We start from the raw sequence: 176020 nt of genomic DNA on the forward strand, positions 1-176020 counted from the left end.
CCCGTCCGGCACCCTTCAGTCCAGCACCGGCAGCAACTCCGGCAGATGCCCGTCCGAGGCGGCGGCCGCGCGCTGCCGCTCCTCCGTGACGTCCCCGTACAGCGTCGTGCGCGGCTTCGCCGGGCGGCCCGCCGCCTCCGCGACGGCGACCAGGTCCCTGATCGACTTGTACGAGCCGTAGGAGGAGCCCGCCATCCGCGAGATGGTCTCCTCCATCAGCGTGCCGCCCAGGTCGTTGGCGCCGGAGCGGAGCATCTCGGCCGCGCCCTCCGTGCCCAGCTTCACCCAGCTGGTCTGGATGTTGGGGATGTGCGGGTGGAGGAGGAGCCGGGCCATGGCGGTGACCGCGCGGTTGTCGCGCGTCGTCGGGCCGGGCCGGGAGATCCCCGCGAGGTACACCGGCGCGTTGGTGTGGATGAAGGGCAGCGTCACGAACTCCGTGAAGCCGCCCGTGCGCTCCTGGATGCCGGCGAGGGTGCGCAGGTGGCCGAGCCAGTGGCGGGGCTGGTCCACGTGCCCGTACATCATCGTCGACGAGGACCGGATGCCGAGCTCGTGGGCCGTCGTGACAACCTCGATCCAGGTCGCCGTCGGCAGCTTGCCCTTGGTGAGGATCCAGCGCACCTCGTCGTCGAGGATCTCCGCGGCCGTTCCCGGGATCGAGTCCAGGCCCGCCTCCTTCGCCGCCGTCAGCCACTCGCGGATCGACATCCCGGTGCGGGTGGCGCCGTTGACGACCTCCATCGGGGAGAAGGCGTGCACGTGCATGCCGGGCACGCGTTCCTTCACCGCCCGCGCGATGTCGAAGTACGCCGTGCCGGGCAGGTCGGGGTGGATGCCGCCCTGCATGCAGACCTCGACCGCGCCCACGTCCCACGCCTGCTGGGCGCGGTCGGCGACCTGCTCCAGGGAGAGCGTGTAGGCGTCGGCGTCGGTGCGGCGCTGGGCGAAGGCGCAGAAGCGGCAGCCGGTGTAGCAGACGTTGGTGAAGTTGATGTTGCGGGTGACGATGTACGTGACGTCGTCGCCGACCACGGACTTCCGTACGTCGTCCGCGATCCCGCAGACCGCGTCCAGCGCCGGGCCGTCCGCGTGCAGCAGCGCGAGCGCCTGGTCGTCGGTGAGCCTCGTCGGGTCGTCGGCGGCCACCGCGAGCGCCTCACGCACATCGGTGTCGATGCGCTCGGGCGCCATGCCGGGCGCGGCGGCCTCCCGGAGGGCCTCCCAGTCGCCGTACACCACGTCGAAGTCGTCGCGCCGGTCGGACGTACGGCCCTCGGTGTCGATGGTGGCGTGCAGATCGGTGCGGCCGGACGGCTGGAACACTTCGTCGGGCTCTTGCCAGGGCCGGCCCACGACCTCGGCGTCCGGGCGGGCGAGGCCGGTCTCGGGATCGGCCAGCGCCCGTACGTGCGGGAGCAGCCGGGGATCGAGCCAGGGCTCGCCGCGCGTGACGAACTCGGGGTAGACGCAGAGCCGTTCCCGCAGCTCGAAACCGGCGCCCGCGGACCGTTCGGCGAGCTGTTCGATCTGCGGCCAGGGCCGCTCCGGGTTGACGTGGTCGATGGTGAGCGGCGAGACACCGCCCCAGTCGTCGATCCCGGCCGCGATCAGCCGCTCGTACTCGCCGTCGACGAGGTTGGGCGGGGCCTGCAGACAGGCGCTCGGTCCCATGATGAGCCGGGCCACCGCCACCGTCGCGACCAGCTCGTCCAGCTCCGCGTCCGGCATGCCGCGCATCGCGGTGTCCGGCTTGGCGCGGAAGTTCTGGATGATCAGTTCCTGGATGCCGTGGTAGGCGCGGGCGACGCGGCGCAGCGCGAAGAGCGACTCCGCGCGCTCCTCGTACGTCTCCCCGATACCGATGAGGAGGCCGGAGGTGAAGGGGACGGAGGACCGCCCGGCGTCCTCCAGGACGCGCAGCCGTACGGCGGGCTCCTTGTCCGGGGAGCCGTAGTGCGGGCCGCCGGGCTCGGACCACAGCCGGGTCGCGGTCGTCTCCAGCATCATGCCCATGGAGGGCGCGACGGGCTTGAGCCGCTGGAAGTCGGTCCACGTCATGACCCCGGGGTTGAGGTGGGGCAGCAGCCCGGTCTCCTCCAGGATGCGGATGGAGATGGCGCGGACGTAGGCGATGGTGTCGTCGTAGCCGTGCGCGTCGAGCCACTTGCGCGCCTCGGGCCAGCGGTCCTCGGGCTTGTCGCCGAGGGTGATCAGCGCTTCCTTGCAGCCGAGCGCGGCACCCTTGCGGGCGACGTCGAGGACCTCGTCCGGTGACATGAACATTCCATGGCCCTCCCGGCGGAGCTTGCCGGGAACGGTCACGAAGGTGCAGTAGTGGCACTTGTCGCGGCACAGCCGCGTCAGCGGGATGAAGACGGACTTGGAGTAGGTGATGACGCCGGGCCGGCCCGCCGCCTCCAGCCCCGCGTCACGCACGCGGGCGGCCGAGGCGACGAGGGCGTCGAGGTCCTCACCGCGGGCCTGGAGGAGCACCGCCGCCTCCGTGACGTCGAGGGCGACGCCGTCACGGGCACGTTTGAGTGCGCGACGCATGGAGTTCTCGGTCGGGCCGGTTCCGGAGGTCGCGGAAGTCGTCATCCCCCGAGCATACGATCGAGCCCGCGATCGCCGTGATCAGGGCAAACGGTGCGGCCCGCGCGGCCCCAGGACGCCGTGGCCGCGCCGTGTTCCGGCCGCAAGCTGCCGCTCCCCTTCCCTTGCCCGGGAGTTCACGGCTCAATACGAGGGTCGTACCACCCGCTTCACCTGTTCCACCGGCTCCACCCCCGTGACATCCGACGCGTTGGGAGCAGCAGCATGTGTGAGGACGACAACCGCGTCTCCGACCCCCGCACCGATGCCCGCACCGGCCTCGGCAGACGCGCCCTGTTCGTGACGGGAGCGGCCGGCGCGCTTACGTTGGGAGGCGTGAGCTTCGCCAGCGGCGCCGAGGGTCCGACCGAGGACAGGACCGAGGGCTCGACCGACCGGAGGACGATCCGGGGCACGCTGCCCACCGGCTCCCCCGACTTCGTGTACGTGCCCGTGGAGGTGCCGCGGGGCGTCCGCGAGCTGCACGTCGCGTACACCTACGAACGCCCCTCCGTCCCGTCCGGCACGGTGGGCAACGCCCTCGACATCGGCATCTTCGACGAACGTGGCACCGACCTCGGCGGCAAGGGCTTCCGGGGCTGGTCGGGCGGGGCGCGCACGGAGTTCTTCATCCGCGCGGACGACGCGACGCCGGGCTATCTCCCGGGCCCGGTCCGCCCCGGTACCTGGCACATCGCGCTGGGCCCGTACACGGTCGCGCCGCAGGGCCTGGCGTACGAGATCACGGTGACGCTGACATACGGCGAACCGGGCGAGACGGTACGCCCGGCCTACCCTCCGGAGCGGGTGAAGGGCCGGGGCCGGGGCTGGTACCGGGGCGACTGCCACCTGCACTCCTGGTACTCGGACGGCCGCCGCACCCTGGCGGAGATCGCGGCCGCCGCCCGCGCCGCCGGGCTGGACTTCATCAACTCCTCCGAGCACAACACGCAGTCGGCCCACGCCCACTGGGCGGACCTGGCGGGCGACGACCTGCTGATCCTGCTGGGCGAGGAGGTCACGACCCGCAACGGTCACGTGGTGGCGGTGGGCACGGACCCGGGGACGTTCATCGACTGGCGCTACCGGGCGCGCGACAACCGCTTCGGCAAGTACGCCCGCCGTATCCGCTCCGCGGGCGGCCTGGTCGTCCCCGCCCACCCGCACGCCACCTGCATCGGCTGCAACTGGAAGTTCGGCTTCAACGAGGCCGACGTGGTGGAGGTGTGGAACGGCGCCTACTCCGCCGAGGACGAGGTGGCGCTGGCGGACTGGGACGGCATGCTGGTCGCCTCGGTGCGCGACGGCCGCTCCTGGATCCCGGCGATGGGCAACAGCGACGCCCACCGCGACCCGGACCCGGTGGGCACGCCCCAGACCGTGGTGCACGCGGAGGAGCTGAGCAGGGAGGCGATCCTCCAGGGGCTGCGGGCGGGGCGGTCGTACGTGGCCGAGTCCAAGGCGGTGGCCCTGACGTTCACGGCGACCGGCGGCCGGGGCGAGCACGCGGGCATCGGCGAGCGGCTGCACGTGGACCGGGACGCCCCGGTCACGGTCCGCCTGGAGGTCACGGGCGCGCCCCGCTGCACGGTCCGCTTCGTGACCGACCAGGGCGTGCTGCACACGAGCGCCCCGGTGGGGGTGTCCGGGTCGGGGACCGTGGAGTGGCGTACGACGGCGCAGTACGCGGCGTACGTGCGCGCCGAGGTACGGCATGAGGTGGCGGCGGGGGCGCTGCCGGGGGCGTTGGCGGCGTTCACGAATCCGATCTTCCTGGGGCGCTGACCGGGACGGTGACGACGGTGGGGCGGCGGCCGAGTGATCGGCCGCCGCCTGCCGGCTTGCTTGCGCTGACGGGTTATGGGTCCACGACCTGCGGATCCCGGAAGTAGTACACGACCGTCACGCCCATACCCGGGGTGTGCGTGTAGACGACGGTGATCGCTTCGGCCGTGTCGGGGGCGAGCGGTGTGGTGTACGTGTACTCGACGGACGGCGGCCTCCAGCCGGGTACCTCCCGCCCGGCCGCCGGGTCGCGCGCGATGAGGGCGAGTGCGTTCCGGACCATGTCCCGCTCCCCCTCCGTGAGGTCGACGTACGCCTTCCTGGCGGGCTCGGCCTCTTCCAGCGGGACGTCGTTCATGTGCCGGTGCCTCCGGCGCGTGCGTCTTCGAGGGCCGTCATGATTTCGGGCGAGTTCCTGATCAGCACGCGGTGGCGGTAGGCACGGACGACAGCGGCGGCGCCCTCGAAGTCGTTCAGGGGGGCGGCTCCTATGGCCGCCGCGAGCTCATCCTCGAACCGCTCCCGGTCCCCCGGGAAGCCGTACCGGCTGAGCGCTGTGCGAAGGTCCTCCACGGTCCTGATCTCCGGCAGGGGCATCGCTCCCCACCCGTTGTCGTCCTTCTCCGGCTGTGCGCTCATGATGTGCTCCTGACGGACGGGAACGGCTCCACCTCCCAGTGTGGTGCCGTCCGCGACCCACGTCCTCACCGTCACGGCGCCACCCCGCACTCGGTCCACAGCAGCTTGCCGCCCTTGGACGCGCCCAGCTCCCGCAGCACGGAGACACCGAGTGCGTCGGCACACGCCCGTACGAGGTGCAGTCCGCGTCCGTGCTCGTCGTCTTCCGGTGGTGCGGCGCTGGGAGCACTCTCCTGGAAGGCGGCGGGGACCCTCGGGTCGGTGTCCCAGACGGCGACCACGAGGCGGTCGGGTGCGGTGGAGCGGATACGTAGGGCGTAGGGGCCGGTGGTGTGGAGGTGGGCGTTGGTGAGCAGTTCGGAGGCCAGTAGCTCGGCGGTGGGCGTGAGTCGGGTGAGGTGGTGGGCGGCGAGCACGCTGCGGAGGGTGGCTCGGGCGACGCCGGGGGCTCTTGGATCGCGGGGCAGGTGGAGGGTGTAGTTCCAGGACGGCGGTACGGTTGCCATGATGTCTCCGGTCACAGAGGGCAGTTGGACGGTTGTTCTACGTGGTCGTGTGTGGGCATGGGTGTGCCCACAGGGTGTGCCCAGTGGCCGTCGCCGCTCCGTCGAGCGGGGCGCTTCTGGGCGGGGGCGCCTGATGACGAAGGTAGGGCACTCACAAAGCAGCTTTGCGCTTAACCAAGGAAGTAGAGGCGCTTTTCCCTCGTGTGAGTGTCAAGCACCAACGGCTGCCTCCGGGGGAGGAGTTGCATGACGACCAGGCCGGCCCCTTCGGCCCGACGCACCCGCGTCGCCACTGAGCTGCGCAAACTTCGTGAACGCGCAGGAATGACCACCACGGAGGCGGCGCGGCGACTAGGTACGAGCACTGGTCAACTGAGCAATGTGGAGTCCGCCCGCTTCGGAGTGAGCCCCGACCGCATCAGGGCGATGGCAAGCATGTACTGCTGCGCTGATCAGGATTACGTCGAAGCGCTGGTCCGCATGACGACCGCCAGGAGTCACGGATGGTGGGAGGCGTACCGGGAAGTGCTGCCCTCAGGTCTGCTTGATCTAGCTGAGTTGGAATATCACTCGACCGCTGTCCGGACCGCATACACGACGCACATGCCCGGTCTGCTCCAAACACCTGATCACGCACGTGAGATCTTCCGTCATGTGCTTCCGGCCCCCACCCCGCCCGAGGTGGAGCACCGCGTATCGCACCGAATCCAGCGGCAAGATCTCATCTACCGCGCGCAGCCGATCACGTACCGCACCGTTGTCCATGAAGCCGCAGTGCGCATCCAGGTGGGTGGCCCGAGGGTGGCTCGTGCGCAACTTCAGCACCTGCTTGCCATGAGTGAACGGGATCACGTCACCGTCCAGGTTCTGCCGTTCGGCGTCGGAGCGTTTCCCGGGTCGGGTCAGTCCATCAACTACCTGCACGGTCCTGTACCCCAGTTGGACACTGCCCAGCTCGACCAGTTCCACGGACCGGTGTTCCTGGATGCGGAGGCTCTTCTGGAGATGTACCGGCATCTCCTCGATGTGGTGGAGTCCACCGCCCTGAGCCCTGAAAAGACCCGCGATCTCATTCATGCCATCTCCCAGGACATGTGAGGAGCAGCGATGCACACACTCGACTGGCGAAAGTCGTCGTACTGCCAGACAGGCGACGCCTGCGTCCACATAGCCACCACCCCCGACACCATCCACCTCACCGAAAGCGCCGACCCCACTCAAACGATCCTCTCGGCCGCCCCCACCGCATTCGGGGCCCTACTCCGAGCCCTCAAACAGAACAGCCCCGCCTGAGCAGAAAAAGGGGTGCGGGCAGGCCCCCTCCCCGCTTGCATGGCGACATGGTGTCCACCGACCGCCTGCTCGCCTTCGCGGCGATGTCGTTCTTGCTGATCATCGTGCCCGGGCCCAGCGTGCTGTTCGTGATCGGGCGCGCCCTGGCCCAAGGGCGCCGTGCCGCGTTGACCACCGTCCTGGGCAACACCCTCGGCGCCTACGTCCTGGTCCTGGCCGTCGCGCTGGGCGTCGGCTCCGTGGTCGAGCGCTCGGTGCTCGTCTTCACGGTGCTGAAGCTGGCCGGCGCCGCCTACCTCGTACACCTCGGGATCAGGGCGTGGCGGCAACGCGGTGCGATGCACACCGCGTTCGCCGATGACCCGTCCCCGGGCGGCGGCCTCCGCACCCTGTGGGACGGCTTCGCCGCCGTGCTGCCCCAGTTCGTCGACCGCACGCAAGGGCACGTCGTCGTTCAGATGCTGTTGCTGGGCCTCGTCTTCGACATCATCGCGGTCGCGTCCGACAGCGTCTGGGGGCTCGTCGCCGCCACCGCCCGCGACTGGTTCGCCCGGTCACCGCGACGGCTGTCCCTGGTCGGCGGGGTGGGCGGGCTCACGATGGTCGGCCTCGGCATCACGGTCGCCGCGACGGGCCGCACCGACCAGTGACTGTTAGCGTTCGGGCACGTGAGCGACAGCGTGTATGTGGGTAAGGCGGGCAAGGACGCGGCGCTGGACCGTGGTTGGCTGCTCGGTCACTTCAAGGAGGCCGGCGATCCGCGTCACAGTGAGGACGTGGAGATCAAGTGGGGCGTCCACCCCCGCGGTGACGAACGGGCGCAGTGGGTGCGGGGCGAGGAACGTACGGCACTCCTGGTCCTCATCAGCGGTCGCTTCCGCGTCGAACTTCCCGGCCGCAGCGTTCTGCTGGAGGAGCAGGGCGATTACGTCGTGTGGGGCAAGGGAGTGGACCACTCCTGGGTCGCGGAGGAGGAGTCGGTGGTGGTGACCGTGCGGTGGCCTTCCGTCCCCGGATACGCGGTTCCCCCCACGGACCACCGCTGACCCGGGGCACAGCGTCGCTCCACCCCGGCATCAGCCGTCATCCGGCACGCCGTGCGCGGCGGATCATCCAGGATGCGGTGAGGTACAGCGTGGTGATGATCGCCCAGGCCGCCAGGATCTGTACCGCGCCCTCCTTGTCACCCTCGCTCCAGATGATGGCGGTCACCGCCGGACCACCGAGCCACCAGGCGATCAGGAAGATGCCGAAGACCGCCGTGGCCAGTTCCCCGAGAAGGTCACCGAGCAAGTCCCGCATCGTTGGGTGCTCCCCTTCAGATGAGATGTCAACGCGATCAGCCGCCTCAGCCTAACAATGGCCGACACAATGAGCCGATCGGAGCGTCGACTCCCCGCGCGACCTGTCTAATTCGGGAGACACCTCGCATCGCCTCACGCCACCATCACCCCATGGACCGCCGACGCATCAGCGCCCTCGCCCACGCCGACCACCCCATCGCCGCCCCACTGAGCGATACCTCGGTGTCCCGCCTCCTGGACCGGGCGCTGCCGGGCGGAAGCGAGAGAATCCTCGATCTCGGGTGCGGGACAGCAGAGTGGCTGCTCCGGGCCGCCGCTGAGCGGCCGGGCGTGCGGGCGTACGGGGTCGACCTCGACGCCGACACCATCGTGCGGGCGCGAGAGGGCATCGCGGCGAAGGGCCTCGGGGACCGCATCCGGCTGGAGGCCGGAGACGCCGGCGCGTACACCGCCGAGGACCCGTTCGACCTGGTCCTCTGCGTCGGATCCACCCACGCCTTCGGCGGCCTGCTGCCCACCCTGGAGGCCGTGCGCAAGCACCTCGCCCCCGGCGGCACCGTCCTGATCGGCGACGGTTTCTGGGAACGCGAGCCGGGCCGGGACACCCTCGACGCCGGGTTCGACGCGGACGAGTACGCCGACCTCGCCACGACCGTCGACCGGATCGTCGCGGCCGGCTGGACCCCCACGTACGGGCACGTCAGCACCATCGAGGAGTGGGACGAGTACGAGTGGTCCTGGACCGGCTCCCTCTCCCGCTGGGCACTGGACCACCCCGGCGACCCGGACAGCGGCGCGGCGCTCACGGCCGCGGCCGAGCACCGGGCCGCGTGGCTGCGGGGCTACCGCCGCACCCTCGGGTTCGCCACGCTCGTGCTCCGGCGGACACCGGACCACCTCCGTTGATCGCGTGGGTGGAGGTGTGCTCGGCGCGTTCCGCATGCTGCCCTCCTCCCGTTTCGTGCGGTCCGCAGCCTCGGCAGCCGCGCCACCCGTCGCCTGACGGGTGATGTCAGTGGTCGCTCCTAGGGTGCTCGCATGACGTCGACCACTGACGCAGCCGTCCCGCTGCCGACCGTAGAAGAGTCCTGGGCCCGCATCGACGCCTGGCTCTCGGAGCACGCCCCGCTGAGCCGGGCCCGGCTGCGTCCACCCGCTGCTCCTGGTGAGATAGCAGATGCCGAGCGGCGGCTCGGGGTGACGTTCCACCCCGAACTCGTGGCCTCGCTCCGCTGCCACGACGGTGTCGAACTGAGTAAGGGCGCACCGGTGTTCGCACTGAACGGCCCGTTCGCCGGTGTCGCCGACATCGTGAACAACTCCCTGTTCCTGCGGTCCATCGGCGAGGACGTCGAGGACGCGTACGACGACGAGGACGACCACGAGCTCAACGCGTACTGGCGCCACGAGTGGCTGCTGATCACCCATGGCGTCGCCTGGGACGCCCAGGACGGCTTGTTCCTCACGTGCCGCCCGGGTGACGACTACGGGCGCATAGGCGACTACTTCAACGAGGACGTCCCCTCGTTCAGCGAATGGGGCTCGCTACGGGCGGCGCTGTCGGCGTTCGCCGACGCCCTGGAACGGCGACTGCCCATCGGAGGCCGCATTCCGCTGGCTGTCGACGGAGCGCTGATCTGGGAGGACACCACGGTCACGGTCAAGGCGCACCCCACCTCGCTGCTCGAGCTCGCCGCGCGTACGCCCGAGCCCGAACCGGAGCCCGCGCGCCGGCAGCCGGAGCCGCCCAGGAGCGGGGTGTACGTCGTGATCGGCTCCACGCAGTCCCGGACACCTCGGCCCCGCCAGCCGGACCTGGTCTTCGCCGAGGGCGTGACCGCGGAGGAACTCCTGCTGCGTGCGGGCGTGGTGCAGCGGGACACCATCCGCGAACGCACCCACGCGCAGGCCGAGCGATCGGCGCCGAGTCTCTGGGCGGCGTCCCGGCCCTTGGTCCGCGCGGGCCGCCACGGAGACTGGGGGTTCCTGACGCAGAGCGCCGGGACCGGGCAGCTGACCCGCCCGGAGGTGCTGCGCAGGCTGGCCCGGGACACCCGCGTCCTGGCCCTGACCAAGCAGGGCCCAGAGGTGCGGCTCACCGTGTACGACAACGGCCGCCCGTATGCCCAGGGCACCCAGGACCGCCTGGTGTCGTCCCCGCGGGAGGACTATGTGCGGCTCCCGGACGGCAGCAGGGCGCAGTCGGTCGGTGTCGATCCCTGGCCCGGCTCGACCGCCGCGTACAGGGACTTCCTCACCGGTCTGCGGGGCGAGTTCGGCATCGACTTCGATGTCGAGCGCGTACTCGACGAGCCACTGCTCAGTGGCCTTGTCCTACCGGTCCTGGAGGACATCCCCGAGTGGTCGTGCCGTCCCGTCACGGAGGTACGTCATCTCGATCTGGGTGCGCTGATCGAGCGCACCCCCGCGCCCCGGATGCGGGCGGTGATGGCCCTGCAACTGCGCAGGCTCGCCGTGGAGACCGGGATCGACGCCTACCCCGAAGTGACGCAGACCCTGGCGGCCGTCGACCGCGGGGAGGCCCCCGAGCTCGTCGAGGACGACGCACTGGACCTGCGTATGCGCACGCTGGTGGCCGAAGCCGCAGCGGCCCGGGTCACACTGGACCCGTCCTGGCGGCGAGAGCGGGACGCGCCCGAACTCCACGCCGCCCGGGACGACTTCCAGGCATGGCAGATACGCGCCGACGCAGCGGACTCGCTGCGTCGCTTCCTCCAGCTGCCGTTGCCCAATGCCGCGGCATCCATCCTGCACCGCAGGCTCAGCGAGGACTGGCGCAGCGAGCTGGCCCTGGATCTGGCAGCCCAGCGACCGCTTCAGGGGGACTGACCGGCACAGCTGACACGCGGGCCGTCCGAGGCGAGCAGCGCGGGGAGCATCTGGTCAGTCGATGACCGCCGTCGCCTCCACCTCCACCAGGTGGTCCGGAATGTCCAGCGCCACCACCCCCACCAGCGTGACCGGCGGCACCGGGGTGGTGCCCAGCTTCTCGGCCGCCCGGTTGATGCCCTCCCAGATCAGGGGCAGCTTCTCGGGGGCCCAGTCGACGACGTAGAAGTTCAGCTTCACCACGTCGTCGAAGGAACCGCCGGACGCGGCCAGGGCGGTGCCGATGTGCAGGTAGCACTGCTCGACCTGACCGGCGAGGTCGCCCTCCGCGATCGTGGCTCCGTCGGTGTCCCAGGAGACCTGACCGGCGATGTGGACGAGCTTCGTGCCGGCCGCGATCGGGGCGATCGACACCTGGCGGTAGCCGTCGATCTCGGGCAGTCCGGTGGGGTTCATCAGGGTGACGGTCATGCCGTTTTCCGCTCCTCGTCCGCGCTCTCTTGTGGTTACTCGGAAACCGTAGGAGAGTGAGCGCTGAGCTGGAAGAACGCACTTTTCGGTGACTGGGGAACCTGATGGAAACCAAGCAGTTCGAGGGCGGTCCGACCGATCAGGCCGATCTGAGACGCGCGGACTCCCTGGCGCGGGAGATCTTCTCCGACGTCGCCAACAAGTGGGCCCTGCTGATCATCGAGATGCTCGGTGATCGCACTCTGCGCTTCAGCGAGCTGCGGAACGAGGTCGAGGGCATCAGCCACAAGATGCTCACGCAGAACCTGCGCATGCTGGAGCGCAACGGCCTGGTCGAGCGGACCGTGCACCCGACCGTGCCGCCCCGTGTCGAGTACACCCTCACCGGGCCGGGCCGGGCCCTGCGGGCGACGGTCGATGTCATGTGCGAATGGACGCACCGGAACCTCGCCCACATCGAGACCTCCCGCCTCCGCTTCGACGCCTGACGGGCCGTCCACCCCGGCGGCCCGTCCGCCAGGTGTGCCCTTCTGGGCGATCGCGTGCGAAGAGCGTGTGAGGACCTTGTGCCATCCCGTGCGGCGCCCTGTGATCGGTGTCTCCCACGGCTGACGCATCCCGCGTCCACAAGGCAAACTGACGTAGTTGACAGGGACACTAGGGGGCGGCGATGGAGGACGTTGAACCGCGAGTGCCGGAGCAGCGGGGTCCCGAGGACTCCGCGGCCCTGCGCTTCGGCGTGCTCGGCCCGGTGCGCGCCTGGCGCGGCGCCGAACTCCTGCCCACCGGCTCCCCGCAGCAACGCGCCCTGCTGGCCGCCCTGCTGCTCCGCGAGGGCCGTACGGCCACGGCGGGCGAACTGATCGACGCGCTGTGGGGCGACGACCCTCCGTCGCAGGCCCTGGCGGCGATCCGGACGTACGCGTCCCGGCTGCGCAAGGTGCTCGGCGCCGGGGTGCTGGTCAGCGAGTCCGGCGGGTACGCCATCCGGATCCCCGGCGGAGGCGGTGCCCTCGATCTCGTCCTGGCCCAGGAGCTGGCGGCGGACGCCGAGAAGGCGAAGAGCGGCGGGGACCTGTGCCACGCGCGCGCCCTGCTGAACAAGGCGCTGAGCCTGTGGGACGGGGAGGTCCTGGCCAGTCTCCCCGGGCCGTACGCGGAGACGCAGCGGGCGCGGCTGGAGGAGTGGCGGCTCCAGCTCGTCGAGAGCCGGCTCGACATGGACCTGGAGCAGGGCTGCCACGCGGAGGCGGTGTCGGAGCTCACGGCCCTGACGGCGGCGCACCCGCTGCGGGAACGGCTGCGGGAGCTGCTGATGCTGGCGCTGTACCGCAGCGGGCGGCAGGCCGAGGCCCTCGCCGTGTACGCGGACACCCGCCGGCTGCTGGCCGACGAACTGGGCGTGGATCCGCGGCCCGGTCTGACCGAGCTCCAGCAGCGCATCCTCCGGGCCGACCCCGCGCTGGCCGAGCCGTCGGCTCCGCTGCCGTCCGAGGAGGCCTCCGCCGCGCCCGTGAGGCCCGCCCAGCTGCCCGCCAGCGTCCCGGACTTCACCGGCCGCGCGTCCCTCGTGGCCGAGCTGAGCGACGTACTGACGGCCGCCTCCGGCACGGAGGGCACGGAGGGCCGGGTCATGGCGGTGTCCGCGCTGGCCGGCATCGGCGGCGTGGGCAAGACGACACTGGCCGTGCACGTCGCGCACCGGGCGCGGGCGGCCTTCCCGGACGGGCAGCTGTACGTGGACCTCCAGGGCGCGGGGGCGCGGGCGGCCGAGCCCGAGACGGTGCTCGGGGCGTTCCTGCGGGCCCTCGGCACGGCCGACTCCGCGATCCCCGACTCGCTGGAGGAGCGCGCCGCGCTGTACCGGTCGGTGCTGGACGGCCGCCGGGTCCTCGTGCTGCTGGACAACGCGCGCGACGCGGCCCAGGTACGGCCGCTGCTGCCGGGGACCGCGGGGTGCGCGGCGCTGGTGACGTCCCGGGTGCGGATGGTGGACCTGGCGGGTGCCCATCTGGTGGACCTGGACGTGATGTCGCCCGAGGAGGCGCTGCTGCTGTTCACACGCATCGTGGGCGAGGAGCGGGTGGCCGCCGAACGGAAGGCCGCGCTGGACGTGGTGGCGGCGTGCGGGTTCCTGCCGCTGGCGATCCGGGTCGCCGCGTCCCGGCTGGCGGCGCGGCGGACGTGGACGGTGTCGGTGCTCGCGGCGAAGCTCGCCGACGAGCGGCGCCGGCTCGACGAGCTGCAGGCCGGCGATCTCGCCGTGAAGGCCACCTTCGAGCTGGGGTACGGGCAGCTGGAACCGGCGCAGGCGCGGGCGTTCCGGCTGCTGGGGCTGGCCGACGGGCCGGACATCTCGCTGGCCGCGGCGGCCGCCGTACTGGATCTGCCGGCCGAGGCGACCGAGGACCTCCTGGAGTCCCTGGTCGACACCTCGCTGCTGGAGTCGGCCGCGCCGGGCCGCTACCGGTACCACGACCTGGTGCGACTCTACGCGCGTGCGTGTGCGGAGCGTGACGAGCATCCGCCGGGCGTGGGGGCACCTCCCACGCCTTGCGGGCAGAGGGGGAGCGCCGCGGCGATGTCCCGCCTCCTCGACTTCTACCTCGCCACGGCCGCCGGCGTGTACGCGATCGAACGGCCCGGGGACCGGCTCGTGGACCACCTGGAGCCGACGGAGTACCCGGGGCTGGCCTTCACCGAGGGCTCGGCGGCGCTGGACTGGCTGTACTCGGAGGCGGCGCCGCTGCTGGCGTGTGTGCGGCAGGCGGCGGGGACGGGACGGCTGCCGCGAGCGGTGGACCTCCTGTGGGCGGCCAGGGACCTGGCCGAGTCGGGCGCGAACTCCCATCAGTACGAGACGACGGCCATCGCCATGTGCGCCGCGACGCGGGCGGCGGGCGACATCCGGGCGGAGGGCCGGGCGCACACGAGTCTCACCCACGTTCTGCTGGTCTCCGGCCGCATCGGGCAGGCGGCCGGGGAGGCCCAGTCGGCCATGGAGCTCGCGACGGCCGCCGGGGACTCCTTCGCCGCGAGCTGGGCGGCCCAGGACCGGGGGCTGATCGCGCTGCACCAGCACCGGTACGCGGAGGGCAAGGTCTTCCTCGACCAGGCCATAGAGGGGTTCAGGGCTGCTCGCAACGGGCTCTGCGAAGCGACCGCCCTGGGCAATCTCTCACGGGCGTACATGGGGATGGGCAACACCGCGAAGGCCGTGGTGTTCGCCCAGCGTGGTCTCGCCATCCATATCGAGGTGGGCAGCACCATGCGGCTGGCCAACGGGCACTACGCGCTGGGTGTGGCACTGAGCAAGGCCGGCCGGCACGTGGAGGCCCTCGGCCAGTTCTCCGAGGCACTGACCATCTTCGCGGACCACCGGCAGCGGCTCTGGGAAGGCACGACCCAGTTCCGCATCGCGGAAGCGCACATCGCCGCCCGGCGCCCGGCCCAGGCGGCCCAGCACGCCGAACAGGCCCTCGCTCTCGGCTGCATCGGCGGTGACCGGACGCGGGGCAACGTCCTGACGCTCCTCGGGCGGGCTCTCTCCGGGCTGGGCCAGGCCGACCGGGCCAAGGCGTGCTGGCGTGAGGCGCTCAACCTCTTCGACGAGCACGGCGCTCCGGAGGCCGACGAGGTCCGCGCACTGCTCACGCCCGTCTCGGCGGCCTGAGCGGCCGGCCCGCCACCGACCGATTGCGGACGTTCAGCATTCGTTTATCTCGGTCAGGCACTCTCTTACGCATGAGTCACACCGTCGCGTCGGGGGGCAGACGGTCTGACCAGGAGTCCGCCCAGCTAGTCTGCGGCTCCGACGACGCCCGTCCAGCGACCCTCGGGGGAGTTTCTGGGCGGGCGTTTCTATCGCCACCTAAACGGGAGGAACTCGCGCTGTGAGCGAAAAGAACGAGGACGTCACCGTCACGCCCCTGGGCGACAACAACATGCCCGCCCCGCCCAAGGACTCGGGCGCCACCACGCTGGGTGACAACAACATGCCCGCCCCGCCCAAGACTTCGACCGCCACCACCCTGGGCGACAACAACATGCCGTCCCCGCCCAAGGACTCGGGCATCACGACGCTGGGCGACAACAACATGCCCGCTCCGCCGGCCCTGGGCCTGGACAGCAAGTAAAGACCTTTGTAGCGACGGGGATCGGCCGCGGCGGCGCGGAGGGGGAGCCGCCGCGGCCGAGGCATGTCCGGGGCACGGCCCGGGCTGCCGGGGCCACGGTCCCAGGTGCCCGGGACGCCCGCCGCGCGGCCGCGCGGCGGGCTCCGCTCACGCCGTCCGCGCCGTCCCCGTCCCCTTCTCCGCGTCCAGCGCGTACACGCACCGGTCCTTGCTGCACGCGTACACGACGCCGTCCCGTACGACCGGGGAGCCGGTGATCTCGCCGCCCGTGGCCAGCTTCCAGCGCAGCCGGCCGTCGTCGGCCTTCAGGGTGTAGAGCAGGTGGTCCGTGGAGCCGAAGTGGACCCGGCCCTCGGCGACCACCGGGGCGCCCACGATGTCGCCGCCCGCCTGGAACCGCCACTTCGGGGTGCCCGTGACCGCGTCCAGGGTGTAGAGGCCCTTGCCGCTGCCCACGTGGACGTGGCCCGCGGCCACCAGCACCGAGTCGATCGAGGAGCGGGACTCGGTGGCGATGCGCCAGCGGTCACGGCCGTCGGCCGCGTCGAGGGCGTACACCGTGCCCAGATAGTCCGCCAGGTAGACACCACCGCCCGTCACCGCCGGGCCCGGCACGAACGTGGGCGGGCACAGGAACACCGCGGGCGCCTCGAAGTGCCAGCGCACATGCCCGCCCGCCGCGTCGACGGCCAGGACCCGGGAGCCCGCCGAGACGTAGACGTGCCCGTCCGAGGCGGGCGTCAGCCGCAGGGGCACGCCGCCGCAGGAGGCCGCGTCACCGATCGGGTACGACCAGCGCTCGTCACCCGTACGGGCCTCCAGGGCGCGCAGCCGGCCGTCCTTCCAGACGTACACCGTGCCCTCGTGGAGGACGGGCCCGGCCTCCGGGGACTCGAAGTCGGTCTGCGCGCCGGTGATCTCCCACAGCTTCTGCCCGTTCGCGGCGTCCCAGGCCTGGACGCCGCCGCCGCGGGTGCCGGTGACGACGGTGCCGTGGCCGGCCTTGAGGGAGTACACCCAGGCGTCCGCCGACAGCCGCCACAGATCGGTGCCCTCACGGGCGTCCAGGGCGAACAGGGTGGGCCCGTCGGAGGCGTGGATCCGGCCGTCCGCGACCGCCATCGACCAGGCGACGTCCCGGGTCTTGAAGCGGCGGCGGCCGGTGGCCACGTCGAGCGCGTGCACCTCGAAGGAGGTGACGTACACGAGGTCGTCGCCGATCGCCGGGGTGCCCCACACATCGTTCGACATGCGGAAACGCCAGGGGCGCCAGCCGGGCGCCGCCTCCGGGGGCACGGTGGGCGCGGGCGGGGCGGCGGGTACGGCCGGCACGGCGTCCGCGCCGTTCACCCCGGCGCGGGGGCGCGACCAGGAGGCCACCAGGCCCGCCTCCGGCGGCGGCGCCTTCACGGCGGCGGCACGGGCGTCCGCGACGCGCGGTCCGGGCCCGATGGGCACCCGGGCGCCCGCGAGCCGTACCGGCCCCCCGGCGCCGGCCGCGCCGACGGGCACCGGGGCCGGGTCGTACGAGGGCGGCGGGGGGACGGGGGCGGGGACGGCGGGCGCGGGGCCCGGGCCTCCTGCACCCGGTCCTCCCGGACCCGGTCCTCCCGCGCTGCGCGCACCGGCGGCCCCGGCCTGCGTCTTGCCCGCCGGGCGGCCGCCGCGCCGGGACTCGATGAGGGAGACCGCCTTCTCGGGCAGCCACGCCGACGCCGTACCGCTGTCGTCGGAGCCGGAGCCGAAGAGGTGCGGCGCGAGCTGGGCCTGCAGGTCCGCCGGGTTGGGGCGCGCGGTCGGGTCCATCTGCATGCACGACTCGATGAGCGGCCGCAGCTCGTCCGGCAGGCCGGTGAGGTCCGGGCCCTCCCTGAGCAGCATGAACACGGTCTCGACGGGGTTGGCGCCGTGGAAGGGCGCATGCCCCGTCGCCGCGAACACCAGCATCGAGCCGAGGGAGAACACATCACTCGCGCCGGTGACGCTACGCGAGTCCTTGGCCTGCTCCGGCGACATGTAGGCGGGGGTGCCGACGGCGACGTTCGTCATGGTCAGCCGGGTGTTGGACACCCCGGAGGCGATGCCGAAGTCGATGACGCGCGGCCCGTCCTCGACCACCAGCACATTGGACGGCTTGAGGTCCCGGTGGACGAGACCCGCGCCGTGGATGGACTGCAGGGCCTCCGCGACGCCCGCCGCCAGCCAGCGCACGGCCTGGGCGGGCAGCGGCCCGCACTCGTTCACTATTTCCTCGAGCGAGGGAGCGGGCACGTACGCGGTCGCCAGCCACGGCACCGCCGCGCGCGGATCGGCGTCGACCACGGCCGCCGTGTAGAACCCGGACACCGCGCGGGCCGCCTCGACCTCGCGGGTGAACCGGACCCGGAACAGCTGGTCCTCGGCGAGTTCCGTCCTGACCGTCTTGATCGCCACGCGCCGGCCCGACGCCGACCGCGCCAGATAGACCAGCCCCATGCCGCCGGCTCCCAGCCGTCCCAGCACCTCGAACGGCCCGATCCGCCGCGGATCGTGCTGCGTCAGCTGATCCACCACTTGCCCTGCCACCTCCCCGTACGGGTCGCGCCGCCCTCGTGCCCGCGACCCCGTGCAGCGTCTCACCACGGCACCGCCATGGCGGCACGCACCCCGATTCTTCCTCCCTGGGCCACCTGTGGCGAACCCGGGAATATATCGGGGTGTCTCAGGACGAATCGGTAGTTTACGGTCCCGAGGAAGCCGGGGGAGGAGCCAGAGGTTGAGTCGAAGGAGGAGCCGAAGGAGGAGCCGGGGGCGCGGCCGAAGACTCCGGGGAAGCGGGGATCCGGCCCCGCCACTCCCGCTGGAGCAGCGCGAACGACGCCCCCTGGTCGTCCGTGACCACGGCCACCCGTCCGTACGACGCCCCGAACGGCAGCGCCTGCACGCGTCCCCCGAGCCGCTGCACCGTCCGCAGCGCGGCCGCGAAGTCCGTCACCCCGAAGTGGACGAGGAAATGGGGCGGCATCTCGGGCGGGTACACCTCCGTGAGGGCGGCGCGGCCGAAGTCGGGCGCGGCGCCGGGGCCGAAGAGGGCGTCGTGGAAGAGGTGCCCGTAGAAGGAGTCGGCGGCGAGGACGTCCCGGGCGTACAGCTGTGCCCAGGCGAAGGACCCGGGGGTGTGGCGGCGGCCGAAGCCGGGATGGGTGCCGGGCTGCCACAGCCCGAGGACGGCGCCCTCCCGGTCGGCGGCGAGGGCCGCGGTGCCGAGGGGCGGGGTGCCGTAGGGACCGACCGGGGCGGGGCCGGCGATGATCTGGCCGCCCGCCGTGCGGATCCGCCCGGTGAGCGCGGGGAGGTCCGCCGTCGCGAAGTGGACCGTCCACACCGTCGGCATGCGCCCGTCCGGCTTGGGGGCGAGTTCGGCGACGGGTTCGCCGTCCAGGAAGGCCCAGACGGCGGGGCCGTGCACCTCGCGGAACGTCCAGCCGAAGAGCCCGCCGTAGAACCGCTTGCCCGCCTCGACGTCGGGCAGCTGGGCGTCGACCCAGCAGGGCACGCCCTCCCCGTACGCATCGACTGCCGCGGTTTCGGCCATGCGGCCAAGCTAGACGGGATTGCCCGGGCATGCGCACCGTTGCTGATCCGTCCGGAGCGCTCCGGCGCGCGGGGAGACCGCGGGAAGACCGTGGGGAGGGCGGCCCCGGAGGACCATCGCCAAGGCTGTGGAAGAGGTGCGGAGAGAGGTCCGCATGAGGGCCGGGAGAAGTGTGGAAAGGGTGGCGGCAGGGGCGAGAACGCGCCATTTCGCCGCACCCTTGCCGCACGAACCCCTTGGTGAAAGCGGTACTCCCCATTTGCAGTCGGCCGAATCGCGCTCAGATCACCCCTCGGTAAGCTGACGGGCATGACAGGACAAGTGCGTACCGTCGACGGCCGCGTGGCCGGCCGACGTGGGCAGGCGACCCGCCAGAAGCTGCTCGACTGCCTCAGCGAGATGCTCCGCTCCTCCCCGTACCGCGATGTCAGGGTCATCGATGTCGCCCGGAAGGCGGGCACCTCGCCCGCGACCTTCTACCAGTACTTCCCGGACGTCGAGGGCGCCGTCCTGGAGCTCGCCGAGCACATGGCCGCGGAGGGTGCCGGGCTGACCGGGCTGCTCGAGGGCCGCTCCTGGATCGGCCGGGCCGGCTGGCAGACGGCGCAGGACCTCGTCGAGGGCTTCCTGGACTTCTGGCGGCGCAACGACGCGCTCCTCCGCGTCGTCGACCTGGGGGCCGCCGAGGGCGACAAGCGCTTCGCCAAGATCCGTACGAGGATCCTGACCACCGTGACGAGCTCCCTCACCGCCACGATCGCCGAACTCCAGTCCAAGGGCCGGGTCGACAAGGAACTCAACCCGGCGGCCGTGGCCGGCTCCCTCGTCTCGATGCTCGCCTCGGTGGCCTCCCACCAGAAGGGCGTCCAGAGCGGCTGGGGCGTCAAGCCCGCCGAACTCAAGCCCCATCTCGCCCTGCTGGTCCACCTCGGCGTCACGGGGAAGAAGCCCACGAAGTAACACGACCGGCGCCTCGGGAGCGCCCTCCCACCTCACGTCCTGTCATACGGGCGGCGGTACACGAATGTCCGTGGACCGCCGCCCGTGGCGTTTCCCGGGATGCCGGAATACAGGACGCCGCGGCCGTCGCTGACGTGGGGGACGATGACGTCCGCACTCCCGGAGGGAACCGACATGGCCCTGACCCGCGAAGAGCGCGAGCAGTTCCTGGCCGAGCCGCACACCGGCGCGCTGGCCGTCGACGCGGGGGCGGGGAGGGCCCCGCTGACCGTGCCCATCTGGTACCAGTACGAGCCCGGCGGGGACCTCTGGGTCATGACCGGGCGGAGCTCCCGCAAGAACGAGCTGATCCGGGCGGCGGGCCGGTTCTCCCTGATGGTCGACCGGGTCGAACCCACCGTCCGGTACGTGTCGGTGGAGGGACCCGTCGTGGACACCGTCCCCGTGACCGTCGAGCACCTGCGGGAGATGTCGGCGCGCTATCTGCCGGCCGAGAAGGTCGACGCGTTCGTCGACGCCTCCTGGAAGAACCACGGTGATCAGGTGGTCGTCCGTATGCGGCCCGAGCACTGGGTGTCGTCCGACCTCGGTTCGCTGTCGGACCTGTGAGTCCGGCCGGTGGCCGACGGCACATGACAATCGGGGCATGACCACCGACAGCACCCCCGGCGACGGCACCGACGGCACTGACCTCACCGACCGCACCGACCCGTCCCCCGCCGCGTTCACCGCACTGCTGCGCTCCCTGCGCGTCTGGGACCCGCAGGCCACCGAGCTGCCCCCCTTCCACCCGGACACGGCCCCCGCCGAGCCGCTGCCGCTGTTCCGGCGCTGGTTCGCGGAGGTCGCGGCGGCCGGGCAGCCGGAGCCGCACACCATGTCGCTGGCCACGGCGGACGCCGACGGCACACCGGACGTACGGACGGTGATGCTGCACGGCGCGGACGAGACCGGCTGGCACTTCGCCTCGCACGCGGGCAGCCGGAAGGGACGCCAGCTGGCGGCCCGGCCGTACGCGGCGCTCGGTTTCTACTGGACGGTACGGGGCCGCCAGGTGCGGGTACGGGGCCGGGTGACGACGGCGCCCGCGGAGGCCGCCCACGCCGATCTGCACGCCCGCTCCACGGGGGCGCTGGCCGCCGGGCTCGTGGGGCGGCAGAGCGAGGTGCTGGGGTCGTACGAGGAACTGGAGCGGGCCTCGCAGGCGGCCTGGGAGCGGGCGTCGCGCGAACCGGACGCGCCGGTGCCGTCGTGGACGGTGTACGTGCTGGAGCCGGACGAGGTGGAGTTCTTCCAGGGGGACGAGCGGCGGCGGCACGTACGGCTGACGTACCGGCGCCGGGGCGGGAGCTGGGTCACGGAGCTGCTGTGGCCGTGACGGGCTCGGGGTCCGTGGCGAGGCGGGCGTGCAGATGGACGTCCCGGAAGGCGTCGTGGCGCCCCGCCTCGAACATCGCGCCGCGGAGCGTGCCCTCGTAACGGAACCCGCAGCGCTCCCCGATCCGGCACGACGCGTCGTGCCCGAGGGCGTGTCCCAGTTCCAGGCGGTGCACGCCCAGTTCGTCGAAGGCGTGGCGCGCGGCCAGCCGGAGCGCCCGGGTGGCGACGCCGCGGCTGCGTGCCTCGGGGAGGACCCAGTAGCCGACGCGGGCGATCCGGAGGAAGTCGTCGATGTCATTGACGCCGATGTGCCCGAGCACATCGCCGCTCGCCTCGTCCGTGACGCAGAACGACGCGCTCCGGCCCTCCGCGTCCCACTCGGCCCGCAACCGCATCGACTCCCGCGCGTCCTCGATCGTCTCGACGAGCTTCACCGGCGTGTTCCACCGCCGGAACCCCGGGTCGGACAGTCCCTGCAACCACGTCTCGACATCCGTCTCGGACTCAGGGTCCCAGGGCCGCAACCGAAGTCCGTGGCCGCGCAGTTCGACGGAGGCAGGAAAGGAGTCGGGAGAGGAAGAGAAGTCGGGAGAGGAAGAGGGGTCGGCAGAGGGGAACGGCAACGGAGCGGACGGAGACGGGAACTGGTCTTCGATGTCGGCCATGGTCCCATTGAAACCCGTACGAACGTCCGCCCCGCGTCCGCCCCGCATCCGCCCCGCGTCCGGGCCGTGTCCGCCGGCTCAGGCGAGGCCCACCTGCGGGGCACCCCGCCGCCGGATCACCAGCGACATCAGCGCGGCCGCCGCGCACAGCGCCCCCGAGGCGTACCAGACGACGTCGTACGAGCCGAAGACGTCCCGTGCCACACCGCCGAGGAAGGCGACGAGGGCGGCGCCCACCTGGTGGGAGGCGAGGACCCAGCCGAAGACGATGGCACTGTCGTCGCCGTACTGCTCGCGGCAGAGCGCGAGGGTGGGCGGAACCGTGGCCACCCAGTCCAGGCCGTAGAAGACGATGAAGAAGACCATCGGCAGATGGACGTCCGGCGCCAGCAGCATCGGCAGGAAGAGCAGCGAGATGCCGCGGAAGGCGTAGTAGACCGCCAGCAGCCGGCGCGGTTCGAAGCGGTCGGTGAACCAGCCGGAGGCGATCGTGCCGAGGACGTCGAAGACCCCGATGACCGCGAGGAGCGAGGCCGCCGCGGTGACGGGCATGCCGTGGTCGTGGGCGGCGGGCACGAAATGGGTCTGGACCAGGCCGTTCGTGGAGGCGCCGCAGATCGCGAAGGACCCGGCCAGCAGCCAGAACGGGCCGGTCCGCACGGCCGAGGACAGCACACTCACCGCACGTCGCGCGGCCCCCGGCACGGGCGGCGGCTTCGGCACGAACTCCCGCGCCCCGTAGGGCTTCGCGCCCACGTCCGCCGGGTGGTCCCGCAGCAGCAGCCAGACGAAGGGCACGACGGCCAGCGCGGCGAGGGCCACCGTGACGGCGGCCGGGCGCCAGTTGCGCCCGTCGTCCATGGAGATGATCCAGGACAGCACCGGCAGGAAGATCAGCTGACCCGACGCGGAGGCCGCCGTGAGGATGCCCGTCACCAGGCCGCGCCGCTCGGTGAACCAGCGGTTGGTGACCGTCGCGGCGAAGGCCAGCGCCATCGAGCCCGAGCCGAGGCCCACCAGCAGGCCCCAGCAGAGCATGAGCTGCCAGGCCGAGGTCATCCACACGGTGGCGCCCGAACCGACGGCGATCACGGTCAGCGCGACCGCGACGACCCGGCGGATGCCGAACCGGTCCATCAGCGCGGCCGCGAAGGGCGCCGTCAGGCCGTACAGCGCCAGGTTGACCGACACGGCGGCGCTGATCGTGCCGCGCGACCAGCCGAACTCCTCATGCAGGGGGTCGATGAGCAGGCCCGGCAGGGAACGGAAGGCGGCCGCACCGGTGATCGTCACAAAGGTGACGGCGGCGACGAACCACGCCCGGTGGATGCGGAAGCGGGCCCGTCGCGCGGGTCCGGGATTCTCGACGGCTGCCGCGACTTCGGCCGCGTCCCGGGCCTCGGGCGCAGCTGCGGACTCGGATGTCTGGGTCACGTCATAGAGCATCCGGGTCCCGGCCGCTCCGTTCGAGTGGCCCGAAGGACAGCATTCACTAGGATCGGGCCATGACGAACTCACCGTCCGCCCCGCCCCCGCACCGCCTCCACCGCGTGGTCGTCCTGGCCCTCGACGGCCTGCTGCCCTTCGAGCTGGGCATACCGCAGCGGATCTTCCGGCGGGCCAAGGACGCCGAGAAGCGGCGTCTGTACGAGGTGGTGACCTGCTCGGTGCGTCCGCCGGGCCCGGTCGACACGGACGCCGACTTCGCGATCCTCGTGGAGAACGGCCCGGAGGCCCTGGCCACCGCCGACACCGTCGTCGTCCCGGCGTCGTACGAGCTCGGGCCGGTGTACGAGGAGGGCCGGCTGACCGATGAACTCGCCGCGGCGCTGGGCCACATCCGGACCGGCACCCGGATGGTCGCCATCTGCACGGGCGGGTACGTCCTGGCCGCCGCCGGGTACCTGGACGGGCGCCCGGCGACCACGCACTGGGCGTCCGCCGAGCACTTCCAGCGCCTCTTCCCGAAGGTCGAGGTCGACGCGGACGTCCTCTTCGTCGACGACGGCGACGTGCTGACCTCCGCCGGAGTCGCGGCCGGCATCGACCTGTGCCTGCACATCGTGCGGCGCGACCACGGCACCGCGGTCGCCAACGAGGTGGCCCGGCGCACGGTCGTACCGCCCCACCGGGACGGCGGTCAGGCGCAGTACATCGAGCGGCCGGTGCCCGAGCCACAGGCGGCGAGCACGAGGAACGCGCGCGCGTGGGCACTGGGACGGCTGCACGAACCGCTCCAGCTGCGCGATCTGGCGGAGCAGGAGTCCATGTCGGTGCGTACCTTCACCCGCCGGTTCCGCGAGGAGGTCGGCGTCAGTCCACTGCAGTGGCTGACCCAGCAGCGCGTCGAACGGGCCCGGCAGCTGCTGGAGTCCAGCGATCTGTCCGTCGACCAGGTGGCGCGGGACGCCGGTTTCGGTACGGCCCAGTCGATGCGCCAGCATCTGCAGGCGGCCCTCGGGGTGACGCCGACCGCGTACCGGCGTACGTTCCGCGCGCGGGGCGCCCGGCTCTGAGCCGGAGGTGGAGCCGGAGCCGGAGCCGGATACAGAGATGGAGCCGGAGCCGGAAGAGTTGTCCACAGCCTGTGGAGGGCAGCGATCAGAGACGCGCAGTCGCAGGAGAGTTCCGGCTGGCGGCGCGCCACTGCCCGCCCCGAGCACGGCATCGCGCGCCGCCATCCGGCTCCGGCGTACTCGCCCGCTCCCCGGAAGACCCGCCGGAGCGGGTCGTCCGTCCCTGTGGGAGCCGGCACCGGTCACGACCCACACTCGTCGAGGGCTCCCGTCACCGGACCCCTCGTCGTCCCCTCACGGCGAATCGCTGAACACAAGCGTGATCAAACGGACACGGTACGTCAACACCCCTTCGGGGATTTGACGGTTAATGCCCTTTTCATGACGGCGCGTACAGGAGCACATCCCGGCGCATTTCACCGCGCCCACCACCATGCCAATCCGGTCTCGTGCAACAGCGCGCAGGCGTATGCGTCACGGGCGGACGATCCGTGGATCCGTCTCACACGGCTTCGTACGTCAGCCCCTGGCAGGCCACCGGGACGGCGGAGGGCACGGCGGAGGGGACGGTGGTGTGTTCGGCAGCGGGCGCGCACCGGTCCAGTTCGCACCAGATGCGCTTGCCGACGCCCTCCGCGCTCCAGCCCCAGCGATCGGCGAGCACCTCGACGAGGGACAGGCCACGCCCGTTGGTGTCGTCGCCCTCCGCGCACCGCGGCACCGGGGGCCGGGCACAGGCGTCGGCCACTTCCAGGCGGACGGTCCCCGCCGCCTCACCGGGCGGTTCCTGCAGCAGCAGCCGGAGCACCGCCGGACAGCCGGTGTGCACCACGGCGTTGGTGACCAGTTCGGACACGAGCAGGATCAGCGTCTCGGCCAGCGGTTCGTCGGCCCCTATCCCGGAGCCGGCCAGCCGCGACCGGGCCCACTTACGGGCGCGCCCCACCTCCGCGGGGTCGGGCCGGACCTCCAGTTGCACTTGAAGCACCTGCACCGCTCACACCATCCGAACCGGCGGACACATCGCCTCGCGCCTAGACAAGGCCACGATCGTGGTCATCTTCTGATCGGCCATCGTTGCGGCCACTGTTTCCATGGCCGACATTGGGATCACCCAGCGTGATCCCCATACTCTCCAGCATGGTTGACGTAGAGTCACCCCAACAAGCGCTTCGGGCATATTCCAGCGCGAAGGAGTACGCCTGCGGCATACTGTGCGACGCTCGCGGCGGCGAGTCGAACAGGCGGGAGCATGTCCTCGCCCACCTCGGCGAGCGGCGCCCGTCGCCGGGATCCGGGATCGCCTCAAGGGCGACACCGGGACGGTTCGGCCTGGGAACCACTCGCATTTCACCCAAGGTACCGGAGCAGACCTCCGACTCCGGGCTGTGACAAGTCACGCGTGGGGAACGACCCGATATCTACGCTCGGTGATTTCCGCGCTCGGGAGCGACACCGGAGGCCGCTCCCGCAGCATGCGGGGAAGTACGACGGCTGTGACGGTCGCGCGGGGGGCGTACGGCGGCTCCCGCGAGGGGACGTACGGCGGCTCCGCGGAGGGGCCGCGCAGGCACGCGGAGGGGACTACTCGGGCACCGTGAAGTAGCGCGCGAACGCCGTCACGATCTCCCTCTCCCCCACCTTGCCGTCGGCGTCGGCGTCGAGGCCCGCGGCGACGGCGGCGGCGATCTCCTCGGGCACGCCGAGGGCTCTGAGGACACGCACGATGTCCTCGACCGTGGCCGAGCCGTCGCCGTCGGTGTCCGCGACGGCGAGGGCCGCATGCAGGAAGGGCCGGGCGATCTCGGCGAACCGGTCGGGGTTGTCGCGCAGTCGCTTGACCGCGCCGTTCACGAACTCGTCCCGGGTGATGCGCTGGTCGCCGTCCCGGTCCGCTATCCCGGCCATGCCCTGCCAGAAGGCCTCGGCACCGCCGTACAGGGCCTGTCCCTTGTCGGACCGGGGCGTGGTGGCGAACTCGGCGAGGACGGCCTTGGCCGCCGCGCTGAAGTCCTCCCGGTCGATCCAGCCGTTGCCGTCCTGGTCGAAGGTGGCGAACCGGGCGGCGATCCTGCGCTCGTACTCGGTGCTGACCATGTCTGTTCGGGCCCGCCTTACGTCATCACGTGGGGTGTCTCGCACGGAGCGTACGACGTCAGGCGTCATGCCGGGGACGGGAAACGACGCTCGTGCCAAGACCGGAGGAATTACGCAACAACATCTCGGTGCAGCGGTACAGCGGTGCGGTGAAGGGGCGCTTGCGGTGAAGTGACGCCGTGGTGGTGCGGTGGGACGGTGGTGCGGTGGGACGGTGATGCGGTGGCACAGCGATCATGGTGCGGCGGTCCGCGCATGGTGGGCGTCACGCCGACAGTGGGCCGGCCTCCTCGTCGTCCGGGCCCGCACCGACGGCGGAGGCCACGTCCGGGTGCACGTCGAAGAGACGGCGGACACCGAGGGCACCGAGCACGCGGTTGACGTGCGCGCCCCGCCCGCGAGCGGCGGCGCCCGGCCCGGCCGTGCCCGCGGGAGCTCTCTCGGGCGGCAGGATCAGGCGCAGCCGGCCCTGGCAGGACCGTATGAGGCGGCGGGTGGCGATGAGGACGCCGACGCCGCTGGAGTCGCAGAAGACGACCTCCGACAGATCGAGGACCAGATCGCGGCGCCCGTCGGCCACGGCGTCGTGCACGCGCCGGCGCAGCACCGGGGACGTCACCAGGTCCATCTCGCCCGACACATGGAGCACGGCCCACATCCCGCCCTCTCCGTCGGTCACCTTGAGCGTCACACCACGCCTCTCAGTCGCCGGTCGCCGGAACTCCCGGAAACGGACCCCTCGATACCCCCGGAGTCGGGAGTCGCACACCCGGATCCCGAACTCCCGGATCCGGAACTTCCGCCAGTGGAACCGAAAAGCGGAAGCAGCCCCTTCGCTTCCCTCTGCGCGGCTGCCCCACCGTGATTCCCATGAAACACCGATGACTGGCCGAAAGTATGGGCCAAGACTAGCCATTTCAGGCGTGAACAGTCTCTTCCGAACTATTGCGGTCATGCTTGGTCGGTTCCGCGCAGGGTAGGCGCTTTCTCGTACGTGAAGACGACCGAAGAGCATCGGCGACCGGTCCATACCACTCCGGACCGCCTCGGGGGCGCACATTGCCGCAAAGGGGCGTGCGCCACGGGACGTGCCGACTACATTCAGGAGGACGGAGAACACCACGCTGGACGAGGAACGGCCCAGGCACGCGAGGGGGAGCGGCACATGGCGACGAACGACGCACCGCCCCGCTGGGACCGCAAGATGCAGCAGCGGCTGGCACGCGGCGAGGCGGCGGCGCTCGGCGAGCTGTACGACCGGTTCGCTTCGCTCGTGCACGGGCTTGCCCATCGCGTGCTCGGAGACGAACACGCAGCCGACGGAATCACACGCGAAGTCTTCGCCCATGTCTGGGAGAACCCCGAGTCGTACGACCCCAGGCAGGGCCCGCTGCGCTCCTGGGTCGCCACGCTCACCCACCGCCTCGCCGTGCGGCGCCTGCGCGACACCGAGGCGGGACGCATGGGCAGCAGCGGTGAGCTGGAGCGCAAGGTGCGCAGCGCCTCGGTGGCCGCCCGCGCCGACTACATCGTCACCTCCATGCCCGTACCGCTCCGCGCCGCCCTGGAGCGCGCCTACTTCCAGCGCCGCGACTACCGCCAGACCGCCGCCGACCTCGGCATCACCGAGGACGAGGCCCGCCGCCGGCTCCGCCTCGGCCTCCAGCTCCTGGCCACCGCCCACGACACGGGCCCATCGGGGGGACCACCCGGATACGGGGGTGCGGTGTGACCGGCGACGCGAACCGGTTCGAGGGGCACGGGGAGTACGGAGGGAGCGGGGAGAGCGGAGGAAGTGGGGAGAGCAGAAAGCACGGACAGAACGGGAAGCACGGGGAGAGCGGGAAGCACGGGAGTCGTGACGTGGAAGACGCGAGCGGCCCGCACGATCCGGGCGGCCCCGGCGCGGGAAGTGACGACGAGCACGACGACGCCCGGCCGCCCCGCATACCGTTGCCCCGGTCGTCCGTCGAGGACACCGGACTACCGCTGCCGGATGCCGTCCCGGCCGCCCCGAACCCTGGCCCAGCGCCTGCCCCGAACCCAGCCCCTGGCCCTGTCCCATCCCCGGACCCGGACCCGGACCCGGATCCCGTACCGCCTGTCCTGCCGCACCAGGTACTGAAGGCGCTGCTCGGGGCATGGGCCCTGGCCGCCTGCGCGCCGGAGGAGACGGCCGCCGTCGAGGCCCACCTCGGCACCTGCGGCTCCTGTGCCGAGGAAGCGCTGCGGTTGCGCGAGGCCGTGGGCCTGCTGCACCCCGCGGAGAGCCTCGACCTCGATCCGGGGCTGCGCAACCGCGTCCTGGAGGGCTGCCTCGGCCGCCGGCCGCCGCGCATTCCCGTGCCGGAGTGGGCCGTGCCGTACGACGCGGAGGTGGCGCGGCTGGACGCGCTGCTGCAGGACATCGGGGACGCCGACTGGCACACGCCCGTACGGCTGCGCTGGTTCGGGGACGAGGGCACGGCGATCCGACGGACGACCGTCGCCGGGGTCATCGCCCATCTGCTGATCGTCGACGGGCTGGTCGCGCTCGCGCTCGGCCTCGACGACCCCCTCCTGGCCCTCGGCGCGACGGCGGACGCCCCGACGCCCGAGGACCGCACCGAGGAGTACTGGCGGGCCGCCCGCTTCCCGCTGACGCGCCGGGTGCGCGGGCCGTGGCGCGAGCAGAGCCACGACCTGGTCCGTACGGTGTCCTTCGCGGGCAGCGGCTCCGGCCGGCTGGCCGTGCCGTACGGCGGTTTCGAGCTTCCGCTGCGCGACGCGATGGTGGACCGTGCCTTCGAGTGCTGGATCCACGCGGAGGACATCGCCGAGGCGGTGGACTACCCGTACGCGCCGCCCTCGCCGCGCCATCTGCACGCGATGATCGACCTTGCGGCCCGTATGCTGCCCGCCACCCTGGCCGGGCGGCGCCGGGCCGGGCTGGCGGCTCCGCCACAGACCCGCCACCTGGTGGCGGCGGGCGCGCCCGGCCGCAGTCTGCGCCTGGAGATCGAGGGACTCGGCGGGGGCGAGTGGCTGATCCCGCTCGACTCCCCGGCCGCCGTCGGCTCCGCCGCGCACGAGGTGGCGCATGTGGCCCTGGACGGTGTGGAGTTCTGCCGCCTGGCCGCGGGTCATGTGCCGCCGGAGGACGCGGCCGCCGGTCAGAACGGCGACCGCGAGGCGGTACGGGACGTGCTCTTCGCGGCCGCCTCGCTGAGCCGGATGTAGCGCCGTACGCCGCCTGGGACCTCTCCGGGCTCTCGGGGCTCGGCTCTCGGGCCTCTCGGCTCTGTCGGGCCTCTCGGCTCTCTCGGGCCTCAGGCGAAGACGACCGTCCGGCGCCCGTTCAGCAGGATCCGCCGCTCCGCGTGCCACTTCACCGCGCGCGCGAGTGCCTGGCACTCCACGTCCCGGCCGATGGCGACCAGCTGGTCGGGGGTCACGTCGTGGCCGACCCGCTCGACCTCCTGCTCGATGATCGGGCCCTCGTCGAGGTCGGCGGTGACGTAGTGCGCGGTGGCACCGATCAGCTTCACCCCGCGCGCGTGGGCCTGGTGGTACGGCTTGGCGCCCTTGAAGCTCGGCAGGAAGGAGTGGTGGATGTTGATGATCCGGCCGCTGAGCTGCTTGCACAGGTCGTCGGAGAGGACCTGCATATAGCGGGCGAGGACGACGAGCTCGATGTTCTCGCCGCGCACGATCTCCAGCAGCTGCGCCTCGGCCTGTGCCTTCGTGTCCCTCGTCACCGGGATGTGGTGGAAGGGGATGTCGTACGACGCCACGAGTTCGGCGAAGTCGGTGTGGTTGGACACCACGGCGGCGATCTCCACCGGCAGCGCGCCGATCCGCGCCCGGAACAGCAGGTCGTTCAGGCAGTGCCCGAACTTGCTGACCATGAGGACGACGCGCATCTTCTCGTCGGCCCGGTGGATCTGCCAGTCCATCTGGAAGGAGTCACCGATCGCCGCGAAGCTCGCGCGCAGCTTCTCCACGGTCACCGGGGACTCGGCCGAGAAGTGGACCCGCATGAAGAACAGACCCGTGTCGTGGTCGCCGAACTGCTGGCTGTCCTCGATATTGCAGCCGGTCATGAAGAGGTAACTCGACACGGCGTGCACGATGCCCTGCTTGTCCGGGCACGAGAGGGTGAGGACGTACTGGTCGGCGGGCGCCGCGGCGCGGGTGGACTGCTCTGTCATGCAGGACAGGGTCCCATACACGGGGCCGGGACAAGCAGCCGTCCCGCTCCCCGGACCGGCTCCGGCACCCGCATCCGTATCCACATCCGCACCGGCACCGGCACCGGCACCGGCACCGGCACCGGCACCACGGTGTCCGCGCCGGGCGGCTACGCCGTCCGCGTCAGGATCCGCAGCACCTCGAGCGTCTTCGGCGGCGCGTCCGGGTCCTCCCCGTCGCTCGCCGCCATCCGTACGTGCGCGTCCCGGGCCGCCCGCACCGCCTCCGGCCACCCGTGGTGGTCGAGGTACGCGGCCACCGGCGCGTCCGGTCCGACCTGGTGCATGATCCGCAGCACCCGCAGCACGGCCGTGTCGACGAGGGCGGCCTCCTGGGAGTCGCGGAAGATCGCGCCCACGTACTTCTCGGCGGACCAGTTGTCCAGCCAGGTGTCCTCCACCAGGCGGTAGACCGCGTCGGTGACGTCCCCGTAGCCGTCGACACCGGCCAGCCAGACGTCCCGCTGGAACACCGGATCGGAGAGCATGTGCAGCGCGGAGCGCACATTGCTGCGCCAGCGCCACCACGGCATGTCGTTCAGTGGCATGCCGCCCATGGTGGATGAGCGACGCCCGCGACGGGAAGAGTTGTCCGCACCTTGCACGGTCATCGATCGTACGTTCCTCACGGAAACGCGGTCATTGCCCCCCGCTGTTCACCTCATCGTCACCGCCCGTTGTCCACTCGTCACGGCGGGGTTGGCGATGTGGCGGAATCGTGCGTGTCCATGACCGGCAGGCGACCCATGCGCAACTTCCTCCCCTTCCGCACCCGGCCCGTCCGGAGCGCCCTGCTCTCCGCGGGAGCGGTCGCGGCCTGTGCGTCGCTCGCCGTCGGTTGCGGTGTCGTCCCCGGTACCACGGGGGGTTCCGGGGACGCGCCGATCACCGTCATGACGTGGGCACCCGAGAAGACCGCCGCCACCAACAAGCCCGGCATGCCGGCCATGGCCAAGGCCTACGCCCGCTGGGTCAACGCGCAGGGCGGCATCAACGGACACAAACTGCGGGTCCTCACCTGCAACGACCACAACGACACCGTGGGCGCCGCGAAGTGCGCCCGCCGCGCGGTCGATGAGGGCGTCGTCGCGGTCGTCGGCTCCTACAGCCAGCACGGCCGTTCCTCCCTCTCCCCGCTGGAGAACGCGGGCATCCCGTACATCGGCGGTTACGGCGTCACGGACGACGAGTTCACCAGCCCGACCTCGTATCCGGTCAACGGCGGCCAGTTCGCGCTCCTGGCCGGCCTCGGCGAACAGCTCGCCGATGCCTGCGGCCCGGTCGTACTCGTCCGCCCCGACTCGCTCGTCGGCGACACGATGCCGGTGCTCCTCGACGCCGGGCTGGGCACCGAGGACCACTCCGCCGTCACCGACCAGCTGGCCGCCGAGGACGCGACCGAGTACACGACCGCGTCCCAGAAGGCGCTGGAACAGGCCACCTCCGATCCGTCACGGACCGGCTGCGTGCTGCCCTCCCTCGGCGACCGCACCGCCACGTTCATGGACTCCTTCCGGCGCGTCCGCGAGGACTACCCCGAGGTGCGCACCGGAGCGGTGCTCGGCAGCGTCGACCAGTCGCTGATCGACGCCACCGGCGGGGCGTCGGGACCGTTCGAGGGGGCGTACGTCACCGGCTGGTACCCGGAGGAGAGCGACGAACGCTGGGACACCATGAACGACGTGATCAGCGAGCACGCCTTCGGCGACAACCGGATCGACGCCGCGGACCCGGGTGTGCAGACGACCTGGGTGGCGTACACCGTGCTCAAGGCGGTCGTCGAGAAGCTGGGCGACGGGGAGGTCAGCGCCGAGACCGTCCGCAAGGCCCTCGACGACGGGCTGGAGGTCAGCACGGGAGGCCTCACCCCGACGCTCCGCTGGCGCTTCGAGGACCTCATCGCGGCCGGCGACTTCCCGCGCCTCGTCAACGCGAACGTCACCTTCCAGGTCGTACGGGACGGCCGGCTGGTGGCCGCGCGGAACGACTTCGAGAGCGTGCTGGAGACCTTGGAGAACGCGGACTAGAACCGCCTGCCCCGCGCGCGCGTCATCGGCCACGCCCCTGGCTGCTCCCCCGGCCGTTCCCGCGGCTCGGTCACGGTCCCGCCCCGGCCGCTCCCGCCGTCACGGCTGCGTCACAGCTGCGTGGCCTGCCGCTGCGTCAGCCCGTACGTGGACGCGATGGCGTTCCACAGCTTGGCGGCCTGCTCCTTCTCGGCGCTGGCCGTGCCGCTGGCCGTGTTGCCGGCCTGGGTGTGGTGGGTGGTGCGGGCCTGACCCTTGTGACAGCCCTTCTTCTTGGCGGTCTCGCCCGCCCAGGCGGCGTAGTGGTTGTCGGCGGACTCGGACGCCTGCCAGGCCTTGGTGAGCGCGGTGGTCAGCGCCGCGTGGTTCGGCAGCTTGTCCACGGAGAGCTGCGACAGGCGGGTGACGAGATTCTTGCGCTGCTCGGCGGCCTCCAGCAGATCGGTGCCCGCCTGCTGGAGGTTGTCACACCCCTTGATGTTCTGCACCGCCCTGATCACGCTCTCCCGGCTGCTGCCGCTGTCCGCGAGCAGCTTGTCCAGGGCGACGGCCTGCTCCTTCGCCGGGTCGACGGTCGGGGACGGCGACTCGGCGGCCTCGGACGCGACGGCCGCCACGGTCCGGTCGGGGTCCTGCTCCTCGTCGCCGCCGCCGCTGGTGCCGAGCAGGGCGCCCGCGCCGACGCCGAGCACGGCGATGCCCACGCCGACGGCCGCGATCATCGGCACCCGTGAGCCGGTGCGGGCACGTCCGCCCTCGGCGTCGCGGCGGCCGGCGGCCCGGCCGCCGGCCGCGTGGGGAGCCGCCGGAGCCTGCGCGGACCACTGGTCCTGGCCCGTCCGGTGCGGCACCTGCGGCAGCTGTTGCGTGGCTTCCGCCGACGCACCGCCCGGCTCGCTGCGGAAGAGGTTGTCGAACACGTCCGGGTTGCCCCGGTCGTCGACCGCCCCGTTCCCGTACGGCTGCGGGGGCACGGTGCCCGGCTGCTGCTGGGCCGGTACGGGCGGGAGGTACTGCGTGGCCTGGGCGTCCGGGTACCCGGACGTCGGCAGCGGGCCGGCGCCCGGCCCGGACGCGGGGCCGGATGCGCGGACGCGTCCCAGGTTCCGCGTCGCGTCGGAGGGCGACTCGGGCGTGCCGGCCGCCTCGGGCGGAAGGGCCCCCGGGCCGACCGGCGGGATGTACTGCGTGGCGGCCTCGTCCACGGAGCCGGGCGCACCGGCGACGGGCGGGTGGTACTGGTGCGCCGCCTGGTCCACGGGGCCGGCGGGCACCGGGGGTATGTACTGGGTGGCGGCCTCCGCCACGGGCGGCAGCGGACCGCCCGGGACCGCGGGCGGCATGTGCCCCATCTGCTGCGGGGGGAGCCCTGCCCCCGCCGGTGCGCCGTACGCCTGCGCCCCGTACGCCGGGGGGTGCGCGCCGTACGACGGGGCCTGGGCGCCCTCGGGCGGCAGGGGTGCCGCGGCCGGCGGCTGTCCCTGCGCGCTCCACGGCTGGGCTGCCGAAGGATCCGGGACCCAGGGCTGGTCCCAGGCCTGGCCGCCGGCCGGGGCCGGGCCCGGCTGCTCGCCGGGAACGAGGGGCGCACCGCCGTCGGAGGGCAGCACGACGCCTTCGCGCGGGGCTCGCGCCGAGGGCTCCGCGCCCTGTCCACTCTGCGTCACCAGGACTCCTGCTGATGGGGGAACCTTCGAAATCGTCGGCTCACGCTACCGGGTCTCCACAAGCCGGTGCCACGCAGCACAGAGGCACCACAGTGTGATCAGCGCCTCCCTCGACACGGCGCCGCGGTGAAGTCCTGGCGGACGACGTGAGGCCCCTCACGGGGCCCCACCTCAGTATCAACGGCTTGGTGACCATTACGTGTTCACGCAGCCGCCTGAAGATCGAGCCGCGCGCCGAACTCCCGGACCACCGCCTCGTCCCGGAAAGGTTCCAGCCGCTGCTGGAAGTCGTCCAGGTACTCGGCGCCGCGGCCCGACCGCAGGGTGCCGAGCAGTTCGACCGCCCGCAGACCGGTGTGGCAGGCCTGTTCCACGTCGCGCTGCTGCACCTGTGCGGTGGCCAGCAGGACGAGCCCGATCGCCCGGCGCCGGGCCCGGGACTCGGGGTGCCCCGCCAGGGCCTCTTCGGCGCGCCGCGCGGCCGCCGTGGCCTGTCCCAGGTCGCGGTGGCAGTGCGCCAACTCGTCGGCGAGGTACGCCTCGTCGAAGTGCGCGATCCACGCCGGGTCGTCCCCGGACTCCGCGTCGGCCGACTCCATGGCCTCGACAGCCCGTCCGGCCGCCAGTTGCGCTGACCGCGCGTCGCCCATCAGCGCGTGGCCCCGTGCCTCGGCGGCGTGGAACATGGCCTCCGCGCGCGGGGTGACCCGCCCCCGTGCTCCTTCCTGCGCCGCGCGCGCCAGTTGCGCGATCTCTCTGGGATTGCCGAGCTGTGCCGCCAAGTGGCTCATGGACGCGGCCAGTACGTACCCTCCGTACCCGCGGTCGCCCGCCGCCTGCGCGAGCCGGAGCGCCTGGATGTAGTAGCGCTGGGCGAGACCGGGCTGGCCGGTGTCGACGGCCATGTACCCGGCGAGTTCCGTCAACCGCGCGACCGCCGCGAACAGCGCCCGCCCGACGGCCTCCCGGTACGAGCCCGCCAGCAGCCCGGACACCACGCTGTTCAGGTAGTGCACGACGACCGGACGCACATGCCCGCTGCCGTACTGGTGGTCGAGGTCCACCAGGGCCTGGGTCATCGACTTCACGGCGGCCACGTCGGCGGGTCCCACCCGCGGCCCGGCCGAGCGCGCGACCTGGGTGTCCGGCTGGGAGATCAGCCAGTCGCGGCTGGGTTCGACCAGCGCGGACGCGGCGACCGAGGAGCCGGAGAGGAAGTCCCGCCGACCCACGTCGCTGCGCCACAGTTCGCAGACCTGCTCGATGGCTCCCAGCACGGTCGGCGAGAACTGGAGGCCGACGCCCGAGGCTAGGTGCTTGCCGTTGGCCATCCCGATCTCGTCGATCGTGACGGTACGGCCCAGCTTCCGGCCGAGCGCCTCGGCGATGATGCCGGGTGCCCGGCCGCGCGGCTGCTGTCCGCGCAGCCAGCGCGCCACGGACGTCTTGTCGTAGCGCAGGTCCAGTCCGTGTTCCGCTCCGCACATGTTCACTCTGCGAGCGAGCCCCGCGTTGGAGCAGCCCGCTTCCTGAATGAGCGCCTGGAGCCGTTCGTTCGGCTGCCTGGCGACGAGAGGCCTTGCGGCCATGGCGTACCCCCTGAGGCTGCGGTGCCTGCCCATGCACCGAGTTGACGTTCCTTCAGCGGCTGGTCCCTGGTCGGCGGCACCCGGCGGGCACCCGCGTCTCTCACCGCCGTACGCACCGAAGGGATCCGGGCGTGAAGATCAATGCCCCGCGGACATACCGAGAATGCGAGACATACGAGGTTTGCCGGGGTAAAGGCGGCTACCGTCCCCCACACGTGGTTACCCAGCGTCTGCCGCTCTTCCTCCCGCGCGCCCCCACATGTGCACCCATGCGCCCCGGACACCGAAGGGATGCTCCTCCCCCGCGCACGCGACATCCGTAACCCCTGCTGGCAGCTAGAGTTGTGTTCATCGTGGAAGAGACCATCGCGGGCCCCGATACTGCCCAGATTCCGATGCAGCGCGGCGAATCGCTTGTGGAAGCCGCCGCACGTTACGCCGAAGAACGCCACTGGGACGTGTTCCCCGGGACCTGGCTGGAAGCCGTCGACGGGGTGCAGCGGTGCTCCTGCGATCAGCCGGCCTGCGCCACCCCCGGCGCGCACCCCGCGCGCGAGGACTGGGCGGCCCAGGCGACGGGCAGCGCGACCGTCGCGCGCCGGATGTGGTCCGAGCAGCCGGCCGCGTCCATCCTGCTGCCGACCGGACACGCCTTCGACGCGCTCGACGTCCCCGAGACCGCCGGGCTCCTCGCGCTGGCCCGGATGGAGCGGATGGATCTCACGCTCGGCCCGGTGACCTGGACACCGGACCGGCGTATGCAGTTCTTCGTGTTGCCCGGCGCCTCGGCGAAGGTCCCCGATCTCGTACGGAAGCTGGGCTGGTCCCCGCTGTCCCTCGACCTGACCGCGCTCGGCGAGGGCGCGTACGTGGCGGCACCGCCGACGCGGTACGGGTCCCGGGGTCCCGTGCAGTGGGCGCGCCGCCCCACCGCGGCGAACCGCTGGCTGCCGGACGCGGAGGAGATCATCTCCCCGCTGGCGTACGCCTGCGGGCGGGACGGACGGCGCTGACCGCCCGGCCCGGCACGAGGGACGGGAGCGGCGCGTTCCGCGAGGGTCGGCAGCCGTAACACCACCGGATGCCGGCGGGCCCTCGTATCGTGATCGCATGACTGAGGGTTCAGCAGGCGCGTCGGCCGTACGCGTGCGGGGCCTGTGGAAGCGGTTCGGGGATCAGGTCGCCGTCGCGGGCATCGACCTGGAGCTGCCCGCGGGCCGCTTCATCGGCCTGGTCGGGCCGAACGGGGCGGGCAAGACGACCACCCTGTCGATGCTCACCGGTCTGCTCCGCCCCGACCAGGGCACGGTCGAGGTCGTGGGGCACGACGTATGGCGGGACCCGGCCGAGGTCAAGGCCCGCATCGGTGTCCTCCCCGAAGGACTCAGACTCTTCGAACGGCTCTCCGGGTGGGAACTCCTCACCTACACGGGCAGGTTGCGCGGCCTGCCCGGGACCGAGGTCGACCAGCGCGCCGCCCAGCTCCTCGACGTCCTCGACCTCGCCGGTGCCCGGCACAAGCTCGTCGTCGACTACTCGACGGGCATGCGCAAGAAGATCGGTCTCGCCGCGGCGCTCCTCCACAATCCCGAGATCCTCTTCCTGGACGAGCCGTTCGAGGGCGTCGACCCGGTCTCGGCCCAGACCATCCGCGGCGTCCTGGAGCGGTACACCGCGTCGGGCGCCACCGTCGTCTTCTCCTCCCACGTCATGGAACTGGTCGAGTCGCTGTGCGACTGGGTGGCCGTCATGGCCGCGGGCCGCATCCGCGCGCACGGCCCGCTCGCGGAGGTACGGGGCGACGCGCCCTCGCTCCAGCGGGCGTTCCTGGAACTGGTGGGGGCGGGCGGCCGGGACGCCGGTACGGATCTGGACTGGCTGGGCGGCGGCCCGCGATGAGGACGGCCACTCCCGCGCGCGAGCGGCCGGGGAGGGCCCCGGTGCGCTCGATGACACCCGTCTTCGTACGGCTCAAGCTGTCCCTGCTGCGCAACGGGCTGCGGCAGTCGGCCGGGCGGCGCGCCGCGTACGCCGCCTCCGTCGCCCTCGTGCTGCTGTTCGCCGCCCTGCTGCTGCTCGGCCTGGTCGCGCTGCGCGGCCACGCGCACGCCGCCTCGGTCACCGTGCTGCTGACGGCCTTGCTGGCCCTCGGCTGGGCCGTGATGCCGCTGTTCTTCCCGAGCGGCGACGAGACTCTGGACCCGACCCGCCTGGTGATGCTGCCGTTGCGCCCGCGCCCTCTGGTGCGGGCGCTGCTGGTGGCGTCCCTGGTGGGCGCGGGGCCGCTGTTCACGCTGTGCCTGCTGGTCGGTTCGTCGATCGCGGTGGCGCGCGGGGCGGCCGCGTACGCCGTGTCCGTGGTCGCCGTTCCGCTGGGGCTGCTGGTGTGCGTGGCGCTCGCGCGGGCCGTGGCCGCCGCCAACATCCGCCTGCTGAGCAGCCGTAAGGGCCGCGACCTCGCCGTGCTCAGCGGTCTGGTGATCGCGATCGGTGCCCAGATCGTCAACTTCGGGGCACAGCGGCTCGGTTCGGCCGGGCTCGGCCGGCTCGACCCGGTGACGGACGTCCTGGGCTGGGTGCCGCCCGCATCGGTGATCGCCGGGGTGGACGCGGTGAGCGAGGGGGCGTACGCCGGTGGCGCGGCCCGGCTCGCCCTGAGTGCCTTGGCCCTGGCGGGGCTGCTGGCCCTGTGGTCGCGCAGTCTGACCCGGCTGATGACCTCGCCGGACGGCTCGACCCTGCCGTCCGCGGAGCGGGGCGCGCGGGACCGGTCGCGCTCGGCGGGGCTCGGCCGCCTCCTCCCCCACGGCCGTACCGGCACCATCATGGAGCGCAGCCTGCGGTACGTGTGGCGCGACCCGAAGACCAAGGCGGCGTGGGTGACCTCGCTGGCGATCGGCCTGATCGTGCCGGTCTTCAACGCCCTGCAGGGCACCGGCTCGATCTACTTCGCGTGCTTCGCCGCCGGGATGCTGGGGATCCAGATGTACAACCAGTTCGGGCAGGACACCTCGGCCTTCTGGATGGTCGCGCTGACCATCTCCTCGCCCCGGGACGCATACGTGGAGCTGCGCGGGCGGGCGCTCGCCCTGCTGGTGATCACGCTGCCGTACGCGACGTTCGTGACCGTCCTGACCACCGCGCTGCTCGGCGACTGGGCCGCGCTGCCGGAGGCGCTGGGCCTGTCCTTCGCGCTGCTCGGCGCGATGCTGGGCACCGGCGCCTGGTCCTCGGCCCGTTTTCCGTACTCCATCCCGCAGGAGGGCTACAAGAACGTCGCCCCCGGTCAGGCGGGCCTCGCCTGGATCTCGATCTTCGGCGGCATGGTGGCGGCCGCCCTGCTGTGCCTGCCCGTCATCGCCCTGGTCATCTGGCTGCATGTGTCGCCGGGCGGCGGTGACTGGACCTGGCTGCTGCTGCCGCTGGGCAGCGCGTACGGGGCGGCCGTCGGGGTGCTCGGGCTGCGGCTGGCCGCTCCGCGGACGTCCGCGCGGCTGCCGGAGATACTGGCGGCGGTCAGCAAGGGCTGAGGAGCGCCGGCAAGGGGCTGGGAGGAGGTCGGCCCAAGGGGTGAGGGGGGCGACCAGGGCCGCAGGGGAGTCTGACGGTGTCCGGGGCGGGGCACAGCGCGGTGAGGGCGCCGTGCTCGAGCCGGCGATCCCGGTCTCCGCGGACGCACCGTGCTATTCCTGCGGTTCTTCCTGCGAGTCGTCCAGGCCCCAGGGGTCGCGGAGGCTGTCCAGGAACGGTTCGATGGCCGTGCGCCAGGCCTCCGGCTGGTCGTAGTGGACGAGGTGGCCGGCCTCGGCGACCTCCGCGTACTCCCCGCGGGGCAGGACGCGGACCATCTCCTGGGACTCGGCGCGGCCCAGCTCGCCGTCGAGGCCGCGCACGACGAGCGTCGGGCAGCGGACCTGGGCGAGTTCCTCCCAGTGGGCGTCGTACACCCATGCCTGGCGGGACCTGAGCATCAGCTCGGGGGCGAAGACGGGGCGCCAGCCGTCCGGGCACTCGTGCATGACCTCGGCGTAGAACTCACCGCGGGCGGGATTGCGGCGCTCCACCCAGGGGTCGTCCTCGCCGAACCACTTGCGGACGTCGGCCAGTGTGGCGAAGGGCAGGGGCCAGGCGCTGAACCAGCTCTCCCACTCGCGCTGCGAGGCAGCGCCCAGCGCGGAGGCCCGCATGTCACAGATGATCAGCCCGCGCACCAGTTCCGGATGCTTCGCGGCGAGCTGCCAGGCGGTCAGCGCGCCCATGGCGTGGCCGATGACGATGGCCGGGGCGAGGCCGAGCTGTTCGAGGGCCGCCGCGGCGTCGTCGACGTACGCCTCGCGCGTGTACTCGCCGTCCACCGGCTTGGCGCTCTGGCCGTGACCGCGCTGGTCGAGCGCGACGGCGCGGTGCCGCTCGGAGAGCCAGCGGGCGGTGGACGCCCAGTGCGAGGCACGGCCCATCAGGCCATGCAGTAACAGCACGCCCGGCGCCCGCGCCGTCCCGCCGGCGCCGGTCCCTGACTCTCCCGGCGTACCGATCCCGTCGGGGTCGTCCCGGCCGCCCGTCCCCGGCAGATCCACCCCCGGCGGATCCGCCTTGGGAGGGTCGGCGAACTCCCAGGCAGCGAGACGCAGACCGCCCGCTCCCGTCACGTCGATGCGCCGCACCATTGGCACCCCCAGGCTCCGCTCGGACCGCACGCTCCCGCTCGAGCCGGCCGGTCCGGTCTTCCTCACCGCTGTCGCTCTGCTGCTCCTGCTTGATGTCTTGCTGTGCGCGCCGCCCGTTCCCGTGCCGGCGGACGCCCGGTGATACACGGCGCGCTCCCCGTGCTGTGCGTGACGTGCGCACCCCCCGGCGCCCGCCTCCCGCTCCGGCGACCGCGCCGACCGCGCACGCAGAGTGCCCTCACCCAGGCACCCCTACGCTATCGAATGGATATTCGAAAGTGGTGTTCCTGGCGGCAACACCCCTCATTCGAGTGACCCCTCTCAAGGATTGCCCGCCGCCGCCGAGGGGAGATCTTCAGCGGGGGGCGGACCGCTCGGGGAAAACGGTCCGAGGGGAATGACCCTGAGAGCTCGGGGCTCCGGGTCAGCACAGGGGAGGACAGGCCCCGGCGCCGCAGGGCGCCGGGGCCCTTCCACGTCTGCGCGGCACATCATCCCGCCCCCTCTCCGGCCACCGGGACACCGCTGCCGCGGGCGGCCAAGAGTCCTCGGTCATATGCCTCATGCGCAAGCCTCGCATGCGAACGCCCGGAGCGCTGCGATTCGGCGTACTGAATCTTGGGTCAGATCCGGCCGCCGACGCGTCACAACTGCCGCTGCGGCCGCAGCAGTTACCTGCGCCCGGGGCGACCTCGCAGGCGGCGGCCGTGACGCCCGGTCCGGGCACGGCGCCGAGGGGGTACCGGCGGGGCGGTGATCCGGTGTCTGAGCAGTGGACAGATCCATGCCCCGTGCGTTGACGGTGCGATGGGTCAGCGCTTGGCGACGAACACGTGGGAGGCGACCTCCGTCTCCAGCTCCGCCGCCTCGCCGCCGCTGCCCACCAGCACTCCGCCCGCCGACTCCGTCACGCTGACCACGGAACCCGGCTGCACGCCCGCCCGCCGCAGCGTGTACATCAGCTGCGCGTCCGTCTGGATCGGCTCGCCGATGCGCCGCACCACGACCGTCTTGCCCTCCAGGCCCGGGTCGAGATCGGCCAGCGACACCATGCCCTCGTCCAGGAACGGGTCCGCGCTCCCCTTCTCGCCCAGCTCCTCCAGGCCCGGGATCGGGTTCCCGTACGGCGACTCGGTCGGGTGGCGCAGCAGCTCCAGCACCCTGCGCTCCACGGCCTCGCTCATCACGTGCTCCCAGCGGCAGGCCTCCGCGTGCACCTGCTCCCACTCCAGGCCGATCACGTCGACGAGCAGGCACTCGGCGAGGCGGTGCTTGCGCATCACGCGCGTGGCCAGCCTGCGCCCCTCCTCCGTGAGCTCCAGGTGGCGGTCCGGGGCGACCGACACCAGACCGTCGCGCTCCATGCGCGCGACCGTCTGGCTGACCGTCGGACCGCTCTGGTCGAGCCGTTCGGCGATCCGGGCGCGCATCGGGACCACACCTTCCTCCTCCAGTTCGAGGATGGTGCGGAGATACATCTCCGTCGTGTCGATCAGTCCGGACATACGTGCCCCTCGATGAGATTGCCGAGGGCTCGACGGCTCCCCGGCGTGTGCGCTGGCCCTGCATTCAATTCTGCCGGATACCACTGACAACCGTGCCGCGCCGTGGGGAGCACGGGGTCACCGACCGAAGTCACGCCGCCGGCACGGTCACCGCCGCGGCCGGGCTCCGAGCCGTGGCCGCCGTGGTCACGGTGCCGGTCACGGGATCGCCGTATCGCGTCCGAGCCCATCCGACCGTACACCTGTACGGGATGGGTCCGCGCCAATCTGCGCGGCCGTACGGTGCGGGCCCGTTGCTCGTACGGTGCGGGATCCACCGTCGTACGGGGCAGGATCGCGCCCCGCTCCGGCCGTGCCCGCGCGCGCGTCGTGCCGCCGCCGATCCGGACGTATTGACAGCGCACTGGTCCAGACCGCAACGTGATCCGCGACACGACGGGACGCACCGATGTCGGAAGGACCCATCCGGATGGGCGACAGCACGCTGGCGGAGCAGTTCTTCGACGCGGCGGCGGAGCTGCTGCGGCGGGTGCGCGACGAGGAGGCGGAGTCCGTCGCGGCGGCCGGCACCCTGATCGCCGACACCGTGGCCGACGGCGGCCGGCTCTTCGCCTTCGGCGCCGGCCACTCCTCGCTGGCGGCCCAGGACGTCGTCTACCGCGCGGGCGGCCTCGCCCTGATGAACCTCCTCGCGGTCCCGGGCGTGGTCGGCGTCGACGTGGTCCCCGCGACGCTCGGCTCCGCGCTGGAGCGGGTCGACGGGCTGGCGAGCGCCGTCCTGGACACCAGCCCGGTGCGCGCCGGCGACCTCCTCGTGGTCATCTCCCTGTCGGGCCGCAATCCCCTCCCTGTCGAGATGGCGCTGAACGCCCGCGCGCTGGGCGTGAAGGTCATCGGCGTGACCTCGGTGGCGTACGCCGCGCGGACGACGTCACGGCACGGGTCCGGGACCTTCCTCAAGGACCACTGCGACCTCGTCCTGGACTCCAAGATCGCCCCGGGGGACGCGGAGCTCACCGCCGACGGTGTGGCGGCTCCCTTCGCCCCCGCCTCCACCGTCGTCACGACCGCCCTTCTCCAGGCGGTCATGGCCACGGCGGCGGGCTCCCTCGCCGACCGCGGCATCGAGCCCCCGCTCCTGCGCTCCGGCAACGTGGACGGCGGGCACGACTGGAACGCGCGCGTGCTGCGCGAGTACGGGGACCGGATCTTCTACCGGCACGGGCGCTGAGCACCCCGCCAGGGGTCCGCACAAGGTTCGTGAGGCCGAAATCCTGCGGACAACCGGCGTACAACGATTTCCTTCAATCTTGCGGGAACCCGCTGTGGGCTGAGTCACGTTCAAGTTGAATGATTGCGAAGGAGCGAACCGCCGCCGCGCCGAACGTGCGGACACAGCCTGCAGGGGGTTCAGGTGAGTGCTTCCCGGCGTAGTGGGGCCACGGACGAACTCGGGCCGGAAGAGCCCGAGCGCGACGGGTCCGATCTGCTGGCCGCGCTGCTCGACGGCATGGACGCCGCGTTGTGCGCCTTCGACGCCCACGGCACGGTCACCCACTGGAACCGCGAGGCCGAACGCATCCTCGGCTGGTCCGCCGCCGAGGCGGTCGGCCGCCAGGGCTTCGCGGGCTGGGCCGTACGGACCGCGGACGCCGCGGAGGTCGAGGCGCGGCTGATGTCCGCCATGCACGCGCCCGGGCGCCAGGTCCACGAGTTCGCGCTGCTCACCAAGGAGGGCGGACGCGTCCTCGTCCGCACCCAGTCCGCGGCCGTACGGGGACCGGACGGCAAGCCCGCCGGTGTCTACTGCGCCTTCAGCGAGGTGCACGCGCAGATCGACCTGGAGCGGTCGATCGCCCTCAGCGAGGCGCTGTTCGAGGACGCGAGCTGGGGCGTCGTCCTCGTCGACGCCGATCTGCGGCCCGCCGTCGTCAACGCCCACGCGGCGAGCGCGTTCGGCATCGGGCGCACGGCCGTCCTCGGGCGCCCGCTGGGTGAACTGCTCACCCAGGGCGTGGAGGAGTTGGAGAGCGTCCTGACCCATGTCCTCGCCGAGGGAGCACCGCCCGCCCCCGCCGAGTTGTGGGTGGGGGTCCGCGCCCCCGAGGGCGAGCGGCGGCGCTGCTGGCGCAGCGGCTTCCTGCGCCTCGCCTCACCGCTCGCGGAGGAGCCCGTCCCCCTCGGCGTCGGCTGGCTCTTCCAGGACGTCACCGAGGCCCGGCAGACCGAGCAGGAGGCGTCCCAGCTCCGCTTCCGCACCAACCAGCTGCACCGGGCCGCCCGCGCCGCCGCCGAGTGCGAGGACCCCGTGGAGGCCGTCACCGTCCATCTCGACTACGCCCTCGCGGGCTTCGCCGACCATGCGCTGATCGACCGCGTGGTGGGGCGCGATCCCGCGGCGGGCGACGACGTCCCCGTACGGCTCGTGCGCGTCGCCGCCACACCCACCGGCGCCCCCGGTCCGAGCCGGCTCACCGGCCATGCCGGCGTTCCGGTCCGTTACGCCGAGGGCCACCCCGCCCTCCAGTGCGTCGAGCGCGCCGGGTCCGTACGGGCCGACGCGGCCGGGGCCGGCCCGGAGGCCGACCGCGAGTGGGCCGCCGCCCGCCAGTGGCCCGCGGACACGGTGCACGCGCTGTGCGCGGTGCTGCGCAGCCGGGGCCGTGCCCTCGGCGTGGTGACGTTCCTCCGTGCCGCGGGCCGCACCCGGTTCGAGCGCGCCGACGCCGTGTACGCGGAGGATGTCGCGACCCGCATCGCGGGGGCACTGGATCTGGCGATGCTGCTCGGAAAATTCGGTTGAGCGGCGCGGGGATCCTTCTTAAGGTGTCGCGTACACAGAAGGGAGGTGATCGGGTAAATGAGTGAAACCCGGACGCGTGAGGTGGCTGCGGGCTAGCGGCCCGTCACCACACCGAGTGCGGTGCCGGACCAGCGCGTGAGACAGGCGCGCAGCCGGCCCAATCCCAAGCAGTCACCCGACCCGCAGGCTCGCCGGTACGTCCGGCCGGCTCCGCGCCGTGAGGCGCGGACCAGGGCCTGCGGGTCGTCTGTGTGTGTGCCCGGTACCGGCCGGTGTCAGCCGGCGATGTCCTCGTAGCCCGCGATCTCGCGCGGGTCCCGGGAGCCGGGGCCGACGTACCGCGCGGAGGGGCGGACCAGGCGGCCGGTGCGCTTCTGTTCCAGGATGTGCGCCGACCAGCCGGCGGTGCGGGCGCAGGTGAACATCGACGTGAACATGTGCGCGGGGACCTCGGCGAAGTCCAGGACGATGGCCGCCCAGAACTCCACGTTGGTGGCGAGGACACGGTCGGGGCGGCGGTTGTGGAGCTCCTCCAGCGCCGCCTTCTCCAGGGCCTCGGCGACCTCGAACCGGGGCGCGCCCAGCTCACGGGCGGTACGGCGCAGCACACGCGCGCGCGGGTCCTCGGCGCGGTAGACACGGTGGCCGAAGCCCATGAGGCGCTCGCCCCGGTCGAGGGCGCCCTTGACGTAGGCCTCGGCGTCCCCGGTGCGCTCGATCTCCTCGATCATGCCGAGGACGCGCGAGGGGGCGCCGCCGTGCAGGGGGCCGGACATCGCGCCCACGGCACCGGACAGCGCGGCGGCCACGTCGGCACCCGTCGACGCGATCACGCGCGCGGTGAACGTGGACGCGTTCATGCCGTGCTCGGCGGCGCTCGTCCAGTACGCGTCCACGGCGGCCACGTGCTTGGGGTCGGGCTCGCCGCGCCAGCGGATCATGAAGCGCTCGACGACGGACCGCGCCTTGTCGATCTCGCGCTGCGGCACCATGGGCAGGCCCTGCCCGCGCGCGGACTGGGCGACGTACGACAGCGCCATCACGGCGGCGCGGGCGAGGTCCTCGCGGGCCTGTTCCTCGTCGATGTCGAGAAGCGGCCTGAGGCCCCAGACGGGCGCGAGCATGGCGAGGGCGGACTGGACGTCGACGCGGATGTCGCCGGAGTGGACGGGAATGGGAAACGGTTCGGCGGGCGGCAGACCGGGGTTGAAGGCGCCGTCCACCAGCAGGCCCCAGACGTTGCCGAAGGAGACATGGCCGACCAGATCCTCGATGTCGACGCCCCGGTACCGGAGTGCGCCGCCCTCCTTGTCGGGTTCGGCGATCTCCGTTTCGAACGCGACGACTCCTTCGAGCCCGGCTACGAAGTCGGACATCAAGCGGCTCCTCATGATGTGTGCGACAGCTTGTGGGGTGGGGGTGGTGCTGTGAAGCGGGTGGTGCTGTGGGAAGTGGCGAGTGACGCTTCGTGAGGTGGTGCTTCGAGGGACGCTGCTGCGGGGGTTGGTGCGGTCCGTGATGACCTGGATCGGTGGTCTGAAGCGGGCGGGTGCCGACCGGTTCCGCGGTCGTCGCGGGACTCGCGGTCCGATGCGGTACTCCGGTGATGCCCCGTGCGGTCGGCGGTCATCCAACTGCACGGGTGCAGAACGATATCCCCGAGTGCCACCTTTGGGGAGTCTCCGCGGCACTGAGTGCCAGGTAGTGATGAAGGACACCCACCGCGCGCGCGGGGGCGCATACGGCAGGATGACCATGTGACCGACCGCGATCCCGTCCCCCCGCCGTCTCACCTCACCGTTCCGGACCCGGCCGCGATGCGCAAGCAGTACCGGGCCGAGGGGCTGGACGAGAGCGAGCTCGCCGGACATCCCATGGCACAGTTCGAGCGCTGGTTCCGGCAGGCCGCGGCCGAGGGGGCGGTGTTCGAGCCCAACGCGATGGTCGTCTCCACCGCGGACGCCTCCGGACGGCCGAGCTCCCGTACGGTGCTGATGAAGGCCTACGACGAGCGGGGCTTCGTCTTCTACACCAACTACGGCTCCCGCAAGGCCCGTGATCTGGCGGAGAACCCGTACGTCTCGCTGCTCTTCCCCTGGCACGCGATCGCCCGGCAGGTGATCGTCTCCGGCACGGCACGCCGTACGGGACGGGACGAGACGGCGGCGTACTTCCGCACCCGGCCGCACGGATCACAGCTGGGCGCGTGGGCCAGCGAACAGTCGTCGGTCATCCACTCACGGGCGCAGCTGGATCTGGTGTACGAGGACCTGCACGGCCGCTACCCGGAGGGCGAACAGGTGCCCGTGCCCCCGAACTGGGGCGGCTTCCGGATCGCGCCGCGGACGGTGGAGTTCTGGCAGGGGCGGCAGAACCGGCTGCACGACCGGCTGCGGTACGTGGCGGAGCCGGACGGGTCGTGGCGGGTGGAGCGGCTCAGTCCCTGACCGCGCGCGGTACGCCCCGGGGCGTCAGCCCAGCGCCTCGTCCAGGAGTACGGCCCACTGGGCGACGACCCGGTCGCGGCGGCCCGCGTCGTCCGTGAGGAGGTTGGCGAGGCCCAGGCCGCGGGCCATGTCCAGGAGGCCCTGCACGGTCTCGCGCACGCCGGGCACGGACTCGTCGGCGCCGAGCAGCTCGACGGCGATGCGGTGGGTCTCGCGGCCGACGCGGGCCTCCAGTTCGGTGACCCGGGGGCGCAGCTGGTCCTCGTTGGAGGCGGCGACCCACAGGTGCAGGGCGGCGCGGAAGAGCGGGCCGGTGTAGAGGTCGACCAGGGCGGCGACCACGGCGGGGCGGCCGGTGACCCCGCCGTTCCCGGCTCCCTCGGCTCCCCCAGCGCCCTCCGCTCCCCCAGCTCCCTCGGCGCCCTCGGGGAAGAGGGCGCGCAGGGCCACGGAGCGCTCTTCGGCGACGTACTCGACGGCCGCGGTGAACAGGTCCTCGCGGGTGGGGAAGTGATGCTGGGCGGCGCCCCGGGAGACACCGGCGCGTTCGGCGACGACGGAGACCGTGGAGCCCGCCCAGCCGTGTTCGGCGAGGCAGGCCACGGCGGCTTCGAGGAGGCGCCTGTGGGTGGCGCGGCTGCGGTCCTGCTTGGGCCCCCGCTCCTGTCCCGCGCGCGCCGCCTTGAGCCGCGGTTCGGCCGTGGCCGTGTCGCTCACACCGTCCATCCCGGATCCCGTCGTTCGAGGAAGGCCGTCATCCCCTCGCGGGCCTGCGCGGAGGAGAACAGCCGGGCCGAGAGCGCGGTCAGGTTCTCCGCGTCCCGGTCGAAGGTCTCCAGAACCCTAGCCGTGAGCAGCCGCTTGGTCTCGGCCAGGCCCTGGGGGGAGGCCCGGCGCAGACCGTCCAGGACGGGGGCGAGCACGTCGTCCACGTCGTCACCGGCCGCCGTGACCAGGCCGATGCGGGCCGCCTCGGCGGCGTCGAAGCGCTCGCCGGTGAGGTAGTACCGCGCCAGGGCGCGCGGATCGGTGCGGGGCAGCAGCGGCAGTGAGATGACGGCGGGGGCCACGCCGATGCGGACCTCGGTGAAGGCGAAGGTGGAGTCGGTGGAGGCGGCGGCGATGTCGCAGGCGGCGAGCAGGCCGAGGCCGCCCGCGCGGACGTGCCCGGTGACCCGGGCGACGACGGGTTTGCGCAGTTCGACGATCTGCCGGAGGAGGCCGACCAGCGCGTCGGGGTGCGGCGGGTCGCGCAGGTCGGCGCCCGCGCAGAAGGTGGTGCCGGTGTGGGTGAGGACCACCGCCCGGACGTCGCGGTCCTCGCCGCAGCCGGTGAGCGCGTCGGCCAGTTCCCCGACGAGCGCGGCGGACAGGGCGTTGCGGTTGTGCGGCGAGTCCAGGCTGAGGATCTCCACGGCACGCGCGCGTGTGCGGCCCACGAACGTCATGACCGCTCCCTCAGCCGCCGGCGGAGGATCTTGCCGGAGGCGGCGCGGGGGACGGCGTCGACGAAGGTGACGCGGCGGACGCGCTTGTACGGAGCGACGCGCTCGGCCACGTACGTCATGACGTCCCCCTCGGAGAGGTCCTTCGCGGTCGCTTGGCGGACCACATGTGCGTGCGGCACCTCGTTCCCGTCGTCGTTGTAGGTGCCGATCACAGCGGCGTCGGCGATACCGGGGTGGGTGAGCAGCAGGGCCTCCAGCTCGGCCGGGGCTACCTGGAAGCCCTTGTACTTGATCAGCTCCTTGACGCGGTCGACGATGAAGAGCCAGCCGTCGGCGTCCACGTGGCCGACGTCGCCGGTGTGCAGCCAGCCCCCACCGTCGATCATGGCGGCGGTGGCGTCCGGGCGGCCCAGGTAGCCCTTCATGACCTGGGGGCCGCGGATGAGCACCTCACCGGGTTCCCCGACGGGCACGTCCTCGGACGGGTCGTCCAGGGACACGATCCGCATCTCGGTGCCCGCGACGAGCTTCCCGACGGTCCCGGGAGGGGCGGACCGGGCCGCGTCCGCGTCCACGGGCACGACGTGGGTACAGGGCGACAGTTCGGTCATGCCGTAGCCCTGGCCGATGGGCGGCAGGCCGAGCCGTTCGGCGCAGGCCGCCGCCAGGGCCGCGTCGAGGGGGGCGGCCGCGCTGAGGATGTACTCCAGGGACGACAGGTCGTACTGGGCGACCGCCGGGTCCTTGGCGAGGGCGAGGACGATCGGCGGGGCCACGTACAGGCCGGTGATGCGGTGCGTCTCGATGGCGGCCAGGAAGGTGTTCAGGTCGAACCGCGGCAGGACGACGACGGTGGCCCCGCGTCTGAGCGGGGCGTTCATCAGGGCGGTGAGGCCGTAGATGTGGAAGAACGGCAGGACGGCGAGGATGCGGTCACCGGGTCCGCCGGTGACCATCGGGTCGAGCTGAGCGAGGTTCGTGGCGATGGACCGGTGGGTGAGCATCACGCCCTTGGGGACGCCGGTCGTGCCGGAGGAGTACGGCAGTACCGCGATGTCCTCGGCGGGGGCGATGTCGACCTGCGGCTCGGGCGCGGTGGTGGCGAGCAGGTCGATCAGCGAGCGGTGCCCCGGGGCGCTGTCGCAGACGAGGATCTCGCGTATGCCGCCCGCGCGTCCGGCGGCCGTGCGGGCGGTCTCCAGCAGCGGGGAGACGGTCACGAGCCAGCGGGCGCCGGCGTCGGTGAGCTGGGTGGCCATCTCGTCGGCCGTGGCGAGCGGGTGCACGGTCGTGACCGAGGCACCCGCGCGCGTGGCGGCGTAGAAGGCGGGCGGGAAGGCGATCGTGTTGGGGCTGTGCAGGGCGAGGACGTCGCCCTTGCGGACTCCCGCCTCGGCGAACGCGGCCGCCAGCCGCCGGTGGAAGTGGTCCAGTTGTCCGTACGTGAGGGTGGTGCCGTCGACGCCGTCGATCAGGGCCGGTGTGTCGCCGTGTTCGGCGGCGCCGCCGAGAACGGCTTCGTGGATGGGAAGGTCCACGGCCGGGACGTCTGCGTACTCGCTGCGGAACATCGGTTCCTCCTGCGGTGACCGGCTGCGGCGGGCAGCCCGTTGATCAGTACGACTTGGGCAGGCCCAGGGTCTGGTGCGAGACGTAGTTGAGGATCATTTCCCGGCTCACCGGGGCGATACGGGACACGCGCGCCGCCGTGATGAGCGAGGCGAGCCCGAACTCGTTGGTCAGGCCGTTGCCGCCGAGGGTGTGCACCGCCTGGTCGACGGCCTTCACACAGGCCTCCCCGGCCGCGTACTTGGCCATGTTGGCGGCCTCGCCCGCGCCGATGTCGTCCCCGGAGTCGTACAGGTGGGCGGCCTTCTGCATCATCAGCCGGGCCATCTCGAGCTCTATGTGGGACTGGGCCAGGGGGTGGGCGATGGCCTGGTGGGCACCTATGGGAGTTCTCCACACGGTGCGGTCACGGGCGTACTCGACGGCGCGCGCGAGCGCGTAGCGCCCCATGCCGATGGCGAAGGCCGCCGTCATGATCCGCTCGGGGTTGAGTCCGGCGAAGAGCTGGAGCAGGCCCGCGTCCTCGTCGCCCACGAGGGCGTCCGCAGGCAGCCGTACGTCGTCGAGGGTGAGCTCGAACTGCTTCTCCGCGGCGCGCAGCTCCATGTCGATGGGGCGCCGCCCGAAGCCCTCGGCGTCGCGCGGGACGATGAACAGGCAGGGCTTGAGACGGCCGGTGCGCGCGTCCTCGGTGCGGCCGACGATCAGCGTGGCGTCGGCCTGGTCGACGCCGGAGATGAAGACCTTGCGGCCGGTGAGCAGCCAGTCGGTGCCGTCGCGGCGGGCGGTGGTGGTGATGCGGTGGGAGTTGGATCCGGCGTCGGGTTCGGTGATGCCGAAGGCCATGAGGCGGCTGCCGTCGGCGAGTCCGGGCAGCCAGGCCCGCTTCTGCTCCTCGGTGCCGAAACGGGCGATGACGGTGCCGCAGATGGCGGGCGAGACGACCAGCATCAGCAACGGGGAGCCGGCGGCCCCCAGCTCCTCCAGCACGATGGAGAGCTCGCTGATGCCGCCGCCTCCGCCGCCGTACTCCTCGGGCAGGTTGACGCCGAGGTAGCCGAGCTTGGCGGCCTCGGCCCAGAGTTCGTCGGGGTGGGCTCCGGCGGCCACGGTGCGGCGGATGTAGTCGCGGCCGTAGCGCGCGCCGAGGGCGGCGACGGCCGCGCGGAGGGCCTTGTGCTCGTCGGTTTCGACGACGGACGTCATGAGATCTCCTCCTGTACGACGGCCAGCAGGGTGCCGACCTCGACCTGTTGTCCCGGGACTGCGTGCAGAACGGTGAGCGTGCCCGCGGCCGGGGCGGAGATCCGGTGCTCCATCTTCATCGCCTCCAGCCACAGCAGCGGCTGTCCGGCCTCGACCCGGGCGCCCTCGGCGAGGCCGTCGGCGACGCGGACGACCGTGCCGGGCATCGGGGCGAGCAGGGAGCCGGGCTCCTGCCGGTCCGTGGGCTCGGGGAAGCGGGGCAGGGCGGTGAGCTCGGTGGCGTTCACGTACACCTTGGTTCCGTACCGGGCGACCTCGTACTTCCGCCGCACGCCGTCGACTTCGAGGACGACCAGGCGGGCGTCGGCGTGGACGACGCGGACGCCGTCGGCGGTGAGGCCCTGGCGGGTGTGGCGGTAGTGGACCTCGTGCTCCTCGCCCGCCATGGCGTAGCGCTTGACCTGCGGCTGCGAGGGGACGTTGCGCCAGCCGCCGAAGCGGGAGCGCGGACGCGCGTGGTCGTGGGCGTGGGCGTGGGCGTCGGCGAGGGCTGCGGCCAGGGGTGCGTGCGGGTCGGCGTGCGGCGCCGTCAGCGCCGGCAGGTGCCGGTCGTAGAAACCGGTGTCCATGCGGCCGGCGGTGAACTCCTCGTGCCGCAGGGAGCGGACGAGGAGGTCCCGGTTGGTGACCGGCCCGTGGACCGCCGCCCGCTCCAGGGCACCGGCGAGTCTGCGCAGCGCCTCCGCGCGCGTGGGGGCGTGGACGACCACCTTGGCGATCATCGGGTCGTAGTGGACGCCTATGTGGTCGCCATCCGTGTAGCCGGTGTCCAGGCGGACGCCGGGGACGGCGAGGCGGTGCAGGCGGCCGGTCTGCGGGGCCCAGTCGCGGCCCGGGTCCTCGGCGTACAGGCGGGCCTCGACGGCGTGGCCCCGCGCGCGCGGGGGTTCCTTCTCGAGAGCGTGGCCCTCGGCGACACGGACCTGCTCGGCGACCAGGTCGATACCGAAGACCGCCTCGGTGACGGGGTGCTCGACCTGGAGGCGGGTGTTCATCTCCAGGAAGTGGGCCTTCGGTCCGGTCGCCGGGTGGTCCGCGACGAGGAACTCGACGGTGCCCGCCCCCACGTAGCTGACCGCGCGGGCGGCGCGTACGGCCATGTCGTGCAGTTCGTCGAGGAGCGCGGGCGGCAGGCCGGGCGCGGGGGCCTCCTCGATCACCTTCTGGTGGCGGCGCTGGAGGGAGCAGTCGCGGGTGCCGAGCGCCCAGACGGTGCCGTGCGTGTCGGCGAGGATCTGCACCTCCACATGCCGCCCGCCCTCGACGTACGGCTCGACGAACACCTCACCGTCCCCGAACGCGCTCGCGGCCTCCGCGCGCGCGGCCGTCAGCTCGGCGTCGAGGTCCGCCAGCCGCCGTACGATCCGCATACCGCGCCCGCCACCGCCCGCGGCGGCCTTCACCAGCACCGGCAGATCGGCCTCGGCGACCTCGCCGTCCCCGAGCGGCTCGATGCCCATCAGCTGCTTCGCGCGCGTCTTGGACGCCATGGCTTCGATCGCGGCCGGGGGCGGTCCGATCCAGACCATTCCCGCGTCCAGGACGGCACGCGCGAAGCCGGCGTTCTCCGACAGGAAGCCGTAGCCGGGGTGCACGGCGTCCGCGCCCGCGTCCATGGCGGCCTTCACGATCAGGTCGCCGCGCAGATACGTCTCAGCGGGCGTCACCCCGGGCAGCCGTACCGCCGCGTCAGCCACGCGCGCGTGGAGGGCGTTCTCGTCGGCGTCCGAGTGCACCGCGACCGTACGGATGCCCAGTTCGCGGCAGGTGCGGAAGACACGGCAGGCGATCTCTCCCCGGTTGGCGACGAGGACAGAAGTGATCATCATTGGTCCCTCGGTCATCGGTGGTCCCTCACATCCGGAAGACGCCGAAGCCGCCCCGCGCACCCTCGTAGGACGCGGTGTGGATGGCGGACAGGCACAGGCCGAGGACGGTGCGGGTGTCGCGCGGGTCGATGACCCCGTCGTCGTACAGCCGCCCGGACAGGAACATCGGCAGGGACTCGGACTCGATCTGCTGCTCCACCATGGCGCGCAGCGCGGCGTCGCCCTCCTCGTCGTACGGCTGTCCCTTCGCGGCCGCGGACTGCCGGGCGACGATCGACAGCACGCCGGCGAGCTGCTGCGGGCCCATAACGGCGGACTTGGCGCTGGGCCAGGCGAACAGGAAGCGCGGGTCGTACGCCCGCCCGCACATGCCGTAGTGGCCCGCTCCGTAGGAGGCGCCCATGAGCACGGACAGGTGGGGGACGGTGGAGTTGGACACCGCGTTGATCATCATGGCGCCGTGCTTGATGATGCCGCCCTGCTCGTACTCCTTGCCCACCATGTAGCCGGTGGTGTTGTGCAGGAACAGGAGCGGGATGTCGCGCTGGTTGGCGAGCTGGATGAACTGGGCCGCCTTCTGCGACTCCGCGCTGAACAGCACACCTTGGGCATTGGCGAGGATGCCGACCGGGTAGCCGTGCAGCTCCGCCCAGCCGGTCGTCAGGCTCGTCCCGTACAGCGGCTTGAACTCGTCGAAGTCGGAGGCGTCGACGATCCGGGCGATCACCTCGCGCGGGTCGAAGGGGGTGCGCAGGTCGCCGGGGACGATGCCGAGGAGTTCGTCCTCGTCGTACTTGGGGGGTGCGGCGGGGCCCGGGTCGGGGTGCGCCTTGCGGTGGTTGAGGCGGGCGACGACGCGCCGGGCCTGGCGGAGGGCGTCGTGCTCGTCGACGGCGAAGTGGTCGGCGAGGCCCGACACGCGCGCGTGCATCTCGGCGCCGCCCAGGGACTCGTCGTCGCTCTCCTCGCCGGTCGCCATCTTGACGAGTGGCGGCCCGCCGAGGAACACCTTCGCCCGCTCCTTGACCATGATCACGTGGTCGGACATGCCGGGGACGTACGCGCCGCCGGCGGTGGAGTTCCCGAACACGACCGCGATGGTGGGGATGCCGGCGGCGGAGAGGCGCGTGAGGTCGCGGAAGAGCGCGCCGCCCGGGATGAAGATCTCCTTCTGGGAGGGCAGATCGGCGCCTCCGGACTCGACCAGGCTGATGCAGGGGAGCCGGTTGGCGAGGGCGATGTCATTGGCGCGCAGGGCCTTCCACAGGGTCCAGGGGTTACTGGCGCCGCCGCGTACGGTGGGGTCGTTGGCGGTGATCAGACACTCGACGCCCTCGACGACGCCGATGCCGGTGACGAGGGACGCCCCGACCGCGTACTCGCTGCCCCAGGCGGCGAGCGGAGACAGCTCCAGGAAGGGCGTGTCCGGGTCGAGGAGGAGCTCGATCCGCTCGCGGGCGAGCAGCTTGCCGCGCTTCCTGTGCCGGGCGATGTACTTCTCGCCGCCGCCCGCCAGGGCCTTGGCGTGCTCGGCGTCCAGTGCGGCGAGCTTGGCGAGCATGGCCTCGCGGCGGGCCGCGTAGTCGGGGCCGGGGCCGGTGGTGTCCAGGGAGGAGGAAAGGACCGTCACAGGAGGATCTCCGGTATGTCCGAGTGGCGGGAGCGGAGCCATTCGCCGAGGGCCTTGGCCTGCGGGTCGAAGCGGGCCTGGGAGGCCACTCCCGCGCCGAGGATCCCCTCGACGACGAAGTTCAGGGCTCGGAGGTTGGGGAGCACGTGCCGGGTGACGGGCAGGTCGCGGCTCTCGGGGATCAGCTGCCGGAACCGGTCGGCCGTCAGCTCGTGCACCAGCCACCGCCAGGCATCGTCCGTCCGGACCCACACCCCGACGTTGGCGTTGCAGCCCTTGTCGCCGCTGCGGGCGCCGGCCAGGAGGCCGAGGGGGGCGCGGATGGTGGGGCCTGGGGGCGGGGGCTCGGGCAGTGGTGGTCCCGACACCTCCTGCAGTGCGGCCGGTGCGGCGGACGCCTTGGGCGGGTCCACAGGGATACGGCGTCCGTCGTGGAGGACGGCCACATGGGTCACAGCGCTATGGGGGACGTACACATCCTCGAAGACCCCATAGGGAGCGCCCTTGCCGGGTGGTGCGAGCACATGGAAGCCGGGGTAGCCGGCCAGTGCGAGTTCCACGGCGGCCCCGCTCAGCGGCCGTCCGACGACCTGCTGATCCGCGTCCCGTACGACCAGTCGCAGCAGGGCGCTGGCCATCTCCTCGGTCTCGGCGTCGGGCCTGTCCGTGCGGACCAGGTCCCAGCGCGCCTCGGTGGGCGGTGACTCGGCCAGCGCGTCCCCCATCTGCTGCCGCACGAGCGCCGCCTTCTCCTCGATGTCGAGCCCGGTGAGGACGAAGGTCACCTCGTTGCGGAAGCCGCCGAGCCGGTTGACGCCGACCTTGAGGGTGGGCGGCGGTGCCTCCCCCCGCACACCCTCGACGCGCACCCGGTCGGGCCCCTCCTGTGTGAGCCGTACGGTGTCCAGCCGGGCGGTGACGTCGGGTCCCGCGTACCGGGCGCCGGCCGTCTCGTACAGCAGCTGGGCGGTCACCGTGCCGACGTCGACGAAACCGCCGGTGCCGTCGTGCTTGGTGATCACGCAACTGCCGTCGGCGTGGATCTCGGCGAGCGGGAAGCCGGGCCGCCGTACGTCGCCCTCGTGGAAGAAGGCGTAGTTGCCGCCGGTGGCCTGCGCCCCGCACTCCAGGACGTGCCCGGCGACGACGGCGCCCGCGAGCCGGTCGTACTCCGTGGGACCCCAGCCGAAGTGCGCGGCGGCGGGCCCGGTGACCAGGGCGGCGTCGGTGACCCGCCCGGTGACGACCACGTCCGCGCCTTCGCGCAGACAGGCGGCGATGCCGAACCCGCCGAGGTAGGCGTGCGCGGCGAGGCTGCCCGGGTGGGCCGCGGTCAGATCGTCGCCCTCGACGTGTGCGACGCGTACGGGGATGCCGAGCCGGTCGGCCAGATACCGTACGGCGTCGGCGAGTCCGGCCGGGTTCAGCCCGCCGGCGTTGGTGACGATCCGGACCCCGCGCTCGTGGGCCGGCCCGAGGCATTCCTCCAGCTGCCGCAGGAAGGTGCGGGCGTATCCGGCCGAGGGGTCCTTCAGCCGGTCCCGGGCGAGGATGAGCATGGTCAGCTCGGCGAGGTAGTCACCGGTCAGGACATCGAGCGGGCCGTCGGTGAGCATCTCGCGCATCGCGTCGAAGCGGTCGCCGTAGAAGCCGGAGGCGTTGCCGATGCGCAAGATCTCCGTCCGTGGGGTCACTGGGCGCGGCGAGGTCACTGTGCGGCTCCCTTCGGAGGCCGCCCGGGTCCCGGTGGGCCCGCGAAGGCCTGGGCGATGTCCAGCCAGTGGTCGGCGTCGGTGCCCACCGGGCGCAGGTCGAGGTCGGCGCGGTTCGCCCGCTGGGTGACCAGGAGGCAGAAGTCGAGGGACGGGCCGGTGACGCGTTGGGCCGCGTCCTCGGGGCCGTACGTCCACACGTCGCCGTCCGGGCCGACGAGTTCGACGCGGAACTCCTCGGTGGGCGGGGTGAGTCCGCGCACCGCGTACGCGTAGTCCCGGGCCCGCACCCCGATGCGGGCCACATGCCTCAGCCGGTCAGTGGGTGCGCGCACCACACCGAGGGCGTCAGCGATGTCCAGGCCGTGGGCCCAGGTCTCCATGAGCCGGGCGGTGGCCATGGAGGCGGCCGACATGGGTGGGCCGTACCAAGGGAAGCGGGCGCCCGGCGGTGCGGCGCGCAGTGCCTTGTCGAGGGAGGCGCGGCCCTCCCGCCACTTCGCGAGCAGTTCGGGGGGCGGCAGCCGGGCGGCCTGCTCGGCGCCCTGGTCGACGAAGGAGTCGGGAGCGGCGAGGGCCTGTTCCACGAGTACCCGGAACCCGTCCTCGTCGGTCACGGCGACCAGGGCCGAGTGATCGGTCCAGGCCAGGTGGGCGATCTGGTGGGCCACGGTCCAGCGGGCGGCGGGGGTCGGGAGTGTCCAACGGTCCGGCGTCAACGCCCGGACCAGCTGGTCGAGTTCGTCGCTTTCGGCACGCAGGTCGTCGAGCACGGGCGTCGGGTCGGCCATGGCTGGGAGCATGGCAGCGAACCAAGAAACAAGCAAGCATGCTTGCATGTATTTATGGCGCGCGCTCCGTCCGGGCGCCCGTCATGGCGAGGTGGTCCAGCGCGGCGCGGTGTCGGCCCAGTCCGCGTCCCATTCGGCGAGGTTGCGTCGGCGCAGCACCAGGGCGACGGCACCATTGGCGGCGGCGCCGGCGAGGGCGACGACCATGAAGGTGATGAGTGCCCAGCCCATGGCGCGGCTGCGGATCTCCTCGGTGGTCAGGGGCGGTTCGGTGAGGGTGCCGTGCCTGTCGGCCCAGACGCGGACGGTGCTGCCCGCGGGCAACCCGGGCAGCACGTCGGTCTCCCCGGTGCGGATCTGTCCGTCCGGGGCGACGAGGCGGACCGTCACCGGGTAACGGGTCTGCTTCGCCTCGGCGGACCCGGGTTCCGGGTGGCGGGGGGCGTCGTGGACGAGGACCGCGGTGGTGTGGTGCCGGGTCTGCGCCTGCTGCTCGGCCGTCGAGCGGTAGTACCGGTAGGCGGTGTCGCCCACGCCGAACATGGCCGCGATGGCCAGCGTCGGCACGACGAGCAGCAGTCCGAGCGTGATCCAGCCCTGCAGACGGTCGGTGGGCCGACGCAGCGCATTGCGCCGCCAGCGCCACAGCGGCCGGGGGCGCACCAGCTCATGGTGGTCGGGAGTGAGGGGTGGTGGGGGTGGTGGGGGTGGTGGCTGTGCGGGGGGTACCTCACCGGACACGGTGATCTTCCTTTCAGGCTTCCTCTCAGGGCGACCGAGGAGCGTGCGTCAGGGCGACCGGGGCGCGCGTGGTGGGTCGGCCGGAGAGCGCGTGGCGGGTCGGCCGGAGAGCGCGTGGCGGGTCGGCCGGATCCGGGGCCCGCACGCCGGTGGGCCCGCCACGGCCGGTGGGCCCGCCACGGCGGGTGGGGACGGCACGGCCAGTGGGCCCGCCAAGGCCGGTGGGGACGGCACCGGCCGTGGCGGGGAGGGTGGGGACGGGGCTCAAGGGGGCGTTGAGCGGGGCTCTCTCAGCGGGGCCTCAGCCGGGCCTCAGCGGGGTGGCGAGCCTCTGCCGGTACCCGGCGGGGAGACTCCCGTGGCCGAAGGGTGGGAGTGCGCGGACTGCAGCATCCTGGCGGCGCCCCGGATCGCGGCGGTGTGCGGCGCGGGTACCGCACGCATGGGCGCCCCCAGGCTGCCGGTGAGCCGCCAGGTGATGTCCGGGCGCAGGGCGCCGCCGCCGGCCAGGAGGGCGCCCCGGCTCAGGGCGTCCGCGGTGAGGGACGTACGGTCCTGCCGGAGCATCGAGGTGATCATGGTGCCGATCGCCTCGCTGATCCCCTCCGAGGTGGCGGCGCTCCCGAGGTCGGTGGTGCCCAGGGCGGCGCGACGGGCGTCGCAGACGGCGCCGTCGGCGAGCAGCACCACCTCGGTGAGGTGGGCACCGATGTCCACCACGAGCAGCGGCCGGGTGAGGTCGGCGTTGGCCGCCAGCGCTATGGCCCGGGTGGCGGGGACGGTCAGGACGCCGTGCGGGCGCAGCACCTCCAGGGCGGTGCGGGCCCGCTCCCGGTAAGTGGGCACGTCCAGTACGGGCGTGGTGACCACCACCAGGGGGCGGGTGAGGCGCGGCAGGCGGTGGCCGAGCGCAGCCGGTCGAGCAGCCGGGCCGTTCCCGGGATGTCGACGATGGCGCCGCGCTGGATGGGGTGGAGCGCGCCGGGGAAGGTGACCGTGGGCACGTCGAGGATCATTCCGCGGCCGGCGATCCAGGCGCGGGTGCGGGCGCTGCCCATGTCGAGGGCGAGGCCGCAGCACTGCCGGCACAGGGGCCAGGGCCGGTGCCGGTGCCGGTGCCAGTGGCGGTACCGGCGTCCGGTGGTGGAGGTGGCGGAGGTGGTGGCGGCCCGGGGGCGGCGCAGGACGGTCATCGTCCGGCCTCCCCCGTCCGCCGGTACCGCGCCTGCTGGCACGGTGCGCAGTAGCGGGCCTGCGGCACGATCATCAGGCGTTCGCGGTCGACGGGCCGCCGGCACAGGTGGCAGCTGCCGTAACTGCCCTCGGCGATGCGCCGCAGCGCCGCTTCCACGTCGGCGAGGACCATGCGCGCGGAGGCGGCGAGTTTGACGTGGACCTCGGCCTGCCCGGCGGACCGCCGCCGGAGCAGTTCCTCGGCCCGGGGCGCCGCGGCGATCTGCCGCAGCTGCTCCTGCCGGAACAGGCGCTGTTCGCGCAGGTTCTCCTGGAGCGCGGCGAGATCCTCGGGCGACAGGCGTACGGCGCGGTCGTCCAGGTGCGTGCCGTGGTCGTCCACGTGCGTCTCACGGTCGCCCAGGTGCGTGCCGTGGTCGTCCAGGTACGTGTCACGGTCGCCGATGGTCTGGTGGTTCACCACTTCACCCCTCGAAGCAGGGCGGGAGAGGAAGGCTGATCGTTCAGGCGGCGGCGCGGCTCTGACAGGCGACGCAGTACCGCGTGTAGGGGAGGATCTCCAGGCGTTCCGCGGGGATGGGCTTGGAGCAGCCGAGGCAGGTGCCGTAGGTGCAGGCGTCGATGCGGGCGAACGCCTCGTCGATCTCCTCGAGCACCCGCCGGATCGCGTCGGCCTGCGCGGACATCAGGTGGTCCTCCGCGCTCTGGCCGGTCGCGTCGAGGGCCTGCAGCTGCGCCATCCGGCTGTTGCGGGCGTGTTCGAGGCGCTGGCGGGCGTCGTGGGCGGTCACCCGTCCGGGGCGGGAACCGGTCCGGGAGGTGTCGAGCGACATGGTGAGGTCCTTCCTCGGGGCGCGCGGGGCGCGGGGCGCGGGGCGCGTGGCGGTGGCCGCCCGGTCCGGCGGCTCGCGGTCCGGACGACGGCGAGCTCCGGCGGAACCGGACGGCTTTATCGGCTTGGTCGGCCTGATCGGTCCCGATCGGCTCGGCCTGCTCGGCCTGCTCGGCCTGCTCGGCCTGCTTGATCGGTTTGATCACTTGCAACTTTGGTCCGCACTGCGGCGGAAACCCATCGGGCACGGACCCCATTCGCACGGGACCGCGGTGACCATGTGGCGACGGCACAGGTCGGGGCGGAACAGCATGGGTCAGGACGGGGCGCACGGGATCGGACGTAACGGAGTGAATCAGTGCGAGACAGGACGCACTGACGTGGCGTACCCGACGGCCGCATGGGTACGCCACGTCCCGGATATGGGGGTCGTGCCCCATCGACCGCGCGCGGTGGCACGGGACAAGGTGGACGCAGGATCGGTCGTGACCTGAGGCCGCGGCGCTCCCCCGGGGTGTGCGATGACCGACAGTGGAGGAGATCAATGTCGCGTCGCATGAAGGAGGCGCTCCCCCGGTGTCACTGTTCTGGCGGATCTTCGGGCTCAACGCAGTGGTGCTGGGCATCGCCACAGCCCTGCTGCTGTGGGCTCCGGTGACCGTTTCGGTGCCGATCCTGCTGACCGAGGCGGTCATCCTGGTGGGCGGTCTCGCCGTCATGCTGGTCGCCAACGGTGCGCTGCTGCGCTGGGGGCTGGCCCCGCTGGACCGGCTGACCAGGCTGATGACCACCGTCGACCTGCTGCGACCCGGTCAGCGGCTACCGGTACCCGGTTCCGGGGGCGGTGGTGAGGTGTCCGAGCTGATCCGCACGTTCAACGCCATGCTCGACCGGCTGGAGCACGAACGGGCCACGTCCAGCGCCCGGGCCCTGGTCGCCCAGGAGGCGGAGCGGCGCCGTATCGCCCAGGAACTGCACGACGAGGTCGGGCAGAGCATGACCGCGATCCTGCTGGTCCTCAAGCGCGCCGCGGACGACGCTCCCGAGCCGCTGCGCGAGGAGCTGCAGCAGGCCCAGGAGATCACGCGGGAGAGCCTGGACGAGGTCCGCCGGCTGGTGCGCCGGCTGCGGCCCGGCGTCCTCGACGACCTGGGCCTGGTCAGCGCGCTGACCTCGCTCACACAGGACTTCGCCACCCACACCGGGCTGCATGTGGTGCGCCGCTTCGACACCGGCCTGCCCGCCCTGGACCGGGAGACCGAGCTCGTCCTGTACCGGGTGGCCCAGGAGAGCCTGACCAACGCGGCCCGCCACGCGGACGCCGGGCGGGTGGAGGTGGGCCTGCGGCGCGCCGGCGAGGCGGTGCTGCTGGAGATCACCGACGACGGCCGGGGCATCGAGGCCGCCTGCGAGGGCGCGGGGATCCGCGGGATGCGGGAGCGGGCCCTGCTCGCCGGGGCCGACCTGGACATCACCTCCGCGCCCAGCACCAGCAGCGGCACCGAGACCGGCACCGGCACCGGCACCGGCATCGAGACCGGCACCGGCTCCGGCACCGGCACCCGGATACGCCTCACCACGCCCGTCCCCAGAAAGCAGTCCTGACCATGCCCGACCCGACCCTGCCCGAGCCGAATCGGGCCGCCTCGACACCGAATAGGGCCACCTCGGCACCCAATCCGGTCGCCTCGACACCGAATCCGGTCGCCTCGGCACCGAGCCCGTCCGGCCCGGCGCCGATCCGGATCCTGCTCGCCGACGACCACACGCTCGTCCGGCGCGGTGTTCGGCTGATCCTCGACCGGGAACCGGACCTGGAGGTGGTCGCCGAGGCCGGGGACGGTGCCGAGGCCATCGAGGCGGCCCGCGGCCGGGACATCGACCTCGCCGTCCTGGACATCGCCATGCCCCGCCTCACCGGGCTGCAGGCCACCCGCGAACTGATCGCGCTGAAGCCGGGCCTGCGGATCCTGATGCTGACCATGCACGACAACGAGCAGTACCTGTTCCAGGCGCTGAAGGCCGGAGCCTGCGGTTATGTGCTGAAGTCCGTCGCCGACCGCGATCTGATCGCCGCCTGCAGGGCCGCCATGCGCGACGAGCCGTTCCTCTACCCCGGCGCGATCACCGCGCTGATCCGCAACTACCTGGACCGGGTCCGGCACGGCGAGGAGAATGCCGACCACCTCCTCACCCCCCGCGAGGAGGAGGTCCTCAAGCTCGTCGCCGAGGGCCACTCCTCCAAGGAGATCGCCGACATCCTCTTCATCAGCGTCAAGACCGTGCACCGCCACCGGGCCAACCTCCTGCAGAAGCTCGGCCTGCACGACCGGTTGCAGCTGACCCGGTACGCCATCCGCGCGGGCCTCATCGAGCCCTGACGTCCGCCTCTCCCCCTCGCACACCCACCACGCCCACCACGCCCACCACGCCCACCACGCCCACCACGAAAGGGACGGTGCATGCGCCCAGCACCCCGCACCGTCCCCCACCGTGGTCACCGGATCGCCGCGACGCTCGCCGCACTCTTCGCCCTCATCGCCGTCCTGCTGACGCCGACGCCCGTGCCCGTACCCGGGCCCGCGACCGGCGCGTACGCCGCTTCCATGGCGGCGACCACGGGAGTTCAGCCACCGGACAGCGGCCCCCGCGCGGACGACGCGTGTGTCACCGGCTGCACCGCCCAAGCGGCCAGGACCCGCCTCGACCACCTCGGTGAGCGCCCGTCCCCGTCGGACCACCACGCCACCGCTGCTCACGGCACCACCGTCGTCCCGTCCGCCACCACCCTGCGGACCCCGGCGCGTTCCGCACTCCCGCCTGCCTCCCCCGGCCGTACGGCTCACAACCGCGACAGGGCACCTCCGGCACCCACTGGCACCTGACGCAACACACCCCCCTTCCTTCTCTTTCCGTCCTCTTTCCGTCGCGGCCGCGCGCCGCCGCCGCGGCATGCCTGCCGGAGGCCTGTGTTGAAACGCCGGAACCATTCCCTGCGCACGCGTGTGCTGCTCGCCCTCGCGGTCCTCGCCGCGTCGCTCGCCATCGCCCTCACCACGCCCGTCCGCCTCGGCCTCGACCTGCGCGGCGGCACCCAGATCGTGCTGGAGACCCGCTCCACACCCACCACCACCGCCGACCGCGCGGCCACCGACCGCACCCTGGAGGTGCTGCGCGGCCGTATCGACGCGCTCGGCATCGCCGAACCGACCCTTGTCCGCTCGGGCGACCACCGCATCATCGTGGAACTGCCCGGAGTGCAGGACCCGAAGAAGGCCGCCGACGTACTGGGCCGCACCGCACAGCTCACCGTCCATGCGGTCCTCGGCGCGGACGAGAACACGGCCGAGAAAGACAGGACAGACAAGACCGACCGGGCCGACCAGCCCGACCCTGCCGCCGCACGCACCCTCCCCGACGAGTCCGGCCAGCCCCTGCGCCTGAAGACCGCCGACCTGACCGGCCAGGACGTCAAGGGCGCCGACGCCCGCTTCGACCAGCAGGGCGGTGCCGGATGGCACGTCACCGTCTACTTCACGGACACCGGCCGCGACCGCTGGACGAAGGTCACCGCGGACGCCGCGTGCCATCCGGCCGGTGACCCGCAGCGCCGCGTCGCCATCGTCCTCGACGACAAGATCATTTCCTCGCCGCAGGTCGATCCCTCCGTGTCCTGCGGGGCGGGCATCCCCGGCGGCACCACCCAGATCACCGGCTCCTTCGACGACGCCGAGGCCCGTGAGCTGGCGCTGCTCATCTCGGGCGGCGCCCTGCCCGTCCCCCTCGAGACCATCGAGCAGCGCACCATCGGCGCCACCCTCGGCGACGCCGCCATCTCGGCCGCGGCCTGGGCCGCCGTCATCGGCACCGCGCTGACCGCCCTGTTCATCATCGCCGTCTACCGGCTCATGGGCCTGCTCGCGACCGTGGCCCTGGCCTGCTATGCCCTGATCTCCTACGCCGCCCTGGCCGCGCTCGGCGCCACACTGACCCTCCCCGGTCTCGCCGGGTTCGTCCTGGCGATCGGCATGGCCGTGGACGCCAACGTCCTGACCTTCGAACGGGCCCGCGAGGAGTACGCCGCCCGCAGCCGCCCCAGCCCCCGCTCCGCGCTGACGGCCGGATTCCGCGGCGCCCTCAGCGCGATCGCCGACTCCAACATCACCACGCTGATCGCCGCCGCCCTGCTGTTCCTCCTGGCCTCCGGCCCGGTGCGCGGCTTCGGCGTCACGCTCGGCATCGGCGTCCTCGCCTCCATGGTCAGCGCCCTGCTCATCACCCGGGTGCTCGCCGAGTTCGCCGCGAGCCGCCCCGCGGTCCATCGCCGCCCCCGCCTCACCGGCATCGCGAGCACCGGCTGGGTCCGCGACCGGCTGCTGCGCCGCGAGCCCTTCCTGATGCGCCGCCCGCGCCGCTGGCTGGCCACCTCCGCCGCCGTCCTCGTCCTGGCCGGCTCCGGCATCCTCGTCCGCGGTCTCGACTTCGGCATCGAGTTCACCGGCGGCCGGCTCATCGAGTACTCCACCGGCAGCCCCGTCGACCCCGACCGGGCCCGCACCGCCCTCACCGACGCCGGGTTCCCGCGCGCGGTCGTCCAGTCCTCCGGCGACGACGGGCTCACCGTACGGGCCGAGAAGCTGACCGACGCGGAGGCGGCCACCGTCACCGAGACCATCAGCGGACTCGGCGAAAACGGCACCGAGAAGGTCCGCGACGAACTGATCGGCCCCAGCCTCGGCGACGAGCTGCGCCGCAACGCCCTCATCGCGCTCTGCCTGGCCCTGGGCGCCCAGCTGCTGTACCTCGCGGTCCGCTTCCGCTGGACGTTCGGCGCCGCGGCCGTCGGCGCGCTCGCCCACGACGTGATCATCCTCATCGGGGTGTTCGCCTGGCTCGGCAAGCCCCTCGACGGGGTCTTCCTGGCCGCCCTGCTCACCGTCATCGGCTACTCGGTCAACGACTCCGTCGTCCTTTTCGACCGCATCCGGGAACTCCTCGGCCGCCGCGACCGCACCACATCGCTTCCGCGGCTGACGAACCAGGCGATCCTCCAGACCCTGCCCCGCACCGTCAATACCGGCATGGGCGCGGCCCTCGTCATCACCGCCCTCGCCGTCCTCGCCGACGACGCGCTCACCGACTTCGCCCTCGCGCTGCTCATCGGCCTGGCGGTCGGCACCTACTCCTCCGTCTTCACCGCCGCGCCCCTCACCATCGAGTTGCACACGGGCCGGAAAGCGCCGCGGCCACGGAAATCCCACCCGGCCCGGCACCGGAGCGACGTAAGCTGCGAAGGAGGTTCACGCGCCTGACTTAGTGCACTGATCTGATTCGAGAAGTCCAGCGCAGTGAACGAAATGACGCCACTCCGATCCCTGGACGACTCTCTTGAACACCCCCAGCGCCGACCAGTCCGCAGCCACGCCCACTGCGGCCGCCACGGCCGCCGCACCGGAAGCCGCCCCCACCGGCCGCTTCCGGGGCCTGGGCTCCCTCGGGCCGGTCGGCCTGGTGCTCGCCGGGGGCGTCTCCGTGCAGTTCGGCGGCGCGCTCGCGGTGACCCTGATGCCGCGGGCCGGGGCGGTGGGCGTGGTGACGCTCCGGCTGGTGGTGGCCGCGCTCGTGCTGCTCGTCGTCTGTCGGCCTCGCTTGCGCGGGCACTCGCGGGCCGACTGGGGCACGGTGATCACCTTCGGCATCGCCATGGGCGCCATGAACGGCCTCTTCTACCAGGCGGTCGCCCGTATCCCGCTCGGCCCCGCCGTCACGCTGGAGGTCCTCGGCCCGCTCGCCCTGTCCGTGCTCGCCTCGCGACGGCTGGTCAACGTGGTCTGGGCCGGGCTCGCCCTCGGCGGCGTGTTCCTGCTGGGCGAGGGCGGCTTCGACGACCTCGACCCCGTGGGCGCCGCGTTCGCGCTGGGCGCCGGAGCCATGTGGGCCGCCTACATAGTCTTCAGCGCGCGTACGGGGCGCCGCTTCCCCCAGGCCGACGGGCTGGCCCTGGCGATGGCCGTCGCGGCCGTACTGATCGCTCCGCTGGGCTTCCTCGAGTCCGGTACGCGGCTGCTCGACCCGACCACCCTCGCGCTGGGCGCGGCGCTGGCCATCCTGTCGTCCGTGCTGCCGTACACCCTGGAACTGATCGCCCTGCGACGGCTGCCCGCCTCCACGTTCGCCGTCCTGATGACCCTGGAACCGGCCCTCGCCTCGATCGCCGGCTTCCTGATCCTGGACCAGACCCTCTCCGCCCTCCAGGCCCTCGCGATCGCCCTGGTCATCGGGGCGAGTATGGGAGCGGTGCGGACGCAGGCGAAGCGGTGACGGCTACTCCGTAGGTTGCTCGGGGCGCTTGGCCACGAAAGAGCCGAGGCCCGGCTCGGTGTAGGTCAGCCCCTCCTCACGCAAGGCTCGCAGCACCTTGTGAGCCGTCGCGTTGGCGATCCCAAATTCCGCGGTGAGCTGCACGACGGAGGGGACGCGCGTGCGCGGCGGATACGTGCCGTCGGCGATACGGGCACGCACCACCTCGGCCACCTGGCGCCAGCGGGGGATGTCGGGAACAAATTCGATCACTGTTCCAGCATGCGCACACTTGGCACTCGTAGCGATTCATAGAAGCCCTAGCATGCCTAGACTCCATGGGATACGGTGAGCCGAAGAAAGCCCCCGCGACGGAGGCAAGCCGTCCGGGGGCACGGTCACCAGACATGGAGCTGACGACATGACCGACCTTATCGGCCGCCTCACGGCCTGGGTGAGCCTCCTCCTGTACCCGCGCGGAGCGCACCGTCGCACTCCGCACCACTACACACACCCGACCGCTCCCCCCGTACCCACCGCCACGCCCCTCCCCCTCCACCGCAGCCCCTACGGCCTCGACACCCCCCTCGACGGCGCCGCCCACAACCCCGTACGCCCCTACCTCCTCGCCCACGAACAGCGCACCCCCACCCCGTACCGAATGCACTTGGCGATGGCGATGGAGGTCGCGTGATGGAGCGCCCCGCACGTCTGCTGCCCTGGCCCGGTGCCGAAGGCAAGTCCTGCTACCTGATCACCGACGACCCCGGCGGGCCCGTGTCCCGGCTGGCCGACACCACGGAAGCCGTCCAGCTGGACATGGGCGCCGGACTCCTCACGCACGCCGACGCCCTGCTCCCCCACGCCCCGTCCGGCGACCTCCGCCACCTCGCCGAGTGTCTGACCGAGGCGCTGCGCGACGCGCTGCGGATCGCGGAGAGCCGGGGCGGCGTCAGGAGTCCTTGAGCAGCTTCTCGACCTCCGGAGGCAGTCCCTCGGCCGCGCCGCCGTCGGTCGGCACGGCGACCAGGAGGAGGTCCGGGGCGTCGTCCACCGTGATGGCGACGGTGGGGTCCACCCCTTCGACCGCATAGGCGGTCGTCGTGGTCGGCGTCTCCCCGTCGGAACCGTCGCCCGATGTGTCGTCGCACGGCGGCTTGGTGGCCGTACCGAGCTTGTCACCGACCGTGAACTCGGCGGCCTCGGCGGCAACGTCCGAGTACGTCCAGGTGGTTTCCTCGGTCCAGGTGGTTTCCTCCGGATCCAGTCCGGCTGATATCCCCGGTCAAAAAGATCTCGAATCTGTCGAGCGGGCGACCTACGCTGAGCCCCGTCCGCTCTATCTGGGAGAAGCATGACAAGCAGGTTCACCGAGTTGACCATTGACTGCCACGACCCGGAGACTCTTGCGGCCTTCTGGTGCGAGGTCCTGGACTTCAAGGTGATCGACCGGAGCGAGGGCAAGGTCGAGATCGGCTCCTGGGTCCCGACTGTCGAGGATGTCCGGGCCCGCCAGATGCCGCCCACCCTGATGTTCATCCGTGTACCCGAGGGCAAGACCGTCAAGAACCGGCTTCATCTCGATGTCAGCCCGATCGACGGCAGCACCGAGGACGAGGTGACCAGACTGCTCGGCCTCGGCGCCACCAGGGCGGACGTGGGCCAGGGTCCAGACCGGAACTGGGTGGTCATGGCCGACCCCGAGGGCAATGAGTTCGACGTCGTGCGCACCCTGGCACCGCAGGACTAGACCGCGTGTCGCTTGGAGCGAGCTCTTTCGGATCCCCTCCCCGACCAGATGAAGAGGGCGGCGATGTGGAGTCCGGCGAGGTAGATGGTGGCGGTCTTGCCGTATCGGGTGGCCAGACCGCGCCACTGCCTGATCTTGTTGATGCACCGTTCAACCGTGTTCTCGCAGGTTCCGTCGGCGACCCATTTTCCGCAGCCGGTTGTGGGCGCCCTGCCACACGCCGAAGTGCTCCGGCAGGTCCATCCAGGGTGTCCCGGTGCGGTACTTGAACGCGATCGCGTCGATCACCTGCCGGTGATCCCGCCACCGCCCACCCCGCTTCGGAGTCCGGTCCGGCAGCAACGGCTCGATCCTCGCCCACTGAGCGTCAGCCAACGACACACATAGACCAACAATCAGATGATCTGAAGAAACGGCCTAGCCCTTCGCCTTCGCCCAGAAGTTGACCCCCAGCTTCCCTGTCGTCCCGAGGTCCAGGTGCGGGGTCACCATCACGGGGTCGGCGCCCTCCCTCGCCCGGACCCGCACGTAGGGCACGTTCACCGCCGTACCGAACCCGGTGGTGTTGCGCCAGACCAGGCCGGCGGTCGCCGACTCGCCGGGTTCGAGGGTGACCGGTCGGGGCGGGCCATCGGGTCCGACGCCGGTGGTGATCTCGTCGCTGCCGTCGAGGATCTCGACGCCGTCGACGGGCTGGAAGTCGTCGTCCAGGAGTTCCAGCAGCGGGTAGCCCTCGACGGTGTAGGTACGCGTGCCGCAGTTGTCGAGGTGCAGGCCCACGACGCGCAGTCCCATGGCCGCGTCGCCCTCGTCGGCGTAGACCCGGACCCCGGAGGCGGGGCACGTGTCCGGGTCGGCCGGGGCCTCGCCCGCCGGGACCTTGGTCACTTCGAGCACCTCGGCCCGCGTCACCCGTGGCGTGGTGGGCGGCAGCACCCCGGCCCGCACCGTGCCCCGCACGGTCTCTCCGGGGCCTACGTCGCGCACGGTCTCGGTCTGGTTGCTCATGGCCCCGCCGTCGGCGCTCAGGAAGGTGAAGACGACGGAGTAGGTCAGGGGCTCGGTGCCCTCGTTGGTGACCTCGTAGCCGGCGGAGACTCCCGAGTCCGTGCCCGTGGCGACGCCGTCGGCGGAGACCGAGTAGCTGCGGGTGGGCGAGGGGGAGGCCGTCGGGAGGGTCAGCGAGGTGATCCGTACACCGTCCTTGCCCGGATCGTCGACCGGCGTGCCGGACTGCGACGCGGCCGCGTCGGCGCCGGGGCTCCCGGCGCCCGCGTGCTCTGTCCCGCACGCCGTGAGCAGCAGGGCGGTCGCGGCCAGAACCGGCAGGAAGGGGGCAGCCGCGGCGCGAGCCGGGCGGGAGGGTGCGGGTCTGCGCATCCGGTCATCCCATCAGGGCGCGGACCCCGCGCGTGCGACGGAGATCACAGTTCCCGTCACAGGGGTGTCACAGGAGGGGGACAGGGGGGGCCGGTGGCAGCCTCACGTCCCGTCGCGCGAGCCCTGGTCGATCCGCACCACGTACTTGCCCCGCACTCCCCCGGCTTCCAGGGCCCGGTGCGCGTCACCGATCTTCTCCAGGGGGAAGACCGTGTCCACCGCCGGGCGCAGTCGGCCGTTCTCCACGTAGTGCGCGAGGTCGTGGAAGAGCTGGTACCGCGGGTTGCCGCTGAAGAAGCGGACCCGGCCCCGTCCGTGGACGGCGCTGGCGGCGAGGTAGCCCAGAGAGGCGGCCGGACGCGACGGGTCGAGGGCGATCGTGACCATGCGTCCGCCGGGCTTCAGCAGGCGGCGGTAGGTGCGCAGACCGGTGCCCACGGTGTCGAGCACCACGTCGAAGCGGCCGAGGTCGTCCGGGCGGACGGTGCGATGGTCGACGGCGTGCTGCGCACCCAGTTCGCGGACGAAGTCGAGGTTCGCGGCGCGCGCCAGCGCGGTGACCTCGGCGCCGCGGGCCCGGCCGAGCTGCACGGCGACGTTGCCCACACCGCCCGCAGCGCCCCGTACGAGCAGCCGTTCACCGCTGCGCAGGGCGGCCTTGTCGCGGAGCGCGGTGATGGCCGTGGTGCCCACCGGGAGTGCGGCGGCGGCCACCAGGTCCAGCCCGTCCGGCACCCGGCCGAGCCGGTCGGGACGCACCGTCACGTACTCGGCCGCGCTGCCGAAGGCCGTGCGGCCCAGTACGCCCCACACCCGGTCGCCGATCCGGATCGCGGTCCCCGGCTCCGGCCCGACTCCGCTCTCGCCGGGGCCGAGCGCGACGACCTCGCCGGTGAAGTCGAGACCGATGCGCTGCGGGAACTTCCTGCCGGTGAGGAGCGCGGCCCGCCCGGACCGGGCCGTCAGCTCGCCGCCGTTCACGCTGAGCGCGCGCACCCGCACCAGCACCTCGCCCGATGCCGGCTCGGGGCGGGGCACCTGCCCCACGTACAGCACCTCGGGGCCGCCGAAGCGGTCGAACAGTACGGCCTTCATCGTCTGGCTCATCGTCGTCACCTTCGCTGCGTGCGTCGTCCCCGCGGGGACCTGGCACCGACGGTAGGTTGCCAAGTGGACGGAACCATCCACTTCTGGCGGAGGTGAGAGACAGTGGCGGTGGGATCCTCTCGGATCGCCTCTCGGACCGCGGCTGACGGCGAGGTGACGGACGGACTGCGGGTGGACGCCCGGCGCAATCGGGAGCGGATCCTCACCGCCGCCCGCGAGGTGTTCGCCGAGCGCGGTATCGACGCGCCGATGGCCACCGTGGCCAGGCGGGCCGGAGTCGGCGTGGCGACCTTGTACCGGCGCTTCCCGACCCGGGACGACCTGGTGCGGGCCGCCTTCGCGCGGCAGATGGACCTGTGCGGCCGGGTGCTCGCGGAGGCCGTCGACGACCCCGACCCGTGGCACGGCTTCCGGCGGCTGATCGAGACGGTCTGCGCGCTGCAGCAGGAGGAGCGGGGGTTCCCCGCCGCGTTCCTCCTCGCCTTCCCGGACACCACGCAGGAGCACACACGGGCGTGTGAACACGGGGAACGGGCCTTCGCCACCCTGGTCCGCAGGGCCCAGGCGGCGGGCGCTCTACGGCCCGACTTCCACCCCTCGGACCTCCTCGTGATGCTGCTGGCCAACTGCGGTCTGGTGGCGGCGCTGCCCGGGGACGGCGCGGCGTCCGGGCGGCTGGTGGCCTACCTCCTCGAAGCGTTCCGCGCCGAGCCCGCCCGCGGTGCGCTGCCCCCGCCGAGCGCGGTCCGCCTGCGCGACTTCAGCGGGCCGTTCCCGAAGGAGCTCCGCCGCGAGTGCTGAGAGCCTCCGCCAGTACCTCCGCCAGGTGCCGTGCCCGCACCCCCGCCAGCTGCTCCACCTGCGTGCGGCACGAGAAACCGTCCGCCAGTACCACCGCGCCCACCGCGCCGGTGCCCGTGGTCGCCGCGCGTACCGCCGGTAGCAGTCGCTCCTCCGCGCACGCCGTCGAGACCTCGTAGTGCCCCGCCTCGAAGCCGAAGTTGCCCGCCAGGCCGCAGCACCCGTCCACCAACTCGCCGTGCAGACCCGCCGCTTCGCGCAGGCGTCGGTCGGCCGCGTCGCCCAGGACCGCGTGCTGGTGGCAGTGGGTCTGGCCGGTGACCGGGCGGTCGACGCGGGGCGGGGTCCAGTGCGAGGCGTACTGCTCCAGGGTCTCCGCGAAGGTCCGTACGCGCGCCGCCAGTCGAGCCGCCCTCGGGTCGTCGTGCAGCAGTTCCCGCAGGTCCGAGCGGAGCGCCGCCGCGCAGCTCGGCTCCAGGACGACGACCGGGGCGTCGGTGTCCAGGACCGGTTCCATGAGGTCAAGGGTGCGGCGCAGGACCGTACGGGCGCGGTCCAGCTGGCCCGTCGAGATGTACGTCAGGCCGCAGCAGACACCGCCCCCACGCACCGTCGGCGGCAGCTCGACCGTCAGGCCCGCCGCCCCTAGGACCCGTACGGCCGCCCGGCCCACCGAGGGCGACAGGTGTTCCGTGAACGTGTCCGGCCAGAGGATCACCACCTGGCCCTGGCCCCGGCCGCCCCGGTCAGCGTCGGCACCGCCCTTCCGCGCCCACCACCTGGTGAACGGCTCCCGGGCCAGGTGCGGGATCTGCCGTTCCGGTGCGATGCCGCCGAGCCGTTTGGCGAGGGCCGCGAGCGGCCTCACGCGCGCGAGGGCGTTGGACAGCCCGGCCGAGCGCGTACGGGCGACCAGGCGGAGCCACCTCGGCAGCCACCCCATCGCGTAGTGCGCCGCCGGGCGGCGCCGGCCCTCGTAGTGGTGGTGCAGGAACTCCGCCTTGTACGTGGCCATGTCGACGCCGACCGGGCAGTCCGAGCGGCAGCCCTTGCAGGACAGGCACAGGTCGAGGGCGTCGCGGACCTCCGTCGAGCGCCAGCCGTCGGTCACCACCTCGCCCGCCAGCATCTCGTGCAGGAGCCGGGCGCGGCCCCTGGTGGAGTGCTCCTCCTCGCCGGTCGCGCGGAAGGACGGGCACATGACGCCACCCGGACCAGGTGTCGTGGTACGGCACTTGGCGACGCCCACGCAGCGGCGTACGGCCGCGCCGAAGTCACCGCCGTCCTCCGGGTAACCGAAGGCGACGTCGACCGGCTCGCGCGGCAGGACGGCGAAGCGGAGGTTCGCGTCCAGCGGGGACGGGCGGACCAGCATTCCCGGGTTGAGCAGGTCGTCCGGGTCCCAGACCCCCTTCACCCGCTCGAAGAGATCGATGACCTCGGGGCCGTACATCCGCGGCAGCAGCTCCGCCCTCGCCTGGCCGTCCCCGTGCTCCCCCGAGAGCGAACCGCCGTGGGAGACCACCAGGTCCGCGAGTTCCTCCGAGAAGCGGCGGAAGCGGGCCACCCCGGGTTCCGTCAGGAGGTCGAAGTCGATGCGGACGTGGATGCAGCCGTCGCCGAAGTGGCCGTACGGCGTGCCGCGCAGGCCGTACTCGGCGAGCAGGAGGCGGAAGTCCTTCAGGTACGCGCCCAGCCGCGCCGGCGGGACCGCGCAGTCCTCCCAGCCGGGCCATGCCTCCGTGCCGTCCGGCATCCGGGTCGCCGTGCCGGACGCGTCCTCGCGGATGCGCCACAGCGTGCGCTGGGCGGCCGGGTCCGTGACCACCAGCGCGTCCAGCGCGTCCGCCGCCCGGACGATCGCCTCCCCACGCGCGCGTGCCTCCGCCTCCGAGTCGCCGCCCGTCTCCACGAACAGCCAGGCCCCGCCCCTGGGCAGCCCCGCGCCGCCGTCCGGCACCAGGTCCGCCGCCATGCCCTCCACCGTCAGCGGGCTGTACGGCAGCAGACCGGGCGCCGCCTCGGCCGCCGCGCTCTCGTCGGCGTACGCCAGCACGGCGAGCGCACGCGCGCGTGGGGCCTCGACGAGCCGTACGACGGCCTCCGACAGCAGGCCCAGCGTGCCCTCCGAGCCGCAGAACGAGCGGGCCACGTCCGCGCCGTTCTCCGGCAGCAGGGCGTCCAGCGCGTAGCCGGAGATACGGCGCGGGAGGTCCGGGAAGCCCGTACGGAGAGGGCTCAACGCGGTTCCCACCAGCGGACGCAGGCCGTCCGGGGCGCCCGCCCAGTTCCGGCCGAGGCGCAGCGCCTCGCCCCTGCCGCTGATCACCGACAGCTCCTCCACGTTGTCGGCGGTCGTGCCCCAGGCCACCGAGTGGGAGCCACAGCTGTTGTTGCCGATCATTCCGCCGAGCGTGCAGCGGCTGTGGGTGGACGGGTCGGGGCCGAAGCGCAGGCCGTGCGGGGCGGCGGCCTCCTGGAGGCGGTCGAGGACCAGGCCCGGCTGAACGACGGCGAGGCGCTGTTCCGGGTCCAGCGCGATGATCCGGTTCATGTGACGGGTGAAGTCCAGAACCACACCTGTGCCCGTCGCCTGGCCCGCGATCGATGTGCCCCCGCCACGTGCCACCACCGGCACCCCATGCTCCCGGCACACGGACAGCGCCGCCGCCATGTCGGCCGCGTCCATGGGGGACACCACACCCAGCGGGACCCGGCGGTAGTTGGAAGCGTCCATGGTCGTGAGCGCCCGCGCGGTCGTGCCGAAGGCGACCTCGCCGTGTACGGCCGCGCGCAGCTCGGCCTGCAGCTCGGCCTGCAGCTCGGCCTGCAGCTCGGCGCGCGACCCGGCCCGCGTTTCCCGAGACTCCCGGAGATCCTTCATGTGTTCAGCATGGCCTCAGCAGGGCGTCACTCGCCCGTGGGCGGCAGCTGTCGGCTGCTGGCCGAATTCCTGTAGGTGTTGATCGGATCGCGAGAAGAGGAGCAGAATCTTCCCAAGTCGATCACGAACTCTCATATAGTGACGCCCAGTTGCGCATAGGTGTCGGCTCTCGCCAGAAAGAGACTGGACGGAAGACCGGACGGACAACCGGACAGACCCAAGGACCCGCCCCGAGGGCCACCCGAGACCACGGTGAACGCCCGCGGCCCCGACCGAGGACTCGATTGATGACCTCCCCCACGCTCCCCGGCGAACGCCCCACCGTCCGCAGTCTCCTACCCGCCTCTCTGCTCACCGCGGTGCTGGGCGCGCTCGCGGTCACCAGCGCGGTCGTCGTGGCGCCGGACTCCGTCCGCGTGCCCCTCGCGCTGGGCGGGAGCGCCGCGGCCCTGCTGCTGTGCGTGGCCGTCGCCATGGCCGTGCACGGGATCCAGTCGGCCCGGGTCACCCGCCGCCGGCTGGAGGCCGTCACCCAGGACGTGGGCAGGCTGGTCCAGGAGCGTGCCCTGCTGGCCGAGGATTCCCAGAAGGAGCGCGCCCGGCTGGCCGGCGAACTGACCCACGAGCGGAACCGTCTGACGGCCGAGCTGGACCAGGAGCGCGCCCGGCTGAACCGCGAGCACGCCGCCGATCGTGTCCGCCTCGTCGAGGAGCACACCGAGGAGATCGCCCGGCTGTCCGAGGAACACGCCACGGAGCTGGCCCTGCGGTCCGAGGACCACGCCGCGGAGATCACCCGGCTCTCCGAGGAACACACCGCCGAGCGCACCCGGCTCACCGAGGAGAACGCCCGGCTCACCACGCGGCTGCGCGAGGCCACCGGCCGGCGCGCCGCCGCGCTGTCCGCGACCGCGAACGCCGCCGGCCGTATGCAGGCCCTGGCCACCAGCATGCTCGCCGACCTCCGCGCCATGGAGGAGCGGCACACCGACGAGGACGTCCTCACCGACCTCCTCCACCTCGACCACCGCACCGCGCAGGCCGGACGGCTCGCCGACTCCATCGCCGTACTCACGGGTGCCCGTTCGGGCCGCCGCTGGGCCCGGCCGATCGGCATGGAGTCCATCCTGCGCGGCGCCATGGGCCGGATCAGCGGCTACCAGCGCGTACGCGTCCACTCCGCCAGCGAGGCCGCCGTCGCCGGACACGCCGCCGAGGGCGTCATGCACGCACTCGCCGAACTCCTCGACAACGCCGCCAACTTCTCTCCGCCGACCGCGGAGGTCCATGTGTACGTCGAGGAGGTGCCGGCCGGCGTCATCGTGTCCGTCGAGGACAGCGGGCTCGTCATGGGCGAGGTCCAGCTGCGCCGCGCCGAGCGGACGGTCGCGGGCGAGGGCGAGGCCGCCGAGCTCGGCGGTCTGACCGGTACCCGGCTCGGGCTCGCCGTCGTCGGCCGGCTGGCCCGCCGGTACGGCATGAAGGTCTCCTACCGGCCGTCCGCCCGCGGCGGCACGGGCGTGCTGATGCTCATCCCGCAGGACATCCTCGTACCGCAGGACGCCACCGGTGGCTTCACCGTCCCGGCGGTCCGGACCGTCCCGGACTCTCCGGCCTCCTCGTCCTCCAGTGCCTGGGACACATCCGCCGTCCCGGCGGTGGAGGCAGCGCCGGCCGTCCCGGCCCTCCCCGCCCCACCGGCCCTCCCGGCCGACCTGACCGCCGCGCCCCTCCCGGCCACCGCGTGGCCTGCGACGCCCCCGGCGCCCTCGCCCTGGACATCAGCGACGCCAGGGGCCTCTGGGACGTATGGGGTATATGGGGCGTCCGACGCGGATCTTCCCCGGCGCCGGGCCACCCCCTCGGCGACCGGCCCTGAGACGGGTTCCGACCTGTCGTACGCCGCCTCGCTCGCCGGGACCGATCTGGACCCCGACCCGGTGCCCACCCACGAGTCCCCGGACCCCTCGGCGGACGAGGGCCCGCTCGAGCTGCCCAGGCGCCGCCGCGGCCGTACCCTCGCCGAGGCCGAACGCGCGCTGGCCGCGACACGCTCCGCCGCGCCGCGCACCCCGCCGACCCCCGAGGAGATGAAGGCGCGCGCCGCCCGCTTCAGCAGCTTCCGGCGGGCCGTCCGCAACGCCCCCGACCAGGCCACGGCCGATCCGACCACGGCCGACCCGGCCCAGGGCAGTGCCCCGGCCGTCCCCGGCACGGCCGGCCCCGACACAGCCGGCCCCGGTGCGGCCACCCCGGCCTCCAGGCCGGCCGACAACGCACCCACGACCCCCCACTCCGACCCGGAAGGCGACACCACCTCATGACCGGCACGACCACCGCCGACGCAAAGCTCACCTGGCTCATACAGGGCCTGTTGGAGCGCACCCCGGGCGCGCGGCACGCGCTCGTGCTGTCCCGCGACGGCCTGAAGCTGTGCCGTACCCCGGAGCTCTCCGCGGACCAGGCGGACCAGCTCGCCGCGATCGCCGCCGGCATCCAGTCCCTGTCGCACGGCGCGTCGGTGGAGTTCGGCGACGGCACCGGGGGTGTCCGGTCGGCGATGACCGAGTTCTACGGGGGCGTGCTGTTCATCGTCGAGGCGGGCGAGGGCGCCCATCTGGCGGTGATCACCGACGAGGACGCGGACGCCGGGCTCGTCGGGCACAACATGAGCGAACTCGTCGAGCAGCTCGGCGAGTACCTGACCGCCCGTCCCCGTATCTCATGAGCAGGCCCGGCAGGGACGACTCCCCGGACCGCCTGTACACACTCACCGGAGGCCGCAGCCGGTCGGGATCGGACAGCCCCTTCGACCTGGTGACCCTGGTCGTCGCCGAGTGCGACCCGGTGCCCGGCATGCAGTCCGAGCACGCGGCGATCCTGCGGCTGGCCGAACGCCCCACGGCGGTCGTGGAGATCGCCGCCGAGCTCCGGCTGCCGGTCGGCATCACCAAGATCCTGCTGGCCGACCTCCTCGCGGCGGGCCGTATCAGCGCCCGCCATCCCCGTCAGGCCGCCGTACCCGACCCCGACATCCTGGAGCAGGTGCTCGTTGGACTCCGCAACCTCTAGAGCGAGCGCGCCGCTCGGCGCGTCGGCCGACAACGGCCTCAAGATCGTGGTCGTCGGCGGCTTCGGTGTCGGCAAGACGACGCTGGTCCGCTCGGTCAGTGAGATCCGTCCCCTCACCACCGAGGAGACGATGACCCAGGCCGGCGCGCACGTCGACGACCTGACCGGTGTCCAGGGCAAGACCGCCACCACCGTCGCCTTCGACTTCGGCCGCATCACGCTCGACCACCGCAATGTGCTGTACCTGTTCGGCGCGCCCGGCCAGGAGCGGTTCTGGTTCCTGTGGGACCGCCTGTTCTCCGGGACGCTGGGCGCGGTCGTCCTCGTCGACACCCGGCGCATCGACGATTCCTGGTACGCCATCGACCGGCTGGAGAAGCACGGCACGCCGTTCGTCGTGGCCTGCAACGACTTCGGCGGCCCGGCGTTCACCCCGGAACAGGTCCGCGAGGCGCTCGACCTCGATCCGCACGTCCCGCTGGTGACCTGCGACGCGCGGTCGAGGGAGTCCAGCAAGCTCGTCCTGATCACGCTCGTCGAGCACGTCGCGACGCTGTACGCCGGTGTCGGCGCCGGTGCCGGTGCCGGTGCCGGCAGCGACCCCACCGCCCCTGCCCGAGCCTCCCGTCAGGAGCTGGTGTGACCTCCGCCCCCATACCCCTCAGCGGTCCCCGGTTCCAGCAGGAGCCGGCCCAGCTGTACCGGGAGATGCGGCGCGAGCACGGCGCCGTGGTGCCGGTGCTGCTCGACGGCGGCATCCCCGCCTGGCTGGTGATCGGCTACCGCGAGCTGCACCAGGTGACCGGTGACCCGGCGCTGTTCAGCCGCGACTCCGACCTGTGGAACCAGTGGCCGAACATCCCCGACGACTGGCCGCTGCGGCCGATGATCGGCCACAAGCAGCCGTCGATCCTCTACACCGTCGGTGAGCGGCACCGCGAGCGGGCCGCCATGCTCGGCAACGCGCTGAACGGCGTCGACCCGTCCGAACTGCGCGGGCACGCCGAGCGGTTCGCCGACGAACTGATCGACGGCATCAGCCTCAAGGACGGCGCCGACCTCATCGCCGAGTACGCGATGCTGCTGCCGGTACGCGTCCTGGCCCGGCTGTTCGGCTTCGCCGACGACGAGGGCCCGGACCTGGTCACCGCCATGAACGACCTGGTCGACGGCCGGGAGCGGGCGATCGCGGGCCAGCAGCACCTGTTCGCCGCCATGACGCGGCTGGTGGCCGGGCGGAAGGCCGCGCCCGCCGACGACGTGGCGTCCCGGATGCTCGCCGACACCTCCGGGTTCACCGAGGACGAGATCGTCCAGGACCTGATGGTGATGATCACGGCGGGGCACCAGCCGACCGCCGACTGGATCGGCAACTCGCTGCGGCTGATGCTGACGGACGAGCGGTTCGCGGCCTCCCTGTTCGGCGGCCGCAACAGCATCGCCGAGGCCATGAACGAGGTGCTGTGGGAGGACACGCCCACCCGGAAGGTGGCGGGCCGCTGGGTCACCCGCGACACCCAGCTGGGCGGCCACCGCATCCGCGCCGGCGACATGGTGGTGCTCGGCCTCCAGGGCGCCAACTCCGATCCCCAGGTGCGCACCGACGGCTCGGCCCTGACCGGTGGCAACGCCGCGCACTTCTCCTTCGGCCACGGGGAGCACCGGTGCCCGTTCCCGGCGCAGGAGATCGCCGAGGTCATCGCCCGTACGGGGATCGAGGTCGTCCTGGACCGGCTGCCCGACATCGACCTGGCGGTCCCGGCCGAGTCCCTGACACGGCGCCCGTCGCCGTGGCTGCGCGGCCTGACGGAGCTGCCGGTGACGTTCACCCCGACTCCCGCCCTTGGAGGCGCGTTCGCATGACGGCTGTGACAGGTGTGACAGGACAGGCGCAGACGGAGCCCGCGTGCCCGCATGCCACCCGCATCGCACTCGACCCCTTCGTCTCCGACCTCGACGGCGAGAGCGCCGCGCTGCGGGCCGCGGGGCCGCTGGCCGCCGTAGAGCTGCCGGGCGGCGTTCCGGTGTGGGCGGTCACGCACCACGCCGAGGCGAGACGGCTGCTGACGGACCCCAGAATCGTGAAGGACATCAACGTCTGGGGCGCCTGGCAGCGCGGCGAGATCGCCCCCGACTGGCCGCTGATCGGGCTGGTCAACCCGGGTCGTTCCATGCTGACGGTGGACGGCGCGGACCACCGGCGGCTGCGCACGCTGGTCGCCCAGGCGCTCACGCCGCGGCGGGTGGAGCGGATGCGCGAGCGGATCACGGAGCTGACCGAGGGGCTGCTGGACCGGCTGGCGCACAGTACGGCCGATGTGGTCGACCTGAAGGCTGAGTTCGCCTACCCGCTGCCCATGTATGTGGTCGCGGATCTGATGGGCGTCTCGGAGGACCGGCTGCCGCGGCTGAAGGAGCTCTTCGAGGCGTTCTTCTCCACGCAGACGCCGCCGGAGCAGGTCGTCGCGACGCTCACCGAACTCGCCGAGATGATGACGGCGACGGTGGCGGAGAAGCGGGTGACGCCCGGTGACGACCTGACCTCCGCGCTGATCGCCGCTTCGGAGGACGGTGACCGGCTCACCGACCAGGAGATCGTCTCCACGCTCCAGCTGATGGTGGCGGCGGGCCACGAGACGACGATCTCCCTCATCGTGAACGCGGTGGTCAACCTCTCCACGCATCCCGAGCAGCGGGCGACGGTGCTCGCCGGGGAGGCCGAGTGGTCGGCGGTGGTCGAGGAGACGCTGCGCTACTCGACGCCGACGTCGCACGTGCTGATCCGGTTCGCGACGGAGGACGTGCCCGTCGGGGACAAGGTGCTGCCGGCCGGCGACGCGCTGATCGTCTCGTACGGGGCGATCGGGCGCGACGAGCAGGCGCACGGGCCGTCGGCGGGGGACTTCGACATCACGCGGACCACCGCCGGACGGCACATCTCCTTCGGGTACGGGCCGCATGTGTGCCCGGGGGCCGCGCTGTCGCGGCTGGAGGCGGGGGTGGCGCTGCCCGCGCTGTACGCCCGGTTCCCGTCGCTCGACCTGGCGGTCCCGGAGAGTGAGCTCCGTAACAAACCGGTGGTGACGCAGAACGACCTGTACGAGCTGCCGGTGCGGCTGAGGGGCTAGTTGCGCGCCCGGGGCGCGCGAAGGCGCGCCCCGGCGTCTCAGCCGACGGACGAGGTTTCGCCCAGGTTTCACGGAGCGGCTAGGCTCCCGTCGTGGCTGAGATCCAGATTCCCGCTGACATCAAGCCCGCCGACGGTCGTTTCGGCGCGGGCCCCTCCAAGGTGCGGACGGAAGCGCTGGACGCGCTGGCCGCCACCGGTACGTCCCTGATGGGCACCTCCCACCGCCAGGCCCCGGTCAAGAACCTGGTCGGCAAGGTGCGCGAGGGCATCGGCGAGCTGTTCTCGCTGCCCGACGGCTACGAGGTGGTCCTCGGCAACGGCGGCTCCACGGCCTTCTGGGACATCGCGACCCACGGACTCATCGAGAACAAGTCGCAGCACCTCAGCTTCGGCGAGTTCTCCTCCAAGTTCGCCAAGGCCGCGAAGCTCGCCCCGTGGCTGGCCGAGCCCACCGTGATCTCCTCCGAGCCGGGCACGCACCCGGAGCCCCAGGCCGAGGCGGGCGTGGACGTGTACGCGTTCACGCACAACGAGACCTCCACCGGTGTCGCCGCCCCGATCAAGCGGGTCGCGGGCGCCGACGAGGGCTCCCTCGTGCTCGTGGACGCCACCTCCGGCGCCGGCGGCCTGCCCGTCGACATCGCCGAGACCGACGTCTACTACTTCGCCCCGCAGAAGTCCTTCGCCGCCGACGGCGGCCTCTGGATCGGCCTCTTCTCCCCGGCCGCCATCGAGCGCGCCGAGCGGGTCCACGCGAGTGGCCGCCACGTCCCGGAGTTCTTCTCCCTCCCGACGGCGATCGACAACTCGCGCAAGAACCAGACGTACAACACCCCGGCCCTCGCCACCCTCTTCCTGCTCAACGAGCAGCTGGAGTGGCTGAACGGGCAGGGCGGTCTGGACTGGTCGGTCCGCCGTACCGCCACCTCCGCCCGCACCCTGTACGGCTGGGCCGAGGACAGCAAGCACGCGAACCCGTTCGTCGCCGACCCGGCCAAGCGCTCGCAGGTCATCGGCACGATCGACTTCAGCGACGAGATCGACGCCGCCGCCGTCGCCAAGGTGCTGCGCGCCAACGGCATCGTCGACACCGAGCCGTACCGCAAGCTCGGCCGCAACCAGCTCCGCGTCGCCATGTTCCCGGCCGTCGACCCGGCGGACGTCGAGGCGCTGACGAAGTGCATCGACTACGTGATCGAGCGGCTGTAGGCACATCATCACTTACTGGAAGGCCTGGCTTCACCCGTGTCGGCTGCGGGCGGTGCCAGGCCTTTCGCTTGCCCTGTCCGGGCTGGGGCGGACAGCACAGCAGTCCGTTCAGCATCCGTCCGGGAGACGCGCGGCCGTGCCCCCGCCATGGACGCCGTTCTCCGCACCTGCCGCGCTGATGTAGTCCGTTGCGAGTTTTCCACAGGCCCGAGGTACGCTGGCGCCAGGCAGCTGACAGCGAGGTTACGAAAGCGTGTTGCCAACTGCTCGATGCAGTCTGCTACCTGGCAGATCGTAGGTTGCATCCACTCATGTGACACCTTCCCCGCGAGGACACAGAGGCAGGAGCGCAAGAGCATGGTCACGCCGAAGGATCCGGCACTGGAGCGGCGCAAGGTGCGGCTGGCGCTCCGTGCGTTCCGGAAGGACGCCGGGCTGAACCAACCGGACGTCGCCGAAGCGCTGTCCTGGTCACCGTCGAAGGTCATCCGCATAGAAGGCGGATCCGTCGGCGTCTCGGTGACCGACCTGCGTGCGCTGCTCGACCTCTACAACGTCAGCGACGTCCGCCTCCGCCTGGACCTGGAGGAGGCCACGCGCGCCAGCCGCAGGCCCCCGTGGTGGAGTCCGTACCGTGACGTCGTGTCCGCCGAGTTCGGGGTCTATCTCGGGTTCGAGGGCAGTGCGGATGCCCTGTACGCCTACCACCCGACGTTCGTCCCGGGTCTGCTGCAGACCGAGGACTACGCCCGAGCCCTCCTGAAAAGCAGGTACACGGGTGCACGCCTGAAGGACGCCGTCGAGCTGCGCATGGAGCGTCAGGAGCGGCTGGTGCGCGGGCAGGAGGGGCCGGAACTGAACTTCCTCGTGGACGAGGCGGCGCTGCGCCGCTGGATCGGCGGTCCGGACGTCATGCGTCGTCAGGTGGAGCATGTGAAGACCGTGGCCGGGCAGCCTCGCGTCACTGTGGGCGTCGTGCCGTTCAGTCTCGGCGTTCATCCCGTGCTGCGCAAAGGCTGCATCGCGCTGACTTTCACGGACGGCGACGATGTGCTGTTCATGGAGAACTCGAGCGGTGCGCTGACCGTCCGGAACGACCAGTCCGCCGTCGACGACTATCTGACCGACTTCCACAAGTCTGCCGACAGTTCTCTGTTCGACGACAGGATGAAGGCCTTGGCCGACGAGATCATCGGGCATCTGCCGAACGGCCGTGCCGGTGGTCCGGCGGGTCCGTCGGACAGCCTGTCCTAGCCAGGAAGCGGCATCCCCACTGATAACAGTCGGGCAGAGACTGGGAGAGTCCCGTGACGGGGATCTTCACATGGATACGGGAACGGTCGGCACAGCTCAGGGAACGCCCCGACGCATCCGAGCGGGAGCCGGACCGGCTACCCGATGACGGTCCGGAGCCGGAGGACACCGAGGCCGCGCCCCCGGCGCAGCACGGGCCACCTCCCCTGACGGGCCGTCGGACGACGTGGCTCGACCTGATACGTGATGTGCTGTACAGCGACCAGGCCTTCGACCACCTCAGCAAAGCCGCGCCGTGGCTGGTGCTCTTCGCGGTACTGGTGGTTCAGGGCCTCTTATGGGCCCTTCACTTCGTTATGCGCGTCATCGACCCGGGAACCGCGCCTTCCGTAGGCCAACTGCTGGCACGGACTGTTGCGTTCAGTCTCCTGGTAGGGAGCGTCTGGCTCGGCAAACGGGTCATCCGCAGACTGACCGCACGGTCACGGCCCGGCGCACCAGCCGCACCGGAACCCACGGCTAACGATCCGGTGAACCGTACCGATCCCCCCGAGGCGGAGACGCCGGGCCCGAGGAGCGGCGAACCACAGCCGTAGCCCCCCGGTCGAGCAGCAGTCCTGCGGCCACGGCTACGAGCACGCCCACGGTGCCCCACACCCATGGCCGGGCAGCCCAACCGACAGCGAGCGAGACAAGTGCGCCCACCGCGGTCGCCAGGCTGCCGGCGACGACGCAACCGACGAGCACCACGGCTATGGGCAAGGAGGCCCTACGGACAGACGTCATCGGCTCCCGTGCAGCAGCGTGCGGTGGTCCTGTTGAGTTCCCCATCACGTCCCCAGTGTTTCTTCCTCGACACCTCTGGTACTTCGCTGAGCGCTGCGCAGCCCACATCCCCGAACGGTCCACGATTACCTCTCACCGCGATCCAGCCCTACGATGGTTGTCCGGATTTCGCCCTTGAGGTGCCGCGGGCACAGGTACTGCAGGAATGTTTCCCAGGATTCTGGACAAACAGTCAGGTCGGCCAGCGTCGGACGTTGCGAGTCCCGCACTCGCACCTCCCCTTGCACCAACGCGACTTCGACACAGTCAACCGGGTCGCAGGCGCTGCTTCTGCGCCAGACGGATACAGGAAGGTCCCCCTCAGCCACCCTGGGCTCCCTTGCGCCACGGGGCGGGTGACCTCACACTCCCAGCCATGCCGCACGCCCGAGAGCACCGTGCCTCCTGCCGTTGACGTCTCCGCAGGTTAGTGCGGCAGCGGAGAGCATGGCAGGAGGACGACGGGAACGGCCAGAGCTCGTCACAACCGGCCGCCGGTCACTCGACCCTGATCCTGTTTTGTCCTATTTAGCCTAAGGTTCTTCCGACCAGGCGTCCAAGGCCGAAACCAGCCCTGCTGGGGGGGTGCTCTCAGACCCCTCCACATCACCGGCTCAGGTTCTTGAACCTCCGCACCGCGAGCGGCAGGAACACCACCGTCAGGATCAGCGGCCACACCCCCGACATCAGCAGCGCGTGCTGCTCGACCCACGAGTCGTCGCTGCCCACCGGCGTGCCGAACAGTTCGCGGGCCGCCGCGGCCGTGGACGAGATGGGGTTCCAGGCGGCGACGAAGCCCAGCCAGTCCGGCATCAGCTGGGGTGCCACGAAGATGCTGGAGATCATCGTCAGCGGCATGGCGACCGCGAACAGGTTGCCCGCCGCCTCCGGGTTGGGCACCAGCAGGCCCAGCCACACGCCGACCCAGATCAGGGCGATCCGCAGCCAGAGGAGCAGTCCGAAGGCCGCGAGGAAGCCCCAGCCGCCGTCCGGCCGCCAGCCCATGACGAACGCGGTACCCATCATGATGAACAGCTCCACGCAGGCCAGGAGCAGATCCGTCACCCCGCGCCCGGCGACCACCGCGGAGGAGGCCATCGGCATGGACCGGAAGCGGTCGATGACGCCCTTGGTGGAGTCGTGGACCACGAGCGTCGCCGTGTTGATGAAGCCGAAGGCCATGGACATCACGAACATCCCCGGCATGAGGAAGTCCATGTAGTCCCCGCCGCCCGGCACCTTCATCGCGCTGCCGAAGACGTATCCGTACAGAAGCACGGACACGATCGGAAAGCCCAGCGCCCAGGCGATGTTGACCGGCTGGCGCTGGTAGTGGGTCAGGCCGCGGCGGACGAGGTTCCAGCAGTCCGCCAGCACCCAGTACGTCCGGCCGTGCACCGGCCGCTCCGCCATGTCCAGTGCGCTCACGCCACCGCCTCCTTCTCCGTCTCCGCCTCCGTGCGCTCCGTACGGTGGCCCGTCAGGCGCAGAAACACGTCGTCCAGGCTCGGCCTGCGCAGTCCGATGTCCTCGGCCGCGATGCCCTCGTCCTGGAGCGTCCTCGCCACCTCCGTCAGGGCGGCCACGCGGTCGGTCACCGGCGCGTGGACGCGCAGCTCGGTCTCGTCCGTCTCCGGTTCGCCGTCCGCGACCCGGGCGAGGACCTTCACCGCGCGCGGGATGTCGGCGCGCTCGGTGACGACGACCTCGATACGGTCGCCGCCCACCGTGTTCTTCAGCCCGTCCGGGGTGTCGTCCGCGATGGCCCGCCCCTGGTCGATCACGGTGATCCGGGAGGCCAGCTTGTCGGCCTCGTCCAGATACTGCGTGGTCAGCAGCACGGTCGTGCCGCCCGCCACCAGGCCCCGTACGGACTCCCAGACCTCGCCCCGGCTGCGCGGGTCGAGACCGGTCGTCGGCTCGTCGAGGAAGAGGACGGCCGGGGCGAGGATCATCGAGGCGGCGAGGTCAAGCCGGCGCCGCATGCCGCCGCTGTACTTCCCGACCCCCTTGTCCGCCGCGTCGGTCAGCCGGAACCGCTCCAGCAGCTCGTCCGCCCGCAGCCGCGCCCGCCTGCCGCCCAGATGGAACAGCCGGCCGAACATCTCCAGGTTCTGCCGCCCCGTCAGCACCTCGTCCACCGCCGCGTACTGCCCCGTGAGCCCGATCCGCGCCCGCACCTCGTGCGCCTGCCGCGCCACGTCGAGGCCGTCCACCGTCGCCCGGCCGCCGTCCAGTCGTACGAGCGTGGACAGGATGCGTACGGCGGTGGTCTTGCCCGCGCCGTTCGGCCCCAGCAGGCCGTGCACCGTGCCCTCGCGCACCGCCAGGTCGAAGCCGTCCAGCGCCCGCTTCTCCCCGTACCGCTTCTCCAGTCCTTCGGCCCGCACCGCGTAGCCGTCGTCGGCCATGACGTTCCTTCCCCCTCGTCCCGCACCAGGCATGCAAACTGGGTACGTCGTACCCAGTTCGCCGAGAGTACACCGTACTCAGTTTCTGTGCGAGCGATTATTCTGAGGCCCATGAACAGCGGCACCACGGGCACGGGCGGTACGGCGACCAGCGGCAGCGGCGACATCGTCCGCACCCTGGAGCTCCTCTGGGACACCGGCAAACGCCCCAGCCGCGGCCCCAAACCGGGCCTGACCTTGGACCGGATCGTGGAAGCGGCCGTACGGCTCGCGGACGCGGAGGGCCTGGAGGCGGTGTCGATGCGCCGGATCGCCACCGAGCTCGGCACCGGCACGATGTCGCTGTACCGCTATGTGCCCGGCAAGGGCGAGTTGCTCGACCTGATGCTCGACCGGGTGCAGCGCACGTCCGAGGACCCGGCCGCCCTCGGCGACGGCAGCTGGCGCGCGGCGCTGGAGACCCTTGCCCACGAGGGCCTCGCCCTCTACCGCCGGCATCCCTGGCTGCTCCAGGTGAACCAGACCCGCCCGATCCTCGGTCCGAGCGCGCTCGACGGCATGGAGAAGGTGCTCACCCTCATCAAGCCCATGGGTCTCACCGACCCGGAGCTGGTGTCGGCGGTCGTCATGATCGACGGCTACGTCCTCGGGGCCGCGCGGACCCAGCTCTACGCGCAGGACGCCGAGCGGCGGACGGGCCTGACGGACACCGAGTTCTGGCAGGCCCAGGTGCCCGTGCTGGAGAAGGTGATGGCGTCGGGGCGCTACCCGGTCCTGGCCGCGCTGTCGGACGACGCCTTCGGTACCGACTTCGACCACTTCGAGTTCGGGTTGCAGCGCATCCTGGACGGGCTGGAGGTGTTGGTGGAGCGGCGCCGTCGGCAAGAACCCTGACGTGGGCTGTCTACGACGACCGGCGCAGCAGCCGCCTCAGCCCCCACACGACCACGACGACGGCGACCACGGCCACCGCGCCCACCTGCACGTTCTTCGTGTCCCCGGCGCCGCCCCCGCCCTGTTCGGCCGCCCGCGGACTCGCCTCGCCGGAGGGCGACCCGGCACCCGTACCCGCGCCCCCGCCCGGCGCCGGCCGCGGCTCCACCGAACTGCCGCTCCCCTCACTCCCGTACATGATCTGGGTCCCGTCGGGGGTGTAGGTCATCGACTCCCCCTGCCGCTGCAACGGCACGCTGAGCCGCCCGGTCTGCTCGATCTTCCCGTCGTTCCAGTCGTACGCGATCCCGCCGAAGTACCCGCGGACGGCGAGCTGCTCGCCGTTCGGCGAGAACGCCCCGTCGGTGGCCCAGAGGTCGATGGACGCGGTCTTGCGGAAGACGTTGACGCCGCTGGTGGAGAGGGTGGCGGGGCCCTCGTACAGCGAGCCGCCGTCCTCCTTCTTGTCGGCGATGTACACGCGCCCGGTCTTCGGGTGCACCATCAGGGACTCCGCGTCCCGGGCGCCGTCGGCGTACCGGACGTCGTACTGCGTGGCGCGGACCGTCTGGTCCTTGAGCTCCTTCGGCTCGGGCAGCTCGTAGATCCACACGTGGTCCCAGGTGCCGCCCATGTTGTCGCCGATGTCGCCGACGTAGAGCTGGTCGCCGGGCCCGATGGAGATCGCCTCGACGTCGCGCGGGGTGCCCACCCCGGTCATGGTGACGGTGGCGACGGTCTTCCCCGTACGGCTGTCGACCGCGTACAGGTACGCCCCGTCGTCGCTGTCGTTGTGCGTCCAGTAGACCCCCGGGTGGAGGCGGGAGGCCGCGAGCCCGCTGGACTCGGTGATCCTCGGGTCCTCGATGGTGAACTCCTCCGCGTCGGCGGCGACCGCGGGCGCGGCCACGGCGGCGATGAGGAGGAACCCGGCGAGGCCCGCGAGGAGTTCGCGCGGCGGGAACGGTCGACGACGGCGCATTCCCCCAGCCTGCCATTCCCGCCATCACCGCACACGCCACGCCCGGGCCGTTCCGCGCGTCGCCGGCGTGGTCAGCCTCACACCCCGGCGGTCGCTCATGGTCTACGCCATCCACGATGATGACCGGATGCTTAGGTTCATGCCCGTCGGCGACTCCATGACGATCGGCAGCGCCGGCGAACACACCTGGCGTTACCGGATGTGGCAGCACCTGCGCGACACGTACGGCGGCCCGTTCCGGATCGTCGGCCCCCGCGAGACGCTCCACGACAAGGCGGCGGACGCCCCCACGTCGTACGACTACGCGGACCCGGACTTCCCGCGCGCCCACCTGGCCGGCTGGGGAGAGGGCTGGCAGCACATGGCACCTCTGATCGCCGACGCGGTACGAAGCTGCCGCGCGGACGTGCTTCTGGTCTCCCTCGGCCTGATCGACCTGGGCTTCTACACGAACGCCGAGCAGACGGAGGAGAACGTCCGCCGCTTCGTCACCCACGCGCGCGAGGCCAACCCGCGCATCCGGACGGTCGTGCTCCCGGTGATACCGAACGTGCGCGCCGAGTCGGACGCCGCGTTCGCCGCCGAGGTGACCCGCTTCAACGAACTCCTCGCCAAGACCGTCGCCGACCTGGACGAGCCCCGCTCCCCGCTGCTCCTGGCCTCCCCTCCCCCGTCGTACGACATCCACCACGACACCTACGACGGCACGCACCCGAACGCGAGCGGGGAGCACCGGATCGCGGCGGCGTTCGCGGAGGCGATGTACCAGGCGTGGGGCCTGGGGGAGCCGTACCAGCTCCCGTAGCGGGCCGTACGTGACCTCGTCACCGTGCGTATCGTTGTACTGCGCGGCTGCGTTCGATCGAGGCGTGGCCGGGGAAGAGCGCCACGATGACCGTCCTTGAAGACAGGATCGAGATGGCCGAGAGCGACGACACGAGCGCGCTGGACGCGCTCTTCGAGCAACTGTCCGTCCCCGAAGGTTTCAAGGTCGAAATCGTCGAGGGGGCCGTCTTCATGGTGCCGCAGCGGAGCACTCACTGGTTGATCATCCGCAGGATCCTGCATGCCCTGGACGAGTGGTTCGGTCTGAACGCCCTGGTCTTCTCGGATGTACGCATCGACTTTCCGGGGCACCAGAACGGTCTCTGCCCCGACGTGGCGAAGCTACGCGACGGTGCGGAGCAGGACGCGACCGGGCACTGGTCCCACCAGGACGTCGAGTTCATCGGCGAGGTGATCTCCAAAGGGACCGCCGCGAACGACTACGGCCCAAAAAGGATCGCCTACGCCACAGCCGGGGTTCCCGTCTACCTCATCGTTGATCCGTACGTCGGCAAGTGCGTCGTCCACACCCGGCCCAAGAACGGCGACTACGTCACACAGACGCCCGTCGCCTTCGGCGAGGATGTGGACCTGACCACGGCTCCCCTGGGTCTCACCCTCAAGACCGACGAGTTCCCCCGCGACTGACCGTTCCCCCCTTGCCTGGAGCGCACTCCAACCCGTTGGCTGGTGACCATGAAGTACACACAGCTCGGACGCACGGGACTCAAGGTCAGCCGACTGGTGCTGGGCACCATGAACTTCGGTCCGCAGACCGACGAGGCGGACAGCCACGCGATCATGGACGCGGCGCTGGACGCGGGCATCAACTTCTTCGACACCGCCAATGTCTACGGCTGGGCCGAGAACAAGGGCCGTACGGAGTCGATCATCGGCAACTGGTTCGCCAAGGGCGGTGACCGCCGCGACAAGGTCGTGCTGGCGACCAAGGTGTACGGCAACATGGGCGCCGACGGCGAGGCCTGGCCCAACCACGACAAGCTCTCCGCCGTCAATATCCGGCGTGCGGTCGACGCGAGCCTGAAGCGGCTGCAGACCGACTACATCGACCTCTACCAGTTCCACCACATCGACCGCTCGACTCCCTTCGAGGAGATCTGGCAGGCGATCGACGTGCTGGTGCAGCAGGGCAAGATCCTCTACGTCGGCTCCAGCAACTTCCCCGGGTACAAGATCGCCCAGGCCAACGAGATCGCCGCCCGCCGCGGCGGCACCATCGGCCTCGTCAGCGAGCAGTGCCTCTACAACCTCGCCGAGCGCCGCGCCGAGATGGAGGTCATCCCGGCCGCGCAGGAGTACGGCCTCGGGGTCATCCCCTGGTCGCCGCTGCACGGCGGGCTGCTGGGCGGTGTGATCAAGAAGCAGGCCGAGGGCGGACGCCGGGCATCCGGGCGGGCGGCCGACACGCTCGCCGACCCCGCCGCCCGCGCGCAGATCCAGGCGTACGAGGACCTGCTGGAGAAGCACGGCATCGAGCCCGGCGAGGCGGCGCTGGCCTGGCTGCTCACCCGGCCGGGCGTGACGGGCCCCATCGTGGGGCCGCGCACCGCCGAGCAGCTCCAGTCCGCGATCCGCGCCGTGGAGCTGGAGCTGAGCCAGGAGGTCCTGGCCTCCCTGGACGAGATCTTCCCGGGGCCGGGGCCGTCTCCGGAGGCGTTCGCCTGGTAACGGCGGCGCGTACGCGTACGGCGGCGCGTGGCGGCCGCGTTCGGCTCACCTGCCGAGCGCGGCCGCCACGGCGACGACGGCGAACATCAGCACAAGCGCACCGGCCATGATCCGGTTCCGGGTCTTCGGGTCCACGGAGTCGAGACTAACCGGCCGCCTCGGCGCACCCGCCGCCCGCCCCCAGCTCCCAGCCCGCCACCCTCTCGTACCGGGGCCGCTCGCCCGGTACCCCCGACTTCGGCAGGTTGCTGCGGACGAGCGCCAGCTCGCCCACCGTCCACGGACGGCCGGCGAAGCCGTCGAGGGCGTCGACGTACGGCCGCACGTCCAGCGGCTCCCGGCTGCGGGCCAGGGTCAGATGGGCCCGGTACCTGCGGTGCTCCAGCGGCAGGCCCGCCTTCCGCCCGGCCGCCTCCGCGCGCTCGGCCAGCAGCCGCAGGGTCCTGAGGTCGCCCTCGGCCCCCGCCCACAGCGCGCGCCCGTGGCCGAACTGCCCGCCGCCCCGGACCGCCAGCGGGAACGGCTCGGTGCGCCGCGCGGCCCGCTCCAGCCGCGCGGACAGGTCCGGTACGGTCCCGTCGTCGACCTCGCCGTAGAAGGCGAGCGTGAAGTGCCAGCCCGCCCGCTCCGTCCAGCGCAACCGGTCCGCCCCGGGCAGCCGCCGCAGCGCACCGGCGGCGGAGGCGAGCTCGTCGGTCACGTCGGCGGGCGGCAGCACGGCGGCGAACAGTCTCATGCCGTCACCCTCTCAGGTGCGTTCCTCAGGTGCGTTCCTCAGGTGCGGGCTCACCTGGTGGCCGTCGCCAGCCGGTCCCCCGCGGCCCTCGGCACGAACCGCACCTTCGGATGCCCGTGGTGCCAGCCGACCGACAGCCGCAGACCGCCCGCGCGCGTCAGCACCAGACCGACCACGGCGGCCGCCGCCAGCGAGACCAGACCGCCCGCGGCGAGTCCGACCCGGGGGCCGTACGCGTCCGTGACCCAGCCGACGATCGGCGCGCCCACCGGCGTACCGCCGAGGAAGACCATCATGTAGAGGGACATGACGCGACCGCGCATCGCGGGGTCCGTGGTCATCTGGATGCTGGTGTTCGCCGTGACGTTGACGGTCATGCCGAACATCCCGATCGGCGCCATGAGCAGCGCGAACAGCCACAGCGACGGCGACACGGCCGCCGCGACCTCCACGGCGCCGAACGCCAGCGCCGCCCCGATCAGCACCCGCAGCCGGGATGTGCCGCGCCGGGCCGCCAGCAGCGCGCCGGCCACGGAGCCGACCGCCATCAGCGTGTTGAAGAGGCTGTACTCGCCGGCCCCCGACGCGAAGACGTCGTCCGCGAAGGCGGTGAGGAACACCGGGAAGTTGAAGCCGAAGGTGCCGATGAACCCCACCAGCACGATCGTCCAGATCAGCTCGGGACGGCCGGCGACATAGCGCAGGCCCTCACGGAGCTGCCCCTTGCCGCGCGGGGCACGCTCGACCACGTGCAGCTCCCGCTTGCGCATCAGGAGCAGGCCGGCGATGGGGGCGACGAAGGACAGTCCGTTGAGCAGGAACGCCCACCCCGTGCCCACGCCGGTGATCAGCACACCCGCGACGGCGGGGCCGACCAGGCGGGCCGACTGGAAGTTCGCCGAGTTCAGGCTGACCGCGTTCTGCAGCTGCTCGGGGCCGACCATCTCGGAGACGAAGGACTGACGGGCCGGGTTGTCCAGCACCGTGGCGAGCCCGACGGCGAAGGCGGCGACGTACACATGCCACACCTCGACCTGTCCGGAGAGCGTCAGCGCGGCGAGCCCCAGACCGGTGACGGCCATCGCCGACTGCGTGCCGAGCAGTGTGGGGCGCTTGGGCAGACGGTCGACGAGGACCCCGCCGTACAGACCGAAGAGCAGCATCGGCAGGAACTGGAGCGCGGTGGTGACGCCGACGGCGGTGGAGGAGCCGGTGAGGCTGAGCACCAGCCAGTCCTGGGCGATGCGCTGCATCCAGGTGCCGATGTTGGAGACGACCTGCCCGAGGAAGAACAGCCGGTAGTTGCGTATGCGCAGGGAGCGGAACATCGAGGTGCGGGAGCTCCGGGCGGCTTCGGGCTCGCGGGGCGCGGTGGGCGCCTTCGACCTCGTGTCGGGGGTGGGCCGCACGTCGTGGGCGGGCTGGGAGTCGTGGGTGGGTTGGGAGTCGTGGGTGGTCGGTGCGGGGGCGGAGTCTGCTCCGGATCCCGTACTCAAAAGGGTTCGCCTCCTTGGCGGTCACGGACGCCGTCGGCCGTCGCGGCGACCACGTCGATCTCGCCGATCTCGCCGATCTCGCCGATCTCGCCGAGCACGAGAATCTCGTCGGTCACGGACATCGTCGTCCTTGGTGCAATCCCTTCGGAGGGTCGACCGAGGGGCTCACGGATGCGTGGCACGCGCGGGCGCGGCACGGGAGTGCGCGGGCGCCGGGCGCATGCCGTGCGGCTGCCCGGACGGTGCCGGCCCGGCAGCCGCTCACAGGTGCGCGAGCTTCTCCAGGACGGGCGCGGCCTCGCGGAGCTTGGCCCACTCGTCCTCGTCGAGGCCCTCGACCAGGGAGGCCAGCCACGCGTTGCGCTTGCGGCGACTCTCCTCGAGCATCGCCTCGGCGCGCTCGGTCTGCGCGACGACCTTCTGGCGTCTGTCCTCGGGGTGCGGCTCCAGGCTGACCAGGCCCTTGCTCTCCAGCAGCGCCACGATGCGGGTCATCGACGGCGGCTGGACGTGCTCCTTGCGGGCGAGCTCGCCCGGGGTGGCGGTGCCGCAGCGGGCGAGGGTGCCGAGCACCGACATCTCGGTGGGGCTCAGCGACTCGTCGACCCGCTGGTGCTTGATCCGGCGGCCGAGGCGCATGACGGCGGACCGGAGGGCGTTCACGGCGGCTTCGTCGTCGCCATGGGTCAGTTCGGACATGTTCTTTAGAGTAACTCATTACTCTGGCTAAATACCACCGGTGTGGCCGCTGTCCGCCCGTGAATCAGGCCACTCACGCACCACATCGCCGACACCCCACCGACACTTCACTCGTACGGGTGAGTCGGTGGCGGAACATGACGCACCGTACCCGGACCCGTTCGACCCTCGTGTGCATGGGGACCAGTGTGCTCAGCCTGCGAATGGATCGCGACCTGCTCGAACGCCTCCGGCGGCGTGCCGCCGAAAGAGGAATGAGCGTCCAGGACTATGTCGTCCGGACGCTCATTCGGGAGGACTTCGACGAGCGGTTCCAGGCCGCCGTCGACGAGACGGAGAAGTTCTACGGGAGCCCGGGAGCGGGGGCCGCCCGGCCCCTCGTGAGCCCCGCCGACACCGACACGGGCATCAGGTGAGGCTCGACGCGGGCGATCGGGCGAGCCCTCGTACGGGCGCCCGGGCGAGCCCCCGCACAGGCGGTCAGGTCAGCCCCAGCGCCGGCATCAGGTAGTAGAAGGCGAACACGGCCGACACGACGTACATCGCCACCGGGACCTCTCGTCCGCGGCCGGACGCCAGGCGCAGCACCACGAAGGCGATGAAGCCCATGCCGATGCCGTTCGTGATCGAGTAGGTGAACGGCATCATGAACATGGTCACGAACGCCGGGATGGCGATCGTGAAGTCCGACCAGTCGATCTCCTTGATCGAGCCGGACAGGATCAGGAAGCCGACCGCGACCAGGGCCGGAGTGGCGGCCTGGGACGGAACCATCGTGGCGACGGGCGTCAGGAACAGGGACACCGCGAACAGACCGCCGGTGACGATGTTCGCGAAGCCGGTGCGCGCACCCTCACCGACACCGGCCGTGGACTCCACGAAGCAGGTGGTGGCCGAGGAGGAGCTGGCGCCGCCCGCGGCGACCGCGATGCCGTCGACGATGAGCACCTTGTTGATGCCGGGCATCTGGCCCTGGGCGTCGGTCAGCTTCGCCTCGTCGCTGACGCCCATGATCGTGCCCATGGCGTCGAAGAAGCAGGACAGCAGGACGGTGAAGACGAAGAGGACACCGGTCAGGATGCCGACCTTGTCGAAACCGCCGAACAGGCTGACCTGACCGATCAGGCCGAGGTCGGGCACGGCGACGGGGTTGCCGGGCCACTCCGGGGTGGTCAGGCCCCAGGAGGGGATGTCGGCGACGGCGTTGATGATCACCGCGAGGGCGGTCATCACGACGATCGAGATCAGGATCGCGCCGGACATCTTGCGGACGAGCAGCGCGAAGGTGAGCAGCACGCCGAGGACGAAGATCAGGACCGGCCAGCCCAGCAGATGACCGCCGGTGCCCAGCTGGAGCGGGACGGTGGTCTGGGCGGCGTCCGGCATACGGGTGACGAAGCCGGAGTCGACGAGTCCGACCAGCAGGACGAACAGGCCGATGCCGATGGAGATGGCCTTGCGCAGGCCGAACGGCACGGCGTTCATGACCCGCTCACGCAGACCGGTGGCGACCAGCAGCATCACCACGAAACCGGCCAGCACGACCATGCCCATGGCGTCCGGCCAGGACATCCGCGGGGCGAGCTGGAGCGCGACGACCGAGTTCACACCCAGACCGGCGGCCAGGGCGATCGGGACGTTGCCGATGACGCCCATGAGGAGCGTGGTGAAGGCGGCGGTCAGGGCCGTCGCGGTGACCAGCTGGCCGTTGTCCAGCTGGTGTCCGTACATGTCCTTCGCGCTGCCCAGAATGATCGGGTTCAGCACGATGATGTACGCCATGGCAAAGAACGTGGCGAAACCACCCCGGACCTCCCGGGCCAGCGTGCTGCCCCGTTCGGAGATCTTGAAGTAGCGGTCGAGAGCACCCTGAGCGGGCCGGGGTTCCGGCGACTCGGGCGTGGTGGCCTTGGCGGGGGCCGAGGTGGGCATGCGGAGACCTCATCCCCAACGACTCTCCCCCAGTGCCGTTGGAGTTTTCTACGAAAAGAAGTAGCCAAACACAGACCGTTTCAGTATGAACATATGACCCGCGAAGCGCCATCTCCGCGCGTAGAACTGTGGTGGACCTGGCATCGGCCGGACGTCGGCCTCGCATCCGGTCCGGCATCGGTCCGGCATCGGTCCGCATCCGCCGGTCGGCCGATCACCCGCCCAGGCGCCCTCGTAAGCTGTCCCCATGGCGAAGTGGACACCGAAGCACGAAGCGCCGGAGCCCCTCGAGGGCCCCGTGGTCGCCACCATCACCGGCGGCACGATCGTGTGGTTCGTCCTCTTTCTGGCACAGCTGCCCTTCTATGGCTGGTTCGACGACCACGGTCACCTCTGGTGGCTGTGGACCTGCCTCGCCGGCGGTGGGCTGGGCCTGATCGGCATCTGGTACGTGCGCAGGCGGGACGCGGCGATCAAGCGCGCGGCGGCGACGGCGGACGAGGACCCGGCGGCGGCCTCGGCCCCGGCGGCCACCGAGCAGACACCGTAGGGCGTGCCCTGGCCGCACAGTCCGCCCGGACGACGGCCGGGGCACCTCGTGCACGCGCCGCGCCCACCGCTCCCCGGCCGACGGCCGCCCCGGCGTACGACCCCGGCATCACGTCCGTCCTACCCAGGTCGGAACCTCTCCCGCTCGCCAGGTGCGGGCCCGGATTCGCACGTACCGTCGAACGCATGACACACACCGACGCGGGCGCCGATCCCGGGCCCCGTCCCGGCGACGGTCGGCCCGCCGTCCACCGACCGGACCGGCCGACCGAGGTGTCCGGGCCGACCGGCGTGTCCGAACCTCATGGGATACCCGAGTCGGCCAGGCCAACCAGGCCGGCCGGGCTGTCCGCGGCCGAGGTGGCCGAGCGGGTCGCCCGGGGCGAGGTCAACGACGTTCCCGTACGGAGCAGCCGCTCCCTGGTCGACATCGTCCGCGCGAACGTCTTCACCCGGTTCAACGCGATCATCGGCGTGCTCTGGGTGATCATGCTGGTCGTCGCACCGATCCAGGACAGCCTGTTCGGTTTCGTGATCCTCGCCAACACGGGCATCGGGATCATCCAGGAGTGGCGCGCCAAGAAGACCCTCGACTCGCTGGCGGTGATCGGGGAGGCCCGGCCGACCGTGCGCCGGGACGGGGTCGCCGCGACGGTGAGCACCTCCGAGATCGTGCTCGGCGACCTCATCGAGATCGGGCCCGGGGACAAGATCGTCGTGGACGGCGAGATCGTCGAGGCGGACGGGCTGGAGATCGACGAGTCGCTGCTCACCGGCGAGGCGGACCCGGTCGTGAAACAGCCCGGGGACCAGGTGATGTCCGGCAGTTTCGTGGTCGCGGGCGGTGGCGCGTTCCGGGCGACGAAGGTGGGGCGCGAGGCGTACGCGGCGCAGCTCGCCGAGGAGGCGTCCCGCTTCACGCTCGTCCACTCCGAGCTGCGCTCCGGGATCTCCACGATCCTCAAGTACGTCACCTGGATGATGGTCCCGACCGCGATCGGGCTGATCATCAGCCAGCTGCTGGTGAAGGACAACGCCTTCAAGGACTCGGTCGCCCGGACGGTCGGCGGCATCGTGCCGATGGTCCCGGAGGGCCTCGTCCTGCTCACCTCCGTGGCCTTCGCGATCGGTGTCATCCGCCTCGGCCGCAAGCAGTGCCTCGTCCAGGAACTGCCCGCCATCGAGGGACTCGCCCGCGTCGACGTCGTCTGCCTCGACAAGACCGGCACCCTCACCGAGGGCGGCATGGTCGTCACCGAGCTGCGGCTGCTCGGCGGCGCCGACGAGTCGTACGTACGCAAGGTGCTGGGCGCCCTCGGCGAGTCGGACCCGCGCCCCAACGCCTCCCTCCAGGCCATCATCGACGCCTACCCGGACAGCGAGGACTGGCGCTGCACCCGGTCGCTGCCCTTCTCCTCGGCCCGCAAGTACAGCGGCGCGGCGTGCAGCGAGGGCGACGGCGAGTCCGGTACGTGGCTGCTGGGCGCCCCCGACGTGCTGCTGGACGACGACGATCCGGCGCTCGCCGAGACCGGGCGGCTGAACGAGCAGGGGCTGCGCGTGCTGCTGCTGGCCCGCACCGCCCGCGACCTGGACGACCCCGAGGTCGCGCGCGACGTCGAGCCGACCGCGCTGGTCGTCCTGGAACAGCGGCTGCGCCCGGACGCCGCCGACACCCTGCGCTACTTCGCGCAGCAGGACGTGGCGGCCAAGGTGGTCTCCGGGGACAACGCGGTCTCGGTGGGCGCGGTCGCCGCGAAGCTGGGGCTCGAGGGCGAGGTCGTGGACGCCCGCCGGCTGCCCGACGACCCCGAGCGGATGGCGAAGGGAGTCGAGGCGGGCACGGTGTTCGGACGGGTCACCCCGCAGCAGAAGCGGGACATGGTGGGCGCGCTCCAGTCACGCGGCCACACGGTCGCCATGACGGGCGACGGCGTGAACGACGTCCTCGCCCTCAAGGACGCGGACATCGGCGTCAGCATGGGCTCGGGCTCGGAGGCCACCCGGGCGGTCGCCCAGATCGTGCTGCTGAACAACAGCTTCGCCACGCTGCCGTCGGTGGTGGCCGAGGGCCGGCGGGTCATCGGCAACATCACCCGCGTGGCGACACTCTTCCTGGTGAAGACGGTGTACTCGGTGCTGCTGGCGATCCTGGTGGTGCTCTCGCAGGTCGAGTACCCGTTCCTGCCGCGCCACCTGACCCTGCTGTCGACCCTGACGATCGGCGTACCGGCGTTCTTCCTCGCCCTGGCGCCCAACAAGGAACGCGCGCAGCCGCACTTCGTACGGCGCGTGATGCGGTACGCGATACCGGGCGGCGTGGTGGCGGGAGTGGCGACCTTCGCGACGTATCTGCTCGCCGGCGGGCACTACACGGGTCCGGGCGCCCTGGACGCGGAGACGAGCGTCGCGACGCTGACGCTCTTCCTGATCTCCATGTGGGTGCTGGCGATCATCGCCCGGCCGTACACCTGGTGGCGGCTGTGCCTGGTGGCGGCGATGGGGCTCGGCTTCCTGCTGGTACTGGCCGTGCCGTGGCTCCAGGACTTCTTCGCGCTGAAGCTGGTGGGGACGACGATGCCGTGGGCCGCGGTCGGCGTCGCGGCGGTGGCGGCGGCCGCCCTGGAGCTCCTGTGGAGGTGGGTCGGCCGCCGCTTCCCGACGTGAGCGTGAGCCCTGCGGGGCTCACCGGTACTTCTTACTGCTTACCGCTTACTGCTTACCGCTTACTTCACGTCGACGGCGTCACCGGAGGAGCTGACCGCCGGGGAGGTGGACGAACCCGCGAACGAGTAGCGGTAGGTGCCGTCCACGGACGCCTTGACGGTGGTCTTCAGCACGCCGGCCGACTTGCCGGTGCCCGACTTGACGGTCTTGACCGTCTTGTAGGTGGACGTGCCCTTCTTCTTGAACTGGAGCTTGACGGACTGCTGGGTGTAGCCCGCGTACTTGTGGGTGTCCCAGTTGGCGCGGGTCAGGCTGCCGGTGACCGTGATGGTCTTGCCGTTCTTGACCGGCTCCGGGGTGGCGTTGACCGTGAGCTTCGAGGCGCGCTGGATCTTGAAGCTCTTGGCGTTCTCCTTGATGACGTAGTTGCCGTCCTTGGCCTGGACGGCCACGAAGACCTTCCACGTGCCGGCCAGGTCGTTGACCAGGTGGGTGGTCGGCTTCATGGCGAAGTTGGCCACGCAGGTCGACTTGGTGCTGGTGACCTTGGTGCACTTGGCGGGGCTGTCCGGGGTGCTGGTGATGGCGCCACCGTCCGCCTCATCGACCGAGGAGCCGTGCCACAGGATCGCGTTGGCCTGCTTGATGCCGGAGTTGTCCGTGGCGGTGAAGGTGACCTTGACGGTCTTGCCCGCGGAGGTGCCGAAGACGACCGCCTTGCCGCCGTTGACGACGACGTTCGAGACCTTGGTGTCACCGTACGAGTCGTCGAAGGAGCTGGAGCCGGCCTTGGAGCCGACGGCCGCCGCGGCGGAGAAGGTCTCCGGTACCTCGTCGGCCTGCGCGGCCGGCACGGCGAGGGCGGAGAGGGCCAGGGCGCCGGAGACGGCGGCCACAGTGGCACGAATGCGCATGCGTTCCCCACGTTGGAGAGGGATCCCGCGGGCAGGCTGGAACGCCGCCGCGCGGGGCCCGAGTTGACTCTGAGGAGCCTGACGGCTCGCATGATCAGATACACGAGCCGGGGGAATAGTTGTACGAGTGGTGAAAGATTCGCGCGCGTGGTGCGATACGCGATCCCGGGCGGCGTGGTGGCGGCGGCCGCCCTGGAACTCCTGTGGAGTGTGGAGCTGGGCCGGCCGCCGCTTCCCGACGTGAGCGTGAGCCCTGCGGGGCTCACCGGTACTTCTTACTGCTTACCGCTTACCGCTTACTTCACGTCGATGGCGTCACCGGAGGAGCTGACCGCCGAAGCGGTGGACGTGCCCGCGAAGGAGTAGCGGTAGGTGCCGTCCACGGACGCCTTGACGGTGGTCTTCAGCACGCCGGCCGACTTCCCGGAGCCCGACTTGACGGTCTTGACCGTCTTGTAGGTGGACGTGCCCTTCTTCTTGAACTGGAGCTTGACGGACTGCGCGCTGTAGCCCCCGTACTTGAGCGTCTCCCAGTTGGCCCGGGTCAGGTTGCCGGTGACGGTGATGGTCTTGCCCTTCTTCACCGGCTCCGGGGAGGCGTTGACCGTGAGCTTCGAGGCGCGCTGGAACTTGAAGGAGCCGGCCTTCTCCTCCCACACGAAGTCGCCGTCCTTGGCGTCGATCCACGCGTCGACGTACCAGGTGCCGGCGTTGGCGTTGCTGAGGTAGTCGACCTTCGGGTCCACCTTCACCGAGGCGGTGCACGTCGACGTGGTGGAGCTGACCTTCGTGCAGGTCGGCTTGCCGGACATGTAGAAGCCGTAGTCGGGGCCGCTCAGGGTGAAGGCGTTGGCGCCCGCGATACCCGAGTTGTCCTTAGCCGTCACGCTGATCTTGATGGTCTTCAGACCGGACGTGGACACCGACACCTTGTTGTCCCCGTCGACGACCACCTTGGTGATCGTGGTGTCCCCGGACCCGGCGTCCAGCGGAGCGACCCCGGAGCGTCCCTCGCGCGAGGGCACCTCGTCGGCCTGCGCGACCGGAACGGCGAGGGCGGAAAGGGCCAGGGCGCCGGAGGCGGCGGCCACAGTGGCACGAATGCGCATGAGTTCCCCACGTTGGAAGGGGTCCCGCGGCGGCCGGAAAACCGCCGAACGGGACCCGAGTTGACTGCGAGGAGCCTGACGGCTCACGTGGTGAGATCCACCAGCCGGGGGAATAGTTGCATGAATGGTGAAGGATCCTCGCACGTGTTGCGAAGATCACAGATCTCCCGTCCGCTCAGTCGAACCAACGGTCCCGCGCCAGCTCCTCCGTCCGGGACGGGTCCTCCAGCAGCGCCGCCACCTCGAAGCGGCGCGGCCACTGACCGGCCGCCCACGCCAGCCCCGCCGCGACACCCTCCAGGGTGGACGCGTGCAGCACCCCGTCACGCGTCCGGCGCCAGTCCAGCTCCACCCCGTCCACGACGAGTTCGTCGTGCTCGACGTACGAGGCGGGGGTCGCCGGACCCAGCAGCACGCGCACGGACTCCGGTACGTCGTGCTCCGTGCCCTCGGATGTCACCTCACCGGTCACCGACTCGCTCAGCCGCCGCACCTGGAACAGTTCCGCGAGGTCACCGGCGCGCGACGGCCGTACGGGCAGCAGCGGTGTCCCGCCCGTGAAGGGCAGCAGGTCGGGCGAGTCGACGACCACCGCGTCCGCCGCGTCCACGACGACGACCTCACCGTCCACCACGGCCCGCAGCTCGTCGGGCAGGGTCACCTGCTCGGGGTCGAGGTCGGCCAACGCGCCGTACAGGGCGTGCAGTTGGGCGGCGGTCACCGGCCGCTCCGGGTCGGCCAGGCGGTCCAGCAGCTCGGCGGCGCCACCGGGCTCGTCGAGGAGGGCGGCCACCGACGTCCGTACGCCCAGCGCCCGCAGCACCTGCTCGTCGTCGAAGCCGGTCGCGTCGGCCTCCTCGTACAGGCCGCGCAGCAGCTGGTCGCCGCCGGCCGCGCGCAGACCGGCCGGGCGGCGGCCGTCGAGCACCGGGTGCCCGCGCAGCCACCACGCCGTGTACGGCCGGACGATCTCGTGCGTCCCGTCGGGCAGCAGCAGGCGTACGGGCTGGGTGAGCGCGTCGCGCAGCGGCGGGCGGGAAAGGAGAGCGAGGGCCTCGGGCCAGCGGTCGTCGTCGACGAGATCCAGGTCCCGTACGGCGACGATCTCCGTGGCGACCGGCGGGACCGGCGTCTGAGGCAGCCGGTCGAGGACGTCCTCGCACCACACGTCCACGGCGTCCAGCAGTCCCGCGTCGTCGGGCTCGGCGAAGTCGCCGTCGCGGGGCTCCAGTTCGTCGGGGTCGAGGACGACGTCGGTGGCGCGGACGAGCGCGAACGTGGCCAGCACGCCGCAGGCGGCCAGCGGCTGTTCACCCCAGCGGGCCGCCAGTTCCTCGTCCACGGCGGCGAGTTCACCCTCACGCATGACCTGCGCGAAGGGGCTGCCGGGCAGCACCAGTTCACTCGCGGGCGCGAGTTCGCCGTCCTCGTCGGGGAGCGCGAGCGCGCCGAGCCAGGGCTCGTCACCGGGTTCCAGAGCGGCGTCCCGGACGAGCGCGAGGACGAGGTCCGCGAGCTCCCCGGCGTCCGGGGCATCGGTGTCCCAGCCCACGCCCTCCTCGTCCAGGGAGGCGGCGACCGCGGCCCGCACCTGCGGGGTGGTCAGCACGGCACGGGGCGTGGCCGGGAGGGCGCCGAGCTTCTCCAGCAGGGGGTGGGCGGCGTCCGGGTGGGCGACCTTGAGCCCGAGCCGGGCGAGGGCCTCGGGAGCGGCCGCCCCGGAGGATCCGCCCGTGGGCAGCAGCACCTGCCGGGGCCCGATGGTCGTCCGCCCGTCGGCGAGGGGTACGGGAAGCCCGGACAGCCGGTCGGGGTCGACCCCGGCGAGGCTGTCGTACAGCCGCCGCCACCAGCCGGGCGCCTTCTCCAGCCCGGCGAGCCGGTCGACGGCCTCGGTGAGCGGAAGGCGGGCGACACCGAGGGTGCGCAGCTCGGCGCGCCGTTCGAGCCCGGCGGGCAGCAGGCTGGGCAGCACCTCGGCGAGCACGCGTACGGTGTCGGCCCCGGCGCCCTCCACGACCTCGGCGTCACGCGGGCGGAGCACCGCGGGCAGGCCCTCGTGGTCCTCGTGGCCGTAAAGGTCCTCGCGCTCCTTGCTGTCCCCGAGGTCCCCGGGAGCGAGCGCGGTCGGCAGGAAGGCCGTACGGGGCAACCGTTCGAGGATCGCCCGGCGCAGCGCCCCGTCCAGCTCGCCCTTGCCGAGCGGCCCGGGCACGAGATCGAGGATCCCGGGGGTCACCGGCCGCCACTCGCCGAGGAGCCCGGCGTACGCGTCCGCCGCGCGCTGGACCAGGAAGTCCGTGAGCGGGCCGGGCGCGGCGTGCCGGCGGGTGGTGTCGAGCGGGAACGAGGCGATGAGCAGCGCGGGCACGCCGAGGGGTTCGTCGCTGGGCGTGGGCGCGTGCACGACGGGCGCGGTGCGCGGCCGGACCGGCGTGCCGTCGTCGCCGACGGGCACGGCCCAGGTCACGGACCAGTACGGGCGCAGCCGCTCCTCGACGGGCCGGCCGGCGAGGAGCTCGGGGTCGAGCGCGCCGTGCGCGGCGGCCGTACGCCAGTGGGTGACGCCGTCGCGGGAGTCCTCGACGGTCACCCCGCCCGCACGGGCGACCCGGCGCAGGACCCGCGACGGGCCCTCCCCGATCTCGACGACGACCTCCTCCAGTCCCGGCAGGGCCAGGAGCAGGGCGTCGTCGACGGCGCCGAGCAGCCGCTCGGCGAGATCCTCGGCGGCGGGGTCGCGCAGCGGCAGGATCACGACGGTGTCGTACGGCTCCGGGGCGCTGCCCTCGGCCGCGAACGGCAGCCGCAGCAGCGGTACGTGACCGTCCCGGCGGCGGATCTCGTCCCCGAGCCCGGGACTGTGCAGGGCGGTCCCGGCGGCCAGGTCACGGGCCTCGGCGAGGGACCAGCGCACCCCGCCGTGCCGCCCGACCACGGCGGGCTCGTCGGTGACGGCGAGCACGGCGGCGAACCCGACCCCGAACCGTCCCACGCTGACCTGGTCCGCGTCACGCTTGGCGGAGGCACGCAGGGTGGACAGGGACTCGACGCCGGCCGCGTCGAGCGGCGCGCCGGTGTTGGCGGCGGCGAGGACTCCGTCCCGGAGGGTGAGCCGCAGCCGGCCGGGCACTCCGGCGCGGGCGGCGGCGTCGGCGGCGTTCTGAGCCAGCTCGACGACGAGCCGGTCCCGGTATCCGCCGAGGACGAGATCCTCCTCGGCGTTGGCGTCCTCACGGAAACGGGCCGGGGCGGCGGCCCAGGTGTCCAGCACCCCGCGCCGCAGCCGCGCCGTCCCGAACGGGTCGGCTCCCTCGGCCGCCGGCCGCACGAAGTTGCTCACGGTTCACCTTCCCTGTCGCGTCGGCCACGAAGGTACCGCGCGCGGGACGGCGACCGCTTTCGGAGGGCCCCGAGGCAAGGCCGGGGCGCGGCTCCCCACGGCCCCGAGGCAAGGCCAGGGCCCGGCTCCCCACGGCCCCGGGGCAAGGTCCGGGGCTCAGCCCCCTACGAGTGCCCGAGCTCCGCCGCCGACTCGTCCGCCGTCACCGACACGGACCCCGAGTCGGGCGCCGGCCGCAGCGGGAACGGGTCCACCGTGGTCTCGTCGATCACCGGCGGAGCCGGCCGCGGCGGCTTCGGCATGACCGCCGCCTCCGAGTGCCCCCCGCACCCGTACGCCAGCGACACCATCCGCCCGTCCGCCGGCGCGAACTCGTTCGCGCACACACCGAAGGCCTGCCCCAGGGAGCCCCCGATGGGCACCAGGAAGCCGCAGCTGGCGCAGGACGCGGGTGCCGCCTGCGCCATGGTGGTCTTGGGCCCGTAGGCCTCCTCCCAGCGGTCGGCCGCGGTGTGGAGGCCGTAGCGGGAGAGCACACGGGCGCGCCGCATGCCCAGTTCCTCGGCGACGGCGCTGATCGAACCGCGTGAGGGCGCCACGGGCAGCAGCGCCGGCGGCCCGTCGGTGACCTCGGCGTCCTCCGCCTCCACCAGCTCGGCCATCTCCTCGGAGACCGCGGAGTTCGGCGGCGGCTCCTCCTCGCCGGAGTAACCGGGCTCCAGCCGGAGGTCGTCGGCGTCGGTGGGCAGCAGGTCCCCCGGGCCGAGGTCGCCGGGGCGCAGCCGCTCGCTCCACGGCACCCACTCCGGCGCGAGCAGCGCGTCGGGGCCGGGCAGCAGCACGACCTCGTCGAGCGTCACGAACCGGGCGCGCGAGGCCCGGGCCACGGTCACGGCCCAGCGCCAGCCTCTGTACCCCAGTTCCTTGCACTCGAAGAAATGCGTGACAACGCGGTCCCCCTCGGACACGAGCCCCGCGTGTTCGCCGACGACACCGGGCGCGGCGGCCTCCTCGGCGGCGGCCCGGGCGAGGTCGACGGCCTCTGCGCACAGACGGTCGGGGGTGCGGCTTCGCGTTGTCGCTGCGCTCACAGGTATCGCTTCTCTCCTACGCCGTCTCACGAGTGCGCACGTCCCTCGGCGGGGGGTGCGGACGGAGCGGCTGAGGGGACCTCCCAGGCCACTGGGGGCACTGGGGGTAGGGCCGCGTCGACGTCCGCGCCCGATCGCGCTCGGGCGCACCTACGTCATCCATTCTGCGGGATGCCGGAGCGGCGCGCGGCCGAGAACAACCGCCGGGTCGTTCTAGGCACGCTACCTTCTCCCGGCCCCTGGTCCCACCCCCGACGTACGATTCCGCACTTCCGCCGCCTTCCCCACGGGCCGGCCCGGCCGTCGGCCGGGCCCCGGCGCGGTGGCGCGAAACCGCCGTGTGCCACGCCCGGTGCCGCGTCCCGGAGCACTTCGGGGCGCCGGACCTCCCCGGTACATACCCGCCCCACCCCGGCCACCACACCCGGCGCGCACCCGGCCCGCACCGTTCCGTGTCCACCCCGTTCCGCCCCACCCGGCGCAGGGCCCACGGACGACCTCACACCGCCCATCCGTGCAGTAACCGCACTAGGCCCCCCGAAGTCGGGGCACTATGACGGGGTGGCAGCCGCGAGGACGACCCAGAGTGCCACCGGGACGAGCGGGCCCAGGGGTGGCGGCAGGGGAGGCAGCAGCCGAGGGCGCGGAACGGGCCGGGTGAACGGTGCCGTCCGCTCCGTCGGCCGTGCCCTGCACCTCCCGGTGACCGGCACGGCCCGCGGCATCCGCAGGGCGACGCACGCGCACGGCGCCGGTGAGTCGGGGCTCGGCAAGCTCATCGAACTGCACGCCGTCAACGGCGCTGGTGACGTGATGATCACCGTCGCGCTCGCCTCCACCGTCTTCTTCTCGGTGCCGACGGACGAGGCCCGCGGCCGGGTCGCGCTCTACCTCGCCATCACCATGGCCCCGTTCACCGTGCTCGCCCCCGTCATCGGCCCGCTGCTGGACCGGGTGCCGCACGGCCGCCGGGCCGCCATGGCATCGGCCATGCTCGCCCGGGCCCTGCTGGCGCTGCTGCTGTCCGGTGCCGTCGTCACCGGCGGCATCGAGCTCTATCCGGCCGCGCTCGGCGTACTGGTCGCGTCGAAGGCGTACGGGGTGGTCAGAAGCGCCGTGGTGCCACGGTTGCTGCCGCCCCGGTTCTCCCTGGTCAAGGCGAACTCCCGGGTGACGCTGGGCGGGCTGCTCGCTACGGGCGCGGCCGCGCCCGTGGGGGCCGGGTTACAGGTCCTCGGACCGCGCTGGCCGCTCTACGGCGCCTGTGTGATCTTCCTCGCCGGCGCGTTCCTCTCCTTCTCGCTGCCCCGCAAGGTCGACTCGGCGAAGGGCGAGGACACGGCGCTGCTCGCGGCGGACGCCGAGCATCTGCACGGCCCGCTGCGCGGCAGGACGCCGCCGAAGCGTCCGGGTCTGCGCACCGTCGGCACCGCCGTCACCCACGGTCTCGCCGCCAACGCCGCGCTGCGCTGTCTGTCCGGCTTCCTGATCTTCTTCCTGGCGTTCCTGCTGCGCGAGCACCCGATCGCCGGGCAGAGCGCGGCCGTCTCCCTCGGCATCGTGGGGGTCGCCGCGGGCGCGGGCAACGCGCTGGGCACGGCCGTCGGGGCGTGGCTGAAATCACGGGCGCCCGAGCTGATCATCGTGACCGTCGCCGCGATCGAGCTGGGCATGGCGGTCACGGCGGCCGTCTTCTTCGGGCCCGCCCTCATGGCCTGTCTCGGGGCGGTCGCCGGCTTCGCGCAGGCCCTCGCCAAGCTGTCCCTGGACGCGCTGATCCAGCGGGACGTCCCCGAACACGTCCGCACCTCCGCCTTCGCCCGGGTCGAGACCCTGCTGCAGGTGTCCTGGGTGCTCGGCGGTGCCATAGGCATCGCGCTGCCCCTGAACGGCGTCCTCGGCCTGGCGGTGGCCGCCGCCATCGTCGCCGTCGGCTGGCTGGCCACGGTCCGCGGACTGCTCGCCTCCGCCCGCCGGCCGGGCACGGTCCGCTCCCGGCCGGCGTGATCCGCGGCACGCCGTGTACCCGCATGGTCACCGCTCTTGAACTGCCCGATAGCCTTCGGCCATGACCACCCTGCGTTCCGAAGCGCGCCGACGTCGCGCCGTCGCCACTCTCGGCGCCGTTTCCGCCGGCCTTCTCGTCCTGGCGGCCTGTGACAAGCCGACCCCGCTGGCCACGATCACGGTCGGCTCGGACTCGGTGAGCTCCGAGACCGACTGCTACGGCGACGGCAAGACGGTCGCCACCGCCGAGCTCTCGAAGTGCCTCCAGGGCAAGGACATGAAGTCCATCACCGTCGACCCGGACGAGACCGTCCGCTTCGGCGTGGACCCGGAGATCGCGGACGAGGGCTGGACGATCCTGATGAACGGCCAGCCGCTGACGGAGTCCAGCAAGAAGACGTACCGCACCGTCCCGGGCAGCGTGTTCTTCAACGCCCAGTACGGCGCGCAGGGCAACACCACGGTCGTCTCGGTCCGCGAGGGCGAGAACAAGGTGACCGGGCTGTGGTCGTTCAAGCTCAAGAAGGACGCCTGACCACGTCCGCGCCCGCCGTCCACGTCCTCGTCGCCACCGCGGTCCCCGTCGAACGGGACGCGGTGGCACAGGCGTTCGCCGCCTCCGCCCTCGAGGTGCCCCTGCCCGCCGCGGTCCTGCACCGGTACGACGACCGGTCCGCCCACGGCACCGCGCACGGCGCGCAGGGCCCTGACGGCGCTCCGTACGTCCGGTACGACCTCCTCGCCGCCGGGGTCGGCCCCGCCCGCGCCGCCGCCTCCACCGCCGCCGCGCTGACCGCCGCCGCCCTGGCCGGCACGCCGTACGACCTCGTCGTCTCCGCCGGGATCGGCGGCGGCTTCCAGCCCGGCGCGCCCCTCGGCTCCCTCGTCGTCGCCGACACCGTCACCGCCGCCGATCTGGGCGCCGAGGCGCCGGACGCCCCGGGCGGCTTCCTCCCGGTCACCGAACTGGGCTTCGGCGTCATCCACCACCGTCCGCCGGAATCACTCGTACGAGACGTCACGGCGGCCACGGAGGCACGCGCGGGCACCGTCCTGACCGTGTCGACCGTGACCGGCAGCGCCGCGCGCGCCGCCGAGCTGACCGCCCGCCATCCGCGCGCCCTCGCCGAGGGCATGGAGGGCTTCGGCGTCGCCGAGGCCGCCGCCGCGCACGGCACGCCCGTCCTGGAGCTGCGGGCCGTCTCGAACCCCGTCGGCCCCCGCGACCGGGCCGCCTGGCGCATCGGGGACGCGCTGGCCGCGCTCACCGGCGCCTTCGGGAAGCTCACACCCGTACTGGAGAGTTGGACCCCACATGACCGAGCAGGCTGAACCGCACACCGCGCACACCGGCCCCCTGAAGATCGCTTACTCGCCCTGCCCGAACGACACGTTCGTCTTCGACGCCTGGGCCCACGGCCGGGTACCGGACGCGCCCGCGCTCGACGTGACGTTCGCGGACATCGACATCACCAACGGCATGGCGGAGCGCGGCGAGTTCGACGTGCTGAAGGTGTCGTACGCCGTACTGCCGTACGTCCTCGACGAGTACGCGCTGCTGCCCTGCGGGGGCGCGCTGGGACGGGGCTGCGGCCCGCTGGTGCTGACCCGGGAGGCCGGGGCCGACCTCACGGGCCGTACCGTCGCCGTGCCGAGCGAGAAGTCCACCGCGTACCTGCTGTTCCGGCTGTGGGCGGCGGACGTGGTACCCGGCGGGGTGGGCGAGATCGTGGTCATGCCGTTCCACGAGATCATGCCGGCCGTACGGGACGGGAAGGTCGACGCGGGACTCGTCATCCACGAGGCGCGCTTCACGTACCAGAACTACGGGCTGCACAAGCTCGCGGACATGGGCGAGCACTGGGAGCGGACCACCGGGCTGCCGATCCCGCTGGGCGCGATCATCGCCAAGCGCTCGCTGGGCGCGGAGACGCTGGAGCTGCTCGCCGCGTCGGCGCGCGCGTCGGTGCAGGCCGCCTGGGACGATCCCGAGGCGTCACGCCCGTACGTGCTCGCGCACGCGCAGGAGATGGACCCGGCGGTCGCCGACCAGCACATCGGGCTGTACGTCAACGAGTTCACGGCGGATCTGGGCGAGAACGGCTACGCGGCGGTGCGCGGGCTGCTCACCCGCGCGGCGGCCGAGGGACTGGTACCGCCCCTCGGCCCGCAGGCACTCGACTTCCCGTAGAACAGGACCCTCCGGCTCAGACGTCCAGCTGGTCGGCGACCGCGCGCAGCAGGCCCGCGATCTTCTTGCCGGAGGTCTTGTCGGGGTAGCGGCCCTTCTCCAGCATGGGGGTGATGTTCTCCAGCAGGGTCGTCAGGTCCTGGACGATGGACGCCAGTTCGTCGGGCTTGCGGCGCTGCGCGGCCGCGACGGAGGGGGTCGGGTCCAGGATCGTCACCGACAGCGCCTGGTCGCCGCGCTGGCCCGCGACGACGCCGAACTCCACGCGCTGGCCGGGCTTCAGGGCGTCGACTCCGGCGGGCAGGACCGAGGAATGGACGAAGACGTCACCGCCGTCGTCGCGGGAGAGAAAGCCGAAGCCCTTCTCGCTGTTGAACCACTTGACCTTGCCGGTAGGCACGTCTGTCCTCGTCCTCGTACTCGTCGGAAACTGCGTCGGAAAGGTGTACCGAGAGCGTTCCGGCTGGGCGGAAACGGCTCTGTATAGCACTAGAGCGGGCCGTCGGGACCCGCCGGTACCAAGGCTAATGGTCCCGGGGCCGGTGACAAGACGTCGCCCGGCTGTTCCTCCGGGCTGGGAACTACCCTGGTCCGGTGCGTGACAAAACCCAAACGAATTCCACCGGGCCGGGTGACCGGCTGGTCCGGGCCGGTGCCGTCGTCTTCTTCGTCGGCGTCGTGGCCACCCTCGTCACCGTCGCCCCGCTGTTCCTCGGAACGACGCCGTTCCCCACCTATATGTTCGGCCTGAGCATGTTCATGGGCGTCGGATTCCTGATCGCCGGGGCGGGCGTGCTCCAGTCGGTCGCGGCCGGACGCCGCCGGGCTCGCGAGGCGACGCGCGCCGCGCGATGATCCCGGCGCGTCCGCTTCTCCCGCCGCCCGGCCGGGGTCGTCAGGCCGTCGCGCGGTACTCCGCGAGCCACGCCGGGAACGCCGTCAGATCGGGCAGGACGGTGTCCGCGCCCGCCGCGCGCAGTTCGTCCACGCCGTACGGCCCGGTGGCCACGGCGACGGAGTACGCGTCGGCCGCGCGGGCACCGCGTATGTCGCCGAGGTGGTCGCCGACGTACACGCTCGCGCCGTGCTCGCGCAGCGCCTCGGCCTTCTGCTCGGCCCACAGGTCACCGGTGATCGCGTCCGGCTCGATGCCGAGGTGCGCCAGGTGCAGCTTGGCGTTCGGCTCGTACTTGGCGGTCACGACGATCGCCCGGCCGCCCGCCGCGCGCACGGCCGCGATCGCCTCGCGGGCGCCGGGCAGGGCGGGCGTCGGGGCGATGGCGTGGGTGGGGTACATCTCGCGGTAGAGGTCCGCCATGGCCGCGATCCGCTCCTCGGGGAACCAGTGCGCCAGCTCCTGCGCCAGCGGCGGTCCGAGCCGGGTGACGGCCAGGTCGGCGTCGATGTGCGTGCCCGTGCGCGCGGAGAGCGCCCGGTAGCAGGCGCGGATGCCGGGCCGGGAGTCGATCAGCGTCATGTCGAGGTCGAACCCGACGACGGGCGCGGAAGAGGGCGCGGCGGAAGAGGTCGTGTAGGCCATATCGGCCATTGTGCCCAGACCGCGGCCGAGCCCTCGAGGGCGGTCCGGTGCGGTTCCCCGCGCCCCTTCAGGGGCGCGGGGCTGGGTCGATGTGCGGCTCCGCCGCGTGGGCGCGCCCAGCCACGACGGACCCGCGGACGAAACACACCGGGAGCCCGGCGGAGCGTCAGCGCGGGCGCTGGGACCGCCACACCAGGTAGCCGGCGGAGGCGACGGCCGCGGCGCGCAGGACCCAGGGCCAGGTCCCGGCGATCGCGTCGTTCATCTGCCCCTCGGCGATCGGGTCGCCCCACCTGCCCTCCGTACGGCCCCACAGCCAGACGATCCCGGCGGCGGCGACCGTGCCGGGGACGCCGAGCACGGCCCACTTGGCCTCGGTGCGGGTCAGGCGGCGCGACATGTAGGCGATGAGCCAGCCGAGGACCAGGGGCACGAGGCTGCCGACGAAGGCGCCGGCGACGAGGAGGGCGGCGGCGACGAGGAGCACGGGGTTCGTCCAGCCGGCCGCGGGGCGCAGCCGGGCCAGGACGCGGCGGCCGCGCCTGGCGGCGGACCCGGGTGCGGCCTTCTCGGGCGCGGCCTCGGGCTCGGGTGCGTCCTCGGGTGCGGCGGCCTTCTCGACGGCGACCGCGGCGCCCTTCTGCCGGGGGACCGTGCCGTCCTCGCCCTCCGCCTCCTTCCGGAGCGAGGGCCCCAGGAGTTCGGGGATCTCCACGCCGCCGACGAACCCGGGGGCGACGTCACTGAGCCCGAGGTCGCCGTACGGGCCGTCGCCGTGGCCGGTCCGGAAAGCGGGCGCGCCCGCGGGGTGGCCGCCGACGCGCCACCAGTCGGCGGGCGCGGTGCCGCCTTCCGCGTCGGCCTGGCGGGACGGTGCGGGTTCGGCGTCGGAGGTCTCCGCCGGCCGGGGCGGCTCCGCGGGACGCGGCCGGGGCACGATCCGGCGCAGGCCCTTCGGCCGCCGCTCCTGCGGTTCCGCGGGCTGTTTCCGTGGTGCGTCCGGCCGCTCCCGTCCCTCCGCGGGCCGCGGGCCGGGCACGGGGGCGGGCGGCCGCTCCGGTACGGCGTCGGCGGCGCCCGCGGCGGCCACGACCTCGTCGGGCGTGCCGAGGCGGGCGATGATGCGGCGCACCGAAGCCGGGCTGTCCACCGGGGTCTTCGCCCGGTGCCGGTCGATCTCGTTCCGCAGCTCCGTGACCAGCCGCACTCTCGCGGCGGACGGCAGCTGCTGTCGCTGGGCCAGGTCGCCGACCCGGCTCAGATACTCGTAGACGACCTGGTCGCTCTCAATCCCCACGAAGTCCCCTCCGGGACGGGTCCGTTGCCAACCTGTGCCGTGCCCTGCGCCCTCAGACGTTACCGCGCGCCCGTGAACCGGGCGCTCAGGCGTACGCGACGGGGCGCGCGCGGCTGCACCGGGTGGCCCTTGGCGGAGGTGGGTGCCCACGCCACCCGCTACCGTGGAGCGGATGAGCACCGAGGAGCAACAGGAACGCACTCCCCCAAGCGCCCCCCGCTCGCTGGCGGAAGCGCTGCGCGCACGGGACGACCATTCCCTGGCGGCGCTCCTCCGGGCCCGGCCCGACCTCATCACCCCCGTCCCCACCGACCTCACCCAGCTCGCCACCCGCGCCGGCACCCGCGCCTCGGTCGTCCGGGCGCTGGAGCGCCTGGACCGCTTCGCACTGCAGACCGCGCAGGCGCTGGCCGTGGCGGGCGACCCCGCGCCGTACGGCGAACTGCTGGCCCTGATGGCGGGGGACGAGACCGACCCCACGGTCGCCGCCGCACTCCCCCGCGCCCTCGGCACACTCCGTGAACAGGCCCTCGTGTGGGGCCCCGACGACCGGCTCCGGCTCGTCCGCACGGCCCGCGAACTGCTCGCCCCCTCCCCGCAGCACCCGTCCCCGACCGGGCTCGGGCCGACCGTCGCGGAGGCCATGGCGGGGATGTCCCACGGCCGGGTGCAGGAGATCGTCACCACGGCCGGACTGTCCGGCACGCACGACTCGGTGTCGGCGGTGGCGTCCCTGACCGCCCTGTTCACCGACCGGGCCCGGATGGCGGCGCTGCTCGACGGCGCGCCGGCGGAGTCCACGGCCGTGCTGGACCGGCTGGTGTGGGGCCCACCGTACGGCCAGGTCACCGCCGCCCCGGCGGCCCATCTGCGCTGGCTGCTGGACCGCGGTCTGCTGCTGCCGACGGCGCCCGGCACCGTCGTCCTGCCCCGGGAGGCCGCCCTCCACCTGCGCGGCGGCCGCGCCCACCGGGAGCCGGAGCCGCTGGCCCCGGCCGTCGGGACGGCCGCGACCCACCGTCCACAGGCTGTGGACGCGGCGGCGGCCGGACAGGCGTACACCGCGCTCGCGACGGTCGAGGAGCTGCTGAAGGACTGGGACGAGGGCGGCCCGGCCGTCCTGCGGGCCGGCGGCCTGAGCGTCCGCGACCTCAAGCGGACCGCCGCCGCCCTCGACGTGCCCGAGCCGATGGCCGTGTTCTGGGTCGAACTCGCCTACGCGGCGGGCCTGCTGGCGTCCGACGGCGAGGCCGACGAGCGGTACGCGGCCACCCCGGCGTACGACGAGTGGCTGGAGCTGCCCCCCGCCGAGCGCTGGGCCCGGCTCGCCACGGCGTGGCTGGCGGCGACCCGCACCCCGGGCGTGGTCGGCGGCCGGGACGCGAAGGACCGTACGATGTCGGCACTGGGCCCCGGCCTGGACCGCTCGGCCGCGCCCGAGGTACGGCACCGGGTGCTCACCCTGCTCGCCGGGCTCCCGGAGGGCGCGGCGCCCGTACCCGAGACGGTCCTCGCCCGACTGCACTGGGAGCGCCCCCTGCGCGGGCCGCGGCCGTCGCAGCAGGACGACGACCTGCGCACCCGGCTCGCCCGCTGGACCCTGGCGGAGGCGGAGGCGCTGGGCGTGACGGGCCGCGGGGCGCTGTCCTCCCACGGCCGGGCCCTGCTGGGGCTGCCCGAGGGCACCACCGCACGGGACGCTCTCCCCGAGGAGCCCGGCGACAAGCTCCCCGCCCACCACCGGCACCACGAGGAGCCGCCGGCCGCCCCCGCCGCCCCCGCTCCCGTCCCCACCTCCGCCGAACGCTCCGCGGCCGGTGCGCGCGCCGCCCTCCTGCTCGCCCCGCTGCTGCCCGAACCCCTCGACCACGTCCTCCTCCAGGCGGACCTGACCGCCGTGGCGCCCGGTCCGCTGCGGCGCTCGCTGGCCGACACCCTCGATGTGCTGGCGGACGTGGAGTCGAAGGGCGGCGCGACCGTCTACCGCTTCACCCCGGGCTCCGTGCGCCGCGCCCTGGACGCCGGACGCACCGCCTCCGACCTGCACGCCTTCCTCGCGGCCCACTCCCGCACCCCGGTCCCGCAGCCGCTCGCGTACCTGATCGACGACGTGGCCCGCAGACACGGCCATCTGCGCATCGGCGCCGCCTCCGCGTATGTGCGCTGCGACGACGACGCCATGCTGACCGAGATCCTCGCCGACAAGCGGTCCGCGCAGCTCGGGCTGCGCCGCCTCGCGCCGACCGTGCTGGCCGCCCAGGCCGACCCGGCGACGCTGCTGGAGGGCCTGCGTGCCATGGGGTACGCCCCGGCCGCGGAGTCCGCCGAGGGCGATGTGCTGATCACCCGCGCCCACGCCCACCGCACCCCGCCGCGCACCGCCCCGGAACCCGTCCCCGAGGGTCCCCCGGTGCCGGACGCCACCCTGCTCGGCGCGGCCCTGCGCGCCATCCGCGCGGGCGACCTCGCCTCCACGGCACCCCACAGGGAGGGTGTCCCCGCGCCCGAGGGCGCCCTGCCGCGGACCGGTTCCGCCGAGACCCTCGCCACCATGCAGGCCGCCGTCCTCACCGGTGAGGCCGTATGGATCGGCTATGTCAACGCCGAGGGCGGCGCCAGTCAGCGGGTCATCGCGCCCGTCCGCGTCGAGGGCGGCTTCGTCACGGCGTACGACCACACCGCGGACGAGGTCCGCACCTTTCCGCTGCACCGCATCACGGGGGTCGCGGAGCTCGCCGACGACGTGATCTGACCTGGCGTCCCAAGCCGTGACCTCACCCATTCGGGTGTACGTGGCACTTCATGCACGCCACGCCGGGAACTTCCCCCGCTCGAGCGACCTTCGCGGGTGTGCCGCGTCGGGCCGCGGGTCACCGGGCAGCCACCCGGTGTCCTGTTCATGCTCACGTGAGCGCAGCAGAGAGGAAGTTCCATGCGCATCACCCGTCGTATCGCCGCGGTGCTGACCACGGCCGCCGTGATGGTGGGCGCGTTCGCGGCCCAGGCCGTGGCCATCGGCATCGATAACGCTCAGGGTCTCCAGATCCCCATCCCCTGAGCCGCCCGGCGGGCCCGGCGCTCCACCGGGCCCGCCTTCGCTCCGGGCCGGTCCGACGCCCCGGAGGCCGGCCCGAACCCACCGCCCGGCCACGGATCCGGCACCCATCTCCAGGGAGGGAACCCCATGCACACCACCCGTCGTGTCACCACCGCGCTGACCAGGACCACGCTGCTCGCCGCGGTCGCCGTGGTCCTCGGTGCCCCCGGCTCCCCGGCGGCGGCTCAGAACCCGCTGCCGCTGCCCGTCGCGGGAATCGCCGCCGAGTCCCTGGTCGGCGAGGGGGTCACGGTGGAAGGCCCCCTGGTCAACAACGTCAACCTGCCCACGGTGAAGTAGCGCTCCGCAGTCGGTAGCTGTCGCCCTCCAGCCGGACGATCTCCGCGTGGTGGGCGAGGCGGTCGACCATCGCCGGTGCCGGGCCGCCGCCGAAGATCTCGTCCCAGCGGCCGAGCGGGCGGTCGCTGGTCACGATCAGCGAGGCCCGCTCGTACCGGTGGGCGATCAGCCGGAAGAACAGGTGGGCGGTGTCCGCGTCGAACGGGACGTAGCCGACCTCGTCGACGACCAGCACCGGGTAGGCGTCCAGCGCGGCCAGTTCCTCGGCCAGCCGCCCCGCGGCCCGGGCGCCGGACAGCCGGGCCGCCCAGTCGGCGGCGGTCGCGAACAGCACCTGGTGGCCGGCCTGGCAGGCCCGTACGCCGAGACCGATGGCGAGATGGGTCTTGCCCGTGCCGGGGGCGCCGACGAAGACCACGTTCCGCCGGGCGGCGACGAAGTCGAGCTTGCCGAGCCGGGTCACGGCCTCCCGGTCGAAGGACCGCGGGTGGCCCTCGTCGAACTCCTCCAGCAGCTTGCGGACGGGGAACCGGGCGGCACGGATCCGGTTGTCGGCACCGGCCTCGTGCGGGGAGGACGGGAATCCCGGCTGTGCGGGGACCGCCACCGTGGCCGCCAGAGGGGTGCCCGCGGTGAGGGCGGACATCCCGGCGGAGGTCCCGGCGGGCACGGGCGCCGGCACGGACGGGTGCCCGGCCGCCGCTCCCACCGGGTGCCCGCCGGGCCCGCCCCCGTCCCCGTGCTCCGTGGGTTCCCTGGGTTCCTTGGGCGAGTGGCTCGCGCGCATCATCGGCCCGGACATGTACGCGAGGATCGCCGCCGAGACGATGAACGCCATGTGGATCACCGTGCCCCACAGCAGCGAGTGCCGTGAGGTGTGGTGCACATCCACGAACATCTGGAGCAGATGGACCGAGGAGATGCCGACGATGGCGGTGGCGAGCTTCACCTTCAGCACGTTGGAGTTGACGTGCGAGAGCCATTCCGGCTGGTCACGATGGCCCTGAAGGCCGATCCGCGAGACGAAGGTCTCGTAGCCGCCGACGATGACCATGATCAGCAGATTGGCGATCATGACGACGTCGACCAGCTTGAGCACGGCGAGCATGACGTAGTTCTCGGTCGCCGCACCGGTCACACACCGGTGGATTAACGCCCACAGCTCGTTGAAGAACTTGTAGACGTACACGCCCTGGGCGGCCACCAGGCCGAAGTAGAGCGGCGCCTGCAGCCAGCGGGTGGCGAACAGGGCGTACCCGAGCGTCGCGGTCGTCGGGGACACGGCGGACGTCAGGGACTGGCTGGGACCGGGCATGGGCTCACTCCGAGGACGGTGGCACGGACGGTGACCCGCGCAGTCCGCCATTCTTCGGAAGAAGCGCCGCAAATCAGAATTCCGACCACCCATTGGGGTGGTTAGACATCCAATCGCACAGGACACGGAAGTCGCCGCGACGCACTCCGCTCCGCCCCGGCGATCAGGCACACTGGACGTTTGGCCGTGCCGAGCCACAGAGCCATCCCGAAAGGCAGCCGCGCGTGAATGGTCCCCTCATCGTCCAGAGCGACAAGACCCTCCTGCTGGAGGTCGACCACGAGCAGGCCGACGACTGCCGCCGGGCGATCGCCCCGTTCGCGGAGCTGGAGCGGGCACCGGAGCACATCCACACCTACCGGGTGACCCCGCTCGGCCTGTGGAACGCCCGCGCCGCCGGGCACGACGCCGAGCAGGTCGTGGACGCGCTGGTGCAGTACAGCCGGTACCCGGTGCCGCACGCGCTGCTCGTCGACATCGCGGAGACGATGGACCGCTACGGTCGGCTCACCCTGAGCAAGCACCCGGCGCACGGGCTGGTCCTGACCACCACCGACCGGCCGGTGCTGGAGGAGATCCTGCGCTCCAAGCGCATCACGCCACTGGTCGGCGCCCGGATCGACCCGGACACCGTGGCCGTGCACCCCTCCGAGCGCGGGCAGATCAAGCAGGTGCTGCTGAAGCTGGGCTGGCCGGCCGAGGACCTCGCCGGGTACGTGGACGGCGAGGCGCACCCCATCGAGCTCGCCGAGGACGGCTGGGCGCTGCGCCCGTACCAGAAGCAGGCGGTGGAGAACTTCTGGCACGGCGGGTCCGGGGTCGTGGTCCTGCCCTGCGGCGCGGGCAAGACGCTGGTCGGCGCCGGGTCGATGGCACAGGCCAAGGCGACCACGCTGATCCTCGTCACGAACACCGTCTCCGCCCGGCAGTGGAAGCACGAGCTGGTGAAGCGGACCTCGCTGACCGAGGACGAGATCGGCGAGTACAGCGGGACGAAGAAGGAGATCCGCCCGGTCACCATCGCCACGTACCAGGTGCTGACCACGAAGCGGAAGGGCGTCTATCCGCACCTGGAGCTGTTCGACTCCCGTGACTGGGGGCTCATCGTCTACGACGAGGTGCACCTGCTGCCCGCGCCGGTCTTCAAGTTCACCGCCGATCTCCAGGCGCGGCGGCGGCTCGGGCTCACCGCGACGCTGGTCCGCGAGGACGGGCGCGAGTCCGACGTCTTCTCGCTGATCGGGCCGAAACGGTTCGACGCGCCCTGGAAGGAGATCGAGGCACAGGGCTACATCGCGCCCGCCGACTGCGTGGAGGTCCGGGTCAACCTGACCGACAGCGAGCGGCTCGCGTACGCGACGGCCGAGACGGAGGAGAAGTACCGCTTCTGCTCGACGACGGCGACGAAGCGGAAGGTGACGGAGGCGATCGTCCGCCGCTTCGCCGGACAGCAGATCCTCGTCATCGGGCAGTACATCGACCAGCTCGACGAGCTGGGCGAGCACCTCGGCGCGCCGGTGATCAAGGGCGAGACCTCGAACGCCCAGCGGGAGAAGCTCTTCGACGCGTTCCGCGAGGGCGAGATCAACGTGCTGGTGGTGTCGAAGGTCGCGAACTTCTCGATCGACCTGCCGGAGGCGACGGTCGCCATCCAGGTGTCCGGCACGTTCGGCTCGCGGCAGGAGGAGGCCCAGCGGCTCGGGCGGGTGCTGCGGCCCAAGGCCGACGGCCACCAGGCGCACTTCTACTCGGTGGTCGCCCGCGACACCGTCGACCAGGACTTCGCGGCCCACCGCCAGCGGTTCCTGGCCGAGCAGGGCTACGCGTACCGGATCATGGACGCGGACGAGCTGCTGAGCGAGGGCACTCAGGGCTGAGGCCCGGCGTCACACGTCGAAGGTCTCGGCGCTCAGACGGCGTTCGAGCAGGGCGAGGGCGAGGTCGGTCAGGGGCCGGTCGTCGGCGGCGGCGCGGGCCCGCAGGCGCAGGAGTGCCTCGTCCAGGGGGATGCCGAGCGCGGAGGAGAGGAAGCCGACGGCCTGATGGGTCTCGGCCCGGTACAGGACCAGGTCGGCCTCTGTTCCGTTCTCGCCGGCCGGCGCGGTGTTCACGCTGTTCATCAGCAGGGTCAGCAGCAGCCGGCCCAGGCGGTGGAAGTCGCGCCGCAGAGCGGCCGTCGGGGCACCGGGACTGGTGCGGTAGCCGGCCAGCACCCCGACCGTGGCGGCGCCGAGCTGGAGGGGAACGGCGATGACGGCGCGGGCGGGGGTGTGCGCGACGGCCGACAGGAAGCCGGGCCAGCGGGCGAACTCGGCAGCGGCCAGGTCCGGCTCGGTCAGGGGGCGGCCCTGGCGGGCGACCTGCGAGGTGGGGCCGTCACCGAGGGCGAACTGCAGCTCCTCCAGCTCGGGGCCCAGGCCCTCGGGCGGGTCGGACCACACCAGTTCCGGCAGGCCGCCGCAGACGACGGCACTCACGGTGAGGGCGTCCAGGCCGATCCGACGCGCGGTGCCGGCCGGCACCGCGCGCAGTCCGTCTCCCTTCCGGGCGGCATGGCTCACACCGGCCAGGCATTCCGCCAGGCCGTCGGGGGGCGGTGGGGCACCGTCCGGAGCAGGGCCCCGGTCACCGGCCGACATGGCAGGTCAGGGCATCGGGTCGGGTTGGCGTGGCAGGTCTCTCCGTGCCGCACGGGTGGCGAGTTCGCCGAGTTCCCGCTGACGGGCGTGGGCGTGGGAGCGCACCCGGACCAAGGGCTCCTCCATGCCGATTCCCGTGCGGGCCGCCAGCACGCCCTTGGCCTGTTCGATCACGAGGCGCGTGTTCAAGGCCGCCTCCAGTTCCCCGAGGACCTCGTCATTGGTGCGCGGTACCTTGCGCTATGTAGCCAGGCCCCGGCGGCGTCGGCCAGGATCTGCGCCAGGCACAGGTCCCGCTCGGTCAGCGTGGGACGGGTGGCACTCATCAGGTCGACGGCGCCGAACGTGTACCCGCCGGCGTGCAGCGGCACGGCGGCGACGCCGGTGATACCGAGGCTCAGCGCCCGGACGGGGCGACGCCGGGCTCGCCGGCCGGCAGCGATGTGCTGGGGTCGGACACGGCCGCCTCCTCTCCGCCGGCCCGTCCGGTCTTCCCGCCGGACCGCACCGGCAGTTCCAACGCTACTCATTTTCGTTCGCCCCGGCGCCCTTCCCTCACTTAGAATCTCCGCTCTTGCCCGCCTCCCTCCCGGAGTGCCGCCGCCCGGACGGAAACCGGCCGGCACCGTGTACTGCGCACCCGCGCTCCCACGAACGGCAGCCGGCCGGTCCCCGCCCCGGGTCCCGGACGGCGCACCGTCACGCCCCGGAGGCCGAACCCGTGTCCACCCGCTCTGCCGATCCGACCCGCCCCGACACCGCCGGCGCCGCCGACAACTCCGGCGCCCCCGGCCCCGACGCAGCCCCGGACAACCCACTCCTGCGTGAGCGCGCCCATCTCGCCGCCTCCCGGTCCGCGCTGCGCGCCATGCGCGAGGAGGCCGAGTCGCTCGACACCAGCAACGTCAGCGCGAACTGGGTGAGCGCCGAGGCGCTGCGGCACGACATCGACCAGCGGATCAAGGCCCTGGCCGACCTGAGCGGCACCCCTCTCTTCTTCGGCCGTCTCGACTACCTGCACGCTCCGGGCCGGGACGCCGGCGCGACGGACGAGGCGGAGGAGGCGCACCGGTTCTACATCGGCCGCCGTCACGTGCACGACGCCGGCGGCGACCCCATGGTCATCGACTGGCGCGCTCCGGTGTCGCAGCCGTTCTACCGAGCCTCCCGCCGCGACCCGATGGACGTCGCGCTGCGCCGCCGCTTCGGCTACACGGGCGGCGAGCTCACGGCGTACGAGGACGAGCACCTCACCGACCCCACCGAGGCCGACACCACCAGCAAGCTCCTCCAGCAGGAGATCGAGCGCCCGCGCGTGGGCCCGATGCGTGACATCGTGGCGACCATCCAGCCCGAGCAGGACGAGATCGTACGGTCCGGGCTGTCCGGCACGGTGTGTGTGCAGGGCGGTCCCGGTACCGGGAAGACGGCGGTGGGTCTGCACCGTGTCGCGTTCCTGCTGTACGCCTACCGTGAGCGGCTCGCCCGCACCGGCACCCTGGTCATCGGGCCGAACCGTTCCTTCCTGCACTACATCGAGCAGGTGCTGCCCGCGCTCGGCGAGCTGGAGGTGAAGCAGGCGACCGTCGACGACCTCGTCGCCCAGGTCGCCCGGGTCGAGGTGCGGGGCACCGACGAGGCCGCCGCGGCCGTCGTGAAGGGCGACGCGCGGATGGCCGAGGTGCTGCGGCGGGCCGTCCACGCGCACGTGACCCTGCCCACCGAGCCGGTCGTCGTGGTCCGCGGGTCCCGCCGGTGGCGCGTACCGGCGTACGAACTGGAGGAGATCGTCCGGGAGTTGCAGGGCCGCGGCATCCGGTACGGGGCGGCCCGTGAGGCGCTGCCGCAGCGGATCGCGCACGCGGTGCTGGTGCAGATGGAGCGCGCGGGCGAGGCGCCGGACGACCGGGTGCAGGACGCGGTGGCCCGTAACACCGCGGTGAAAGCGGCGGTGAAGGAGATCTGGCCGCCGGTCGACCCGGCGAAGCTGGTGCTCCGTCTCCTCACCGACGCGGACTTCCTCGCCGAGCACGCGGACGGGGTGCTGAGCGAGGACGAGCAGAAGACGATCCTGTGGGCCAGGTCGGTGCGGAGCGTACGGTCGGCCAAGTGGTCCGCCGCGGACGTGGTGCTGATCGACGAGGCGACCGATCTGGTGCAGCGCACGCCGTCGCTGGGCCATGTGGTGCTCGACGAGGCGCAGGACCTCTCCCCCATGCAGTACCGGGCGGTCGGCCGCCGCTGCACCACCGGCTCCGCGACCGTCCTCGGCGACCTCGCGCAGGGCACCACCCCGTGGGCGACGCGGAGCTGGGAGGAGGCGCTGGCGCACCTGGGCAAGGACGACGCGGTGATCGAGGAGCTGACGGCCGGCTTCCGTGTCCCGACGGACGTCATCACCTACGCCTCACGGCTGCTGCCGCACATCGCGCCCGGCCTGACCCCGGTGTCGTCGGTCCGGGAGAACCCCGGCTTCTTCGATCTCCGCCCGGTCACCGAGGACGCCCAGGTGGTCGGCGCCTGCGAGGAGTTGCTGAAGCGGGAGGGATCGGTCGGCCTGATCGCGGCGGACGCCCGGATCCCGGTCCTGGCCGAGGCCCTCGACGCGGCCGGCATCGGTCACCTCGGGCCCGGCGAGGAGACGACGCGCGAGACCCGCCTCACCCTCGTACCGGCCTCGCTGGCCAAGGGCCTGGAGTACGACTACGTGGTCCTCGACGAGCCGGGGGCCGTGGTCGGCGGCGAGCCCGACGAGCGCACCGGACTGCGCCGCCTGTACGTGGCGCTGACCCGTGCGGTGTCGGGCCTGATCGTGACCCACGCGGCAGCGCTGCCGCCGCAGCTGGGCTGAGCGGCGGGAACCGGTCGCCTACGCGTCGAGCGCGGTGCGCCACTGACGTACCGCGTCCGCCGAGACCGGCCCGCTCCACCCGCCCGGCCGCACCGCGCCCCCCACGTGGAAGGCGTCCATGCCCGCGGCCCGCAGCCGGGGCACGTGGTCGAGCCGCAGCCCGCCGCCGACCAGGAGCAGCTGGGTGTAGCCCGGCTCGCCGCTGCGGGCGGCCTCGGCGAGGAGGACGTCCTGTCCGTCGTCGACGCCCCGGGCCGAGCCCGCGGTGAGGTAGGTGTCGAGGCCGGGCAGATCGGCGAGCTGCTTGCGCAGGGAGTCGCGGTCGGCGGCGCGGTCGATGGCCCGGTGGAAGGTCCACGGGCAGCCGTCCAGCTCCTCGGCCAGCCGCTCGACGGCCGCCAGATCGGGTCCGCCGTCCTCACCGAGGAACCCGAACACGAACTCCTCGGCCCCGGCGGCGCGCAGCTCCCGCGCCTGCCGTACGAGCGCGTTCACGTCCCCGGCCGCGAAGCCGTCGCCCGGCCGCAGCATCACCCGGGCCGGGAGGTCCACGGCGTCCCGGATCGCGGCGACCACGGCCGCCGGCGGGGTCAGCCCGTCCGCGGCCATGTCGGCGACCACCTCCAGCCGGTCGGCGCCTCCGGCCCGCGCCGCGACCGCGTCCTCGGCGTCGAGGGCGATCACCTCCAGGACTGCACGCGTACGCATAGGACCCCTTCCGGTCGGTTCCCTGGTTCCGTGGAGCGGCTACAGGTCTAGTCCAATCGTCCAAGCGAAAGGGTACGCCCTCGCCCGTCCGGGAACCGGTCTCACCCGAAGACGTTCAGCTCCCGTTCCTCCGCCCCGGCCAGTTCGTAGTGCGCGCCGGTCACGGGCCGGCCGGCGTACAGACGGACGAGGGTGGCGGCGTCGCCGAGGTAGCGGGCGGGCGGGGCGTCACCGGCGGGCGGGCCGAGGAGCAGCGGCTCGTCCCGGTCGTCGAGGTCGGCCTGGAGGCAGACGGAGGACTTCTCGCGGGCGCGGTGGACGAGGAGGGCGAGCGCGTCCGGGAGGCCGTCACCGGCGTACGCGCCCGGGGCGCCGAACGCGTCGCGGACATCGCCCGCGTGGATCCACTCGCCAAGAGCCAGGGCGTCGAGGGCGCCCCCGGCCTTCGCGATGACGGGGCCCGCCTCCGTCATGCCCCGCTCCACCTCGTCGATGATCCGGGTCAGCGGCCAGCCGGCGCGTTCGGTGATGTCCCGGTCGTTGGACTCGGGGCTGAACACGCCCTCCTCGAAACGGTTCTCCACCGCCCGTGTCAGTGCGGCCCCGCAGTGCGCCAGCACATGCCGCACGGTCCACCCGGGAAGGGCGGTCGGCAGCGCGAAGTCCTCCTCGGGCCGGGCGCGCAGCAGCGGGACCAGGGCGTCCCGCTCCGTGCGGAGCAGCCGGCCCGGGAGCTCGGGGTCCCGTGGTGCCATGTCGTGCAGATCTGCGGGAGTAGTCATGGGGTCACGCTATGCGCGGGGCCGCCGCGGGGGACAGCGTCCGGCACCGCGTGCCGGGAGCCACCACGGCCCGTCACGGTCCGTCCTCCACAATGGCCCCATGCCCGCACCGGACCCGGAATCCCTGCGCACCCGCTGGTGCCGCGCCCTGCTCGCGGCCCGCGGCGGCGCCGAGCGGCCCGACCCGCTCCCCTACGCCGACGATCTGCTGAAGCGCTGGTCGGAGCCACAACGCCGGTACCACACCGTGGAGCATCTGACGACGGTCCTGGACCGCATCGACATCCTCGCGGAGTACGCGGACGACGCGGACGCCGTCCGGCTGGCGGCCTGGTTCCACGACGCGGTGTACCTGCCGGAGCGGTCCGAGAACGAGGAGCGCTCCGCCCGTCTCGTCGTCCGCGCGCTGCCCGAGGCCGGGGTGGGGCGGGCCACGACCGACGAGGTCGCCCGTCTGGTCCGGCTCACCGTCACGCACGATCCGGCCCCGGGCGACCGGAACGGCGCCGTCCTCTGCGACGCCGACCTCGCGATCCTGGCGGCGGACCCGGAGCCGTACGACCGTTACGCGCGGGCCGTGCGCGAGGAGTACGGCTTCGTGCCGGACGACGCCTTCCGCGCGGGGCGCGCGGACGTGCTGCGCCAACTCCTCGCCCTGCCCCGTCTGTTCCGGACGCCGTACGGGGAGCGGACGTGGGAGGCGGCGGCGCGCCGCAACCTGGGCGCGGAGCTCGCCAGGCTCGGGGCATGACCGCCAGGCTCGGGGCATGAGCACCCGGCTCGGGGAATGAGCACCCGGCTCCCTCAGTTAACCGTGTACATGCCCATCCGCAACGGCACCACCCGCGACCGCATGCCCCTGGCCGTCCACATCCTCGGCCTCTCCGTCTTCGCCCTCGGCACGAGCGAGTTCATGCTCTCGGGTCTGCTCCCGCCGATCGCCGAGGACATGGACGTCACGATCCCGCAGGCCGGACTGCTGATCTCGGCGTTCGCGATCGGCATGGTGGTGGGGGCGCCGCTGCTGGCCGTGGCCACGCTGCGGCTGCCCCGCCGTACGACTCTGATCACCCTGCTCGCCGTCTTCGGGCTGGGGCAGGTGATGGGCGCCCTGGCCCCGAACTACCCGCTCCTCTTCGCCTCCCGTGTCCTCAGCGCCCTGGCCTGCGCGGGGTTCTGGGCGGTGGGCGCGGCGGTGGCCGTGGCCATGGTGCCCGTGACCGCGCGGGCCCGCGCGCTCGCCCTCATGATCGGCGGGCTGTCCCTCGCCAACGTCCTGGGCGTCCCGGCGGGCGCCTTCCTCGGTGAACACCTGGGCTGGCGCTCGGCGTTCTGGGCCGTGGCGGCCGCCTCGGCGGTCGCGCTCGCCGGAGTCGTCACGCGCATCCCGGCCCTGCCCCGGCCCGCGCCCGGCGAACGCCCCCGGCTCGCCGACGAGGTGCGCATCTACCGGGACCGTCAGGTGTGGCTCTCCATCGTCGTCGTCGCGTTCGCGGCGGGCGGCGTCTTCTGCGCGTTCAGCTACTTCGCCCCGCTGCTCACGGAGGTCGCCGGCCTCGACGACGGCTGGGTGCCCACCGTCCTCGCGCTGTTCGGGATCGGCGCGCTGGCGGGGACGGCGATCGGCGGCCGGTTCGCCGACGCGCACCTGTTCGGGGTGCTGCTCGGCGGGCTCGCGGGCTCGACCGTCGTCCTGGTGGCGCTCGCGCTGCTCGGCCGGTACGCCGCCGTCGCGGTCGTCCTCTCCTTCCTCCTCGGCGTCACCTGCTTCGCCACCGCCCCGGCCCTGAACGCCCGGCTGTTCAACGTGGCGGCCGCCGCCCCCACCCTCGCCGGGGCCACCACCACCGCGGCCTTCAACCTCGGCAACACCGGCGGTCCCTGGCTGGGCGGCACGGTCATCGACGCGGGGTTCGGCTACGCGTCGACGGCCTGGGCGGGCGCGGCGCTCACGGCCACGGCCATCGCGGTCGCGGGCGTCTCGCTGCGGCTGCACCGCCGGACGCCTGCCGCCTCCCGCGTGGTGTCCGGTCCGGGCGCCGGGTCAGGCGTTCCCGGAAAAACAGTGCGTACGGACGCCTGAGTCCCCCTATCCTCGCCGCCATGCGACCAATGGGCGGGGATCGGATACAGGAAGCCGTCGGCCACGCGGTGGCGGTGCTGCGGACGGCCGCCGACCGCGACTGGGCGGGGACCAAGGCGGGCGGCCTCACGTGGAGTTGCCGGGAGACGGCGGAGCACATCGCCGGCTGCCTCCTCGCGTACGCGGGCCAGCTGGCGGGGCGCGCGACCGAGGCGTACCTCCCCTTCGAGCTGGCCATGGACGACGACGCCGACACCGCGGGCGTCCTGGACGTCGTCCGGACGACCGGCGCGCTGCTGGCGGCGGTCGTGTCGACGACGCCGGCCGACGTCCGCGCGTTCCACCCGTATCCCTCCCGCTCCGCCGACCGTGAGACCTTCGCCGCGATGGGCGTCACGGAGGTGCTCCTGCACACGTACGACATCGCCGAGGGCCTCGGGCTGCCGTACGAGCCGCCGGACGAGCTGTGCGTGGACGTCCTCGCCCGCATCTTCCCGCACGTCCAGCCCGGCAACGAGCCCTGGCCGACCCTGCTGTGGGCCACCGGCCGCGGTGATCTGCCCGGCCGCGCCCCGGTCACCGAGTGGCGCTGGAGCATCCCCCTGGTCGTCCCGGGGGAGCGGCTCACGCTGCACGGCGTCACGCCCGCGGCCGCGGCCGACCTGGCCTCCGGGGGCACGGGCGGGTTCGAGTGGATCGAGGGCGGGCCGATCGAGGGCACCCGCGTGGGCGCGGGCCTGGTCTTCACGGCGTACCAGGCCGGGGTGCTGCGCCCGGAGTGGGGCATGTTCGTGCTGGTCCGCACCGAGGACGGGCGCGCGCTCGGCGCCCTGGGCTTCCACTCCGCGCCCGACGAGGAGGGGCGCGTGGAGATCGGGTACGACCTCGTCGAGGCGGCCCGCGGCCACGGCTACGCGACCGAGGCGGTGCGCACGCTGGCGGACTGGGCGGCGCGGCGGGCGCGCGAGACGGGGGACGTGCGGAGCCTGTGGGCGGTCGTCGACGAGTCCAACACGGCCAGCCAGGCGGTGGTGGAGCGGACCGGGTTCGCGCGGGTCGGGGAGGACGAGGAGGGCGGGGGTCAGTTCGCGTACGAGCTGCGGCTGCCGGGCGGCGTGGGCGCGGGCTGACCCGTACGGCCCGCTCCGTCCCTGCGGTGTTTCGGCCGGCGCAGGCCCGCCCCGGTGAGCCTGCGCAGCAGTTCCTTGCAGCCCACCTCCACGGCGCCCGCGCGCACGGCGTCCGCGTAGCGGTGCGCGGGGAGGTCGTAGTGGTCGCGTTCGAAGCCGCGCTCGGGGATGCCCAGCCGCCGGGCGAACGCGTGGAGTTCGTCGTACGAGACGTCGCTGACGAGGTGGGACCACATCCGGCCGTGCCCGGGCCAGATGGGCGGGTCGATGTAGACGGTCACGCGGGCACCTGCCGGTCCGCGTACTGCCCGTCCGCATACTGCCCGTCCGCGTACTGCCGGGCCGTCACGACGTCGTCGTCCCGCCCGTCGCCGACGCCAGCGACCCCACCGCGGCGACCTTCACGCCCGCCTTGTGGCAGACCCAGTGCGGGTCGGCGCCCAGCTCCGGCTCGACGTCGAGGGCGTGCGGGTCGCCCGAGCCGCAGGCCGGGCACAGGGGCCACCGCCCGTACCGTTCGAGCAGCGCGTCCTGGACGTCCTGGGCGACGAGCCCGGCCACGTAGTCCACGCCCTCCGGCCACTGCTCGACCCACCAGCGGCGGCGGACGACCGAGTCCTCGACGAGCGAGACCACGTCCGCCTCGGCCACCTCGCCCGCCACGAGGTCGGCGATCACCAGGGCGCGAGCCGCGTGCAACGCCTGCTCAAGGGGGCTGATGGTGTCCATGTATCCATTGTGCGCACTCTTGACCGCACCACCGAAACGAAAATATCTTTCATACGTGAGTGACAAGGTGAAGGAAATTTTCGCCGGCGGGACCGGTGGCGTCGGAGGGGCTCCACCGGCACCCGCCGCCCTCGCGGCCAAGGTGCGCACGCTCGCCCCCTCGATGACCAGGTCCATGCAGCGGGTCGCCGAGGTCGTCGCCGGGGACCCGGCGGGCTGCGCGGCCCTCACGGTCACCGGGCTCGCCGAGCTCACCGGCACCAGCGAGGCGACGGTCGTCCGCACCGCCCGTCTCCTCGGCTACCCCGGCTACCGGGACCTGCGCCTGGCGCTCGCGGGCCTCGCCGCCCAGCAGCAGTCGGGCCGGGCGCCCGCCGTCACCGCCGACATCGCGGTCGACGATCCCATCGCCGACGTGGTGGCGAAGCTCGCGTACGACGAGCAGCAGACCCTCGCGGACACCGCGGCCGGACTCGACACCGTGCAGCTCGGCGTGGCGGTCTCCGCCCTGGCGGCGGCCCGGCGCGTCGACGTGTACGGCGTCGGGGCCTCCGGTCTGGTCGCGCAGGACCTCACCCAGAAGCTGCTGCGCATAGGGCTGATAGCCCACGCGCACAGCGACCCCCACCTCGCGGTCACCAACGCCGTGCAGCTGCGCGCCAAGGACGTCGCGATCGCCATCACGCACTCCGGATCCACGGGGGACGTGATCGAGCCGCTGCGGGTCGCGTTCGACCGCGGGGCGACGACGATCGCGATCACCGGCCGCCCGAACGGCCCGGTCGCCCAGTACGCCGACCACATCCTCACCACCTCGACGGCCCGCGAGAGCGAGCTGCGCCCGGCGGCGATGTCGTCCCGGACGAGTCAGCTGCTCGTCGTGGACTGCCTGTTCATCGGGGTGGCGCAACGGACGTACGAGACGGCGGCACCGGCGCTGTCGGCGTCGTACGAGGCGCTCGCGCACCGCCACCGGAGCGGGGGAGCCTCGCGGTAGCGGTCCGTCGAGCAGGGTGAGGGGCGTCGCGGGCGCAGGTCGTGGGCGCTGGTCGCACCCACGCGGCGGAGCCGCACATCGACACAGCCCCGCGCCCCTCGAGTGCGCTCCCGAAGCGAGCCCCAGCCGGAAGACTTCGCACGTACACGACCCCGCACCCGCACACCCGCACCGGAGAAGGCCACCGCCCATGACCTCAAGCGCCGACGCAGCCGACACGACCGACGCAGCCGACGCGGACGGCACCCCCGCCCCGCAGCCCGCAGGTCCCGGCTCCGGCCCCGCCTCCGTTCCCGGCCCCGGCCACCGCACCCTGCAGGCCCAGCTGGAAACCCTGACCACTGAGGCCTTCCGCCCCGAGCTGTCCGAGATCGACCGGCTGCCCACCCTGGACATCGCGAAGATCATGAACGGGGAGGACGCGACGGTCGCGTCCTCCGTCGCGGCCCGGCTGCCCGAGATCGCCGCCGCGATCGACGCCGTCGCCGAGCGCATGTCACGGGGCGGCCGGCTGGTCTACGCGGGCGCGGGCACGGCCGGCCGGCTGGGCGTGCTGGACGCCTCCGAGTGCCCGCCGACGTTCAACACGGACCCCGCGCAGGTCGTGGGCCTGATCGCGGGCGGGCGGGACGCCCTGGTCACCTCGGTGGAGGGCGCGGAGGACTCGAAGGAGCTCGCGGCCGAGGACCTGGACGCCATCGCGCTGACCGCCGACGACACGGTGGTCGGCGTCTCGGCCTCCGGGCGCACTCCGTACGCGATCGGCGCGGTGGAGCACGCCCGCGCGCGGGGCGCCCTGACGGTGGGCCTCGCCTGCAACGCCGGCAGCGCGCTCGCGGCCGCCGCCGACCACGGCATCGAGGTCGTCGTGGGCCCCGAACTGCTCACCGGCTCCACCCGGCTGAAGGCGGGCACGGCCCAGAAGCTGGTCCTGAACATGCTCTCGACGATCACGATGATCCGTCTGGGCAAGACGTACGGGAACCTGATGGTCGACGTACGCGCCTCCAACGACAAGCTCCGCGCCCGCTCGCGCCGTATCGTCGCGCTCGCCACGGGCGCCACGGACGAGGAGATCGAGAGGGCCCTCGCGGCGACGGACGGCGAGGTCAAGAACGCCGTCCTCACCCTCCTGGCCGACGTCGACGGCCCGACGGCGGCCCGTCTGCTGGAGGAGAACGGGGGGCACCTGCGGGCGGCGCTGGAGGCGGGGACGAGCGGCTGACGCGCCCGGCTGACAGCGCCCGGCCGATGCCCGTGTGATTGTCAGTGGCGTGTGCGACGGTGGACGCAGGAGACGGAAAGGGAAAGGGACCCGCACGCCGTGAATCACGCACAGCTCACCGCCCTCGGCCGCGCCCTGCGCCTGCTCGGCGAGCACGGCGAGGCGCTGGGCGCCGACACCCCGGACGCGAGGCTGCACGAGGTCAGGGCCGACCTGAGACGTGCCCTGGACCTGCTGGACGAGACGGTCACCACCGCGGCCCCCGCCACGCGCTGCGCCGAGCACCCGAACGGGCCGGTGGACGAGGACGCCCCCGACCGCTGCCTGCTCTGCGAGACCCGCCGGCGCTCCGCCCGCCGGGCGGAGCTGAACGGCGCGTACGGGCCGCCGCGGTCCGCCGGCGGGCAGCCCGCCGGCGACCCGGCCCCCTCGCGCTACGGCACGCGCGGCGACCGTCCCCAGCCCCAGCAGCGCTGGCTCCCCGAGGCGTGGAACGGCCAGACGTGGCAGCTGTGCGGCACCCCGCGGCGCGACCGCCGCGAGGCCGAGCTCTATCTCGCCGCCCAGCGCCGCGGCCCGCGCCCGGCCATGGCGTACCGCCTGGTCCATGAGTTCACGGACTACGAGGTGCTCCGTGTCTGGGGCGAGCCGCTGCGGATCGACATCGAGCCGATGGGCAACCTGTAGGAGAGCGCGAAGATCGCAGGAGCGTCAGCTGAGCGTCTTCAGCGACGCCGCGTCGTACGGCGCCAGCTCGTCGAAGCGGCCGGAGAGCACCTTCGCCGCCCACTGCGGGTCCTGGAGCAGGGCGCGGCCCACGGCGACGAAGTCGAACTCCTCGGCCTCCAGGCGGTCCAGCAGATCGTCGATGCCCCGGGTCACGGCGCCCTCACCGGCGAACGCCTTGAGGAAGTCGCCGTCCAGGCCGACCGAGCCGACCGTGATGGCGGCCTTGCCGGTGAGCTTCTTCGTCCAGCCCGCGAGGTTGAGGTCCGAGCCCTCGAACTCCGGGAGCCAGTAGCGGCGGGTGGAGGCGTGGAAGGCGTCCACTCCGGCCGCGGCCAGCGGGGTGAGCAGGGCCTCCAGCTCCTCGGGGGTCTCGGCGAGCCGGGCCTTGTACACGTCCTGCTTCCACTGCGAGTAGCGGAAGATCACCGGGAACTCCGGCGAGACCGCCGCGCGCACCGCGGCCACGATCTCCGCCGCGAACCTCGTCCGGGCGACGAGGTCACCGCCGTAGGCGTCGGTACGGCGGTTGGTGCCCGCCCACAGGAACTGGTCGATCAGGTAGCCGTGCGCCCCGTGCAGTTCGACGCCGTCGAAGCCGATGCGCTCGGCGGCGGCCGCGGCCTCGGCGAACGCGGCGATGACGTCGTCCAGGTCCTGCCGCGTCATGGCCTTGCCCGTGCCCTCGGTGCCGTCGAGGCGCAGCCCGGAGGGGCCCACCGCGGGGGCGTCCGGGAACGGGGGCTCGCCCGCCTGCCGCACCATGCCGATGTGCCACAGCTGCGGCACGATCGTGCCGCCCGCCGCGTGCACCGCCTCCGCGACCTTCGCCCAGCCCGCGAGCTGCTCCTCACCGTGGAAGCGCGGCACGCTGTCGCTCTGCCCGGCCGACTCGTGCCCCACGTACGTGCCCTCGGTGACGATCAGGCCGACGCCCGCGGCCGCCCGCCGCGCGTAGTACGACTGCACGTCCTCGCCCGGGACGCCACCGGGCGAGAACATCCGGGTCATCGGCGCCATCGCGATCCGGTTCGGCACGGTCAGGCCGTTGATCGAGGTGGGGCGGGACAGGATCCGTGCCGCGCGGGAGGCGGTCTCGGTGGCCGCCTCGGGGGCGGTCTCGGGGGCGGTGTCCGTCATGGGAGGGCTCCTCGGTACCGATTGGTATGTGCACGCGCATCTGCTACGCCACGCGTCAACCGGCGCATCCGCCGCAGCATTCCTGCATCCGGCGGACCGTCATGTGATCCAGGCCACTCCCATGCGATCGGAGCCCTGTCGTGGCGACAGGGTGAATCGCCCGCAGGCATGGGGTGAATCGCCCGCGGGCAGGGCGCCGTATGCCGTGTTTCGCCCCGATCTCGCCGTACATATCACGGTGTGACCATCACGGCGACTGGAACGAGCAGAAACGGGACGGTGGCGCCCCCGCCATGCCGGACGGCGGCGCCCCTGTCGGGCCGGACGGCGGCGCCCCCGTCCGGCATTCCACGATGGGCGGCACGCGCCGCCGGGGCGCCCCCGGGGACGGGCGCGGACCTGGCCGGACTCACGGTCGCCGTCGTCGGCCTGGGCTACGTGGGCCTGCCCACCGCACTGGGCCTGTGGAGCGCCGGCGCCACGGTCGTCGGCATCGACATCAGCGACCGGCGGCTGCGCGCCGTCCGGGCGGGCGACGTCGACCTGCTGCCGGCTCAGCGGGCGGCGCTGGCCTGCGCCGGGAGCACCGACCAGTTCCGGCTCACCACCGACGCGGCGGCGCTGCGCACCGCGGACGCGGTGATCGTCTGCGTGCCCACCCCGGTGACGGAGGACCGGCTGCCCGACACCGCCGCACTGCGCGCGGCGTGTGCGACGGTGGTCGGCCACGCGGCCGAGGGCCAGCTGATCGTGCTGACCTCGACCAGCCACGTCGGGACGACGCGCGAACTGCTGACGGAACCGCTGGCCGCGCGGGGCCTGGTCGCCGAGGAGAACGTCCTCGTGGCCTTCGCCCCGGAGCGCATCGACCCCGGCAACCAGCGGCACATGCCCGAGCACACCCCGCGGGTGGTCGGCGGCACCGGACCGCTGAGCACCCGGGCGGCGGCCTTCCTGCTGCGGTCGACCGCCTCGCACGTGCACCAGGTGGCCGACCCCGAGACGGCCGAGATGGCCAAGCTCTGGGAGAACGTCTTCCGGGCCGTGAACATCGCCCTGGCGAACGAGCTGGCCGACGCCTGTCTGCACCTCGGCCTCGCCCCGGTCCCGGTGATCGAGGCCGCGGCGACGAAGCCGTACGGCTTCATGCCGTTCCGCCCGGGCCCCGGCGCGGGCGGCCACTGCATCCCGTGCGACCCTCACTACCTGCTCGGGCAGCTCCGGCGGGACGGACCGGCGACGCCCGTCGTCAGCGCGGCCATGACCGCCCTGCACGAACGGCCCGCGCGCATCGCCCGCACCGCCGCCGGCCTCCTCGCGGCCGACGGGATCCCCGCCGGGCGGGCCCGGGTGCTGGTGCTCGGCGTGGCGTACAAGGAGGGCGTGGCGGACGTACGGGAGAGCCCCGCGCTGCGCATCCTCGGGCTGCTCGCCGCCCAGGGCGCCGACGTCCGCTACAGCGACCCCTACGTGCCCTCGGTGACCGTGGACAGCACGGTCCTGCGCTCCGAGCCGCGCCCGCACGACGCCCACGGGGAGTGGGACCTGGTGATCGTGCACACCGTGCACCCGGGGACCGACCTCACCTGGCTCGACACGGTGCCGCGGGTGCTCGACACCCGGTCCCCCAAGGGCCCGCCGCTCACACCGGTGGCGGCCTCGTGACCGCCCCCGCCTCCACCCGGTCCCTGGTCCCCGAGGGCGAGGACGTCGGTCCGGGGGACGTCCCGGCCCCGCCGCCCCGCACCTCCGCACCGCACCGGCTGACCGACCGGCTGCGCGGCGCCCTCGACGCGCTGCCGCCCGCCGAGCGCGCCGGCGTGGTCCGGCTGCTGACCCTGGCCGCCCTGCTCCCCGTACTGCTGCTCATCGCGCGCCGCACGGCCCAACTGCCGTACGGAGCGAGCCTGCTCACCGTCTACGGACTCACCGTGCTGTCCGGCACCGCCTGCCTGCTGTACGCGGCGTACGCCCGCTACGACGATCCGGCCGTCCGCACGATGCGCCACCGCGCCCCGCATCACGCGGCCTTCCCGGCCCTCCCGGCCCGGCCCCGGGTCAGCTTCCTGCTCGCGGTCAAGGACGAGGCCGGCAACATCGAGGCCTGCGTACGGTCGATGGCCGCCTCCGACTGCCCCGGCCTGCAGATCATCGTGGTCGACGACGGCTCGCGGGACGGCACGGGCGACATCCTCGACGGACTGGCGGACGAACTCGGCATCACCGTCATCCGGCTGGAGCAGAACGTCGGCAAGAAGGCGGCCCTGGTGCGCGGGTGCGCGGTCGCCGACGGCGACGTGCTGGTGTTCACCGACTCCGACTGCGTCATCGCCCCGGACGCGGTCCGCCTGTGCGTCGAGGCCATGGTGCGCCACCCGGACCTGGGCGCGGTCAGCGGCCACTGCCGGGCGCTCAACGCCCGGACGAACCTGCTGACCCGGCTCCAGGACGTCTGGTACGACGGCCAGTTCCGCGTCGCCAAGGCGGCGGAGTCCGCCTTCGGCTCCGTGACCTGCGTCTCCGGGCCGCTCGCCGCGTTCCGCCGGGAGGCCGTCGTCAACTACCTGCCCGCCTGGGCCGGGGACCGGTTCGCGGGCGCCCCCTTCCGCTTCGCCACCGACCGCCAGCTGACCGGCTACGTCCTGGGCCAGCGCTGGCGCGGCGCGGCACTCAAACGCCGCCACGCCGACTCGCCCTTCGTCACGGAGCACGACCACCCGGAGCGGCGCTGGCAGGTCGGCTACAGCCACGCCGCCCGGGTGTGGACGAACGTCCCCGCCCGCTGGCGGCCCTTCCTGCACCAGCAGGTGCGCTGGAAGAAGAGCTTCGTCCGCAGCCTCTTCTTCACCGGCGGCTTCATGTGGCGGCGCGGACCCGCCCCCGCCCTGCTCTACTACGGCCACGCCCTGTGGGTGCTGGCGGCGCCCGCGCTGGTCTTCTGGCACCTGGTGTGCGCCCCGCTGGGCCAGACCGCCGGGCTGACCCTGCTCTACCTGTGCGGGGTGCTCCTCAAGGGCGTCCTGTGGGGGCTGGCCTACCGCCTCGGCAACCCCGGGGACCGCGGCTGGCGCCACCGGCCGCTGATGAGCCTGCTGTGCTGCTGCGTCCTGGCGTGGCTGCTGCCCTACGCCGTGCTCACCCTGCGCCGCGGCATCTGGACGAGGAGCCCCGCATGATCCTTGTGACCGTGAGGAGAGCCCTGCGTCTCCTCGGCCGGTGCGCGGCCGTCACCCTCACCCTGGCCGCCGTCGCCGCCCTCTACTTCGTCGTACTGACCCGGGACGGCCTCCGGTGACGCCCCGCCCGGCCCGGCCGGTCCGACCGTCGACCGCATCCGCCCGACCGGCCTCCAAGGCTCCCGGGCGGCTCCGCCGCGCTCTGACGCGCACCGTGCTCGGCACCCTGGCGGCCGCCGTCGTCGCCACGCCGTTCGTCGCGACCTGGAGCTACGACGCCCATCGCCGCGCGGTGTCCGAGCAGGCGCCCGCCCCGGCCGGCGGCTCCGACGCCCGGCCCCGGACGCCCGCCGCCCGGCACCCCTCCGCCCCCGTCGTCCTCGCCTACCACGACGTCGCCCCGCACCCGCACAGCCGCTACACGGTCAGCCCGGAGCGGCTCGACGCCCAGTTGTCCGCGCTCCGCGCCACGGGCCACCGCGCCCTGTCCACCGAGGAGTTCGTCCGCTACCTCGCCACCGGCCGGCCACCCGCCCCGCGCAGCGTCTACCTCACCTTCGACGACGGCACCCGCGGTCTGTGGGCGTACGCGGACCCGATCCTGGCCAAGCACCGTATGAAGGCCGCCACCTACCTGATCACCGGCATGGTGGGCACCCGCCGCCCCTACTACCTGACCTGGCCGGAGGTGCACCGGATGGCCGGCTCCGGCCGCTGGGACTTCCAGGCCCACACCCACGACGGCCACCACCGCGCGGCCGTCGACGCCTCCGGACGGCACGGCTCGGTGCTGGCCAACCGGCTGTGGCGGCCCGGTCCCGGGCGGCTGGAGACGGAGGCGGAGTACCGCCGCCGCGTCGAGGCGGACCTCGACCGGTCCGCGCGTGCCTTCGCCCACCAAGGGCTGCCCGCGCCCCGGCTGTTCGCCTACCCCTTCTCGGAGACCGGCGCGCGGACCAACCTCGCGGGCCGGAACACATCCGTCCTGGAGCGCCTGCTGCGCGCCCGGTACGCCGCCACGCTCACCAACACCACCCCGCGCCCGCTGCCCGCGGGACCGCGCGCCGCGGCGGCCGGGCAGGTGCGCCGGCTGGAGGTGCTGCGGAGCACCACCCCCGAGGAGCTGCTGCGGGCGGTGGACGCGTGGGCGTCGAGCACGCCGGGCGACGCGCCCCGGCCGCTGCGGCAGCCGGGCGGGTGGGAGTTCCCCGGCAGTCCCCCGGGCACCGGCCTGGCGGCGTTGACCGGCCTCGGCTCGCCGCACCGGACGTATGTGTCCGCGGTGCACCGGCCCATGTCCACGGCGGACTGGAGCAGCTACCGGGTGACCGCCCGGGCCGACGGCCTGCGCGGCACCGGCACCGGGGTCTCCGTCGAGGTCGGCCACGGCGGCGGGTATCCGTGCACCCTCACGGTCGGCGCGCGCGGACTGCGCGTGACGCTACGGCGGCCGGACGGGGAGCGCCGCGCGCTGGCGACCCGCCGGCTGGCCCCGTCGGCGGCCCACCGTCTGACCCTGCGCACGGCACCGGGAACCGTCCGCGTCACGGTCGACACCACCTCGTTCGTCGTACGGCTCCCGGAGCGGGCCACGGCGGCGCGGACGAGCGGGGGCATCGCCCTCGGTGTCCGCAACGAGTCGCCGGGCACGCCCTGGCCCCGCTTCACCTCGCTGCGTGTGTCACCGGGAAGTACGTAGGACACGCAGCAGAGAACGCCCGAGGGCGGCACCCCCTGTCGAACAGAACAGGGAGTGCCGCCCTCGGTACTTTCGGCGGACGAGGTCCGATCCGGAGAACCGGATCAGAAGTCCATGTCACCGCCCGGCATGCCGCCACCGGCGGGCGCGGCGGCCTTCTCCGGCTTGTCGGCGATGACGGCCTCGGTGGTGAGGAACAGCGCGGCGATCGACGCGGCGTTCTGCAGCGCGGAGCGCGTCACCTTGGCCGGGTCGATGATGCCCTCGGCGATCATGTCCACGTACTCGCCGGTCGCGGCGTTCAGGCCGTGGCCGACCGTCAGGTTGCGGACCTTCTCCACGACGACGCCGCCCTCGAGACCACCGTTGACGGCGATCTGCTTCAGCGGGGCCTCCAGGGCGAGCTTCACGGCGTTGGCGCCGGTCGCCTCGTCACCCTCGAGCTCCAGCTTCTCGAAGACCTGGGAGGCCTGGAGCAGGGCCACGCCACCACCGGCGACGATGCCCTCCTCGACGGCCGCCTTGGCGTTGCGCACGGCGTCCTCGATGCGGTGCTTGCGCTCCTTGAGCTCCACCTCGGTGGCGGCACCGGCCTTGATGACGGCCACGCCGCCGGCCAGCTTCGCCAGGCGCTCCTGCAGCTTCTCGCGGTCGTAGTCGGAGTCGCTGCTCTCGATCTCGGCGCGGATCTGGTTCACCCGGCCCGCGACCTGCTCGGCGGAGCCGGAGCCGTCCACGATCGTGGTCTCGTCCTTGGTGATGACGACCTTGCGGGCACGGCCCAGGAGGTCCAGGGACGTGTTCTCCAGCTTGAGGCCGACCTCTTCGGAGATGACCTCGCCGCCCGTGAGGATGGCGATGTCGTTCAGCATCGCCTTGCGGCGGTCGCCGAAGCCGGGGGCCTTGACCGCGACGGACTTGAAGGTGCCGCGGATCTTGTTGACGACCAGGGTCGACAGGGCCTCGCCCTCGACGTCCTCGGCGATGATCAGCAGCGGCTTGCCCGACTGCATGACCTTCTCCAGGAGCGGGAGCAGGTCCTTGACGTTGGAGATCTTCTGGTTGGCGATCAGGATGTACGGGTCGTCGAGGACGGCCTCCATACGCTCCATGTCGGTGGCGAAGTACGCCGAGATGTAGCCCTTGTCGAAGCGCATACCCTCGGTGAGCTCCAGCTCCAGACCGAAGGTCTGGGACTCCTCGACGGTGATGACGCCTTCCTTGCCGACCTTGTCCATGGCCTCGGCGATGAGCTCGCCGATCTGGGTGTCGGCGGCGGAGATGGAGGCCGTGGAGGCGATCTGCTCCTTGGTCTCGACATCCTTCGCCTGCTCGAGCAGGGCACCGGAGACGGCCTCGACGGCCTTCTCGATACCGCGCTTCAGGGCCATCGGGTTGGCACCGGCGGCGACGTTGCGCAGGCCTTCCTTGACCAGGGCCTGGGCGAGAACGGTCGCGGTGGTCGTACCGTCACCGGCGACGTCGTCCGTCTTCTTGGCGACTTCCTTGACCAGCTCGGCGCCGATCTTCTCGTACGGGTCCTCGAGCTCGATCTCCTTGGCGATGGAGACACCGTCGTTGGTGATCGTGGGGGCGCCCCACTTCTTCTCGAGGACGACGTTGCGGCCCTTGGGGCCGAGGGTCACCTTGACGGCGTCCGCGAGCTGGTTCATGCCGCGCTCGAGGCCGCGCCGCGCCTCCTCGTCGAACGCGATGATCTTGGCCATGTGAAGTGGTCCCTCCAGGACTGGGGGTGAACTCTTCGGACCGCGCCCGCGCCCGCGACGGACGGCTCGCCGGCCTCGTGGTTCCTTGCCCCACTTGGCCTGCGGGCCTCACCGACCCGGTCCTTCGTTGTCACTCTCACCTTCAGAGTGCTAACGCAATGATTAGCACTCGGCACCTGCGAGTGCAAGGTGCGCCCGCGGAGCGGGCCCTTCGGAGGCGCCCCCGGGCCCCCGCACGGGTCGGCCCCCGGACGGCCCCGGACGGCCCCGGACGGCCCCGGACGGCCCCGGGCAAGGCGAAAGGCCCGCACCCCGGGTTCTCCCCTGGGTGCGGGCCCTTCGAAGACGAACGCAGAACGTGGCTGCGATACAGTCGGCGCGCGCGTCAGCCGGCCACGCGGACCATGTCCGCCTGCGGCCCCTTCTGGCCCTGCGAGATCTCGAACTCGACCCGCTGACCCTCCTCCAGAGTGCGGTAGCCGTCCATCTGGATCGCGCTGTAGTGGACGAATACATCCGCACCACCGTCGACCGCGATGAAGCCGTACCCCTTCTCCGCGTTGAACCACTTGACGGTGCCCTGAGCCATGCCTAACTCCCCTATTACTGGCCCTTGCACAGATCCACACTTCGCGGACCCGGGTCAGACCTCACCCCCCAACGGTTGGGGGTGTGCGCCGGAACGCGTCGACCGCGGCTGAATGTATCTGTCCAACTGCCGTCTGCAACAGGTCAATCGGACGAGAATTCTGGACACGAGCGGTCGGGAATGTACGGAGAATTCCCTTGAATTCAGGGCAAGTCGGGCCTGACAAAGGGAACAAATTGCGCAAAAGCCCTGCACACTTTGGCTACATCATGTCGGGCGTCAACCGGGAAGTCATAAGCGCGGGCTCCGTATCTCATACGAGAAACGAACCAGGTTCCCCAACTGTACCGCGCTCAACCAAGCAGAATTGCCCCCTCCGCTTCTCTCACGGAGGGGGCAATTCGATGAACTTACGGTAACCGCGGTTACCGAGGGTAATAATCAGCCGCCGGCGACGGCCGGGATGATGGAGACGCCCGCCCCGTCCGGGGTCGCCGTCTCCAGGCCCTGCTCGAAACGGACGTCGTCGTCGTTGACGTACACGTTCACGAACCGGCGCAGCTTGCCCTGGTCGTCCAGGACGCGCCCGCCGATACCCGTGTGGTTCTTGTCCAGGTCGGCGATGACCTCGGCGAGCGTCGCACCCTCGGCGCTCACCTCCGACTGACCGCCGGTGTAGGTGCGCAGGATGGTGGGGATGCGGACGGTGACGCTCATGGGTGGGACCTCCTGGTGACTACTGGTGGGGCGGCGCCCGCTGAGGGACGCGGGGCGGTGCGAGGCGGCAGAGGGGCCGGCCGCGGCGCGGCTACGCGAGTCCGGCCTCGCGGAACGCGTCGAGGCTCGGGCGGATGGTCGCGGTGAGGCCGGTGCCGGCCACCGCGTCCAGCGTCTTGAGGCCGTCGCCGGTGTTGAGGACGACGGTCGTCTTCTCCGGGTCGAGGAGACCGTTCTTGATCAGCTTGCGGGTGACACCGACGGTCACACCGCCCGCCGTCTCGGCGAAGATGCCCTCGGTCCGGGCCAGCAGCCTGATCGCGTCCACGATCTCCGCGTCGTCTACGTCCTCCACCGCACCGCCCGTACGGCGCGCGATGTCGAGGACGTACGGCCCGTCGGCGGGGTTGCCGATGGCGAGCGACTTGGCGATGGTGTCCGGCTTCTGCGGGCGGACGACGTCGTGGCCGTCCTTGTAGGCCGTCGACACCGGCGAGCAGCCCTCGGCCTGCGCGCCGAAGATCTTGTACGGCCTGTCCTCGACGAGCCCCAGCTTGATCAGCTCCTGCAGCCCCTTGTCGATCTTCGTGAGCTGGGAGCCGGAGGCGATCGGGACGACGATCTGGTCGGGGAGCCGCCAGCCCAGCTGCTCGCAGATCTCGTACGCGAGGGTCTTGGAGCCTTCGGCGTAGTACGGCCGCAGGTTGACGTTGACGAAGCCCCAGCCCTCGCCGGCCGGGTCGCCGATGAGCTCGGAGCAGAAGCGGTTGACGTCGTCGTAGTTGCCCTGGATACCGACGAGGTCACCGCCGTAGACGGCGGCCATGACGACCTTGCCCTGCTCCAGGTCGTGCGGGATGAACACGCAGGAGCGGAAGCCCGCGCGGGCGGCGGCCGCGCCGACGGCGCCGGCGAGGTTGCCCGTGGAGGAGCAGGAGAGGGTGGTGAAGCCGAAGGCGCGCGCGGCCTCCAGCGCCTGGGCGACGACGCGGTCCTTGAAGGAGTGCGTCGGGTTGCCCGAGTCGTCCTTCACGTACAGGCCGCCGGTCACGCCGAGTTCGCGCGCCAGGTTGTCGGCCTGGACGAGCTTGGTCCAGCCGGGGTTGAGGTTCGGCTTCCCGGCGACGTCGGCCGGGACGGGCAGCAGGGGCGCGTAGCGCCAGATGTTCGCGGGGCCGGACTCGATGCGCCGGCGCAGTTCCTCGGTGTCGTACGCGGAGAAGTCGTACGCGATCTCCAGCGGCCCGAAACACTCCTCGCAGGCGAACACCGGGCCGAGCGGGACGCGGTGGCCGCACTCGCGACAGGACAGCGCGGCGGCGGGTCCGAGATCGACGGAGCCGGAGTTCGCGGTGGCGGAGTTCGCAGCGGCGGAGTCGGTGGAGGTTGCAGCAGTCTGCACAGCCATGGAGGCGAGGCCCTTTCTCCTCATCTTCCTCACGACGCACCTCGCCGTGAGACGGATTTGGCACCTTCCCTAGCCGGGAGCCCCGCGGAGTCGATCAGCGGTCGTCGATGACCGGTCGATCGCTACGAGAGCCGGCTGGAGGGTTGCCGGGGCTTCATCGGGCCGTGTCCCTCTGCCCCTCTGGATGAGCGGTATGCGGTTGTGAACGTCGGTGACCCCCGACATGCGATGGTCATCCGCGTTGTTCAAGACTGTAACCGACGGCCAGGACAGTTGAGATAGACGTCCGAACCGCGAGATGGATCACACATGCACCCTGTGTGATCGAAGAGGGAGGAGCCCCAGGCTGTGCTGGAAGAAGTCGAGCGCTGGCTGAGCGCACGCTCCTGGTCCGTGACCGATCGCCCGCCGCACCAGCTCATGGCGGCGAAACGTGCCACGGGCCAGTCGGTCAGCGTCGTTCTGCCCGCGCTCAACGAGGAGGCGACGGTCGGCGACATCGTCGCCGCGATCCGCCGCGACCTCGTGGAGGCGACACCGCTCGTCGACGAGATAGTCGTCGTCGACTCGGGGTCGACGGACCGCACCTCCGCGGTGGCCGCCGCCGCGGGCGCCAGAGTCGTCCACCGGGACGAGATCCTCCCGCGCATCCCGGCCGTGCCCGGCAAGGGCGAGGTGCTGTGGCGCTCCCTCCTCGTCGCCCAGGGGGACATCATCTGTTTCATCGACGCGGATCTGCGGGAGTTCTCGTCCGACTTCGTCTCCGGGATCGTGGGCCCGCTGCTCACCGACCCCGAGACCCAGCTGGTCAAGGCGATGTACGACCGTCCGTTCACCGCCTCCGGGGGCGTCCCGGCCGGGCAGGGCGGCCGGGTGACCGAGCTGATGGCCCGCCCGCTGCTCAACATGCACTGGCCGCAGCTCGCGGGCTTCGTCCAGCCGCTCGGCGGCGAGTACGCGGCCCGCCGCTCGCTGCTGGAGCGGCTGCCGTTCCCGGTCGGGTACGGCGTCGAGCTGGGCATGCTGGTCGACGCGCTGCACCTGGTCGGCCTCGACGCCCTGGCCCAGGTCGACGTCGGCGTCCGCAGGCACCGCCACCAGGACGGCCAGGCGCTCGGCCGGATGGCCGCCGCGATCTACCGCACGGCCCAGCTCCGGCTGGCCCGCGGCCACCTCGTCCGCCCGGCCCTCACCCAGTTCGAGCGGGGCGAGGACGGTTTCGAACCGCGCACGTACTCGGTGGACACGGAGGAGCGGCCGCCGATGGTGGAGATCGAGGAGTACGCGGCCAGGAGAGCGGCGTAGACCGTGCGGGGCGCGGGGAACTCGTACCAGCGGCTTGTATCAGAAGCCTGTATACGGATGAGACATACGTTTGAGTCTTTCCACCTCGGGCTAGGTTGAGGCGTATGGCTTCCGCATCCCCCAACGGTGCCCGTGTCCTCGTCGCGTCCAACCGCGGCCCGGTCTCGTACTCGCTGGACGAGGCCGGTGAGCTCACCTCCAGGCGTGGCGGCGGCGGGCTGGTGTCCGGCCTGTCGGCCATCGGCCCGGACGCAGACGCCGTATGGGTCTGCTCGGCGCTCGGCGACGGCGACCGCGAGGCGGTACGGCGGACCGGCGGCGCCCTGGACCCCCAGGACACCGGCGGTCAGCGCGTACGCATGCTGGACATCGCCGCCGACGTGCACGCGGACGCGTACAACGGCATCGCGAACTCGGTGCTGTGGTTCGTCCACCACATGCTGTACCAGACGCCCTTGGAGCCGGTCTTCGACGCGGAGTTCCGGCGGCAGTGGGCGGCGTACGAGGCGTTCAACCGCGCGTTCGCCGAGGCGCTGGCCGAGGAGGCGGGCGAGGGCGCGGCGGTGCTCGTGCAGGACTACCACCTGGTGCTGGTGCCCCGGATGCTCCGCGAGCTCCGCCCGGACCTGCGGATCGGGCACTTCTCGCACACACCGTGGGCGCCGCCGGAGTACTTCCGGCTGCTGCCCGACGACATCGCGGCGCAGGTGCTGGGCGGCATCCTCGGCGCGGACCGGGCGGCCTTCCTCACCCGGCGCTGGGCGGACGCGTTCACGGAGTGCTGCCGCACCGTGCTGGGGCCCGGCATCCCCTCGGGCACCCGCATCGGGGTGCACGGGCTGGGTGCCGACGCGGACTTCCTGCGCGAGCGGTCCCGCAGGGCGGACGTGGACGAGCGGATGGCGGCGCTCAGGGAGCAGATCGGCACGGCACCGGACGGCACCCCCCGCAGGACGATCGTCCGGGTCGACCGGACCGAGCTGTCGAAGAACATCGTGCGTGGACTGCTGGCCTACCGGCAGCTGCTCGAGGACCGCCCGGAGTGGCGCGAACGGGTGGTGCACGTGGCGTTCGCGTACCCGTCCCGGCAGGACCTGGCCGTCTACCGGGACTACACGGCCGAGGTGCAGCGCCTGGCCGACGAGATCAACTCCCAGTACGGGACGCCCGGCTGGACCCCGGTGGTCCTGCACGTGAAGGACGACTTCGCCCGCTCGCTCGCCGCGTACCGGCTGGCGGACGTGGCGCTGGTCAACCCCATCCGGGACGGGATGAACCTGGTCGCCAAGGAGGTGCCGGTCGTCTCCGACGGGGGCTGCGCGCTGGTGCTGTCGCGGGAGGCGGGCGCGTACGAGGAACTGGGCGAGGACGCCATCACGGTGAACCCGTACGACATCACCGGCACGGCCGCCGCGCTGGCCGCCGCGCTGGCCCTGCCGGACGACGAGCGCGCCGAACGCAGCAAGCGCCTGGCCGCCGCGGCGACCGCGCTCCCCCCGGCCCAGTGGTTCCTGGACCAGCTGCGGGAGCTGGAGGGCTGACGGGAGCTGGAGGGCCCACAGGATCAGCAGGGGCCGGGCCGGCGGGAGCCGCGGCCCGGCCCCTTCCCCTCAGCCGATCGCGTCGGCCAGCGCCCCGAGCAGCCCCACGACCCCCGCCGGGCCGTCCACCACCAGGTCGGCGCGCTTCTGGACCTCGGTGACCTCGTTGCTGCCGCTGCACACCAGCAGACCGGGTGTGCCCTCGGCGCGCAGTTCGTCGACCGCGGCGAAGGCGGGCAGGTCACCGAGGTCGTCACCGGCGTACAGCACCGCTTCGGCGCCCACCTCGCGTACGTACTCCCGCAGGGCGACGCCCTTGTCCATGCCCGGCGGGCGGAGCTCCAGGACCAGCCGGCCGGGCTCGACGACGAGGCCGTGCCGGGCGGCGAGCTCGGCGAGGGGCTGCCGCAGGGCCTCGAACGCGGCCTCGGGGTCGGCGGCGCGACGGGTGTGGACGGCGACCGCGCGGCCCTTCTCCTCGATCCACGTGCCCTGCCAGGTGCCGGCCCGGTCGAGGACACCGGGCAGTTCGGCCCGGACGGCGGCGACGCCCGGGTGCGGGGCGGGAGCCGTGACCTCGCCGGTGGCCGCGTCCCAGCGCTCGGCGCCGTAGTGACCGAGGACGACCAGGTGCTCCAGGCCGGGGACGCCCGCGAAGCCGCCGTGGCGGACCGCGACACCGGCCGGGCGGCCCGTGATCACGGCGACGGAGGCGGTCTTCGGGGCGAGGGCCGCGAGTGCGGGGACGGCGCCGGGGTGTGCCCGGGCCTGCTCGGGGTCGGCGACGATCGGCGCGAGCGTGCCGTCGAAGTCCAGCGCGACGACCGCCCGGCGCGGCCGCGCGAGCAACGCGCCGAGCCCGTCCCGCCCGGCCGACGTCGCGGGCGTCGGCAGGAGGTCGTTGTCGTTGCTGTCCGTGGAGTCCGGGAGGTCCGGAGAGTCCGGGGAGTCCGTGTGGGTGCCCATACGGTGACTCCTATCCAGGCTCGGCCGCCCGTACCCGTACCCCGTCCGGCCCGCGGTCCGCCCCTCTGCCCGGTTTGGTCCTCAGCGCTCCGCGCGCCGGGCCTCCCGTATCCGTCTCAGCCGGTTCACCGTGACCGGGTCGTGCCGCAGGGCACGGGCGTCGTCGAGCAGGGCGTTGAGCAGCTGGTAGTAGCGCACCGGCGCCAGTCCCAGCTGCTCTCGTACGGCCCGCTCCTTGGCTCCGGGGCCCGCGAAGCCACGGCGTTCCAGGGCGAGGATGGCCCGTTCCCGCGCACTCAGCCCGTGCTCGTGCTCGTCCATACCTAGACCGTAGCCCCGGCCACTGACACCGCGGACCGCGTCACCGGCCTCGCGCACCACCGCGGACCGCCACGGACCACCGCCGACCAACGCCGACCACCGCGGACTACGCGCCGTTCTCCGCCTTCAGCGCCACCTGCTGCAGCTCGTCCAGAACCGCCCGGGGGTCGCCGTCCGGTGCCACGGCCTCACCGATCCGCTGCTTGACCGCGGCGCTGACCTCGGCCCAGGAGGTCTTGCCGACGGGGTAGAGCTCGGTCTCGGGGAGCTCGTCCAGGAACGCGGCGAGTTCGGCGTCGGACTTCGAGGCGGCCATGGCCTCCGAGGCGGTGGTCGTCGTCGGCAGCAGGTCGTACTTCCGGGAGAAGGCGAGCACGTTCTCCTCGCTGTAGACGAAGTCGAGGAACGAGCCGATCTCCCTCTGGTGGCCGTTCTGCTTGAACGCCATCATCCAGTCGGCCACGCCCATGGCGGCGTGGGTCCCGCCGGTCCTCCCCGGCATCGTCACCGTCCCGAACTCCACGCCCTTCTCAGCGGCGGACCGCAGGAGGGAGGGATGGCCGTTGAGCATGCCGACCTCACCGCGCGTGAACGCGGCGAACGCGTCGGCGCGGTTCAGCTGCGCGGGCGCCGTCGGCCCGGTCAGCCCCTTGTCCACGAGCTCTTCCTTGAGCCAGGTGAACGTCTCGACGTTCTGCTCGGAGTCGAGGTCGTACGAGCCCACGTCGTCGAGGTAGCCGGCACCGCCGCTCAGCATCCACTGCATGGTCTCGGCCTGGGCCTCCTCCGGGCCCAGCGGCAGCGCGTAGGGGATCTTCACGCCGGCGTCCTCCAGCGCGGCCGCGTCCGCCGCCAGCTCCTTCCAGGTCCGCGGCGGGGAGGTGATCCCGGCCTCCTCGAACAGCTCCTTGTTGTAGAAGAGCACCCGTGTGGACGCGGCGAACGGCATGCCGTACTGGATCCGGTGCACCGTCCCCGCATTGACGAGCTGGGGCAGGAAGTCCGCCTGGACGGGGATGGAGAGCAGTTCACCCGCCTGGTAGAGCAGCCCCTCGTCGGCGTAGTCGGCGTACGCGCCGATCTGGGCCATGTCCGGTGCCTCGCCCGCGTCGACCATCTTCCTGACCTTGGCGTCGACGTCGTTCCACGAGTACACGCTGACGTCGATCCGCACACCGGGGTGCGTCTTCTCGTACCGCGCGGCCAGGTCGTCCCAGTACGCCTGACTGCTGTTGGCCTTGGAGTCGCCGTACTCGGCGGCGACCAGCTTGAGCGTCACTTCCCCGGATCCGGAGCCTCCGCAGCCGCCGAGAGTCGCCGTCATGCCCAGTGCGGACACCACCGCGAACGTTCCTGTCCATCGCCGCTGCACTTGCTACTTGCCCCACATCTTGCCGCACGTCTTGCGCCGTGCTTCTTGCCGTGCTTCTTGCCGTACTTCTTGCTGAACCGTTGTTCAGTCGGTTGTTGACACAAGATCTACCGTACGAGAGTGGACTAGACCTCTTCCGGGTCGACGGGCCACACTGTTCCCCGTGAGACATGTCATCGCCCTCGACGTGGGCGGCACCGGAATGAAGGCCGCCCTGGCCGGGGCCGACGGCGTGCTGCTCCACCAGGCCCGCCGGGCCACCGGGCGCGAGCGCGGCCCGGACGCCGTCGTCACCTCGGTCCTCGACTTCGCCGCCGAGCTGCGCGCGTACGGCGAGCGCCGCTTCGGCGAGCCCGCGGCGGCGGCAGGTGTCGCCGTGCCCGGCATCGTCGACGCCGAGCGCGGCACCGCCGTGTACGCGGCCAACCTCGGCTGGCGCGACGTACCCCTGCGCGCCCTGCTCGCCGAGCGGCTCGGCGGCATCCCGGTCGCCCTCGGCCACGACGTCCGCACGGGCGGGCTCGCCGAGGGGCGCATCGGGGCGGGCAAGGGCGCGGACCGGTTCCTGTTCGTTCCGCTGGGCACCGGGATCGCGGGCGCGATCGGCATCGGCGGCTCCGTCGAGGCGGGCGCGCACGGCTTCGCCGGCGAGATCGGCCACATCGTCGTACGGCCCGGGGGCGCCGCGTGCCCGTGCGGACAGCGCGGCTGTCTGGAGCGGTACGCCTCCGCGGCCGCCGTCGGCGAGGCCTGGGCGGCGGCGTCGGACAACCCGAAGGCGGACGCGGCGGACTGCGCCCGCGCCGTGGAGTTCGGCGACCCGCGGGCCGTACGCGTCTGGCAGGACGCCGTGGACGCGCTCGCCGACGGGCTCGTCACCGCGCTCACCCTGCTGGACCCGCGTGTCCTGATCATCGGTGGCGGGCTCGCCGAGGCGGGGGAAACCTTGTTCACACCGCTGCGGGCCGCCGTCGAGCGGCGCATCACCTTCCAGACCCTGCCGTCCGTCGTGCCCGCCGCCCTCGGGGACACCGCGGGCTGCCTCGGCGCCGGGCTCATGGCCTGGGACCTGCTGACCACCACCCCAACGACCTCGGAGGTAACCACCTGATGGCCACTGAGCGGGACCGGCGCGATCCGGTGCTGGACCGGGCCCCCACGGGGTCGCGGGGCGACAACCCACCCAGCTCGTCACCCACCTCCCCTGGGAGCGCTCCCGGCGGAAAGCGCGGCCGCGGCCTCGTCCTCGCCGGCGCCCGGGTGGTCCTGCCCTCCGGGACCGTGGACGGCGGCCGGGTGGCCGTGGACGGCACGCGGATCGCCGAGACGGCGCACGAGGACGCCGACGTGCTGGACCTGACCGGCCACTGGCTGGTCCCCGGCTTCGTCGACCTCCACAACCACGGCGGCGGCGGCGCCTCCTTCACCTCCGGCACGGTCGACGAGGTCCTGCAGGGCGTCCACACCCACCGGCTGCACGGCACCACCACGCTCGTCGCCTCCACCGTCACGGGCGACATGGACTTCCTCGCCCAGCGCGCGGGACTGCTGTCGGAGCTGGCCGAGCAGGGCGACATCGCGGGCATCCACTTCGAGGGCCCGTTCATCTCGCCGTGCCGCAAGGGCGCGCACTCCGAGAAGCTGCTGCGCGACCCGGACCCGGCCGAGGTCCGCAAGCTGATCGACGCGGCCCGAGGCCGGGCCGTCATGCTCACCCTCGCCACCGAACTGCCGGGCGGCATCGACTCCGTCCGTCTCCTCGCCGAGCATGGGGTCATCGCGGCGATCGGCCACACGGACGCCACGTACGAGCAGACGGTGGAGGCGATCGACGCGGGCGCGACCGTGGCGACACACCTGTTCAACGCGATGCCCGGCCTCGGCCACCGCGCGCCCGGCCCGATCGCGGCACTGCTGGAGGACGAGCGGGTCACCGTCGAGCTGATCAACGACGGCACCCATCTGCACCCGGCCGCCCTGGAGTTGGCCTTCCGCCACGCGGGCGCGAGCCGGGTCGCGTTCATCACGGACGCGATGGACGCGGCCGGCTTCGGCGACGGCCGCTATCTGCTCGGCCCGCTGGAGGTCGAGGTCAGCGAGGGCGTGGCGCGGCTGGTGGAGGGCGGCTCCATCGCGGGCTCCACCCTCACCCTGGACCGCGCCTTCCAACGGGCCGTCACCGTCGACGGGCTGCCGGTCGAGGACGTCGTGGCCGCCGTCTCCACGGGCCCGGCGAAACTGCTCGGCCTCGACGACCGGATCGGCTCCCTCGAACCGGGCAAGGACGCGGACCTGGTGGTGCTGGACGCCGGCTTCTCCCTGAAGGGCGTGATGCGCCAGGGCGAGTGGGTGGTCGATCCGGCCGCGAGCTGAGACATTCGTCAGCAGGAGCCCCGACCACCGGGCGGTTGACACCCGACTGACCCAACTGACCTGATTTCGCCCCCGATTGCCGGACGGCGGAGAGGTGGCGGGCGTCCGCCGGGACTGGGCCGACCGCGCCTCTTTTGGCATGATCGGGGCTCCGCAGCAGCTGTACGACAAGCGCGTTCAGCACGTGCAGCACCTGGAACGCGCCGATACGAACATGGGGGGAGGTCGGCCCCGGTGATCCTCACGGTCACGCTGAACACCGCTCTCGACATCACCTACCACGTGCGGGACCTCACGCCCCACGCGTCGCACCGGGTGACCGAGGTGACCGAACGCCCCGGCGGCAAGGGCCTGAACGTGGCCCGCGTCCTGGCGGCCCTCGGCCACGAGGTGACGGTCACCGGCTTCGCCGGCGGCGCCACCGGGCGAGCCCTGCAGGAGCAGCTCGCGCACACCACCGGCGTCCTGGACGCACTGGTCCCCGTCGAGGGCGCCACGCGCCGCACGGTGGCCGTCGTCGACGCGGGCGGTGACACGACTCAGCTCAACGAGCCCGGTCCAGCCATAGCGCCCGCCGAGTGGACCGCCTTCCAGGAGGCGTACGAGGACCTGCTCGCGACCGCCGAGGCGGTGGCCCTGTGCGGCAGCCTGCCGCCGGGGGTGCCGGTCGGGGCGTATGCGGGCCTGATCAGAACGGCGCGCTCGGCGGGCGTGCCGGTCCTCCTCGACACCAGCGGTGAGCCGCTGCGCCGGGGGGTGGCCGCCCGCCCGGACCTGGTGAAGCCGAACGCCGAGGAACTGGCCGAGCTCACCGGCTCCCACGAACCGTCCCAGGCCACCCGTGACGCCCGCCGCCGCGGCGCCCACACGGTCGTCGCCTCGCTGGGCGCCGAGGGTCTGCTGGCCCGTACGGCCGAGGGGCGCTGGCGGGCGGCCCCGCCGCACCGGCTGCGCGGCAATCCGACGGGCGCGGGCGACTCGGCGGTCGCCGGACTGCTCTCGGGGCTGGTGGAGCGGCTGCCGTGGCCCGAGCGGCTGGCCCGGGCGGCGGCCCTGTCGGCGGCGACGGTCCTGGCGCCGGTGGCGGGCGAGTTCGACCGGGCGGCGTACGAGAGGCTGGTGGGCCAGGTGACGGTGACGGCGGAGGCGAACGCGGCCTGAGCGGAGGGGTCGGGTCCGCGGGCCGCGCGGTCCCGCCACCGTCCCGCTACTACCCCTGCCAGCCCTTCACGAGGTACATCTGGTCGAAGTTCACGTCGCAGGAGTTGCCCTGCTCACACGAGATCTTGATCTCGTTGGTGCCCTTGTTGAGCTGGATGTTCGACCAGGTGTTCGTCCAGCCCTTCTCGTAGTCGCCCTCCGCGGCCTTGGCGAAGTTCGAGAGGTTGAGCGGGCGGGTCTGGGCCGTGCCGTTGATCGAGAGGGTGGCGTCGGCGTCCTTGCCGGGCACGCCATAGGCAACGTGCAGCGTGTACTTGCCGTCCTCCGGGATCCCGCTCACGTTCCAGGTCAGGGAGGCGCCGACCGCGTTGAAGCCGCCCACGTAGACGCCGCCGTCCGCCTTCGCGCCGGAGACGTCGGAAGTGGTGCCGGCGCCGCCCAGGAGCCGCAGCGCCTTCGCGTCGATCTTCGGGAGCTCGCCCTCCTCCTCGGCGGCGGACTCGCCGACCGACGGGCTGGCCTCCACGCTCTCCTCGGCCGTCGGGGCGCTGGACGCGCCGGTGCCGCCGGCCTTGTCGTCCTCCGAGTCGCCGTTCATCATGGCGACGCCGATACCGATCACCACGGCGGCGACCACGGCGATCGCACCGATGAGCAGTCCCTTGGTGTTGGGCCCGCGGCCCCGGCCACCGCCTCCGGTGCCCGCGCCGCGCGTCTGCTGCCGCGCCCCCGGCGCACCGCCGGGGAGCGTCTCGGGGGCCTGGTAGTGGGCGTTCGGCTGCCCGTACGCCCCCTGCTGCGGGACCTGCCCGTAGGGGGCCGTCTGCTGGCCCTGCTGGCCCTGCGGTCCGCCCCGGGGGGCCTGCTGGCCGTACTGGCGCTCGCCGACGGTCCGCACCCTGTTGACCGCGCCCGGGTAGCCGTAGCCACCCGTCGGCGGCTGTGCGCCCCGGGCCTGGCCATCGGCGTACAGGTAGCCGAACGGGTCGTCGTCCTCGGGCGTGCTCGCGCCGTTGTTGCCGGGCGTCATCCCTTGGTCTCCTCAGCGGTGCGGTACATGAGCGGTTCCTGGTGTGCGAATGGCGAGCCTACCTCCATCCGCTGGCCCGAACGGGTGACCCGGATCGCATCATCTCGCCGGACAACGCCCGAACTACCGGGCTGACCTGCGCATTCGAAAAGTTTCACGCACGGTTCACCCAGCGCGTCTGTGCTGTTTGGGACGAGATCGTTTCTCGACGTACATCCGCTCGTCGGCGGATTTCAGGACCTCGTCCGCCGTCATGCCGCAGCTCGCCCAGCCGATGCCGAAGCTGGCGCCGACCCGCATGGCGCGACCGTCGACACGGATGGGCTGGATGATCTCGTTGCGCAGCCGTACGGCGAGGTCCTCGGCGTCGGCGCGGCCGAGCCCGTCGGCGAGGACCACGAACTCGTCGCCGCCGAGCCGGGCGACCGTGTCGCCCTCGCGCACCCCGCGGCTCAGCCGCCGGGCCACCTCGACCAGCACGGCGTCGCCCGCGTTGTGCCCGAACCGGTCGTTTATCGACTTGAAGCCGTCGAGGTCGCAGAAGAGCACCGCGAGCCCCTTGGTCCCGTCGTCACGCTCCCCCTCGGGGGCCACGGCGTGCACATGGTGGTCGAAGGCCTCGTACGCCCCCGTGCCCGTCCCGAAGGCGAACGCGTGTCCATGGCCGTTCATGTCGTACGCGGACTGCTGTTCCGCCGGCGTGTGCTGCTCGCCGAACTGCTCGAACCGGTCGAACTGCTCGTAGTGCTCGAACGCCGCGTCCCTCGTGTCGACCGGGCCGTGCGCCACGGACTGCGGCCGCTCGCACAGCCGGGCGGAGAGCCGGGAGCGCAGCTCCGCGGAGTTCGGCAGACCGGTGAGCGAGTCGTGCGAGGCGCGGTGGGCGAGCTGGAGTTCGCGCCGCTTGCGCTCCTCGATGTCCTCGACGTGCGTGAGCAGGAAGCGGGGCCCGTCGGCGGCATCGGCCACGACCGAGTTGCGCAGACTGACCCAGACATGGCTGCCGTCCCGCCGCCCCAGCCTGAGCTCGGCGCGCCCGCCCTCGGGAGAGGTCCGCAGCAGGGTGCCGATGTCCTCGGGGTGGACGAGGTCGGCGAACGAGTAGCGGCGCATCGCGGAGGAGGGGCGGCCCAGCAGCCGGCACAGGGCGTCGTTGGTACGGAGGATGCGGCCGTGCTGGTCGCCGCCCAGCTCGGCGATCGCCATGCCGGACGGGGCGTACTCGAAGGCCTGCCGAAAGGATTCCTCACTGGCCCGCAGCGCCTGCTGCTCCCGCTCGAGGCGGACAAGTGCACGCTGCATATTCGCGCGTAGACGAGCGTTGCTGATGGCTATGGCGGCCTGGAACGCATACATCTGGAGCGCTTCGCGCCCCCAGGCGCCCGGAAGCCGTCCGTTGCGCGGACGGTCCACGGAGATCACGCCGAGCAGTTCACCGCTGGAGGCGCCCTGCGCGCCGGACCCGTACATCGGTGCGAAGAGCCGGTCGGCGGGGTGCCACTCGTCCTCGAAGCGGGGCGCGGGGCCGTCGGTGAACCATTGGGGGACGTCGTCGTCGTCGAGGACCCAGCCCTCGGTGTGCGGGATGAACCGCAGGTCGCCCCAGGCCTCGCCCATGTTCAGCCGGCGCTCCCAGGCGGCGCGCGAACCGACCCGGCCGTTGATCAGCGCCTCGGCGGCGGAGCTGCCGGAGACCGCGGCCACGACGAGATCTCCGTCCGGGCGCACGAGGTTGACGCAGGCCAGCTCGTAGCCGAGTCCGTTGACCACGCCGTCGGCGACCGTCTGCAGTGTGTCGGCGAGACTGCGTGCCGTGTTCATGTCCGCCATGACCTGGTGCAGCTGCCGCAGGGTCGTCAGTTGGACGTAAGGCTCCGACTCGGTCTCCACTCGCCCTCCCCCCGAGATCTCGCGGCAACTCCAGGGTTGTCTCCGGCGTACTCATCGGCGTACCGCTCGTAAGCGTCCCCGCCACTGAATCACAGCGCGCTGCCCACTCGGTACACAGGGTCAACAAAAAAAGGCACCTGTGACTCAAGTCACATATAAAGGTGAACGTTTGAGTAATGGTTCTGTGTTTCCCTCTTGCGTTTGCTGAACACAATTCAGAGCTCTGTGAAAACACTGTGACCGCACGTGCCCATACGCGTACGGCGAGCGTATACGGAACCGCGATACCCGAATGCGGAACGAGACAGCCGCCCCGGGCTGGGCGGGGGACGGTTGCAGGCGGAATCGGGCGGTTGTGGGGGTTGTGGGGGCCGTGCATCCGCCGGAGGTCCTAGGTCCCGTCCCGGACCGCGGTCCGATGCGGCGGCCGATGGGCGGAACGTAGCGTCGAAGTGTGCTGAAGACTCCCCCCACCCCATCCGTCCCCCGCCCCGCCAGGCATGCTGAGGGGGTGAGTGAAGACGAGTTCCGGGCCGCCATGTCCCGGCTGGCCGCGGGCGTGGTCCTGGTGACCGCGTACGAACCCCCGCTGGATCCCGAGGGACCGCCCGGCGAGGACGTCGGAATGACGGCCACCGCCTTCATGTCCGTTTCCCTGGACCCGCCCCTGGCCATGATCAGCCTGCGCGAGGGCTCCCGGATGGACGACCTGCTCGACGAGCAGCCCCTGTGGGCCGTCTCGGTGCTGTCCGAGAGCCAGCGCCACATCGCGGGCCGGTTCGCCATGAAGGGCCGCGTCAGCGACCGTCTCCTCTTCGAGGACATCCCCTACGTGCGCGGCGAGGCCTCCGGCGCCCCGCTCGTGGGCGGTGCCCTCGCGACCCTGGAGTGCCGTACCGAGCAGCGGGTGGCCGCCGGGGACCACACGCTGGTGATCGGCCGCGTCCTGACCGCGTCGGTCCCGAGCGCGGACGGCAGCCCCCTCGCCTACTTCCGGGGCCGCTACCGGCAGCTGGCCTGAGCCTTCCGGCTCCGTACCGAACCCGTAGGGCTCCGTACCGGCACCGCGCGCCTAGGTCCAGTCGCGGCCCGAGCGGCCCCGCTTCGTGTCGGAGCGCTGCTTCTTCTGCCGCAGCCGGCGCTCGTTGATGCCCCGGGGTATACGGGTCGGTCTGCGCGGCTTGGGCGGGGGCGCCGTGGCCTCGGCCAGGAGGGCCGCGAGCCGGAGCGCCGCCGCCTCGCGGTTGCGCCACTGGGACCGGTGCTCGGACGCGCGGACACTCACCACCCCATCGACGAGGCGGGGCGCCAGCCGCTCCAGGGCGCGCGCCTTCCACACCTCGGGCAGGGCCTCGGTGGCGGCGAGGTCGAACCGCAGCTCGACCTGTGAGTCGGTCGTGTTGACGTGCTGTCCGCCGGGCCCGGAGGACCGCGAGAAACGCCACATGAGCTCGGCCTCGGGCAGCGAGACGGAGCCGCGGACGACATAGGGACCGGACATGCCCCCCATGGTCGCGCGCGTGCCCGGCCCCCGTCACGCCCTTTTCCACGGGCGCACGGGCCCCGGTGAACCCGCAGGGGTCCGCCGTGACCGCCATGAAGGCGCGTGGAGGAACGGGTAAAGAAAGTAAAGACGCGCGGAACCTTTGGTACCCCGCGCCACGTTCATACAGGTAGCTGTAGCTTCGTGGCCGTACGAAGCCCATGGGTACCGCAACTACGGAAGGGACTCCCAACAATGGCTGTAAGCCTGTCCAAGGGTGGCAACGTCTCGCTCACCAAGGAGGCTCCGGGCCTGACCGCCGTCACCGTGGGCCTCGGCTGGGACGTCCGCACCACCACCGGCACGGACTTCGACCTCGACGCCTCCGCGATCGCGGTCAACACGCAGGGGAAGGTCTACTCGGACTCCCACTTCGTCTTCTTCAACAACAAGCAGACCCCGGACCAGTCCATCGTCCACACCGGTGACAACCGCACGGGTGAGGGCGCGGGCGACGACGAGGCGATCAACGTCAACCTGGCGGCCCTCCCGGCCGACATCGACAAGATCGTCTTCCCGGTCTCCATCTACGACGCCGAGTCCCGCTCGCAGAACTTCGGCCAGGTCCGCAACGCCTACATCCGCATCGTCAACCAGGCCGGCGGCGCCGAGATCGCCCGCTACGACCTGTCGGAGGACGCGGCCACCGAGACGGCCATGGTCTTCGGCGAGCTGTACCGCAACGGCGCCGAGTGGAAGTTCCGCGCGGTCGGCCAGGGCTACGCCTCCGGCCTGGTGGGCATCGCCCAGGACTTCGGCGTCAACGTCTGATCCGTCCGTACGCCGCAGTCAGGGCCCCCACCCGGGTGACCGGGTGGGGGCCCGTGCGGCACAGTGGTCAGGACTGTGCCGCACGGGCGGTCTCAGACAGCCCGCTCGCCGGCCGCGGTGATGCGGGTGACGGCCTGGAGGGTGAGCGCACGGTCGTGCGGTTCCCGGGCCAGGGCGCGATGCAGCGTCAGGCCCTCGATGAGCGCGTCGAGCTGGCGGGCGGTGTCCGGGTCGAAGTGTTCCTCCAGATGGTCGCGGCTGCGGCGCATCCACGCGTGGGTGAGTTCCCGGTAGGCGGGCCGGCGGGCCGCGAGCGTGTACAGCTCCTGGGTGAGGACGAGGTCCCGTTGGGACCCCTCGGACAGGGTGTGGACGAGGTCGGTGACGGCGGTGACGGCCGCGTCCCGGTCGGCCGCACCGGCGAGGTGCGCGCCGAAGACCGCGACGATGTGGTCGGTGAAGCGCCGGAAGGCCTCGTGCAGCACCTCGTCGATGCCCGCGAAGTGGTAGGTCATCGAGCCGAGGGGAACGCCCGCGCGCTGGGCGATCTTCCGGTGGGAGACGCCCGCGACACCTTCCTCGGCGATCAGGTCGAGCGTGGCGTCGATGATGCGTTCGCGGCGCTGGGGGTCGGTATGTCCGGTTGCCATGTCGGAATCTTCGCCGGGGCCTTCGTGGGGTGTCGGGGTCTTCGGGGAGTGTCGTGCGGTCCTCGGGGAGTGTCGTGGTCCTCGGGGAGCGCGGTCAGAGCGTGCGGACCGGGCGTGCCGGGTTGCCGACGGCGACGGTGTCGGCGGGGACGTCCTTGGTGACGACCGCGCCGGCCCCGATGACGGAGTTGTCCCCGATGGTCACACCGGGCAGCACGATGGCACCGCCGCCGAGCCACACGTTGTTCCCGATGGTGATCGGCTTCGCGGCCTCCAGTTTGTCCCGCCGGGGCCCCGGCTCCAGGGGATGGGTGGGGGTGAGCAGCTGGACGTTCGGCCCGATCTGGCAGTCCTCGCCGATGACGATGGCGGCGACGTCCAGCGCGGTCAGGTTGTAGTTGACGAAGGTGCGCGCCCCGATGGTGATGTTGCTGCCGTAGTCGACGTACAGCGGCGGCCGTACATGGGCCTCGGCGCCGAGGGAGCCCAGCAGCTCCGCGAGCACCGGCTGCGCGGCCTCGGCGTCCTCGGCATAGGCGGCCTGGTAGCGGGCCGCCAGCCGTACGGCCCGCTGCTGACGGCGGGCGATCTCGGGATCGTCGGCGATGTAGAGGTCTCCGGCCAGCATGCGTTCGAGGTTCGTCCGCGGATCCTGCGCGAAGTAGTCCGTCGTCATGCGTACGAGCGTACCCCGGGGAGCGTACGAACGTACGCTCCCCGCGCGGTGCGGTACCGCTACGGTCCCTCAGCGCCGCTCCGGCTTCCCCTCCCCGTACAGCCAGTCCTCCCAGACGGCGCCGAAGTCCTCGTCCGGGGCGGACTTCTCGACGTACGCCGTGAAGTCGGCCGTGTCCGCGTTGCCGTGGCGGTGCTCGGCGGCCCAGCCGCGCAGGATCGCACGGAAGGTGTCGTCGCCCACGGTCTCGCGGATCCTGTGCAGCACCATCGCGCCCCGCTGGTACACCGGGCTCCCCGAGATGTCCGCGGCACCCGGCGGCTCCGCGGGCGGGAAGGACCACACGGCCGGGCCGCCGACGCCGCCCGGCAGGGAGTCGCCCGCGTAGAGCGCGTCGAAGATCTCCTCGGCGGTGTCCCCGCCGTGCTCCTCCTGCCACAGCCACTCGGCGTAGGTGGCGAAGCCCTCGTTGAGCCACATGTCCCGCCAGGTCTTCGGCGTCACCGAGTTGCCGTACCACTGGTGGGCCAGTTCGTGGACGAGCAGCACGATGTCCGGGGCGCCGGGGAAGACGGGACGGTTCTGGGTCTCCAGCGCGAACCCGGAGTCCTCCGGGCGCTCGACGATCGCTCCGGCGGAGGAGAACGGGTACGGCCCGAAGATGCCCTCCGCCCAGGCGACGACCTCGGGGATCCGGTCGAGGACCTCTTCGCTCGCCGCGGCCTGGGACGGATCGACGGCTACGTACACGGGCAGACCGCCGTCAGCCGCCGTCTCCCGCGTGACGGACGCCCGTGTCTCGAACTCACCGACGGCGACCGTCGCCAGGTAGCTCGCCATGGGTTCGGCCGTGTGCCAGGTGAAGGTCGTCCGGCCCCGTCGCGTCGACTCGTCCGTCAACCGCCCGTTGGAGATCGCGTGCAGCCCCTCGGGGACGGTGACGGAGACGTCGTACGCGGCCTTGTCGGAGGGATGGTGGTTGCCGGGGAACCAGGACATCGAGCCGACGGGTTCGCCGAGGGCGACCGCCCCGTCGGCCGTGGGCAGCCAGCCCTCCCGCGAACCGTCCGGATCGGTGACCGTCCGCGGCCGGCCGGAGTAACGGACCTCCGTGCGGAACTCCGTCCCCTCGTCCAGCTCGTCCAACGGACGGACGGTCAGCTCCTGGCCGGCACGGTTCCAGCGCGCCTCGCGTCCGCCGACGGTGATCCGCTCGACGTCCAGTCCCTTCAGGTCCAGGTGGAAGGCGCTGAGGTCCTGCGTGGCACGGGCGGTGACGACCGCCGTGCCCGTGAGGCGGCGGCCGTCCGGGTCGTAGTCGAGGGTCAGGTCGTAGTGGGTGACGTCGTAGCCGCCGTTGCCCGCCTGCGGGAAGTACGGGTCACGCAGTCCCGCGGACCCGGGCGTGCCCCGTACTCCGCCCTCCCCGGTACACGCGACGAAGGGAAGGACGAGCGTCAGGGCGAGGGCGAACAGGGCCGTACGGACAACCGGTGCGGATCGGGACACGGCGGAGATCCTAAGAGGGCATGACACCATCGCTGTGTGCTCGACATCGGCTACGCCCTCTCCAACCGCTTCCCCGACCCCCCGCAGACCGACTACCGCCGCGCGGACGTGCGCGCGCTGCGGCACGATCTGTTCAGCGGCGACGTCTACCTCGCGGACACCAAGGCGGACCGGGAACTCTCCACAGCCTGGGGATGGGTGCCGGTCCTCGACTTCGCGTGGGCGCTGTGCGACATCGTCGAGCAGCTCGACAAGGACCCGCGCGGCAGCCGGGCCGCCCGCCCGCAGCGGGCCGAGCTCGACTTCACCGAGTCCACCGACCGCATGCTGTTCGAGCGGCGCTTCGGCTGGGTGGACATCGACGCCGACTGGATGCCGACCGACGAACCCCCGCTCACCTTCTCCCACACCGAGCTCCGCCGCGAGGCCCGTGACTTCCTCCACGACCTGATCGCCGACCTCACGGACCTCCACGAGGAGCTCCGCGAGAACCCGGTGATCTGGACGCTGGAGTCGCGGTTCCCCCGCGTGTGACCGGGCCTCGCCCCCGGGGCTTCACTCCACCCGGATCCCCATCTCCCCCGCCAGCACCGGCGCCAGATCCAGCAGCTGCGCCGTACTGATCACCGCCCCCGCCAGCCGGTCGACGCCCCGCGCGATCTCCAGCCGGGCCGCCGCCCTCAGATCCACGTCCCTGAGGGTCGCCCCGCTGAGATCCGCCCCCTTCAGCTCGCACTCGACGAACTCCACGCGCTCCAGCCGGGCACCCCCGAAGTCCGGCTCGACCAGCACACAGTCCTCGAAGACGACGTCCTTGAGCCGCGCCCCGCGGAGATTCAAGTAGTCGATCTTTCCGCCGCGTATGACCACCCGCTCCAGCACGGAGCCGTGTGCCCGCACCCCGCCCAGCCGGGCATCGACCAGCTCCACGTCCCGCAGTGTCGCCTCGGCGAGATCCGTGCCCACGCCACGTATCCCCGTGAGGACCGAGTCCAGCACCCGCGCGCGATGCAGCCGCGTCTCGTCCAGCGCACACCCCGTCAGCGCGCAGTCCATGAAACGGGCGCCCCCGCCGTCCTGCCCCGCGAAGTCGAGCTCCGCGAACTCCAGCCCGTCGTAGTCACCGTCGGGCTCCAGCCCCGGACCGTCGTACGGCTCCAGCGACAGCAGCCGCACCTCCGGTCGCCGGGCACCCCGTACCCCCGTACCGCCAGCCGTTCTCCTCACCATGCCCCCATCCTGCACCCCACCACTGACAGCGCTCCCGCCAAGAGCCTGACCTGCGGAAACACCGACCATGTCACACACCGGCGCGGTCCTTCCGTCACCTCTGCAAGAGGCTCACCACCCTCCGGAAGGAACCCCCGGCCATGCATCGCATCACCGTCATCGGCGGCGGCTTCGCCGGCCTCACCGCGGCCATCACCGCCGCCGAGGCAGGCGCCAAGGTCACCCTGTACGAAGCCCACCACACCCTCGGCGGCCGGGCCCGGACCGCCGAAGGCCCGTACCGCACGAACGAGGGACCGCACGCCCTGTACAACGGCGGCCCGCACTGGACCTGGCTCAAGCAGCGCGACCTCATCGGCCCGCTCGCCCCCATCCCGCCCCTGGAGGCCGCCCGCCTCCGGCTGCACCACAAAGGCACCCTCCGCCGCACCCCGCCCCTCGCGATGCTCAAGCTGCTGCGCCGCCGGACCGCCGGGCAGGCACCCGTCGACGCGGACTTCCTGACATGGGCCGCCGGGCTGGCGGGCGAGGAAGCGGCACGGGCCGCCGCGCACTACTCCGCCGTCGCGCTGTTCCACCACGACCCGGGATCCCTCTCCGCCGCGTTCGTGCACGAGCGGCTCCGCCGGTCCGCCAAGCTGCCGCCCGAGGCGCGCTACCCGCGCGGCGGCTGGGCGAACGTCATCGACCGGATGGCGGCACGGGCCTGGGACCTCGGCGTCCGCATCGAGACCCGCTCCCGCGTCGACACCGTCCCCGAGCGACAGGGGCCCGTCATCGTCGCCACCTCGCTCGACGCCGCCCGGCGCCTCCTCGGGGACGACTCACTGACCTGGCCGAGCGGCCGCACCGCGCTCGTCGACCTGGCCCTGCGCACCCGGCGCGGTGACGCGTTCGCCGTGTCCGACCTGGACGCCCCCGGCTGGATCGAACGCTTCACCGCCCAGGACCGCACCCTCGCCCCGGCCGGGGAGCAGCTGGTCCAGGGCCAGATCCCGCTCGCCCCGCACGAGTCCCGCGCCGACGGCATCGCGCGCGCGGAGCAGCTGCTCGACCTCGGGTTCGAAGGATGGCGGACACGGGTCACCTGGCGGCGCGAGGCCACCTCCGACGGCCGCACCGGGGCCGTCGACCTGCCCGGCTTCAGCTGGCGCGACCGACCGGCTGTCGACCGCGGCGAGGGTGTCTACCTCGCGGGCGACCGCGTCGCGGCGCCCGGCGTGCTCTCGGAGGTGTCGTTCAACAGTGCCCTCACCGCGGCCTCCCTGGCCCTCGCCCATCACAGAGCCCTTGACCTCAAGCAAGCTTGAGACTGAACGCTGGGGCCGTCACCGAGACGCGAACCCACGAGGGAGCCCTTGATGCACGCCATCCGCCTGCACACCTTCGGTCCGGCCGAGAACCTCACCTACGAAAAGGTCGAAGACCCCGAGCCGGGCCCGGGCCAGGTCCGTATCGCCGTGGCAGCCGCCGGCGTACACCTCCTGGACACCGCGCTCAGGGAAGGCCGACAGGGACCGGCCCCGGCGCCGACCCCGCTGCCGACCGTCCCCGGCCGCGAGGTCGCCGGCACCGTCGAGTCCCTCGGCGACGGCGTCGACGGCCACTGGCTCGGCAAGCGCGTCGTCGCCCACCTCGGCTTCGCGCCCGGGGGCTACGCCGAACTCGCCGTCACGGACACCGGCCGCCTCCACGAGATACCCGGCACCCTCGGCTTCGCCGAGGCCGTCGCCATGATCGGCACCGGGCGCACCACCATGGGCATCCTGCAGTTCGCCGAGCCGGGCCCCGACGACGTGGTCGTCGTCCCCGCCGCGGCCGGCGGCATCGGCACCCTCCTCGTGCAGTACGCCAAGCACGCGGGCGCCACCGTCATCGGCCTCGCCGGCGGCCCGGAGAAGACGGCCCGCGTCCGCGCGAACGGCGCCGACCTCGCCGTCGACTACAGGACCCCCTCATGGAGCGAGCAGGTCCAGGCGTACCGCGGCCGGGTGACGGTCGTGTACGACGGCGTGGGCGGCGACGCGGCCCGCGAGTCCGTCGCCCTCCTCGCCCCCGGCGGCAGGCACATCGTGTTCGGCTGGTCGGGCGAGGGCATCCACGACGGCGGCCCGTACGTCGTCGAGGGCGTCAGCGAGCAGGTCCTCGGCCCGGTGATGCTGGAGAAGGCGGGCGGCCCCGACCCCGTACGCACCCTCGAACTCCGCGCGCTCGCCGAAGCCGCCGCCGGCCGCCTCACCCCCGCGGTCCACCGCTTCCCCCTCAGCGAGGCAGCGGCCGCCCACCGCGCCCTGGAGACACGCGGCACCGTGGGCAAGGTGGTGCTGGAACCCTGACCCGGACCCTGTCGGAGGTCAGCCCTGCGACCCGAGCTCCCGCAGCGCGTCATCGGTCAGCCGGTACACCGTCCACTCGTCCTGCGGAAGCGCCCCCAGCGCCTTGTAGAAGGCGATCGACGGCGCGTTCCAGTCCAGCACGGACCACTCCAGCCGCTCGTACCCGCGCTCCACGCAGATCCGCGCCAGCTCGGTGAGCAGCGCCCTGCCGTGACCGCCGCCCCGGGCCGACGGCCGTACGTACAGGTCCTCCAGGTAGATGCCGTGCACGCCCCGCCAGGTCGAGAAGTTGAGGAACCACAGGGCGAACCCGACCGGCTCCCCCGTCGTCTCGTCCTCGGCGATGTGCGCGAAGGCGGCGGGCCGCTCCCCGAACAGCGCCTCGGCCAGCTGTTCCTCGGTGGCCCGCGCCTCCTCCAACGCCTTCTCGTACTCGGCGAGTTCACGGACCATGGCGTGGATGACGGGGACGTCGGCAGGGGTCGCGGTGCGAATCATGGCCGCAGGCTAACCCGGCACCCGCACCGTCAGGCCAGTGGTTATTCGCTACCTGCCCCGCAGCCGCCGCGCGATCTCCATGTCGTCCGGCTGCAACGGACGCCCCTCCTCGACCTCCCAGACCGCGTTCTGCAGCACCCGCCCCAGCGTCCAGGCCCGCGCCCGGTCCCGGTCCAGCCCGAGGACGTCCGTCATCGCGTCGAAGCGCCACAGCACCTCGTCCGCCTCGAAACGGTTGTCCAGCGCCGGCCACAGCTCGAATCCCGGGTCACCGGCCAGCGGCTTCGGATCGATGGCGAGCCAGGGCTCACGCTCCGCCGCGAGGACGTTGCCGAAATGGAGGTCCCAGTGGAGCAACCGGTCACCGGGCTCGCCCAGAACCTCCCGCACGGCCGCCGCGCAGTCCGCGACCAGCGCCCGCTCCCCCGGGTCCGTGATCCGGGCGAGCACGGCAGGCGTACGGTCCAGCATGTCCGCCGCGATGTCCCCCAGCCGCCGCATCCCCTCGGGCGCCGGCCCGGCGGTGAGACGGGCCAGCAGCCGCGCGATGTGCAGCACGGCCTCCCGGGTGTCCGGCAGATACGAGAGCATCCGCGACGGATCGAGCCGCTCGAGCAGCAGGGCACCGTCGCTCTCGTCGTAGCGCAGCAGCCGTACGGCCCCGTCCCCGTCCCACACCCGCAGCGCGACCGGCTCGCCCACGCTCTCCTCGTCGAGGAGCTGCAGCTTGAGCACGGCGGGGGTGCCGTCGGCGGCGACCACGGGCAGGACCAGGGCGCACATGCCGTACATGGAGGGGCCGTCGAGACGCAGGTCCCAGCGGTCGAGGCAGGCGGCGGCCAGCTCGGGCAGGCGGGTTATGAAGGCGCGGCCGGCCTCACCGTTGAACATGTGCTGCGTGGCGGCCAGTTCGTCCGGGACATCGATCACCCCACCGACCGTACGGGCACCCGGACGCGCCCTCACCCGATTTTTCGCGCGGACTGCGCGAACTGTTCGACGAGCTTCCGCATGACCTCGAAGGCGGGCTTGGGGGTGTAGTCGTCGGTGACGAGCCCGAACTGGTGGAACAGCCCTGGATTCGCGCTGTCGGCGTCGCGCAGCGCGAAGTGCGTGTAACCGCTCAGTCCGAGCCGCTCCGCGTGGTCCGCGACGACGCGCACCACGGTCTCCACCACCTCGGCCTGACGGTGCGGAGGCCGCTCCGGGCCGGTGGGCCAGCCGTGCTCGGTGATGTGCAGCGGCAGATGCCCCAGACCGGCGGGCGTCAGCACCGCCTCACGGTGGTGGCGCAGCAGCCCCTCGACGGCCTCCGCGAGGCCGGACGCGGCGACGGGCCGGAAGACGTCGGGGAAGAAGTCCAGGCCCACGTAGTCCAGGTCGGCGATGAAGCCTTCCCCGCCACGGCTGGTCAGGCCGTCGACGAAGGAGGCGGACGGCCCGAAGAGCGGGGTGGTGTTGAACCCGACTCGCAGATGGCCGTATCCCAGTTCGCGTGCACGGGCCTTGGCCGCGAAGACCCCGCGGACGATCGCCTCGTCCACCGCCGGGTAGTAACCGTCCAGCACGGGATTTGACGTGACGTTCGGCTCTTCCGTCACCTGCAACGTGCCGGTGACCTCGCCGTACTGCTCGACCAGCTCGCGCAGGAAGGCGCAGTAGCCGTCGACGTCCGCGGCCCTGGACTGATACTGCGCCACCAGGTCCAGACGGCGCCCCCGGACCGCGTACCCGGCCGCGGCGGCCGGCGTCGCGATGGTGTGCGGCGTCCCCAGCCGGGTGTCGTCGTCGAAGCCCACATAGGCACGGACCAGGAACGGGCGGCCCGGGCGGCCCTGGAGGGCGTCGAGCGCCCCCGACACGCGGGCCGGGTCGTCGGGCGGGCCACCGGCCAGGCCCCCGGCATCGTCGCCGGTGACCCCGCCGGGGTAGATCCCGAAGAGCAGGCCGTTCTGTGCGTTCGGCGTCATGTGCTCGATTCCTTCCGGTCCGAGGGTGCGAAGAGTTCGGAGGGAGGGGCGGGAGGGGCGGGAGGGGTCACCGCATCGGCCGGCCACGCCAGCGCCCCGGTGCGGATGTCGTCGATGACGGCATCGATCCACGCCGTCTCCGCGCGGGCGAGGGAGAGCGCGTACTCGGCCTCGATGACGTGCAGGCGGGGAACGCCGGCCGCCAGGGCGCCGGCGAGGCGCTCCTCATCGGCGGCCGTGCGCTCCTGAAGGCGCCGGGCACGCTCGAGCAGCGCCTCCTCGGCCCCGTCCGGTCCCAGCGCGCCGAGGTACGTGACAGCGCCCAGGAACTGCGAGAACTCCCGCTGCGGGGTGCGGATCTGTGCGTCCAGCCGCCGCACGAGCTCGTCGCGGCCCGCCCGGGTGAGGGCGTAGACGGTCCGCTCGGGACGGTTCCCCGAGCGCTCCCGCCCCTGCGCGGCGATCCAGCCCGCCTCGGTCAGCGCGGCGACGGTGTTGTAGAGCGTGCCCCGCGTGATCGCCGCCGCGTGGTTGTCGCTGCGCTTCCGCAGCTCGGCCAGCATCTGGTGCGGGTGCGAGCTCCGCTCCAGCAGGAGGCCCAGCACGGCGAGCACGATCGGGTTGTCAAGGGTACGACGCGGCATAGTCGAACCGTACCAGTCTATATGAACTATTGCTCCGGCGATAAAAAAAGCCCAGGTCAGAAGCGATCTGACCTGGGCCCGTGGAGCCCCCTGTCGGATTCGAACCGACGACCTTCGCTTTACAAGAGCGGCGCTCTGACCAGCTGAGCTAAGGAGGCATGGGCACGCCCGCATCATTTGTGCCTGCGTGCATGCCCGAGTGTACCCACGTCCCGGCCAGGCACTGTCGAAAGTTTCCGCGAAGTTCACAGCCCCCGGACTGCTGACAGATCAGGTGAACGCCAGGTACGGTCCTGAGCCAGTCCACCCGCATGGACTACACCACAACGGAACACCCCGTAGTGGCACCACCTTCCACAACGGATCGTCCGGCACGTTCCTGCCGGTAGAAGGGGGCCCATCACCATGGCCACAGTCACGTTCGACAAGGCGACCCGCGTTTACCCGGGTTCCGAGAAGCCCGCCGTCGACGCGCTCGACATCGCGATCGAGGACGGCGAGTTCCTCGTTCTCGTCGGCCCGTCGGGTTGCGGCAAGTCCACCTCGCTCCGGATGCTCGCGGGGCTCGAGGACGTCAACGGCGGCGCCATCCGCATCGGTGACCGCGACGTCACCCACCTGCCGCCGAAGGACCGGGACATCGCCATGGTGTTCCAGAACTACGCGCTCTACCCGCACATGACGGTCGCCGACAACATGGGCTTCGCGCTCAAGATCGCCGGCGTCAACAAGGCGGAGATCCGCAAGAAGGTCGAGGAGGCCGCGAAGATCCTCGACCTGACCGAGTACCTGGACCGCAAGCCGAAGGCCCTCTCCGGTGGTCAGCGGCAGCGTGTCGCGATGGGCCGCGCCATCGTGCGTGAGCCGCAGGTGTTCCTCATGGACGAGCCGCTGTCCAACCTGGACGCCAAGCTCCGCGTCTCGACCCGTACGCAGATCGCGTCGCTCCAGCGCCGCCTCGGCATCACCACCGTGTACGTCACCCACGACCAGGTCGAGGCCATGACGATGGGCGACCGGGTGGCCGTGCTGAAGGACGGTCTGCTCCAGCAGGTCGACTCGCCGCGCAACATGTACGACCGCCCGGCGAACCTCTTCGTCGCCGGGTTCATCGGCTCCCCGGCCATGAACCTGGTCGAGGTGCCGATCACCGACGGCGGCATCAAGTTCGGCAACAGCGTGGTCCCGGTCAGCCGTGAGGCGCTGCAGGCCGCCGCCGACAAGGGCGACCGCACCGTCACGGTCGGCGTCCGCCCCGAGCACTTCGAGGTGGTCGAGCTGGGCGGTGCCGCCGCCTCGTCCCTGTCGAAGGACTCCGCGGACGCCCCGGCCGGTCTCGAGGTCTCCGTCAACGTCGTGGAGGAGACCGGCGCCGACGGCTACGTCTTCGGCTCCGTCCAGGTCGGTGGCGAGAGCAAGGACCTGGTCGTCCGCGTCAGCAGCCGTGCGGTCCCCGAGAAGGGCTCCACGCTGCACGTCGTGCCGCGGCCGGGCGAGACCCACGTGTTCTCGACCTCCACCGGTGAGCGTCTCTCCGACTGATCCGGATCCGGGCGGACCGTCCCGGAGAAATCACCCAGGTTGACGAAGAGGGCCCCGCAGACCACTGCGGGGCCCTCTTCGCTGCCCGTGAACACCCCGACAAAAGCGTTGATTTCGACTCCTGTGCGTCAATCCGTCACCCGGGAGAGGCCACTCCGACATCCCCCGAACCGGTGACCAAATGTCGCCATATCACTACCCCGCGCTACCCTCACTCGCGTGAAGCACACCACTACCCAACGGACCCGGCGCAGCCCGGGCCCCGCCCGTCGGATCGGCCGCTCCCTCGCGTTCGTCCTCCCTGTCGTCCTGGTGCTGTCCGGGACGCTGGCGGTCACCCACGTCAACTGGTCGGGAGACTCCTCGGACTCGGTGCTCACCACCGCCGCCGAGGCCGCCGCCCCCGCCTCCGGTACGGACACCACAGGCGCCGCCAGACCCCGCACGGAGCACGAGGTCCTGCGCGACGAACTGCTGCTGGAGCTCCAGGAGAAGGACCCGGAGGCGGCCCTCACCCACCTTCAGCGTGCGGTGAACGGGCGCCCGTCGCTGGCGCAGCACTGTGCGTCGATCGCCCGTGCCCTCGGCCGCGCGGCCGTCAAGGTGTACGGCCCGTCCCGTGCCCAGTCGTACGCCCGCCCGGTCTGCGACACGTCCTTCGCGTCGGGCGTGGCGGCCCAGCACGCCTGAGCACCCGCACCCGCACCCGCCGGGCACATCCCGGCTCGCCCCGACACCCTCACCCGTCACCGCCATCCGTTTCCCCGTCCGTCCCGTCCCCGGCAGCCGCCGAGGCACCGATCCCGAGGGCCGTGCTCCCGCGAACGGGGCGCCACGTACAGTTCCGGTCATGACCGATCCGAACGCCGCGTCGCGCCCCGTTCAAGCCGTCGTCCTGGCCGGTGGCCAGGGGTCGCGGCTGCGCCCGTACACCGACGACCGGCCGAAGCCCATGGTCGAGATCCCCGGCACGGGCACCCCGATCATCGGCCACCAGCTCGCCTGGCTCGCCGAGGAGGGCGTCACCGACGTGGTCGTCTCCTGCGGCCATCTCGCCGACGTGCTGGAGAAGTGGCTGGAGACGGCCGATCTGCCCGTTCGCGTCACGACCGTCGTCGAGACGGAGCCCCTGGGCCGCGGCGGCGGCCTGCGGTACGCGGCGGCGCACCTTCCCCACCCCGACCGGCCCTGGTACGCGACGAACGGCGACATCTGGACCCGGTTCTCGCTCCGCGACATGGCGGACTTCCACACCGGCCGCGACGCCCTCGCCACGCTCGCCCTCGCCCGCCCACGCATCCCGTGGGGCGCCGTGCAGACGGACGGCTTCGGGCACGTCACGGACTTCATCGAGGCCCCGCCGACGACGTACGAGGTCAATGCGGGCGTCTATGTCTTCTCCCCCGGCTTCACCTCGCTGCTGCCGGAGCGCGGCGACCACGAGCGGAGCACCTTCCCGCGGCTCGCCCGGGAGCGGCGGCTGGCCGGCTTCCCGATCCCGCAGGGGGCGTACTGGCGTGCCATCGACACGGCGAAGGACCTGACGGAGGCGGCGAAGGAACTGGCGGCCCTGGGGCGTTGAGGAACGCGGCCGGCACCCAGCAGGCCGGTACGGAGCCGGGCCCCGCGCATCACGCGCGGGGCCCGGCTCCGTACTCCTGCTGAGGACTACCCGAGGAGTCCTCCCACCAGGTTGTCCTTGTTGCCGGAGCCGGCGGATCCGCCGCCCGAGCCGGTGCTTCCGGAGGCGCCCGCCGAGGCGCCGTCGGCCGCGCCGGCGCCACCGCCGCCGGAGGTCGGCCCCGAGCTGGTGCTCGGGGCCTGCTGGGCCGGGGACGTCTGCTGGGGCGGGGCCTGGCCCGCGGTGCCCTGGGTGTGGCTGGGCTGCCCGCTGGTGGCGGCGCCCGCCGACGCGGTGGCGCCCGGGCTGGTGGCGCCCTGTGAGGGGCTGGCGGAGGTGGCGCCCTGGGTGGGGGCGCCGGAGGCCGCGGGGCTCCGGTGCTCGCGCGGGCCGGACTCCTCGGGGAGCGGGGAGCCGGGCAGTTCGTTGCGGGGGGCCTCGCCGGGGCCGGGGACGACGACCCGGTCGGCGTCGCGTACGGCACCGCCGAGGAGCGAGCCGACCAGCAGGGTGAGCCCGACGACGACCGTGGTGACGAGGGCGCCGCGGCGCAGGACGTACCGGCGCAGCCGCCAGATGTCGGTGCGCGGCCCGAGGGTGCGCCAGGCACCGGCGGCGAGGCGTCCGTCGACGGAGTACACGGGGGCGCCGGCGGTGATCAGCGGGGACCATGCGGCGAGGTAGATGATGTCGGGGGCGTCGTAGGCGGGGACGGTCTTCCAGCTGACGGTGACGAGCAGCGCGACCGAGAGCAGGACGCCGACGGCGGCGGCGACGCGCTGCCAGAGGCCGAGGATCGTGAGGACGCCGACGATGACCTGGAGGAAGGCGATGACGAGGCCCGCGCCGACGGGGTGCTCCAGGGCGAACTGCCGCAGCGGCTCGGCCACTTCCCACGGGTGCAGGGTGTTGAGCCACTTGACCATGGAGCCGCGCTTGCCGCCGTCGAAGTAGACGGGGTCGCACAGCTTGCCCATGCCGGCGTAGATGGAGATGAAGCCGAGGAAGACGCGCAGCGGCAGCAGCACGACGCCGAGGTTCATCCGGCGGCCGGGGTAGTAGGCGTGCCGGACGGGATCCCCGCCGTGCCGCTGGCCGCCCGGTCCGTCGAGCCCGTCCTCGGCGTGCTCCGCGTGCTCGTCGTACGTGTCGTCGTCGTAGACCGGTTCGTCGTACGCGCTGCCCACGGTGCGCATGGAGGGCAGGAGCCGGGTGCCGTCGAGGTGGTGGTCGTCGTGGGTGCGCTGGGCGCCGACGACCGGTGTCTCCACCGTGTCCACGGTCAGGTCGGCGTCGTAGCGGCCGTCCTCGCCGGTGTACGGGTCGCTCGCGGCGCCGTAGCGGTCCGCCGCGGAGTCGTACGGCGTTTCCTCGGCACCGTACGGGTTCGCTTCGGCGCGGTGGCGTCCCCGCTCGGCCCCGGTCCCGTACCGGCCGGGTTCGTCGATGTCGATGCGCGGGATGACCTGCGTGGCGCTGGCGTCGCCCGCCGGGTCCGTGGCGGCATGTCCCACGCTGGAGTTCCGCACGGCCTGCAGCAGCCGGTGGGCGCCGGTGTCGTCGGGGGCGGACCTCCCGCTCCAGACGACGGGCACCCGGCGGCGGGGATCGGCGGCCTGGCCGGGCCGCCCTGCCGCATCCACGACGGGCATGCGCGCGGTGTCCTCGGTGGCGCTCAGGTGCCGTGCGATGCTCGGGGACTGGGTCCGCGGCGCGGCGGCCAGATGCACGCGGAAACTCGCGTGATTGACGATGACCTGCGCCGGATCGCTCGGCACCTTCACCATGCTCAGCGCGGGAACGTCGTCGTATCCCGACGAACGGTCCCCCGTGGGTGTGCGGGGTGTTCTGGTGTCCACACTCATCTAACCGAGTGATGAGTCGTTAGGACACTGCCTCCGCCCTTCCGATCTGTCCGGACCGCGTCAACATCATCACGAAATGCCCGGCCGTCCGGCTGCCCGCCCGCCGGTGGCGCGCCACCGGCGGGCGGCCGCTCAGGCGCGGCGCCGGGAGGCCTCGTACAGCACGACTCCGGCCGCGACGCCGGCGTTGAGCGACTCGGCGCCGCCGGGCATCGGGATCCGCACCCGGAAGTCGCAGGTCTCGCCGACGAGCCGGGACAGGCCCTTGCCCTCGCTGCCGACGACGATGACGACGGGGCCGTCGAGCGCCTCCAGCTCGCCCACCTCGGCCTCTCCGTCGGCGGCCAGGCCGACGACGGTGATCCCGGCCTTCTTGTACGCCTCCAGGGCGCGGGTGAGATTGGTGGCGCGGGCGACCGGGGTACGGGCGGCGGTGCCGGCGGAGGTCTTCCAGGCGCCGGCGGTCATACCGGCGGCGCGCCGCTCGGGCACGACCACGCCGTGGCCGCCGAAGGCGGAGACGGAGCGGACGACGGCACCGAGGTTGCGCGGGTCGGTCACCCCGTCGAGGGCGACGATCAGCGGGTCCTCGCCCGCGTCGTACGCGGCGTTCGCGAGGTCCTCGGGGTGCGCGTACTCGTACGGCGGAACCTGGAGGACGAGGCCCTGGTGGTTGAGGCCGTTCGTCATCCGGTCGAGCTCCGGGCGCGGGGCCTCCATGAGGTTGATGCCGCCGCGCTCGCCGGCGAGCTGGAGGGCTTCGCGGACCCGCTCGTCGTTGTCGATGAACTGCTGGACGTAGAGCGTGGAGGCGGGCACGCCCTCGCGCAGCGCCTCGACGACGGGGTTGCGTCCGACGACCAGCTCGGCGGCGGACCTGCCGCCCCGGCCCTTCGGCGTCGTGCGGCCCTGCGCGCGGCGGGCCTTGGACTGGGCGGCGCGCTGCTTGGCGTGGCCCTTGCGCATCTCGGCGGGCGGGGTCGGTCCCTTGCCCTCGAGGCCCCGGCGCCGCTGGCCGCCACTGCCGACCTGCGCGCCCTTCTTGCCGGACATGCGGCGGTTGTTAGCGGCCATGACCCACCTGTCTGTGTGAAGCGTTCGTACGTACGTCTGTCGTCTGCCGGCCGTGTGCCGGCCGTCGTCTGTCGCGGTGTCGCCCTTGCAGTGTGCCGCCCGGAGTCCCGGGCGGCACACTCGATCAAGAAGACACGGCCGCCGCGCAGGGCTCAGCGCGGGCCGAGGGTCCAGCGCGGTCCCTGCGGGCCGTCCTCGATGACCAGGCCGGACTGGCCCAGCTGGTCGCGGATGGCGTCCGCGGTGGCCCAGTCCTTGCGGGCCCGGGCCGCCTCGCGCTGCTGGAGCACCAGGCCCACCAGGGTGTCGACCACCCCGTGGAGGTCCTCGCCGCTCTCGCTCTCGCCGGCCCAGTGCTCGTCGAGCGGGTCCAGGCCCAGCACGCCGAGCATGGCACGGACCTCGGCCAGCCGGGCGACGGCGGCCTCCTTGTCGTCGGCGGCCAGCGCGCTGTTGCCCTGCCGGACCGTGGTGTGCACCACCGCGATCGCCTGCGGTACGCCCAGGTCGTCGTCCATGGCCTCGGCGAAGGCGAGCGGCACTTCGGCGGCCGGTTCCACCGGGTGCCCGGCCAGCTCTCCCGCCCGCTGCACGAAGCCCTCGATGCGGGCGAACGCCGCCTCGGCCTCGCGCAGGGCCTCCTCGCTGTACTCGATCATCGACCGGTAGTGCGGGGTGCCCAGGTAGTAGCGCAGCACGATGGGCCGCCAGCGCTTGCACATCTCGGACACGAGGACCGAGTTGCCCAGCGACTTGGACATCTTCTCGCCGCTCATCGTCACCCAGGCGTTGTGCACCCAGTAGGTGGCGAAGTCGTCGCCGTACGCCTTGGCCTGGGCGATCTCGTTCTCGTGGTGCGGGAAGATCAGGTCGAGTCCGCCGCCGTGGATGTCGAACGCGCTGCCCAGGTACTTGTGGGCCATCGCGGAGCACTCCAGGTGCCAGCCCGGGCGGCCCCGGCCCCAGGGCGTCTCCCAGCTGGGCTCGCCGGGCTTGGCCGCCTTCCACATGGCGAAGTCGCGGGGGTCGCGCTTGCCGGTCTCGCCCTCGCCGGAGGGCTGGAGCAGGTTCTCCAACTCCTGGTTGGACAGGCGGAGGTACTCCGGGAAGGAGCTGACGTCGAAGTAGACGTTGCCGTCGGCCTCGTAGGCGTGTCCGCGCTCGATGAGTCCGCGCATCATCTCGATCATCTCCGGCACATGGCCGGTCGCCCGCGGCTCGTAGGTGGGCGGCAGGCAGCCGAGCGCGTCGTATCCCGCGTTGAAGGCGCGCTCGTTCTCGTAGCCGATGGACCACCAGGGGCGGCCCTGGCCGGCCGACTTGGCGATGATCTTGTCGTCGATGTCGGTCACGTTCCGGACGAACGTCACCTCGTAGCCGCGGTGGTCGAACCAGCGGCGCATGATGTCGAAGTTCAGCCCGGACCGGATGTGGCCGATGTGCGGCGGGGCCTGCACGGTCGCGCCACACAGGTAGATCGAGACACACCCCGGCCGCAGCGGGACGAAATCACGGATCTGCCGGGCACCGGTGTCGTACAGGCGAATAGTCACCACTCCAGGGTAGTGGGCGGCGGGCAGTGCCCCGTGACCTCCCGGTCAAGGGGCACACATTCGTGACCTCGGTGCGGGCGAACGCGGTTTCAGGCCGTACGGACGACGAGTGCCGTCGCGACCGCCATCAGGCCCTCGTCCCGTCCCGGGAAGCCCAGGCCGTCCGTGGTGGCGCCGGACACCGACACGGGTGCTCCCGCCGCCTCGGACAGGATCTTCTGCGCCTCGTCCCGGCGCTTGCCGATCTTCGGGCGGGGACCGACGACCTGCACCGCGATGTTGCCGACGGTGAAACCGGCGTCGCGGACGATGCGGGCGGCCTCGGTCAGCAGCGTGACGCCCGACGCGCCGGTCCACTCGGGGCGGCCGGTGCCGAAGTGCTGTCCCAGATCACCGAGTCCGGCGGCCGAGAACAGCGCGTTGCACGCGGCGTGCGCGACGACGTCGGCGTCGGAGTGGCCGGCCAGCCCGGGACCCTCGCCCTCCCACTTCAGTCCCGCGCACCACAGCTCGCGGCCGTCCTCGAAGGCGTGGATGTCGGTGCCGATGCCGACCTGGGGCAGCAGCGCCATGGGCATGGAGGCCCCGGTCTCAGAAGCCATCGTTCAGCCTCCTGCGGGCCAGGACCGCCTCGGCGAGGACCAGGTCGAGGGGGCGGGTGACCTTGAAGGCCTCCTCGTGCCCGGGGACCGTGACGACCCGCAGTCCCAGCTGCTCCACCATGCTGGCGTCGTCCGTGACGTCGTCGGTGACCGTCTCGTGGGCGCGGACGAGCGCGGCGCGGTCGAAGCCCTGCGGGGTCTGGACCGCTCGCAGCCGCGACCGGTCCGGGGTGGCGACCACGGCCTCCGGCCCGCCGGGCTCGGACGCGGGTTCCACCTGCTTGACGGTGTCGGCGAGGGGCAGCGCCGGTACGACGGCGGGGGCCCCGTCCCGTACGGCCTCGATGACGGCGTCCACCGTGTCCACGGGGACCAGCGGCCGGGCCGCGTCGTGCACCAGCACGATGTCGAAGCCGGGGGGCAGCGCGTCCAGGCCGAACCTGACCGATTCCTGGCGCGTGTCGCCACCGGGCACGACGAGGAAGTCGGTACTTCCGGCGGTGGCGCCCCCGGGCAGCAGGGTGTGGGCGTCGAGGAGCGTCTTGACCTCGGCGGCACCGTCGGGCGGTGCCACCACGACGACCAGGGAGACGGAGCGGGACGCGGCCATGGCGCGTACCGCGTGGATGAGCATGGGCGTGCCGTTCAGGGCACGCAGCGCCTTGGGGGCGCCCGGGCCGAGGCGTACGCCGCGGCCGGCGGCCGGAATCACGGCCGCCGTACCGGCCCTGGACGGCGAAGGGCGCGATTCGTCAGACATCGGTTCCTGTCAGGTTTGTGTACTCGGTGTGCGTGGGTATGGCCTGGAGGGTGCCCCAAGCTCGGGTCAAATCCAGAGCTCGGGGAAGTGCCGGGCGCGAGCCCCGACCGGACCCTTCCGTGACACCTGGTCGAGCCAGCTGCCCGGGCCCGGCACGCCAGTATCGGGCCATTCCCGACGGCGTACGGCTCACGTATGCGGGTACTTTCCGGATACGAACATGCCGCAGCGCCCGGCGACTGCTGTGTGCGTCATCGGGCACCGCGGCATTTCAAAGCGCTGAGCGGGTTTCCGCCTGCGTCAGGACGCGAGTACCTCGTCGAGCAGGGCCTCGGCCTTGTCCTCGTTCGTGTTCTCCGCGAGGGCGAGCTCGCTCACCAGAATCTGGCGGGCCTTGGCGAGCATCCGCTTCTCACCGGCGGAGAGTCCGCGCTCGCGCTCCCGGCGCCACAGGTCACGCACGACTTCCGCGACCTTGATGACGTCGCCGGAGGCGAGCTTCTCCAGATTTGCCTTGTAACGACGGGACCAGTTCGTGGGCTCCTCGGCATACGGCGCGCGCAGCACCTCGAAGACCCGGTCCAGCCCGTCCTGACCGACCACATCACGCACGCCGACGAACTCCGCATTGTCCGCTGGCACACGCACCGTCAGGTCGCCCTGGGCGACCTTCAGCACCAAGTAGGTCTTGTCCACGCCTTTGATCTGGCGAGTTTCGATGGCCTCGATCAGCGCGGCCCCGTGATGGGGATAGACCACGGTGTCGCCAACCTTGAACGTCATGTGACAGGTACCCCTTCCGTGGCTATCCAGGGTAACACGGATACGGCGTCTTCTGAATGGCGTTTTCGCAGGTCAGGGCATATCTCGGGGCTTGACAACAGCAACAGGAACGTGCTTCGGACGGCGAACGGAACAGGGTATTCGCAGGTCGGAGCGGCTCTGCGGGCGGGGTGAAACGCGTACGTTACACGCATCCGGAGCCCCTCGGCGAGGCCCGAACGTCCCGTTTTGTCCGACTCCAAGCGTGCGATCCGCGCTACTCCGTTCGGCGACCGGAGTCGGGTACGAGACGAATCCGGAATTGATCAAGCCACATGATGTTCAGGCCGTTGTGCGACCGCCGTTCCTCTCACTCACGTTCGTCGCCGTTGTGGGGTCCATCTCCCGCTTGCCGTTCCGGCCGACGGTCTTGTCGTGATCCATTTCCGGTTCTGTCATGCATTCCTTACGGGAAATCCTCATGCGGACGCAGAAGGGCCGCCGGGGTTCGGTCCGGATTGCCGTCCGGGGGCCGGCCGGGGATTGGGTGTTTCACCGCTCCTTGGCCGTTCCTTAT

Annotated in this window: 164 protein-coding genes, 1 tRNA gene, 2 pseudogenes and 1 riboswitch; of the genes and pseudogenes, 80 read left to right on the forward strand and 87 right to left on the reverse strand. The window is 72.4% G+C overall.

The features are described from left to right. Positions 1 to 15: 15 nt before the first annotated feature. Positions 16 to 2601 carry a bifunctional FO biosynthesis protein CofGH gene (locus tag IE242_RS05600; RefSeq protein ID WP_189855773.1) on the reverse strand — a complete coding sequence of 862 codons (2586 nt, stop codon included), beginning with the start codon at positions 2599 to 2601 and terminating at the stop codon, positions 16 to 18. 219 nt (positions 2602 to 2820) lie between these two features. Between IE242_RS05600 and IE242_RS05605 the strand changes: the two genes are divergently transcribed. Beyond that, the gene (locus tag IE242_RS05605; RefSeq protein ID WP_189855775.1) at positions 2821 to 4380 is read left to right on the forward strand and encodes a CehA/McbA family metallohydrolase; all 1560 of its coding nucleotides are present in this window, start codon (positions 2821 to 2823) and stop codon (positions 4378 to 4380) included. A gap of 73 nt (positions 4381 to 4453) precedes the next feature. On the opposite strand, the gene IE242_RS05610 is transcribed toward IE242_RS05605, so the two are convergent. From IE242_RS05610 to IE242_RS05620, 3 genes are all read right to left on the reverse strand, one after another. Continuing rightward, on the reverse strand, positions 4454 to 4738 hold the full coding sequence (locus IE242_RS05610; RefSeq protein ID WP_189855777.1) for a hypothetical protein: 285 nt from the start codon (positions 4736 to 4738) through the stop codon (positions 4454 to 4456). Next, positions 4735 to 5019 carry a hypothetical protein gene (locus IE242_RS05615; protein WP_189855779.1) on the reverse strand — a complete coding sequence of 95 codons (285 nt, stop codon included), beginning with the start codon at positions 5017 to 5019 and terminating at the stop codon, positions 4735 to 4737. The genes IE242_RS05610 and IE242_RS05615 overlap by 4 nt, the downstream gene beginning before the upstream one ends. 71 nt (positions 5020 to 5090) lie before the next feature. Beyond that, positions 5091 to 5525: an ATP-binding protein gene (locus IE242_RS05620; protein WP_189855781.1), complete on the reverse strand. Its 435-nt coding sequence runs from the start codon at positions 5523 to 5525 to the stop codon at positions 5091 to 5093. A 246-nt stretch (positions 5526 to 5771) separates the two neighbouring features. Here IE242_RS05620 and IE242_RS05625 point away from each other — a divergent pair, with 246 nt between their 5' ends. The 4 genes from IE242_RS05625 to IE242_RS05640 are packed head-to-tail and all read left to right on the forward strand — an operon-like array spanning position 5772 to position 7864. Further along, a complete protein-coding gene (locus IE242_RS05625; RefSeq protein ID WP_189855782.1) occupies positions 5772 to 6623 on the forward strand; it encodes a helix-turn-helix domain-containing protein in 852 nt (283 codons plus the stop codon). A 9-nt stretch (positions 6624 to 6632) separates the two neighbouring features. Next, the gene (locus tag IE242_RS05630; RefSeq protein ID WP_189855783.1) at positions 6633 to 6818 is read left to right on the forward strand and encodes a DUF397 domain-containing protein; all 186 of its coding nucleotides are present in this window, start codon (positions 6633 to 6635) and stop codon (positions 6816 to 6818) included. Between the two features lie 47 nt (positions 6819 to 6865). After that, on the forward strand, positions 6866 to 7468 hold the full coding sequence (locus tag IE242_RS05635) for a LysE family translocator (RefSeq protein WP_189855785.1): 603 nt from the start codon (positions 6866 to 6868) through the stop codon (positions 7466 to 7468). Positions 7469 to 7486: 18 nt separating this feature from the next. Next, the gene (locus tag IE242_RS05640) at positions 7487 to 7864 is read left to right on the forward strand and encodes a cupin domain-containing protein (RefSeq protein ID WP_189855786.1); all 378 of its coding nucleotides are present in this window, start codon (positions 7487 to 7489) and stop codon (positions 7862 to 7864) included. Between the two features lie 37 nt (positions 7865 to 7901). On the opposite strand, the gene IE242_RS05645 is transcribed toward IE242_RS05640, so the two are convergent. Continuing rightward, on the reverse strand, positions 7902 to 8120 hold the full coding sequence (locus tag IE242_RS05645; protein WP_189855788.1) for a hypothetical protein: 219 nt from the start codon (positions 8118 to 8120) through the stop codon (positions 7902 to 7904). A 152-nt stretch (positions 8121 to 8272) separates the two neighbouring features. Between IE242_RS05645 and IE242_RS05650 the strand changes: the two genes are divergently transcribed. Beyond that, on the forward strand, positions 8273 to 9028 hold the full coding sequence (locus IE242_RS05650; RefSeq protein ID WP_189855790.1) for an SAM-dependent methyltransferase: 756 nt from the start codon (positions 8273 to 8275) through the stop codon (positions 9026 to 9028). A gap of 132 nt (positions 9029 to 9160) precedes the next feature. Then, a complete protein-coding gene (locus IE242_RS05655) occupies positions 9161 to 10972 on the forward strand; it encodes an SMI1/KNR4 family protein (protein ID WP_189855791.1) in 1812 nt (603 codons plus the stop codon). Positions 10973 to 11026: 54 nt separating this feature from the next. Here the strand turns inward: IE242_RS05655 and IE242_RS05660 are convergent, their stop codons facing one another. After that, the gene (locus tag IE242_RS05660; RefSeq protein ID WP_189855793.1) at positions 11027 to 11443 is read right to left on the reverse strand and encodes a RidA family protein; all 417 of its coding nucleotides are present in this window, start codon (positions 11441 to 11443) and stop codon (positions 11027 to 11029) included. Between the two features lie 104 nt (positions 11444 to 11547). Between IE242_RS05660 and IE242_RS05665 the strand changes: the two genes are divergently transcribed. From IE242_RS05665 to IE242_RS05675, 3 genes are all read left to right on the forward strand, one after another. Further along, on the forward strand, positions 11548 to 11931 hold the full coding sequence (locus IE242_RS05665; RefSeq protein WP_189855794.1) for a winged helix-turn-helix transcriptional regulator: 384 nt from the start codon (positions 11548 to 11550) through the stop codon (positions 11929 to 11931). A gap of 182 nt (positions 11932 to 12113) precedes the next feature. Continuing rightward, positions 12114 to 15116 (forward strand): SARP-family global regulator AfsR, encoded by a 3003-nt coding sequence (gene afsR / locus IE242_RS05670; protein ID WP_189855795.1) that lies wholly within the window; start codon positions 12114 to 12116, stop codon positions 15114 to 15116. Positions 15117 to 15336: 220 nt separating this feature from the next. Beyond that, positions 15337 to 15579 (forward strand): hypothetical protein, encoded by a 243-nt coding sequence (locus tag IE242_RS05675; RefSeq protein ID WP_373299451.1) that lies wholly within the window; start codon positions 15337 to 15339, stop codon positions 15577 to 15579. A 147-nt stretch (positions 15580 to 15726) separates the two neighbouring features. On the opposite strand, the gene afsK is transcribed toward IE242_RS05675, so the two are convergent. Both afsK and kbpA read right to left on the reverse strand, forming a co-directional pair. Next, positions 15727 to 18132: a protein serine/threonine kinase AfsK gene (gene afsK / locus IE242_RS05680; protein WP_189855797.1), complete on the reverse strand. Its 2406-nt coding sequence runs from the start codon at positions 18130 to 18132 to the stop codon at positions 15727 to 15729. A 166-nt stretch (positions 18133 to 18298) separates the two neighbouring features. Beyond that, positions 18299 to 19153 carry an AfsK-binding protein KbpA gene (kbpA, locus tag IE242_RS05685; protein WP_189855799.1) on the reverse strand — a complete coding sequence of 285 codons (855 nt, stop codon included), beginning with the start codon at positions 19151 to 19153 and terminating at the stop codon, positions 18299 to 18301. Between the two features lie 309 nt (positions 19154 to 19462). On the opposite strand from kbpA, the gene IE242_RS05690 reads away from it, so the two are divergent. From IE242_RS05690 to IE242_RS05700, 3 genes are all read left to right on the forward strand, one after another. Next, entirely contained in the window at positions 19463 to 20113 is a 651-nt protein-coding gene (locus tag IE242_RS05690; RefSeq protein ID WP_189855800.1) for a TetR family transcriptional regulator, read from the forward strand. Between the two features lie 174 nt (positions 20114 to 20287). Further along, a complete protein-coding gene (locus IE242_RS05695) occupies positions 20288 to 20722 on the forward strand; it encodes a pyridoxamine 5'-phosphate oxidase family protein (protein ID WP_189855802.1) in 435 nt (144 codons plus the stop codon). 37 nt (positions 20723 to 20759) lie between these two features. Further along, on the forward strand, positions 20760 to 21491 hold the full coding sequence (locus IE242_RS05700; protein ID WP_189855803.1) for a pyridoxine/pyridoxamine 5'-phosphate oxidase: 732 nt from the start codon (positions 20760 to 20762) through the stop codon (positions 21489 to 21491). Here the strand turns inward: IE242_RS05700 and IE242_RS05705 are convergent. Together IE242_RS05705 and IE242_RS05710 are read right to left on the reverse strand one after the other, a co-directional pair. After that, the gene (locus IE242_RS05705) at positions 21469 to 22206 is read right to left on the reverse strand and encodes a GNAT family N-acetyltransferase (protein WP_373299452.1); all 738 of its coding nucleotides are present in this window, start codon (positions 22204 to 22206) and stop codon (positions 21469 to 21471) included. The two genes, IE242_RS05700 and IE242_RS05705, sit on opposite strands and share 23 nt — an antisense overlap. A 30-nt stretch (positions 22207 to 22236) precedes the next feature. Continuing rightward, positions 22237 to 23592: an MFS transporter gene (locus IE242_RS05710; RefSeq protein WP_189855806.1), complete on the reverse strand. Its 1356-nt coding sequence runs from the start codon at positions 23590 to 23592 to the stop codon at positions 22237 to 22239. Positions 23593 to 23663: 71 nt separating this feature from the next. Here IE242_RS05710 and IE242_RS05715 point away from each other — a divergent pair, with 71 nt between their 5' ends. Further along, positions 23664 to 24674, forward strand: coding sequence for a GlxA family transcriptional regulator (locus tag IE242_RS05715; RefSeq protein WP_189855808.1), 1011 nt, complete (start codon positions 23664 to 23666; stop codon positions 24672 to 24674). 502 nt (positions 24675 to 25176) lie between these two features. On the opposite strand, the gene IE242_RS05720 is transcribed toward IE242_RS05715, so the two are convergent. From IE242_RS05720 to IE242_RS05730, 3 genes are all read right to left on the reverse strand, one after another. After that, positions 25177 to 25653: an ATP-binding protein gene (locus IE242_RS05720; protein ID WP_189855810.1), complete on the reverse strand. Its 477-nt coding sequence runs from the start codon at positions 25651 to 25653 to the stop codon at positions 25177 to 25179. A 605-nt stretch (positions 25654 to 26258) separates the two neighbouring features. Beyond that, on the reverse strand, positions 26259 to 26771 hold the full coding sequence (locus IE242_RS05725) for an EF-hand domain-containing protein (RefSeq protein WP_189855812.1): 513 nt from the start codon (positions 26769 to 26771) through the stop codon (positions 26259 to 26261). 265 nt (positions 26772 to 27036) lie between these two features. Further along, positions 27037 to 27429, reverse strand: a complete 393-nt coding sequence (locus IE242_RS05730) for an STAS domain-containing protein (RefSeq protein ID WP_189856452.1) — start codon at positions 27427 to 27429, stop codon at positions 27037 to 27039. Between the two features lie 507 nt (positions 27430 to 27936). On the opposite strand from IE242_RS05730, the gene IE242_RS05735 reads away from it, so the two are divergent. After that, positions 27937 to 28503, forward strand: a complete 567-nt coding sequence (locus IE242_RS05735; protein WP_189855813.1) for a sigma-70 family RNA polymerase sigma factor — start codon at positions 27937 to 27939, stop codon at positions 28501 to 28503. Positions 28504 to 28634: 131 nt separating this feature from the next. Further along, positions 28635 to 29990 (forward strand): zf-HC2 domain-containing protein, encoded by a 1356-nt coding sequence (locus IE242_RS05740; protein WP_189855815.1) that lies wholly within the window; start codon positions 28635 to 28637, stop codon positions 29988 to 29990. An 89-nt stretch (positions 29991 to 30079) separates the two neighbouring features. Here the strand turns inward: IE242_RS05740 and purU are convergent, their stop codons facing one another. Both purU and IE242_RS05750 read right to left on the reverse strand, forming a co-directional pair. After that, on the reverse strand, positions 30080 to 30961 hold the full coding sequence (gene purU, locus IE242_RS05745) for a formyltetrahydrofolate deformylase (RefSeq protein ID WP_189855817.1): 882 nt from the start codon (positions 30959 to 30961) through the stop codon (positions 30080 to 30082). Positions 30962 to 31110: 149 nt separating this feature from the next. Then, positions 31111 to 31611, reverse strand: coding sequence for an SCO4402 family protein (locus IE242_RS05750; protein WP_189855819.1), 501 nt, complete (start codon positions 31609 to 31611; stop codon positions 31111 to 31113). Positions 31612 to 31728: 117 nt separating this feature from the next. Between IE242_RS05750 and IE242_RS05755 the strand changes: the two genes are divergently transcribed. Continuing rightward, positions 31729 to 33027 carry an ABC transporter substrate-binding protein gene (locus IE242_RS05755; RefSeq protein ID WP_189855821.1) on the forward strand — a complete coding sequence of 433 codons (1299 nt, stop codon included), beginning with the start codon at positions 31729 to 31731 and terminating at the stop codon, positions 33025 to 33027. Between the two features lie 110 nt (positions 33028 to 33137). Here the strand turns inward: IE242_RS05755 and IE242_RS05760 are convergent, their stop codons facing one another. Beyond that, a complete protein-coding gene (locus tag IE242_RS05760) occupies positions 33138 to 34694 on the reverse strand; it encodes a hypothetical protein (RefSeq protein WP_189855823.1) in 1557 nt (518 codons plus the stop codon). Positions 34695 to 34897: 203 nt separating this feature from the next. Then, positions 34898 to 36283, reverse strand: coding sequence for an NsdA family TPR-like regulatory protein (locus IE242_RS05765; protein WP_189855825.1), 1386 nt, complete (start codon positions 36281 to 36283; stop codon positions 34898 to 34900). Positions 36284 to 36636: 353 nt separating this feature from the next. On the opposite strand from IE242_RS05765, the gene IE242_RS05770 reads away from it, so the two are divergent. From IE242_RS05770 to IE242_RS05780, 3 genes are all read left to right on the forward strand, one after another. Beyond that, entirely contained in the window at positions 36637 to 37296 is a 660-nt protein-coding gene (locus IE242_RS05770; RefSeq protein ID WP_373299454.1) for a bifunctional DNA primase/polymerase, read from the forward strand. 97 nt (positions 37297 to 37393) lie between these two features. Next, a complete protein-coding gene (locus IE242_RS05775; RefSeq protein WP_189855829.1) occupies positions 37394 to 38182 on the forward strand; it encodes an ABC transporter ATP-binding protein in 789 nt (262 codons plus the stop codon). Then, entirely contained in the window at positions 38179 to 39813 is a 1635-nt protein-coding gene (locus IE242_RS05780) for a transporter (protein WP_189855830.1), read from the forward strand. The genes IE242_RS05775 and IE242_RS05780 overlap by 4 nt, the downstream gene beginning before the upstream one ends. Before the next feature lie 153 nt (positions 39814 to 39966). On the opposite strand, the gene IE242_RS05785 is transcribed toward IE242_RS05780, so the two are convergent. Continuing rightward, positions 39967 to 40950, reverse strand: coding sequence for an alpha/beta fold hydrolase (locus IE242_RS05785; RefSeq protein ID WP_189856454.1), 984 nt, complete (start codon positions 40948 to 40950; stop codon positions 39967 to 39969). A gap of 812 nt (positions 40951 to 41762) precedes the next feature. Next, positions 41763 to 42455 carry an iron-dependent transcriptional repressor DtxR gene (locus IE242_RS05790; RefSeq protein WP_189855832.1) on the reverse strand — a complete coding sequence of 231 codons (693 nt, stop codon included), beginning with the start codon at positions 42453 to 42455 and terminating at the stop codon, positions 41763 to 41765. Between the two features lie 469 nt (positions 42456 to 42924). Here IE242_RS05790 and IE242_RS05795 point away from each other — a divergent pair, with 469 nt between their 5' ends. Next, the gene (locus IE242_RS05795) at positions 42925 to 43686 is read left to right on the forward strand and encodes an SIS domain-containing protein (RefSeq protein WP_189855834.1); all 762 of its coding nucleotides are present in this window, start codon (positions 42925 to 42927) and stop codon (positions 43684 to 43686) included. Positions 43687 to 43869: 183 nt separating this feature from the next. Further along, positions 43870 to 45258, forward strand: a complete 1389-nt coding sequence (locus IE242_RS05800) for a PAS domain-containing protein (RefSeq protein WP_189855836.1) — start codon at positions 43870 to 43872, stop codon at positions 45256 to 45258. Between the two features lie 275 nt (positions 45259 to 45533). Here IE242_RS05800 and IE242_RS05805 read toward each other — a convergent pair whose 3' ends face one another. Continuing rightward, complete coding sequence (locus IE242_RS05805) at positions 45534 to 46634, reverse strand: citrate synthase 2 (RefSeq protein ID WP_189855838.1); 1101 nt, start codon at positions 46632 to 46634, stop codon at positions 45534 to 45536. A gap of 441 nt (positions 46635 to 47075) precedes the next feature. Here IE242_RS05805 and pdxH point away from each other — a divergent pair, with 441 nt between their 5' ends. Further along, entirely contained in the window at positions 47076 to 47705 is a 630-nt protein-coding gene (pdxH, locus tag IE242_RS05810) for a pyridoxamine 5'-phosphate oxidase (protein ID WP_189856456.1), read from the forward strand. Between the two features lie 24 nt (positions 47706 to 47729). On the opposite strand, the gene IE242_RS05815 is transcribed toward pdxH, so the two are convergent. From IE242_RS05815 to IE242_RS05870, 12 genes and pseudogenes are all read right to left on the reverse strand, one after another. After that, positions 47730 to 48431, reverse strand: coding sequence for a TetR/AcrR family transcriptional regulator (locus IE242_RS05815; protein ID WP_229858224.1), 702 nt, complete (start codon positions 48429 to 48431; stop codon positions 47730 to 47732). After that, positions 48419 to 49153: an enoyl-CoA hydratase family protein gene (locus tag IE242_RS05820; RefSeq protein WP_189855842.1), complete on the reverse strand. Its 735-nt coding sequence runs from the start codon at positions 49151 to 49153 to the stop codon at positions 48419 to 48421. Before IE242_RS05820 ends, IE242_RS05815 begins: the two co-directional genes overlap by 13 nt. Then, positions 49150 to 50724, reverse strand: a complete 1575-nt coding sequence (locus IE242_RS05825; protein WP_189855844.1) for a 4-coumarate--CoA ligase family protein — start codon at positions 50722 to 50724, stop codon at positions 49150 to 49152. Before IE242_RS05825 ends, IE242_RS05820 begins: the two co-directional genes overlap by 4 nt. Before the next feature lie 43 nt (positions 50725 to 50767). Beyond that, positions 50768 to 51928 carry an acyl-CoA dehydrogenase family protein gene (locus tag IE242_RS05830; protein WP_189855846.1) on the reverse strand — a complete coding sequence of 387 codons (1161 nt, stop codon included), beginning with the start codon at positions 51926 to 51928 and terminating at the stop codon, positions 50768 to 50770. After that, on the reverse strand, positions 51925 to 53814 hold the full coding sequence (locus IE242_RS05835; RefSeq protein ID WP_189856458.1) for an acetyl/propionyl/methylcrotonyl-CoA carboxylase subunit alpha: 1890 nt from the start codon (positions 53812 to 53814) through the stop codon (positions 51925 to 51927). Before IE242_RS05835 ends, IE242_RS05830 begins: the two co-directional genes overlap by 4 nt. Before the next feature lie 28 nt (positions 53815 to 53842). Beyond that, a complete protein-coding gene (locus IE242_RS05840) occupies positions 53843 to 55447 on the reverse strand; it encodes an acyl-CoA carboxylase subunit beta (protein WP_189855848.1) in 1605 nt (534 codons plus the stop codon). Next, complete coding sequence (locus IE242_RS05845; protein ID WP_268249429.1) at positions 55444 to 57123, reverse strand: acyclic terpene utilization AtuA family protein; 1680 nt, start codon at positions 57121 to 57123, stop codon at positions 55444 to 55446. Before IE242_RS05845 ends, IE242_RS05840 begins: the two co-directional genes overlap by 4 nt. 32 nt (positions 57124 to 57155) lie before the next feature. Then, positions 57156 to 57950 carry a TIGR03084 family metal-binding protein gene (locus IE242_RS05850; RefSeq protein ID WP_189855850.1) on the reverse strand — a complete coding sequence of 265 codons (795 nt, stop codon included), beginning with the start codon at positions 57948 to 57950 and terminating at the stop codon, positions 57156 to 57158. A gap of 81 nt (positions 57951 to 58031) precedes the next feature. After that, on the reverse strand, positions 58032 to 58691 hold the full coding sequence (locus tag IE242_RS05855; protein ID WP_189855852.1) for an Rv1733c family protein: 660 nt from the start codon (positions 58689 to 58691) through the stop codon (positions 58032 to 58034). Between the two features lie 312 nt (positions 58692 to 59003). Beyond that, positions 59004 to 59884 (reverse strand): annotated as a pseudogene (locus IE242_RS05860) (rod shape-determining protein). Beyond that, on the reverse strand, positions 59881 to 60348 hold the full coding sequence (locus IE242_RS05865) for a TraR/DksA family transcriptional regulator (protein WP_373299455.1): 468 nt from the start codon (positions 60346 to 60348) through the stop codon (positions 59881 to 59883). Before IE242_RS05865 ends, IE242_RS05860 begins: the two are co-directional and overlap by 4 nt. Positions 60349 to 60388: 40 nt before the next feature. Then, the gene (locus IE242_RS05870) at positions 60389 to 60718 is read right to left on the reverse strand and encodes a TraR/DksA family transcriptional regulator (RefSeq protein WP_189855853.1); all 330 of its coding nucleotides are present in this window, start codon (positions 60716 to 60718) and stop codon (positions 60389 to 60391) included. A gap of 575 nt (positions 60719 to 61293) precedes the next feature. Here IE242_RS05870 and IE242_RS05875 point away from each other — a divergent pair. The 5 genes from IE242_RS05875 (at position 61294) to IE242_RS05895 (ending at position 67038) form a co-directional block, all read left to right on the forward strand. Beyond that, on the forward strand, positions 61294 to 62322 hold the full coding sequence (locus IE242_RS05875; protein ID WP_189855855.1) for a sensor histidine kinase: 1029 nt from the start codon (positions 61294 to 61296) through the stop codon (positions 62320 to 62322). A 2-nt stretch (positions 62323 to 62324) separates the two neighbouring features. Next, positions 62325 to 63098 carry a response regulator gene (locus IE242_RS05880; protein ID WP_189855857.1) on the forward strand — a complete coding sequence of 258 codons (774 nt, stop codon included), beginning with the start codon at positions 62325 to 62327 and terminating at the stop codon, positions 63096 to 63098. A gap of 81 nt (positions 63099 to 63179) precedes the next feature. Further along, entirely contained in the window at positions 63180 to 63602 is a 423-nt protein-coding gene (locus IE242_RS05885) for a hypothetical protein (protein WP_189855860.1), read from the forward strand. An 84-nt stretch (positions 63603 to 63686) separates the two neighbouring features. Continuing rightward, entirely contained in the window at positions 63687 to 66029 is a 2343-nt protein-coding gene (gene secD / locus IE242_RS05890) for a protein translocase subunit SecD (RefSeq protein WP_229858226.1), read from the forward strand. Between the two features lie 76 nt (positions 66030 to 66105). Then, the gene (locus IE242_RS05895; RefSeq protein ID WP_189855865.1) at positions 66106 to 67038 is read left to right on the forward strand and encodes an EamA family transporter; all 933 of its coding nucleotides are present in this window, start codon (positions 66106 to 66108) and stop codon (positions 67036 to 67038) included. 3 nt (positions 67039 to 67041) lie between these two features. Here the strand turns inward: IE242_RS05895 and IE242_RS05900 are convergent, their stop codons facing one another. Continuing rightward, entirely contained in the window at positions 67042 to 67290 is a 249-nt protein-coding gene (locus tag IE242_RS05900; RefSeq protein ID WP_189855867.1) for a GntR family transcriptional regulator, read from the reverse strand. A 148-nt stretch (positions 67291 to 67438) separates the two neighbouring features. On the opposite strand from IE242_RS05900, the gene IE242_RS05905 reads away from it, so the two are divergent. Next, the gene (locus IE242_RS05905) at positions 67439 to 67711 is read left to right on the forward strand and encodes a hypothetical protein (RefSeq protein ID WP_189855869.1); all 273 of its coding nucleotides are present in this window, start codon (positions 67439 to 67441) and stop codon (positions 67709 to 67711) included. After that, entirely contained in the window at positions 67711 to 67983 is a 273-nt protein-coding gene (locus IE242_RS05910; protein ID WP_189855871.1) for a hypothetical protein, read from the forward strand. The genes IE242_RS05905 and IE242_RS05910 overlap by 1 nt, the downstream gene beginning before the upstream one ends. Here the strand turns inward: IE242_RS05910 and IE242_RS37370 are convergent. Continuing rightward, positions 67970 to 68296: a DUF6281 family protein gene (locus tag IE242_RS37370; protein ID WP_308436756.1), complete on the reverse strand. Its 327-nt coding sequence runs from the start codon at positions 68294 to 68296 to the stop codon at positions 67970 to 67972. The genes IE242_RS05910 and IE242_RS37370 overlap by 14 nt on opposite strands. Before the next feature lie 75 nt (positions 68297 to 68371). On the opposite strand from IE242_RS37370, the gene IE242_RS05915 reads away from it, so the two are divergent. Continuing rightward, positions 68372 to 68767 carry a VOC family protein gene (locus IE242_RS05915; RefSeq protein WP_189855873.1) on the forward strand — a complete coding sequence of 132 codons (396 nt, stop codon included), beginning with the start codon at positions 68372 to 68374 and terminating at the stop codon, positions 68765 to 68767. Here IE242_RS05915 and IE242_RS39045 read toward each other — a convergent pair. The 3 genes and pseudogenes from IE242_RS39045 to IE242_RS05935 all read right to left on the reverse strand — a co-directional run bounded on the left by IE242_RS39045 (position 68764) and on the right by IE242_RS05935 (position 71254). Beyond that, positions 68764 to 69163 (reverse strand): annotated as a pseudogene (locus IE242_RS39045) (transposase). The gene IE242_RS05915 and the pseudogene IE242_RS39045 sit on opposite strands and share 4 nt — an antisense overlap. Positions 69164 to 69184: 21 nt before the next feature. Beyond that, positions 69185 to 70147: a DUF4232 domain-containing protein gene (locus IE242_RS05930; RefSeq protein ID WP_189855877.1), complete on the reverse strand. Its 963-nt coding sequence runs from the start codon at positions 70145 to 70147 to the stop codon at positions 69185 to 69187. Between the two features lie 102 nt (positions 70148 to 70249). After that, a complete protein-coding gene (locus IE242_RS05935) occupies positions 70250 to 71254 on the reverse strand; it encodes an NAD(P)-dependent alcohol dehydrogenase (RefSeq protein WP_229858231.1) in 1005 nt (334 codons plus the stop codon). Positions 71255 to 71362: 108 nt separating this feature from the next. Between IE242_RS05935 and IE242_RS05940 the strand changes: the two genes are divergently transcribed. Further along, positions 71363 to 72055, forward strand: a complete 693-nt coding sequence (locus IE242_RS05940; protein WP_229858234.1) for a TetR/AcrR family transcriptional regulator — start codon at positions 71363 to 71365, stop codon at positions 72053 to 72055. Here IE242_RS05940 and IE242_RS05945 read toward each other — a convergent pair. Further along, positions 72015 to 74939: an FAD-binding and (Fe-S)-binding domain-containing protein gene (locus IE242_RS05945; protein WP_189855881.1), complete on the reverse strand. Its 2925-nt coding sequence runs from the start codon at positions 74937 to 74939 to the stop codon at positions 72015 to 72017. The two genes, IE242_RS05940 and IE242_RS05945, sit on opposite strands and share 41 nt — an antisense overlap. A 287-nt stretch (positions 74940 to 75226) precedes the next feature. Here IE242_RS05945 and IE242_RS05950 point away from each other — a divergent pair, with 287 nt between their 5' ends. From IE242_RS05950 to IE242_RS05985, 8 genes are all read left to right on the forward strand, one after another. After that, a complete protein-coding gene (locus tag IE242_RS05950) occupies positions 75227 to 77263 on the forward strand; it encodes a sensor histidine kinase (protein WP_189855883.1) in 2037 nt (678 codons plus the stop codon). Further along, positions 77260 to 77667, forward strand: coding sequence for a roadblock/LC7 domain-containing protein (locus tag IE242_RS05955; RefSeq protein WP_189855885.1), 408 nt, complete (start codon positions 77260 to 77262; stop codon positions 77665 to 77667). The genes IE242_RS05950 and IE242_RS05955 overlap by 4 nt, the downstream gene beginning before the upstream one ends. Further along, a complete protein-coding gene (locus IE242_RS05960; protein ID WP_189855887.1) occupies positions 77664 to 78011 on the forward strand; it encodes a DUF742 domain-containing protein in 348 nt (115 codons plus the stop codon). The genes IE242_RS05955 and IE242_RS05960 overlap by 4 nt, the downstream gene beginning before the upstream one ends. Further along, positions 77992 to 78654, forward strand: a complete 663-nt coding sequence (locus tag IE242_RS05965; RefSeq protein WP_229858237.1) for a GTP-binding protein — start codon at positions 77992 to 77994, stop codon at positions 78652 to 78654. Before IE242_RS05960 ends, IE242_RS05965 begins: the two co-directional genes overlap by 20 nt. After that, positions 78651 to 79874 (forward strand): cytochrome P450, encoded by a 1224-nt coding sequence (locus IE242_RS05970; protein ID WP_189855889.1) that lies wholly within the window; start codon positions 78651 to 78653, stop codon positions 79872 to 79874. The genes IE242_RS05965 and IE242_RS05970 overlap by 4 nt, the downstream gene beginning before the upstream one ends. Continuing rightward, entirely contained in the window at positions 79871 to 81139 is a 1269-nt protein-coding gene (locus tag IE242_RS05975) for a cytochrome P450 family protein (protein ID WP_189855891.1), read from the forward strand. The genes IE242_RS05970 and IE242_RS05975 overlap by 4 nt, the downstream gene beginning before the upstream one ends. Before the next feature lie 92 nt (positions 81140 to 81231). After that, on the forward strand, positions 81232 to 82350 hold the full coding sequence (gene serC, locus IE242_RS05980; RefSeq protein WP_189855893.1) for a phosphoserine transaminase: 1119 nt from the start codon (positions 81232 to 81234) through the stop codon (positions 82348 to 82350). A gap of 357 nt (positions 82351 to 82707) precedes the next feature. Beyond that, a complete protein-coding gene (locus IE242_RS05985; RefSeq protein WP_189855895.1) occupies positions 82708 to 83604 on the forward strand; it encodes a helix-turn-helix domain-containing protein in 897 nt (298 codons plus the stop codon). 911 nt (positions 83605 to 84515) lie between these two features. Here IE242_RS05985 and IE242_RS05990 read toward each other — a convergent pair. From IE242_RS05990 to IE242_RS06000, 3 genes are all read right to left on the reverse strand, one after another. After that, positions 84516 to 84758, reverse strand: coding sequence for a DUF397 domain-containing protein (locus tag IE242_RS05990; RefSeq protein WP_189855897.1), 243 nt, complete (start codon positions 84756 to 84758; stop codon positions 84516 to 84518). Between the two features lie 277 nt (positions 84759 to 85035). Next, positions 85036 to 85842 (reverse strand): ABC transporter permease, encoded by an 807-nt coding sequence (locus IE242_RS05995; protein ID WP_189856469.1) that lies wholly within the window; start codon positions 85840 to 85842, stop codon positions 85036 to 85038. Positions 85843 to 85853: 11 nt separating this feature from the next. Further along, complete coding sequence (locus IE242_RS06000) at positions 85854 to 86840, reverse strand: ATP-binding cassette domain-containing protein (RefSeq protein WP_189855899.1); 987 nt, start codon at positions 86838 to 86840, stop codon at positions 85854 to 85856. Positions 86841 to 86951: 111 nt separating this feature from the next. Between IE242_RS06000 and IE242_RS06005 the strand changes: the two genes are divergently transcribed. Next, positions 86952 to 87734 carry a TetR/AcrR family transcriptional regulator gene (locus tag IE242_RS06005; protein WP_189855902.1) on the forward strand — a complete coding sequence of 261 codons (783 nt, stop codon included), beginning with the start codon at positions 86952 to 86954 and terminating at the stop codon, positions 87732 to 87734. Between the two features lie 10 nt (positions 87735 to 87744). Here the strand turns inward: IE242_RS06005 and IE242_RS06010 are convergent, their stop codons facing one another. Beyond that, positions 87745 to 88755, reverse strand: coding sequence for a WD40 repeat domain-containing protein (locus tag IE242_RS06010; RefSeq protein ID WP_189855904.1), 1011 nt, complete (start codon positions 88753 to 88755; stop codon positions 87745 to 87747). Positions 88756 to 88882: 127 nt separating this feature from the next. On the opposite strand from IE242_RS06010, the gene IE242_RS06015 reads away from it, so the two are divergent. From IE242_RS06015 to IE242_RS06025, 3 genes are all read left to right on the forward strand, one after another. Further along, entirely contained in the window at positions 88883 to 89560 is a 678-nt protein-coding gene (locus IE242_RS06015) for an SGNH/GDSL hydrolase family protein (protein WP_189855906.1), read from the forward strand. Positions 89561 to 89646: 86 nt separating this feature from the next. Then, entirely contained in the window at positions 89647 to 90228 is a 582-nt protein-coding gene (locus IE242_RS06020) for a Uma2 family endonuclease (protein WP_189855908.1), read from the forward strand. Positions 90229 to 90276: 48 nt separating this feature from the next. Continuing rightward, the gene (locus tag IE242_RS06025) at positions 90277 to 91269 is read left to right on the forward strand and encodes an aldo/keto reductase (RefSeq protein WP_189855910.1); all 993 of its coding nucleotides are present in this window, start codon (positions 90277 to 90279) and stop codon (positions 91267 to 91269) included. A gap of 145 nt (positions 91270 to 91414) precedes the next feature. Here the strand turns inward: IE242_RS06025 and thpR are convergent, their stop codons facing one another. From thpR to IE242_RS06040, 3 genes are all read right to left on the reverse strand, one after another. After that, positions 91415 to 92005, reverse strand: coding sequence for an RNA 2',3'-cyclic phosphodiesterase (thpR, locus tag IE242_RS06030; protein ID WP_189855912.1), 591 nt, complete (start codon positions 92003 to 92005; stop codon positions 91415 to 91417). A 50-nt stretch (positions 92006 to 92055) separates the two neighbouring features. Next, complete coding sequence (locus tag IE242_RS06035; protein WP_189855914.1) at positions 92056 to 93501, reverse strand: MFS transporter; 1446 nt, start codon at positions 93499 to 93501, stop codon at positions 92056 to 92058. 261 nt (positions 93502 to 93762) lie between these two features. Then, positions 93763 to 94200, reverse strand: coding sequence for a MarR family winged helix-turn-helix transcriptional regulator (locus tag IE242_RS06040; RefSeq protein ID WP_189855916.1), 438 nt, complete (start codon positions 94198 to 94200; stop codon positions 93763 to 93765). 176 nt (positions 94201 to 94376) lie between these two features. Here IE242_RS06040 and IE242_RS06045 point away from each other — a divergent pair, with 176 nt between their 5' ends. Beyond that, positions 94377 to 94616 (forward strand): hypothetical protein, encoded by a 240-nt coding sequence (locus IE242_RS06045; RefSeq protein WP_189855918.1) that lies wholly within the window; start codon positions 94377 to 94379, stop codon positions 94614 to 94616. Positions 94617 to 94680: 64 nt separating this feature from the next. On the opposite strand, the gene IE242_RS06050 is transcribed toward IE242_RS06045, so the two are convergent. Beyond that, on the reverse strand, positions 94681 to 96132 hold the full coding sequence (locus IE242_RS06050; RefSeq protein WP_189855919.1) for an NCS2 family permease: 1452 nt from the start codon (positions 96130 to 96132) through the stop codon (positions 94681 to 94683). 247 nt (positions 96133 to 96379) lie between these two features. Between IE242_RS06050 and IE242_RS06055 the strand changes: the two genes are divergently transcribed. Both IE242_RS06055 and IE242_RS06060 read left to right on the forward strand, forming a co-directional pair. Continuing rightward, positions 96380 to 96682: a DUF2530 domain-containing protein gene (locus IE242_RS06055; RefSeq protein ID WP_189855922.1), complete on the forward strand. Its 303-nt coding sequence runs from the start codon at positions 96380 to 96382 to the stop codon at positions 96680 to 96682. Between the two features lie 185 nt (positions 96683 to 96867). Continuing rightward, positions 96868 to 99348, forward strand: coding sequence for an HAD-IC family P-type ATPase (locus IE242_RS06060; protein ID WP_189855924.1), 2481 nt, complete (start codon positions 96868 to 96870; stop codon positions 99346 to 99348). Positions 99349 to 99407: 59 nt separating this feature from the next. Here IE242_RS06060 and IE242_RS06065 read toward each other — a convergent pair whose 3' ends face one another. The 4 genes from IE242_RS06065 to IE242_RS06080 form a co-directional block, all read right to left on the reverse strand. Next, the gene (locus IE242_RS06065) at positions 99408 to 100262 is read right to left on the reverse strand and encodes a DUF5707 domain-containing protein (protein WP_189855926.1); all 855 of its coding nucleotides are present in this window, start codon (positions 100260 to 100262) and stop codon (positions 99408 to 99410) included. Between the two features lie 296 nt (positions 100263 to 100558). Further along, entirely contained in the window at positions 100559 to 101371 is an 813-nt protein-coding gene (locus IE242_RS06070; protein WP_189855928.1) for a calcium-binding protein, read from the reverse strand. A gap of 175 nt (positions 101372 to 101546) precedes the next feature. Next, positions 101547 to 104714 carry a sacsin N-terminal ATP-binding-like domain-containing protein gene (locus IE242_RS06075; RefSeq protein ID WP_189855930.1) on the reverse strand — a complete coding sequence of 1056 codons (3168 nt, stop codon included), beginning with the start codon at positions 104712 to 104714 and terminating at the stop codon, positions 101547 to 101549. Positions 104715 to 104878: 164 nt separating this feature from the next. Continuing rightward, on the reverse strand, positions 104879 to 105805 hold the full coding sequence (locus IE242_RS06080; RefSeq protein ID WP_189855932.1) for a DUF3027 domain-containing protein: 927 nt from the start codon (positions 105803 to 105805) through the stop codon (positions 104879 to 104881). Positions 105806 to 106366: 561 nt separating this feature from the next. Between IE242_RS06080 and IE242_RS06085 the strand changes: the two genes are divergently transcribed. From IE242_RS06085 to IE242_RS06100, 4 genes are all read left to right on the forward strand, one after another. Next, positions 106367 to 107812: an MFS transporter gene (locus tag IE242_RS06085; protein WP_189855934.1), complete on the forward strand. Its 1446-nt coding sequence runs from the start codon at positions 106367 to 106369 to the stop codon at positions 107810 to 107812. Between the two features lie 61 nt (positions 107813 to 107873). Beyond that, complete coding sequence (locus IE242_RS06090; RefSeq protein WP_189855937.1) at positions 107874 to 108347, forward strand: DUF2771 domain-containing protein; 474 nt, start codon at positions 107874 to 107876, stop codon at positions 108345 to 108347. After that, positions 108317 to 109144 carry a futalosine hydrolase gene (locus IE242_RS06095; RefSeq protein ID WP_189855939.1) on the forward strand — a complete coding sequence of 276 codons (828 nt, stop codon included), beginning with the start codon at positions 108317 to 108319 and terminating at the stop codon, positions 109142 to 109144. The genes IE242_RS06090 and IE242_RS06095 overlap by 31 nt, the downstream gene beginning before the upstream one ends. Beyond that, positions 109128 to 110003: a 1,4-dihydroxy-6-naphtoate synthase gene (locus IE242_RS06100; protein ID WP_189855941.1), complete on the forward strand. Its 876-nt coding sequence runs from the start codon at positions 109128 to 109130 to the stop codon at positions 110001 to 110003. The genes IE242_RS06095 and IE242_RS06100 overlap by 17 nt, the downstream gene beginning before the upstream one ends. A 16-nt stretch (positions 110004 to 110019) precedes the next feature. Here IE242_RS06100 and IE242_RS38760 read toward each other — a convergent pair whose 3' ends face one another. After that, on the reverse strand, positions 110020 to 110403 hold the full coding sequence (locus tag IE242_RS38760) for a cold-shock protein (protein WP_189855943.1): 384 nt from the start codon (positions 110401 to 110403) through the stop codon (positions 110020 to 110022). A 194-nt stretch (positions 110404 to 110597) separates the two neighbouring features. On the opposite strand from IE242_RS38760, the gene IE242_RS06110 reads away from it, so the two are divergent. Next, entirely contained in the window at positions 110598 to 110858 is a 261-nt protein-coding gene (locus IE242_RS06110; protein WP_189855945.1) for a hypothetical protein, read from the forward strand. A gap of 40 nt (positions 110859 to 110898) precedes the next feature. Here the strand turns inward: IE242_RS06110 and IE242_RS06115 are convergent, their stop codons facing one another. Next, a complete protein-coding gene (locus IE242_RS06115; RefSeq protein WP_189855947.1) occupies positions 110899 to 111543 on the reverse strand; it encodes an HAD family hydrolase in 645 nt (214 codons plus the stop codon). A 166-nt stretch (positions 111544 to 111709) separates the two neighbouring features. After that, on the reverse strand, positions 111710 to 112840 hold the full coding sequence (locus tag IE242_RS06120; RefSeq protein WP_189855949.1) for a hypothetical protein: 1131 nt from the start codon (positions 112838 to 112840) through the stop codon (positions 111710 to 111712). A 172-nt stretch (positions 112841 to 113012) separates the two neighbouring features. On the opposite strand from IE242_RS06120, the gene IE242_RS06125 reads away from it, so the two are divergent. From IE242_RS06125 to IE242_RS06130, 3 genes are all read left to right on the forward strand, one after another. Then, complete coding sequence (locus tag IE242_RS06125) at positions 113013 to 115592, forward strand: helicase C-terminal domain-containing protein (protein WP_189855951.1); 2580 nt, start codon at positions 113013 to 113015, stop codon at positions 115590 to 115592. A gap of 180 nt (positions 115593 to 115772) precedes the next feature. Next, positions 115773 to 115898, forward strand: coding sequence for a hypothetical protein (locus IE242_RS38530; RefSeq protein ID WP_268249425.1), 126 nt, complete (start codon positions 115773 to 115775; stop codon positions 115896 to 115898). A 126-nt stretch (positions 115899 to 116024) separates the two neighbouring features. Beyond that, complete coding sequence (locus IE242_RS06130; protein ID WP_189855953.1) at positions 116025 to 116237, forward strand: hypothetical protein; 213 nt, start codon at positions 116025 to 116027, stop codon at positions 116235 to 116237. On the opposite strand, the gene istB is transcribed toward IE242_RS06130, so the two are convergent. Further along, complete coding sequence (gene istB / locus IE242_RS06135) at positions 116215 to 117552, reverse strand: IS21-like element helper ATPase IstB (protein WP_189855955.1); 1338 nt, start codon at positions 117550 to 117552, stop codon at positions 116215 to 116217. The genes IE242_RS06130 and istB overlap by 23 nt on opposite strands. A gap of 224 nt (positions 117553 to 117776) precedes the next feature. Between istB and IE242_RS06140 the strand changes: the two genes are divergently transcribed. After that, complete coding sequence (locus tag IE242_RS06140; RefSeq protein WP_189855957.1) at positions 117777 to 119429, forward strand: DNA repair helicase XPB; 1653 nt, start codon at positions 117777 to 117779, stop codon at positions 119427 to 119429. Between the two features lie 9 nt (positions 119430 to 119438). Here the strand turns inward: IE242_RS06140 and IE242_RS06145 are convergent, their stop codons facing one another. From IE242_RS06145 to IE242_RS39050, 3 genes are read right to left on the reverse strand one after another with little or no spacing between them, the layout of a single operon-like run. After that, positions 119439 to 120191, reverse strand: a complete 753-nt coding sequence (locus IE242_RS06145) for a GAF domain-containing protein (RefSeq protein WP_189855959.1) — start codon at positions 120189 to 120191, stop codon at positions 119439 to 119441. Between the two features lie 6 nt (positions 120192 to 120197). Beyond that, on the reverse strand, positions 120198 to 120392 hold the full coding sequence (locus IE242_RS06150) for an ANTAR domain-containing protein (protein WP_268249430.1): 195 nt from the start codon (positions 120390 to 120392) through the stop codon (positions 120198 to 120200). Then, complete coding sequence (locus IE242_RS39050; protein ID WP_373299457.1) at positions 120377 to 120721, reverse strand: GAF domain-containing protein; 345 nt, start codon at positions 120719 to 120721, stop codon at positions 120377 to 120379. Before IE242_RS39050 ends, IE242_RS06150 begins: the two co-directional genes overlap by 16 nt. Before the next feature lie 338 nt (positions 120722 to 121059). Between IE242_RS39050 and IE242_RS06155 the strand changes: the two genes are divergently transcribed. Next, complete coding sequence (locus IE242_RS06155; protein WP_229858347.1) at positions 121060 to 123042, forward strand: HelD family protein; 1983 nt, start codon at positions 121060 to 121062, stop codon at positions 123040 to 123042. Between the two features lie 18 nt (positions 123043 to 123060). On the opposite strand, the gene IE242_RS06160 is transcribed toward IE242_RS06155, so the two are convergent. Next, entirely contained in the window at positions 123061 to 123750 is a 690-nt protein-coding gene (locus tag IE242_RS06160; RefSeq protein ID WP_189855966.1) for a copper homeostasis protein CutC, read from the reverse strand. Between the two features lie 101 nt (positions 123751 to 123851). Then, positions 123852 to 124532 carry a maleylpyruvate isomerase family mycothiol-dependent enzyme gene (locus tag IE242_RS06165; RefSeq protein ID WP_189855968.1) on the reverse strand — a complete coding sequence of 227 codons (681 nt, stop codon included), beginning with the start codon at positions 124530 to 124532 and terminating at the stop codon, positions 123852 to 123854. A 100-nt stretch (positions 124533 to 124632) separates the two neighbouring features. Between IE242_RS06165 and IE242_RS06170 the strand changes: the two genes are divergently transcribed. The 3 genes from IE242_RS06170 (at position 124633) to IE242_RS06180 (ending at position 127745) form a co-directional block, all read left to right on the forward strand. After that, positions 124633 to 125283: an HD domain-containing protein gene (locus IE242_RS06170; RefSeq protein WP_189855970.1), complete on the forward strand. Its 651-nt coding sequence runs from the start codon at positions 124633 to 124635 to the stop codon at positions 125281 to 125283. A gap of 102 nt (positions 125284 to 125385) precedes the next feature. Beyond that, positions 125386 to 126615 carry a Cmx/CmrA family chloramphenicol efflux MFS transporter gene (locus IE242_RS06175; protein WP_189856471.1) on the forward strand — a complete coding sequence of 410 codons (1230 nt, stop codon included), beginning with the start codon at positions 125386 to 125388 and terminating at the stop codon, positions 126613 to 126615. Positions 126616 to 126635: 20 nt separating this feature from the next. Continuing rightward, a complete protein-coding gene (locus IE242_RS06180) occupies positions 126636 to 127745 on the forward strand; it encodes a GNAT family N-acetyltransferase (RefSeq protein WP_229858241.1) in 1110 nt (369 codons plus the stop codon). Here the strand turns inward: IE242_RS06180 and IE242_RS06185 are convergent. Continuing rightward, a complete protein-coding gene (locus tag IE242_RS06185) occupies positions 127697 to 128026 on the reverse strand; it encodes a DUF4031 domain-containing protein (protein WP_189855973.1) in 330 nt (109 codons plus the stop codon). The genes IE242_RS06180 and IE242_RS06185 overlap by 49 nt on opposite strands. A gap of 64 nt (positions 128027 to 128090) precedes the next feature. Beyond that, on the reverse strand, positions 128091 to 128474 hold the full coding sequence (locus tag IE242_RS06190; protein ID WP_189855975.1) for a DUF8819 family protein: 384 nt from the start codon (positions 128472 to 128474) through the stop codon (positions 128091 to 128093). Positions 128475 to 128529: 55 nt separating this feature from the next. Here IE242_RS06190 and IE242_RS06195 point away from each other — a divergent pair, with 55 nt between their 5' ends. The 3 genes from IE242_RS06195 (at position 128530) to IE242_RS06205 (ending at position 131383) form a co-directional block, all read left to right on the forward strand. After that, a complete protein-coding gene (locus IE242_RS06195) occupies positions 128530 to 129471 on the forward strand; it encodes a MurR/RpiR family transcriptional regulator (RefSeq protein WP_189855977.1) in 942 nt (313 codons plus the stop codon). Positions 129472 to 129661: 190 nt separating this feature from the next. Further along, positions 129662 to 130696 carry an N-acetylmuramic acid 6-phosphate etherase gene (gene murQ, locus IE242_RS06200; RefSeq protein WP_189855980.1) on the forward strand — a complete coding sequence of 345 codons (1035 nt, stop codon included), beginning with the start codon at positions 129662 to 129664 and terminating at the stop codon, positions 130694 to 130696. A 99-nt stretch (positions 130697 to 130795) separates the two neighbouring features. Beyond that, entirely contained in the window at positions 130796 to 131383 is a 588-nt protein-coding gene (locus IE242_RS06205) for a hypothetical protein (protein ID WP_189855982.1), read from the forward strand. Between the two features lie 24 nt (positions 131384 to 131407). Here the strand turns inward: IE242_RS06205 and IE242_RS06210 are convergent, their stop codons facing one another. Continuing rightward, positions 131408 to 132562, reverse strand: coding sequence for an NADH:flavin oxidoreductase (locus tag IE242_RS06210; RefSeq protein ID WP_189855984.1), 1155 nt, complete (start codon positions 132560 to 132562; stop codon positions 131408 to 131410). A 279-nt stretch (positions 132563 to 132841) separates the two neighbouring features. On the opposite strand from IE242_RS06210, the gene IE242_RS06215 reads away from it, so the two are divergent. From IE242_RS06215 to IE242_RS06225, 4 genes are all read left to right on the forward strand, one after another. After that, complete coding sequence (locus tag IE242_RS06215; RefSeq protein ID WP_229858244.1) at positions 132842 to 134227, forward strand: nucleotide sugar dehydrogenase; 1386 nt, start codon at positions 132842 to 132844, stop codon at positions 134225 to 134227. Next, positions 134224 to 135738, forward strand: coding sequence for a glycosyltransferase family 2 protein (locus IE242_RS06220; protein WP_229858247.1), 1515 nt, complete (start codon positions 134224 to 134226; stop codon positions 135736 to 135738). Before IE242_RS06215 ends, IE242_RS06220 begins: the two co-directional genes overlap by 4 nt. Then, positions 135735 to 135857: a hypothetical protein gene (locus IE242_RS38535; protein ID WP_268249426.1), complete on the forward strand. Its 123-nt coding sequence runs from the start codon at positions 135735 to 135737 to the stop codon at positions 135855 to 135857. The genes IE242_RS06220 and IE242_RS38535 overlap by 4 nt, the downstream gene beginning before the upstream one ends. A gap of 95 nt (positions 135858 to 135952) precedes the next feature. Next, positions 135953 to 137437: a polysaccharide deacetylase family protein gene (locus tag IE242_RS06225; protein WP_229858250.1), complete on the forward strand. Its 1485-nt coding sequence runs from the start codon at positions 135953 to 135955 to the stop codon at positions 137435 to 137437. Positions 137438 to 137541: 104 nt separating this feature from the next. Here the strand turns inward: IE242_RS06225 and groL are convergent, their stop codons facing one another. From groL to thrC, 4 genes are all read right to left on the reverse strand, one after another. Beyond that, positions 137542 to 139164: a chaperonin GroEL gene (groL, locus tag IE242_RS06230; RefSeq protein ID WP_030576451.1), complete on the reverse strand. Its 1623-nt coding sequence runs from the start codon at positions 139162 to 139164 to the stop codon at positions 137542 to 137544. A 385-nt stretch (positions 139165 to 139549) separates the two neighbouring features. Next, positions 139550 to 139753, reverse strand: a complete 204-nt coding sequence (locus IE242_RS06235) for a cold-shock protein (protein ID WP_003986833.1) — start codon at positions 139751 to 139753, stop codon at positions 139550 to 139552. Between the two features lie 441 nt (positions 139754 to 140194). Continuing rightward, entirely contained in the window at positions 140195 to 140470 is a 276-nt protein-coding gene (locus IE242_RS06240; protein ID WP_189855988.1) for a MoaD/ThiS family protein, read from the reverse strand. Positions 140471 to 140561: 91 nt separating this feature from the next. Further along, entirely contained in the window at positions 140562 to 141878 is a 1317-nt protein-coding gene (gene thrC / locus IE242_RS06245) for a threonine synthase (RefSeq protein ID WP_189855990.1), read from the reverse strand. 17 nt (positions 141879 to 141895) lie between these two features. Further along, positions 141896 to 142069: riboswitch (SAM riboswitch) on the reverse strand. 157 nt (positions 142070 to 142226) lie between these two features. Between thrC and IE242_RS06250 the strand changes: the two genes are divergently transcribed. Together IE242_RS06250 and IE242_RS06255 are read left to right on the forward strand one after the other, a co-directional pair. Beyond that, positions 142227 to 143183: a glucosyl-3-phosphoglycerate synthase gene (locus IE242_RS06250; RefSeq protein WP_189855992.1), complete on the forward strand. Its 957-nt coding sequence runs from the start codon at positions 142227 to 142229 to the stop codon at positions 143181 to 143183. Positions 143184 to 143287: 104 nt separating this feature from the next. Then, on the forward strand, positions 143288 to 144724 hold the full coding sequence (locus IE242_RS06255) for an alpha,alpha-trehalose-phosphate synthase (UDP-forming) (RefSeq protein ID WP_189855994.1): 1437 nt from the start codon (positions 143288 to 143290) through the stop codon (positions 144722 to 144724). A gap of 69 nt (positions 144725 to 144793) precedes the next feature. Here the strand turns inward: IE242_RS06255 and otsB are convergent, their stop codons facing one another. The 3 genes from otsB to IE242_RS06270 all read right to left on the reverse strand — a co-directional run bounded on the left by otsB (position 144794) and on the right by IE242_RS06270 (position 147383). Continuing rightward, positions 144794 to 145690 (reverse strand): trehalose-phosphatase, encoded by an 897-nt coding sequence (gene otsB / locus IE242_RS06260; RefSeq protein WP_189855996.1) that lies wholly within the window; start codon positions 145688 to 145690, stop codon positions 144794 to 144796. A gap of 81 nt (positions 145691 to 145771) precedes the next feature. Beyond that, on the reverse strand, positions 145772 to 146011 hold the full coding sequence (locus IE242_RS06265) for a DUF3263 domain-containing protein (protein WP_189855998.1): 240 nt from the start codon (positions 146009 to 146011) through the stop codon (positions 145772 to 145774). A gap of 106 nt (positions 146012 to 146117) precedes the next feature. Next, the gene (locus IE242_RS06270) at positions 146118 to 147383 is read right to left on the reverse strand and encodes an extracellular solute-binding protein (protein ID WP_444545820.1); all 1266 of its coding nucleotides are present in this window, start codon (positions 147381 to 147383) and stop codon (positions 146118 to 146120) included. Positions 147384 to 147546: 163 nt separating this feature from the next. On the opposite strand from IE242_RS06270, the gene IE242_RS06275 reads away from it, so the two are divergent. The 3 genes from IE242_RS06275 to IE242_RS06285 all read left to right on the forward strand — a co-directional run bounded on the left by IE242_RS06275 (position 147547) and on the right by IE242_RS06285 (position 150917). Further along, positions 147547 to 148494, forward strand: coding sequence for an ROK family protein (locus tag IE242_RS06275; protein ID WP_189856000.1), 948 nt, complete (start codon positions 147547 to 147549; stop codon positions 148492 to 148494). Further along, positions 148494 to 149756, forward strand: a complete 1263-nt coding sequence (nagA, locus tag IE242_RS06280) for an N-acetylglucosamine-6-phosphate deacetylase (RefSeq protein WP_189856003.1) — start codon at positions 148494 to 148496, stop codon at positions 149754 to 149756. The genes IE242_RS06275 and nagA overlap by 1 nt, the downstream gene beginning before the upstream one ends. A 234-nt stretch (positions 149757 to 149990) precedes the next feature. Beyond that, on the forward strand, positions 149991 to 150917 hold the full coding sequence (locus IE242_RS06285; protein WP_189856005.1) for a 1-phosphofructokinase: 927 nt from the start codon (positions 149991 to 149993) through the stop codon (positions 150915 to 150917). 49 nt (positions 150918 to 150966) lie between these two features. On the opposite strand, the gene IE242_RS06290 is transcribed toward IE242_RS06285, so the two are convergent. Together IE242_RS06290 and cdgB are read right to left on the reverse strand one after the other, a co-directional pair. Continuing rightward, positions 150967 to 151947 carry a CBM35 domain-containing protein gene (locus IE242_RS06290; protein ID WP_189856007.1) on the reverse strand — a complete coding sequence of 327 codons (981 nt, stop codon included), beginning with the start codon at positions 151945 to 151947 and terminating at the stop codon, positions 150967 to 150969. A gap of 165 nt (positions 151948 to 152112) precedes the next feature. Further along, entirely contained in the window at positions 152113 to 153837 is a 1725-nt protein-coding gene (gene cdgB / locus IE242_RS06295; protein WP_189856009.1) for a diguanylate cyclase CdgB, read from the reverse strand. A gap of 454 nt (positions 153838 to 154291) precedes the next feature. On the opposite strand from cdgB, the gene IE242_RS06300 reads away from it, so the two are divergent. Further along, a complete protein-coding gene (locus IE242_RS06300) occupies positions 154292 to 154858 on the forward strand; it encodes a flavin reductase family protein (protein ID WP_373299459.1) in 567 nt (188 codons plus the stop codon). 51 nt (positions 154859 to 154909) lie between these two features. Here IE242_RS06300 and arfB read toward each other — a convergent pair whose 3' ends face one another. Further along, entirely contained in the window at positions 154910 to 155347 is a 438-nt protein-coding gene (gene arfB, locus IE242_RS06305) for an alternative ribosome rescue aminoacyl-tRNA hydrolase ArfB (protein WP_189856011.1), read from the reverse strand. 228 nt (positions 155348 to 155575) lie between these two features. Between arfB and IE242_RS06310 the strand changes: the two genes are divergently transcribed. Next, complete coding sequence (locus tag IE242_RS06310; protein WP_030576498.1) at positions 155576 to 156151, forward strand: TerD family protein; 576 nt, start codon at positions 155576 to 155578, stop codon at positions 156149 to 156151. A 92-nt stretch (positions 156152 to 156243) separates the two neighbouring features. On the opposite strand, the gene IE242_RS06315 is transcribed toward IE242_RS06310, so the two are convergent. The 3 genes from IE242_RS06315 to IE242_RS06325 form a co-directional block, all read right to left on the reverse strand. Continuing rightward, positions 156244 to 156801: a TetR/AcrR family transcriptional regulator gene (locus tag IE242_RS06315; RefSeq protein WP_189856013.1), complete on the reverse strand. Its 558-nt coding sequence runs from the start codon at positions 156799 to 156801 to the stop codon at positions 156244 to 156246. Between the two features lie 94 nt (positions 156802 to 156895). Beyond that, entirely contained in the window at positions 156896 to 157477 is a 582-nt protein-coding gene (locus IE242_RS06320; RefSeq protein ID WP_189856015.1) for a sugar O-acetyltransferase, read from the reverse strand. Positions 157478 to 157546: 69 nt separating this feature from the next. Further along, on the reverse strand, positions 157547 to 158986 hold the full coding sequence (locus IE242_RS06325) for a M1 family metallopeptidase (protein WP_229858251.1): 1440 nt from the start codon (positions 158984 to 158986) through the stop codon (positions 157547 to 157549). Positions 158987 to 159022: 36 nt separating this feature from the next. On the opposite strand from IE242_RS06325, the gene IE242_RS06330 reads away from it, so the two are divergent. Next, positions 159023 to 159520: a hypothetical protein gene (locus IE242_RS06330; RefSeq protein ID WP_189856018.1), complete on the forward strand. Its 498-nt coding sequence runs from the start codon at positions 159023 to 159025 to the stop codon at positions 159518 to 159520. Between the two features lie 21 nt (positions 159521 to 159541). Here IE242_RS06330 and IE242_RS06335 read toward each other — a convergent pair whose 3' ends face one another. Continuing rightward, positions 159542 to 160216 (reverse strand): pentapeptide repeat-containing protein, encoded by a 675-nt coding sequence (locus tag IE242_RS06335; RefSeq protein ID WP_229858253.1) that lies wholly within the window; start codon positions 160214 to 160216, stop codon positions 159542 to 159544. A 140-nt stretch (positions 160217 to 160356) separates the two neighbouring features. Between IE242_RS06335 and IE242_RS06340 the strand changes: the two genes are divergently transcribed. Both IE242_RS06340 and IE242_RS06345 read left to right on the forward strand, forming a co-directional pair. Then, a complete protein-coding gene (locus IE242_RS06340; RefSeq protein ID WP_189856022.1) occupies positions 160357 to 161526 on the forward strand; it encodes an FAD-dependent oxidoreductase in 1170 nt (389 codons plus the stop codon). 51 nt (positions 161527 to 161577) lie between these two features. Then, a complete protein-coding gene (locus IE242_RS06345; protein WP_189856024.1) occupies positions 161578 to 162552 on the forward strand; it encodes a zinc-binding dehydrogenase in 975 nt (324 codons plus the stop codon). A gap of 18 nt (positions 162553 to 162570) precedes the next feature. Here IE242_RS06345 and IE242_RS06350 read toward each other — a convergent pair whose 3' ends face one another. The 5 genes from IE242_RS06350 to IE242_RS06370 all read right to left on the reverse strand — a co-directional run bounded on the left by IE242_RS06350 (position 162571) and on the right by IE242_RS06370 (position 165822). After that, positions 162571 to 163050: a GNAT family N-acetyltransferase gene (locus tag IE242_RS06350; protein WP_189856026.1), complete on the reverse strand. Its 480-nt coding sequence runs from the start codon at positions 163048 to 163050 to the stop codon at positions 162571 to 162573. A 48-nt stretch (positions 163051 to 163098) separates the two neighbouring features. Further along, the gene (locus IE242_RS06355) at positions 163099 to 163941 is read right to left on the reverse strand and encodes an aminoglycoside phosphotransferase family protein (RefSeq protein WP_189856484.1); all 843 of its coding nucleotides are present in this window, start codon (positions 163939 to 163941) and stop codon (positions 163099 to 163101) included. A gap of 71 nt (positions 163942 to 164012) precedes the next feature. Continuing rightward, positions 164013 to 165020 carry a hypothetical protein gene (locus tag IE242_RS06360; protein ID WP_189856028.1) on the reverse strand — a complete coding sequence of 336 codons (1008 nt, stop codon included), beginning with the start codon at positions 165018 to 165020 and terminating at the stop codon, positions 164013 to 164015. Continuing rightward, complete coding sequence (locus IE242_RS06365) at positions 165017 to 165664, reverse strand: PadR family transcriptional regulator (RefSeq protein ID WP_189856030.1); 648 nt, start codon at positions 165662 to 165664, stop codon at positions 165017 to 165019. Before IE242_RS06365 ends, IE242_RS06360 begins: the two co-directional genes overlap by 4 nt. An 81-nt stretch (positions 165665 to 165745) precedes the next feature. Further along, positions 165746 to 165822: transfer RNA gene (locus tag IE242_RS06370), tRNA-Thr, on the reverse strand. Positions 165823 to 166069: 247 nt separating this feature from the next. Here IE242_RS06370 and IE242_RS06375 point away from each other — a divergent pair. The 3 genes from IE242_RS06375 (at position 166070) to IE242_RS06385 (ending at position 168788) form a co-directional block, all read left to right on the forward strand. After that, on the forward strand, positions 166070 to 167206 hold the full coding sequence (locus IE242_RS06375; protein WP_189856032.1) for an ABC transporter ATP-binding protein: 1137 nt from the start codon (positions 166070 to 166072) through the stop codon (positions 167204 to 167206). A gap of 219 nt (positions 167207 to 167425) precedes the next feature. Beyond that, on the forward strand, positions 167426 to 167896 hold the full coding sequence (locus tag IE242_RS06380; protein WP_189856034.1) for a hypothetical protein: 471 nt from the start codon (positions 167426 to 167428) through the stop codon (positions 167894 to 167896). A gap of 160 nt (positions 167897 to 168056) precedes the next feature. Then, positions 168057 to 168788, forward strand: coding sequence for a nucleotidyltransferase family protein (locus tag IE242_RS06385; RefSeq protein WP_189856036.1), 732 nt, complete (start codon positions 168057 to 168059; stop codon positions 168786 to 168788). A gap of 86 nt (positions 168789 to 168874) precedes the next feature. On the opposite strand, the gene IE242_RS06390 is transcribed toward IE242_RS06385, so the two are convergent. From IE242_RS06390 to IE242_RS06415, 6 genes are all read right to left on the reverse strand, one after another. Continuing rightward, a complete protein-coding gene (locus IE242_RS06390) occupies positions 168875 to 170692 on the reverse strand; it encodes a DoxX family protein (RefSeq protein ID WP_373299460.1) in 1818 nt (605 codons plus the stop codon). Between the two features lie 132 nt (positions 170693 to 170824). Continuing rightward, complete coding sequence (gene rlmB / locus IE242_RS06395; RefSeq protein ID WP_189856038.1) at positions 170825 to 171766, reverse strand: 23S rRNA (guanosine(2251)-2'-O)-methyltransferase RlmB; 942 nt, start codon at positions 171764 to 171766, stop codon at positions 170825 to 170827. Between the two features lie 152 nt (positions 171767 to 171918). After that, complete coding sequence (gene cysS, locus IE242_RS06400; protein WP_189856039.1) at positions 171919 to 173319, reverse strand: cysteine--tRNA ligase; 1401 nt, start codon at positions 173317 to 173319, stop codon at positions 171919 to 171921. An 89-nt stretch (positions 173320 to 173408) separates the two neighbouring features. Next, the gene (gene ispF, locus IE242_RS06405; RefSeq protein WP_189856042.1) at positions 173409 to 173921 is read right to left on the reverse strand and encodes a 2-C-methyl-D-erythritol 2,4-cyclodiphosphate synthase; all 513 of its coding nucleotides are present in this window, start codon (positions 173919 to 173921) and stop codon (positions 173409 to 173411) included. Continuing rightward, positions 173911 to 174681, reverse strand: coding sequence for a 2-C-methyl-D-erythritol 4-phosphate cytidylyltransferase (gene ispD / locus IE242_RS06410; protein ID WP_189856044.1), 771 nt, complete (start codon positions 174679 to 174681; stop codon positions 173911 to 173913). Before ispD ends, ispF begins: the two co-directional genes overlap by 11 nt. A gap of 300 nt (positions 174682 to 174981) precedes the next feature. Further along, positions 174982 to 175464: a CarD family transcriptional regulator gene (locus IE242_RS06415; RefSeq protein ID WP_003953493.1), complete on the reverse strand. Its 483-nt coding sequence runs from the start codon at positions 175462 to 175464 to the stop codon at positions 174982 to 174984. Positions 175465 to 176020: the final 556 nt, after the last annotated feature.

This window comes from Streptomyces poonensis (assembly GCF_014650915.1).
GTDB classification, from domain to species: Bacteria; Actinomycetota; Actinomycetes; order Streptomycetales; family Streptomycetaceae; genus Streptomyces; species Streptomyces poonensis.

Bases quoted from the DNA above. Each gene is read 5' to 3' on its own strand.
- IE242_RS06100 (WP_189855941.1), top strand. From the start codon at position 109,128: ATGACCGAGCAGGCTGAACCGCACACCGCGCACACCGGCCCCCTGAAG.
- IE242_RS06180 (WP_229858241.1), top strand. From the start codon at position 126,636: ATGCGACCAATGGGCGGGGATCGGATACAGGAAGCCGTCGGCCACGCG.
- IE242_RS06390 (WP_373299460.1), bottom strand. From the start codon at position 170,692: ATGAGTGTGGACACCAGAACACCCCGCACACCCACGGGGGACCGTTCG.
- groL (WP_030576451.1), bottom strand. From the start codon at position 139,164: ATGGCCAAGATCATCGCGTTCGACGAGGAGGCGCGGCGCGGCCTCGAG.
- IE242_RS05610 (WP_189855777.1), bottom strand. From the start codon at position 4,738: ATGAACGACGTCCCGCTGGAAGAGGCCGAGCCCGCCAGGAAGGCGTAC.
- kbpA (WP_189855799.1), bottom strand. From the start codon at position 19,153: ATGGCCGAAACCGCGGCAGTCGATGCGTACGGGGAGGGCGTGCCCTGC.
- IE242_RS06255 (WP_189855994.1), top strand. From the start codon at position 143,288: ATGGCTTCCGCATCCCCCAACGGTGCCCGTGTCCTCGTCGCGTCCAAC.
- IE242_RS06055 (WP_189855922.1), top strand. From the start codon at position 96,380: ATGGCGAAGTGGACACCGAAGCACGAAGCGCCGGAGCCCCTCGAGGGC.
- IE242_RS06125 (WP_189855951.1), top strand. From the start codon at position 113,013: ATGAGCACCGAGGAGCAACAGGAACGCACTCCCCCAAGCGCCCCCCGC.
- IE242_RS05700 (WP_189855803.1), top strand. From the start codon at position 20,760: ATGACCACCGACAGCACCCCCGGCGACGGCACCGACGGCACTGACCTC.
- IE242_RS05615 (WP_189855779.1), bottom strand. From the start codon at position 5,019: ATGAGCGCACAGCCGGAGAAGGACGACAACGGGTGGGGAGCGATGCCC.
- IE242_RS06145 (WP_189855959.1), bottom strand. From the start codon at position 120,191: ATGTCGGCCGGTGACCGGGGCCCTGCTCCGGACGGTGCCCCACCGCCC.
- istB (WP_189855955.1), bottom strand. From the start codon at position 117,552: ATGCCCGGTCCCAGCCAGTCCCTGACGTCCGCCGTGTCCCCGACGACC.
- IE242_RS06365 (WP_189856030.1), bottom strand. From the start codon at position 165,664: ATGCCGCGTCGTACCCTTGACAACCCGATCGTGCTCGCCGTGCTGGGC.
- IE242_RS06320 (WP_189856015.1), bottom strand. From the start codon at position 157,477: ATGACGACGGACTACTTCGCGCAGGATCCGCGGACGAACCTCGAACGC.
- IE242_RS05935 (WP_229858231.1), bottom strand. From the start codon at position 71,254: ATGAGCCAGACGATGAAGGCCGTACTGTTCGACCGCTTCGGCGGCCCC.
- IE242_RS06020 (WP_189855908.1), top strand. From the start codon at position 89,647: ATGACCGTCCTTGAAGACAGGATCGAGATGGCCGAGAGCGACGACACG.
- IE242_RS06025 (WP_189855910.1), top strand. From the start codon at position 90,277: ATGAAGTACACACAGCTCGGACGCACGGGACTCAAGGTCAGCCGACTG.
- IE242_RS05905 (WP_189855869.1), top strand. From the start codon at position 67,439: ATGACCGACCTTATCGGCCGCCTCACGGCCTGGGTGAGCCTCCTCCTG.
- IE242_RS05955 (WP_189855885.1), top strand. From the start codon at position 77,260: ATGACCGGCACGACCACCGCCGACGCAAAGCTCACCTGGCTCATACAG.
- IE242_RS06355 (WP_189856484.1), bottom strand. From the start codon at position 163,941: ATGTTCAACGGTGAGGCCGGCCGCGCCTTCATAACCCGCCTGCCCGAG.
- IE242_RS06360 (WP_189856028.1), bottom strand. From the start codon at position 165,020: ATGACGCCGAACGCACAGAACGGCCTGCTCTTCGGGATCTACCCCGGC.
- otsB (WP_189855996.1), bottom strand. From the start codon at position 145,690: ATGGGCACCCACACGGACTCCCCGGACTCTCCGGACCTCCCGGACTCC.
- IE242_RS06350 (WP_189856026.1), bottom strand. From the start codon at position 163,050: ATGATTCGCACCGCGACCCCTGCCGACGTCCCCGTCATCCACGCCATG.
- IE242_RS05825 (WP_189855844.1), bottom strand. From the start codon at position 50,724: ATGTTCCGCAGCGAGTACGCAGACGTCCCGGCCGTGGACCTTCCCATC.
- IE242_RS05820 (WP_189855842.1), bottom strand. From the start codon at position 49,153: ATGACGTTCGTGGGCCGCACACGCGCGCGTGCCGTGGAGATCCTCAGC.
- IE242_RS06165 (WP_189855968.1), bottom strand. From the start codon at position 124,532: ATGACTACTCCCGCAGATCTGCACGACATGGCACCACGGGACCCCGAG.
- ispD (WP_189856044.1), bottom strand. From the start codon at position 174,681: ATGTCTGACGAATCGCGCCCTTCGCCGTCCAGGGCCGGTACGGCGGCC.
- IE242_RS06155 (WP_229858347.1), top strand. From the start codon at position 121,060: ATGCGCGAGGAGGCCGAGTCGCTCGACACCAGCAACGTCAGCGCGAAC.
- IE242_RS05690 (WP_189855800.1), top strand. From the start codon at position 19,463: ATGACAGGACAAGTGCGTACCGTCGACGGCCGCGTGGCCGGCCGACGT.
- IE242_RS06070 (WP_189855928.1), bottom strand. From the start codon at position 101,371: ATGCGCATTCGTGCCACTGTGGCCGCCGCCTCCGGCGCCCTGGCCCTT.
- IE242_RS05950 (WP_189855883.1), top strand. From the start codon at position 75,227: ATGACCTCCCCCACGCTCCCCGGCGAACGCCCCACCGTCCGCAGTCTC.
- IE242_RS05705 (WP_373299452.1), bottom strand. From the start codon at position 22,206: ATGCGGGGCGGACGCGGGGCGGACGTTCGTACGGGTTTCAATGGGACC.
- IE242_RS05735 (WP_189855813.1), top strand. From the start codon at position 27,937: ATGGCGACGAACGACGCACCGCCCCGCTGGGACCGCAAGATGCAGCAG.
- IE242_RS06345 (WP_189856024.1), top strand. From the start codon at position 161,578: ATGCACGCCATCCGCCTGCACACCTTCGGTCCGGCCGAGAACCTCACC.
- IE242_RS06290 (WP_189856007.1), bottom strand. From the start codon at position 151,947: ATGACGCCCGGCAACAACGGCGCGAGCACGCCCGAGGACGACGACCCG.
- IE242_RS06385 (WP_189856036.1), top strand. From the start codon at position 168,057: ATGACCGATCCGAACGCCGCGTCGCGCCCCGTTCAAGCCGTCGTCCTG.
- IE242_RS05885 (WP_189855860.1), top strand. From the start codon at position 63,180: ATGCGCCCAGCACCCCGCACCGTCCCCCACCGTGGTCACCGGATCGCC.
- rlmB (WP_189856038.1), bottom strand. From the start codon at position 171,766: ATGGCCGCTAACAACCGCCGCATGTCCGGCAAGAAGGGCGCGCAGGTC.
- IE242_RS05765 (WP_189855825.1), bottom strand. From the start codon at position 36,283: ATGGCCGCAAGGCCTCTCGTCGCCAGGCAGCCGAACGAACGGCTCCAG.
- IE242_RS06170 (WP_189855970.1), top strand. From the start codon at position 124,633: ATGCCCGCACCGGACCCGGAATCCCTGCGCACCCGCTGGTGCCGCGCC.
- IE242_RS38535 (WP_268249426.1), top strand. From the start codon at position 135,735: ATGATCCTTGTGACCGTGAGGAGAGCCCTGCGTCTCCTCGGCCGGTGC.
- IE242_RS06415 (WP_003953493.1), bottom strand. From the start codon at position 175,464: ATGACGTTCAAGGTTGGCGACACCGTGGTCTATCCCCATCACGGGGCC.
- IE242_RS05975 (WP_189855891.1), top strand. From the start codon at position 79,871: ATGACGGCTGTGACAGGTGTGACAGGACAGGCGCAGACGGAGCCCGCG.
- IE242_RS05915 (WP_189855873.1), top strand. From the start codon at position 68,372: ATGACAAGCAGGTTCACCGAGTTGACCATTGACTGCCACGACCCGGAG.
- IE242_RS06065 (WP_189855926.1), bottom strand. From the start codon at position 100,262: ATGCGCATTCGTGCCACTGTGGCCGCCGTCTCCGGCGCCCTGGCCCTC.
- IE242_RS06060 (WP_189855924.1), top strand. From the start codon at position 96,868: ATGACACACACCGACGCGGGCGCCGATCCCGGGCCCCGTCCCGGCGAC.
- IE242_RS06005 (WP_189855902.1), top strand. From the start codon at position 86,952: ATGAACAGCGGCACCACGGGCACGGGCGGTACGGCGACCAGCGGCAGC.
- IE242_RS06340 (WP_189856022.1), top strand. From the start codon at position 160,357: ATGCATCGCATCACCGTCATCGGCGGCGGCTTCGCCGGCCTCACCGCG.
- IE242_RS05930 (WP_189855877.1), bottom strand. From the start codon at position 70,147: ATGCGCAGACCCGCACCCTCCCGCCCGGCTCGCGCCGCGGCTGCCCCC.
- IE242_RS05660 (WP_189855793.1), bottom strand. From the start codon at position 11,443: ATGACCGTCACCCTGATGAACCCCACCGGACTGCCCGAGATCGACGGC.
- IE242_RS05830 (WP_189855846.1), bottom strand. From the start codon at position 51,928: ATGACGTCCGTCGTCGAAACCGACGAGCACAAGGCCCTCCGCGCGGCC.
- IE242_RS05780 (WP_189855830.1), top strand. From the start codon at position 38,179: ATGAGGACGGCCACTCCCGCGCGCGAGCGGCCGGGGAGGGCCCCGGTG.
- IE242_RS06000 (WP_189855899.1), bottom strand. From the start codon at position 86,840: ATGGCCGACGACGGCTACGCGGTGCGGGCCGAAGGACTGGAGAAGCGG.
- IE242_RS06265 (WP_189855998.1), bottom strand. From the start codon at position 146,011: ATGGACGAGCACGAGCACGGGCTGAGTGCGCGGGAACGGGCCATCCTC.
- IE242_RS05725 (WP_189855812.1), bottom strand. From the start codon at position 26,771: ATGGTCAGCACCGAGTACGAGCGCAGGATCGCCGCCCGGTTCGCCACC.
- IE242_RS06090 (WP_189855937.1), top strand. From the start codon at position 107,874: ATGACCACCCTGCGTTCCGAAGCGCGCCGACGTCGCGCCGTCGCCACT.
- IE242_RS05910 (WP_189855871.1), top strand. From the start codon at position 67,711: ATGGAGCGCCCCGCACGTCTGCTGCCCTGGCCCGGTGCCGAAGGCAAG.
- IE242_RS05805 (WP_189855838.1), bottom strand. From the start codon at position 46,634: ATGTCCGACTTCGTAGCCGGGCTCGAAGGAGTCGTCGCGTTCGAAACG.
- IE242_RS05775 (WP_189855829.1), top strand. From the start codon at position 37,394: ATGACTGAGGGTTCAGCAGGCGCGTCGGCCGTACGCGTGCGGGGCCTG.
- IE242_RS05625 (WP_189855782.1), top strand. From the start codon at position 5,772: ATGACGACCAGGCCGGCCCCTTCGGCCCGACGCACCCGCGTCGCCACT.
- IE242_RS05750 (WP_189855819.1), bottom strand. From the start codon at position 31,611: ATGACCGTGCAAGGTGCGGACAACTCTTCCCGTCGCGGGCGTCGCTCA.
- IE242_RS06130 (WP_189855953.1), top strand. From the start codon at position 116,025: ATGCACACCACCCGTCGTGTCACCACCGCGCTGACCAGGACCACGCTG.
- IE242_RS05790 (WP_189855832.1), bottom strand. From the start codon at position 42,455: ATGTCCGGACTGATCGACACGACGGAGATGTATCTCCGCACCATCCTC.
- arfB (WP_189856011.1), bottom strand. From the start codon at position 155,347: ATGGGGGGCATGTCCGGTCCCTATGTCGTCCGCGGCTCCGTCTCGCTG.
- IE242_RS05815 (WP_229858224.1), bottom strand. From the start codon at position 48,431: ATGGACGGTGTGAGCGACACGGCCACGGCCGAACCGCGGCTCAAGGCG.
- IE242_RS05635 (WP_189855785.1), top strand. From the start codon at position 6,866: ATGGTGTCCACCGACCGCCTGCTCGCCTTCGCGGCGATGTCGTTCTTG.
- IE242_RS05695 (WP_189855802.1), top strand. From the start codon at position 20,288: ATGGCCCTGACCCGCGAAGAGCGCGAGCAGTTCCTGGCCGAGCCGCAC.
- IE242_RS38530 (WP_268249425.1), top strand. From the start codon at position 115,773: ATGCGCATCACCCGTCGTATCGCCGCGGTGCTGACCACGGCCGCCGTG.
- thrC (WP_189855990.1), bottom strand. From the start codon at position 141,878: ATGGCTGTGCAGACTGCTGCAACCTCCACCGACTCCGCCGCTGCGAAC.
- IE242_RS06240 (WP_189855988.1), bottom strand. From the start codon at position 140,470: ATGAGCGTCACCGTCCGCATCCCCACCATCCTGCGCACCTACACCGGC.
- afsR (WP_189855795.1), top strand. From the start codon at position 12,114: ATGGAGGACGTTGAACCGCGAGTGCCGGAGCAGCGGGGTCCCGAGGAC.
- IE242_RS05835 (WP_189856458.1), bottom strand. From the start codon at position 53,814: ATGATCACTTCTGTCCTCGTCGCCAACCGGGGAGAGATCGCCTGCCGT.
- thpR (WP_189855912.1), bottom strand. From the start codon at position 92,005: ATGAGACTGTTCGCCGCCGTGCTGCCGCCCGCCGACGTGACCGACGAG.
- ispF (WP_189856042.1), bottom strand. From the start codon at position 173,921: ATGGCTTCTGAGACCGGGGCCTCCATGCCCATGGCGCTGCTGCCCCAG.
- IE242_RS06160 (WP_189855966.1), bottom strand. From the start codon at position 123,750: ATGCGTACGCGTGCAGTCCTGGAGGTGATCGCCCTCGACGCCGAGGAC.
- IE242_RS06210 (WP_189855984.1), bottom strand. From the start codon at position 132,562: ATGACGGACACCGCCCCCGAGACCGCCCCCGAGGCGGCCACCGAGACC.
- IE242_RS05650 (WP_189855790.1), top strand. From the start codon at position 8,273: ATGGACCGCCGACGCATCAGCGCCCTCGCCCACGCCGACCACCCCATC.
- IE242_RS06010 (WP_189855904.1), bottom strand. From the start codon at position 88,755: ATGCGCCGTCGTCGACCGTTCCCGCCGCGCGAACTCCTCGCGGGCCTC.
- IE242_RS05960 (WP_189855887.1), top strand. From the start codon at position 77,664: ATGAGCAGGCCCGGCAGGGACGACTCCCCGGACCGCCTGTACACACTC.
- IE242_RS06050 (WP_189855919.1), bottom strand. From the start codon at position 96,132: ATGCCCACCTCGGCCCCCGCCAAGGCCACCACGCCCGAGTCGCCGGAA.
- IE242_RS06115 (WP_189855947.1), bottom strand. From the start codon at position 111,543: ATGGCCTACACGACCTCTTCCGCCGCGCCCTCTTCCGCGCCCGTCGTC.
- IE242_RS06190 (WP_189855975.1), bottom strand. From the start codon at position 128,474: ATGGACACCATCAGCCCCCTTGAGCAGGCGTTGCACGCGGCTCGCGCC.
- IE242_RS06310 (WP_030576498.1), top strand. From the start codon at position 155,576: ATGGCTGTAAGCCTGTCCAAGGGTGGCAACGTCTCGCTCACCAAGGAG.
- IE242_RS05995 (WP_189856469.1), bottom strand. From the start codon at position 85,842: ATGGCGGAGCGGCCGGTGCACGGCCGGACGTACTGGGTGCTGGCGGAC.
- IE242_RS05755 (WP_189855821.1), top strand. From the start codon at position 31,729: ATGACCGGCAGGCGACCCATGCGCAACTTCCTCCCCTTCCGCACCCGG.
- pdxH (WP_189856456.1), top strand. From the start codon at position 47,076: ATGCGCAAGCAGTACCGGGCCGAGGGGCTGGACGAGAGCGAGCTCGCC.
- IE242_RS05605 (WP_189855775.1), top strand. From the start codon at position 2,821: ATGTGTGAGGACGACAACCGCGTCTCCGACCCCCGCACCGATGCCCGC.
- IE242_RS06375 (WP_189856032.1), top strand. From the start codon at position 166,070: ATGGCCACAGTCACGTTCGACAAGGCGACCCGCGTTTACCCGGGTTCC.
- IE242_RS05850 (WP_189855850.1), bottom strand. From the start codon at position 57,950: ATGGCCGACCCGACGCCCGTGCTCGACGACCTGCGTGCCGAAAGCGAC.
- IE242_RS05600 (WP_189855773.1), bottom strand. From the start codon at position 2,601: ATGACGACTTCCGCGACCTCCGGAACCGGCCCGACCGAGAACTCCATG.
- murQ (WP_189855980.1), top strand. From the start codon at position 129,662: ATGACCTCAAGCGCCGACGCAGCCGACACGACCGACGCAGCCGACGCG.
- IE242_RS05795 (WP_189855834.1), top strand. From the start codon at position 42,925: ATGGGCGACAGCACGCTGGCGGAGCAGTTCTTCGACGCGGCGGCGGAG.
- IE242_RS05945 (WP_189855881.1), bottom strand. From the start codon at position 74,939: ATGAAGGATCTCCGGGAGTCTCGGGAAACGCGGGCCGGGTCGCGCGCC.
- IE242_RS05665 (WP_189855794.1), top strand. From the start codon at position 11,548: ATGGAAACCAAGCAGTTCGAGGGCGGTCCGACCGATCAGGCCGATCTG.
- IE242_RS05655 (WP_189855791.1), top strand. From the start codon at position 9,161: ATGACGTCGACCACTGACGCAGCCGTCCCGCTGCCGACCGTAGAAGAG.
- IE242_RS06235 (WP_003986833.1), bottom strand. From the start codon at position 139,753: ATGGCTCAGGGCACCGTCAAGTGGTTCAACGCGGAGAAGGGGTACGGC.
- IE242_RS05870 (WP_189855853.1), bottom strand. From the start codon at position 60,718: ATGTCGCTCGACACCTCCCGGACCGGTTCCCGCCCCGGACGGGTGACC.
- IE242_RS05620 (WP_189855781.1), bottom strand. From the start codon at position 5,525: ATGGCAACCGTACCGCCGTCCTGGAACTACACCCTCCACCTGCCCCGC.
- IE242_RS05785 (WP_189856454.1), bottom strand. From the start codon at position 40,950: ATGGTGCGGCGCATCGACGTGACGGGAGCGGGCGGTCTGCGTCTCGCT.
- IE242_RS06045 (WP_189855918.1), top strand. From the start codon at position 94,377: ATGGGGACCAGTGTGCTCAGCCTGCGAATGGATCGCGACCTGCTCGAA.
- IE242_RS05645 (WP_189855788.1), bottom strand. From the start codon at position 8,120: ATGCGGGACTTGCTCGGTGACCTTCTCGGGGAACTGGCCACGGCGGTC.
- IE242_RS06315 (WP_189856013.1), bottom strand. From the start codon at position 156,801: ATGGCAACCGGACATACCGACCCCCAGCGCCGCGAACGCATCATCGAC.
- IE242_RS06040 (WP_189855916.1), bottom strand. From the start codon at position 94,200: ATGTCCGAACTGACCCATGGCGACGACGAAGCCGCCGTGAACGCCCTC.
- IE242_RS05985 (WP_189855895.1), top strand. From the start codon at position 82,708: ATGGTCACGCCGAAGGATCCGGCACTGGAGCGGCGCAAGGTGCGGCTG.
- IE242_RS06335 (WP_229858253.1), bottom strand. From the start codon at position 160,216: ATGGTGAGGAGAACGGCTGGCGGTACGGGGGTACGGGGTGCCCGGCGA.
- IE242_RS39050 (WP_373299457.1), bottom strand. From the start codon at position 120,721: ATGAGTAGCGTTGGAACTGCCGGTGCGGTCCGGCGGGAAGACCGGACG.
- purU (WP_189855817.1), bottom strand. From the start codon at position 30,961: ATGACAGAGCAGTCCACCCGCGCCGCGGCGCCCGCCGACCAGTACGTC.
- IE242_RS05730 (WP_189856452.1), bottom strand. From the start codon at position 27,429: ATGTGGGCCGTGCTCCATGTGTCGGGCGAGATGGACCTGGTGACGTCC.
- IE242_RS05630 (WP_189855783.1), top strand. From the start codon at position 6,633: ATGCACACACTCGACTGGCGAAAGTCGTCGTACTGCCAGACAGGCGAC.
- IE242_RS06015 (WP_189855906.1), top strand. From the start codon at position 88,883: ATGCTTAGGTTCATGCCCGTCGGCGACTCCATGACGATCGGCAGCGCC.
- IE242_RS06175 (WP_189856471.1), top strand. From the start codon at position 125,386: ATGCCCCTGGCCGTCCACATCCTCGGCCTCTCCGTCTTCGCCCTCGGC.
- IE242_RS05880 (WP_189855857.1), top strand. From the start codon at position 62,325: ATGCCCGACCCGACCCTGCCCGAGCCGAATCGGGCCGCCTCGACACCG.
- IE242_RS05715 (WP_189855808.1), top strand. From the start codon at position 23,664: ATGACGAACTCACCGTCCGCCCCGCCCCCGCACCGCCTCCACCGCGTG.
- nagA (WP_189856003.1), top strand. From the start codon at position 148,494: ATGGCCACTGAGCGGGACCGGCGCGATCCGGTGCTGGACCGGGCCCCC.